Annotated in this window: 213 protein-coding genes and 2 tRNA genes (1 of these 215 running past the window's edge); 88 read left to right on the top strand and 127 right to left on the bottom strand. The window is 56.0% G+C overall.

Annotated features, from left to right (window positions below):
- From R5H23_RS09220 to R5H23_RS09235, 4 genes are all read left to right on the top strand, one after another.
- On the top strand, positions 1 to 189 hold a 189-nt coding region (locus R5H23_RS09220), incomplete at its 5' end, for a hypothetical protein (RefSeq protein ID WP_317215210.1).
- 28 nt (positions 190 to 217) lie between these two features.
- The gene (locus tag R5H23_RS09225; protein ID WP_317215211.1) at positions 218 to 1,162 is read left to right on the top strand and encodes a co-chaperone YbbN; all 945 of its coding nucleotides are present in this window, start codon (positions 218 to 220) and stop codon (positions 1,160 to 1,162) included.
- Between the two features lie 4 nt (positions 1,163 to 1,166).
- Entirely contained in the window at positions 1,167 to 1,847 is a 681-nt protein-coding gene (locus tag R5H23_RS09230; protein ID WP_046900671.1) for an LON peptidase substrate-binding domain-containing protein, read from the top strand.
- Positions 1,844 to 2,023, top strand: a complete 180-nt coding sequence (locus tag R5H23_RS09235) for a Trm112 family protein (protein WP_046900670.1) — start codon at positions 1,844 to 1,846, stop codon at positions 2,021 to 2,023. Before R5H23_RS09230 ends, R5H23_RS09235 begins: the two co-directional genes overlap by 4 nt.
- Before the next feature lie 13 nt (positions 2,024 to 2,036).
- On the opposite strand, the gene R5H23_RS09240 is transcribed toward R5H23_RS09235, so the two are convergent.
- Both R5H23_RS09240 and R5H23_RS09245 read right to left on the bottom strand, forming a co-directional pair.
- Positions 2,037 to 3,548 (bottom strand): globin-coupled sensor protein, encoded by a 1,512-nt coding sequence (locus R5H23_RS09240; RefSeq protein ID WP_317215212.1) that lies wholly within the window; start codon positions 3,546 to 3,548, stop codon positions 2,037 to 2,039.
- Between the two features lie 118 nt (positions 3,549 to 3,666).
- Complete coding sequence (locus R5H23_RS09245) at positions 3,667 to 4,029, bottom strand: hypothetical protein (protein WP_046900668.1); 363 nt, start codon at positions 4,027 to 4,029, stop codon at positions 3,667 to 3,669.
- A 103-nt stretch (positions 4,030 to 4,132) separates the two neighbouring features.
- Between R5H23_RS09245 and R5H23_RS09250 the strand changes: the two genes are divergently transcribed.
- The gene (locus R5H23_RS09250) at positions 4,133 to 4,795 is read left to right on the top strand and encodes a protein tyrosine phosphatase (protein WP_317215213.1); all 663 of its coding nucleotides are present in this window, start codon (positions 4,133 to 4,135) and stop codon (positions 4,793 to 4,795) included.
- A gap of 8 nt (positions 4,796 to 4,803) precedes the next feature.
- On the opposite strand, the gene R5H23_RS09255 is transcribed toward R5H23_RS09250, so the two are convergent.
- The 5 genes from R5H23_RS09255 to R5H23_RS09275 all read right to left on the bottom strand — a co-directional run bounded on the left by R5H23_RS09255 (position 4,804) and on the right by R5H23_RS09275 (position 8,908).
- Entirely contained in the window at positions 4,804 to 5,322 is a 519-nt protein-coding gene (locus R5H23_RS09255) for a helix-turn-helix transcriptional regulator (protein ID WP_317215214.1), read from the bottom strand.
- A gap of 57 nt (positions 5,323 to 5,379) precedes the next feature.
- The gene (lnt, locus tag R5H23_RS09260; protein WP_249206638.1) at positions 5,380 to 6,906 is read right to left on the bottom strand and encodes an apolipoprotein N-acyltransferase; all 1,527 of its coding nucleotides are present in this window, start codon (positions 6,904 to 6,906) and stop codon (positions 5,380 to 5,382) included.
- A 55-nt stretch (positions 6,907 to 6,961) separates the two neighbouring features.
- Complete coding sequence (locus R5H23_RS09265; RefSeq protein WP_174694812.1) at positions 6,962 to 7,792, bottom strand: GNAT family N-acetyltransferase; 831 nt, start codon at positions 7,790 to 7,792, stop codon at positions 6,962 to 6,964.
- A 74-nt stretch (positions 7,793 to 7,866) separates the two neighbouring features.
- Positions 7,867 to 8,400 (bottom strand): Fur family transcriptional regulator, encoded by a 534-nt coding sequence (locus R5H23_RS09270; RefSeq protein WP_052750032.1) that lies wholly within the window; start codon positions 8,398 to 8,400, stop codon positions 7,867 to 7,869.
- Positions 8,401 to 8,500: 100 nt separating this feature from the next.
- Positions 8,501 to 8,908, bottom strand: a complete 408-nt coding sequence (locus R5H23_RS09275; RefSeq protein ID WP_046900664.1) for a MucR family transcriptional regulator — start codon at positions 8,906 to 8,908, stop codon at positions 8,501 to 8,503.
- 87 nt (positions 8,909 to 8,995) lie between these two features.
- Between R5H23_RS09275 and R5H23_RS09280 the strand changes: the two genes are divergently transcribed.
- Positions 8,996 to 9,238, top strand: a complete 243-nt coding sequence (locus tag R5H23_RS09280; RefSeq protein WP_317215215.1) for a sulfurtransferase TusA family protein — start codon at positions 8,996 to 8,998, stop codon at positions 9,236 to 9,238.
- Here the strand turns inward: R5H23_RS09280 and R5H23_RS09285 are convergent.
- The 6 genes from R5H23_RS09285 to R5H23_RS09310 all read right to left on the bottom strand — a co-directional run bounded on the left by R5H23_RS09285 (position 9,222) and on the right by R5H23_RS09310 (position 13,721).
- Positions 9,222 to 9,626, bottom strand: a complete 405-nt coding sequence (locus tag R5H23_RS09285; RefSeq protein WP_317215216.1) for a GNAT family N-acetyltransferase — start codon at positions 9,624 to 9,626, stop codon at positions 9,222 to 9,224. The genes R5H23_RS09280 and R5H23_RS09285 overlap by 17 nt on opposite strands.
- Before the next feature lie 38 nt (positions 9,627 to 9,664).
- Positions 9,665 to 10,291, bottom strand: coding sequence for a tRNA (adenosine(37)-N6)-threonylcarbamoyltransferase complex dimerization subunit type 1 TsaB (gene tsaB, locus R5H23_RS09290; RefSeq protein ID WP_317215217.1), 627 nt, complete (start codon positions 10,289 to 10,291; stop codon positions 9,665 to 9,667).
- The gene (locus R5H23_RS09295) at positions 10,282 to 10,920 is read right to left on the bottom strand and encodes a malonic semialdehyde reductase (RefSeq protein WP_086633480.1); all 639 of its coding nucleotides are present in this window, start codon (positions 10,918 to 10,920) and stop codon (positions 10,282 to 10,284) included. Before R5H23_RS09295 ends, tsaB begins: the two co-directional genes overlap by 10 nt.
- Positions 10,921 to 10,923: 3 nt before the next feature.
- Positions 10,924 to 11,487: a NifU family protein gene (locus tag R5H23_RS09300; RefSeq protein WP_046900986.1), complete on the bottom strand. Its 564-nt coding sequence runs from the start codon at positions 11,485 to 11,487 to the stop codon at positions 10,924 to 10,926.
- 96 nt (positions 11,488 to 11,583) lie between these two features.
- On the bottom strand, positions 11,584 to 12,936 hold the full coding sequence (locus tag R5H23_RS09305; RefSeq protein ID WP_046900660.1) for an ATP-binding protein: 1,353 nt from the start codon (positions 12,934 to 12,936) through the stop codon (positions 11,584 to 11,586).
- A 20-nt stretch (positions 12,937 to 12,956) separates the two neighbouring features.
- Complete coding sequence (locus R5H23_RS09310) at positions 12,957 to 13,721, bottom strand: response regulator (protein ID WP_064274614.1); 765 nt, start codon at positions 13,719 to 13,721, stop codon at positions 12,957 to 12,959.
- 161 nt (positions 13,722 to 13,882) lie between these two features.
- On the opposite strand from R5H23_RS09310, the gene fbaA reads away from it, so the two are divergent.
- Positions 13,883 to 14,956 carry a class II fructose-bisphosphate aldolase gene (gene fbaA / locus R5H23_RS09315; protein ID WP_099211644.1) on the top strand — a complete coding sequence of 358 codons (1,074 nt, stop codon included), beginning with the start codon at positions 13,883 to 13,885 and terminating at the stop codon, positions 14,954 to 14,956.
- Between the two features lie 27 nt (positions 14,957 to 14,983).
- On the opposite strand, the gene R5H23_RS09320 is transcribed toward fbaA, so the two are convergent.
- Positions 14,984 to 16,561 (bottom strand): efflux transporter outer membrane subunit, encoded by a 1,578-nt coding sequence (locus tag R5H23_RS09320; RefSeq protein ID WP_317215219.1) that lies wholly within the window; start codon positions 16,559 to 16,561, stop codon positions 14,984 to 14,986.
- A gap of 98 nt (positions 16,562 to 16,659) precedes the next feature.
- Between R5H23_RS09320 and R5H23_RS09325 the strand changes: the two genes are divergently transcribed.
- Positions 16,660 to 17,328, top strand: coding sequence for a TetR/AcrR family transcriptional regulator (locus R5H23_RS09325; RefSeq protein WP_099211990.1), 669 nt, complete (start codon positions 16,660 to 16,662; stop codon positions 17,326 to 17,328).
- On the opposite strand, the gene R5H23_RS09330 is transcribed toward R5H23_RS09325, so the two are convergent.
- From R5H23_RS09330 to R5H23_RS09345, 4 genes are all read right to left on the bottom strand, one after another.
- The gene (locus tag R5H23_RS09330) at positions 17,322 to 18,896 is read right to left on the bottom strand and encodes a DHA2 family efflux MFS transporter permease subunit (protein ID WP_099211640.1); all 1,575 of its coding nucleotides are present in this window, start codon (positions 18,894 to 18,896) and stop codon (positions 17,322 to 17,324) included. The two genes, R5H23_RS09325 and R5H23_RS09330, sit on opposite strands and share 7 nt — an antisense overlap.
- Positions 18,893 to 19,990 (bottom strand): HlyD family secretion protein, encoded by a 1,098-nt coding sequence (locus tag R5H23_RS09335; protein WP_046900655.1) that lies wholly within the window; start codon positions 19,988 to 19,990, stop codon positions 18,893 to 18,895. The genes R5H23_RS09330 and R5H23_RS09335 overlap by 4 nt, the downstream gene beginning before the upstream one ends.
- A gap of 246 nt (positions 19,991 to 20,236) precedes the next feature.
- Positions 20,237 to 21,679, bottom strand: coding sequence for a UdgX family uracil-DNA binding protein (locus R5H23_RS09340; RefSeq protein ID WP_317215220.1), 1,443 nt, complete (start codon positions 21,677 to 21,679; stop codon positions 20,237 to 20,239).
- Positions 21,680 to 22,912, bottom strand: a complete 1,233-nt coding sequence (locus R5H23_RS09345; protein WP_317215221.1) for a putative DNA modification/repair radical SAM protein — start codon at positions 22,910 to 22,912, stop codon at positions 21,680 to 21,682. It abuts the gene before it with no gap.
- 177 nt (positions 22,913 to 23,089) lie between these two features.
- On the opposite strand from R5H23_RS09345, the gene R5H23_RS09350 reads away from it, so the two are divergent.
- Entirely contained in the window at positions 23,090 to 25,024 is a 1,935-nt protein-coding gene (locus R5H23_RS09350) for a flagellin (RefSeq protein ID WP_317215222.1), read from the top strand.
- Between the two features lie 104 nt (positions 25,025 to 25,128).
- Positions 25,129 to 25,545, top strand: a complete 417-nt coding sequence (locus R5H23_RS09355) for a flagellar biosynthesis regulator FlaF (RefSeq protein ID WP_317215223.1) — start codon at positions 25,129 to 25,131, stop codon at positions 25,543 to 25,545.
- Between the two features lie 80 nt (positions 25,546 to 25,625).
- Here R5H23_RS09355 and R5H23_RS09360 read toward each other — a convergent pair whose 3' ends face one another.
- The 3 genes from R5H23_RS09360 to folD are packed head-to-tail and all read right to left on the bottom strand — an operon-like array spanning position 25,626 to position 29,276.
- Positions 25,626 to 27,590, bottom strand: a complete 1,965-nt coding sequence (locus R5H23_RS09360) for a M1 family metallopeptidase (RefSeq protein WP_317215224.1) — start codon at positions 27,588 to 27,590, stop codon at positions 25,626 to 25,628.
- A 28-nt stretch (positions 27,591 to 27,618) separates the two neighbouring features.
- A complete protein-coding gene (locus R5H23_RS09365; RefSeq protein WP_317215226.1) occupies positions 27,619 to 28,368 on the bottom strand; it encodes a methylenetetrahydrofolate reductase in 750 nt (249 codons plus the stop codon).
- Complete coding sequence (folD, locus tag R5H23_RS09370; RefSeq protein WP_086633491.1) at positions 28,368 to 29,276, bottom strand: bifunctional methylenetetrahydrofolate dehydrogenase/methenyltetrahydrofolate cyclohydrolase FolD; 909 nt, start codon at positions 29,274 to 29,276, stop codon at positions 28,368 to 28,370. The genes R5H23_RS09365 and folD overlap by 1 nt, the downstream gene beginning before the upstream one ends.
- Positions 29,277 to 29,359: 83 nt before the next feature.
- On the opposite strand from folD, the gene R5H23_RS09375 reads away from it, so the two are divergent.
- On the top strand, positions 29,360 to 30,424 hold the full coding sequence (locus R5H23_RS09375; RefSeq protein ID WP_317215227.1) for a low specificity L-threonine aldolase: 1,065 nt from the start codon (positions 29,360 to 29,362) through the stop codon (positions 30,422 to 30,424).
- A gap of 70 nt (positions 30,425 to 30,494) precedes the next feature.
- Here the strand turns inward: R5H23_RS09375 and R5H23_RS09380 are convergent, their stop codons facing one another.
- Positions 30,495 to 31,523: an MYG1 family protein gene (locus R5H23_RS09380; protein ID WP_317215228.1), complete on the bottom strand. Its 1,029-nt coding sequence runs from the start codon at positions 31,521 to 31,523 to the stop codon at positions 30,495 to 30,497.
- 191 nt (positions 31,524 to 31,714) lie between these two features.
- Between R5H23_RS09380 and hflX the strand changes: the two genes are divergently transcribed.
- Positions 31,715 to 33,067: a GTPase HflX gene (gene hflX / locus R5H23_RS09385; protein ID WP_317215229.1), complete on the top strand. Its 1,353-nt coding sequence runs from the start codon at positions 31,715 to 31,717 to the stop codon at positions 33,065 to 33,067.
- A gap of 112 nt (positions 33,068 to 33,179) precedes the next feature.
- Here the strand turns inward: hflX and pgm are convergent, their stop codons facing one another.
- The 3 genes from pgm to R5H23_RS09400 all read right to left on the bottom strand — a co-directional run bounded on the left by pgm (position 33,180) and on the right by R5H23_RS09400 (position 37,120).
- Positions 33,180 to 34,826, bottom strand: coding sequence for a phosphoglucomutase (alpha-D-glucose-1,6-bisphosphate-dependent) (gene pgm / locus R5H23_RS09390; protein WP_317215230.1), 1,647 nt, complete (start codon positions 34,824 to 34,826; stop codon positions 33,180 to 33,182).
- A 189-nt stretch (positions 34,827 to 35,015) separates the two neighbouring features.
- On the bottom strand, positions 35,016 to 36,542 hold the full coding sequence (locus R5H23_RS09395) for a Do family serine endopeptidase (protein WP_046900645.1): 1,527 nt from the start codon (positions 36,540 to 36,542) through the stop codon (positions 35,016 to 35,018).
- Between the two features lie 113 nt (positions 36,543 to 36,655).
- Complete coding sequence (locus R5H23_RS09400; RefSeq protein ID WP_064274601.1) at positions 36,656 to 37,120, bottom strand: nucleoside deaminase; 465 nt, start codon at positions 37,118 to 37,120, stop codon at positions 36,656 to 36,658.
- A gap of 6 nt (positions 37,121 to 37,126) precedes the next feature.
- Between R5H23_RS09400 and R5H23_RS09405 the strand changes: the two genes are divergently transcribed.
- The 5 genes from R5H23_RS09405 (at position 37,127) to R5H23_RS09425 (ending at position 42,790) form a co-directional block, all read left to right on the top strand.
- Complete coding sequence (locus R5H23_RS09405) at positions 37,127 to 37,867, top strand: gamma-glutamyl-gamma-aminobutyrate hydrolase family protein (protein WP_317215231.1); 741 nt, start codon at positions 37,127 to 37,129, stop codon at positions 37,865 to 37,867.
- Positions 37,864 to 38,649 carry a pseudouridine synthase gene (locus R5H23_RS09410; protein ID WP_046900642.1) on the top strand — a complete coding sequence of 262 codons (786 nt, stop codon included), beginning with the start codon at positions 37,864 to 37,866 and terminating at the stop codon, positions 38,647 to 38,649. The genes R5H23_RS09405 and R5H23_RS09410 overlap by 4 nt, the downstream gene beginning before the upstream one ends.
- A 3-nt stretch (positions 38,650 to 38,652) precedes the next feature.
- Complete coding sequence (gene rsmD, locus R5H23_RS09415) at positions 38,653 to 39,252, top strand: 16S rRNA (guanine(966)-N(2))-methyltransferase RsmD (protein WP_064274599.1); 600 nt, start codon at positions 38,653 to 38,655, stop codon at positions 39,250 to 39,252.
- A 117-nt stretch (positions 39,253 to 39,369) separates the two neighbouring features.
- Positions 39,370 to 42,078 carry a DNA translocase FtsK gene (locus R5H23_RS09420; protein WP_317215479.1) on the top strand — a complete coding sequence of 903 codons (2,709 nt, stop codon included), beginning with the start codon at positions 39,370 to 39,372 and terminating at the stop codon, positions 42,076 to 42,078.
- Positions 42,068 to 42,790: an RNA pseudouridine synthase gene (locus R5H23_RS09425; protein WP_317215232.1), complete on the top strand. Its 723-nt coding sequence runs from the start codon at positions 42,068 to 42,070 to the stop codon at positions 42,788 to 42,790. The genes R5H23_RS09420 and R5H23_RS09425 overlap by 11 nt, the downstream gene beginning before the upstream one ends.
- On the opposite strand, the gene R5H23_RS09430 is transcribed toward R5H23_RS09425, so the two are convergent.
- The 12 genes from R5H23_RS09430 to R5H23_RS09485 all read right to left on the bottom strand — a co-directional run bounded on the left by R5H23_RS09430 (position 42,781) and on the right by R5H23_RS09485 (position 52,272).
- A complete protein-coding gene (locus tag R5H23_RS09430) occupies positions 42,781 to 43,518 on the bottom strand; it encodes a DUF4097 family beta strand repeat-containing protein (RefSeq protein WP_317215233.1) in 738 nt (245 codons plus the stop codon). The two genes, R5H23_RS09425 and R5H23_RS09430, sit on opposite strands and share 10 nt — an antisense overlap.
- 20 nt (positions 43,519 to 43,538) lie before the next feature.
- Complete coding sequence (locus R5H23_RS09435) at positions 43,539 to 43,949, bottom strand: hypothetical protein (RefSeq protein WP_099211614.1); 411 nt, start codon at positions 43,947 to 43,949, stop codon at positions 43,539 to 43,541.
- A gap of 130 nt (positions 43,950 to 44,079) precedes the next feature.
- Positions 44,080 to 44,490 carry a hypothetical protein gene (locus R5H23_RS09440; RefSeq protein ID WP_317215235.1) on the bottom strand — a complete coding sequence of 137 codons (411 nt, stop codon included), beginning with the start codon at positions 44,488 to 44,490 and terminating at the stop codon, positions 44,080 to 44,082.
- A gap of 88 nt (positions 44,491 to 44,578) precedes the next feature.
- Entirely contained in the window at positions 44,579 to 46,003 is a 1,425-nt protein-coding gene (locus R5H23_RS09445) for a sugar porter family MFS transporter (protein ID WP_317215236.1), read from the bottom strand.
- An 84-nt stretch (positions 46,004 to 46,087) separates the two neighbouring features.
- A complete protein-coding gene (locus R5H23_RS09450) occupies positions 46,088 to 47,113 on the bottom strand; it encodes an asparaginase (protein WP_317215237.1) in 1,026 nt (341 codons plus the stop codon).
- A gap of 18 nt (positions 47,114 to 47,131) precedes the next feature.
- Positions 47,132 to 47,593, bottom strand: coding sequence for a hypothetical protein (locus R5H23_RS09455; RefSeq protein WP_317215238.1), 462 nt, complete (start codon positions 47,591 to 47,593; stop codon positions 47,132 to 47,134).
- A 6-nt stretch (positions 47,594 to 47,599) separates the two neighbouring features.
- Positions 47,600 to 48,139 (bottom strand): Fur family transcriptional regulator, encoded by a 540-nt coding sequence (locus R5H23_RS09460; RefSeq protein ID WP_046900634.1) that lies wholly within the window; start codon positions 48,137 to 48,139, stop codon positions 47,600 to 47,602.
- Between the two features lie 63 nt (positions 48,140 to 48,202).
- Positions 48,203 to 50,080 carry a phosphoenolpyruvate--protein phosphotransferase gene (gene ptsP, locus R5H23_RS09465; protein ID WP_408874344.1) on the bottom strand — a complete coding sequence of 626 codons (1,878 nt, stop codon included), beginning with the start codon at positions 50,078 to 50,080 and terminating at the stop codon, positions 48,203 to 48,205.
- Complete coding sequence (locus tag R5H23_RS09470; protein WP_086633508.1) at positions 50,067 to 50,351, bottom strand: HPr family phosphocarrier protein; 285 nt, start codon at positions 50,349 to 50,351, stop codon at positions 50,067 to 50,069. The genes ptsP and R5H23_RS09470 overlap by 14 nt, the downstream gene beginning before the upstream one ends.
- A 1-nt stretch (position 50,352) precedes the next feature.
- Positions 50,353 to 50,793, bottom strand: a complete 441-nt coding sequence (locus R5H23_RS09475; RefSeq protein ID WP_086633509.1) for a PTS sugar transporter subunit IIA — start codon at positions 50,791 to 50,793, stop codon at positions 50,353 to 50,355.
- Positions 50,790 to 51,758 (bottom strand): RNase adapter RapZ, encoded by a 969-nt coding sequence (rapZ, locus tag R5H23_RS09480; protein ID WP_211495539.1) that lies wholly within the window; start codon positions 51,756 to 51,758, stop codon positions 50,790 to 50,792. The genes R5H23_RS09475 and rapZ overlap by 4 nt, the downstream gene beginning before the upstream one ends.
- A 49-nt stretch (positions 51,759 to 51,807) precedes the next feature.
- On the bottom strand, positions 51,808 to 52,272 hold the full coding sequence (locus R5H23_RS09485) for a serine kinase (RefSeq protein WP_317215242.1): 465 nt from the start codon (positions 52,270 to 52,272) through the stop codon (positions 51,808 to 51,810).
- Positions 52,273 to 52,398: 126 nt separating this feature from the next.
- Between R5H23_RS09485 and R5H23_RS09490 the strand changes: the two genes are divergently transcribed.
- Both R5H23_RS09490 and R5H23_RS09495 read left to right on the top strand, forming a co-directional pair.
- Entirely contained in the window at positions 52,399 to 52,749 is a 351-nt protein-coding gene (locus tag R5H23_RS09490; protein ID WP_046900628.1) for an endoribonuclease L-PSP, read from the top strand.
- 172 nt (positions 52,750 to 52,921) lie between these two features.
- Entirely contained in the window at positions 52,922 to 53,305 is a 384-nt protein-coding gene (locus R5H23_RS09495; protein ID WP_317215243.1) for a UrcA family protein, read from the top strand.
- A 154-nt stretch (positions 53,306 to 53,459) separates the two neighbouring features.
- Here the strand turns inward: R5H23_RS09495 and R5H23_RS09500 are convergent, their stop codons facing one another.
- Positions 53,460 to 55,283, bottom strand: a complete 1,824-nt coding sequence (locus R5H23_RS09500; RefSeq protein WP_317215244.1) for a stimulus-sensing domain-containing protein — start codon at positions 55,281 to 55,283, stop codon at positions 53,460 to 53,462.
- A 40-nt stretch (positions 55,284 to 55,323) separates the two neighbouring features.
- The gene (locus R5H23_RS09505) at positions 55,324 to 56,094 is read right to left on the bottom strand and encodes a response regulator transcription factor (RefSeq protein WP_317215245.1); all 771 of its coding nucleotides are present in this window, start codon (positions 56,092 to 56,094) and stop codon (positions 55,324 to 55,326) included.
- Positions 56,095 to 56,278: 184 nt separating this feature from the next.
- Here R5H23_RS09505 and R5H23_RS09510 point away from each other — a divergent pair, with 184 nt between their 5' ends.
- The 5 genes from R5H23_RS09510 (at position 56,279) to infC (ending at position 61,713) form a co-directional block, all read left to right on the top strand.
- Positions 56,279 to 56,908 (top strand): nucleotide exchange factor GrpE, encoded by a 630-nt coding sequence (locus R5H23_RS09510; RefSeq protein ID WP_317215246.1) that lies wholly within the window; start codon positions 56,279 to 56,281, stop codon positions 56,906 to 56,908.
- A gap of 82 nt (positions 56,909 to 56,990) precedes the next feature.
- Entirely contained in the window at positions 56,991 to 57,899 is a 909-nt protein-coding gene (locus tag R5H23_RS09515; RefSeq protein WP_211503720.1) for a glycosyltransferase family 9 protein, read from the top strand.
- Positions 57,896 to 58,981, top strand: coding sequence for a glycosyltransferase family 2 protein (locus R5H23_RS09520; protein WP_317215247.1), 1,086 nt, complete (start codon positions 57,896 to 57,898; stop codon positions 58,979 to 58,981). Before R5H23_RS09515 ends, R5H23_RS09520 begins: the two co-directional genes overlap by 4 nt.
- Positions 58,982 to 59,092: 111 nt before the next feature.
- Entirely contained in the window at positions 59,093 to 61,030 is a 1,938-nt protein-coding gene (thrS, locus tag R5H23_RS09525; RefSeq protein WP_317215248.1) for a threonine--tRNA ligase, read from the top strand.
- A 161-nt stretch (positions 61,031 to 61,191) separates the two neighbouring features.
- Positions 61,192 to 61,713, top strand: a complete 522-nt coding sequence (gene infC / locus R5H23_RS09530) for a translation initiation factor IF-3 (RefSeq protein ID WP_046900620.1) — start codon at positions 61,192 to 61,194, stop codon at positions 61,711 to 61,713.
- Positions 61,714 to 61,796: 83 nt separating this feature from the next.
- On the opposite strand, the gene R5H23_RS09535 is transcribed toward infC, so the two are convergent.
- On the bottom strand, positions 61,797 to 63,344 hold the full coding sequence (locus R5H23_RS09535; RefSeq protein ID WP_317215249.1) for a tetratricopeptide repeat protein: 1,548 nt from the start codon (positions 63,342 to 63,344) through the stop codon (positions 61,797 to 61,799).
- Between the two features lie 349 nt (positions 63,345 to 63,693).
- On the opposite strand from R5H23_RS09535, the gene putA reads away from it, so the two are divergent.
- Entirely contained in the window at positions 63,694 to 67,350 is a 3,657-nt protein-coding gene (gene putA, locus R5H23_RS09540; RefSeq protein WP_317215250.1) for a bifunctional proline dehydrogenase/L-glutamate gamma-semialdehyde dehydrogenase PutA, read from the top strand.
- A 7-nt stretch (positions 67,351 to 67,357) separates the two neighbouring features.
- On the opposite strand, the gene R5H23_RS09545 is transcribed toward putA, so the two are convergent.
- From R5H23_RS09545 to R5H23_RS09575, 7 genes are all read right to left on the bottom strand, one after another.
- Entirely contained in the window at positions 67,358 to 68,233 is an 876-nt protein-coding gene (locus R5H23_RS09545) for a hypothetical protein (RefSeq protein ID WP_317215251.1), read from the bottom strand.
- A gap of 87 nt (positions 68,234 to 68,320) precedes the next feature.
- Positions 68,321 to 68,677 (bottom strand): thiol-disulfide oxidoreductase DCC family protein, encoded by a 357-nt coding sequence (locus R5H23_RS09550; protein ID WP_046900616.1) that lies wholly within the window; start codon positions 68,675 to 68,677, stop codon positions 68,321 to 68,323.
- A gap of 1 nt (position 68,678) precedes the next feature.
- Entirely contained in the window at positions 68,679 to 69,380 is a 702-nt protein-coding gene (locus R5H23_RS09555) for an SIMPL domain-containing protein (protein WP_211498670.1), read from the bottom strand.
- A complete protein-coding gene (locus tag R5H23_RS09560) occupies positions 69,377 to 69,727 on the bottom strand; it encodes a hypothetical protein (RefSeq protein ID WP_317215252.1) in 351 nt (116 codons plus the stop codon). Before R5H23_RS09560 ends, R5H23_RS09555 begins: the two co-directional genes overlap by 4 nt.
- A gap of 58 nt (positions 69,728 to 69,785) precedes the next feature.
- Positions 69,786 to 71,198 (bottom strand): HAMP domain-containing sensor histidine kinase, encoded by a 1,413-nt coding sequence (locus R5H23_RS09565; RefSeq protein ID WP_317215253.1) that lies wholly within the window; start codon positions 71,196 to 71,198, stop codon positions 69,786 to 69,788.
- A gap of 3 nt (positions 71,199 to 71,201) precedes the next feature.
- Positions 71,202 to 71,882, bottom strand: coding sequence for a response regulator transcription factor (locus R5H23_RS09570; RefSeq protein ID WP_046900612.1), 681 nt, complete (start codon positions 71,880 to 71,882; stop codon positions 71,202 to 71,204).
- A 90-nt stretch (positions 71,883 to 71,972) separates the two neighbouring features.
- Positions 71,973 to 73,217 carry a trypsin-like peptidase domain-containing protein gene (locus tag R5H23_RS09575; protein WP_317215254.1) on the bottom strand — a complete coding sequence of 415 codons (1,245 nt, stop codon included), beginning with the start codon at positions 73,215 to 73,217 and terminating at the stop codon, positions 71,973 to 71,975.
- A 221-nt stretch (positions 73,218 to 73,438) separates the two neighbouring features.
- Between R5H23_RS09575 and R5H23_RS09580 the strand changes: the two genes are divergently transcribed.
- Positions 73,439 to 73,846 (top strand): DoxX family protein, encoded by a 408-nt coding sequence (locus tag R5H23_RS09580; protein WP_086633523.1) that lies wholly within the window; start codon positions 73,439 to 73,441, stop codon positions 73,844 to 73,846.
- Positions 73,847 to 73,914: 68 nt separating this feature from the next.
- Positions 73,915 to 74,958: a nucleoside hydrolase gene (locus R5H23_RS09585; RefSeq protein WP_317215255.1), complete on the top strand. Its 1,044-nt coding sequence runs from the start codon at positions 73,915 to 73,917 to the stop codon at positions 74,956 to 74,958.
- Positions 74,959 to 74,964: 6 nt separating this feature from the next.
- Here the strand turns inward: R5H23_RS09585 and hrpB are convergent, their stop codons facing one another.
- The 6 genes from hrpB to R5H23_RS09615 all read right to left on the bottom strand — a co-directional run bounded on the left by hrpB (position 74,965) and on the right by R5H23_RS09615 (position 81,434).
- On the bottom strand, positions 74,965 to 77,451 hold the full coding sequence (gene hrpB, locus R5H23_RS09590; protein ID WP_317215480.1) for an ATP-dependent helicase HrpB: 2,487 nt from the start codon (positions 77,449 to 77,451) through the stop codon (positions 74,965 to 74,967).
- A 138-nt stretch (positions 77,452 to 77,589) separates the two neighbouring features.
- Positions 77,590 to 78,405 carry an NADPH-dependent oxidoreductase gene (locus tag R5H23_RS09595; RefSeq protein WP_211509497.1) on the bottom strand — a complete coding sequence of 272 codons (816 nt, stop codon included), beginning with the start codon at positions 78,403 to 78,405 and terminating at the stop codon, positions 77,590 to 77,592.
- Between the two features lie 9 nt (positions 78,406 to 78,414).
- Complete coding sequence (locus tag R5H23_RS09600; protein WP_046900606.1) at positions 78,415 to 78,954, bottom strand: adenine phosphoribosyltransferase; 540 nt, start codon at positions 78,952 to 78,954, stop codon at positions 78,415 to 78,417.
- A gap of 65 nt (positions 78,955 to 79,019) precedes the next feature.
- Entirely contained in the window at positions 79,020 to 79,370 is a 351-nt protein-coding gene (locus R5H23_RS09605; RefSeq protein WP_211495554.1) for a response regulator, read from the bottom strand.
- Between the two features lie 14 nt (positions 79,371 to 79,384).
- Positions 79,385 to 80,638 carry a multidrug effflux MFS transporter gene (locus R5H23_RS09610; protein WP_317215256.1) on the bottom strand — a complete coding sequence of 418 codons (1,254 nt, stop codon included), beginning with the start codon at positions 80,636 to 80,638 and terminating at the stop codon, positions 79,385 to 79,387.
- Positions 80,639 to 80,741: 103 nt separating this feature from the next.
- Entirely contained in the window at positions 80,742 to 81,434 is a 693-nt protein-coding gene (locus tag R5H23_RS09615) for a VTT domain-containing protein (protein ID WP_317215257.1), read from the bottom strand.
- Positions 81,435 to 81,556: 122 nt separating this feature from the next.
- On the opposite strand from R5H23_RS09615, the gene R5H23_RS09620 reads away from it, so the two are divergent.
- The 3 genes from R5H23_RS09620 (at position 81,557) to R5H23_RS09630 (ending at position 83,192) form a co-directional block, all read left to right on the top strand.
- Entirely contained in the window at positions 81,557 to 82,384 is an 828-nt protein-coding gene (locus R5H23_RS09620; protein ID WP_317215258.1) for a PadR family transcriptional regulator, read from the top strand.
- A 47-nt stretch (positions 82,385 to 82,431) separates the two neighbouring features.
- Positions 82,432 to 82,809, top strand: coding sequence for a hypothetical protein (locus R5H23_RS09625; protein WP_046900601.1), 378 nt, complete (start codon positions 82,432 to 82,434; stop codon positions 82,807 to 82,809).
- A gap of 89 nt (positions 82,810 to 82,898) precedes the next feature.
- On the top strand, positions 82,899 to 83,192 hold the full coding sequence (locus tag R5H23_RS09630; RefSeq protein WP_046900600.1) for a putative quinol monooxygenase: 294 nt from the start codon (positions 82,899 to 82,901) through the stop codon (positions 83,190 to 83,192).
- Positions 83,193 to 83,199: 7 nt separating this feature from the next.
- Here R5H23_RS09630 and R5H23_RS09635 read toward each other — a convergent pair whose 3' ends face one another.
- Positions 83,200 to 83,766, bottom strand: coding sequence for an NUDIX hydrolase (locus R5H23_RS09635; RefSeq protein WP_317215259.1), 567 nt, complete (start codon positions 83,764 to 83,766; stop codon positions 83,200 to 83,202).
- A gap of 49 nt (positions 83,767 to 83,815) precedes the next feature.
- Between R5H23_RS09635 and dinB the strand changes: the two genes are divergently transcribed.
- The 4 genes from dinB to R5H23_RS09655 all read left to right on the top strand — a co-directional run bounded on the left by dinB (position 83,816) and on the right by R5H23_RS09655 (position 87,446).
- Positions 83,816 to 84,955 carry a DNA polymerase IV gene (dinB, locus tag R5H23_RS09640; RefSeq protein WP_317215260.1) on the top strand — a complete coding sequence of 380 codons (1,140 nt, stop codon included), beginning with the start codon at positions 83,816 to 83,818 and terminating at the stop codon, positions 84,953 to 84,955.
- 64 nt (positions 84,956 to 85,019) lie between these two features.
- Positions 85,020 to 85,505, top strand: a complete 486-nt coding sequence (locus tag R5H23_RS09645; RefSeq protein ID WP_046900597.1) for a DUF2501 domain-containing protein — start codon at positions 85,020 to 85,022, stop codon at positions 85,503 to 85,505.
- A 154-nt stretch (positions 85,506 to 85,659) separates the two neighbouring features.
- Positions 85,660 to 86,856 (top strand): MFS transporter, encoded by a 1,197-nt coding sequence (locus tag R5H23_RS09650; RefSeq protein ID WP_046900596.1) that lies wholly within the window; start codon positions 85,660 to 85,662, stop codon positions 86,854 to 86,856.
- Between the two features lie 35 nt (positions 86,857 to 86,891).
- Entirely contained in the window at positions 86,892 to 87,446 is a 555-nt protein-coding gene (locus tag R5H23_RS09655) for a TIGR00730 family Rossman fold protein (RefSeq protein WP_317215261.1), read from the top strand.
- 3 nt (positions 87,447 to 87,449) lie between these two features.
- Here the strand turns inward: R5H23_RS09655 and R5H23_RS09660 are convergent, their stop codons facing one another.
- A complete protein-coding gene (locus R5H23_RS09660; protein WP_046900594.1) occupies positions 87,450 to 87,920 on the bottom strand; it encodes a GAF domain-containing protein in 471 nt (156 codons plus the stop codon).
- A 105-nt stretch (positions 87,921 to 88,025) separates the two neighbouring features.
- Between R5H23_RS09660 and R5H23_RS09665 the strand changes: the two genes are divergently transcribed.
- The 3 genes from R5H23_RS09665 to R5H23_RS09675 all read left to right on the top strand — a co-directional run bounded on the left by R5H23_RS09665 (position 88,026) and on the right by R5H23_RS09675 (position 91,123).
- Complete coding sequence (locus R5H23_RS09665; protein WP_317215262.1) at positions 88,026 to 88,628, top strand: glutathione S-transferase N-terminal domain-containing protein; 603 nt, start codon at positions 88,026 to 88,028, stop codon at positions 88,626 to 88,628.
- A gap of 132 nt (positions 88,629 to 88,760) precedes the next feature.
- The gene (locus R5H23_RS09670) at positions 88,761 to 90,239 is read left to right on the top strand and encodes a mannitol dehydrogenase family protein (protein ID WP_086633535.1); all 1,479 of its coding nucleotides are present in this window, start codon (positions 88,761 to 88,763) and stop codon (positions 90,237 to 90,239) included.
- Between the two features lie 137 nt (positions 90,240 to 90,376).
- Complete coding sequence (locus R5H23_RS09675) at positions 90,377 to 91,123, top strand: dienelactone hydrolase family protein (protein WP_317215263.1); 747 nt, start codon at positions 90,377 to 90,379, stop codon at positions 91,121 to 91,123.
- 37 nt (positions 91,124 to 91,160) lie between these two features.
- Here the strand turns inward: R5H23_RS09675 and R5H23_RS09680 are convergent, their stop codons facing one another.
- From R5H23_RS09680 to R5H23_RS09720, 9 genes are all read right to left on the bottom strand, one after another.
- Positions 91,161 to 91,997 (bottom strand): aldo/keto reductase, encoded by an 837-nt coding sequence (locus R5H23_RS09680; protein ID WP_317215264.1) that lies wholly within the window; start codon positions 91,995 to 91,997, stop codon positions 91,161 to 91,163.
- Positions 91,998 to 92,196: 199 nt separating this feature from the next.
- On the bottom strand, positions 92,197 to 93,453 hold the full coding sequence (gene murA / locus R5H23_RS09685; RefSeq protein ID WP_317215265.1) for a UDP-N-acetylglucosamine 1-carboxyvinyltransferase: 1,257 nt from the start codon (positions 93,451 to 93,453) through the stop codon (positions 92,197 to 92,199).
- A gap of 14 nt (positions 93,454 to 93,467) precedes the next feature.
- Complete coding sequence (dcd, locus tag R5H23_RS09690) at positions 93,468 to 94,019, bottom strand: dCTP deaminase (protein ID WP_064275649.1); 552 nt, start codon at positions 94,017 to 94,019, stop codon at positions 93,468 to 93,470.
- A gap of 72 nt (positions 94,020 to 94,091) precedes the next feature.
- The gene (locus R5H23_RS09695) at positions 94,092 to 94,994 is read right to left on the bottom strand and encodes a DMT family transporter (protein ID WP_317215266.1); all 903 of its coding nucleotides are present in this window, start codon (positions 94,992 to 94,994) and stop codon (positions 94,092 to 94,094) included.
- A 6-nt stretch (positions 94,995 to 95,000) separates the two neighbouring features.
- Positions 95,001 to 95,177 (bottom strand): hypothetical protein, encoded by a 177-nt coding sequence (locus tag R5H23_RS09700; protein WP_211498403.1) that lies wholly within the window; start codon positions 95,175 to 95,177, stop codon positions 95,001 to 95,003.
- Positions 95,167 to 96,351: a glycosyltransferase family 4 protein gene (locus R5H23_RS09705; RefSeq protein ID WP_317215267.1), complete on the bottom strand. Its 1,185-nt coding sequence runs from the start codon at positions 96,349 to 96,351 to the stop codon at positions 95,167 to 95,169. Before R5H23_RS09705 ends, R5H23_RS09700 begins: the two co-directional genes overlap by 11 nt.
- A 195-nt stretch (positions 96,352 to 96,546) precedes the next feature.
- Positions 96,547 to 98,766, bottom strand: a complete 2,220-nt coding sequence (locus tag R5H23_RS09710) for a pyrroloquinoline quinone-dependent dehydrogenase (protein ID WP_099211551.1) — start codon at positions 98,764 to 98,766, stop codon at positions 96,547 to 96,549.
- On the bottom strand, positions 98,766 to 99,146 hold the full coding sequence (locus R5H23_RS09715) for a glycerol dehydrogenase (RefSeq protein WP_086633540.1): 381 nt from the start codon (positions 99,144 to 99,146) through the stop codon (positions 98,766 to 98,768). The genes R5H23_RS09710 and R5H23_RS09715 overlap by 1 nt, the downstream gene beginning before the upstream one ends.
- 160 nt (positions 99,147 to 99,306) lie before the next feature.
- Positions 99,307 to 100,434, bottom strand: a complete 1,128-nt coding sequence (locus tag R5H23_RS09720; protein WP_317215269.1) for a hypothetical protein — start codon at positions 100,432 to 100,434, stop codon at positions 99,307 to 99,309.
- Positions 100,435 to 100,665: 231 nt separating this feature from the next.
- Between R5H23_RS09720 and dnaK the strand changes: the two genes are divergently transcribed.
- The gene (gene dnaK / locus R5H23_RS09725) at positions 100,666 to 102,567 is read left to right on the top strand and encodes a molecular chaperone DnaK (RefSeq protein WP_099211549.1); all 1,902 of its coding nucleotides are present in this window, start codon (positions 100,666 to 100,668) and stop codon (positions 102,565 to 102,567) included.
- A gap of 118 nt (positions 102,568 to 102,685) precedes the next feature.
- Positions 102,686 to 103,828: a molecular chaperone DnaJ gene (gene dnaJ / locus R5H23_RS09730; protein ID WP_064275651.1), complete on the top strand. Its 1,143-nt coding sequence runs from the start codon at positions 102,686 to 102,688 to the stop codon at positions 103,826 to 103,828.
- Positions 103,829 to 103,955: 127 nt separating this feature from the next.
- Here the strand turns inward: dnaJ and R5H23_RS09735 are convergent, their stop codons facing one another.
- From R5H23_RS09735 to R5H23_RS09755, 5 genes are all read right to left on the bottom strand, one after another.
- Positions 103,956 to 104,852: a type 1 glutamine amidotransferase domain-containing protein gene (locus tag R5H23_RS09735; RefSeq protein WP_317215270.1), complete on the bottom strand. Its 897-nt coding sequence runs from the start codon at positions 104,850 to 104,852 to the stop codon at positions 103,956 to 103,958.
- A 401-nt stretch (positions 104,853 to 105,253) separates the two neighbouring features.
- Positions 105,254 to 106,405: an FMN-dependent L-lactate dehydrogenase LldD gene (gene lldD, locus R5H23_RS09740; protein WP_317215271.1), complete on the bottom strand. Its 1,152-nt coding sequence runs from the start codon at positions 106,403 to 106,405 to the stop codon at positions 105,254 to 105,256.
- A 148-nt stretch (positions 106,406 to 106,553) separates the two neighbouring features.
- The gene (locus R5H23_RS09745; protein ID WP_317215272.1) at positions 106,554 to 107,117 is read right to left on the bottom strand and encodes a histidine phosphatase family protein; all 564 of its coding nucleotides are present in this window, start codon (positions 107,115 to 107,117) and stop codon (positions 106,554 to 106,556) included.
- A gap of 133 nt (positions 107,118 to 107,250) precedes the next feature.
- Positions 107,251 to 108,147 carry a fructose bisphosphate aldolase gene (locus R5H23_RS09750; RefSeq protein WP_211500436.1) on the bottom strand — a complete coding sequence of 299 codons (897 nt, stop codon included), beginning with the start codon at positions 108,145 to 108,147 and terminating at the stop codon, positions 107,251 to 107,253.
- A 135-nt stretch (positions 108,148 to 108,282) separates the two neighbouring features.
- Positions 108,283 to 108,753, bottom strand: coding sequence for an Rrf2 family transcriptional regulator (locus R5H23_RS09755; protein ID WP_264649007.1), 471 nt, complete (start codon positions 108,751 to 108,753; stop codon positions 108,283 to 108,285).
- Positions 108,754 to 108,832: 79 nt separating this feature from the next.
- On the opposite strand from R5H23_RS09755, the gene R5H23_RS09760 reads away from it, so the two are divergent.
- Positions 108,833 to 110,011 (top strand): globin domain-containing protein, encoded by a 1,179-nt coding sequence (locus R5H23_RS09760; RefSeq protein ID WP_317215273.1) that lies wholly within the window; start codon positions 108,833 to 108,835, stop codon positions 110,009 to 110,011.
- Positions 110,012 to 110,014: 3 nt separating this feature from the next.
- Here the strand turns inward: R5H23_RS09760 and R5H23_RS09765 are convergent, their stop codons facing one another.
- Positions 110,015 to 110,620: an FMN-dependent NADH-azoreductase gene (locus tag R5H23_RS09765; protein ID WP_099211537.1), complete on the bottom strand. Its 606-nt coding sequence runs from the start codon at positions 110,618 to 110,620 to the stop codon at positions 110,015 to 110,017.
- Between the two features lie 93 nt (positions 110,621 to 110,713).
- On the opposite strand from R5H23_RS09765, the gene R5H23_RS09770 reads away from it, so the two are divergent.
- Both R5H23_RS09770 and dapB read left to right on the top strand, forming a co-directional pair.
- Positions 110,714 to 111,094 (top strand): helix-turn-helix domain-containing protein, encoded by a 381-nt coding sequence (locus R5H23_RS09770; RefSeq protein ID WP_064275657.1) that lies wholly within the window; start codon positions 110,714 to 110,716, stop codon positions 111,092 to 111,094.
- A gap of 45 nt (positions 111,095 to 111,139) precedes the next feature.
- Complete coding sequence (gene dapB / locus R5H23_RS09775) at positions 111,140 to 111,886, top strand: 4-hydroxy-tetrahydrodipicolinate reductase (RefSeq protein WP_317215274.1); 747 nt, start codon at positions 111,140 to 111,142, stop codon at positions 111,884 to 111,886.
- A gap of 24 nt (positions 111,887 to 111,910) precedes the next feature.
- Here the strand turns inward: dapB and R5H23_RS09780 are convergent, their stop codons facing one another.
- Positions 111,911 to 112,708, bottom strand: a complete 798-nt coding sequence (locus tag R5H23_RS09780; RefSeq protein ID WP_064275659.1) for an SDR family NAD(P)-dependent oxidoreductase — start codon at positions 112,706 to 112,708, stop codon at positions 111,911 to 111,913.
- Between the two features lie 287 nt (positions 112,709 to 112,995).
- Here R5H23_RS09780 and metK point away from each other — a divergent pair, with 287 nt between their 5' ends.
- From metK to R5H23_RS09820, 8 genes are all read left to right on the top strand, one after another.
- Positions 112,996 to 114,180 carry a methionine adenosyltransferase gene (gene metK, locus R5H23_RS09785; protein ID WP_064275660.1) on the top strand — a complete coding sequence of 395 codons (1,185 nt, stop codon included), beginning with the start codon at positions 112,996 to 112,998 and terminating at the stop codon, positions 114,178 to 114,180.
- A 4-nt stretch (positions 114,181 to 114,184) separates the two neighbouring features.
- Positions 114,185 to 114,880 (top strand): tRNA (guanosine(46)-N(7))-methyltransferase TrmB, encoded by a 696-nt coding sequence (locus tag R5H23_RS09790; protein ID WP_080951434.1) that lies wholly within the window; start codon positions 114,185 to 114,187, stop codon positions 114,878 to 114,880.
- A gap of 41 nt (positions 114,881 to 114,921) precedes the next feature.
- A complete protein-coding gene (locus R5H23_RS09795) occupies positions 114,922 to 116,562 on the top strand; it encodes an electron transfer flavoprotein-ubiquinone oxidoreductase (protein WP_064275661.1) in 1,641 nt (546 codons plus the stop codon).
- A 106-nt stretch (positions 116,563 to 116,668) separates the two neighbouring features.
- Positions 116,669 to 117,418 (top strand): electron transfer flavoprotein subunit beta/FixA family protein, encoded by a 750-nt coding sequence (locus R5H23_RS09800; protein WP_211500430.1) that lies wholly within the window; start codon positions 116,669 to 116,671, stop codon positions 117,416 to 117,418.
- Positions 117,418 to 118,323: an FAD-binding protein gene (locus R5H23_RS09805; RefSeq protein WP_317215275.1), complete on the top strand. Its 906-nt coding sequence runs from the start codon at positions 117,418 to 117,420 to the stop codon at positions 118,321 to 118,323. The genes R5H23_RS09800 and R5H23_RS09805 overlap by 1 nt, the downstream gene beginning before the upstream one ends.
- 119 nt (positions 118,324 to 118,442) lie before the next feature.
- On the top strand, positions 118,443 to 119,144 hold the full coding sequence (lepB, locus tag R5H23_RS09810) for a signal peptidase I (RefSeq protein WP_317215276.1): 702 nt from the start codon (positions 118,443 to 118,445) through the stop codon (positions 119,142 to 119,144).
- Between the two features lie 59 nt (positions 119,145 to 119,203).
- A tRNA-Pro gene (locus tag R5H23_RS09815) sits at positions 119,204 to 119,280 on the top strand.
- 115 nt (positions 119,281 to 119,395) lie between these two features.
- Positions 119,396 to 119,854, top strand: coding sequence for an NUDIX domain-containing protein (locus R5H23_RS09820; protein WP_317215277.1), 459 nt, complete (start codon positions 119,396 to 119,398; stop codon positions 119,852 to 119,854).
- A gap of 2 nt (positions 119,855 to 119,856) precedes the next feature.
- On the opposite strand, the gene R5H23_RS09825 is transcribed toward R5H23_RS09820, so the two are convergent.
- The 4 genes from R5H23_RS09825 to R5H23_RS09840 all read right to left on the bottom strand — a co-directional run bounded on the left by R5H23_RS09825 (position 119,857) and on the right by R5H23_RS09840 (position 123,146).
- Positions 119,857 to 120,468 (bottom strand): hypothetical protein, encoded by a 612-nt coding sequence (locus tag R5H23_RS09825; protein WP_317215278.1) that lies wholly within the window; start codon positions 120,466 to 120,468, stop codon positions 119,857 to 119,859.
- Complete coding sequence (locus tag R5H23_RS09830; RefSeq protein ID WP_086633555.1) at positions 120,465 to 121,217, bottom strand: hypothetical protein; 753 nt, start codon at positions 121,215 to 121,217, stop codon at positions 120,465 to 120,467. The genes R5H23_RS09825 and R5H23_RS09830 overlap by 4 nt, the downstream gene beginning before the upstream one ends.
- Positions 121,218 to 121,418: 201 nt before the next feature.
- Complete coding sequence (locus R5H23_RS09835) at positions 121,419 to 122,756, bottom strand: glycoside hydrolase family 68 protein (RefSeq protein WP_317215279.1); 1,338 nt, start codon at positions 122,754 to 122,756, stop codon at positions 121,419 to 121,421.
- Positions 122,757 to 122,843: 87 nt separating this feature from the next.
- Positions 122,844 to 123,146: a hypothetical protein gene (locus R5H23_RS09840; RefSeq protein ID WP_317215280.1), complete on the bottom strand. Its 303-nt coding sequence runs from the start codon at positions 123,144 to 123,146 to the stop codon at positions 122,844 to 122,846.
- Between the two features lie 246 nt (positions 123,147 to 123,392).
- Here R5H23_RS09840 and R5H23_RS09845 point away from each other — a divergent pair, with 246 nt between their 5' ends.
- Entirely contained in the window at positions 123,393 to 123,764 is a 372-nt protein-coding gene (locus R5H23_RS09845) for a hypothetical protein (RefSeq protein ID WP_046900560.1), read from the top strand.
- Between the two features lie 58 nt (positions 123,765 to 123,822).
- Here the strand turns inward: R5H23_RS09845 and hemH are convergent, their stop codons facing one another.
- Positions 123,823 to 124,854: a ferrochelatase gene (gene hemH / locus R5H23_RS09850; RefSeq protein WP_317215281.1), complete on the bottom strand. Its 1,032-nt coding sequence runs from the start codon at positions 124,852 to 124,854 to the stop codon at positions 123,823 to 123,825.
- Positions 124,855 to 125,320: 466 nt separating this feature from the next.
- Between hemH and R5H23_RS09855 the strand changes: the two genes are divergently transcribed.
- Positions 125,321 to 125,743 (top strand): host attachment protein, encoded by a 423-nt coding sequence (locus tag R5H23_RS09855; RefSeq protein ID WP_046900557.1) that lies wholly within the window; start codon positions 125,321 to 125,323, stop codon positions 125,741 to 125,743.
- 24 nt (positions 125,744 to 125,767) lie between these two features.
- On the opposite strand, the gene R5H23_RS09860 is transcribed toward R5H23_RS09855, so the two are convergent.
- From R5H23_RS09860 to R5H23_RS09880, 5 genes are all read right to left on the bottom strand, one after another.
- Positions 125,768 to 126,868, bottom strand: coding sequence for an anhydro-N-acetylmuramic acid kinase (locus tag R5H23_RS09860; RefSeq protein ID WP_317215282.1), 1,101 nt, complete (start codon positions 126,866 to 126,868; stop codon positions 125,768 to 125,770).
- A 13-nt stretch (positions 126,869 to 126,881) separates the two neighbouring features.
- Positions 126,882 to 127,769 carry an N-acetylmuramic acid 6-phosphate etherase gene (locus tag R5H23_RS09865; RefSeq protein ID WP_317215283.1) on the bottom strand — a complete coding sequence of 296 codons (888 nt, stop codon included), beginning with the start codon at positions 127,767 to 127,769 and terminating at the stop codon, positions 126,882 to 126,884.
- A 79-nt stretch (positions 127,770 to 127,848) separates the two neighbouring features.
- Entirely contained in the window at positions 127,849 to 128,892 is a 1,044-nt protein-coding gene (locus R5H23_RS09870) for an aspartate-semialdehyde dehydrogenase (protein ID WP_317215284.1), read from the bottom strand.
- 26 nt (positions 128,893 to 128,918) lie between these two features.
- A complete protein-coding gene (locus R5H23_RS09875) occupies positions 128,919 to 129,557 on the bottom strand; it encodes a 2OG-Fe(II) oxygenase (protein ID WP_086633562.1) in 639 nt (212 codons plus the stop codon).
- Between the two features lie 80 nt (positions 129,558 to 129,637).
- A complete protein-coding gene (locus tag R5H23_RS09880) occupies positions 129,638 to 129,955 on the bottom strand; it encodes a hypothetical protein (protein WP_211509525.1) in 318 nt (105 codons plus the stop codon).
- A gap of 204 nt (positions 129,956 to 130,159) precedes the next feature.
- Between R5H23_RS09880 and R5H23_RS09885 the strand changes: the two genes are divergently transcribed.
- Positions 130,160 to 131,134, top strand: a complete 975-nt coding sequence (locus R5H23_RS09885; protein WP_317215285.1) for an alpha/beta hydrolase — start codon at positions 130,160 to 130,162, stop codon at positions 131,132 to 131,134.
- A gap of 84 nt (positions 131,135 to 131,218) precedes the next feature.
- Positions 131,219 to 133,864 (top strand): 2-oxoglutarate dehydrogenase E1 component, encoded by a 2,646-nt coding sequence (locus R5H23_RS09890; protein ID WP_317215286.1) that lies wholly within the window; start codon positions 131,219 to 131,221, stop codon positions 133,862 to 133,864.
- Positions 133,865 to 133,886: 22 nt separating this feature from the next.
- Here R5H23_RS09890 and R5H23_RS09895 read toward each other — a convergent pair whose 3' ends face one another.
- The 5 genes from R5H23_RS09895 to R5H23_RS09915 form a co-directional block, all read right to left on the bottom strand.
- The gene (locus R5H23_RS09895) at positions 133,887 to 134,045 is read right to left on the bottom strand and encodes a hypothetical protein (RefSeq protein WP_167386119.1); all 159 of its coding nucleotides are present in this window, start codon (positions 134,043 to 134,045) and stop codon (positions 133,887 to 133,889) included.
- A gap of 63 nt (positions 134,046 to 134,108) precedes the next feature.
- Positions 134,109 to 135,422 (bottom strand): AAA family ATPase, encoded by a 1,314-nt coding sequence (locus tag R5H23_RS09900; RefSeq protein WP_317215288.1) that lies wholly within the window; start codon positions 135,420 to 135,422, stop codon positions 134,109 to 134,111.
- A 195-nt stretch (positions 135,423 to 135,617) separates the two neighbouring features.
- A complete protein-coding gene (locus R5H23_RS09905) occupies positions 135,618 to 136,661 on the bottom strand; it encodes an Ldh family oxidoreductase (RefSeq protein WP_317215290.1) in 1,044 nt (347 codons plus the stop codon).
- Positions 136,658 to 137,971, bottom strand: a complete 1,314-nt coding sequence (locus tag R5H23_RS09910; RefSeq protein ID WP_317215291.1) for a cation:dicarboxylate symporter family transporter — start codon at positions 137,969 to 137,971, stop codon at positions 136,658 to 136,660. Before R5H23_RS09910 ends, R5H23_RS09905 begins: the two co-directional genes overlap by 4 nt.
- A gap of 83 nt (positions 137,972 to 138,054) precedes the next feature.
- Entirely contained in the window at positions 138,055 to 140,391 is a 2,337-nt protein-coding gene (locus tag R5H23_RS09915; protein ID WP_317215292.1) for a TonB-dependent receptor domain-containing protein, read from the bottom strand.
- A gap of 38 nt (positions 140,392 to 140,429) precedes the next feature.
- Here R5H23_RS09915 and R5H23_RS09920 point away from each other — a divergent pair, with 38 nt between their 5' ends.
- Positions 140,430 to 141,284 (top strand): GntR family transcriptional regulator, encoded by an 855-nt coding sequence (locus R5H23_RS09920; RefSeq protein WP_317215294.1) that lies wholly within the window; start codon positions 140,430 to 140,432, stop codon positions 141,282 to 141,284.
- 141 nt (positions 141,285 to 141,425) lie between these two features.
- Here R5H23_RS09920 and R5H23_RS09925 read toward each other — a convergent pair.
- Positions 141,426 to 141,501 (bottom strand) — tRNA-Lys (locus R5H23_RS09925).
- Positions 141,502 to 141,634: 133 nt separating this feature from the next.
- On the opposite strand from R5H23_RS09925, the gene R5H23_RS09930 reads away from it, so the two are divergent.
- A complete protein-coding gene (locus tag R5H23_RS09930; protein ID WP_064275282.1) occupies positions 141,635 to 142,015 on the top strand; it encodes a DUF6525 family protein in 381 nt (126 codons plus the stop codon).
- Between the two features lie 36 nt (positions 142,016 to 142,051).
- Here R5H23_RS09930 and R5H23_RS09935 read toward each other — a convergent pair whose 3' ends face one another.
- The 4 genes from R5H23_RS09935 to R5H23_RS09950 all read right to left on the bottom strand — a co-directional run bounded on the left by R5H23_RS09935 (position 142,052) and on the right by R5H23_RS09950 (position 146,758).
- Positions 142,052 to 142,537 (bottom strand): peptidylprolyl isomerase, encoded by a 486-nt coding sequence (locus R5H23_RS09935; protein WP_086634607.1) that lies wholly within the window; start codon positions 142,535 to 142,537, stop codon positions 142,052 to 142,054.
- Positions 142,538 to 142,568: 31 nt separating this feature from the next.
- Positions 142,569 to 143,087 (bottom strand): pantetheine-phosphate adenylyltransferase, encoded by a 519-nt coding sequence (coaD, locus tag R5H23_RS09940; RefSeq protein WP_317215481.1) that lies wholly within the window; start codon positions 143,085 to 143,087, stop codon positions 142,569 to 142,571.
- Positions 143,080 to 145,920: a DNA gyrase subunit A gene (gene gyrA / locus R5H23_RS09945; RefSeq protein WP_203547980.1), complete on the bottom strand. Its 2,841-nt coding sequence runs from the start codon at positions 145,918 to 145,920 to the stop codon at positions 143,080 to 143,082. Before gyrA ends, coaD begins: the two co-directional genes overlap by 8 nt.
- Positions 145,921 to 145,993: 73 nt before the next feature.
- Positions 145,994 to 146,758, bottom strand: coding sequence for a class I SAM-dependent methyltransferase (locus tag R5H23_RS09950; RefSeq protein ID WP_211509534.1), 765 nt, complete (start codon positions 146,756 to 146,758; stop codon positions 145,994 to 145,996).
- 83 nt (positions 146,759 to 146,841) lie between these two features.
- Here R5H23_RS09950 and R5H23_RS09955 point away from each other — a divergent pair, with 83 nt between their 5' ends.
- Both R5H23_RS09955 and R5H23_RS09960 read left to right on the top strand, forming a co-directional pair.
- Positions 146,842 to 147,639, top strand: a complete 798-nt coding sequence (locus tag R5H23_RS09955) for a helix-turn-helix transcriptional regulator (RefSeq protein WP_317215296.1) — start codon at positions 146,842 to 146,844, stop codon at positions 147,637 to 147,639.
- Positions 147,636 to 148,103 carry a GNAT family N-acetyltransferase gene (locus R5H23_RS09960; RefSeq protein ID WP_211509536.1) on the top strand — a complete coding sequence of 156 codons (468 nt, stop codon included), beginning with the start codon at positions 147,636 to 147,638 and terminating at the stop codon, positions 148,101 to 148,103. Before R5H23_RS09955 ends, R5H23_RS09960 begins: the two co-directional genes overlap by 4 nt.
- A 65-nt stretch (positions 148,104 to 148,168) precedes the next feature.
- Here the strand turns inward: R5H23_RS09960 and ssb are convergent, their stop codons facing one another.
- A complete protein-coding gene (gene ssb / locus R5H23_RS09965; protein ID WP_211509537.1) occupies positions 148,169 to 148,759 on the bottom strand; it encodes a single-stranded DNA-binding protein in 591 nt (196 codons plus the stop codon).
- Positions 148,760 to 148,891: 132 nt separating this feature from the next.
- Between ssb and uvrA the strand changes: the two genes are divergently transcribed.
- Complete coding sequence (uvrA, locus tag R5H23_RS09970) at positions 148,892 to 151,924, top strand: excinuclease ABC subunit UvrA (protein ID WP_317215297.1); 3,033 nt, start codon at positions 148,892 to 148,894, stop codon at positions 151,922 to 151,924.
- Positions 151,925 to 152,262: 338 nt separating this feature from the next.
- On the opposite strand, the gene R5H23_RS09975 is transcribed toward uvrA, so the two are convergent.
- Both R5H23_RS09975 and R5H23_RS09980 read right to left on the bottom strand, forming a co-directional pair.
- Positions 152,263 to 153,216: a rhodanese-related sulfurtransferase gene (locus R5H23_RS09975; RefSeq protein WP_211502404.1), complete on the bottom strand. Its 954-nt coding sequence runs from the start codon at positions 153,214 to 153,216 to the stop codon at positions 152,263 to 152,265.
- A 101-nt stretch (positions 153,217 to 153,317) separates the two neighbouring features.
- On the bottom strand, positions 153,318 to 154,682 hold the full coding sequence (locus R5H23_RS09980; RefSeq protein ID WP_317215299.1) for an autotransporter strand-loop-strand O-heptosyltransferase: 1,365 nt from the start codon (positions 154,680 to 154,682) through the stop codon (positions 153,318 to 153,320).
- 267 nt (positions 154,683 to 154,949) lie between these two features.
- On the opposite strand from R5H23_RS09980, the gene guaD reads away from it, so the two are divergent.
- The gene (guaD, locus tag R5H23_RS09985) at positions 154,950 to 156,260 is read left to right on the top strand and encodes a guanine deaminase (protein WP_317215300.1); all 1,311 of its coding nucleotides are present in this window, start codon (positions 154,950 to 154,952) and stop codon (positions 156,258 to 156,260) included.
- 18 nt (positions 156,261 to 156,278) lie between these two features.
- On the opposite strand, the gene R5H23_RS09990 is transcribed toward guaD, so the two are convergent.
- Genes R5H23_RS09990 through R5H23_RS10010 form a run of 5 tightly spaced genes read right to left on the bottom strand, consistent with a single transcriptional unit; the run spans position 156,279 to position 160,947 of the window.
- On the bottom strand, positions 156,279 to 157,724 hold the full coding sequence (locus R5H23_RS09990; protein ID WP_317215301.1) for a nucleobase:cation symporter-2 family protein: 1,446 nt from the start codon (positions 157,722 to 157,724) through the stop codon (positions 156,279 to 156,281).
- A 6-nt stretch (positions 157,725 to 157,730) separates the two neighbouring features.
- Entirely contained in the window at positions 157,731 to 158,063 is a 333-nt protein-coding gene (gene uraH, locus R5H23_RS09995) for a hydroxyisourate hydrolase (protein ID WP_317215303.1), read from the bottom strand.
- Positions 158,060 to 158,584, bottom strand: coding sequence for a 2-oxo-4-hydroxy-4-carboxy-5-ureidoimidazoline decarboxylase (uraD, locus tag R5H23_RS10000; protein WP_317215304.1), 525 nt, complete (start codon positions 158,582 to 158,584; stop codon positions 158,060 to 158,062). The genes uraH and uraD overlap by 4 nt, the downstream gene beginning before the upstream one ends.
- Positions 158,581 to 159,480, bottom strand: coding sequence for an allantoinase PuuE (gene puuE / locus R5H23_RS10005; RefSeq protein ID WP_317215305.1), 900 nt, complete (start codon positions 159,478 to 159,480; stop codon positions 158,581 to 158,583). The genes uraD and puuE overlap by 4 nt, the downstream gene beginning before the upstream one ends.
- A gap of 15 nt (positions 159,481 to 159,495) precedes the next feature.
- On the bottom strand, positions 159,496 to 160,947 hold the full coding sequence (locus tag R5H23_RS10010; protein ID WP_317215306.1) for an NAD(P)/FAD-dependent oxidoreductase: 1,452 nt from the start codon (positions 160,945 to 160,947) through the stop codon (positions 159,496 to 159,498).
- 171 nt (positions 160,948 to 161,118) lie between these two features.
- Here R5H23_RS10010 and R5H23_RS10015 point away from each other — a divergent pair, with 171 nt between their 5' ends.
- Entirely contained in the window at positions 161,119 to 162,027 is a 909-nt protein-coding gene (locus tag R5H23_RS10015) for a LysR family transcriptional regulator (protein WP_203547991.1), read from the top strand.
- Positions 162,028 to 162,110: 83 nt separating this feature from the next.
- Positions 162,111 to 162,596: a cupin domain-containing protein gene (locus R5H23_RS10020; protein ID WP_264648975.1), complete on the top strand. Its 486-nt coding sequence runs from the start codon at positions 162,111 to 162,113 to the stop codon at positions 162,594 to 162,596.
- A gap of 70 nt (positions 162,597 to 162,666) precedes the next feature.
- Here the strand turns inward: R5H23_RS10020 and R5H23_RS10025 are convergent, their stop codons facing one another.
- On the bottom strand, positions 162,667 to 164,790 hold the full coding sequence (locus R5H23_RS10025; protein WP_317215482.1) for a protein-disulfide reductase DsbD domain-containing protein: 2,124 nt from the start codon (positions 164,788 to 164,790) through the stop codon (positions 162,667 to 162,669).
- 123 nt (positions 164,791 to 164,913) lie between these two features.
- On the bottom strand, positions 164,914 to 165,978 hold the full coding sequence (locus R5H23_RS10030; RefSeq protein WP_317215307.1) for an SDR family oxidoreductase: 1,065 nt from the start codon (positions 165,976 to 165,978) through the stop codon (positions 164,914 to 164,916).
- A 107-nt stretch (positions 165,979 to 166,085) separates the two neighbouring features.
- On the opposite strand from R5H23_RS10030, the gene R5H23_RS10035 reads away from it, so the two are divergent.
- A complete protein-coding gene (locus R5H23_RS10035) occupies positions 166,086 to 166,502 on the top strand; it encodes a helix-turn-helix domain-containing protein (protein ID WP_211508135.1) in 417 nt (138 codons plus the stop codon).
- A gap of 194 nt (positions 166,503 to 166,696) precedes the next feature.
- A complete protein-coding gene (locus R5H23_RS10040; RefSeq protein WP_317215308.1) occupies positions 166,697 to 169,069 on the top strand; it encodes a mechanosensitive ion channel domain-containing protein in 2,373 nt (790 codons plus the stop codon).
- A 17-nt stretch (positions 169,070 to 169,086) separates the two neighbouring features.
- Here R5H23_RS10040 and R5H23_RS10045 read toward each other — a convergent pair whose 3' ends face one another.
- The 3 genes from R5H23_RS10045 to R5H23_RS10055 form a co-directional block, all read right to left on the bottom strand.
- Complete coding sequence (locus R5H23_RS10045; RefSeq protein ID WP_317215309.1) at positions 169,087 to 169,428, bottom strand: hypothetical protein; 342 nt, start codon at positions 169,426 to 169,428, stop codon at positions 169,087 to 169,089.
- 335 nt (positions 169,429 to 169,763) lie between these two features.
- On the bottom strand, positions 169,764 to 171,050 hold the full coding sequence (locus R5H23_RS10050; protein WP_211495602.1) for a YncE family protein: 1,287 nt from the start codon (positions 171,048 to 171,050) through the stop codon (positions 169,764 to 169,766).
- Positions 171,047 to 171,892 (bottom strand): creatininase family protein, encoded by an 846-nt coding sequence (locus R5H23_RS10055; RefSeq protein ID WP_211509551.1) that lies wholly within the window; start codon positions 171,890 to 171,892, stop codon positions 171,047 to 171,049. The genes R5H23_RS10050 and R5H23_RS10055 overlap by 4 nt, the downstream gene beginning before the upstream one ends.
- A gap of 107 nt (positions 171,893 to 171,999) precedes the next feature.
- On the opposite strand from R5H23_RS10055, the gene R5H23_RS10060 reads away from it, so the two are divergent.
- Positions 172,000 to 172,503 carry a DUF2721 domain-containing protein gene (locus tag R5H23_RS10060; protein ID WP_064275264.1) on the top strand — a complete coding sequence of 168 codons (504 nt, stop codon included), beginning with the start codon at positions 172,000 to 172,002 and terminating at the stop codon, positions 172,501 to 172,503.
- 278 nt (positions 172,504 to 172,781) lie between these two features.
- Positions 172,782 to 172,922: a hypothetical protein gene (locus tag R5H23_RS10065; protein WP_157091237.1), complete on the top strand. Its 141-nt coding sequence runs from the start codon at positions 172,782 to 172,784 to the stop codon at positions 172,920 to 172,922.
- A 43-nt stretch (positions 172,923 to 172,965) separates the two neighbouring features.
- Here the strand turns inward: R5H23_RS10065 and R5H23_RS10070 are convergent, their stop codons facing one another.
- Entirely contained in the window at positions 172,966 to 174,210 is a 1,245-nt protein-coding gene (locus tag R5H23_RS10070; RefSeq protein WP_317215310.1) for a multidrug effflux MFS transporter, read from the bottom strand.
- A 146-nt stretch (positions 174,211 to 174,356) separates the two neighbouring features.
- Positions 174,357 to 175,373: a phosphate ABC transporter substrate-binding protein PstS gene (pstS, locus tag R5H23_RS10075; protein WP_317215311.1), complete on the bottom strand. Its 1,017-nt coding sequence runs from the start codon at positions 175,371 to 175,373 to the stop codon at positions 174,357 to 174,359.
- A 323-nt stretch (positions 175,374 to 175,696) separates the two neighbouring features.
- Between pstS and R5H23_RS10080 the strand changes: the two genes are divergently transcribed.
- From R5H23_RS10080 to R5H23_RS10095, 4 genes are all read left to right on the top strand, one after another.
- Complete coding sequence (locus R5H23_RS10080) at positions 175,697 to 177,388, top strand: porin (RefSeq protein WP_317215312.1); 1,692 nt, start codon at positions 175,697 to 175,699, stop codon at positions 177,386 to 177,388.
- Between the two features lie 224 nt (positions 177,389 to 177,612).
- Positions 177,613 to 179,268, top strand: coding sequence for a porin (locus R5H23_RS10085; protein WP_317215313.1), 1,656 nt, complete (start codon positions 177,613 to 177,615; stop codon positions 179,266 to 179,268).
- Between the two features lie 124 nt (positions 179,269 to 179,392).
- Positions 179,393 to 181,273 (top strand): AsmA-like C-terminal region-containing protein, encoded by a 1,881-nt coding sequence (locus R5H23_RS10090; RefSeq protein WP_317215315.1) that lies wholly within the window; start codon positions 179,393 to 179,395, stop codon positions 181,271 to 181,273.
- A 90-nt stretch (positions 181,274 to 181,363) separates the two neighbouring features.
- Positions 181,364 to 182,689, top strand: coding sequence for a UDP-glucose/GDP-mannose dehydrogenase family protein (locus tag R5H23_RS10095; protein WP_317215317.1), 1,326 nt, complete (start codon positions 181,364 to 181,366; stop codon positions 182,687 to 182,689).
- Positions 182,690 to 182,753: 64 nt separating this feature from the next.
- On the opposite strand, the gene R5H23_RS10100 is transcribed toward R5H23_RS10095, so the two are convergent.
- The 3 genes from R5H23_RS10100 to R5H23_RS10110 all read right to left on the bottom strand — a co-directional run bounded on the left by R5H23_RS10100 (position 182,754) and on the right by R5H23_RS10110 (position 186,418).
- The gene (locus R5H23_RS10100) at positions 182,754 to 184,136 is read right to left on the bottom strand and encodes a sugar porter family MFS transporter (protein ID WP_211495608.1); all 1,383 of its coding nucleotides are present in this window, start codon (positions 184,134 to 184,136) and stop codon (positions 182,754 to 182,756) included.
- A gap of 380 nt (positions 184,137 to 184,516) precedes the next feature.
- Positions 184,517 to 185,920, bottom strand: coding sequence for a PLP-dependent aminotransferase family protein (locus R5H23_RS10105; protein ID WP_408874345.1), 1,404 nt, complete (start codon positions 185,918 to 185,920; stop codon positions 184,517 to 184,519).
- Positions 185,921 to 185,935: 15 nt separating this feature from the next.
- Positions 185,936 to 186,418: a hypothetical protein gene (locus tag R5H23_RS10110; RefSeq protein ID WP_317215319.1), complete on the bottom strand. Its 483-nt coding sequence runs from the start codon at positions 186,416 to 186,418 to the stop codon at positions 185,936 to 185,938.
- Between the two features lie 645 nt (positions 186,419 to 187,063).
- Here R5H23_RS10110 and R5H23_RS10115 point away from each other — a divergent pair.
- The 4 genes from R5H23_RS10115 to R5H23_RS10130 all read left to right on the top strand — a co-directional run bounded on the left by R5H23_RS10115 (position 187,064) and on the right by R5H23_RS10130 (position 192,038).
- Positions 187,064 to 187,546, top strand: coding sequence for an RNA polymerase sigma factor (locus tag R5H23_RS10115; RefSeq protein WP_046900512.1), 483 nt, complete (start codon positions 187,064 to 187,066; stop codon positions 187,544 to 187,546).
- Between the two features lie 5 nt (positions 187,547 to 187,551).
- Complete coding sequence (locus tag R5H23_RS10120) at positions 187,552 to 188,454, top strand: DUF4880 domain-containing protein (protein ID WP_317215321.1); 903 nt, start codon at positions 187,552 to 187,554, stop codon at positions 188,452 to 188,454.
- A 91-nt stretch (positions 188,455 to 188,545) separates the two neighbouring features.
- On the top strand, positions 188,546 to 191,080 hold the full coding sequence (locus tag R5H23_RS10125; protein WP_317215322.1) for a TonB-dependent receptor: 2,535 nt from the start codon (positions 188,546 to 188,548) through the stop codon (positions 191,078 to 191,080).
- Between the two features lie 19 nt (positions 191,081 to 191,099).
- The gene (locus R5H23_RS10130; RefSeq protein ID WP_317215323.1) at positions 191,100 to 192,038 is read left to right on the top strand and encodes a metallophosphoesterase; all 939 of its coding nucleotides are present in this window, start codon (positions 191,100 to 191,102) and stop codon (positions 192,036 to 192,038) included.
- 138 nt (positions 192,039 to 192,176) lie between these two features.
- Here R5H23_RS10130 and R5H23_RS10135 read toward each other — a convergent pair whose 3' ends face one another.
- A complete protein-coding gene (locus R5H23_RS10135) occupies positions 192,177 to 192,704 on the bottom strand; it encodes a nuclear transport factor 2 family protein (protein ID WP_317215324.1) in 528 nt (175 codons plus the stop codon).
- On the opposite strand from R5H23_RS10135, the gene R5H23_RS10140 reads away from it, so the two are divergent.
- Positions 192,694 to 193,461, top strand: coding sequence for a helix-turn-helix transcriptional regulator (locus R5H23_RS10140; RefSeq protein WP_317215325.1), 768 nt, complete (start codon positions 192,694 to 192,696; stop codon positions 193,459 to 193,461). The two genes, R5H23_RS10135 and R5H23_RS10140, sit on opposite strands and share 11 nt — an antisense overlap.
- A 57-nt stretch (positions 193,462 to 193,518) precedes the next feature.
- Here the strand turns inward: R5H23_RS10140 and R5H23_RS10145 are convergent, their stop codons facing one another.
- From R5H23_RS10145 to R5H23_RS10160, 4 genes are all read right to left on the bottom strand, one after another.
- A complete protein-coding gene (locus R5H23_RS10145) occupies positions 193,519 to 195,867 on the bottom strand; it encodes a TonB-dependent receptor domain-containing protein (RefSeq protein ID WP_317215326.1) in 2,349 nt (782 codons plus the stop codon).
- 100 nt (positions 195,868 to 195,967) lie between these two features.
- Positions 195,968 to 197,311, bottom strand: coding sequence for an MFS transporter (locus tag R5H23_RS10150; protein ID WP_317215327.1), 1,344 nt, complete (start codon positions 197,309 to 197,311; stop codon positions 195,968 to 195,970).
- Between the two features lie 72 nt (positions 197,312 to 197,383).
- Complete coding sequence (locus tag R5H23_RS10155) at positions 197,384 to 198,538, bottom strand: Xaa-Pro peptidase family protein (RefSeq protein ID WP_317215328.1); 1,155 nt, start codon at positions 198,536 to 198,538, stop codon at positions 197,384 to 197,386.
- A 157-nt stretch (positions 198,539 to 198,695) separates the two neighbouring features.
- Positions 198,696 to 199,328, bottom strand: a complete 633-nt coding sequence (locus R5H23_RS10160) for a TetR/AcrR family transcriptional regulator (RefSeq protein WP_046900504.1) — start codon at positions 199,326 to 199,328, stop codon at positions 198,696 to 198,698.
- A 552-nt stretch (positions 199,329 to 199,880) separates the two neighbouring features.
- Here R5H23_RS10160 and R5H23_RS10165 point away from each other — a divergent pair.
- Positions 199,881 to 201,611: a Hint domain-containing protein gene (locus R5H23_RS10165; protein ID WP_317215329.1), complete on the top strand. Its 1,731-nt coding sequence runs from the start codon at positions 199,881 to 199,883 to the stop codon at positions 201,609 to 201,611.
- Positions 201,612 to 201,735: 124 nt separating this feature from the next.
- Here the strand turns inward: R5H23_RS10165 and R5H23_RS10170 are convergent, their stop codons facing one another.
- The 11 genes from R5H23_RS10170 to pspF all read right to left on the bottom strand — a co-directional run bounded on the left by R5H23_RS10170 (position 201,736) and on the right by pspF (position 214,372).
- Positions 201,736 to 203,490, bottom strand: a complete 1,755-nt coding sequence (locus R5H23_RS10170; protein ID WP_317215330.1) for a dihydroxyacetone kinase family protein — start codon at positions 203,488 to 203,490, stop codon at positions 201,736 to 201,738.
- 39 nt (positions 203,491 to 203,529) lie between these two features.
- Positions 203,530 to 204,549 carry an ABC transporter permease gene (locus tag R5H23_RS10175; protein ID WP_317215331.1) on the bottom strand — a complete coding sequence of 340 codons (1,020 nt, stop codon included), beginning with the start codon at positions 204,547 to 204,549 and terminating at the stop codon, positions 203,530 to 203,532.
- Positions 204,539 to 206,044: a sugar ABC transporter ATP-binding protein gene (locus R5H23_RS10180; protein ID WP_317215333.1), complete on the bottom strand. Its 1,506-nt coding sequence runs from the start codon at positions 206,042 to 206,044 to the stop codon at positions 204,539 to 204,541. The genes R5H23_RS10175 and R5H23_RS10180 overlap by 11 nt, the downstream gene beginning before the upstream one ends.
- 28 nt (positions 206,045 to 206,072) lie before the next feature.
- Positions 206,073 to 206,993 carry a substrate-binding domain-containing protein gene (locus tag R5H23_RS10185; RefSeq protein ID WP_046900500.1) on the bottom strand — a complete coding sequence of 307 codons (921 nt, stop codon included), beginning with the start codon at positions 206,991 to 206,993 and terminating at the stop codon, positions 206,073 to 206,075.
- 59 nt (positions 206,994 to 207,052) lie between these two features.
- Positions 207,053 to 207,535 carry an RpiB/LacA/LacB family sugar-phosphate isomerase gene (locus R5H23_RS10190; RefSeq protein WP_046900499.1) on the bottom strand — a complete coding sequence of 161 codons (483 nt, stop codon included), beginning with the start codon at positions 207,533 to 207,535 and terminating at the stop codon, positions 207,053 to 207,055.
- A 15-nt stretch (positions 207,536 to 207,550) separates the two neighbouring features.
- On the bottom strand, positions 207,551 to 208,390 hold the full coding sequence (locus R5H23_RS10195) for a DeoR/GlpR family DNA-binding transcription regulator (RefSeq protein WP_317215334.1): 840 nt from the start codon (positions 208,388 to 208,390) through the stop codon (positions 207,551 to 207,553).
- Positions 208,387 to 209,151 carry a triose-phosphate isomerase gene (locus tag R5H23_RS10200; protein WP_317215335.1) on the bottom strand — a complete coding sequence of 255 codons (765 nt, stop codon included), beginning with the start codon at positions 209,149 to 209,151 and terminating at the stop codon, positions 208,387 to 208,389. The genes R5H23_RS10195 and R5H23_RS10200 overlap by 4 nt, the downstream gene beginning before the upstream one ends.
- Positions 209,152 to 209,627: 476 nt before the next feature.
- Positions 209,628 to 211,508 (bottom strand): adenylyl-sulfate kinase, encoded by a 1,881-nt coding sequence (gene cysC / locus R5H23_RS10205; RefSeq protein ID WP_317215336.1) that lies wholly within the window; start codon positions 211,506 to 211,508, stop codon positions 209,628 to 209,630.
- A gap of 1 nt (position 211,509) precedes the next feature.
- On the bottom strand, positions 211,510 to 212,304 hold the full coding sequence (gene cysD, locus R5H23_RS10210; protein ID WP_064275312.1) for a sulfate adenylyltransferase subunit CysD: 795 nt from the start codon (positions 212,302 to 212,304) through the stop codon (positions 211,510 to 211,512).
- A 50-nt stretch (positions 212,305 to 212,354) separates the two neighbouring features.
- Positions 212,355 to 213,035 (bottom strand): phosphoadenylyl-sulfate reductase, encoded by a 681-nt coding sequence (locus tag R5H23_RS10215; RefSeq protein WP_064275243.1) that lies wholly within the window; start codon positions 213,033 to 213,035, stop codon positions 212,355 to 212,357.
- Positions 213,036 to 213,319: 284 nt separating this feature from the next.
- Positions 213,320 to 214,372, bottom strand: coding sequence for a phage shock protein operon transcriptional activator (pspF, locus tag R5H23_RS10220; protein WP_317215337.1), 1,053 nt, complete (start codon positions 214,370 to 214,372; stop codon positions 213,320 to 213,322).
- 112 nt (positions 214,373 to 214,484) lie between these two features.
- Here pspF and pspA point away from each other — a divergent pair, with 112 nt between their 5' ends.
- The 10 genes from pspA (at position 214,485) to R5H23_RS10270 (ending at position 225,213) form a co-directional block, all read left to right on the top strand.
- On the top strand, positions 214,485 to 215,168 hold the full coding sequence (gene pspA, locus R5H23_RS10225) for a phage shock protein PspA (protein ID WP_046900493.1): 684 nt from the start codon (positions 214,485 to 214,487) through the stop codon (positions 215,166 to 215,168).
- Between the two features lie 25 nt (positions 215,169 to 215,193).
- Positions 215,194 to 215,436, top strand: a complete 243-nt coding sequence (pspB, locus tag R5H23_RS10230; protein ID WP_211498336.1) for an envelope stress response membrane protein PspB — start codon at positions 215,194 to 215,196, stop codon at positions 215,434 to 215,436.
- On the top strand, positions 215,433 to 216,638 hold the full coding sequence (locus R5H23_RS10235; protein WP_317215338.1) for a hypothetical protein: 1,206 nt from the start codon (positions 215,433 to 215,435) through the stop codon (positions 216,636 to 216,638). The genes pspB and R5H23_RS10235 overlap by 4 nt, the downstream gene beginning before the upstream one ends.
- Complete coding sequence (locus tag R5H23_RS10240; RefSeq protein ID WP_317215339.1) at positions 216,638 to 218,062, top strand: GIN domain-containing protein; 1,425 nt, start codon at positions 216,638 to 216,640, stop codon at positions 218,060 to 218,062. Before R5H23_RS10235 ends, R5H23_RS10240 begins: the two co-directional genes overlap by 1 nt.
- 48 nt (positions 218,063 to 218,110) lie before the next feature.
- Complete coding sequence (locus tag R5H23_RS10245) at positions 218,111 to 218,896, top strand: ABC transporter permease (protein ID WP_046900490.1); 786 nt, start codon at positions 218,111 to 218,113, stop codon at positions 218,894 to 218,896.
- The gene (locus R5H23_RS10250; RefSeq protein ID WP_064275241.1) at positions 218,893 to 219,681 is read left to right on the top strand and encodes an ABC transporter ATP-binding protein; all 789 of its coding nucleotides are present in this window, start codon (positions 218,893 to 218,895) and stop codon (positions 219,679 to 219,681) included. The genes R5H23_RS10245 and R5H23_RS10250 overlap by 4 nt, the downstream gene beginning before the upstream one ends.
- On the top strand, positions 219,678 to 219,881 hold the full coding sequence (locus tag R5H23_RS10255; RefSeq protein ID WP_064275240.1) for a hypothetical protein: 204 nt from the start codon (positions 219,678 to 219,680) through the stop codon (positions 219,879 to 219,881). The genes R5H23_RS10250 and R5H23_RS10255 overlap by 4 nt, the downstream gene beginning before the upstream one ends.
- A 77-nt stretch (positions 219,882 to 219,958) precedes the next feature.
- The gene (gene radA, locus R5H23_RS10260; protein ID WP_064275239.1) at positions 219,959 to 221,362 is read left to right on the top strand and encodes a DNA repair protein RadA; all 1,404 of its coding nucleotides are present in this window, start codon (positions 219,959 to 219,961) and stop codon (positions 221,360 to 221,362) included.
- A 175-nt stretch (positions 221,363 to 221,537) separates the two neighbouring features.
- The gene (locus tag R5H23_RS10265) at positions 221,538 to 223,238 is read left to right on the top strand and encodes a Hint domain-containing protein (protein ID WP_317215340.1); all 1,701 of its coding nucleotides are present in this window, start codon (positions 221,538 to 221,540) and stop codon (positions 223,236 to 223,238) included.
- Positions 223,239 to 223,260: 22 nt separating this feature from the next.
- Positions 223,261 to 225,213 carry a glycosyltransferase family 4 protein gene (locus tag R5H23_RS10270; RefSeq protein ID WP_317215342.1) on the top strand — a complete coding sequence of 651 codons (1,953 nt, stop codon included), beginning with the start codon at positions 223,261 to 223,263 and terminating at the stop codon, positions 225,211 to 225,213.
- 7 nt (positions 225,214 to 225,220) lie between these two features.
- On the opposite strand, the gene R5H23_RS10275 is transcribed toward R5H23_RS10270, so the two are convergent.
- On the bottom strand, positions 225,221 to 226,864 hold the full coding sequence (locus tag R5H23_RS10275) for an alginate export family protein (protein WP_317215483.1): 1,644 nt from the start codon (positions 226,862 to 226,864) through the stop codon (positions 225,221 to 225,223).
- Positions 226,865 to 227,017: 153 nt separating this feature from the next.
- A complete protein-coding gene (locus R5H23_RS10280; RefSeq protein WP_317215343.1) occupies positions 227,018 to 227,617 on the bottom strand; it encodes a YigZ family protein in 600 nt (199 codons plus the stop codon).
- Positions 227,618 to 227,688: 71 nt separating this feature from the next.
- On the opposite strand from R5H23_RS10280, the gene R5H23_RS10285 reads away from it, so the two are divergent.
- Complete coding sequence (locus R5H23_RS10285; protein ID WP_317215344.1) at positions 227,689 to 230,277, top strand: MMPL family transporter; 2,589 nt, start codon at positions 227,689 to 227,691, stop codon at positions 230,275 to 230,277.
- Between the two features lie 91 nt (positions 230,278 to 230,368).
- Positions 230,369 to 230,686 carry the 5' portion of a VOC family protein gene (locus tag R5H23_RS10290; RefSeq protein WP_408874346.1) on the top strand. Its footprint extends 231 nt past the window's final position, so the window shows 318 of its 549 coding nt (coding positions 1-318); the start codon lies at positions 230,369 to 230,371; its stop codon lies off the right edge, out of view.

Below are 230,686 nucleotides of genomic sequence, written 5' to 3' on the forward strand. Positions count from 1 at the left end.
GTTCCGTGGGCGGTGTTATTACTGAACTTTCAGGGACATGCAAGAGAGAAAATGGACCTCTCAGTCAATTTTTCAATCTGCACCGTTTCTTGTGAAGAAAGCGCCATGATCTTCTGGGAAGATGAAAAGCATTCCCGTGAAAGCGCCCTTGCACACAGAGCCATCAGGCCCGATCTTCAACGGAACTAGATTTTCCCAGCAGGATGGCTTCCATTCCATGAGCAGCACTTTTGACGAACATCTGATTGGCCAGTCCCCGTCTTCAGACAAGGCCGCATACATCGTCGAAGCAGATCAGACGACGTTCATGGCGGACGTGGTTGAGGCCAGCCAGCAGATCCCGGTTCTGGTGGATTTCTGGGCCCCGTGGTGCGGCCCCTGCAAACAGCTGACGCCCGTTCTGGAGAAGATCGTCCATGCTGCCAACGGACGCGTTCGTCTGGTCAAGGTCGATGTAGAGGCCAACAAGTCCCTCGCGGCTCAACTGGCTCAGATGGGGCTTCCGCTTCAGTCCATTCCCGTTGTTGTCGCGTTCTGGAAGGGCCAGGTTCTGGATCTCTTCCAGGGTGCACAGCCAGAAAGTGAAATTCGTCATTTTGTCGAATCGCTTTTGAAAGCTTCTGGCGGCACGATGCCCGCAGCAGATATTCTGGCAACAGCCAAAACAGCCCTGGCAGACAACCAAGCTGCAGAAGCTGTGGGCCTCTACGCGCAGGTTCTGGATGCAGAACCTGAAAGCCCTGAAGCATGGGGCGGGATGCTCCGCGCGCTCCTGGCCCTCGATGAACTAGACGGTGCAGAAGAAGCATCCAGCCAGGTCCCTGCCAAGCTTAATAACCATCCTGAGATTACGGGAGCACGTGCGGCACTCGCCCTCAAAATAGAAGGTGCAGCGGCAGTTTCCGAACTGGATACTCTCAGACAACAGGCCGCCGCCTCACCGACTGACTTTGATATCCAGCTCAAACTGGCTGGGGCACTCAATGCTGCGGGAAATCGCGCTGATGCTGCGGATGTTCTACTGGGTATTATCCGTCAGGACCGTGAATGGAACGACGGCGCTGCCAAAACCGAGTTGCTTCGTTTCTTCGAAGCGTGGGGCCATACGGACCCTGTAACGCTTGCTGCGCGTCGCAAGCTCTCTTCTCTCCTGTTCTCGTAAACCCATGACGAAAACGCCCGACACCTTCCTGGATCTAAATGATATCCCGCGCAGGGTTCCAGCTCTTGCGGACCTCACTCTTGCTGACATTCCACCGCGGGTCGGGCTTTTCCCACTTTCCGGGGCCATGATCCTGCCTGGCGGGCATCTTCCTCTGACGGTCTTTGAACCCCGCTATGTCGCCTTGCTGGAAGACGCGCTTGCGGGGCGTCGCCTCATCGGGATGATCCAGCCTCAGGAAGAGGACGAATCCGATCCTCTACCGGTGCTGCATAACATCGGGACACTGGGCAGAATTACCAGCTTTACGGAATATTCTGACGGCACGTTCTCCATCACGCTTCTGGGCATCACGCGCTTCAGATTGCTGATGGAAGGCTTGACGCAGCGCGGCTGGAGGGAAGGCACCATCGACGCCTCCCCTTTCTTCTCGGATCTGCTGGAAAGCGACCCCTCCCCGATCAATCGGGCACGCTTGTTAAGCCGTCTGAAAAGCTATCTGACAGCACATCAGCTCCAGACCGACTGGTCTTTGCTTGATGAACTGGATGATGACATGCTGCTCGTCATCCTGCCGATGCTTGTTCCGTTCAGCTCTGAGCAGAAACAGGCCCTTCTTGAGGCAAGCACGCTGGATGACCGCGCCGGGGTCTTGCTGGATCTTCTGGCAAAAGGCATGGAATGACCATGAATACTGAACTTGACCCTCGCCTCCTGTCTCTTCTGGTCTGCCCCCTCACCAAAGGGCCGCTCACCTATGACCGTGACACGCAGGAACTCATCAGCCCGCGCGCAAAGCTGGCATTCCCAATCCGGGACGGCATTCCCATCATGTTGCCGGAAGAAGCTCGTTCGCTCTGACCGAAGATTTTCTTCAGAGCTGATGCTGTGCTGGAAGATCGTTCTGAACCTTGAAGTTCATGACGATCTTCATCAGCTGAGCAGCATCTCCAACCAACTCCTGACTGGAGTTGCTCATCTGCCTCACGATCGCGGCGTTGGTTTTGGTCACAGCTTCAAGCTGTGTGGTGCTGGTGTTAATATCCATAATCCGCTGCGCCTGAGCTTCCGCACCTGAAGCAATCTGCCCCACTGCTTCTCCCAGGCGATTCACAGATGCACTGATGTTGCCGAGTGCCGCCCCTGTCTCATCGACCATCTTCACGCCACGCTCTACGTCTTCCATACTGCTGCTGATCAGCTCCTTGATCTCGCAAGCGGCAGTCTTGGATCTCTGGGAAAGTGCGCGTATTTCCTGAGCGACAACGGCAAAACCTCGCCCGGCATCCCCGGCATGCGCAGCCTCTACGCCTGCGTTTAAAGCCAGAAGATTTGTCTGGAAGGCAATTTCATCGATAACGCCAATAATCTGAACAATCCGCGTGGATGATTCCGAAATTTTGGCCATCGCTTCAACTGTCCGAGCAACAACTTCCGTACTTTGCCCTGTCTCCTGACAGCAGGCTTCAACCGTCTCATCTGCTTGTCGCGCCTCTTCCGCCACTTCCTTTACGGACGTTGTCAGTTGCGTGATGTTACGCGATACTGTCCCCAGTGCATCGACCTGCTCCGCGATACGACACGCGATGTCTTCGGACGAACTGCTGAGTGTTCGGGCGCGATGCTCCACCACGCCCGACGTAGAGCGTACGCCCTGCACAATTCGCCCCAGCCCACTACAGGCACGCTGAAAGGCTCCGCTCATCCGGGCTGCCTGACTGGCGAGTTCCGGGTCAATATCCTGTACAAGATCTCCCTCGGCCATGCGGTCCAGCGAATCTGCAAGAGCTTCTGAAAGTGCTGACAGACTTTCAGTGCGCTCCTTCTCGGCGCGCGAACGCTCCCGCCCATCCAGATTCGATGTGTATGTCTGAAGGCCAAGCTCCATATCCAGAAACGCGGCTTTCACCAAAACGCCTACCCGCGCAGCAACATCATGACTGGTTAGACCTGATGGGCGCTTACCGAACAGCTTGCCAAGAAATCCTTGTTTCTGTTTTGGCCACGCATCTTGAATAACGCCGGCGACAATACCTTCGACCAGTAGCCCATAACTGCCGATATACCACTGTGGGTCCAGGCCAATCCGGGCGTGAGTATTCCCGATCGCCCGTGTACTCTGGACATAGTCAGGGCCAAAATCGCCCTCAAGAATACGGCTCCAGTGCATTTCCTGCTGGGTGCGGGCTGAGTTCTGATGGGCAGAGCTTGAGAAAAAACGTGCAAGCGCTGGGGTCTCGTCCACACGGCGATAAAACCGGTCAAGCGCGGGAGGCAAAATCCGGCGGACTTGTTGGCCAATTCGCGTTATCAGGGCCTTCTCACTGGCTCCAATCCCCAAAAAGGTAAGGCGCTCTTTCATATCTGCCGCGACCTGCTCGGTCATTTCTGGTCTCCAAGACGTCAACTCGGCCCACTGGTGAGGACGCTTTCGCCCTACCACGCCAATAGTTACGCAATCATGAAGACCGGACCGTCAGACGGCCTGAACGGCCTCTCTGTCCTTAATTCCCGCTATTCTTCCCGTAAGACACTTCCGTATCCGGCACGGCAGGGCGCGGGGTGATATCGGCTGTATTGCCACCTACACCACTCGTCCCAAAGGTCATTCCTTCAGAGGACGGAGCGCTGCTTTCCCGGGGACGGTTTTCCTCGCTCATCCCCCCAGGCGGCATCGGCATGACGGGCGCATCGTCCGCATAAGACATGCCACTGGCATGAGGTCGGCGATGAGTAGCTCTATCCGGCGCAGCTCCTGGCGGGGGCAGAGCGGTCATATCCGCAGCCGGTCCGTCAAACATTGAACCAACACCACATCCCGTCAGGGACAGGCAGGACACCATCAGGGAAAGAGAAAGCCACCGCATAAGCTGACATTACCATTTCCTTGCGGTTGACGCATCCCCATCTCAAATGGGACACAGCGCTGCCTGAAGCTGCTTCATGCCCCACAGTCGAGGACGTTTTTTGATGTTTGAAGGCCGGATTACTTCTGCCGCCACGCTGCGACGGGCCTGGTGGGACAGTCTCTTTGTGGACCACTCCATCTTCCGCCTCGGCTGGACAAATCTTTCGGAAGTCGTTCCTGGCAAGGTATGGCGTTGCAACCACCCAACACCGTCACGTCTGCGCAGACTGACGAAGAAGCTTCAACTCAAGACGCTCGTAAACCTGCGCGGGCATCGTAAATGCGGGTCCGATGCCCTGTCCCGCAGCACGAGTGAAAAGCTGGGGCTGACGCATCTGGATATGGCATTTGAGAGCCGGGGCGCCCCCCACAAGGATCGCATCCTACGCTTTCATGCCATGTATCAGACTCTTCAGTTTCCAATGATGATGCACTGCAAGTCAGGCGCTGACCGCGCAGGACTGGCTTCGGGGCTGGTGGTGATGTTCGAGGGGGGAACGGCAACAGATGCTCTCAGGCAGTTGCACTGGCGCTTCGGCCATTTCAACCGGTCCCGCACGGGAATCCTGGATGCATTTTTCCTGCGTTACCGCGCTGAAGCCGAAGGGCGTCTTTCCTTCATGGACTGGCTTCAGACCGAATACGATGAAGACCGTTTGCGGGCCGATTTCAAAGCGGGCAAGATTTCGTCCTTCCTGAACGATAGCGTCCTGCGCCGCGAATAAGCCCTAGCTTATTCTTCTGCCGGGCCGAGGCTGCGGATAAGATCCAGCATTCGCTTGCGCACGGAAGGATCTGGAATGCGATAATAGGATCGCACCAGATCGACCGTTTCACGACGACTGAAAAGCGCGGCCTCATCGGCAGGCAGATCAAACAACCGAGGCGGTTGAACCGCTTTACGGGGTGGACCGCCAAAAGTGGCCTGCGTTTCTGCAAAACCCGTCGTGACCGAAGGCTGAATGGGGGCAGGTGCCGTTTTGGGCCCCGCATCCTGCATATCATCAAAGAAAAAACCGATCGGCACATCCAGAACACGCGCCAGATCATAGAGACGGCTTGCCCCTACGCGGTTGGCACCACGTTCATATTTCTGGATTTGCTGGAACGTCAGCCCCAGCGCCTCTCCAAGCTTTTCCTGCGAAAGCCCCATCAGCGTGCGCCGCAGCCGAATGCGGTTTCCGACATGCACATCGACCGGGCCAGCAGCCGAAGCACTCTTTGGCTCGGCCTTAACATGACCCGTAGACATGATGATCCTCCCTTGAGACCAAGAGAAGGTAAATAAAACAACTCTAGATTGTCAATATTAACCTTTTTGACGCATTACAACCCGTTCTCTCTTGCGGCGAACCGTTGGCCAGAACGAGAGCAAGACGCACAGTATCGACAGAGACAGGGGAATGGCGCGTCCATACCGGGAGAATATCGTTGGTGAGAGGGGTGACGGAATATCACTCACAATCACATCTGCCCGTCCCCACCCCAGACGAACCGTCTCACGGCCAACAGCATCATAAATCGCCGAAATGCCCGTGTTGTTCGCGAAGACAACCGGAAGACCTTCTTCCACTGCCCGCAGACGGCCCGTGGCAAGATGCTGGCGGGGGCCAGCACTGTTGCCGAACCAGGCATCATTGGAAATGGTGACCAACCAGTCAGGCCGATCATGCCGCGCAACGACAGAGCCCGAGAAAATGATCTCGTAGCAAACCATTGGGCCAACACGGCCAATATCAGGCAGATCCCATGTCTTGAGCCCCGGGCCTGGAGTCAAAACTCCTGGAAGCACGTTGAAGGGAATAATCCAGGGCTGGTACTCCCCGAATGGCACCAGGCGACTCTTGTCATAGATGGATGTGATCTTGCCATCCTGATCCACCAGTTCGAGGCTGTTGTACCAGTGGCCATTTTCCTCACGATCTGACCCGATCATTGCCGAAGCGCCACCGGCTGCATGGGCGATGACCTGTCGCGCCAGTTCATCCTCGTCAAGAAGCCCCGGAAAGCCGGATTCTGGCCAGATGACAACCACAGGCCGGTCATCGCCCATCAATCTGGCCTTCTGCGTGCCCTGAGCCGTCAGGCGGAGATAGCGTCGAAAATTTTCGACGCTTTGCTGGCGGTTGATGATTTCATTTTCTGAGACGTTCCCCTGAACCAGGACCGCACGCGGATTACTGATCGGCAAAGGAGCCACTGTGGCAAGCCGCCAGTAGCCGCCACCGAGCCACAGCACGCTGCACACGATCACGCTTAAAACAGCCACACGCCCACGAAAAAGCGCCAGAGATGCCAGGACCAGTGCAAGGGTCAGACCATCGACCCCGAGAATGGACGCGGGCTGGATCAGTGCATTGCCGATCGAACCCGGCAATTCCAGATCGCTGCCAAGCGGGTTCCAGGGGAAGCCTGAAAAAATCAGGACACGCGCCATATCAACGACTGTCCAGCTGCCGGCGAACATCAGAATACGCCGCCACCCAGCTGGCACAAGACGACAAAGAACCGCGGGAACAGCCATCAACGGGGCAATAATGAGCGCAACACCCGGAGCCGCGAACGGGATGACCCACCAGAACTGATGGATGCGCGTCAGAATGGCATTGGTCAGCCAGTACAGGCCTGCCGTGTGAAATCCCATTCCAAACAGGAAGCCGCAAAGAGCAGCCTGCTTCCAGGATGCCGCATCCTCAGAGGCGCGATAGAGGACCAGCAGCCCGATAGGGAGCACAAAAAGCGCACAGACAGGCGGAAGAGACAGGGCAGAAAACGCCCCTGCCAGCACCATCAGGCCGGCAAGTCGCCAGCCACGCACAGGGAGCGTCGAAATCATGAAGATGATTATCCGTTAGAAACAACGGTCGGGCCACAGAGGCCCGAGCCGGAAATCAGTCCAGAGCGTCCCGAAGGCGGCGCTCGTAATGGCGGTAATATTTATCCGCCAGAAGCTCACTCTTTACCAGAACGGCTACGTCCGTCGTGTTGAACTGCTCGTCCACAACAGCGCCGTCTCCAACATATCCCCCAAGGCGGAGATACCCTTTGATGAGAGGCGGCAGCTTGTTCAGGCAGGCCCGGTAATCAAGCGTGTGCGGGTCCGTACGCAGCATTTCCACATAACGATCTGGGAGCGCCCGAATTCTAAGAGCCGGAGGAGCCAGATGATTATGATGCAGATAGGTCAGTTGATCGGAGAGCGCATCAGGATCTGTGCCCGGAAGGCTTCCGCAACCGAACAGCACGTCGATCCGGTGGAGAAAGATGTAGGATGCAATGCCACGCCAAAGCAGCTGCATTGCAGAACGTCCACGATGTTCGCGAGCCACACAGGACCGGCCAACCTCAAGCAAACGTCCTGGAAATTCCGTCAGGGTCGAAATATCGTATTCGGAAGCCGTATAAAAACGGCCAATCTTCTCGGCAGCATCGGAACGTAGAAGGCGATAGGTTCCGACAACGCCTTCTGCACCAGAAGAAATGCTGTGGTCGATGACGAGTAGATGGTCGGCAACCTCGTCAAACTCATCCACATCCCGCTTTGTGCGGAATGCGCGTTCATCCGGGTGCGCGCCAAGTTCTTCAAAAAACACACGATACCGCAGGGCCTGAGCCGCATCCCGCTCAGCCTCGGTAACAGCGATGCGAACACCCAGAGAACCACCCCGAAGCTCCTGGAAACCACCGTCACGGTTCAGAGCCAGCGTGGAGAGGGTCTCCATCTGCTTGAGTGTTTCTTCACTACTGATGAGCGAATGGGCTGTCGGTGGGGTTTTTTCCTCGGCCGAATTGGTGCTCATGATCCGCTCTTGTTCCTGTTCTTGGCAACAGTCTGCTTCGGAGTTTCTTTTTCAAGACGATGACCGAAGAGTTCTATGCGGTGTGAGACGAGATCGAATCCGAGACGTTTTGCAATCTGCGTAAGCAGACGGACAGGTTCGTCATCTTCAAATTCGATGACACGGCCGCTGTCTACATCAATCAGATGATAGTGATGGCCACTGTCGCTGGCCTCATACCGGGCACGCCCACCGCCGAAATCACGGCGTTCGAGAATCCCTTTTTCTTCCAGAAGACGCACGGTCCGATAAACCGTAGCAACGGAAATACGGCTGTCTATGGCGGATGCGCGCCGATAAAGCTCTTCTACGTCCGGATGGTCGCTGGCTTCAGACAGAACATGGGCAATGACCCGGCGCTGTCCTGTCATCTTCAAACCATTTTCCACGCAGAGGCGTGCAATGGGAGAATCATCGACAACGACGGAACCTTCTGGCTTCCGACCTTGCGTGCGAGCGCGTCTGTCCGCGATTTTCATATCTACGACCATATCAGCGGCCTAGCCGAAAACCGGACCATTTGTCCAATCAGAGATGCAAATAAAAGAACCGGCTTCCTGCGGATGAAGATCAGGAAGCCGGGAAACATCCTCAGTCTTCGCGACGACGGCCGAGGCCGATCTTGCGTGCCAGGGAGGAACGATGGCTTGCGTAGTTCGGAGCAACCATCGGGTATTCCGGCGGCAGACCCCAACGCTCACGGTATTCCTGCGGCGTCATGTTGTAGGCTGTCTTGAGGTGACGACGAAGCAGCTTCAGCTTCTTCCCGTCTTCGAGACAGATGATGTAGTCAGGGAATACTGATTTGCGGGGCGGAACTGCTGGCACCGGCTTCTCAGCGGGAACCTCTTCCTGCACATCAACCGTTGCAAGCGAATCATGTACCGCACGAATAAGACCCGGCAGCGCGTCGGCTCCGATGTCATGGCTGGATACGTAGGCGGTAACGATCTGGGCGGTCAGATGGCGCAGATCGAGGTCTGCAGTCTCATGCGGCATAGTGTAATAGTCCTTCATCCGGAAACGACGAATTCTCTAACAGTAGAAGCTCATTACCATCAAGCAAAAACAAGGAAAAACCAGAATATGACAAAATATGAAACATTTCTTCTTGATGTAAGCAGCAAGAGTTGTCCGATGACGACTGTATATGTCCGCGCGCGCCTCGACATCATGACTTCTGGTCAAAAAATAAAAGTGATCGTTAAAGGCGATGAACCCAGAAAAAATGTAACCGCATCGGTACTAGCACTTGGGCATAAAATAATAGAAAATTTACCACATCAGGAAGAGACTGATCTTTACTGCCTACTCATTCTGAAGGCGTAGAGACCAGAACCAGAGCATCGCTTCCATCACGATAATAGCGACGTCGATGGCCGGCCTTTATGAAACCGCACCGATCATAAAGTTTTTTTGCTGCATTGTTACTTATTGATACTTCCAGAAATATTTTTCCTTTTGGAAGTATTTGCTCAACCAGAGATTTTCCCAGACCAAGACGCCGGAATGACGGTCGAACAGCCAATGTCAGGACCTCTGTTTCATCCATGACGGTTCTGGTCAGGATAAAGCCCGCAGGCTCATTTGCTTTAAGAACAACCAGAGCTTCTGTGCCGGGAAGACCAAGAAGAGATGTGAAGGAGTCCGCATCCCACACTTCTCCTCCCGCAAACGCTTCTTCATGAAGCGCCGCCAGTAACGGAGCGCTTTCCACGCCCGTGACTTGAAATATTAAATCCGGAAGAGACGGTGTCATTGAGGGAGAGGGCGAAGTCCGGCAGCGGGCGGTTTGGCTTCGGGCGGGTCAACATACAGAGGCATCAGTGGCCCCGAAGCCTGCGTCTCCGCGGCCCGGACAATACCGAGAGCATCCGGAGCGACACAGGCCACAACACGACAAGGCCACGTCTCACGCTCAGACACTGCGTCGCCGGCAATAACCTCACATGCAGACGCGTCGAGATCGTCAGCAGAAACTGCGAAAACTTCGCCCATCGGCGGATCCACAAAATACCGACCGCGCCTGGCAACACTGATGCAGGTTACATCAGGCTGACCAAGTGTAGCCCGAATGGCAGCGCCCAGAGTGACACCAATTGTCGGGCACCCCCATCCTGCGGCCAGACCTGCGGCCAGAGAGAGTGATGCTCTTAAGCCGGTGAAAGACCCTGGGCCGATTACAGCAACAACCCTGTCAGGCGAGCCAGACCAACCACCAGCTTCGAGAACAGTCCGTAGTGCCGGAGCAAAGTGCTCGGAAGCACCCCTCCCCGCCAAATGCTGTTCAGCAATGATACGACCGTCTTCGACGAGCGCTACAAGATTGGTCGATCCCGTTCCGGCACCTGCGCCGTTAAAAACAACGGTCCTCACAGACACAGACACGCCTCGCCGAAGTCGAGACGTGGCGCACGGGGTTCGGCATGGTCAGGATGAGGCTCATTTTCAGCAGGGTAACCAAGTCCCACCAGAAAATTCGCCCGCCAGCCCGAAGCGGTCAGCAGCGCATCTTCCACCATGAACGCATCGAACCCGGACATCGGCATGGCTGCCAGTCCTAGCATCCGTGCCGCCAGAATAAGATAACCGCCTTCCAGCGTACCGTTCCGGAAAGCAGTCTCTTCCGAAAGCCCGACATCTGCCGCAAACCAGTCCCGCAGGCCTTCATCTGCGCCCAGACGAGGCAAAGCCTCGAAAAACAGGGGATCATGGCAGACGACAGCCAGAACCGGTGCCGCCATGGCCCGAGCGACATTTCCCGGTGAAAGGGCCGGGCGCAGGCGTTCTTTAGCGTCCTGCGTCGTCAGAAACACAAACCGTCCCGGAGAGCAGTTGCCCGACGTGGGGCCAAGCTTCACCAGATCGTAAAGGTGGCGCAAAACATCTTCCCCGACCGGACGCGGTGAAAACGCCCGCGGTGTTCGGGCCTGCGTGAAAAGCACTTCGGCTCCCGGCACGGGACCGGAAGCCAGATCGTCAGTCACGGGAAGAGACGTCTGGCCATCCATGGATCAGTCCTCGACCTGCTCGACGGACTGCACTTCCGGCACATAATGACGAAGCATATTTTCCACACCATGCTTCAGCGTCGCGCGGGAAGACGGGCAACCGGAGCAGGCGCCCTGCATCGTGAGGTAAACAATCCCGTCCCGATAACCACGGAACGCGATGTCACCACCATCTCCGGCAACAGCGGGACGAACACGTGTATCCAGCAGATCGCGGATACGCGTCACGACATCCGCGTCTTCCGGCGCAACATCATATTTCAGCGCTTCGTCATCACCAGCCAGAACAGGCTTTCCGCTTTCGAAAAACGTCGTCAGAGCGCTGAGGACAACAGGCTTGAGATCGCCCCAGCTGACGTCCTGCGCTTTGGTGATGGACACAAAGTCACTTCCCAGAAAGACGCGCTTGACGTCCGGCAGGGCAAAGAGGGCTTCAGCAAGCTCGGAGCGGCCTTCGGCAGCAGAAGCTTCGCCAAAATCAACCGTGCGCGTGTCATTCGTGACCGGTCGACCCGGAAGGAACTTCAGCGTGGCGGGATTCGGAGTATCTTCGGTTTCAATGAACATCGTCATCATGTCCTCAATGGCCAGTCCGCACCTGACATGTGCCACTTCAGCCGCTGGCGCAAGGGTCTGGACCAACGTAGTCCCACTTCTTCCCCCTCAGCTCTGAGGACGGGCACCGATCGAAGGCTTGCGCGCTGGCGGCAACACAATCGTCGCACACAGACCTCCATAGCCCTTTTCAGCGTCTCCCCGCCCAAGCTTGAGATAGCCCCCTTCCCGGGCAATCTCGCGGGTTACGATGGCCAGGCCGAGCCCAATCCCACCTGTCTGCCGAGAGCGAGATCCTTCGAGCCGATAGAATGGCGCCAGAACCCGCTCGTATTCGCTCTCCGGAATGCCAGGGCCGTTGTCCTGAATGGAAATTTCTATGGCGCCGTCTTCCTGAACCCTCAGCGTTGCGAGGGCGTTTCCCCCGTAGTTCAGGGCGTTTTCAATCAGGTTGGACAGAACGCGTTTGATAGCCAAAGGGCGGACATGAACCAGAGCACGGTCCGGTCCCTCATACCGCGCATCCTTGCCATGATCCGCATGGTCATCAACCAGAGTCGCAAGGGTGGCGACAATATTGATGGTGCGAGGTTTTTCCGGATCATCTGCGCCTGCGAGATAGGCAAGAATACCGTTGACCATCCCCTCCATCTCATCGAGGTCCGACTCGATGGCGGCCTGCGCTTCCCCATCATTGAGAAAACCGCACCGGAGTCTCAAACGCGTCAGAGGCGTGCGGAGATCGTGTGAAACGGCAGCAAGAGCCTGAGTTCGGTCGTTAATCAGGCTCTGGATACGGCGCTGCATGGCATTGATGGCCCGTGCAACCCCTCGAACTTCACGCGGGCCACGCTCTGCCAGCGGAACCCAGGTTTCATTCGAGCCGATCTTGTCTGCCACAGAAGCCAGAGCCCGCAGGGGCATGCTCAGTCCGCGAATCAGCATGGTTGCAGCGATCGCAACAGCACCTGCCGCAATCGCTGCGGAAGCTAGTCCCCGCGTAAAATGGTGGTGCCCCAGAAGACCGGGAACACGGAAATGAATGTATGTGCCATCAGGAAGGCGCTCGGACCCGAGCACATCCGGTGTGCCTGTTCCCAGTGTGTAAAGATCGAGTTGGGCCTGCGCGAGGATGGGATCATCCTTGATCAAGCGTGCCGTGAGATCCCTCAGAACAGTAGGGCGATATCCCGGCAGATGCGGCAGGGCCGTTGAGGGCTGCCAGGCAACACTCAGTTCACTGCCTGACAGCATGACTGCCAGGAAGGAGCGCTGCGTCACAGGCGCAGCAGCGAGAACCCTCAGATCTGTACTGAGGGCCTCTCCAAGCTGCGCAATGCGCACATCATCCACAATGTAGGTTTCAGCCTCACCGTAAAAAACGGCGTTGGCCAGAAAGACCAGCGTGACCGCTACGGTCAGGACGACGCAAACGCGACCGACCAGCCCCAGCGGCCACAGCAGGATCCGATTCTGAATATTCAGACCCGTTCAACCTCGGCCACGAAAATATATCCCAGCCCACGGACTGTACGAATCAGCTGGTCCGCATCGGAACCAAGCTTGCGACGCAGGCGGCTGACCAGAACATCGATGCTGCGGTCAGACACATCGCCCAAACGGGTCCGTGACAGTTCCAGCAGACGATCACGCGCAATAACGCGCTGCGGGTTATCGAGGAAGCTGGTCAGAAGGTCGTGTTCTGCGCCTGAGATATCGACAGTCGCCCCACTCGGGTCTGTCAGTTCACGACGGCGCAGGTCCAGCATCCAGCCTGCGAATTGCAGTCTTTCACGCCGCACCTTCTCCGGTGCCGCACTTGGGCTGCCACGACGGAGCACTGCCCGAACACGGGCCAGAAGCTCGCGCTGCCCGAAAGGCTTCGGCACATAGTCGTCCGCACCGGATTCGAGGCCGGTCACACGGTCGCGTTCTTCACCACGGGCAGACACCATGATGATGGGAACCTGCGAGGGGGGCGTTTCGTCAACATGACTGGCCCCCTGGCCATTGCGCAGGGCACGGCACAGCTCAATGCCGTTCGTGCCTGGCAACATGATGTCAAGGATGATGAGATCAACCGGAGCCACTTCAAGAGCGGCCCACATCTCATCTCCACTTGCCACACCACGGGCGCGGAAACCGCCGCCCTGTAATGCGCGCAGAATGAGGGTCCGCATTCCTGCGTCATCTTCGACAACAAGGATACGGGCGGGAAGATCGGGATCGGAAAGATTTGGCACCATACTTTTCCATAATCGCAGCAGGGCAGATACCACAAGCAACAAATCTGGGCTGAAACTGTTCCCTTATCTTTAGCGCTCATGACGGAAAACATTTTCTAGCTTACAATACACGAAACGCAGGAACAGCCTATCTCGGTTCCTGCACTCGACCGGAGTCTCCCATGACAAGCGTTTCTCCCGGCGTCGTAACGGGCGCCGACTACCAAACTCTTCTTCAGGCGTGCAGGGACGGCGGATACGCCCTTCCAGCCATCAATGTCGTTGGCACCAACAGCGTCAACGCCGTTCTGGAAGCGGCCGCAGCCAACGGCTCGGACGTGATCATCCAAGTTTCAAACGGTGGCGCACGCTTCTTCGCAGGCGAGGGTCTTCCGGATGCCCATCGCGCCCGTGTTCTTGGCGCAGCATCGATGGCTCATCATGTCCATCTGCTGGCCAAGGAGTATGGAATCGCCGTCATCCTTCACACGGATCATGCTGATCGCAAGCTTATTCCCTGGCTGGAAGACCTGATTTCCCTAAGTGAAGCAGAGTTCAAAAACACAGGCCGTCCGCTTTTTTCATCCCACATGCTCGACCTCTCGGCCGAAACACTGGATGACAACCTGGCTCTTTCCGAGAAACTTCTGACACGCCTCGCCCCGCTGGGCATGGGTCTGGAAATCGAGCTTGGCGTTACGGGCGGTGAAGAAGATGGCGTCGGCCATGATCTGGAAGAAGGTGCGGACAATGCGCATCTGTATACCCAGCCGGAAGACGTGCTGAGAGCCTGGGAACTGCTCTCGCCTATTGGCATGGTCTCCATCGCCGCGTCTTTCGGCAACGTTCATGGCGTCTACAAGCCAGGCAACGTCAAACTTCGACCAGAAATCCTGAAAAATTCTCAGGACGCCGTACAGAAAGCCACAGGAAGCGGGCCGAAGCCCCTCCCGCTGGTCTTCCATGGTGGATCAGGGTCAAGCCTGGAAGAAATCCGGGATGCCGTGTCCTACGGGACCTTCAAGATGAACCTGGATACGGACATCCAGTTCGCATTTGCGCATGGCGTCGGCTCCTATGTGAGCACGCATCCGGTCGCTTTCCAGCACCAGATTGATCCCGCCACGGACAAACCCATGAAGTCCTTCTACGACCCACGCAAATGGCTGCGTGCGGGTGAGAAGTCTATCGTGGAGCGGATGAGCGAGGCTTTTGAAATCCTCGGCTCCAAAGGTCAGTCCATCGCTCGGAGCTGAAACAGTTCCGAGCGATAGCGCCGGGTCTCAGGGACCCGGCGTTGCCGAGGCAAGCTTCGTCTTGGTCACGTCCTGCGCTGCGGGGACAACCTCTTCCCAGCCTCCGCCAAGCGCATTGTAGAGACGCGCCAGATTGGTTGCGACAGTCGCATCGCTGTCAGCAAGACTCATTTCAGCGGATTGCAGCTGACCCTGCGCGTTCAGCACGTTCAGGTAGTTCGTCAGGCCACTGCGATACTGGCTCTGGGCCAACTGGAGCGCCTTGCGGTTGTCGTTCACAGCCCGCTCAAGCCCCTGATGACGGAGCTGCTCATCCCGGTAAGCAATCAGCGCATTATCGACATCATGCCACGCCTGAATGACCGTCTGCTGATAGGAAATTGCCGCAGCTTTCTGGGCATATTTCTTCAGCTCAAGCTGGCCGCGCAGACGTCCTCCCTGAAAAATCGGCAAGGAAATGGACGGGCCAACGTTCCACGCCCGCGCATTCCAGAATCCGAGATCACGGAATGACAGGGTCTGGAATCCGAAGTCTGCATTGATGGTAATCTTCGGATAGAAATCGGCCGTGGCTTCACCCACTTCTGCGACAGAGGCACGCAGTTTGGCTTCAGCTTCCCGGATATCCGGACGGCGATGCGCCAGTTCAGACGGCAACCCGACAGGAACGACCGGTGGCACCACAGGGATGCCTGCGTCCTTGTTCAGTTCGGGATTCAGGCTACCTGGAGGCGCACCGAGGAGCAGCGCAAGTGCATTTTCTTCCTGCGCCACACCCTGCTGAAGCTGAGCAGCCTGCGCTTCGGTGTCATGTTGCCGGGCCTGCGCGGAATCGACATCCACTTCCGTGACCAGACCACTGCGATAGCGGCTCTGGGAAATATCCACGATCTGCTTCAACGTTCCGAGATTGTCCTGAAGAACTTTCAGGCGCTTCTGGTCCCCGCGGAGCGTCATGTATCCACGCGCCATATCGGCCTGCTGGGCAATCAGGACCGAGCGGCGCTCTTCGTCCGTTGCCTGAAGGTCTGCTTTGGCAGCATCGTACTGGTGGGCCACGCGTCCCCAGAGATCGATTTCGTAGCTGGCATCAATGGATGTCTTCCACTGGTTCAACAGAGGTATCGTGGCGCCGCTGGCTGCACCACTGAGAATGCTACTGCCCTGATCTCCCAAAAGCCCGTTGTCGGACTTGGCAATATTACCGCCCACACGATTGATGATTTCCTGCATCTGCTTCGTGCTGAACTGACTCCGCGTGTAGGAGCCAGAAGCACTCAATCCAGGAAAGCGCTCAGCGCCTGCCATCATGAGCTGCGCGCGGCTTTGTGCCAGATTGGCCGTTGCCAGACGGAAGGACAGGTTCTGCTGAACCAGGCGGTCTTCCAGGGAAACCAGCTCCGGATCATTGAAGACCGTCCACCATTTGCTGGCAGCTTCAGCTTCGCTCGTCACACTGTCAGGGGCACCTGCCATGTGATCGGCATAGTGCGCCGGAGACCAGGGATGAGGCTCATGATATTCCGGTCCGACCCGCAGGCAGCCGGAAAGAGCAACAAGGGCGCAGCCAGACAGCAGCGCGCGGGATAGAAAGGCTGCGCTCACAAAGAAACTCCTGAAACGGAAATGATCTTGCGGTGACCGACCAGTTCGGTCAGCATGTTGGAGATGGTATTTTTTCCGGAAAAGGACCTTGCCCACTCATGACCAGCACGCCGACTGACCGCCCCGAGAGTATGCCTGACGAGGCCAGCGCATCTCTGTGCCAGATGCGCGCCAAGCGCGAGCAGATTCTGCAGGGAGCGGAAAAGGTCTTTCTCGCAAGCGGTTATGAAGGTGCATCCATGTCGCAGATTGCGCGGGAGGCCGGTGTTTCGAAGGGCACGCTTTACAATCATTTCGATGGTAAGGCGTCGCTCTTCTCCGCGTTCTTCGAAGAACGCAGCAAAACCAAACTGGCGGCTATTGAGGCCATTTCCCGAGAGGATGGGCCGGACGTTCATACGAGTCTGCGCCGCCTGACGGAAACTGCCATCAAAATGATGCTCCACTCGACGTCCATGGACCTGTATCGCATCATCGTTGGCGAAGCGGGGAAATTCCCGAACCTTGCTGACGCCTTCTGGCGCTACGGTTTTGGGCGCACCCTGAACAACCTCTCCGACTGGCTGCGTCGCCGCAGGGATGCGGGTGAGCTCCAGATCGAAGACCCGGATTTCGCTGCCGAACAGCTTATGATCCTGTGCCAGGCCCGTATCGTGCATCGCCGCCGGCTCATGCTGCCCGTCGATGACAGCCCGGAAGCCATCAGCCGACTGGCCAACATTACGGCCGATTCCTTCATGAAGATCTACGGCCCGCATCATCAGTGACCTCCCGCCGGCTTCGTCTTCTTCGTGCTGTTCGGTGACAGCAGGAAGCAGAGCGGGACCACGAACATCGCGATAACGCCAATCCAGCGAAACACCTCGTTGTAGGCCAGCATCGAGATCTGGGACGTGAAGTCCATGAACAGACGATGGATCGCAAACGTATGCGCGGCCGCAGGCGTCAGGCCATGCGCTTCACCAACGGTCTGCGCATGATTGATATAGTTGGTGAACTCCTGCCGCCCCGGCGTCATGTTATCGGTCACGTAGTTCTGGTGCCGTTGGCGCGTTTCAATGATGGCTGCCGTGGCCAGGGAAATGGCCATCGAGCCCACATAGTTTCGCGCCATACTGAACAGGGCTGATGCGTCGGAATTCAGCTCACGTGGCAGCGTCGAATACGCAATCGTGGAAATCGGCACAAAGAGGAATGCGAGCGAAGCAGTCTGGGTGATGCGGTAAAAGACCAGATGCTTGAAATCGATTCCGGCATACAGGTTGGCAGCCTGGAACATCGCCATGCCCATGAAGAAGAAGCCAAATGCGATCAGATACCGCAACTGGATGACCTTCATCAGACGCCCGACGAACGGGATGAGAATGATGATGGCCACACCACCTGGTGCCAGAAGAAGGCCAGACGTCGTTGCCGTATAACCCAGAACCTGCTGCGCAAACTGCGGAACGATGATGGCGGACGAGTAAAGGGTCGCCCCCACCATGGAGATCAGGAACATGCCGGTTGCGAAGTTGCGGTCCTTCAAAACCGTCAACTTCACCAGCGGGTCCTTGGCATAGCAGAGCCAGACGATCGCACCGAGCACACCGATCACGCCCAGAACAGCCATGGTGATGATGAAGTTCGAGCCGAACCAGTCATCATCTTCACCACGGTCGACCATGACCTCAAGACAGCCCAGCCCCAGCGTAATGAGACTGATGCCGATCACATCCACCTTCTCACGCTTCTTCCGCTCCCATGGCGGATCCTCAACGAAAGCCGTTACGGCCATGACCGTCAGGATACCAAAGGGAACGTTGACGAAGAAAATCCAGCGCCAGGAGAAGTTGTCCGTCAGATAGCCACCCAGCATCGGACCGAGAACCGGGCCAACGATGGTCGCAATCGCGGTCATGCCAAAGGCGGCACCACGTTTTTCGGGCGGGAAGGTATCAAGGATGATGGACTGCTGACTGGGTTGCAGGCCACCACCGAAGAAGCCCTGCATCAGTCGGAAGACCACCAGCATGGGCAGCGATGTCGCCAGACCGCACAGGAAGGACGAGACGGTGAACATCGCAATACAGATGAGGAAGTAGCGCTTACGCCCGAACAGGCGTGAGAGCCAGCCGGAAATCGTCAGAACGATACCGTTTGCCACCAGATAGGACGTCAGCGCCCAGGTGGCATCGTCATAGGAACTGCCGAGCGATCCCGCGATATGCGGTAGCGCCACGTTGACGATGGTGGTGTCCAGCACCTCCATGAAGGCCGCCAGCGTGACCGTAATGGCCACAACCCACGGATTATGACTGGGTTTCCAGTCCTGATGCCCGGCAGTATCGCTCATTTCACGTAGACCGTAGGAACGACGGAAAGACCAAGAGCGAGTGGCAGCTGCGGATCAAGACCGCTGTCGATCAGGATCTTCACCGGAATACGCTGCACCGTTTTCACGAAGTTGCCTGTCGCATTTTCTGGCGGGAAGGTGCTGAAGGATTCACCCGAGCCAAGCTGAATGGAATCCACGTGGCCCTGCAGCTTAAGCTGTGGGTACGCGTCAACTTCGATGTCCACTTTCTGACCCGGACGCATGTGGGTCAGCTGTGTTTCCTTGTAGTTGGCCACAACCCAGACTTCTGGCTGGACGATCGTGAACATCTGCTGGCCGGTCTGGACGAAGTTGCCACGCTCGACACTACGCTGGGACACCCAACCATCATGGGGGGCGCGAACCTGCGTCCATTCCATGTTGAGCTCAGCCTGTTCCAGGGATGCCTGGGCAGACTTCAGATTGGCTTCTTCCTGCGAGACGCGGGCATCCGCATTCGCGACATTGGCCTTTACCGGCTCAGCCTGCGTCAACTGACCCTGCGCCTGCATGACACGGGCTCTGGCTTCTTCAAGAGCTGCACGAGCGTAGTCAATGTCCTGCTGGGACGTTGCGGCACGTGAAACACTGCGCTGGCGCTTGTAATCTGCTTCAGCCTTCGTCAGCTGAGCCTGAGCGGCAGAAAGACTGCCCTGAGCCGTTACGAGCTGCCCCGGGAAGTTCTTGTGCGCCACTTCAACCATCAGCTGATAGGCCTGCATGTTGGCCTGTGCCTGCTGGATTGACGCCTGTGCCTTGTGAAGGGATGCCGCGTAGTCGCGGTCATCAATGGTCAGCAGAAGATCACCGCGATGCACATACTGGTTATCGTTCACCAGCAGCTGCGTCACATACCCGTTCACGTGCGGCGCAATGGCGATCTTGCGACCGGCCGTATAGGCGTCGTCCGTCTCGATGTTATTGCGGGTCAGGAAGAGGTATGAACCAATCCCTACCAGCACCAGAACAACCAGACAGATCAAGAGCACCCGTACAAGGGGATTGCGCTTTTTCTGCGGTTTTCCGGACGCTCCGGACTGCTGTTCGGCCTGCGCTTGGTCGCCCTGCGCCATATCGTCTCTCTCGCTTTAAACGGGTCTGTCCGAAGTGACCGGCTGAATGAAATGGCCTCATGAAAAGGCCGATTGACCGATCGGTTCGGTCATCCATGACATATTGTATGGCCGTCTTCAAGCCGGAAAAAACTGATGCGTTTCCTTTCAGGCCGGGAAGATTTTTCCTTGCGCGCGCTCATCCGTGAGACGAAATTTTCTTATCCTGAAAGGGTCTCCACGCAACGCCTGAGCAGAATGTTACCCTTAAAGGGCGGTCTGCATCTTTCTCAGACCTTCAATCAGGCGCTGACGTTCCTGCTCGGCCTGCTCGGTTGGTCCCAGACGCAGAATCCATGATGGATGAGCGAGGCTCAGATGACGGTGTCCGCCTTGCGCGTCCTCACGCATCAGCCCCCGAAAGTCTTTCAATTGAGCCGTAGGCCCCGCAACTGCGCGCAATGCTGTCGCCCCAAGCGTCACGACAAGCTGCGGCCGAACCAAGGCTATTTCCTGCCGCAGCCAGGGCTGACACGCCTGAACATGCTCAGCGCCAGGCGTCTGGTGAATGCGCCGTCTGCCACGCGTGGTGAACCGGAAATGCTTTACAGCATTCGTCATGTAGAGGGCCTGGGGTTCAACGCCCGCCTCCGCCATACACTCCTTTAAAAGAGAGCCTGCAGGACCGACAAAAGGACGCCCAGCCAGATCTTCCTGATCGCCCGGCTGCTCACCGACCAGCATGATTTTTGCCGTCTCAGGCCCCTCCCCAAGGACCGCCTGCGTCGCATGACAGTGAAGCGAGCAGGCCTGACAAGTGCGAATTTGCTGTTTCAGATCTGCCCAACTGCCTGCTGTTGGCACTGCAGCCGGAGCGGCTTTCTGGCGAATCTGCAGAGCCTGATGAAATTTAGGCGCGGGAAGAGCCTCCTGCGCTGCCATTTCAGCCACGCGTTTTTCCGCCTGAGCCACCAGATGGGGAATCAGGTTCGCCTCTGGCAGGTTATGCCAGTAACGCTGCGGCATTTCATTGCGCATCGCTTTCGTCCGGACACGGGCAGGATTGAAAGTCGAGGCGTAATAGGTCTGCCAGAGCTGATCCACGTCATCATCAAGCACCTGCTTTTCACAGGGCTCGAAAGAGCAATGTACCGTCTCGCCATCCCATCGCAGAGAGCCGCGCGGCGTCAGGATCATCCAGTCCATATCTGCGAAACGGCCCGCGAAAAAAGAAGAGACTTTTTCCAGCACATGATGGTCCGGCTCAAACCAGGAAAGAAAACGCCGCCGACCCGTCTCAGACGTTCCCTGCTCCCGGAAGCGCACAAAAGCCGTCATTTTATGGGCCGCCCGGCGCACCTGATGCACCATGCGACGCGCCTGCGCCACATCCTGATCTGTCACCACCGACAACAGGTTCGGATCACTCTGAAGACGCCAGAGCAGCCGGTAAGCTAATGCGAACCGATCGGCGCTGGAGTGGCAGAGAACATCTTTCAAAAGGGGCAGGCTCGATGCTTTGAGGCGAACATCCCGCACGACTTCACCCTCAAACGTCTGATTTTCAGCCGCGTGAAAAAGATCCAGATCGGCCTCAGGATAGCGCCAGAGGATCTGGTCTGGAGGAATGTCACGCTGAAGCGCCATTCTGGCCTTTTCGCGCCAGCCTTCAAACGCGCTGGTATCCGCGAGCCTGACGGTCACCGGCATTTACAGAAGCCGCATCTGCTGTGGAGCCGGCAGAAAAAGAGTGCGCAAATCCTGACGATCCGTCAGACGTGCGGGACTCCATCCGGATGCTTTGACGAACGGCCGCACCTTTTTGATGGACACGTTCAGCCGCGCCAGATCTTCCAGACGGATTGTCGTGTGCTTTCGCGCAGACAGCAGCGCGGCAACGGTCCGAACCCCAAGCCCGGGAACCCTTAGCAGCATTTCTTTGGAGGCCAGATTCAGGTCCACAGGAAACTGCGCGCGGTTATCCAAAGCCCAGGCCAGCTTGGGATCAATCTCCAGATCCAGCATTCCATGGGGCCGTGATGCTGTCAGTTCGCCAAAATCAAAACCATAGAACCGGAACAGCCAGTCCGCCTGATACAGCCGGTGCTCCCGCTGTAACGGTGGGCTACGCACAGGCAGGATCGCTGAAGCATCCGGAATGGGGCTGAAGGCTGAATAGTAAACGCGACGAAGGCCGTAAGACCCGTAAAGGCCTGAGCTACTGGCCAGAACATCCTGATCCGTCGCGGCATCTGCCCCGATGATCATTTGTGTGCTTTGGCCGCCCGGTGAAAAGCGCCCTGCCCGTCTGCCCGTATGTGTCTTCTCTTTGGCCGCATCAATCTTGAGACGCATGTCCCCCATCGCGCGACGGATATTTCCGGCATCCTTCTCCGGCGCGTAATCCTTCAGGCCCGTTTCTGTTGGCATCTCGACGTTGATCGATAAGCGATCCGCATAAAGCCCAGCTTCCTCCAGCAATTTGGGAGACGCATCCGGAATTGTCTTGAGATGGATATATCCGCGGAAACCATGCTTGAGCCGCAGGTCCCGCGCGACCTGTACAAGCTGCTCCATCGTATGATCGGAGGACCGGATAATCCCCGACGACAGGAAAAGCCCCTCAATGCAGTTCCGACGGTAGAACTCCAGCGTCAGCCAGATCACTTCATCAGGCGTGAACTTCGCCCGCTCAACATTCGAGGACGAGCGGTTGATACAATAGGCACAGTCATAAACGCAGAAATTGGTCAGCAGGATCTTGAGCAGCGAGATGCAACGCCCATCCGGCGTATAGGCATGACAGATGCCATTCCCGGTCGTGGAACCCAGACCGCCCGTTTTGGCTGAGTCGCGGCGCGTCGATCCACTGGATGCGCAGGACGCATCATACTTTGCCGCATCGGACAGAATCGCAAGACGTTCAGACAGAGATTTCTTCATGCATTGTTCTTATTTCGTTCCTGCCTATAAAATGCAAGAACTGCTTAAAATTTACCGGTTGTTTGCCTCTTTCCTGTCAAACCCTGTCACCGTTTTTTAAAGATGAAGATTCAGGTTCCCTTAACCATTCGAGGCCTATCGTGAAGGAGCAAAACTGCACCGACGGAGAATGTCTCGATGTCCATGTCAATCAATACAAATACAGCCGCCATGTCGGCTCTTCAGGTTCTGAACCAGACGACGGACCAGCTGAGCAAGACGCAGAACGCCGTGTCCACGGGCAAGAGCGTCAGCTCCGCCTCTGACAGCCCGGCCATTTACGCCATTTCCCAGACAATGAATTCCCAGATTTCGGCCCTGTCCGGTGTCTCGACAGGTCTTCAGTTCGCGGGGCAGGTTCTCAGCACGGCCTCTTCGCAGGCCGGGTCTATCTCGACCGTCCTGAGCAACATCTCCGAGACCGTGACGAACGCTGCCAATAACGGTGAAAATCAGGATACGCTGAACACCCAGCTGAGCAGCTACCTGTCCCAGGTTGATGTGGCGACTTCGAACTCGACCTTCCAGGGTGTGAACCTGCTATCCGGTTCAACCAGCAGCAGTGTGAAGTACACGCAGATTTCTGCTGCTCAGGACATCAATGGAAACCTCTTCACGCTGAATGGCGCTGATGCCACCTCGACAGGTCTGGGCTTGCAAGGTCTGAGCACAGACATGAAGGGCGCAACAATTGATGCCACGGCCATGAGCATCACGGGCACCGGCAACAGCACCACTGCGACGAGCCTGACACTGAAGAACCTGTCTGCGGCAAGCGCTTCCAGCGCAACTGCTGCCAACCCGGCCATCACGACGTCTTTTGTAATGGATTCTCAGCCGGGTTCCTCAGCAAAGGGGGCATCCTCAGCAGTTGGATCGGCGATTTCCAATGCACTGACGACGGCAGCGACCGTGACTGTTGGGTCCAACGGCGCTCTGAGCATTGATGGCGCCACGTCGAAGAGTCAGTCCGACGGCACAACAGTCTATACGCTCAAAAACGGGGACTCCATTTCTGCCAAAGCTGACGCCAGTGGCAACATGGCCTACAGCGTCACAAAGGCTGCGGACCTCGATGCGAATGGTAATGCAAAAGCCATGACCAATATCGTGGACGTCAACATCAGCGGTGCACGCACGGATTCCGCGACGAACACGAAGGCCGATCAACTTTCCACGCTTGTCACAGCCATTGGAAATGCCGGATTTGGCGCAGAACTGGAAAACGATGGTACGCTGACCGTCGCTGGTGGCAATCTGGATTCTTCCAGCGTCAACCTCTCCAACGGCAGCGCAGCAACGACGACCCTGTCAGTTCCGTCTTCTGCAGCATATGTTGACGGTCATACAGCGCTTACCGCTACCGACAGCACCGGGAACGTCACCAATTATGTGGCAAGTGCTGGCAGCCCGCTGTCTGATAATGCGGCTTCGGCAATGACCGACAGCATCAACGCAATTCTTGGCGCAACGGATAGCGATCACAAGATCAGCATCGGCGCCGATGGCACCCTAAATTCTGCTACCACTGCAACGGCGGGTTATACTGTCACTGGGTCCGCTGGTTCTTACACCGTTACAAACACAACGACGAACCAGACAACCAAATTCGATGCTGTCACATCAACAGATGGAACAGAAGCCAGCTACACAGCCTCGCTGGCAACGGCCACGGGCCTGACAAACTCAAGCGGCAAGCTGACTGGCGTGGCTCAGGGCACAACATTGACACTAGGTGATGGCATTGTTGGTGCCAGCATTCAGAAGCCTGTCTCGATTGCCTCCACCACTGGCACGAATGTCGTACAGCTTGCTGTCACGGGCGCCATCAACAAGATGAGCCGCATTTCTTCCAGCATTGGTGTGGCTTCCAATACCGTTACACAGCTTCAGACGTCCAACAGCACGCTGTCTGACGCTCTGACGACGGGCGTGGGCGCTCTGACGGATGCTGATCTTGCAGCAGAAAGCGCCAAGCTTACGTCCCTGCAAACGAAGCAGCAACTGGCCATTCAGTCGCTCTCGATTGCGAATTCGCAGTCTTCCAACATCATGTCGCTCTTCCGCGGTTGATGTCGGCGGGGCGCTGGTGAAAGCCAGCGCCCTTTCCTGAACTGTTCCAAAAGTTTCCCGTTTCCCGGGAGCCTTTTGAAACAGTCCTTTTGTAAAGGAGCATCATGTCCGTGACCTATGGCATGTCACAATACCAGAACCAGTCCGGCACCTATCTTCCGCCACGAGAAGTGGAAGCCATGGCGTTCAGACACGTTAATGGGCTGCTTTCGGCCGCAAAAACACGCTCAGATCGGCAGGCTGCATTGTCTGCCAATCTCAAACTCTGGGGCATTCTGATGCAGGGGGTCCAGCGGACGGACTGCCCTTTGGATGCAATTCTGCGCAAAGACCTGACGACCGTTGGAACCTGGTCCATGCGTTACGCCAATGTTGCGCTGAACTCGGATACATCCCTTCAGGCTCTCATTGATATCAATATGGACATGATTGCAGGTCTGTCAGCTTCTGCTGCCCCTTCCCCATATGCGGGGCCCGCAGCATCAAACGAAACTCGCGCAGCTATTCAAATGGTTGGGTGAAAACTACTCCTCCCACGCCCTTCAGGACATGGGAGTTTTTCCATTCCTGACACACATTGCATGTCAGGAATGGTGGCGTGTCATTTACGGTTATCGCTGCGGTCAATGTCCGGAATGACATGGTCCGGATCAAGCGTTACGGCCTTCACCGGACCATGGGCTTCAAACGTGACCTTCAAATCGCTGGTCTGCCGCCAGGCTTCCGTCGGGATACGGCGGTCCAGCGTTGTTCCGTCCTGATATTCGACGCGCAGAACAACAGGAAGAGGCAGGGTGCCGTAGTTCAGAACCTGTACAGACACAGGGTCTGTTCCTTTCTGCTCCACGGCTCCAACAGCGTAATCGGGCGCTGCGTTAGAGAAATACCATCCGCGCCAGAACCATGAGAGATCCTCACCGGCTTCGCTGCTCATCAAGCGGAAAAAATCCGAGGGCGATGGGTGATGAAAAGCCCAGACGGCAATATAGCGATGGAAGGCAGCGTCAAAACGCACAGGCCCGAGAATCTGCTCTCGCAGAAGCTTCAGCCCGTAAGCTCCTTTGAAATAGACAACGCTATGGCGGTAAGTTTCGGAGACCTCGTCGGCTCCCGCCATTAGGTTTGGCGCTTTTGAATCCGTCAGGACAGGAACGATATCCTGTGCGGGATTGCCAGTTTTCGGAGCAAATTCCGGGTCGCGCTTTGGCGCGAATTCCCCGTTGTGAAAATGATCTGACGCATACGCATCGATAAAGGTATTGAACCCTTCATCCATGAACGGATTACGCCGCTCATCAGAACCCACAATCATCGGGAACCAGTCATGGCCCAACTCATGCGTCGTGATCCAGAAGAGCTCCGGGTCCCGGTCACTCATGCCGTCAAACACGATACCCGGATATTCCATTCCGGCTCCGTGCCCGCCCAGATTAACGGCATTTGGCCATGGATATTCGTACCACTGAGACGAAAAATACTCGATGGCGTGTTTGACGTATTCCGTTGAGCGGTCCCATCCATGCGGGCCAATGCCTTCGCGGGGATAAACGGACATCGCCAGCCGCGGAACCGGACGATAATTGGCCCAGGGCGCAACCGGCGGCAGGTTAATACGAGCAGCATCCCACAGGAACGCAGGCGATGCCGTAAAGGCCACGTCGCGGCTATTGCGCATAACGTAATGCCAGGACACTTCCCCAGACTGCCTGAGATGGCTTTTGGGGTCTGTCACGTCATCAATGGTCCGGATCATGACGCGATTGTCGCTCTGGGCCGCCTGAGCCAGTCGCGCGCGCTCGGTTGTTGTCAGGGCCTGCTCCGGATTCAGGAGTGCCCCGGACCCGACGACCGTGAAGTTCCACGGAACAGTGACGGTGTAATCGAAGTTGCCATATTCCAGATAAAACTCCTGCCCGAGATAGGGCAGAGTGTTCCATCCCGCACGATCATCATACACGCTCAGGCGCGGGTACCATTGAGCAATCTCGTAAATTTCGCCCTCGCGAGACGGGGTGACAGCTGTACGACCTCCCCATTCTCCCGGGATTGTATAGTGCCACTCGATTTTAATGACTGCGACGCCATGAGCATCAAGGGCTCGGGGCAGTCGAAGCTGCATCCGGGTGTCGGTAAAGAGCGGCGTGACATCAACTTCATGGCCGCCCTGCACAATGGAAACACGCTCGATTTCCATGCCGGAAGTATGATGACCACCCGATGGAAATTTACCCCAGAACGAGGCCCGTGAGTCTGTGCGATAGAGGTTTTGCTCCAACTGAACCCACAGAACGTCTAGCGTTTCCGGGCTGTTGTTACTGTATGTGACGGTTTCGGCCCCATGCAGGACATGCGCCTGCGTGTCGATGCGGGATCGGATGACGTAATCCGTTCGGTTCTGCCAGTATTGTGGTCCGGGCAGACCAGAGCCCGAACGATAAACGTTCGGGGCATCAGGCAGTGTCAGCGGAGCAAAAACCGGAGCCGGGTCAGAGAGGGTTTTGGCCGAAAGAGCGGCCGGAACCAGCGCGCCTCCCAGAAGGGGTAAGAGAAAAAGGCATACGCGCATCCGGGCTATGATCTCCGCTCGTTAGTTCCTACCCCGTTATAATATCACCTAGGCCGCCCAGATAAGATGCCAGATCAACTTTCAGAGGCATAAGATAGGCATTGTCGTTCTTTTCGCGCACCAGTGTCAGCATCTGGCGCGCAAGATGCACGTTCCCTTCAAGGGTATCGTCATAGTCTTTGGGGAACACCACATGGTTAACGCGCTCCCAGTATCGGCGGGATCGTTCGCCCAAGACGGGTGAAACACCCCAGAACACCGTATCGTCCCGCAACCAGTCCATGGAGAGCTGGAGCATGTGCAGATCAAACAGCGGTTGAGTGAAGAAACCGCAGGCCCCGGCGTCTTTCTTCCGGGCGATATCTTCCAGCTCCAGCCAGGGAGCCCGGCGGTAAGGGTCAAATACCGCGTAAACATCCAGATGCGGCGCTTCCTTGCGATACCGCGCAATGATTTCCGCAGAAGTATTAGGGTAGGACACTCGATCACTTCCCGCAGGCAGTGGATCGCCTGCCACCACAAGCACGGATTTCAATTCTGGACGATCTGCACCCGGAAGAGGTGCTCCCGGAGCAATATCAATCGCCCGAATATGCGGAATCACATCCATGCCTGACCGACGGTTAACCTGTGCAGCAGCATCGTCACTGCGCAAGTCGAAACGGATCAGGTCCGGAATATTCAGAAGACCGACCTGCGGAAGCACTTTCTGTACCACCGCCACATCATCAAACAGCGCGTCTTCCGAGCGGGGAACCAGTTCAACAGAAACACGCATCAGAGGGCTTCACCCTTGCTTTGCCCCTGCGTAACGCGCGCAGCCTGAAGCGTATTGTGCAGGAGGCAGGCAATGGTCATTGGGCCAACGCCACCCGGAACAGGCGTAATATGGCCTGCAATGGGGAGCGCTTCCTCAAAAGCAACATCTCCCACAAGTCGTGTCCGGCCTTCAGGCGTCGGGACGCGCGTAATACCAACATCAATGACGGTAGCACCCGGCTTGATCCAGTCTCCACGAACAAGGCCGTGCTTGCCGGTTGCCACAACCAGAATGTCTGCCTCACGTGCCAGTGCTCGTGTGTCCCGCGTATGGATATGCGCGACCGAGACCGTGCAGTTCTGCTTCAATAGAAGCTGCGCCATGGGCTTTCCAACCAGACTGGACGCCCCGATCACCACAGCGTGCTTGCCCGTCATGTCCTTATGAACAGATTGCAGCAGCATAAGACATCCCAGCGGCGTGCAGGGGACTAGCCCGTCAATGCCCAGAGACAGGCGCCCGGCATTCACTTCACCCAGCCCGTCAACATCCTTATGCGGCGCGATCGCATTCGTCACGACAACCGGATCAATCTGGGGCGGCAACGGAAGCTGGACGAGAATACCGTGAATCTGCGGGTTCGCGTTCAGCTGTGCAAGGAGCTCCAGAAGCTCTTCCTGCTTCGTGCTTTGCGGCAGCATGTGCATGAAGGAGCGCATGCCAGCACGGTGCGTCTGAATGGCTTTGTTCTTCACATAGACTTCAGATGCAGGATCGTTGCCGACCAGAACAACCGCCAGCCCCGGCACGGCATTGCCCTGCTCGATAAAGCTGGAAACTTCACGGCCGATACGGTCTGTCAGAGACCGGGCAATACCTTTGCCATCTATGAGTTTGCCGGCCAGTTCAGGGGGAAACGTGCTCATGGGCTCTCCGGATGGCAACAGGCTGCAGTTTCAGTTACGATTCAGGCTACAGCCCGCGTCGTGCGCAGGAAAAGGATGGTTTTATGTCCGAGGAAATACGCAAGAACTTCGCCAGTGACAATGTTACCCCCATCTGCCCTGAAGTCATGGCAGCCTTGCTGGCCGCCAATGAGGGCAGTGTTGGATCTTACGGAGCAGATGATCTTACCCAATCCCTGAACAAACGGTTTGGGGACATCTTCGAGACGGAAGTGGCTGTTTTCCCGATCGCGACTGGAACTGCCGCCAACAGTATCGCGCTTTCCGCGCTGGTCTCACCTTACGGAGCCGTGTTGTGCGACCAGAGCGCCCATATCAACACGGATGAAGGTGGCGCTCCGGAATTCTACATGCATGGCGCCAAGCTCGTCTGCATTCCATCCGCAGAAGGAAAGCTGGACCCGGCGACAATGCCTGCCGTTCTCAGGAATAATGAGGAAAGCGGTATTCTCAGCCCTGTCATTCAGGCCCTGTCACTCACACAGGCGAACGAATGGGGACTTGTCTATAGTCTGGAGGAGTTGGCCGCACTGACGCGCATCGCACACGACCATGGCCTGAGTGTGCATCTTGATGGCGCGCGCCTGGGGAATGCGGTGGCCCATCTTGGCTGCTCTGCGGCAGACGTGACGTGGAAAGCAGGTGTGGATGTTCTGAGCTTCGGAGGCACCAAGGCTGGCGCAATGGCGGCGGAAGCCGTGGTCTTTTTCCTCAATGAGCGGACACGCCCACTGGTTAAAGAGTTTCTGCGTCGCATCAAACGCAGTGGCAATCTGTGGTCCAAGCATCGCTTCCTGAGTGCGCAGCTTCACGCATTGCTGGAAAACGATGTGTGGCTCCGGAACGCTGCCCATGCCAACCAGATGGCCCAGCGTCTCGTCGATGGGCTTCGTCGTCATCCGGCAGCCCAGATGCCTTATGAACGGCAGAGCAACGAGGTTTTCGTCATCCTGCCGGATCTGGTTTTGAAAGATCTGGAAGCTGTGGGCTACACCTTCTACCGCTGGCCTACACCGGAAGACGTCTCTGGCACACTGATCCGTCTGGTCACGAGTTACTACACCCGGCCAGAAGATGTAGACGCGCTGCTTGCCGAAATTGCAGCCTGAACCAGCATTTACAGATTAGACATTGATCCGGGCATTGTTGTCCGGATCAATGTCCTTCTAGTGAAGACGATCAGCCAGCTTTGGATTGCAGGGCCGCATCGATTTCCAACGCCAGGCGCGCCATGGTGATGGCCCCGTCCCGGCTTCCCGCGCCACAGATGAAACGGGCCGGATGTGCAAAAACTGCATCCGGAACGCCCGAAACGGCCGCTAGCGCAGTTTTTTCTAGCCCACCCCAAGCCTCCGGCAGTGACACACGCTGCCCGAAATCGCCGCGCACAGGAGGAATGGCTTTCACATTCCACTGCTCCGGGCCTGCTGGAGAGACAACATACACCACCGGCAGGTCACGCTCGAAAATGACCTTTTCCGTGGGCATTCCCGTTTCCATGACAAGGATGCGCTTATCTTCTGCTGCCTCGTAAGCTTCCACAACGCGGTTAGCCGCCTTGAGGCTGGCCCGTACACGGTCAACCATATTGACCAGATGGGATGCGACGGCCGTTGCCGCATTCGCAAACCCTAAAGCTTCACGCTTTTTGGCTTCCTGCGCTCCGTAAAGCTCCGCAGTATCCCAGGCCGGGCTGCACGCAGAAACAATATCCGCAAGAGACAGCTTGCCCATCTTGGCCACGCCATTGTCATCTTGATCAACGGGAATGATCAGGGACTTGTCGAGCGACTGCCAGATGGCGGCAACCATGTCCTCGGTCACCGGTGTGGTGACGATATTGCGGATGGCAGCGTGGCCGTAGTCCTTCCACAACAGACCCGCAGCGCTATACGGCGTCCCGTCATCACGCAGGGGCTTGTCCTTCATGTGATGGTCATACCGCCCGATGGACGGATCAAAGACACCGCCGACATCAAAAACGATATCGGCTTCTGCAATACGCTCCGGTGACCGGGTGCGAACAAACTGCAGGCGGTCGTCTGCGTCCTCACCGAGCACACGGCCACGCAGACTGCCTTCCGGCGAAAGGGCGTAGTGAAGAATGGCGTAACCCAGCGTCTCGTCGGCATGGAAATTGCCCGAGTGGGTCAATGCCTTGACGGTTCTGGCTTCTTTTCCGAGACCAATTGGGGTGTGTTCTGACATCTGTACGGACCTGCTGACGGAAAAAGGGTGGTTTCTGATTGTGCCTTCTCATGCCGCACCCCCCAGCCCCAGACAACAAACTTCGTCAGAAACGTGCAGAAAATCCGTCTCGTTCTGCCTCATCGAAACAGTGAATCACGCCGTCCATGCATTTCGATGGCGTTGTCATAATCCGTGCTATGTAAGGGCGAATGGAAACAAAGCTCCCCATTCCGCTCGCCGTTCTTGTCGGCATCCAGACCCCTGACGTCGATGACGTCGCACACGAAGCCAGCCTGGAAGAACTGGGGAGACTGGTTAAAACGCTTGGCTATGATGTCATCGGGTCCGTCTCGCAAAAGCGCGAAGGTACGGGCGCTGCGTCGCTCCTTGGCGCTGGTAAGCTGGAAGAGCTCGCAGACATTACCGGCGGCCGCGGGATCATCACACCGATGGTCAAGACCCCGATGACAAAGGCCCGCAAACGCTTTGAGGGCACCATTGAAGCATCAGAGCCCGATGAAGAAGACTTAGATGGCCCCCGCAAGCCAGAATTCGTCATTGTTGACCACGAACTGACGCCCAGTCAGATCCGCAATCTCGAACGCGCTACCGGCGCGCAGGTGCTGGATCGTACGGGTGTCATTGTTGAAATTTTCCATCGTCACGCCAATACCCGCGAAGCAAAGCTTCAGGTGGAGATGGCGCGGCTAAAATACGTTGCCCCACGCCTGCGGGAATCCTCGAATGGTGGCGGCAGACAGCAGGGGCCTGGGGCTGGCGAAACCAATCTGTCGCTTGATCGCCGCAAGATCCGGGACCGCCTTGCCGAGCTGAAAACCCAGCTGGAAGCCGTGCAACGCGATAGCGATAACCGGCGTTCTGCACGGCGGGATCAGCTCCGCGTCGCGCTGGTGGGTTACACCAACGCTGGTAAGTCCTCCCTGATGCGCGCGCTCACCGGTAGCGAAGTTCTGGTACAGGACAAGCTCTTCGCTACGCTCGATACGACAGTCCGGACACTTCAGCCCGAGACACGTCCGCGTATTCTTGTGTCCGACACGGTGGGTTTCATCAAACAGCTCCCCCATGATCTGGTCGCCTCGTTCCGCTCCACGCTGTCTGAAGCGCTGGAAGCGTCACTACTGCTGTTTGTCGTAGATGCCTCGGACCCGACTTACGAAGCTCAGCTTGAGGTTAGCCGCAGTGTTCTGCATGAAATCGGAGCGGATGTTGTGCCGTCCCGGCTTGTTCTGAACAAAATGGATAAAGTGGATGACGCCCGGCGCGCTGAACTGCTGGAAAAGCATCCCGACGCCATTCCATTGTCTGCCCATCGGCCTGACGATGTCAGTGCTTTACGAGAGAGCCTGATCGCCTTTTTCGAGACGAAGATGGTCGATGATGTTCTGGTACTGCCCTACTCGAAACAGGGACTGATCGGCGAGATTTACGAGAGCGCCCGCGTCCTGTCCGAAGATCACGACGAGACAGGTCGCATCCTAAAAATCCGCGGCCTGCCGGGTGCCATTGCACGGTTGCACCGAAGCCTCTCGGGAAAATAAAGGCCCGTACTGCCTTTCTGAACGGGCGGGAAAAACATTCCACAAAAAAGGCCACCATCTCGTTTAAAGATGGTAGCCCAATGTTGTTACTGCGTTTTTGAAGGCGACACCTTCAAGACGCAAAGACTTTGGAAATCGCAGCCTGTGCCTCGTCCTGAATGGCCTTCAGGTGCTCTGGGCTTTTGAAGCTCTCGGCATAGATTTTGTAAACATCTTCCGTGCCGGACGGACGGGCTGCGAACCAGCCGTTTTCCGTCACAACCTTCAGGCCGCCGATCGCCGCGCCATTACCCGGTGCCTTCGTCAGCTTGGCAATGATCTTGTCACCAGCCAGTTCTTCAAGCGGGAACTGCTCAGGCGCCAGCTTGCTGAGCTTGGCCTTCTGCTCCGGGTTCGCTGCTGCGTCGATCCGCGCATAATATGGCGTTCCGAGACGGGCGATGATCTCGTGATAATGCTGGCTCGGGTTCTTGCCCGTCTTGGCTGTAATTTCCGCAGCAAGAAGACCGAGAATGAGGCCGTCCTTGTCGGTCGTCCAGACTGAACCATCACGACGCAGGAAAGTTGCGCCTGCGCTTTCCTCGCCGCCGAAGCCCAGCGAGCCATCCATCAGGCCCGGCACGAACCATTTCAGGCCGACCGGCACCTCGACCAGTTTGCGGCCCATATCTGCGACAACGCGATCAATCAGACCACTGCTCACCAGCGTCTTGCCGACACCGAGATCAGGCTTCCACTCGGGGCGGTTCTGGAACAGGTACGAAACCGCCACAGCCAGATAGTGGTTCGGGTTCATCAAGCCATCCGGCATGGCCACGATACCGTGACGGTCTGCATCCGTGTCATTGGCGAACGCGACGTCAAAATTCTGGCCCATCTTGATGAGACGCGCCATGGCATAGGGCGAAGAACAGTCCATACGGATCTGTCCGTCCCAGTCTGCCGTCATAAACGCAAACTGCGGGTCCACAACATCGCTGACGATCGTAGCGTTCAGGCCGTACTTCTCAACAATCGGCTTCCAGTAGCCAACGGCAGCGCCACCAAGCGGATCAATACCAATCTTCACGCCCGCATCACGGATGGCCGCCATGTCAATGACGTTTTCCAGATCAGCCACATACGGCGTGACGTAATCATAGCGCTTGATGGACGGTGCGTTCTTGGCTTCGTCGTAAGGCAGGCGCTTTACGTCCTTCAGGCCATCCGCCAGCAGCTCATTCGCCATGTCCTGAATGGCTTTCGTCACGGCAGTATCCGCCGGACCACCATTCGTCGGATTGTACTTGAAACCACCATCCGTCGGCGGGTTATGGGACGGCGTGACAACCACACCATCGGCCAGACCCGTCGTGCGGCCCTTGTTGTAGGTCAGAATAGCGTGGGAAATGACGGGCGTCGGCGTGTAGCCATCGTTCTGGTCGATGCGGACATCAATGCCGTGGGCCGCGAAAACCTCAATGGCCGAGCGCTGTGCCGGTGCCGACAGGGCGTGCGAGTCAATGCCAATGAAGAGCGGTCCATCAATCCCCTCCGCCTTACGATACCGACAGATTGCTTCACAGATGGCGAGGATATGGCCTTCGTTGAAGCTGGTATGGAAAGACGAACCACGGTGTCCGGAAGTCCCGAACGAAACACGCTGGGTCGGGATGGAGACGTCCGGCTTGCGATCATAATAAGCGGCAACCAGGGCCGATATATCCGTCAACTGCGACTGATCGAGCGTTTTTCCGGCGAGGGGGCTGATATTGGCCATTAATCCAAAATCCTTAACAGATCCGCGTTTTAAGCGACCGTAACGCACGAACGCCAATTGCGGCTCAGAAAAACTTATCTCGGGCCTTCTGTCCAGTTACAGAACTCTGACGCCTTCCCTTGTGGCGACCATAAAAAAGCGGGGAGACATCTGTCCCCCCGCTTTGTTTCGCAAAACCGGATACGAGAATTACTGGAGATCGTCGCCGGAGCTGCCATCATCCGAACCATCAGGCGAGACAGCAACAAAGAGCTGCTGCCCGTCACGCAGGATGCGTAGCAGCGGGGGCTGCTTGCGGGACAGAGCATCACGCACCTGTGCCACCACAGCCTTGGGAGACGGCGTGACGTGATTTCCCACGGCCACAATAATGTCGCCCGGACGGATGCCAGACTGATCAGCCGGGGAACCCTGAACAACGTCAGCAACGACGGCGCCCTGCACGCTGTCATCCAAGCCCAGCTCCTGTCGCGCGCGCGGCGTCAGGGATGCCAGAGACACACCAAGCTTGCCAGCACCGGCGGACTGGCTGCTATCTGCACCACCACTGCCATGATCCTGATTGGCGAGGTTGCCCACCGTGAACTTCACATCCATCGGCTTGCCATCACGCAGCAGGTTCACCGTAGCGTCTGTTCCTGGTGCAATGGAGACAACCTTCACAGCCAGATCATGGCCGTTCTTCACCGGATGGCCATTCAGCGTCAGGATTACGTCACCGCTCTTGATACCAGCCTTCTCAGCCGGGCTACCCTTGGAGACGGACGCCACCAGCGTACCATGCGGAGGAGCACCGGGCTCCGGAGACTTTAGATTGAGCGCCTGAGCCATCGTCGGAGAAATATCCTGCCCCTCGATGCCGAAATAGCCACGCGTCACATGACCCGTCTTTTCAAGCTGATCGACGACAGATCGCACCGTGTTGGACGGGATGGCGAAGCCGATACCGATTGAACCGCCACCGTTCGGCGAAATGATCATGGAGTTGATGCCCACGACCTTGCCATCCTGCGTGAACAGCGGGCCACCGGAGTTGCCGTGGTTGATCGGCGCATCAACCTGGATGAAGTCGTTATACGCGCCGGAATGCAGATCACGGCCCAGAGCCGAGACGATACCTGCCGTCACGGTTCCGCCAAGACCGTAGGGATTGCCGACGGCAACGACCCATTCGCCCGGCTGGACATCGTCAGAATCACCGAGGTCAATGAACGGCAGTTTACCTGTCGGCTTCACACGCAGAAGAGCCACGTCCGTCTTCGGATCACGGCCAATGATCTTAGCCTGCAATGTGGTCCCGTCATCCAGCGTGACCGTCACCTTCGTGGCGCCATTCACAACGTGGTTGTTGGTCACGACATAACCATCAGCCGAGATGATGAAGCCTGATCCGCGAGCTTCCACCGTGCGGTTCTGCTGCTGTTGCTGCGGCATCATCTGGAACGGGAAAGGAAACGGGAAAGGCGAACCCTGCATTCCGCCGCCGCCATCACCACCTGGCCCGTTCTCTTCCTGCTCGGCAACATCGGCCTTGATGTGTGCCGTGATGGAAACAACGGCAGGCTTCACCTGCTTCACAAGAGTGACGAAGTTGGGGAGCGCCTGAACATTGGTCTGCGGCTTGATGGCTCCGTTATCCGCCATGGCAGCGGGAGCGGCGACCAGAAAGGTCGTGGCAGCGAGGGCAGCAAGGGAAGCGCGGAAGCGTGTGGTCATGTCAGTCCCGATTGTTACAGAAGAACGGTTCGGTCGTTATAAGTCCGCACTATGCACTGCGTTCCCATTCACCAAGCTGACCGGGAGGTGAAACATCCGTAAGTCTTTGTTTGTCACCCTTTCCGCAGCCGCTGGAAGAATGTCCTGAGCTGAAGAGCAGCTTCCCGTTCGCGTAGTCCGCCGATCACTTCCGGCCTGTGCAGGCAGGTCGGCCGTTCAAACACACGCGGGCCGTGTTCCACCCCGCCACCTTTGGGATCATAAGCACCGAACACGACACGCTCGCACCGAAAATGCACAATGGCGCCCGCGCACATCGGGCAGGGCTCCAGCGTGACAACAAGCGTACATCCTGTCAGTCGCGGAGAACCCAGCTTCACTGCTGCGGCACGCATGGCTAAGAGTTCAGCATGGGCCGAGGCGTCATACAGTTCCTCTACGCGGTTGCGCGCCACGGACACGACATCTCCCGCCGCATCCAGCACAACCGCCCCCACGGGAACTTCACCCTGTCGGGCCGCTTCGTCTGCGGCATCAAGAGCCATCTGCATGGCGCGGCTTGTATCGGCCTGAATCATAATGCGATGATGCGGCGTATGACCACTGCCCGTCCATCCCCTTCCCGGAACACAGCTCCGCTCATTGGTCTTACGCTCGATCATGAGCCTGGCGGTCCGGGGCAATTTTCTCGCTATCCTTATCATGCCTTGCGGGAAAATTATCTCACGACCCTCAGTGACGCTGGCGGCTTACCAGTCTGTCTGGGGTATGTGGGGAATGCGGACGCGATGATAGAGCGCCTGGATGCCCTCGTTATCACTGGCGGCGCGTTTGATGTTGATCCTGCGCTGTATGGAGAAGAGCCTCACGCGCTAACCACCCCCCGTCCCGCCAGAACATCTGCCGAGCTTGCCCTTCTGCGTGCTGCGCTCAAGCGGGACATTCCTGTTCTGGGAATCTGCGGCGGCATGCAACTTATGGCCGTGAATGCGGGTGGGACACTGATCCAGCATCTTCCACCCGAACTGGAACACGAGCAGCCCAACCCGCGCCATGAACCCGGGCATACGGTTTCCCTTGTGGCTGGCACCCGCCTGGCCCGTATTTCTGAGACCGAGATTATGCACGTCAATTCGTCCCATCATCAGGCTGTACGGACGGCAGGAAGGGCAAAAATCTCGGCTGTTGCAGCAGACGGTGTGATCGAGGCAATCGAACTGGACGACGCAAAATTCGCCATTGGTGTACAGTGGCATCCTGAATTCACCCTCGACCCCGGCGACCGTCGCCTGTATGCGGCGCTGGTGGAGGCAGCAGCACGATGACCGAAGAACTTAACCCGACCCCTGAAACATCCGACGGCCCAAGAGGCGAACGCATCGCGAAGTTCCTTGCGCGCGCTGGCGTTGCCAGCCGTCGTGACGTGGAACGCATGATCGAAGACGGCCGGATCAAGATGGACGGCCAGCCCGTCACGCATCCCGCAACATTCGTTCAGCCGGGTGATATCGTGCTGGTTGACGGTAAGCCCGTGGATAATCCCGAGCGTACCCGTCTGTGGCGTTATCACAAGCCTGACGGCCTTCTGACCACGCATCGTGACCCGCAGGAACGCCGGACAGTTTTTGACTCCCTGCCTGAGGGAATGCCGCGTGTTATCAGCGTCGGCCGACTGGATATCAATTCCGAAGGTCTGCTGCTGCTGACAAACGATGGCGAACTGGCACGTCGTCTGGAGCTACCCGGCAATGCCTGGGTCCGCCGTTACCGTGTGCGCGTCTTTGGCATGGTGGACGAGAGACGTCTGGCCTCTCTGGTCGATGGTTTTGAATTTGAAGGCATCCGTTATGGCTCGATCGAAGCCGAACTGGATTCCGTCAAGGGTGACAACTCCTGGCTGACCGTCTCTCTGCGTGAAGGTAAGAACCGTGAAATCCGTCAGGTTATGCGCGGCCTGAACCTGCATGTGAGCCGCCTGATCCGTCTGTCGTATGGTCCATTTCAGCTCGGCTCCCTGAAGGCGCGTGAGCTTGAGGAAGTCAACGGGAAGACGCTGCGCGAGCAGATCCCCGATCTACCTGCTCCGACCCGCAAGCGGACCCGCTGATTCATGCGGATTGTTGGCGGAGAGAACAAGGGCCGTGCACTTATGGCCCCACGGGGAGAAGGGACGCGCCCGACATCTGATCGGACGCGGCAGGCCATCTTTGACATGCTGGCTCATGCCCCGTGGTACGGGCATGATGAGCTTGAAGAGGCCATTGTCCTGGATGGTTATGCCGGAACAGGGGCGATGGGCCTGGAAGCCCTGTCCCGAGGGGCTCAGCGCGCATCTTTCATCGAGCGGGACCGCAATGCCCTGAACGCCCTGCGCGCCAATCTCGATATCTGCCGCGCTCGGGACATCTCCCGCGTGTTGAGTTGCAGCGTGACGCATCCGCCCCGTGCGACAGAGCCGCATACGCTGATTTTCCTGGATCCACCTTACGGGAAAACACTGGTCGAATCGGGTCTGCGCGCTCTGGCACGAGGGGGCTGGATTGCTGAAGGTGCACTGATCGTTGCAGAGACGGGAGCGACCGAAGATTTTGCCCCGTTTGTGCCACCTTCCGAACACTTTTCCCCCACACTTCCTGCCGAGCCACTCGTGATCCGGAAATTCGGCGCGGCAAAGGTGACCATCTGGCGACATTCATCCACTGTTCCTTAATTTTCCTACTGTATTCAGTGGCCTGTCAGGTATAATTCAGTCTTGATCTGAAAGCCGTAATCCAAAAAACCGACGGGGTGACGAGACTTGGCCGTGTTCAGCCGTTCGACCAGCACAGTGCGCAACATCGTTCGTGAAGCACACGACCGTCACATGACACCAAAGCTCCGGAGTGCGCTGAACGCCCGCCTCATGGAGCTTCTGGGACTGGGCTTTCTGATTGCGGCTGTTGCCATCGGCATCGCGCTGTGGAGCTTCAACCCGCACGATCCGTCGTTCAATACGTCCACGGGAACAGAACCCACGAACCTTCTGGGCCGGACCGGCGCCACTATTTCGGATGGTCTGGTGCAGTGGCTGGGCCTAGGAAGCGGTCTGCCGATTGTCGTGCTGCTGGCCTGGGCCTGGCGTATGGTCCGCCATCACGGCATGAGCGCACCCATCGTCCGGATTATCGCTGCACTCCTGCTTCTTCCAGCCGGCGCCACGTTCATTGGCACGCTCCAGCTGCTTATTCCGGGGCTTGAAGTGGCCTGGCCGACAGCGGCTGGTCTGGGCGGCGAAATGGGCGTGTCCTGTGCTCATCGTCTGCTTGACGCCGCACACGCTGAAGCCGGTTCAGCAGGCAGCGCATTGGCAGTGTTTCTTGTTCTGCTCCTGATGGGCATTCTGATGCCACTTGCCATGGGGCTTCAGTGGCGCGAATGGCGCGCCATGGGACAGGGGGCCGCATTGCTGGCCCGCCAGCCCGTGGCTCTTGCCCGACGCATGAACGGCCCGCAGACGTCCGATCGTCCTGCTCCCGACCCGCGTCAGTACGAATTCCAGCGTGGCAACACGGGAAGCAGCCCTGCACCAGATGCAGCGCCCTTGTCTTTTCTGCGTCGCAGCTTCGGCAAGAGCGACCCAAGCACGCGCCCGTCTCCCTTTGTGCCGCAGAACACGGGCTGGATGCAGCCTCCCATGGAAACGGCGGAGGATCCTTACGAGCATCCGGCAGTCATGCGGAAAGAAGCTGCCAACGCCGCGGCCCCAGATCCGCAGGTGCCGGAAGAGGAAGAAGCGCCGTCCAACCCTTATGCGGAACGACTGGCGCAGATTGCCCGCCAGAGGAATGTTCAAACGATCCAGCGTTCGCATGTTGAAGACGATGCGGATGAAGATGGACCGCAGAGCAGCATCGAGCCGCCTGCACCAGAGCCGGAACAGCGCCGCAGCCTCTTCGGAATGCGTCGTCCTGAGCGCCCGGCTCAGCCACAACCTGCCGCCCGCCCGATGCTACCGCGCACCCCCGCAGCAACAGGCTGGGAACTTCCTCCGCTGTCTCTACTGAACCCACCGCCCGCACACGCCTCCACAGGCCCCTCGCAGGAAACACTTCAGTCCAATGCACGACTGCTGGAAAGCGTTCTGGCGGATTACGGCGTTCAGGGCACGATTGGCGACATTCACGCAGGCCCGGTTGTCACGCTTTATGAGCTTGAACCTGCTCCGGGTATCCGATCTTCACGTGTGATCGGTCTGGCGGATGACGTGGCGCGGTCCCTCTCCGTTCTCAGTGTGCGTATCGCGACGGTACCGGGCCGGAATGTCATTGGTATCGAGGTTCCGAATGCCAAACGCGAGATGGTGTTCTTCTCCGAACTGCTTATGACGCCGGAATGGACCAATGGCGTAGGCCGCCTCCAGATTGCGCTGGGCAAGGATATTGCTGGCGTTCCGGTCTATACGGACCTCGCAAAAATGCCGCATCTTCTGGTGGCTGGTACGACTGGGTCGGGTAAGTCCGTCGGCATCAACTCCATGATCCTGTCACTGCTCTATCGGCTTAGCCCGGAAGAGTGCCGTTTGATCATGATTGATCCAAAGATCTTGGAACTGTCGATTTACGACGGAATTCCGCATCTTCTGACCCCTGTGGTGACGGAACCGGCAAAGGCTGTCAGTGCTCTCAAGTGGACCGTGCAGGAGATGGACCGTCGCTATCGTCTGATGGCGCAGCTTCAGGTCCGTAATATCAACGGCTACAACGAACGCGTCAGCCAGCTTCGGGCATCCGGGGAGATGGTTACCCGCCGCGTTCAGACCGGGTTTGATCCTGAGACAGGCAAGCCCGTCTTTGACGAACAGCAGGTTCCGCTGGAAAACCTACCGTATATCGTCGTGGTGATCGACGAAATGGCTGACCTGATGATGGTCGCTGGCAAGGAAATCGAGACGGCGGTGCAGCGTCTTGCGCAGAAGGCTCGTGCGGCTGGTATTCACGTCATCATGGCCACGCAGCGCCCGTCCGTTGACGTGATTACCGGCACCATCAAGGCCAACTTCCCAACCCGTATTTCCTTCCAGGTCATCAGCAAGTTCGACAGTCGCACCATTCTGCAGGAACAGGGTGCCGAGCAGCTTCTTGGTCAGGGTGATATGCTGTTCATGCAGGGCGGTGGCCGCATTACACGTGTCCATGGCCCGTTTGTGGCTGATGATGAGGTCGAAGAGGTCGTGGCAGATCTGCGCTCCAAGGGCGATCCGATCTACAACGATGATGTTGTCTCCGGGGAAGATGAAGAAGGTGGCTCCTCCGGTGGCGGCATGAGCAGCGGCGGAAGCGGTGGAGATGGTGAAGGCAGCCTGTTCGAACAGGCCGTAGACATTGTCATGACGGAAGGTCGCGCCTCGACCAGCTTTATCCAGCGCCATCTTTCGATCGGGTATAACCGCGCGGCGAAACTGATTGACCAGATGGAAAAGGAAGGCATCATCGGGCCAGCCAACCATGTGGGCAAACGTGAAATTCTAGCCCGTCGTCCTGCATCCCATGAGGACTGACAGACGCAGAGGCCGCGGCGAAACTCCCCCCTCCCCTGCCCCGCGTGGTCTTTTCTATCTGGGGCAGGATCTTCCTGTTCTGCTGGAAACATCGCGCTTCCTGATCCTGAACAAACCTGCCGGGCTGGCTGTTCACCCCGGTCCATCCACTCAGGATTCCGTAGAGACGCGCCTCGTGACCCATCCACGTGGAGGGCCTTGGCTGGCCCACCGCCTTGATGCGGATACATCTGGCTGCCTGCTGATTGCACGCCGCAAGACGGCTCTGATCGAAGCCCAGAATGCTTTTCAGGCACGCCAGGTCCGCAAACTGTACTGGACCGTTGTTGAAGGCGTCCCAGCTCAGCAGGAAGGCGAGATTTCCGCTCCCCTGCTCCGACATTCGATGCCCTCAGGCTGGCGTATGATTGTGGATCCGAAAGGCGATGCTGCCATCACACGGTGGCGCGTTCTGGGCCAGGCAGGCAGCCGGAGCTGGCTGGAGCTGGAACTTCTGACAGGACGTACCCATCAGGCCCGCATCCATTGTGCCCATCTCGGGACACCGATTGTGGGTGACCGGGTTTACGGCTCAGAAAATGCAGGAGGCCTGCATCTTCTGGCTCGTAGCCTTCACGTACCGCTCGCTGAAGAAACCCTCGACGCTGTTGCGCCGCCCGCCCCAGCTATGGCCGAGGCGCTGCGCCATTTAGGATGGGACGGTCAGTCCTGAACGATACGGATGGTTCCAGAGACATCCCGGAGCGTGACATGGTCTTTCCCGTCACCGACCTTTCCACTTGCTGTAATCTTCCGGGATTCACTTGAGACAAGGCTCGGCTTCTCCCACGGACCAACATTCACAGCCAGACCCAGTGACTGCTCAAGGGGAAAGTCTTTCTGTGAACGTCCCTGACGGAGCTGGATGTCGAAGGTGCCACCAAAACCCTTCGGCACGTGAAGCGTGATATCGCCGGACGCAGATTCCAAAAGCACAGTGCGTGCATTGGGTGCTGAGGTCAGGGTGATGTCCTGATCGCCGCTGGAGCTTTTGGCCGTGACGTCCCCGGCTGCTTTCTCAAGATGTGCGTCACCGCTCACGGTCATCAGCATCGCAGCCCCGGCTGCCCCGGCAACAGTGATATCGCCGCTAACGGACTTGATCTGAAGCGCCCCCTGAATCTGACCAACCTGCGTATCGCCACTGACCGTTGTGACGGATACGGGGCCATTGGATGATGAAACGTCCGTATCGCCACTGACACTTCGGATGGACAACGGCCCGGAAGAAGTTTTGACTTCTACATCCCCACTAATGGTGGAAATGATCCCCCCTTCCGGCAGGGTTGCGTAGGATAGATCTTCGCTGGATGTGCTCTGACTGAGCGGAGCAGCGAGCGCGCTGGAAGTCAGGCAAGTTGCAGCAAGCAGCACAGGGAAAACGGCACGGAAAACAGGCATTGTATTCGCTTTCTTTGGCATCAGAAGGAGTTGGATGATGCAACCGGGCGGTTCATCAATGCTGCATACATTCCACGCACGACGGCCCAGGCGGTGAGAATACCCCATGTCAGGGTCAGCCCCCACGGCACGACCATGAAGACCAGACCAAGACCACCCGTGATGGCACCAAGCCCTGCGACCATCAGGTGAATCAAGCCAATCACTGTCAGCGCAAATGCTCCATACCAGAACAGTCTGATCTGCCAGTCCAGCTGGGCACGTTTCAGGCCAGTTGCGGAGCGGCGCGCTACATGGGCGAGTGTTACGCCCACGAATGCCGTAATTCCTGTAAAGAAGCCGGCGAGATACAGCGCATAAATCAGCAGGACGTAGTCACGGCCCGTATCCTGTCGGGCGGCTCCATAACCGGACATCGTCGTGGTGTACATGAATGAACTCCTCTGGAGGATGATCCTCAACAGAAGAGCTCATGCAGAAACTGTGCCAGTTCCTGATTTTCCTATCAGTCTGCCTTGCCACTCACTGCAAGACAGACTGAGAATGGCGTAATTCGCCAGTTTATTCGCCAAGCACCCGGAAGCGATCAGGCAGTGGCCCCTGGTTCTGCGTCAGGGATCGTACGCCATAAAACAGCGACACAAGCAGAGCGATGTTCCACAGAGCAAAAATACCAATCGGAATCAGGAAGAGGAGCTGTCCTGGCCCGGAACTTCCGGGAGGTTCGGTAATGAAACAGGCGCCGAAAAGAGCAGCACACCCGATGATGAAGGCAACGTCATACCAGAACAGGCGAATGAGCCAACTCAGATGCGTTCGGACCACACCGTGGCTGGAGCCTTTCAGGACGTAAGCGAGGATCACTCCCGCCAATAGGGAAATGCCCGTGAAAAACCGGGCGATATAGAGCCCATAAACAAGGAGAACGCCTCCACGACCCGGACCTTCGGACGAGAGAGAAAAATTGGTCATGACAGCCTCCTTCAGCTGGTCCCCTTTATAGCAGAAACGTCCGACCATAGGCCGAACGTTTCTATCGGGCAGAATATGTTTCGGGAGATTAGCGGCCGAGCTTACGCAGCTTCGTGCCCTGCATCAGCCGCTTCTCGATAACGGCCAGAGACATACCCTTTGTTTCTGGCACAAACAAAATTGTCAGCAGCAAAAACAGTGCATTCAGGCCTGCGAAGAGCCAGAATGTTCCGCCTGTTCCAATGGCTTTCATAAGCGACAGGAAGCTCACACCCACAAGAAGATTGGTCATCCAGTTTGTGAAGGTTGACATCGCAATACCGAAGTCGCGGCCCCCAAGGGGCTGAATTTCCGCACAGAGAACCCACATCAGCGGGCCAGCAGACATCGCAAATCCGGCACAGAAGATCATCAGCAGGAACACGGCTGCAATCTGGGAAGACTGCGTTGTCATGCCGCCCTGAAGCAGCATGGCAAGCACGCCCATTCCAATCGCCATGACTGTAAAGCCAGCATACAGGATTGGCTTACGGCCCCATCGATCCACAAGACCAACCGCCACAAATGTTGCCAGCATGTTGACCAGGCCGATAATGGCTGTGCACCACATTTGGGAATGCGCATCGAAATGAGCCGCCGCTAGGATATTCGGGGCGTAATACATGACGATATTAATGCCTGCGAGCTGCTGCATGGCCTGCAACATGATGCCAAGAGCGACAGAACGACGGAAATTGCTGTTCGTGCGGAAAAGTTTGAAGCCTTCCTGCCTGGTTTCAAGCTGTTCACGAATGGCGCGAATTTCCTTGGCAGCCTCCAGCGGGTCATTCCGCAGATCCACGAGGATTTCACGGGCTTCCTTGTGACGTCCCTGCATAATCAGCCAGCGCGGGCTGTATGGCAGAAACAGAACGCCAATCAGAAACAGGACCGCAGGAATACCCGCGACACCAAACATCCAGCGCCAGTTTTCACTGTAGGAAAAATAGGTGTCTGACAGGAAGGCGACGAAAATTCCGACTGTCACCATCAGCTGGTAGGTCGAGACCATGGCGCCACGAGACTCTTCGCTGGCGATTTCCGACAGGTATAACGGCGCCGTAAAGGCTGAAATACCTACCGCAATCCCCATGATGACGCGGAAGAGAATGATGGATGGAAGGGACCATCCCATCGCACAGCCCAGCGTTCCAACCACGAACACTGCTGCGCCAAGAATAAGGGATCGCTTGCGGCCCAGATGATGGGAGAGCCAGCCTGCACCCAGAGCACCAGCAGCGGCACCTGCCATCATGGAACTGACGACCCATTCCAGCGCCAGCGTAGAGGCATGGAATTCCTGACCGATCAGATCCAGAGCACCCGCAACAACACCGATATCCAGACCGGACATTAACCCTGCGAGAGCGGCAATCACTCCAATGGCGATGATCTTGAACCGTGTTGGATCAAAAACAGATGTTCCACTGTTATCTGGCTGGATGGTCTCTTCGGTCCTGACCTGATCCGTCATGCTTGGCGGGTATCCTTCGCAAAAAAATGACACCCACCAGTTCTGGTGGATGCCTGAATTGTCATCTTTATAGCACGATCTCGCTTAGATCGTGAGGGCAGCCCTGATTTCACCCACCGTAACGCCCTGCCAGTTGCGCAGTGTCTGCGTCTTGGTCTCAGCGAAAATCGCATGATCTTCTGCCGTTCGGCACAGCGCTTCACCACCGAAATGATGCAGCAGAGCCGACATGGCCACTTCTGCCGCCCTGTTGGCACCGTCATCAGTCTTGATGGCGAAACCCAGTCCCTGTTCCGGCAATGCTGCGATCATGACACCTTCAGCGCCCATTTTGATGAACGCACGAGTTTCGAAATTGTTCATGACCGTTGTGTCATATCGTCCGGTTCCAGCCACCATAAACGGATGAGCTGCCACAGCCTCCCGAAGCCGCTGTGTCGCTTTGGCTCTTTCAGAAGAAAGGCCAACACCACTCCCGAACCGGGCAAAACCATGGGCAAGAGCCTTCAGAGGCACCGCATATGTTGGCATTGAGCAACCATCCGTTCCGCGGTTGGCGTCTGTATGAGGGGTCTGGGTCATGGAGGCCAGAACATCTGTCACACGGCGCTGGATCTCATGAGCGGGGTCAATATAGCCCACAGGATCCACGCCTTGGTCACAAGCCAGACAGATGAGACCGGCGTGCTTGCCGGAACAGTTGTTGTGAAGCGGGCATGCGGACTGATGCGCGGCGGCCAGGGCACGGGCCGCAGGCTCGTACGTTGGCCAATGAGTTCCACATTCCAGGGCAGCGACATCCCGTCCCACGGCGGCGAGCATGGAAGCAGCAACCTTGGCGTGCGCCTCTTCGCCATTATGAGAGGCACAGGCGAGCGCAAGAGCTTCGTCGGAAAGGCCCAGCCGATCAGCCGCTCCACTTTCGACGAGTTCAATTGCCAGCAGGGACTTGACGGTCGAACGCGGAAAGACAGCTGCATCCACATCCCCGCAGGACCAGACAACAGAGCCATCGGCATCCACAACCACGGCCCGGCCCAGATGCCGTGACTCAACCTGTTTTCCGCGCGTGACTTCCGCGAGCAATCCGGAGCCCGTGTGTGCTGTCATGTCTTTTAACCTCTGTTGTCAGCGACCTGATGGATCTTTTGCGACCAGCACATAGCACGGCCCGTGACCCTCGTGAGCCACCTCCAGCCAGGACTGGATCAACCGGCGTCGCACACGCAGAATTCCGATGTCCTGCTCGGGCGGGATATCGGCTAGAGCCAACGCGGCCAGAGATCCTTCAAGAAAAATCAACCGGTCTGCGAGGGGTAATCCGCCTTCGATAACAGCTTGTCCCTCTGCGCGGCTCATCAGGGCGTACAGAAAGGTCTCACCAGCCGGGGGACGGAACGCCTCAGCATCAAGCATGATGGCACCCACCTCTTCAGCAGTCAGGTGTGTCACTGGAGGCTGCCAGTCCAAAAGATCCGGCTGAGAGATATGCGGCGTTTTTCTTGTCCGGCGGACTTGGGGCGAAGGTGATGAGCGCTCTGGAAGAGTATCAAACGGCAGGGCGGGCGGTGGAGAACGTCTCACGCCCATGATGGGTCAGTTCCCGCTTCGAGCGCCGGTTTTCTGGCAGGCTGCGCAAACACCCTCAATTTCTACAGTCGCAGCCTCAGCCCGAAATCCAACATCCTTGGCCGCCAGCATGAGGGCCGGCACAATCGTTTCCTGTTCAAGCTCCCACGCCCGCCCACAGGATTTGCAGATCAGGAACTGAGCACGATGAACGCCCCATTCGCCATGATCGCACCCATGGTGGCAGTCTGTCGCATGGGAGCAGGCAACGAAAGCGCTCAGTCTTTCAAGCCGATGGATCAGCCCCTGTTCCAGAAGGAAATCCAGTGCACGATAGACGGTCGGAGGAGCGGCATTGGGGTGCGCTGGCCGCAAACGCGCCAGCAAATCGTAAGCACCGGACGGCTTATCGGAAGACAGGATCAGCCCAAGAACCTGACGTCGCGTCTCCGTCAGGCGTTGCCCACGGTGACGGCACCAGTCCCCAGCCCGCTCAAGACGGGAGGTGATGGATGGGGAAAAGGACAGGTCCTCCGCAGAGGAGGTCTCAAAAGACGAATCCGGCATGGTCTCTCCTATATGGCATCATGCCGACTGTTTTTCGATAGAGAGCCTTGAAGCGGACCAGAATCAGAGTGCGAAATCACAGATCAGCGACTGAATGGAAGCCAGATCTGTCTCCATCATCACATAGCGTCTGAGGTGATCACAGTCTTCCATCTTCAGCGTTCTGATCAGGCGTTTCACGCGTGGAAGAGAGGCGGAATTCATGGAAAACGACCGTAGGCCAAGCCCGATCAGCAGCGCGACAACCCGCGGGTCCGATGCCATTTCTCCACATACCGAGATAGGACGATGAGCCCGCAGGGCGGACTCTGCTGTCAAGGCAATCAACTGAAGTACGGCAGGGTGCAGCGGGCTGTAGCGGTCTGCCACCATGGAGTCCGCCCGATCCACAGCCAGCGTGTACATCGTCAGATCGTTGGTCCCGAGGGCCATAAAGTCCGCATGCTGGGCCATGGTATTGGCCGTCAGAGCTGCCGCGGGCGTTTCAATCATGATGCCTAAAGGCGGCAGCGGGTCCGGCAAAACGATCTGACGGCGCTTGAGACGGCGAGCGACCTTGTCATAAATTTCCCGCGCCTCAATCACCTCATCCGCCGAGGTTACCATCGGCAGCAAAATGCGGACCGGGCCAATGGCCGTATTGCCGTCAGCAGGTGAAGCCGCCCGCAGAATGGCGGCAAACTGCGTCTCCAGCACATCCGGAACGCGCAGAAGGAGGCGGATACCCCGCAAACCGAGCGCGGGGTTGTCTCCATCCGCCACCTGTTCCGCGAGACCCAGGCGACGCATGCAGGCCCGCCCTTTTTCACCGCCCCAATCCAGAACACGGATTGTGACCGGTCGGCCGTCCATGCCTTCAATGATAGAGCGATACGTTACTGTCTGCCCGTCTTCATCAGGCAGATCGTCCCGCTCGCCGAACAGGAATTCACTACGCAGAAGGCCAATTCCCTTGGCACCATTGCGCAACAGCATGGGCAATTCGGCCGGGAGCTCCAGATTGGCCAGAAGCTCGATGGGTTCGCCACCCTGAAGCTGGGCAGGAAGCTTTTTCAGGCGACCGAAAGTCCGCTTTTCCTTGGCTTCTTTCTGGGCAGCTTCCCGTGCCAGACGCAGCTCTGTTTCATTAGGGGACAGTGTGATGGTGCCAAGATGCCCATCCACGACAAGCATATCGCCTTCCGTGACCTGCGCCATAAGGTTTGGCACGGCCAGAATGGCTGGAATATCGAGCGCACGCAGCAAGATGGCCGTATGATCCGCGCCGCCACCGCCCTCTGTCACAACGGCGGCAATCCGGGCGGGATCAATCATCGCGACATCCGCTGGACGAAGCTGCTCCGCCACCAGCACTGACCCCGGAGGGAGGCTGGAGAATGCACGGTAAGAGACGCCCGTCAGGTTGCGGATCAACCTGCGGCCAATTTCCTCAAACTCGCCTGCCAGCCTCAGATTGGCATCCTGCTCCTGCCCGCCATTCTCCCCAGCCATGGCTTCGGCAGTTCTCAGAACCTGAAGCGCCAACGCTTCACTAACATCCGCGACCGCAGCCTCAGCGCAGAGCCCCTCTTCCTCAATCCGCATCCTGACTTGCCGCGTCAGGCGCGAGGGGCCAAGCATGCGCTCATAAACCGTCAGAAGGGTCGCGATCTCTTCGCGCCCTTCTTCAGGAAGCCCGACAAGCCTGTCGCGCATTTTTTCGATCTGGCGCAGGGCACGGGTGATGGCGCTCTGAAGCCTTGTCAGTTCTGCCTCAGAACCAATCTGGCTGTATCGCTCGACGATTTCCGGAAGGGGCAGTTCTTCCACACGCCCTGCCGGGCCAAGACCAATCGCCTGGGTAATGGCTTTGCCCTGAAGGGTCAGGGATGTGTTGGAGGCCTTGCGGGAACGGCTTCCTCTTGGACGTGGTGCCCGAAGTGGCGTTTCAGTCACGCTCACCAAATCCGTCAGAAATCAGCGCCTCGACAGCATCCAGTGCTTCAGCAGCCTGTCGGCCGTGTGACCTGAGAGTAACAGTCTCGCCTTCTCCAGCCCCCAGCATCATAAGCCCCATGATGGACAGAGCCGAGACGACGTTGCCGCCGCGCTCCACTGTGGTTTCTGCGTCAAATCGCTCGGCCGTGGTTACGAGCTTGGCGGCGGCACGGGCATGAAGCCCCAGCCGATTGACGATGGTCAGAGTGCGGGGCGAGAGAGTTGTTTCGCTCATTTTACGGGACCGGCATGACACAGGGGCGCGGCCCCCCGTGCAGACAGGGGTCAGGGAGCTGGGAAGCCACCGCGATATACTTACGCCCAGCCATGGTTGCTTTTTCGATACAGCCTTCAAGATCCAGACCAACACGGGTCTTGGCCAGCTTGACCAGCATGGGAACATTCACACCAGACACAACTTCAACATGCCCCGGTTCCCGAAGGGACAGGGCCAGATTGGACGGTGAACTTCCAAAAATATCCGTCAGGACAAGAACACCCTCGCCTGTATCAAGCTGATGCAGGAGCTTGTCCGCCTCCGGCCGCAGAAGTGCCGGGTCATCGTCATCGCCGACACCGACAATGCCAATCTGGGCCTGAGGCCCCACCACGTGCACCATCGTTTCAAGCAGAACTTCGCCCAGCCTGCCATGCGTCACCAGCATCAGACCAATCATGCAGACTTGTCCTGGACCGACGCATCATGAGGGGGAACAGCCCAGCGCCATGAGGACAGTCCTTTTCGGGCCAGCTCTCTGTGCAGGACCATCATCGGGCCAACAGGGGCGGTTCTGGGCAAAAGACGGGCCAGCTCTTCAATGATGGTTACTGAACGATGGCGACCACCGCTGCATCCAACAGCAATAGTGGCATATTTCTTGCCCTCTTCAACAAAGCGCGGGAGCACCAGATCGAGCAGGCCGTGCACATGGCTGAAGAAGGCACCGTAGGCGGGATCGGCCTTAACGTGCTGCACAACAGCCTGATCCAGCCCCGTCATGGGCTGAAGCGTGGCGTCATAGTGAGGGTTTCGTAGAAACCGAGCGTCGAACACCATATCGGCTTCGCGCGGCAAACCAGATGGATATGCAAAAGACATGAGAGCCACGGTCAGGCCATCTTTTGCGTCATTTCCAAAGCGTGTTTCGATGAGCTGACGCAATTCCGGAGCGGGCAGATCAGAGGTATCGATCACAAAATCCGCATGCGCACGCAGAGGTGCCAGCAGACGCGTTTCCTGTTCGATACCAGGAAGAACCGTTCCGCTACTGACCAGCGGATGACGACGACGGGTGGCTGTAAAACGGCGCAACAGGATTTCCGGCTCTGCTGTTGCGTAAAGGAGCTGGACCTGACTTCCCGGCAAAGCTTTCAGCTTGTCGATTTCATCCAGAACACCAGCGGCTTCAAAACCGCGGCTTCGAACGTCAATGCCAATGGCCAGACGTTCGCCACTTCGCGAAGCCAAAGCCTCGAGCAGATGCAATGGCGGATTGTCCACAACTTCGTGGCCCAGATCTTCCAGCACACGTAAAATGGATGATTTTCCGGCACCGGAAAGCCCTGTGACAATCAGGATCTGTCTGGAACCAGGACCATATCCTGCCGAAGGTTCGGACTCGGGAATATTCGCCGGTGTCATGTGCCCCACTCTAGCCCTTTTTCAAAAGAGAAGGAACTATTTCGCAGCTTCAGATTCCCGCAGTGTCGCCCCCTGCCCCCGTTACCCAGTCATACGTTCCCCGACAGGCCTGAAACGCGGCCATCACGCGGGATGAATCCCCCGGCAGACAGCCGTTTATGTGCAGAACAACAGCTCCGGTTTGTGGGTCTTTTTCCGGGGTCGGCAGGCGGTCTCCCTGCATCCCGAGTAGCACTTTGAGAATCACTCTCGCATTTGTGACAAAAGATGTCCTGAGAATCCCCACTTCACGCACCTCAAGCAGTCCTTCCAACGCAGATGGGGGGCTAACCAGCGGTCCATCCAACAGAACACGATCATCAGACACAAGCGAGAAACCGCGTTCCATCAGTTGCAGGGCGAGCATCGATTTTCCGGAGCCTGATGGACCGCACAGAAGGATCGCATCTCCGTCGTGTGCCACGCAGGACGCATAAAATGTTTCGCTTTCAGGAAACCGTTTCTGAGATGACACTGATTGCGGCCTTTTCAAGACGGGGCTAGAAGCGTTTGCGATAGATCGAGCTGTATCGCCATCAGCTCATCAAGAGTCTGGGGAGGCAACCGCAGCCTCCGATGATGAATCGGAAATACGGATCTTATGGGCGATTTTTCCAGGAATGATATTGTTACCGTTCACGGTGACGAAGTGACCTGCACGGACTTTGACGGCCTTGGACCGCAGGGAGAACGCCCGCAGCGCCTTGCCGAAGAATGCCAGGCCGCACTGAATGCGATCTCCGGCGCCCTGGCAGAACATGGATTGACCCTTGACCAGACGCGCCACGTCGCTGCGATGCTGCGTGAAGGAGATGGCTTCAGTCAGTGTCAAAGCGCACTTGGAGAAGCCCTCGCCTCAGCCAGACCGGCCCTGACGCTACGAATTGTTCAGGGCTTTCCCGATACCAATCAGCGGATCGCTCTCAGCCTGATTGCCAGCCCTTCTCCATAATGTGGTGAATTTCACCATATTATGTCTTTTTGAGCCAATTATCTGAGTTCGACCTCTAATTTTTCAGTTTTTGAATAATTTTTATCGCTGAAAACAGAGTTTGGCACGCCTTCTGCATAGTGAAAATCAGGCGACCTGATCGCCTCATCTTTCAGGCAAAAAGGCCCTCGTCATGTCTCGTATTTCCATCTCCGTCTGCACCGCTCTTGTCGCTGCACTCTCCCTCGCCCCTGTGTCACACAGCAGAGCCGCCCCCCTTCTCCCAGCTGTCGTGCCTACGACCTCCAGCCAGACCATCAGCGTTTCCGGACTGGACCTGACGTCTAAACAGGGCTGGCAAACTGCTGAAAATCGAATCGACGATGCATCGCGGGCGGTGTGCAGCATCTCGAACCCGATGGATATGGCGACGCTGGACGATGTGTCTTCCTGCGCCGAAAGAGCCCGTGAAGGCGCTTTACAGACCCTACGGGACATCCGGTCAGAACAGCGAGACAGCCATCGGGTTGGGCACGTTCTGCTTGCTGCCAAGCCTGACGCATATCCTCATGGCTAAGGATATTATTTCGCCCCTGTGCATCCTCACGCTAGCAATTCCGTTCGCCGCGACACTCCTGTTGCAGGAGGGCGGCACGGAACAACAGAAGAGTATTATCGTTACCGGAAATCAGTTTGGGCTTACCGCATATCAGCATGCCTCACTGCTCAGATCAGGGAGCCCGGGGCAATCTGACCACGAAACATGCGCCGGAGATTGCGCCAGAAGCATCCACGATGTTTTCGGCAAACAGGCTTCCCCGCAGAGCGTGGATAATCTGACGGCTGATCGCCAGACCAAGGCCGGAATGCTGCCCGAAATTCTCAGTCTGCGGCCGCTCTGAATAAAAGCGGTCAAAGACGCTTTCGAGCTTTCCTGGTGGAATTCCGGGCCCTTGATCGCTGATGGTAATTTCCACCACGCTACCTGTCCCAGGTCCGTTGCCAGCGACCTCCCGCGCACTGGCATGAAGCGCGATGATCCCATTGGGGGGCGAAAACGAGACTGCATTGCCAATCAGATTCCGCAACACCTGAACAAGACGGTCTTCGACAGCAAACGCCCGCAGCGGTGGCTCCTGATCCCGAACATCCAGACGCAGAATGGGAGCATCTTCCTTACGCGTAGTCTGGTGCATTTCGGCGAGAATGGCGAGGAGCGCCACGACCGTTACAGGTTCGGGCCGCACGCGTGAAAGCTCGGCGTCGATCCGGCTTGCATCCGAAATATCCGTAATCAAACGATCCAGCCGTTTGACGTCACTATTGATGATCCCCAGCAGACGATCCCGACGTTCTGGAATCGCAATTCTGGGAAGTGTTTCAATGGCTGACCGGATAGACGAAAGGGGGTTCTTGATTTCGTGACTGACGTCCGCCGCAAAGCGTTCGATGTCATCCATACGCGCCCACAAAGCCAAAGCACTTCCACGCAGTGAGCGCGCCAGAACACCGATCTCGTCACGTCTGGCCAGGAGGCGCTCCGGAACGAGGTCCTTGCGCCCGTCAGATTCCCTCATTTCATGTGAGGCACGCGCCAATGTCAGCAGCGGGCGAGCAATTGTCAGGGACAGATACCAGGACAGCAGGACCGTTACGATCAACGCCGCCAGCACAAGCGACAGGATGGAAGAGCGAACCGCAAACAAGGATCGATCTACTTCCGGGGCATGCCGCGTCAGCTGGATTTCCCCAACCGTCAGCCCGTCATGCACCACTGGTTCCACGACCGTCACGACCAGCTGATGATCCTTGGTCCGACGGATGAAGGGCGGCAGTTCGGACTGCGCTCTTAGCGGCTGTGCATCATGGGGACCGTCAGTTGCGGCATCTGGCGTGTCGAGTGTGACAATGCCTTCACTGGATGTGAGCGGCAGCAGCGACAGGAGCCAGTCATAAAAGGTTTCCAGCGCGTTGTTCCGCGGTGGATGCCATGTTTCTCCCTCAGGAACTGCGTCGGGCGCCACAGCTTTAGGCGGCAGTTTGGGTTCCGTCCGGCTATCCGCAACCAGCTTGCCATCCGGATCAAATAACAGGGCATGAGCATTGGGGCTTGGCTCTGTCAGGCGCGCAAGGAGCGGCCTTGCGCGGGAATCCAGAACATAATCACCGCCTGGCGCAGGCTTCCCGCCTGTTTTGGGCGCAGCACTGACGGCTGACTGCCCGATAGCAGCAGCATAAATGTGAGCCTGCTCGCGCAGGGCATTGACGTCTGTTTCGAGCAAGCCGTTCTGAAACTGGTCCAGAAACAGCAATGTCACAGCCAAAAGAGCCAAGGGCAGTATGTTCAGAAGAAGGATACGCCCCAGCAGAGGTGAGGCAAGCCTGCGCCGTTGACTGCGATCCCCGTCTCCCCCTGTTCCCACATTGAGCACACGACGGATGGACTGCCAGACACCAGCCCTGACGGCCGCCGCGCGACGACGGTCACGCCCCTGCTCAAGACGATCCGAATCCAGATCATAGGGGAGTGCATGGGCCGGCTCTCTACGACCCATGACGTACCTTCTGCCTCACAAGCAAACCCGTCACAGCGCCTCACTCATCCTTGTAACGGTATCCAATGCCATAGAGCGTTTCGATCTGATTGAAGCTGTCATCCACCTGCCGGAATTTCTTGCGAACGCGCTTGATGTGGCTGTCGATCGTCCGGTCATCGACGTAAATGTTGTCGCCATATGCCGCATCAATCAGCTGATCGCGGGACTTCACCATTCCCGGGCGCATGGCCAGCGCCTTCACCAGAAGAAACTCCGTAACCGTCAGGGCAATATCCTGACCGCCCCACAGACACTGATGTCGTGTTTCATCCAGAGAAAGCTGACCACGGACGATGGCTGAGCCCACGGTTGTGGCGCCTGCCGCTTCGGCGCGGCTGGCATCCTGCCGACGCAGCAATGCACGAATGCGTTCGATCAGCAGACGCTGGGAAAACGGCTTGGTAATGTAATCGTCAGCCCCGAGGCGCAGCCCCATGAGCTGATCCAGCTCCTCGTCTTTCGACGTCAGGAAAATGACAGGAAGGTTGGATCGGGCGCGCAGGCGCTGAAGCAGCTCCATACCGTCCATGCGCGGCATCTTGACGTCCAGCACCGCCAGGCTGACCGGGCGACTGGTGATTCCCTGAAGCGCACTTTCACCATCCGTATAGGTGTGAACGGTGAACCCTTCGGATTCGAGGGTCATCTGGACGGAAGCAAGAATGTTCCGATCGTCATCCACAAGCGCGATAATCGGTGCTGCCGCGATGCCAGAAGGCGCCTGACAGTTGGCCGATTGAGGCGGAAAGGAAGTGTGGGGCGTCTCCATATGGGGTCCGTCTGCTAAAATCTGATGCGTAGATTATCTATAACGCATGGCGCACTGTGGCGGGAAATAGGCATTTCAATGACATCCTACCACGTTGCAACCCTTGTCTTTGAGACAATCCGCGTTATCTCCTGAAGAAGAACGGGGCCATGAGTTGGCCCGTCCCACAAGATAAGGTCGTGACATGACAGACCAGAAGACTACGCCGGAAACTTTAAACGACGTGCCTGAGCAGGGCGTCGAGACCCCCGGCATGAACGAAACCGGCGGCGAAACGCTGGAAGAAACCACGCCGGAAGCGCGCATTGAGGCTCTTGAAGCCGAAGTGGCAGAACTCAAGGATCGCTGGGTCCGTTCTGAAGCAGAGAACCAGAACATCCGCGCCCGCGCCAAGCGGGATGTGGAAGACGCTCGTCAGTACGCCATTCAGAAATTTGCGCGTGACGTTGTCGAGGCAGCTGAAAATCTTCAGCGCGGCCTTGCCTCCCTTCCGACGAAGACCGAAGGCGAAGACAGCCTCATCACAAAGCTGCGTGAAGGAATTGAAGGCACGGAACGGTCCTTCATCAACATTCTGGAACGTCACGGCATCACCTGTGAAGACCCGACCGGCAAGCCGTTTGATGCCAACCTGCATCAGGCCATGGCGGAACAGCCCTCTGATCAGCATACGCCCGGCCACGTCATGCAGTCCTGGACGCCAGCATGGCTTCTGAAGGGCCGTTTGCTGAAGCCAGCCATGGTTGTTGTCGCCAAGGGAACGCCGGAAGCTGATGCAGCAAAGGCGTCTCCAGGTCTCGACACGACCGCCTGATCCCGCTCACGCAGGATTTCTTTTTGCGGAACGTCAGCTCTAATGGTTGGCGTTCCGTCAGACCCTGTTAGAAAATAGGGTCATGAGTCGCATTCTTGTCATCAAGCTCGGTGCTCTGGGCGATTTCGTTCAGGCGTTTGGGGCCTTCGCTTCGATCCGGGCCGCGTTCCCGCACGACAGCATCACCCTGCTGACGACCCCTCCCTTCGTGGAGCTGGCACAGGCGGCGCCCTGGTTCGATGACGTCACGACGGATCGTCGCCCGTCTCTGGCACACCCAGTCGCTCTGCTTCGCCTGTCGCGTGCGCTGCGCGGATTTGATCGCATTTTTGATCTCCAGACCTCCGGGCGGTCTCGCACCTATTTCCGGCTGGCAGGTAGACCACGCAACTGGTCCGGCATCTCTGACGGCTGCTGCCATCCGCATGCCAATCCGTCGCGCAATGAAATGCACACTCTGACCCGCCTTGAAGACCAGCTCCGTGCCGCCGGTCTTCAGCCCATTCCGCGAGAGGTTCCGGAATGGCTGAAGGGGCATGGGCCAGAGATTTCCGGTCGCTCCGTCGTACTTATTCCCGGAGCGGCTCCGCATCGGCCACAGAAACGCTGGCCCGTCACGCGGTTTGCAGAGATCGCTCAAGCTGTCGCTGCCCGCGGACTGACTCCCGTCATTGTAGGCTGTGCGGCCGAAAAGCCTCTTGCTGAACAGATTTTGCAGGACTGCCCGAGCGCCCTGGACCTCACAGGACAGACCAGTCTGGTTGAGCTGGCGGGCGTTCTCCACAGAGCTGACCTTGTCATTGGCAACGATACCGGTCCGATCCATCTGGCCGCGGCTATGGATCGTCCTATCATCGCCCTGTTTTCCCAAGACAGTGATCCGCGCCTGACGGCTCCCCTTTCGCTCACACCGGGACGCACAACCATTCTGGATGTTCCAGATCTGGCTCTGTTACCTGCATCACGCATAGAGGCTCTACTCCCCAGATGACAGTTATCCGTTGCGTCACGATGCAGAAGAACGAGGCCACGCTTCTTGAGCCATGGATCCTCTGGCACGGGGCCATTTTCGGCCTCTCCAATCTGACCATTGTCGACAACGGCTCTACAGACCCACACGTCAAAGATGTGCAGAAGCGTTATGAAGCGCAGGGTGTGCAGATCATCCGCAAATATCGGTCCCAAAAGGATTTTTTGCGGAAAGGTGAAATCTTCACGGACATTATCCGGGGCTGGGATGCGGAAAATGCCTGTGATTTCGCACTTCCCATGGATTGCGATGAATTTCTTGCGTTCTTCCTCGATCGCCTATCGGTGGACCCGGCGGAAATCCGCGCGCAGTTCGAGCTTCTGAAAGACGAACAGGCGACCCTGATTACCGATCGCCTTCTCTTGAACGTGCCGAATGCTCCGAGTTACTACCGCCCCCAGTCGGTCCCGAGAGCACTGTTCAAGGCTCATACGATTGTAGGACTGGATCGGGGCCTACATGCCCCGCAGACCATCTACCCAGAGCGCTGCGTGCGGACGCCCTTTGTGCATCTTCATCTGCACAATCGACCTGACTACGAAGACATCCGCCGCTTTGCCCGTCAGAAGCTCGCTCATATCGCTGGCGCCATTCCAGGGGAAAAGCCAAGAGCGGGCCAGATCACACCCGAGAACCCCAAAGAGGGATATCATCTTCGGTATTATTTTCAGGCCAGTCAGGAAGATTTCCTCCGCAGCTACCTGCACACGCCCGATATTTATGCGCCCGTCATCGCAGACCATTTCCGGGCGTTAGGCGTAGATCCTGCGCCAATCCTCGGAGATACGTCCGCGCCGCAGTTCCCAGTGCATGTTCCACAGAATTTTCTGGCTCATCGTCGACTGGAAGATGGATCACAGCACGAATACGGCCTGTTTGATCCCCTCGCCTACGCCTACGAGAATGAAGATGTGGTGAAAGATGCCTTTTATGGCATCTGGCCGCTGATCCATTACATGGACGCCGGATGGCGCGAAGGACGGCGCCCGAATGCCAACGGAATGGAGCCATTTCTGCTTCAGGCGGCAGTTCCTACCTTATAAATCCGCTTTCCGGCCGGTGCAGGGCTTGCGGCCAATCCCCGATTGAGGCCATTTACGCGTGTCTTTTTCCCGGCAGAGGGCTGCCGGGAGCAATCGCAGAGGAGCGATCCCATGCCCGCCATCACACTCCCCGACGGAAGCGTCCGCACGTTCGACGGGACCGTGACGGGCACGACTATCGCCGCCTCCATCGGCCCGGGGCTGGCAAAAGCCGCTCTGGCCATGGAGGTGAACGGCAAGCTCGTCGATCTTTCAACCGAGATTGCGGACGATGCGGCCGTCAAGTTCGTCACGAAAAAAGACGATGCCTCACTTGAGATGATCCGCCATGATGCGGCGCATGTTCTGGCAGAAGCCGTGCAGTCGCTCTGGCCGGAAACGCAGGTCACGATCGGTCCCAGCATCAAGGATGGCTTCTATTACGACTTCTCCCGTGAGAAGCCGTTCACGCCGGATGACTTCGAAGCCATCGAAGCCAAGATGCGCGAAATCGTCGCTGCCAACGCCCCTTTCACCCGTGAAGTGTGGGACCGTGACGAAGCCATTCGCTTCTTCGAAGAGAAGGGTGAGGACTTCAAGGCCGAACTGATCCGCGATCTGCCTGAAAGCGAGCAGATTTCGATCTACCGTCAGGGCGAATGGCTCGATCTCTGCCGCGGCCCGCATCTGCGCGGCACAGCAGACGTTGGCACGGCCTTCAAGCTTATGCGCGTGGCTGGTGCTTACTGGCGTGGTGACCATCGCAACCCCATGCTGACCCGCATTTACGGCACGGCCTGGCGTGACAAGAAGGAGCTGGACGCTCATCTGATGCGTCTGGAAGAAGCCGAGAAGCGCGATCATCGCCGGATTGGCCGCGAGATGGATCTCTTCCACATTCAGGAAGAAGCCGTCGGGCAGATCTTCTGGCACCACAAGGGCTGGCGTCTGTACACGGTCCTTCAGGACTACATGCGCCGCGCTCAATCCCGGAATGGCTACGAAGAAGTTCGCACACCACAGCTCGTGGACCGTGCCCTCTGGGAAGCCTCCGGTCACTGGGACAAGTACCGTGAGAACATGTTCATCGCGCAGGTTGAAGATGAGGACAAAACCCTCGCTCTGAAGCCGATGAACTGCCCGTGCCATGTGCAGATCTTCCGCCATGGCCTGCGGTCTTACCGCGAACTGCCGTTGCGTATGGCAGAGTTCGGAGCGTGCCATCGTTATGAGCCGTCCGGCTCGCTGCATGGCATTATGCGCGTTCGTGGTTTCACGCAGGATGATGCTCATATCTTCTGCACGGACGATCAGATTGCGGATGAAACCGCAAAGTTCGTGAAGATGTTGGCCGAGGTTTACACGGATCTGGGCTTCGAGAGCTTCCGCGTGAAGTTCTCGGACCGTCCGGAGACGCGCGCCGGCTCTGACGAAGTCTGGGATCGGGCCGAAGGTTCGCTCAAGAAAGCCTGCGAAATCGCTGGCGTCAAATACGAGTACAACCCTGGCGAAGGTGCCTTCTATGGCCCGAAGCTGGAGTTCGTTTTGACGGACGCCATCGGCCGTGACTGGCAGTGCGGTACGCTTCAGGTGGACTATGTTCTGCCAGAACGTCTAGATGCGTCCTATATTGGCGAAGACAGCCAGCGTCATCGCCCGGTCATGCTGCACCGCGCCATCCTGGGCAGCTTCGAGCGCTTCATCGGCATCCTGATCGAGCAGTATGCTGGCAAGTTCCCGCTCTGGCTGGCGCCGACGCAGGTTGTAGTGGCGTCCATCGTTTCCGATGCTGCTGATTACGCCAATGAGGTTGCTGCCGAACTGAAGGCAGCCGGGCTTCAGGTTGTAACCGACGTTCGCAACGACAAAATCAACGCCAAGATCCGCGAACACAGCCTTGCGCGCGTTCCGGTTATTCTGGTGGTTGGACGCCGTGAAGCAGAAGAGCGCAAAGTGGCGATGCGTCGCCTTGGCGGCGCCAATCAGGAAATCCTGGGACTCGAAGAGGCTGTAAAAACTCTCACAGCCGAGGCCACCCCACCTGATATTGCCCGGTTTTCGAAGGATTGAGCGTAATACCCTTGCGCCCGGAAGGGCGCAGGACTATGTGCAAAAGGAATGGGATCGGCAAAGATCGAAACCCGCCCCTCTTTAACGAGGCGCGGGCGTTCGGGTCAGTGCTGGTCCTTGTATGAAAATTACGACAGGAGCTGACCATAGCTAGACCGCCGATGCAGGCCGCGCCCACACGTGAGGGGCCGCGCGTCAATGAGGAAATCCGTGTTCCGCAGGTTCGTCTGATTGACGAAGAAGGCGAAATGCAAGGCGTCATGACGACCCGGGATGCTCTGATGCGTGCTTTCTCGGTTGGCCTTGACCTCCTGGAAATCAGCCCGACCGCTGTTCCCCCTGTTGTGAAGATCTTGGACTACGGCAAGTTCAAGTATGAGCAGCAGAAGAAGAAGAACGAAGCCCGCAAGAAGCAGAAGGTCGTTGAGATCAAGGAAGTGAAGGTTCGTCCCGGTACGGGCGAGCATGACTTCCAGACGAAGCTCAAGGCCATCAACTCGTTCCTGGATGATGGCGACAAGGTAAAGGTATCCCTTCGCTTCAAGGGCCGTGAAATGGCTCACCAGGAGCTGGGTGCAAAGATGATGGAGCGCATCCGCATCGAGGTCGAAGAAAAGGCCAAGGTTGAGCAGATGCCCCGTATGGAAAACCGTCAGATGCTCATGGTTATAGCTCCGCGCTAAAACCTAGGTTCTTACGAGATCCACAGGAAAAGCAGCCTTCTTCGGAAGGCTGCTTTTTTTATGCCTTTAGTCTTGGAACTCGCCTATTCGCCGGACTCATGCTGATAGCCGCGATACAAATTCATGAGCTGGACAAGAGTGAGCCGGACATCGTCAACCACACTCCCCCAATCTCCTGCCACAGGCTGACGGAAAATTCGCATATCCGGATACCAGGTGGTCTGAGTGCCTGCATCTCCCCAACGCCAGCAAGCGTCAGAGCGTGACAGCATCCAGACGGGTTTACACAGCCCACCCGCCAGATGAGCCATGGACGTATCCACCGTAATCAGAAGATCCACACCTGAGAGTCTGGCAGCGGTATCAGAGAAATCGAGAATATTTTCCGTCCCATCAACCAGTGGTAGTCCGGTTTCAGCAACTTGATGGCGGGCTGCTCCCATTTGGAAACTTACGAAACGCACGCCTTTTACTGAAAACAAAGGCCTCAATGTCTCCAGCGACATGCTGCGGCGGCGATCCGTCTGCGTCGCACGCAGATCATGAGGTCTGGGATCTCCGCTCCAGACAAGCCCGACGATAAAATCCGGAGGCTGGCAGGAACCTTGAACCTGGGCGCTGAGCTTGCCTCCCTGAGTTGCCATGTCTTCTTCTGACACAGACAGATAGGGAAACTGTCCAACAAACTCTGCCGTCAGTCCGAGCCTCACGGGAAGGCTCAGCATCGGGCAATGATAGTCGAAGCTGTCGGCAGGATCGAGAACCGAGACTACCCGGGATACGCCCGCTACACGCTGAACCAGTCGTACCAATGGAACTGGAACCTGCACCACAACTTCTGCACCCCTCTGGGCCAGTATCGGCATCAGGCGAATGAAATGCAGTGTGTCTCCATATCCCTGTTCGTGATGAACAAGAATGGTGCACCCCTTCAGGGATTCCCCTTCCCAGACTGGCGCGTCGATATCAGCCCTGACTGTTCTCGAAGAGAGCCAACGGCTTTCGTATTCCTGCCATCCTAGAAGAAAATCACCCGATTTCAGCAGAGCCGTCGCACGGCCGAAACGGATAACGGGATGATCGGGAGACCGTTGAAGCGCAGCATCGTAGAACTGCAAGGCTTCTGCAGAGCGGTTCAAACATTGGAGAATATGACCGGCGTTATTGAGAGCATTTGCATCATCGGGCTGCATTTTCAAAGCAGACTGCGCGAAACCCAGCGCCGCTTCAAACTGTCCATCGCGTGACAGAACCATACTCAGGTCGGTAGCGTACTCAGGAATAGCCGGGTCCTGCTGCACGGCAGTTTCCAGGGCTTTGATAGACCCTCCCAGATCATCTTGATGCAGCAGGGCGATGCCCAGTCGATGCCAGACCCTTGCCGCATGAGGCCTTGCTTCGAGGGCCTCGCCATAGAACAGGGATGCCTTTTCCCAGCACTGAAGACGCTCATAAACGCCACCAAGAAGAAAAAGACTTTCAGGCCTTTCTGGCAGAAGCGTTTCTGCCTCTCGCAGAACGTCGATAGCACTCTCACGCTGCCCCACTTCTTCCAGGCCGACTGCTACTCGCAAATATTCTGTGAAGGTACGACGTGTAAGCAGACAGGGGCTGGGGGAAAGTGTGGTCATTCCGACTCCTCGTCCTTTGTCTGTAAGAGGAAATTCTTAAGAATTCCTCAAACTCCATTCGTTCATCACATCGTTTCTGAGACCATATCTTTGATACGATTGAAATAAATTAATAATTTAAAAGAAATTCTCTTTCCAAATTGGACATTACAAGTCCGAAAATATTTCCAATATTTATAAAATGAGCCTTTCAGTGCATCTTATGGGCGTTTGAAAAAGAGGCTGTGATCAGAAATAAATCCGCTTTCAGATCAATCATTGGGTGTCTTGGCTACGATGTTGCGCTAAGAGCGCTTTCTATTCTGTTTTAAAGGCCTCCCCGGGCTTTAACCCGCCTGGAATGGACTCCATGACCCATCCGACGACGAACCCGGCTTCACGCCCCGCCGCGCCATTTGCGGAATTTCTACTCTCACGCGCACCACGCTCCCCGCTCCGTAACGCTGTCTCCGCTGCTCACTACCGCCCAGAGGCGGAATGTGTAGACGCGCTGCTGCCGCGTGCTGACCTGACACCTGAACAGGATCGTCAGGCTACCAGAATAGCCCATGGCCTTGCTGAGGCCGCACGAGACTCCTCGCCTGATATTGTGGGGAGCCTTTTGCAGGCATTCCCTCTGTCTTCACCTGAAGGGCAATCTGTTCTGGCTCTGGAAGAGGCGCTCCTGCGCATTCCGGATTCTGCGACTCAGGATGCGCTGATCCGTTCTCTTGTGGGAGCTACCGACTGGGGACGGCATATCAGTAAACGCCGTGCGTCGGTTGTGAACTCGATTGCGTTGAACCTGTCCCTTGCAGCGCGTTTCAACCAGAGCAAGGGGTTCAGCCTTCGTCGGCTAACCCTTCAGACCTCTACTCCCATGGTTCGGCGTAGTCTGGAAAAAGCTATCCGTGCCATAGGAAGCGGATTCATTCTGGGCTCTACGCTGGCTCAGGCTCTGAGACTGTCCGCCCCTGCAGAAAAATACGGGCTGACATATGCATATGATCCGCAGGTCAACACCGCTCTGACGGCTCATCAAGCCCTCGATGCCCTTACCGTCTATGAAGACGCACTGGAAGATATCAGCCAACACGCGGGCATCACCGGCGACTTTCATGACCGCCCGATACTGTATGTACGCCTGCCCGCATTGAGCGCGCGATTCAGCCGTTTCAGGCGCGAGCGGATCATGACGGAGCTGTTGCCGACCCTACAAAGGCTTACCATCCGGGCACGGCAACTGGATGTCGGCATCCTGCTCTCCAGCGAAGACAGCACACATCTTGAGCTGACGCTGGATCTGCTTGAGGCTCTTTGTGTGCTGCCTGAACTCGGGAACTGGAACGGGCTTGGCATGACCGTCCAGACCTATGATCGTCGTGCTTCAGCTGTCGTAGATTTTCTTATTGATCTGGGACGGCGCACCGGACGCCGCGTTCTTGTCAGGCTGGTCAAAGGCTCCTGCTGGAATTCAGAAATTCGACAAGCCCAGAAAACCGGACTGGCTGACTTCCCTGTTTTCACGCGCCGTTGCCACACGGATGTCAGTTATCTCGCCTGCGCCCGACAGCTTCTTGAATCGCTGGATGCCACCTACCCGCAGTTTGCCACCCATAACCCGCGGACTATTGGTCATATTCTGGCGCTCGCAGGGCAGGTTCGGCCGGGAGATTTCGAGTTCGCATGCCTGCAGGGGCTGGGGCTGGCTCTCGCGCAGCATCTGCGAAACCAACAAGGCATGAACCTGCCCTGCCGGGTGCATGCTCCCATCGGGGAAGTCGCGGCACTCATGCCCAGTTTCGTCAGACAGCTACTGGAAAATGGGGCTGCCTCGCTTGTTGTCAGCCGCGACGAGGACCCGGCTATTACGATCGAAGCGTTAACAGCTGACCCCGTCGAGGCAACACGCGCCATTCTGAGAACCGAGCGCCCTAATCGTGCGGTTCGTGCGCCGTCAGACATTTTCCAGCCTGGGCGACGCAATGCGGCCGGTCTGGATCTTTTCAACGAGCTGACACTTCGCGCCCTCCACGAAACCCTTGATGGAGATGCGCCTTTCCTCCACGCCCGAGCTCTGACGCCGGGTGTCACCAGTCAGCACGACCGCTCCCGTCTGCTCTACAACCCCGCAGACCGACATGACCCGATTGGTGATGTTGTCGAGACTGATGGAAAGACATTGCTGTCTGCACTGGAGACTGCGGAGCATGCTCTTGCCAGTTGGGCAGGCAGCAACCCTGAGGTGCGGATTGCCTGTCTGGTGAAAGCTGCTGATCTGATTGAAGCCCACCGGATTGAGCTAATGGCGCTTCTGGTACGGGAAGCTGGAAAGACCCTTCCGGCTGCTCAGGATGAAGTCCGTGAGGCCGTCAGTATTCTTCGCCATGATGCGGAACGCCTGCAAGGGCGGGATTATCATTTGCAGGCCTCACCGCTCGGCCTTGTTGCGTGTATCAGCCCTTGGAGCAGCCCGCTGGCGGCGTTCGTGCAACAGATTTCCGTCTCTCTTGCCGCTGGAAATGTTGTTCTGGCCAAGCCAGCCGAGCAAACCCCGTTTATTGCAAGCCGCACCGTTCAGCTTCTGCATGATGCTGGGATTCCACCTGAAGTTCTGCACCTTTTGCCAGGTGATGGATCGGTGGGAGAGCGTCTGGTAGCCGATCACCGGGTCGATGCCGTGATGTTCACCGGCTCAACGCCCGTTGGCAAAGCCGTTTCACGCCAGATCTTTGATCGGCAGGGGCGCACGGGCACACCTGTTCCTCTCGTGGCGCGCACGGGCGGACAGAATGCAATGCTGGTCGATAGCTCCGCGCATGCAGAGCAGGTCGTACAGGATATTCTGAGCTCTGCTTTTGACAGTGCGGGGCAACGCTGTTCGTCTCTTCGTATCCTATTGATTCAAGAAGACTGTGCAGACCATGTTCTTGAGCTTCTGAAGGGCACGATTCAGGATCTGGCTATTGGGAACCCGGCGCGTCTTTCAACGGATATCGGGCCAATTATCTCTCCGGAAGCCCGGACAGAAGCGATGGATCATATTGAAATGATGCGTCGGGCCGGCCGAACGGTCTGGTCCCCCGAACTGGGTGAAAACTGTCGATACGGCCATTTCCTTCCCCCGACGCTGATTGAAATCGGCCGTGTTGCCGATATTCCGCATGAAGTGTTCGGGCCGGTCCTGCATGTGCGTCGCTTCAACCGCAACGAAATGGACGGCGTGATCGACGCTGTAAATTCCATGGGGTACGGCCTGACTTTTGGCGTTCATTCGCGTGTCGCCATGACAGTAGATCGCACGACTAACCGCATTCAGGCGGGGAACATCTACGTCAATCGGGCCATAACAGGGGCAGTTATTGGCTCACAACCTTTTGGTGGGTCCGGACTTTCCGGTTGTGGCCCCAAGGCAGGCGGTCCTTTTGCCCTCCGCCGCATGAGTGCCCGCACATCCCCATGGTTTGCGCCTAAAGATGCAAATCCGGGTAGTATCCCGCGCCATGCGCAGAGTTTGGTGACGTTTCTTGAAAGCCGGGATGCCGTCTCAGCCCGCCAGATCCGACAGGATATTGCGCATGCCATGACGGGCTTCTCAATGGCGCTCCCCGGCCCCGCTGGAGAGACCAACACACTGACACTCAAACCTTGTGGGCCGGTACTCTGCGCAGGTGAAAGCTGGCCTGCCATTCTCAGGGCTGTCGGTATGGCTCTGGGAACCGGCAACCCTGCTCTGGTTCTTGGCCCAGATCATGCACTGGACTGGATGCAGCGCCTCTCTCCCGGTTTGGCCGACCGTATCCAGCGCGTTGATCCAGGGGCCTTGCCGGAATGTGCTGTCATGATCATGGAAAGACACTCCCCCCGCGCGCTGCAGGCTGCCTCAACCCTGACAGCACGCGAAGGGCGCATTGTGCCCATTCATGTGTTGGATTGTCTGCGCCCCGAATGGCTTCTGGAAGAGCACGTCGTGACCGTTAATACCGCTGCCCTTTGCGGCGATCTGACCACGATGGCTCTGTCCTGAAAGCGCTTCAGTGATGAAGACTGGCCGTAACGTCCCACGTAATTTTCTGCGTCTCTGAGCGGCCGTCTTCAGCAGGGTCCAGGGAATAGACCTGATGAACAATCGCGTCATCCAGGTTGGTCATGGAAAAACTACCCTGCTGTGGCTGCTTCTTCTGCACAAAGCTGCCCAGAACGCTCTCGGTGGTGTCGTAATCCTTAAGCGCCGGATTTGTGAGAGCGATCATGGAGACATACTCGTAAAGAGACGGCCATGAGACGCCATCCATCTTCGAAAGATCTACCGTCACAGCCATATACTTGATCGTTTCGACCGTCTGTGATCCGAGGAAAGACGTCATTAACGGCTCATGCACATAAGCTGGGGCCATAAGTGTGGGACCAACATGCATGGGCATGTGGTAAGTGTCCTCAATCCCGACATCCGCAAACCAGCGAACAGGATAACTTTCCTGCAAGGCTTTCTTCACGCGTGGAGACGGAAGACGGATGTTGTCATTAAAGACGGGCGATGTGTCGAGACCCTGCATGAGATAGGGATCACGATCCAGAATATGGGAGATGAGATCGTCTTCATGGACAGTCGCGAGAATAAAAAGCCGGGGTATCCTGCAATTCGCCCGCAGGTGAACACCATATTTCGCAAAACGCTCCGTCAGATGGGTCTGAAAATTTTCTTCCACCCCGGCTGGAAAACCGATGAACTGCGAACAGACCGTTCGGTCCCAACGAGCAATCTGACGACCACTGGCAGGCTGAACGATTTCTTCCACGGCATGTCGGGTCTGATCGGCAGAGTAACCCTGTACGACCAGTTTCTCCTGAGCGTGAAGAGAAGGCGCTAAGGCAAGCAATGCGGCAACAAGAGGCATCCAGACTTTCATGACACAGCCCTTTACGACATTTCATGTCAAACCATGTCTGAATTTTACAATTTGTACAACTATTCCGAATAAAAAATGAAGGATGCCTTATCGGCCGGCCTTACGAACCAGCCGCTGAAGTATGGGCCGTACCTTTAAAAATTGCCCATACAGGGCCTCGAGGCCTTTAAGCACCAGCGGATAACGGGCGACTTCGCCCAAAGGCCGGAGAACCGGAATGGCACGCCACATGGCCGCAAAAGCAGCCGCGCCGTCATAGAGCTGCTCGCCCTCGCGTGCGTGGAACCGGGCGAGCAAGGCTTTCCGGTCTAACGGGCAATCCGCAATTTCTCCGGACGCATCAATGAAATCGATGTTTCCACGCCGGTCCAGCCGACGCATCAAGGCGATTTCACGTTGGCATAAAGGACAGTTTCCATCATGCCAGACTGTCAAACGTGACATGTCAGGGAGCCAGTTCGGCTTCAACACTCACTGTAACGCGAAGGGTTTGTTCCTGCGGAGTGCCTTGTGGCGGTGTGAACGAATCGCTAGCCGCACGAGCCGCCATCAACATGACCGGACGCGGCCCCGGTTCCATCGAAGACACTCGAACCTGCTTCAGTCGCACAACATGTAGCCCCAGCGTTCGGGCACTTTCATCGGCTTCCTGCCGGACTTTCTGGAGTGCCTGGGTCCGGGCCTGGCGCAGTAAGGTCTCCCGTGTTTCCGAGTCCAGAGACCAATCCAGGCCATCCATCATCAAACCGTGACTTTGCAGCTTGCCTGACAAATCCAGAAGGGACACGGCGTCCTTCCCGCTCAGACTCAAATCCTGACGAGCGGTCCAGCGCGTCGGGCCATGCTCTGGCGTCTGATCCGACAGGGAATAACTGCCAGCTTGTGCCTCAATTCCTGACACCCCGGATGCCATTTTCATGGCTTCAGCCATATGGGCGTTCAGGGTTTTCTGCGCTTCGATGGCAGAGGCACTGTCCGCTCGCCCGAAAAGACGCACCGTCAGAAGCGTTGGCGCGGCATGGGCTTCACCTGTGACTGTGAAATCCAGCTCTGTCCCGGTCGTCTGGGGTTCTGTTGCCCGGGCCTGACAGCAAATTGCCAGAGACAAAACAGCGAGTGGGGTGGCCAGACGGAAAAGACGCTTCATGAGTGCTCCTGACTATGTTCCAAAAGGACCAACGCACGACGCAGCCTCGCGATCCCTGCCCGCAGGTGATGGTGCTTGCAGAGTGTATCGCCTTCAATCCGGAGGCGGTGCGCATCATCCATAGCCCCAACAGGGATTCCATGGGGTGTCGCCAGAAGGTGATCCACGTTTTGTGTCAGCTGGGTGCAGTATTCCGCGCTGTCAGACGTCACGGAAATTACGCCTTCTTCTTTCCCGGAGACAGGTCGAGCAGGCGCATTCTGCGGTGGCGCATGTCCAGCCGGGGCAGCCGCAAGGCTTCCCACCAGACCCAGAAGACAGACAGATATTGGAGGCAGAAGGCGCATTCCGCCCTCTTTACACAGTCTCACCTAAGCCACGGGTGAGGGAGGAATGAAACTTCCGTCATGCAGGGAGGGTCTTTGCATTCTGAAGAGCTGGCAAAAGCAGTGTTACTCGCAGTCCCGGCTTTCCGTCCGAGAGCTCCATGGTTCCACCGTGCAGTTGAACAACGGCCTGCACCAGAGAAAGCCCAAGCCCTGCGCCGGGGGTATTCCGCGCTGTTTCTGCACGGAAAAATCGCTCTGACGCACGGGCCATATCCTGTTCACTCATGCCAGGGCCCTGATCCGAAACACTGACGGCAACACGCCCTTTCTGCATGACGGCAGAGAGGGTGATCGTCGTATTTTCCGGCGCGAACTTGATGGCATTATCGAGAAGATTGGCAACGGCCTGCTGAAGAAGATGCGGGTCTCCATTGACCGGCGCCAATGCCCCAATCCGGAAATCGAGTTGCAGGCCAGCGTCTTCCATGGATGCTTCATAAAGCTCGCTCAGACCTTCCAGCAAAGGCGGAATGTCCAGCACTGTAAACGCCGCCCGCTGCGCGCCTGCTTCAAGTTGTGCAATCCGCAGAAGAGCCTCGAAAATGGACGTCACATGGTCCAGATCCAGAACGGCACGATCAATCGCCGCACGGAGCTCGTCTTCAGACGTGGCAGTGAGGCTCGCGTCTTCCAGACGCGCGCGCGCTCGTGCAATGGGTGTTCTCAGGTCATGGGCAATGGCATTCGAGACCTGCCGCACGCCATCCATCAAACGGTTGATACGTTCGAGCATGGTGTTGACCGTCTGGGCGACAAGATCGGTTTCATTGCCGGTCAGCGGTATACGACGACTGAGGTCTCCCTGCGCTACAGCAGACGTCGTGCGGGCAATGGAGCGCACGACCTGTCGGAAAATCCGCCGAATGGCGAGCGTCCCACCCGCCGCCAGCAGCGACACCATGACCCAGGCCCAGATAAGCGTATCGGTCAGAACGTGCCGGACGACCTGACGGCCGCGAACATCCCGCCCAACAATCAGGCGAAAGCCTTCCGACAGCGGAAAGGCGTGCATCTTGGCTTGGGTGCGAAAACCATCCCGACGAATGGAGAGTTCATAAAACTCATCCATCTGGGTGATGACCACAGGCCAGCCCGGTAGATTTCCAGCATATTTGCGACCATCAGGCCCCACGAGCAAATACAGCTCGTCATCTTCGACGTTCTGATCCAGTCGGTCCTGAATGGCGAGCGCCAAAGCCGCCGGGCCGCCATGAACCCAGCGTTGTGCCAGATCGTGGGCATCCACCTGCACGGCAGCTTCGACCTGACGGTCAAGCTGGCCAGTGGTGTTCCACCAGATGAACGACAGGAACACACCCGCAGAAATGATGAACACCAACCCGTAGGCGAGCGCAAAATTCAGCCCTGCAGACCGGATCGGCCAGCGCAAACGCTTCCCCAGACGGCGGAACCCGCGCCAGATTTTCACGGGTCAGTCCGCGCGCAGGATGTATCCGGCGTTGCGGATCGTATGGATGAGGGGCGTTGCAAACGGCTTGTCCACTTTCTGGCGCAGGCGTGAAACATGCACGTCAATCACGTTGGTCTGTGGGTCAAAATGATAGTCCCACACGCGCTCCAGCAGCATGGTCCGCGTGACGACCTGCCCCGCATGACGAATCAGAAATTCCAGCAGACGGAATTCGCGGGGCTGAAGATCAATCTTCTCGTTCCCACGCTTCACAGTCCGGGAAAGCAGATCCATCTCCAGATCGCCCACAGTCAGACGTGTCTGAGGGGCAGACTCAGGCCGGCCACGGCGACCGAGCGCCTCAATCCGGGCCAGAAGCTCGGAGAAGGCAAATGGCTTGGTCATGTAGTCATCGCCACCAGCCTTCAGGCCAGCCACGCGTTCATCAACATCTGCCAGAGCGGACAGCAACAGAACCGGCGTCGCATTCTGCTGTCCACGCAGCGTTTCCAGAATGCGCAGGCCGTCAATCCCGCCCGGCAGCATGCGGTCCAGGATCACAACGTCATAATTTTCACTGACAGCCAGAAACAGACCATCCTTGCCGTTATCCGCCTCATCCACGACGTGCCCGGCTTCACGCAATCCCTTGAGCACAAAGGCGCGGACTGTGGAATCGTCCTCAACGAGCAGGATACGCATTGATTTTACTCTCTTCCTTCCGGGCGACTGGGCGCCGTATCAGGGCCTCAGAATACCGGCTTGTGTCCACGGGTCAAAGTGGAGACTCGATCAGTTATCCGCGTTCTTGGGGCGTGGTCCGATATGAACGGGAAGCGTCAGGTCCGTGCCGCCACGCCTGACGCCAAAATTCAGAACCATGCCCGGCCGGGCCGCAGCGATGCTTCGCAACAGCATACGGGCGCTGATGACGGGCGCTCCATCTACCTGCCGCACGATGTCGCCACGGCGCAGGCCGCTTTTCTGGGCCGGTCCACCGTTATCGACACCTGCAATACCGACGTCCGTGTCCCCGTCATCAAGGGTAATACCGAGCCAGCCGTGCTCGACATGCCCGGTTGCTTCGATTTCAGCCACGATCGGGGCGACGATTTCGGACGGAATACCAAACCCAATGCCTACGGAGCCCCCAGCAGGCGTCACGATAGCAGCATTCACCGCCACGACCTGTCCCCGCATATTGAAGGCTGGGCCGCCAGAATTTCCTGGATTGATGGGGGCATCGAGTTGAATGAAATCGTCCAGGGAGCCGATACCCAGGTCACGCCCTACGGCGGAAACAATGCCCGCCGTCACAGACGAGCCAAACCCGAACGGATTTCCTGCGACCAGAATCCAGTCTCCGATATCCGTCTGGCGGCTGTCGCCCCAGGTGACGTGCGGCAGCGGCTCAGGACTATCAACCTTGATGACGGCAATATCCGTCAGCGGATCAGCTCCCAGAAGGCGTGCCGGCATTTCATGACCGTTGGAAAGAGAGACGACTACCTTGTCCGCTCCACCGACAACGTGCCGGTTGGTTACAATGATTCCGGTCGCATCCACGATAAAGCCCGAGCCTGCTCCAACCATTTCGTCCTGCTGGCGCTTCATGCGGTCATGATAGCGCTTCTCCAGCGGGGTTCCCTTGATTTGCGGTGGAACGTGATCATGCCCGTCCGGGCTGCTCTGGGTAATGGCAATGTTCACAACGGCCGGAATGACCTGACGCACAAGCGGCGCAAAACTCAGAGGACCGTATTTAACCAACAAGGGAGGCAGTGCCGGTGCTGCGGCGGGAACCGGAGGCTGCGTCGGAATCCCGTGTGCGTCCGTGCTTTCTCCTGCCAAAGGGCTGTCCGGACTAATGGACGAAAGCGGTTTGACGGCCTGCTGTTGAATGGTCGTTGCAGCAGGCTGAGATGTGGGAGCGTGTTGCTCTCCTTGGCTGTGCAGACGCAAAGCCAGCATCAGGCCTACTGTCACGACAGTCGCTGTTCCGGCCCCGATTGCAGCGGCCTGAAGAGAGCGATTCATGGGAAACAGGTCACGAACATCGTCATGTTTCAGCTGCTAACACAAAACCGTCAAAGCTCCTAAAAGAAGCCGCAGACAGGGGTTTCCTGCCAGGCCGGAGGGAGATGTAAAAACCCGATAATGAGCATTATGGAAATCATATCATTCCATCATTTCTATTTTTTAAAATATCTACTTTTCATATTTTCAAGGCAGTTCTTCTGCTTCGAAAGATTTTCCCGATGCTCACCAATTTTCTGCCTCGCGATGCCCTTCTCCTCACAGGTCGCGTATTGCTCGCCGGTCTTTTCCTCGTCATGGGATGGGGCAAACTCGCCGACTTCCCCGCAGCAGTGTCCTACATGATTCAGACCGGTGCGCCTGTTCCCACCCTGTCAGCCATCCTCGCTATCGTCGTGGAGCTCGGGGCAGGACTGGCTTTGCTTGGCGGCATTTTAGTGGAACCCATTGCGATTGTTCTTGCCCTCTACACCATCGTGACAGGACTGATCGGCCATCATTTCTGGACGATGTCCGGAATGCTCCGCTACGACATGATGATCCATTTCTATAAGAACATCAGCATTGCAGGTGGCCTGCTCGCTCTTGCCGCCGCTGGCGCAGGACGCTTCGCAATCAGGCTCCGCTAAAAGCTTGCCGCAGACAGGTCATTCCTTGATGGTAACGGTAACTTCGTTTTCTTAAGGAATGACCTGTCATGCGCCTGTCCCGTCGCTCCCTGCTCGCTCAGTCCGCCGGGTTTGCATCCTTATCTCTGCTCCCGAATATGGCCCGCGCTGCACCTGCCCCACGAAAAGTCATTTTCGATACAGATCCCGGCATTGATGACGCAATGGCACTTCTTTTGCTGCATGGCACGCCAAACATCGAGCTGGTGGGTATTACGACTGCGGCCGGTAATGGATTGATCGACACCACAACACGCAATGCGCTCTATCTGGCCGAACGCTTCCGGATTGATGTCCCGGTTTCAAAAGGCCAGGGCGTGTCTCTGGATGGTGTGACGTCGTCCCCTCCTGTTACCATTCATGGACGAAACGCTCTGGGAGATATTCCTCTCTCGGCAGTCCACAAAAAACTCGATCCTCGCCCTGCGCATGATCTCCTCATTGATTTGGTGCGCGCCAACCCACACGAGATCACTCTCGTCGCGACAGGACACATGACAAACCTCGCGCTTGCTCTGCGCAAGGCGCCAGACATTGCCACTCTGGTGAAGGATGTTGTGCTGATGGGCGGCGCATTCGGGCATCACGATGCACGGGGAAATGTGACACCCGCGGCGGAAGCCAATTTCCATGGGGACCCCCGAGCTGCCGATGAGATCTGTGCCGCGCGTTGGCCGGTGACAATCGTAGGGCTCGATGTCACGACACAAACTCTGATGACAGACGCCTACTTCGAAAACCTGCGCCAGCATGGAGGCCAGTCAGGCCGTTTCCTGTGGGATATCACGCGGGTCTACATGACGTTTCATAAGGGGCTTGGTCTGGACGGCATTTATGTCAACGATGCCTCTGCCGCAGCATATGTGATTGCGCCGGAATTGTTCAAAACCCAGAGAGGTGCGGTTCGCGTCTCGACGGAAGGCGTTACCCTGGGTGAATCTGTTCAGAAAGCAGACGGTCGGGTTTATCCACCTGGAGACTGGGACAATCGCCCATCTGTTCAGATCTGCACGGAGGTGAACGCCGAGGGCGTGCGTTCCCTGTTCCGTAAGGCAGTTTTCCAGATGGCCTGATGGAGCCTAGCGTTTGGGACGTGGCTTTGGCGGTTCAGCCGTTGCCGGATCTTCAGGCCAATCATGCCTGGGGTAGCGCCCTCGCATATCCTTCCGCATATCTGACCAGCTCCCTTTCCAGAAACCGGCAAGATCAGCGGTAATCGCCTGTGGGCGGCCCGCCGGTGAGAGCAACGCACACTGAAGCGGCACGGCACCATCAGCGAGCAACGGCGTTCTGGCCGTGCCATAGAACGCCTGTGCTCGCGCAGACACTGTTGGCACGGCCCCTGTATAATCAATGTCGTGGGTGCTGGCTTTGAGCGTCAGACGAGGCGGCAGCTTTCGATCCAGCGCGGAAAGGTCGCTGTAATCCATACGGGCGCGAAGAATGGACAGAAGATCGAGAGCTTTCACCTGGGTCAGACGGTCGCAACCTGCCAGATATGGCTCCAGCCATGCCAGATCATCAGCAAGAGCAGCCATCGACAGGTCCGGCAGATGAGGTGCGTAGGTCGCGCGTGCATGCGCCACACGGGCTTGGAACTGAAACGCTGCGTCAGACCAGTTCAGAGCGCGGGCAAGATCATCCGCGATTTGCTGCAGAAGAAGTGCCTGCGCCTCCTCAGGCGTTACTTCTGTATTGCGATCACGCAGGATCAGCGCGCCTAGACGCAGCCTGCGTCGCGCGATGATCCGACCTGAAGCCCCATCCAGACTGGTTTCAACCTGCTCGGTTGTCCGATCCAGAAGCGTCTGGGGTAAATTTTCAGCATCCAGAGGCGCCGCAAGCGTGATTTCCGTCGACTTTCGCGTGTGAAAAGCTGCGGCAGCCAAAAGCTTTTCACGTGCAAGACCGTCATTGGCCTGCACACGGGCACTCCCGCCGCCTGCAAGCCGAAATCGTCCAATCTCTCCCGCAGCCTGCGCCACACGATCAGGAAAACCGGCGGCCAGAAGTAGCCCTGCATGAGACGGCATTGGACTTAGTGGAAGGTCTTTGCCACCCATGCGACGCAGAAAGCGCTTCGCCGCCTGACGCATATGGAACAGGCTAGCCCTGTCCGCTCGTGGATCATCCCGCTCAAACAAAGCCAGACGTGTGCGAATGTCCGCTCCCGCAGATGCCCCGGAAGGCATATTCGGCCTAGGGCGCAAAGGATCACGCTCTTCCAGAAGAGCGGCCAGGCAGGCTGCCGTCACACGTTCAGGGATGGTTTTCGCCGCACAGAGCATGGCCGCAAGACGCGGGTGTGTTCCAAGCCCCACCATGCGTTTTCCAAGAGCCGTAATCTGACCGGCTTCATTCAGGGCACCCAACTCACGCAGCAACTCGCGCCCCCCCGCAAGCACTCCGGCAGGAGGCGCATCAAGGAGTGGCAACATGTCGGGCGCTGTTCCCATGACGTCCTGCCAGGCTGCCGTCACGAGAGCGAAGTCCGTTAAATCCGCAACAAGGATTTCGGGCGCATCCTGTGGCCGCAGAGAGCGTTGCGTAGCCTCGGACCACAGACGGATCGCGACACCAGGAGACTGACGCCCGGCACGCCCCGCGCGCTGAGTGGCCGTTGCACGCGAAATCTTCAGTGTTTCCAGCCGGGATAACCCTGTGTTGGAATCCAGACGCGGTGCCCGGCGCAGACCACCATCGACAACAATCCGAACGCCGGAAACCGTCACGGAAGTTTCGGCAATGGAGGTTGCCAGCACAACACGCCGTCTGTCGGATGGCGCAATCGCGCGGTCCTGATCTTCTGTCGTCTGTTCTCCATGAAGGAGAAAAACAGGCACAGCATCTCCAAGCAGAGCCTGTGTTCGGCGAATTTCCCCAACACCGGGAAGGAACGCAAGAATATCGCCCTCTTCCTCTGTAAAAGCCTGCCGGATAGCGCGTGCGCAGGCCTCTGGCAGGTCACGCGGGTGCATTACATCCCGGGTGTGGCGTATATCGATGGGATACTGTCGGCCTTCACTCTCGATCAGGGCGGCATTCATAAGATCTGTAAACGCACGCCCATCCGGCGTTGCGGACATGGCCAAAAGGCGGAGGTCCGGCCTGAGTTCACGCTGGAGGTCCAGACAGAACGCCAGAGCCGCATCCAGATCCAGCGAGCGCTCATGCACCTCATCAAACAGGATAGCGCCAACCCCATCCAATGTTGGGTCTGCCAAAAAGCGCCGTACAAGCAACCCTTCCGTCACAACTTCAATACGCGTTCGGCCTGAGACTGCACTGTCGGTGCGCGTACGAAAGCCTACAATTTCACCCGGTCGCTCTCCCAGCGTGGAGGCCATCCGTGACGCAGCCCCTCGCACAGCAACACGACGAGGTTCGACCAGAATGATTTTCTGCCCCGCAAGCCATGGTGCCTCAAGCAGTGCCAATGGCGTCAGAGTTGTCTTACCGGCACCGGGAGGAGCAACGAGAACAGCATTCGGCTGTTGCTCTAATGTTTTCAGAAGATCAGGAAGAACAGCCGCAACCGGAAGATCCGGAGAAAAGAAATCGCTCAGGACAAAACTCCGGAATTAGAGGCTCGACGTAGAACAGCAATACTGAGCGTGGTTGGAGGCAGATGTCTCAAAAGCCGGCTCTCTTCAATGGGTGCTCAAAGGTTCGAGCATCCACACCCAGCTTCCGTCACCCCCATCTTATTTCAGCGCAAACCCAAGCCGGTTGAGCACGGCTTTCATGACATGGCGGCCGCTCAACCCGTGGTAGCTATCCACACGACTTGCCACGGTTTCAGACCATGCTCGCGGTGCAAGGCCCTGCTCCTGCTGATAGGCATCAGCAACGCGGTCATAAGCGGCAACACCTTCGGCTTCATTTGCGGAAGTGTAGCGTTCACGGTGCACAACGACATCCTGCCCCAGACGCGGCTTGTAACCGTTCTGAGCCGACGGATCAGGACGTCCCACACAGAGACCAACAACTGCAACGGTTTTGGGCGGAAGGTTTAGCAGCCTGGCAACGTCTTCCGGATGATTCCGCAAACCTCCGATGTAAACGGTCCCAAGCCCCATGGACTCGAAAGCCGTCACAGCATTCTGGGCAGCGATACCGACATCCAGCGTGCTCATGAGAAAGATCTCCTCATAATCCAGCGCTTCACTCCCCTTGCCTGCCCGTTCCGCAATCCGTTCCAGACGCGCCAGATCGACGATCCACGCCAGAAACAACGGTGCAACTTCGATGTGCTTCTGATTACCGCAGAGTTCGGCAAGCTTTGCCCGTGTCTCCGGATTTTCGACCGCAACAACGGACCAGACCTGCAGATTACTGGACGTTGCCGCAGAAGAGGATGCCGCGATTCCAGCCTCCAGCGTCCCGGCTGGCAATGCATCCGGCAAATATGCCCGGACGGAATGGTGTTTCAGGAGAGTTTGAAGAACCGGATTGTCCGGCAGGTCTTTCGGGGCGTCAGTGCGATAGCGGGTCTGCCACAGGGAAGAAATGCCGGACATGGTGGTTCCTCAGTCTTCGTAAGTGATGAGCGAATTCAGCGGGACATCCAGTTTGTCACGTCCCTTAAGACCTGCAAGCTCAATCAACACACTGGCACCCACAACTTCTGCACCAACCTTGCGCAGGAGGTCGATGGAGGCAGCGAGCGTGCCGCCCGTGGCCAACAGATCATCAAGAACAACGACGCGTTGACCCGGCTTGATAGCATCAGCCTGAATATGGAGTTCGTCCTCGCCATATTCGAGACCATACTTCAGGGAGATTGTCTCACCTGGCAGCTTGCCCGGCTTGCGCAACATGGTGAAGCCGCAGCCGAGGCGCTGTGCCAGAGGCGCTGCTGTCAGGAAGCCGCGGCTTTCGATGCCAGCCAGCAGGTCCGGCTGCCAGGCAGAAATGATACGTGCCAGACGGCCCGTTGCAACCTGCCAGGCTTCGGCAGAGCGGATCAGCGTGGAAATGTCGTAAAACAGGATGCCCGGCTTCGGAAAATCGGGAACCTCACGGATGTAATCCTTGAGGTTGAGCGGCTGGGGTTCCTGAAACGACATGGCGGCACTGCTTTCTTCTGGGCGTGGCAAACAGCGGGCCATGTAGGGGACTCTTCCCCTACAACTCAAGCCCGGATTGCGTTCCGGGCCTGATCGATGGCTTCAAGCAGCGCATTCCTGCGAAACGGCTTGGGCAGAACAGCCACACTTTCCCCCATCAGTTGCCCCTCCTCAAAGTCTCCTGACATGAGAACCACAGCAAGGCTGGCATTCTGTTCCCGCAGTTTTCGGGCAAGCAGCAGACCGTTGAGCACACCAGGGAGATTGTAGTCGGTCACCAGCAGGTCTGCGGCGCCATCCCATGCCAAGGCACTTTCAGCATCCTCAACCAGATGAACGTCCCATCCTTCCCGCGTCAGAACCGTCTTTACCACGAGGGCCACGGCCACATCGTCTTCAACAAGAAGTACCTGCATCACTCTCAACTCCTTCAGGGCGCTGATGATGGCAGTCTGGGCCTCAGCAGAGCAAACACGGTTGCCGCGCAGAAGGCGAACACCAGAAAGCCCGCAAATGGTATGGCCGTCCCGGGGGACATCAGACCGAACAGCGCACTTGCTACCGCTCCGAACAGGTACTGCATTGTTCCTGCCAGAGCAGAAGCCGAGCCTGCACGTTCGGACTGTTCGGACAGAATGCCAACCATTGAATTGGGTCCAATGATGCCTGTTGGCGCCATTGTGATGACAAGCGAGATGATAAGCGGCCAGAGGAAGAAGGATCGAAGCTGTCCGCCCGCAGTCAGATCAACAGCGGAAATGACGGCCAGCGCCAGGAAAAGGATACTGCCTGTCAGGCTGATCCCCAGCGCACTGAAAAGCATGTGCGTCGTACTGACCTTCCCCACCACAAGCCCATTAATGGCGGAAGCCCCGATCATACAGACCGCGAACAGACCAAACAGCATCCCGTAATGGAACGGAGACATACCGAAGCGCTCTTCGAACAGCGTGGGAGCGCCTGTCAGATAGGTGAAAGTTACGAAGCCCAGAAAGCTCCAGACGAGGCCATTCGTGACGAAACTGCGGGTCCGTAGAATATAGATATAGCGTTCGATGATGGAGAGAGGCCGCATGTCCCGGCGCTCCTGCGTAGGGAGCGTTTCCGGGAAGACTGTCAGGAGCATCAGGGTACAGAGCCCGCCATACACAGCCGTGGCCCAGAAAATGACCCGCCAGTCCACAAACTTCAGCGCAAAGCCACCCAGCATGGGCGCGAGAATCGGGACAACACCTTGCACAACGATCAGGCGCGACATGAGTCGGGACGCTTCATCGCCTTCCGTGAGATCCCGAAGACATGCATTGGGAATCACCAGTCCGGCCGAGGCCATCAGAGCTGAAAAAACCCGACAAATGCACATGATGGTCATGGTCGGGGCCAGTGCGCAGCCGATCTCGCCGATTGTGTATCCGATCATGCCAATCAGAAGCGGCAGCCGTCGGCCGAACCTGTCTGAAACCGGGCCAATCGTGATCTGACCAATGGCCAGTCCGATAACCCAGGCAGCCATGGTGATACTGCCTGAACCGGGAGCAGAATGAAGCTGGCGTTCCATTTCAGGGAGGGCCGGGAGATAGATATCTGTGGAGACAGGTCCGACTGCCGTGAAGATACCCAGCATAAGCGGCAACCATCCCGGAATGGTATCTCCACGCCGGAACGCCATGCTCTGTTCTGTCATTCGTTTCTGCCTGTGAAAAAGCAATGTTCAGAAGATGAGAAAGGACCCGTCCCTCACGAACGGATCAAACCAGTGAATCGTTCAGAACGAGATGTTCGAACGGTTATTCATCTGCCTGACGCAGGAGCAACGCTCCCAGAACGCCAGAAACCACAAACAGGCCACCCGCGAAACCAAGCTGGACCATATGACCAATACGTGTGCCAGCCCCTACCAGAACAAACACCAGGTTCTGAGGCAAACCGCCAAGGCAGGTTGCCAACGCAAAGGCTGGAAGCGGAAGTTCAAATAATCCGGCTGCCATGGAGACCAGCAGAGCAGACCCAACAGGCATAAGCCGCAAGGTCAGAACAGCACGGAAGGGTTTGCGATGAAGGATTCTTGCCAGCGCTGCATAATTCCTTTGCAGGCGGTCATGCAACCTTTGTCGAAATTTTACCGGTGCAAGCACTCTGGCCCAGCCATAAGCCGCCATCGCCCCCAGCATATACGCCAGAGAACACAGGCCCAGCCCGCCCCAGACTCCAAACGCCAGCCCCGCGGCAATGCACAAAGCCTGACGAGGCAGACCGCAGGCACAATACGGAATGGCCAGTAGCAGGAACCAGACTGCTGCATAGGGAGTCTCGTGCCAATGCGGCGCGTTTTCCAGCAGACGATGAATGAAGGGCAACCGCTGCAACAGCGCCACACACAACAGCATCGCACCAATCGTCAAAGCAGCACGCCAGGGCACCAGCTGACGAAATGTGCGCCGCAGTTCGGGATCAGGAGGGGAAGAGATCGGGCTACCCATCTCCGCCGGATACCAGCGGAAACGGCACGCGGCTATGGCACGAGCAGATTTTGAAAAAGAAACTCTTGCAGATATATCTTAAGATACTATATCGTACGACATATCGAATGAAGGAAAACAGAATGTTCAAACATGATACCGATCGCGCTGAGCGCGGTTTCTCAAGGTTCTCCCGGGGTTTTGGCTTCGGCGGACACAAGCATCGCAAGGGTGGTCGACGCCGCAGCGACGCATCAACCAGCGAAGGAGAAAAAATGCAGGATGGTCCGGACTTCCGCGAAGGCGGATTTCCTCCAGAGCGTGGCGAACACGCAGGGCGCCGATTTGGTGGCCGGGGTGGCGAAGGCCGTGGCGGCGGACGCGGCTTTGGTGGTCGGGGACCACGCGGCGGCGGCCGGTTCGGTGGCGGCGGCTTTGGTGACGACACTTTCGGACGTGGTCGTAAACTGACAGCTGAGGAACTTCAGATTGTCATTGAAGCCCTTCTCCATGATCAGCCTGCGCATGGCTACGAGCTGATCCGCCGCCTCGAAGAGCACTCCGGTGGCTTCTACAAGCCAAGTCCTGGCGTCATTTACCCTTCCCTCACCTATCTTGAAGAGGCTGGCCTCACCGCCGTCACGCAGGAAGGCAACCGTAAGCTATACAGCCTCACGGATGCAGGGCGCACCCATTACGAAGCGAACCGGGAGACGGCGAATCGTATTCTCGAGGTCCTCGCCCGGATTGGTGCCCGGATGTCGGAAGTTCGGGATGCCTTCAGTGGAATGAATGATCTTGATCCAAGCCTGGGTCAGGACCTGCATGAAGCACGTCTTGCTCTGAAGCTGGCACTGAAATCCCGTCGCGGAGCAAATGCAGAGGAACTGCGCCGGGTGGTGCAGATCCTGCGGCAGGCTGCAGCCGACATCAGCGGTGAAACACCAGAAGACAAGCCATCCGCCGACTGAAGATCACGCCTCTTCGTCTGAGTGAATGTATGGAGTAAAGGGTGGTCATGATTGTTCAGGACCACCCTTACTTCTGCAATATGCCCGAAGACATGCAGTACTATCGGCCTGAAGTCTTTCCAGCCGGCTTCATTGAAAAATCAATGATCTTTGCGCTTCCTGACCGGCTCAAGAAATTCCGTCGGAATCTATGGCACGTCCGGCGCAATCCTGGGGAAGATGCGGTTTATATGCCGCTGTTCCGCGTGGACTGTATTTTAAAGTCAGAGCCGCGCCCTGCAGGGTTGCAGGGACCGCTGGATATTTATCCATTCTATACCCGCACGACAAAGACCCGCAGCCGTGAGCTGGACTACTATGTTCTGTTCATCTTTCGCGAAAAACTGTCATTCATGCGATGTCAGGAGCTCATCGGGAAAGGTTGAACGGTTCTCCCCTTGAAGGAAGTTTCCAAGCGGCCCATTGATGATCGGCGCTCAAACGCATCTCAGTCTTTTCAAGCGGATCAAGACCTATGCCGAAATCCCTTTATGCCACGATGAAAGCCCTTCCCGGCTGCCGTGAAAAAGTTCGCGACCTTCTCATAGGCTTGGCAGCCGACGTTCGGGCCGAACCCGGCTGTGAACGGTTTGTCGTTCACACACTGGCGACTGATCCTGACTTCTTTCATGTCGAAGAAACTTACCGCGACGAAGACGCCTTCAAGGCTCACATGGGCACAGACCACGGCCGCGTCTTCAACCAGGCCATCGAAACACTGGTTGAAGACGGTGGCTCGAAAGTTGTGTTTCTTGATACCGTAATCTGAACGGACGTCAGATCAGGCCCTTTGCGCGAATCAGCGCAAAGGCAGCCAGAGACACCATGCATTTAAGTTCGCCACACGCGATCAGATCTTCAAATTCGCCCAGCGTCATGTCCTGCGTCGTGATGTCCTGCTCGGTGTCTTCCAGCTCGGTTTCCCCACGCGTGAGGTTACGCGCCAGAAAGACGTGGCCTTTCTGGTTCGAGTATCCGGCTCCCTGATACATCGTTCCCACATGAATCATCTCGCCCGCGCGCAGGCCCGTTTCCTCGCGGAGTTCACCAAGAGCAAGCTCGACAGGATCGACGTTCTCCTTCGTCTCCCACATTCCCATTGGCAGTTCGAGCAGGCGCTCCCCAACCGGGTACCGAAACTGCTGGATCAGGGTCACGCGGCCATCAGCATGCATGGGCAGGATCACCACAAACTCTCCACGCTCGACAATGCCATAAAGGCCCTTCTTGCCGTTAGGATGAATGATGATGTCCTCTCGCAGGGCCGTCCACGGATTGCTGTAAGCCAGACGGGTTGAGACTGTCTGGAAACCAGCGGCGCGACGGGCGTCTTCGATGCTCATGGACTGATCCGATCTTGTTTCGTTCCTGTTGATCGGCGACACTGTACAGATGGAGTCCCGCCGGATCGTGCATATCGACATGGACGCTTTTTATGCGTCTGTCGAACAGCGAGATAACCCGTCCTTACGTGGCCGCCCTCTCGCGGTTGGACGGGGCGAGGCCCGTGGCGTTGTTGCCGCTGCCAGTTATGAAGCGCGTCCTTTTGGTGTTCGCTCTGCGATGCCCTCCCTGAAAGCCAAGCGCCTTTGTCCGGATCTTATATTCGTACCGGCCAGGTTTGACGTCTATCGCGCTGTTTCCATGCAGATCCACGAGATCTTTGCCCGATATACGCCCCTCATCCAGCCTCTTTCCCTTGATGAGGCCTATCTGGATCTCACAGATTATCTGGGCGCTTATGGTTCGGCCACGTTGGTTGCGGAACGCATTCGTGCGGACATCCGCAAAGAAACCGGCCTTACAGCTTCCGCTGGGGTTTCTTACAACCGGTTTCTGGCCAAACTGGCGTCTGATTACCGCAAACCTGATGGGCTTTTTGTCATCACGCCGCGAATGGGACCGGATTTTGTGCTGAATTTGTCCGTAGACCAGTTCCATGGAATTGGCCCGGCAACTGCTCGAAAAATGAATGCTCTGGGCATTAAAACCGGCGCGGACCTCCGGAAAATAGATTTGCTCACGCTCACACGCCACTTTGGAAAGGCCGCTTCCTTTTATCATGGTATTTCCCGCGGGATTGATGACCGCCCCGTCGTGGTTAATCGCGAGCGCAAGTCTTTGGGAACGGAACAGACCTATCTGACAGACCTGCGAGATGAAGCCGCCGCACGCAATGCTCTTGGAATGATTGCCACCAAACTTTGGCTACAGGCCCAGGGTAAACAGATCACAGGCCGAACCATAACTCTCAAGGTCAAATATGCAGATTTCCGCCAAATTACGCGAGCCCGCAGTCTGCCTGTCTCTGTTGGGTCCGAAGCAGTTCTGGCGGAAGTTGGGCAGTCTCTCCTAACACCGCTTTTTCCTTTAGTGCCCGGCGTGCGTCTTCTCGGCCTCACGTTATCGGCTCTCGCGGGGCCAACGCTGGAGATACCGGACGAGAGTTCACAGATGCAGCTTGCTTTCGATCAGCCAGAAACGGCGCTCCCCGAAAATCGACAGGTTTTTCGCTCACTTTCTCTCTTTTGAGCGTTGTTAGGACGCATAGAGGCAGATCACGCCTCATGGTTGTCCTTACAGGAGTTGAAATTTTATGGTTCCGTTCCGCCTGCCAGCCCTGCTCTCGACTGGCGCAATTGCTGCCATCGCAGCCCTCTCTCTCGGAGGCTGCACATCCGGGATGTCGGCTGCCCAGAATCCGGAAACGCAGGCAGCGGCAACATCCGCTGCAACTGCCGCAGCCCAGAGCACAGCTTCACAGTTGACCGGTGGCCTGACGGGCGCCCTTGGGCTGCCAAATCTCTCCTCCACCTCCACCAGCAATCTGGCCGGCGTGCTGAACTATTGCGTGACGAACAACCTGGCTACGGGGACGAATGCTACGGGTCTTCTCTCCACTGCCACACAGGCAGCAGGCGTGACTAACAGCCCGGCATACAGTGCTGGCCAGCAGGGCATTCTTCAGGCCGTCAGCAACCAGACGAATACGTCCCAGCAATACTCCCTGTCCTCACTGGCAGAGCCGTTGCGCCAGAAAGTATGCTCAGCGGTTTCAAGCCGCCTGCAGAACATGCTTTAAGGCCACCTTCTCTCGGGATGTTCATTCCCGAAAGATCACATACTGTTGTTTTTTGGACCTGAGGGGTCCATTGACCGTGACGGATCGTTCAAACTGTCCTATGCCAGACAGGACGTAACCAGTTAGTTACTTAAAGAAACAGGAGATTGAAGGCATGACTGCGGAAGAAACGCCGGTGAGTTCACCGACGAAGCGGGTTCTTACCGTCGTTCTGTTCAATCTTCTAGTTTACATCGTTATCGGGCTTCCCAATGCCGTCCTGACGATCTTCGTGCACCATACGCTGGGCTATAGCACGACGATCGCTGGTCTAGCCTTCTCCCTGCAATATCTTGCGACATTTGCAGCGCGCCCTTCTGCTGGTCGGCTGGTAGATAGCATAGGCCCCAAACCGGTTGTTTTAGGCGGATTGGTGACATGCCTCATCTCAGGCCTGCTGATGATCGGTGCGGGTTGGTCAGGCGAAACACCCGCCGTTTCCCTTGGAATTTTGCTCTTAAGTCGTCTGTTTTTAGGATGGGCCGAAAGCTGGGCTGCCACGGGCGTCATTGTCTGGAATATCCGCCGAGCCGGAGCTGAAAACACAGCTATTGCCATTTCGTGGAACGGTATCTGTTCTTATGGAGGCATTGCTCTTGGTGCTCCGATTGGCGCCAAGCTCTCACAGCTTCCTCATCCTTATGGCGGCATTGTCTCGGTCGGTATCCTGTCCGTTATTCTTCCGCTCTTTGGTCTTGCCCTGATCGGCTTTTACAAGGGCATCAAGCCTCTTCCCTCCACGGAAAAGCCCGTTCCCTTCACGCGCGCGCTTCGTCTGGTTCTGCCGCATGGCATGGCGCTGGCGGCTGGCTCCATCGGATTCGGTGCCATCTCATCCTTTCTTGCTTTGTATTATGCCGTTCTGCACTGGGAGGGCGCTGCAACAGCCCTGTCCGTCTTCGGTATCGTATTCGTTGTTATCCGGTTCTTTTTCGCCTCACAGATTGCCCGGCGTGGCGGCGTCTTCGTGGCGATCGTCTCTCTGCTGATCGAAGCTGTCGGGCTGGCCTGTCTGGCAATTTTCCCCTCACAAGGGGCTGCTCTGATCGGTGCGGCGTTGACTGGCGCAGGTTTCTCCCTGCTGTTCCCTGCGCTTGGTGTTCTGGCCGTCAACAGTGCTGGCCCACAGAACCGCGGGGCCGCTTTGGGCGCCTATTCGATCTTCATTGATCTGGCGATTGCATGTTCGGGTCTTGTGCTCGGGCAGGTCATCGAGTTTGCTGGCTACAAGACCATGTTCGGCACGACTGCGGTGTGCTGTCTGGTCGGTGTGCTCATCAGCCGTTCGCTTGGGCGGAAGCCTGCCGTCTAAGCGTTCTGCCCGCTTCCTTACAGGACCTGCTTCCCATGACCATTCGTTCCTGCGCTGTTTTCTGCGGCTCCCGCTTCGGCAACTCCCCTGTGTATGCAGAAGGTGCATCCGAACTTGGAACGGCTCTGGCCCAGAACGGAATTACGCTTGTTTACGGCGGTGGTCATGTGGGTCTGATGGGTACCGTTGCGGATGCCGCCCTGACCGCGGGGGGGCAGGTTATTGGCGTTATTCCCGGGTTCCTGCATGATCGCGAAGTCATGCATAAAGGCGTGACAGAGCTTGAAGTGACACCCAACATGCATAGCCGCAAAGCCCGCATGTTCGAGCTTTCAGATGCGTATGCCATCATCCCAGGTGGATTCGGCACTTTTGATGAGTTGATGGAAATTCTGACCTGGAAGCAGCTCGGTCTGCACCAAGACCCGATTTACATCGTCAATATTGGTGGCTGGGCAAAATCCCTTGTCCGCACCCTGACCGATGCCGTTGAGCAGGGCTTTGCCTCCCCCAACACGCTTAAGCTGTTCACCGTTGTGGAAGACGTTTCCGCGCTGATGAACCATCTGCGCGAAAACGTTCCTGCCTGAAAATCAGGCTGTCAGCGTCTTTTCAAAGGCGCTGACAATCTTTTCGATCATGGCCTGATCTTCCGCATCGAAGCGGTTCTTCACAGGGCTATCAATATCCAGAACTCCGATCAGGTTTCCATCATGCAGGATGGGAACCACGATTTCGGAAGCCGAAGCAGCATCACAGGCAATATGCCCTGGAAACGCATGCACATCCGGAACGACGAGCGTGGTTTTCTGCTGGGCAACAGTTCCACAGACGCCTTTCCCAAGCGGAATGCGCGTGCAGGCCAGACGCCCCTGAAACGGGCCGAGGACCAGTTGATCATCCTTGAAAAGATAGAATCCGGCCCAGTTAATGTCTGGCAAGGCCTCGAACAGCAGGGCCGCGATATTGGCCATGTTCGCAATCTGATCCGTTTCAGACGCGACAACCGATTCAACGGTTTCCACCAGATCTTCCACGGTCAGACGATGGATAGGCGCACTCATGTCGGATGATCCTGAGTTAAAATGAGATGAAACAGGACCATAAAGCCGTTGCGTGTCTCCGTCACGATGGCCACTCTGTCCTTTTCACCATTACCGGACCAGATCATGGCTAGACGTCTTTATGGAATTCCTCTGTCCGGCCATGTGCATCGCGTCCGGCTGTTCCTGTCGATCCTGAAGCTGGATTACAGCTTCGTAGAAGCCTCAATGCAGTCGCCTGAAGTGCTGAAGCTTAATCCGCTGGGCCAAATTCCGATTCTGGAAGACGGCGATATTATCCTGACAGACAGCAATGCCATTCTGGTCTATCTCGCGAAAACCTATGCATCCGACAGTTCATGGCTGCCAGAGGATGCACTCGGCGCGGCTCGAGTTCAGAAATGGTTTTCCATTGCTGCTGGCGAGTTGCGATATGGACCGGCTATGGCGCGTGCGGCGACGCTCTGGAAGCGCTCGGATGATATTGCCCCGGCTCAGGCAAAGGCTGCGAAGCTGCTTCCCTTCATAAATGATGAACTGAAACAGCGGCCATTTCTCGCAGGTGACATGCCCACGCTCGCCGATCTGTCCTGTTACGCTTACATCAAACGCGCACCTGAGGGCGGGGTGTCTCTAGCGCCTTATTCTGCAGTTCAACAATGGCTGGAGCGTATAGAAGCGCTGCCTGACTTTATTCCCATGCCGGAAGCATCTGCTTTCGGGTTATGAATATTTTCGTTTCCCTAATGAATCCTCTCATTGGTGCGAGAAATATTAGAAAAAATTTATATTTAATAAAAACAGTTTCCTCATCACGTCTTCTTCTTAAAAGGGTCGGGCCTTTCGTTCGGAAGAACCATCATGAAACTGACCCCGGAAACTCTGGCCCACCTTCCAGAGACCATCCTCACCTCCCCTTATGATCGCCAGAAGGTGACTGCGGGGATTGCCCATCTCAGTGTCGGAAACTTTCACCGCGCCCATCAGGCCGTGTACACAGACCGCACACTGGCTCTGCCGGGCCAGGAAAGCTGGGGCATTGTTGGCCTTGGCCTGATGGATGTGCCGTCTGAAGTGCAGAAGGCTGAAGCCCTTCAGTCTCAGGGCGGTCTTTACACTTTGCGGGAATGCCCATCGGGCCGTCCGGACGTCGTAAGGGTTGTAAAATCCCTGGTGGAATACATCCACGCTCCCGCAGACCGTCTGGCAGCCCTGAAGCGCCTGACCGATCCAGCAATCCGCATCGTCACCATGACGATTACGGAAGGTGGATATTACATGGATGAGGCAGGCCACTTCATGGCTGACCATCCGACCATCGTTGCGGACCTCAAGCGTGAAGTGCCGGAAACAGCCTTTGGTATCCTCACCGAGGCTCTTCGTCTGCGCCGTGAAGCCGGTGTGAATGCTTTCACAATTCTCTCCTGCGACAATGTTCCGTCGAACGGAGAGGTTGCGCGCCACGCCGTCCTGTCCTTCGCACGCCTGCGAGACGACGAACTGGCGGACTGGATTTCCCGGAACGTCTCGTTCCCGGCCTGCATGGTTGATCGTATTACCCCAGCGGTTGGACCGGCAGACATTGCTCGCCTCAATAGTGAAAGCGGCATTGAAGACCGCGCTCCACTGTTCTGCGAAGACTTCATCCAGTGGGTTGTGGAAGACAATTTCCCAGAAGGTCGCCCGGCCTGGGAGCAGGCCGGTGTACTGTTCACGAACAATGTTGAGCCATACGAACAGGTCAAGCTGCGCATGCTCAACGCGTCCCACTCCATGCTGGCCCTCCCCGCCGTCCTGATGGGGTACCGCTTCGTCAGTGAAGCCATGGAAGACGAGAACCTTTTCCGCCTGCTTCAGCAGTTTCTGGGTTTCGACTCAGAACCACATCTGACCGCTCCTCCCGGCATCAGCCTTCCGGAATATGGGGCCCTCCTGCTCCAGCGTTTCCGCAACAAAGCTGTCAGTGATCAGCTTCTGCGCATTGCGTCGGACAGCACATCCAAACTGCCGGTCTTTATTCGCCCGACAGCCGAGATCGTGGTGAAAGACAACGGTGACATGCGCCGGATCGCGTTCCTGCTGGCCTGCTACTGCGCCTACATGAACGGCCGGGACGACACAAACGCGGACTTCCCTGTCACAGAGCCACGTCTCAGCAAGGAAGATCGTGCACTGGTGACGGACACCGATCCGGCGCGCGCTTTAGATATGGGCGTCTTTGCGGGCTGGGGCCTCACTGACAACCCTGCTTTCGTCCAGCTTTTCACTGACATGCGGCAGAGCCTGCAGGATCGTGGAACCGCTGCGACACTTGCGGACGTCATCACGCCAAAGGGCTGATCAGGGTGTCCTGTGCCGGTTGAGATTAACAACCGGCACAAAGCCCTTTCTTCAGACGACGTTGCAGCACGCCAGTGGGCCGCCTACAAACAGAGCCAGATGCGTTACTTGCAAACTCTCGCAGGGTGGATCGTCTCATGATCATCAGAACTGACGAAAAAATCGATCTTCAAACGCCTACTGGCTCAATGCGTGTTCATATTTTTCGACCGGTTCAGGATGGCCGTTTCCCAGCTGTTATGCTGTTTTCGGAAATCTATCAGGTCACGGCACCTATCGAACGATTGGGCGCCATGATTGCGGGACAGGGATATCTCGTCGCAATCCCCGAAGTGTATCATGAGTACGAACCTGCCGGGACTGTCCTTACCTATGACAAGGATGGAACAGATCGCGGGAATGATCTGAAATACGCCAAACCTGTCTCAGCCTTTGACTCTGACACGGCGGCCCTTGTCGAATGGCTGCAAGACAGCAGCTTCTGCACAGGCGCCATTGGTGCTTTTGGTGTGTGCCTAGGGGGGCATCTCGCCTATCGGGCGGCTCTTCATCCTGCAGTCAAAGCAACAGCGTGTTTCTATGCCACCGACCTGCATTCAGCGACGCTTGGTGAAGGCAAGTCTGATGACTCGCTCATTCGGGCCACAGACATCACTGGTGAACTGATGATGGTTTGGGGCCAGTCAGACCCGCATGTTCCCTATGCGGGACGGCGCATAATCCGGGATAGACTTGAGGACGCGGGCGTCACGCTGGAGTGGCATGAAGTTAACGCCCAACATGCATTCCTGCGTGATGGAGCACCACGCTTCGATGCTGCTCTCTTCCTGCAGGCCATGAACTGGACGAATGCTCTATTTCAGCGCGCTTTGACGCGAGAGTAACCAAAGGGGGCTTCCGCTGCAGGAAGCCCTTCAAACATCAAAATTCCTCGTAGGTGGCAGGGTCTTGATCGGCGAGACGCCCATCTGCACGCGCCAGAGAGGCAATTTTCGTCATATCGTCTTCTGTCAGGGCAAAGTCGAAAATGGACCTGTTCTTAATCTGGCGCTCAGGCGTGGCAGACTTGGGAATGGGCACAGAACCAAGCTGGTGATGCCAGCGGAGAATAACCTGCCCGACTTCCTCGTCTAGCCGCTCAGCGATTGTTTTCAACAGCGGATTTGTCAGAAGGTCACTTGCGCGCCCTAGGGGGCTCCAGGCCTGCGTAATGATCCCATGATCATGGTTCCACTTCCGCATATCGTCCTGCGGGAAATAGGGATGCAGTTCAATCTGGTTGATCGACGGAAGAACGCCTGTTTCAGCTTTCAGCCGCTCAAGATGTTCTGGCAGAAAATTGCATACGGCAATTGATCGGGTATAGCCGCGCTTCTTTGCCTCAATCAGGGCTTTCCAGGCTTCAACGTACTTGCCCTGCTTCGGGTTAGGCCAATGAATGTAATACAGGTCAAAGTAGTCAAGCTGCGTGCGATAGAGGGACTCCTCGATCGTTGTCAGCGCAGCATCATAGTCATGATGGCGGCCTGGTAGCTTTGAGGCGACGCGCAGTTCTTCCCGGGGGCGGCCGCTCTCACGCACGGCGCGCCCAACTGCCCCTTCATTCTCATAATTGAACGCACTGTCCAGAGCGTCATAGCCCACGTTGAGGGCACTGTTCATGGCTTCAACGCCCGCAGCACCATTGAGCTTATAGGTTCCGAACGTGATCGCCGGAATGGTCGTGCCGTCATTGAGCGTGACTGTCGGAATCGTCATTCTCTGCTTCTCCTGACTCTGCCGCATTCAATCCCTGGGGGATTTATCAAATGCCTAAGGAAAACTTTTCGGGTTTGACTTATTACGCCCGACAGAGAGGAAGCGTTTCATAACGGATGGCTTCAGACGCACGAGCCACAAAAAAAGCGGTGAGCCGAAATGGCTCACCGCTTGTCTAAAAAAGAAGCCTGAACAGTCTTCAGTCTGAAACGCGTTCGATATCAGCACCACATGCTGCGAGCTTGCGATCTACGCCTTCATACCCACGATCCAGATGGTAAATCCGGCTGAGCTGCGTCTCGCCTTCAGCAGCAAGTCCAGCCAGGATGAGCGAGAAAGACGCCCGAAGATCAGTTGCCATGACCGGAGCACCGGACAGCTTCGGAACGCCACGGATAATTGCCGAGCGACCATGGGGATTGATGCGCGCACCCATCCGGTTCAGTTCAGGAACATGCATGAAACGATTTTCGAAAATCGTCTCGGTAATCATGGACGCACCATCCGCAACAGAGAGCATCGCCATGAACTGGGCCTGCATGTCCGTTGGGAAACCCGGATATGGCTCCGTCATGATGTCCACGCCTGTCAGCTTGCCCGTGCGACGGACGCGCAGACCACGCGGATCTTCGTCAACTTCAACACCCGTTTCCTGCAGGGTGCGGATTACAGCCCCCAGATCATCGGCACGACCACCGACGAGCAGAAGGTCACCGCCCGTAATGCCCGCAGCGCAAGCATAAGTGCCGCACTCGATGCGATCTGGCATGACCGCATAGTTGGCGCCATGCAGGCGCTCTACGCCTTCAATGATCAGTGTACCGGAACCTTCGCCCGTAATCTGTGCGCCCATCGCATTGAGACAGTGCACCAGATCGCTGATCTCGGGCTCACGCGCTGCGTTGACAATTTCGGTACGGCCTTTGGCGAGCGTGGACGCCATCAGCAGGTTTTCTGTCGCACCAACGCTGGCGAACGGCAGGATAATCCGGTCGCCCTTCAGGCCTTCGGGCGCACGGGCATTGATGTATCCGTTCTCAAGGCGGATTTCAGCACCCAGAGCTTCAAGCCCTTTGAGATGCATGTCCACAGGGCGCGTGCCAATAGCGCAGCCACCCGGCAGCGAAACCTTGGCTTCACGGGCACGCGCCAGAAGCGGGCCAAGAACAAGAATGGAAGCACGCATCTTGGAAACGATGTCGTACGGGGCTTCCACCGATCCGATTTCGCCTCCGATAGAGAGGGTACGCTCACCCACAGCCTCGACGGCGATGCCCAGTCCCTTAAGAAGATCACGCATCGTCTTGATGTCAGCAATCTGCGGAACGTTGGACAGCACCAGACGATCAGAGGTCAGCAGGCCTGCGACCATGAGCTTGAGGCCGGAGTTCTTTGCGCCCCCGATCTCGATTTCGCCCGTCAGGCGATGGCCACCACGAATAATGAAACGGTCCATGAGTGATGCGCTCCTTACAGCCGAGGCGTGGTTACGCCGGACTGGCGCATGTATTTACCGGCACGATCCGCGTAGCTGACTTCGCAAGGGCTGGCGCCCTGGAAGAACAGGAACTGGCAGATGCCTTCGTTCGCATAGATGCGCGCAGGCAGCGGCGTCGTGTTACTGATTTCGATGGTGACCTGCCCTTCCCACTCCGGCTCAAGCGGCGTCACATTCACGATGATACCGCAGCGCGCATAGGTGGACTTGCCAAGGCAGACGACCAACGTGTCCCGCGGAATACGGAAATATTCGATCGTGTGCGCCAGTGCGAAGCTGTTCGGGGGAATCGTGATGTCGCCCGTCCGTGTCACGAAGCTGTTCGCGGCGAAGTTCTTCGGATCGACGACGGCACTGTCCACATCGGTAAAGATTTTGAAGTCTTCCGCGACACGCGCGTCATAACCGTATGACGACAGACCATAGGAAATAACGCCTTCCCGTTTCTGGTTTTCCACAAACGGTTCAATCATGCCGTGTTCTTTGGCCATCTGGCGGATCCAGGTATCAGGCATGATTGGCATGGACGCATTAACTCCTACACGGGGGGACCGATCTGCTCTACCGACAGCCGCCCGATCACGCAATGTGTCGGTTTAGCCATTTTCCGTGAGGTGCTGTTGCCTTTTGACAAGCCAGCGCGGTCTCATCTCACTGGCAAGAACACCACAGACAATCAAAGCAGCGCCCAGAAGCGTGGTGGCCTGCAGTTGATCGCCCGCCAGCCAGCCGACCAGACCGCCCCAGACAGGCTCTCCTGCATAAATCACAGCAGCTTTTGAAGGTGGGACGGACTTTTGAGCCCAGTTCATCACGAGTTGTACCAGAGCACTCAGGCTTCCCAGAGCCGCAGCACAAACAACCCAGATCCATGAAAATGTCGGCACATGCTCCCCGGCGACCGACATAAGAAAAAGTGCAAAAAGGCCGCCTCCAACAAGCTGGCAGACTGTGATTCTACGACTGTCCACGCCTTGGGCAAACAGGCTGATCAAAACAATTTCGGCAGCAATGGCGCATGCTGACAGCACCGTCAGCAAATCACCATGGCTAAAGGTCAGGGTCAGGGCTGCCGGCCCTGCCAGCGCAATCAATCCGGCAAACGCCAGGCCGATTCCGACCCAACTCATGATGTGCGGCGATTTACGCAGAATGGCCCACTGAAATAATGGCACCAACGGCACATAGAGAGCCGTGATGAATGCAGAACGGCTGCTCGTCACCTCACGCAACCCTGCACTTTGCAGAACATACCCGATTGAAAGGGCAATCCCGATCAGAATACCGGATCGCACTTCTTTCCGTGTCAGACCTGTCATGTGACGACCTGCCAGACACGCCACCATGGCTGCGGCCATCAGAAATCGCACACCGACGAAGAACATCGGTCCGCAATGCTGCATGGCTAGATGCAGGATCAGAAAAGTGCCTCCCCAGAGCGCCGTAACGCCCGCCAACGCCAGTTCCTGTGGCGATGGCGTTGGCAGACGAATTTTCATGACGCCTTAGCTTTCGGAAGACGGTGTGGGCGCTGTGGGCCTGATGCGCTGCTGCTGTTTACGACGCAGAAGATTGGCCCGGAGCGCCTTGGCTTCGCGAGCTGCACGTGCCTCTTTGGCAGCCTGCGCCTTATCAGTCAGATGGGCCGTAGCTTTGTCGTTTTCCGTCTTGTCAGTTGTCATCAGTCTGTCCGTCGAAAGATGCTCGAAGATGCTTTCCAAGCAGCTCGTCATATACACCGAGTGTCGCCGACTGCATCTGTCGGATCGTATAATTTCGCAAGACATGCTCACGGGCATTTTCCGCCAGATAGGCAAGCGTCTCATCATCGGCCGACAGAATGCCGAGGAGTGCTTCTGCCAATGCCTGAGGATTATCGGGAGGAACAACGAGACCGGTCTGTCCAGGCAGGACCGTCTCCATCATGGCGCCCTGTGCCGTTCCGATAACGGGTTTGCCCATCATCTGCGCCTCTACAAGCGTCCGCCCGAAGGGTTCAGGCCGCAGAGACGGCGCGACGACAACGGCCGCCAAAGCGCAGGCTGCTGGCATGTCCTGGCATGTCCCTGCGAAGCGAACCCTGTCCTCCAGACCCAGCTCCTGAATTCTCCGCCCAAGAGAAAGCGCAAATTTATGATCCGTTTCCGGGCCAACCAGAACACAGATCCAGGGTGTAACAGAGGCCTGTTTGAGAAACTTCAGTGCTTCAATCAGGACCCTCTGCCCTTTCCACGCCGTTAGACGTGCAGGCATCAGGATCACGCGGGCGCCGTGAGGGACTGACCAAGCTTCGGCAAGACGCTGGATCCGCTCGCCGGAGACCTTTTCCGGGTCAAAAAGAGAGGGGTCGGCGCCACGGGGAATGGTCCGCAGACGGTCTGACTGAACACCATATTGCCCGGACAGACGGCCGGCGATGAAATTCGAAATGGCAATCACGCGCGTGCCACGGGCCAGAACAGAATTATAAAGCTTCTTGCCCCACCAGCCCGCACCATGAACACCATGCCATGTCGTGACCAGCGGGATCCCTTCACGACGACAGGCCAGCCAGGCCGCCCATGCCGGAATACGGGAGCGGGCATGCACCAGATCCACCCCCTGCTGGCGGATCAGTTTCTGAAGATCACGGGCCCGGCGCAGTACAGCAACAGGTGATTTGGATTTCAGGTTGAGCGGCACATGAATTGCGCCAGCGTGCCTCAACTGGATCAGCAGCGGCCCCGGCTTTGAAGCAACAATGGCTTTCCCGCCCGCCTGAGTGATGGCAGCGGCGATTTCGATGGCACCGCGCTCAAGCCCCCCAGTGCTGAGTGCAGGAAGGACCTGGAGGATCACGGGAGAACGGTCAGTCATGAGCGTTTCGGCGGGCCATTCTGAAAATTTGATCCGAACGAGAAGCCTTCCTGATCGGTCTGCGCCTGAGGCTTTCAGAATGAAAAACAGGCAGAAACGAAAAAGGGAGACGTCCATGCCCTGCTAGCACAGAAGTCCCCCTTTGACGATGGAGTGTAGCGAATGTGCACAGCACATCCGCCACAGTCGTCGGCTTTACTTAACGGCGTCAGGCAAAGCGTAAACCACGAGCTGATCGCTGACTGGCGTCATCATGAAGTGATGACCACCTGCCATGATGGCAACGTACTGATGGCCGTTGGCTTCGTAGGTCATCGGGTTGGCCTGACCACCACCCGGCAGCACTGCGCTCCACACGACCTTGCCGGTATGTTCGTCAATGGCGCGGATCTGGTTATCCGTAGCTGCTGCGATGAACACCAGACCGCCACCTGTCACAACAGAACCACCATTGTTCGGTGTTCCGATCTCCCAGGGAAGACCTGTCGGCAGACCCCAGGGGCCATTGGCCCGAGCCGTTCCCAGCGGATGCTGCCAGAGCACCTTCTGACCGTGCTTCATGTCGATCGCCGTGATCATGCCGTAAGGCGGACGGTTGCACATCATGCCCGTGTACTGATCCCAGAACGGCGTCACGACGATGCCGTAAGGCGTTCCGTCCATGGCACCATTACCTTCGGCGCCACCGCCACCTGGCTTGAAGTTAGGATCGTCGATCGGCATCAGACCAAGCTTGTCGGCCTTCTTGCGGGTGACGAGCTGGTCGTACATCGGGGTGATGTTCCAGTTCGCGATCAGGATTCCGCTCTTCTCGTCATAAGACATGGAACCCCAGTCACTGCCACCATTGTAGCCCGGGTATTCAATCCATGGCTTATCAACGCTCGGCGGCGTGAATTCACCAACGTAGTTCGCACGACGGAACTTGATCCGGCAGAAGAGCTGATCAATGGGAGACATGCCCCACATATCCGTCTCTTTCAGATCGGGCACGCGCAGAGCAGGCATCCCGACGGACCAGGGCTGCGTCGGTGTCCGCGGGTCGCCAGGAATGACGCCTGGTGACGGAGCCGGACGCTCTACGACGGGAAGAACTGGCTTACCTGTCCGGCGATCCAGAACGAACGTCTGACCGCGCTTCGTCGGCATGATAAGAGCTGGAACGGGCTGGCCGTCAGGGCCAGGCATATCCATCAGGGTTGCCTGAGAGCCAATATCATAATCCCAGACGTCCTTATGGGCGGTCTGGAAAACCCACTTTTCTTCACCCGTCTTGACGTCAATCGCCACGACTGCGGAAGAAACCTTGTTTTCGGCATCGCTACGCAGGGCGCTGTAATAGTCGGCAGCGGAGTTTCCGGTCGGCACATAAACCAGACCAAGAGCGCTATCGCCCGTTAGTGCGGCCCATGAGTTCGGCGTACCACGGCTATAGTGGCGATTACCCGTTGGCTGGCTGTGATCGGTCGGGTTGTTAACGTCCCATGCCCAGACGAACTTGCCGCTTTCAGCATCGTAACCACGGATCACACCAGACGGTGCCCAGCGACGCTGACCATCCAGCACTTCGTGATTGACGACGACAACGCCATCAACAACCGGTGGCGGTACGGTCATGGAAACGAAGCCCGGAACGGACTCGCCAAGACCCTGCATCAGGTTGACCTGACCACCGTGACCGAAATTCGGACAGAACTCACCCGTTGCCGCATCAACAGCAATCAGGCGCATATCGAGCGTGCCTTCGATAAGCCGATTGTGGCAGGGCTGCCCCTCAGGCACGACGGACGACGTGAAATACGTCACGCCCTTACAGGCTGCGGTGTAGGGAATGGAGTGGTACTTCACATCCACATTCCGACGCCAGATCTGCTTCCCCGTGACCGGGTCCAACTTCATGATGTCGTTCATGGCTGAACACATGTAGAGGCCGTCACCCACCTTGATCGGTGTGGTTTCAGCTGCCCATTTGTTGGTCTGACCCGGACGTGGGTAGCTGCCCGTATGATAGGTGAACGCGACCTTCAGGTTGCCAGCGTTCTCAGGCGTGATTTCAGACAGCGGTGAATAACGCGTCTGATGGTCATCACGGCCATAAGCAACCCAGTCTCCTGGAGCAGGGTTTGCACTCTGCTGGGGTGCCATGGCAGGCACTTCTGACGGATCAATTGACTCGATATCCGGCAGATTTGCAGCATTGACGCCCGGAGCCTGCGGGGCATACGGAGACGGTCCGGCAAAATAGCTCTGCTCTTTAGGACCGCTCTCAGTAGGCTCATTCGCATTGCCTGGACCAGGAACTGCGGCAGTCGGAGAACCACCCGAGCCTGCGGGAGCGAACTGAGCGTGGGCGGCGAGAGGCGAACAGGCGAGCGCGAGGCCTGCGGCTGTTGCGAGAAGGTGAGACCGACGCATCAGACGGCTCCTCTGAGTGTACGGCGGGATTCCAGGCGGCGAAGGACCGGAATGGTCAGGACCACCAGAATGCCGAGAATGGTCGGGCCGAAAGCGCGCGGCAGAAGGTCAATCGGGCTGACCCCGACTTCCCACAGGGACCAGACCCATGTGTAGGCCAGGGCGCCGAGGTACAGGAATGCGCCAAGCGTGCGGCCCATCACCATGAACACCCCGCTGGCAACCAGCACGATCCCGCAAATGACGTAGTAAACAGAGCCGCCCAGCATCGCGAGGTCAGCCCCCATGATGACAAAGATCAGGCCCACAAGAAGAATAACGACCCCCAGAAGCAGCGTCAGCCACTCCGTCAGAGTCTTCGTGCCGTTAATATTCGGCATAACCGGATGCCTCCCAGACTGAATGCCCGGGACGGTATGTCGATTATCCAGCGAGGTCCATTAGAGTTATTCTGAATATCCTTTAACAAAGGCGTGTTTGTGGTAACAAAAATGTGCTTGGAACTATTTGCTGAAATGATCATTTCAGCAAATATCAGCATTATCCAGCTGGAATCGTGACCACTGCGCCACCTGTATGGTTGGTGGCAGCGAGAGCACTGAGGACCTGAACCATTGTGAAGGCGAGCTTGCTCTGGAAGTCTTTCTCATCGATCCAGAACCACATGTCATTATATTCAACCGCCGCATATCGGCGGTCAGGAACCTTGTGTCCTGAATGGATGACAACTTCCGGTCGGTTCTCGATACCAACCTGCCCGATCGTTGGCGGTGTCCGGCCGACCTTGATGTCCTCTTCCGGAACCTCAACCTCATAAGCAAGCTGCGTGAGCATCGCGAGCATCGAGCGCGTCAGAATGGCAATCTGCCCAGGATGCTTCGGATAGGGGCCGTAAACAATTTCCGCCTCTTCAGCCTGGGCGTCCAGATGCAGGAGGCGGCGCACTTCCGCCTGCGTCGAGAGAAGGCTGCTATCAGATGTCGAAGACAGCACCAGATAGGAATGCTCTTGGCCGTTGCCGTTTTCCGGCTTTGAAGAATTCTTCTTGTTATTGTTGTCATCGGTCGGAGGCGGCGCATCGGTCGTGATGCGGATAGTCATCGCGCCTGCGATCTGAAGCTGACGCAGATCATGCAGCAAAAGATAAAAGCGGACAGAGCCTCCGCCAAATGGTCCTGCTCCCAGCCCTCGCACGTTGGACAGTCCATCGATCGACTGCGCTGTCAGGCGCAAGAGGGTGTCAATGGGAAGACCACCGAGACTCAGGGGCATGATAACAGTGGGAGAAATTGGCCGCACGATATTCTCGGCGTATTGCTGCCCCGTCACCGGCTGATAGGTGAAGGTCGGACTTTCACCCGACGTCATCGTCCCCGTTCCGAAGAGATAATTGCCGACAGCAGTGGCAGGATAGGCATAGAAGCCGCCACTCACGCTCTTGGATACGCTATATCCGGCAATGACCTGCGTCGTATCCAGAAACGTCGGCGGATCGGCATAGCGCAGGCGAACGATATTCAGGAGCATCTCGTGCTTCTGGGATTCGCCCAGAGCGCGCGAGTATTCAAGCTCGTCATGCTGAAGCCTGGATGGCCCTATCGGCCCACAGGCAGCAAGACAGATAAGTGCAGCCAGGGGCGCGGCCCGGAATATCAGATTAATTTTCATGACTTATCTCAAAGTGGACCATTCCGTGGCCAAGCGGAAGTCACAACCGTTTCCTGAATGATGCGAACGTATATTTTTCATGAAAGATGTTACCGCCAAGGCTTGAAACACTTTGCTGCCCCGCCTAAATCTGGTCTCGGAAACACGATCCCTTGATGGATCGGATTTTACGTCACAAGGGTTCGCCCCGGTGCCTGACAGGGCCGAAGCGAGCCGCTGAAAGGACATATTATGAGCAAAGTCATCGGTATTGACCTCGGCACGACCAACTCCTGCGTTGCAGTGCGTGAAGGCGACGAGACCCGCGTTATTGAAAACAGCGAAGGCGCACGTACGACGCCGTCCATGGTCGCATTCACCGAAAACGGTGAGCGTCTGGTTGGACAGGCCGCGAAGCGTCAGGCTGTCACAAACCCGACCAACACCCTGTATGCCGTCAAGCGTCTGATCGGTCGTCGTTACGATGACCCGACCGTCGCCAAGGACAAGGGCATGGTCCCTTATGAAATCGTCAAGGGCGACAACGGCGATGCATGGGTTCGCGCCCGTGGCGAAGATTACGCCCCGTCCCAGATCGCTGCATTCGTTCTTGGCAAGATGAAGGAAACGGCCGAGTCCTACCTCGGTGAAACGGTTACACAGGCCGTCATCACGGTTCCGGCTTACTTCAACGACGCACAGCGTCAGGCCACTCGTGACGCTGGCAAGATTGCCGGCCTCGAAGTCCTGCGTATCATTAACGAGCCGACCGCAGCTGCACTGGCTTATGGCCTTGGCAAGCGCGATTCCGGCACGGTGGCTGTGTATGACCTTGGTGGTGGTACGTTCGACGTTTCCATCCTCGAGATCTCTGACGGCGTGATCGAAGTGAAGTCCACGAACGGTGATACGTTCCTGGGTGGTGAAGACTTTGATAACCGCGTCATCGACTTCCTGGCCGATGAGTTCAAAAAGGACCAAGGCATCGACCTGCGTGGCGACAAGCTTGCTCTGCAGCGTCTGAAGGAAGCCGCTGAAAAGGCCAAGATCGAGCTTTCCTCCTCCAAGGAAACCGAGATCAACCTGCCGTTCATCACGGCTGATGCGTCCGGCCCGAAGCACCTTGTCGTCAAGCTGTCCCGTGCCAAGCTGGAGAGCCTGGTTGACGATCTGGTTCAGCGTACGCTTGGTCCGTGCCGTTCGGCTATCAAGGATGCAGGCGTGTCCACGAGCGAGATTGACGAAGTCATCCTCGTTGGCGGCATGACCCGTATGCCGAAGGTCATCGAGACGGTTAAGGAATTCTTCGGCAAGGATCCGGCACGCAACGTCAATCCTGACGAAGTGGTCGCTATCGGTGCAGCCGTTCAGGGCGCCGTCCTGAAGGGTGACGTGAAGGACGTTCTGCTCCTCGACGTGACGCCGCTGTCACTGGGTATCGAGACGCTGGGGGGCGTGTTCACCCGCCTGATCGACCGCAACACGACGATCCCGACCAAGAAGAGCCAGACCTTCTCCACGGCTGAAGACAACCAGAACGCCGTGACCATCAAGGTCTATCAGGGCGAACGTGAGATGGCAGCGGACAACAAGCTGCTTGGCAACTTCGACCTGCAGGGCATTGCTCCGGCACCGCGTGGCGTTCCGCAGATTGAAGTTACGTTCGACATTGATGCCAACGGTATCGTCAACGTGTCCGCCAAGGACAAGGCGACGAACAAGGAACAGCAGATCAAGATCCAGGCTTCTGGTGGTCTGTCCGACGGTGACATCGATCGCATGGTCAAGGAAGCTGAAGCGAATGCTTCCGCTGACAAGGCCAAGCGCGAGCTGGTCGAGCTGCGCAACAGCACCGAGAGCATGATCCACCAGACCGAGAAGTCCCTCACGGAAGGTGGCGACAAGGTTCCGGCTGCAGACAAGTCTGAAGCAGAAGCCGCTATTGCAGCAGCCCGTGAAGCTCTGGGTGGCGAGAATGTCGAAACGCTGAAGAGCGCAAGCGAGCGTCTGACGCAGGCTGCCATGAAGGTTGGTCAGGCCATGTATCAGGCAGATCAGGCCCAGCAGGGTGGTGAAGCTGCGGGTGCGGAAGCCAAGGACGAAAACGTTGTCGACGCCGACTTTGAAGACGTCGACGACAGCAAGAAGCACTGATCGGGTGACTTCCCCAGGTGGGGCTTCCCGCCCCGCCTGACCTGTTTTCCGAAGGGCGCCCGTTCCCGCAAGGGGGTGGGCGCCATTCTTGTTTCCGGCCCTCAGACAAGGACCGATCATGGCCACGAAGATCGATTACTACGAAAGCCTCGAAGTTTCGCGTACTGCTTCCGGAGATGAGCTGAAGAAAGCTTTCCGCAAGCAAGCCATGCGTTATCACCCGGATCGTAACCCTGGTGATGATGCAGCCGAGCAGAAATTCAAGGAAATCAACGAAGCCTATGACGTCCTGAAAGACGAGCAGAAGCGCGCAGCCTACGACCAGTACGGACACGCAGCCTTTGACGGCGGCATGGGTGGAATGGGCGGCGGCGGCGGCTTTGGTGGTTTCGGCGCTGGTGGTCTTGGGGACATCTTTGACCAGATGTTCGGAGACATGATGGGCGGCCGCCGTGGCGGTGGACGTCGTACAGGTGCTGACGTTCAGGTTCAGGTTGAAATCAGTCTGACTGAAGCCTTCTCCGGCGTGACCAAGAGCGTTGAAGTCCGCACGCGCGTTGCCTGTGAATCCTGTCATGGTTCTGGCTCCGCGGATGCCGGTGGTGGCAGCACAACCTGCGCTACCTGCCACGGTGCGGGTAAAGTCCGCGCGCAGCAGGGTTTCTTCCTTGTCGAGCGTCCCTGCCCCACCTGTCATGGGTCAGGCCGTACGGTTCGCAATCCGTGCAAGGTCTGTCAGGGCACAGGCACCCAGGCAAAGACTGAAACCCTTCAGATCGAAATCCCGGCTGGCGTTGAGGATGGCACGCGCATCCGCATGGCAGGCCGCGGTGAAGCCGGGGGAGAAGGTGTACAGCCCGGCGATCTGTATGTGCACGTCTCGGTCCTGTCGCATGACATCTTCCAGCGTGACGGCGCCAATATCTACTGCCGCGTTCCGCTGCGCATGACGCAGGCTGCACTGGGGACGGAGGTTGAGGTTCCTGTTATTGATGGAAGCCGCACCCGTGTCCGCATTCCTGCAGGGACGCAGACAGGTGAAACCTTCCGCCTGCGCGGCAAGGGATTCTCCGTATTGCGGTCTTCTGCCCGTGGGGACATGTACATTCAGGTCTCGGTGGAAACACCGCATCACCTGACCAAGCGCCAGCGCGAACTTCTTGAAGAGTTCGAGAAAGAAGCGGGTGACGATCACGCCAAGGCAAGCCCTGAAAACAGCGGCTTCTTTGCCAAGGTCCGTGATTTCTTCGAAGGTCGCTGATTTTAAAATACCCCTCCCGAAACGGAGGGGTATTTTTTTGGAAAATCCCTGCTGCTAACTCGCACTTCTGCGGCGGGATTTATTGTTTTCCACCTTCAACCACAGACATGAACGCTGTCAGGAGACGTCATTTAAGCGACGGCACGTCCTGTGGTTTTGTCTGATTATCGAGAGCTTTTATTAAAGCCCCACTAAATTCTTTATCGGAAAACGGCTGCTGTGCCGTGATAAGCTCACGGTCTGTCACGACGTTAGAGGTCCAGGCTTTGGCCGTCTCAACAGTAGCTCCTGCATCCGTCAGCGCGGTAGCGGGGTAGAAAAAAACTTGTCCGTTGAGTTGATGCGTTTCGGCGAAGTGCTCTTCTGGTATCGAAAAAACGGTCATACGGTAGCCTGCGTAGGGCCATCCTGCTGCCAGTTGGCGAATGTCATTCATGTTGCCGGTCATCAGCGCGTCATGAAAACCGCTGGCATCTGGCAAGCTGGACGCCAGTGCCACAGGACCATGACAGATAAGAGCGGTCGTTTTTCCAGCAGAGTGGAAAGCACGCAGGATCTTCCCCAGATCAGGATCGGTCATCAGATCCTCTAGTGGTGCATGGCCACCGGGAATAACGATCCCAACATAGCCATCAATCCCCTCAGCATTGACCGAAGCGAGAGAGCGGGGATGTTGGAGTGAGTCTAGGCCTTCGACGAACTGTATCGTATCCTGTAGAGCTTTCTCACTGCCTCCAAAATATCGAGGGGATGCAGAGTGTGCGTCCCACTTCACAGCATTGCCTTTCGGGTCAGCGAATACGGGTTCATAGCCAGCCTGGATCAGGGCTTTTACCGGGACTGCGAATTCATTGAGATAGAAGCCCGTGGGATACTTTTGACCGCTGCGCAATGTGAGTTCATTTGCGCTGGAAAGAACGACCAGTACGCGTCCCTTACTCTGGCTCTGTGACTTGGCCTGGAGACTGGACCCACAGAGTGTGGTCGTAACAAGGACTAGGGTGAGAGCAATACCGCGCAGCATGAACATCATCCTTTTCGGGTGGAGCAAAGCCCGTGAAGCGCCGCCATACGACGAGCGGCAGTTACTGCATGCTGACCGATCATCAGGCTTCAGTCCAGAACCGCATCAAGTCTGAAGATCGCCAGTTTTAGAGATATTCTCCTGGTGACGTGTCGCAGAAAACGGGAACATTTCCTCTATATCCATTCATTGAGGCACATGCTTTGAGCTCGCGAATAGAGCGACCTTTGATCACGACAAACCTGCGCCGGGGCTGATTGCTACAGCTTTTAAAATTGCGGATCTTTTTCTTTGATCCGCAATTATTAAATCTGCCCCTTAACGGGTGCGGGGTGGGTCAAAACACCCCGATATAGCTTTTGGAACAGCGCCTCAGTTTATGCGGCAGAGCTCGACAAAGATCACCTGCACTCCACGGCCAGCCGCGCAAGACTCTCTGGTGTCAGATCGGATATGGCACTCGCCCCTGTCAGGGTCATGGCAACACGGAGCTCCTTCTCCATGATGTCGAGCACATTCTCCACACCTTTCTGGCCACCGGCAGCAAGCGCGTAGACGAAGGCGCGCCCCAGCAGGACAGCATCGGCCCCCATCGCAACCATCCGGGCGATATCGAGGCCGGATCGAATGCCTGAATCTGCCAGGATTTTCAGGTCGCCCTTCACGGCATCCACAATCGGCGGAAGTGCGCGCGCGCTGGAGAGAACCCCATCAAGCTGGCGACCACCATGATTGGAAACAACAATACCATCCGCACCAAAACGGACAGCATCTTTGGCATCCTCAGGATCGAGAATACCTTTGATAATCATGGGACCATCCCAGTACTCGCGGATCCATTCCAGATCTTTCCAGCTAATGGACGGATCAAAATTATTGGCGAGCCAGCCGATATAATCTTCCAGCTTGGTTGGATTTCCGCGATAGCGCGAAATATTGCCCAAATCGTGAGGTCTGCCACGAAGACCCACATCCCAAGCCCACATAGGATGGGTCACGGCCTGAAGATAACGCCGGATATTCGCATGAGAGCCGGACATGCCCGAATGGGCATCGCGATAACGCGCGCCCGGCGTCGGCATATCCACGGTGAACACCAGAGTCGTAATGCCCGCAGCTTTCGCGCGCTCCAGGGCATTCTTCATGAATCCCCTGTCTTTGAGAACATAAAGCTGGAACCAGATGGGCACCGGGCTTCTGCCCTGCACCTCCTCGATGGGACACACAGATACTGTGGACAACGTGAAAGGAATACCCTTCCGCGCCGCAGCCCTTGCTGCCTGCACTTCCCCGCGGCGAGCATACATGCCCGTCAGTCCCACAGGGGCAAGAACCGCAGGAATATTCAGTTTGCGCCCGAACAACTCAGTCCCGGTCGTCAAACCGGACACGTTTTTCAAGATGCGTTGTCGTAGGGAAATATCTGCAAGGTCTGTGATGTTCCGCCGCATTGTCTGCTCTGCGTAGGAACCGCCATCAATATACTGGAACAGAAAAGGCGGCAGACGGCGTCGGGCTGCCTCACGATAATCAGTGGCTGAGGAAATAATCATCTGGCAGCTCCCATGAGTGTTCATCGTCTTCAATGAACGGGAGACTGCCAGCCTGTTTGATGACAACCAAGGCACTATCGTCTGCTCTGACGTTATGTTGCACAAAACTCCCGGCAGGAACGCGGCACTGGCTCCTCATCCTTGCCGATCAGGCATTCAGCCTGCGTAAAACGCGTGCGCCTCGATGAACATCAAGAACAGACACTGATGCCGTATCCAGGGCCAGATTTTCCCCAAGTCGCACATCATTATGAATCCACACACCAATCAAGCTGCGGAGAATATGACCGTGCGCAAACAGGGCAATCGTTCCTCCCTGTGCCGTCAGCCGCTCCAGCAAGCCACTGACCCGTTTCTGAACCTGGGCGGCCGTCTCGCCATTTTCCACGTCAGACGTCCACAAAGACCAGTCGGGCTCGGCTTTCAAAATTTCCGGCGTGGTGAGCCCTTCGTACACGCCATAATTCCATTCCATGAGATCAGGCTCGATCTGAACCTGCTCGCCCAGCCCGGCAAGAACGCAGGTTTCATGCGCCCGCTGAAGCGGACTGGTGAACACCCGATCAAAGTTCTGATGTTCTAACCGGCTCTTCAGAGACAGCGCCTGCTTACGTCCATTTTCCGTCAGGGCAATATCCGTACGCCCCGTGTGCTGGCCGCTGATGGTCCATTCTGTTTCGCCGTGGCGAATTAGCCAGAGGGTCGTGCTCATGACGCATGCCTTCCCTATGGGCTTTCAGTAACTAAAAGCCCTTTGCCAGCCCGAAGCTGGATTGCTGAAATTTCTGGATCAGAGGCGAATGGCGCGCGGATTTCGTACGCTCACCCGCCTCTCAAGCCGCTGTTCAGATCTTGTGAACAGAAGCGTCGTAAATCTTGTCCACGACCTTACTCAGGGTTTCGTTGAACGCCTGATCGGACTGTGAAACGCGCAGATCATCCACGAGAGCCCGCGAGAAGCTGGCGATCATGCCATGATTGGCTTTGAGCTTCTGGCAGGCTTCATCGAGAGGATAACCGCCTGAAAGCGCGACAACGCGCTGCATGCGCGGATGCTTCATCACGCGGGCATACAGGTCCGGCTTTTCAGGCAACGTCACCTTCAGCATCACCGGATAATCTCCCGGAAGTGCTTCCAATCCACTCAGAACAGCGTCTTCAAGGAGCGCTTCAGCCTCAGCCTTTTCCGGGCTCTTCACCAGCACTTCCGGCTCAAGGATGGGGACGAGTCCGTGCGATGCCACCTGCGCTGCAATATCGAACTGCTGCTGAACAATGCTCTTAATGGCAGCAGGATTGGCCAGACGGATCACTGACCGTTCCTTGGTACCGTATATGCCCAGCTTCGCCGCTCGTTCCAGCAGTTCATCCAGGCCCGGAATGGGCTTCATGAGCTGAACACCGTCCTTTTCGTCTTCCAGACCTTTATCGATCTTCAGAAACGGAACGATTCCACAGGTTTTCCATAGATAGGACGGCACTGGCGTGCCCTCGACCGTGCCATCCATTGTTTTCTCAAACAGGATTGCAGCAAGGACCTCGTGGCTCTGGAAAGCAGGAGAGGAAATGATGCGAACGCGCATTTCGTGCATCAGACGAAACATGTCCGCGTCGTTCGAGTAGGCATCCGGCCCGATGCCATAGTGTGCCAGAGCCTTGGGAGTCGATCCGCCGCTTTGATCAAGAGCTGCGATAAATCCGGGAGTTTTTGACACCTGCTCGGCCATTTTTGCATCAGGCATGAACACTACATCCTTTTCTTCAGTCACATGACCAGAAGTAACGACTGACCTTCGCGCGGGATTGGAGACTCTTCCAATCACATTGCACGGATCATTCAAAGGACGCGGTTCAACCCTGCTGGAGCGGCAGGGAAATCAGTTTTTTTCAATATTGTTGGACGGGGGTTCGGCTAATTCTGGAAACAGTCTGGCCAGATCCGCAGGCTGAAGAAGATCTGCCAGAGTGTAGCGATCGAGCACGCCCAGAAATGCGGAAAGCGCCTCTCCCAGCACGCCACGCAAGCGGCAGGAAGGAGACAGAACACAGGCACGGCTTCCTGTTGCCCGGCCCTCACAGTCCACGAGCATCATATCGTCTTCCGTAAACCGGACGACCTCTCCCACACCGATGTCCTGTGCTGGGCGGCCCAACGTCAGGCCACCGCCACGACCTCGTACGGTGGTAATAAAACGCCCCTGCCCCAGACGATGCACAACCTTCACCAGATGGTTTTCAGAGATGCCGTACGCCTCGGCAATTTCGCGGATGGAGACGCGTACAGTTGGGCGTGCCCCGATGTAGAGCAGGGTCCGCAAGGCATAGTCGGTATGCAGGGTCAGGCGCATACGAGTCCTCTGGCAGATTGACAGTCAGAAGTCACGCGCTTAAAGATGTATTTATTATACACCTTTAAGAAGATCCATCATGTCCTCTTCCGACCGCAGCCTCACGCCAGACGTCATTGCCACCATCAAGGCGACCATTCCGGCCCTCGAAGCGCATGGTCTCGACATCACCAGTGAGATGTACCGCCGCCTTCTGGCTGATCCGGCCATTGCTGAGATGTTTGATCCGACCCATCAATCCAAAGGAACGCAGCCACGCGCGCTCGCCATGGCCGTCCTGGCCTATGCCCGGAACATCGATAATCTCGGAGTGATGGGTGGAGCGGTTGAGCGCATTGCCCAGAAGCATGTCAGCCTGGAAATTCTGCCAGAGCATTACCCTCATGTGGCCACTGCCCTGATCGGCGCGATTCAACATGTTCTGGGAGACGCCGCGACACCTGCAATTCTGGATGCATGGGGCCGTGCTTACTGGGCTCTGGCTGACATTTTGATGGGCCGGGAAGGCCAGCTTTATGACGCCAGCACACATGCAGAAGGTGGCTGGACTGGATGGCGCGACTTCACGATCATCAATGCAACGCGCGAATGCGACAATGTCACGACGCTGGAACTGAAGCCTACAGACGGCAAAACCGTCATTCAGGCTATCCCCGGCCAATATCTGGGTGTGGACCTAAATATTCCGGGACATGGGCAGACCAGACGTAACTATAGCATCACATCGCGCCCCAACCACGATTTTTACACCATCAGCGTGCGTCATGTTCCGAACGGTGTGGTTTCCACATGGCTCAATAGTTCGGAATGCAAGGGCCATCAGGTTCGACTGTCGCCGCCAGCAGGTGAGTTTGTCCTTCCCCAGAAGAGCGACACACCCCTCGCCTTCATCTGTGCGGGCATTGGAATGACACCCATGATCGGGATGGTCGAGTCTTTGGCAGCGCAGGCAGGCTCACCAGCGGTCAGTATTATTCAGATTGCCCATTCTGAAACGGCCGCACCGTTTTCAGGAAAGCTGAGCAGCCTTGCCCAAGAGGCGAAAAGCCCAATTACGCTTCATACACGCCTGACATCCGTTGACGGGCGCCCGGATGCAGCATGGATCGCTGATCGCATTCCGGAAAAAGCCACCTGCTACCTATGCGGCCCAACAGGGTTCATGCGTGACATGATTCAGGGGCTCTCAAAAGCCGGCATTCCGGCCGACCGTCTGCGTTATGAGACGTTCGGACCGGATACCGGCGTGACTGACTAATTGTCAAAGGGCGGCGATGACGCTTTCCGCTTCTGCAAGGATGCGAGGGCGATCATTGCCGCCATTGACTGCCAAGCCTTCTGCTTCAATGACCTTCACGTCCGTGACGCCAAGGAAGCCAAGAACGGCCTTAAGATAAGTGACTTGATGCTCAAAAGCAGCCTGCGGCGTGCCTTCCGAATAAATGCCGCCACGCGCCACGGCGAGAATCACGGTCTTACCGCCGGCAAGTCCTTCGACACCATTCGCACCGTAGCGGAATGTCTGTCCGGCAATGGCAATGCGATCGATCCATGCCTTGAGCTGGCTCGGAATGCCGAAGTTGTACATCGGCACACCGAGTACGAGAATGTCGGCCTCCTTAAAATCGGAGAGGGCTTTCGCGCCCGCGACCAGATCCTTGTTGGAGGCAGCGTCTTCCGTAAGGTCCTTGCCCAGAAAAGACAGAGCTTCGCCGTCCAGGTGAGGAAGCGGGTTCGCTGCCAGATCAAGGGATATAACGTCCAGATCCGGATGCTTCTGACGATAGCGGTCCACAATCGCCACACTCAGCTGGCGTGTTGCGGAATATCCGCCAAGAATGCTGGAATCGATATGAAGCAGTTTCATTGTAATCTCTTTCGGTTCCTGATCGTAACCAGCACATGATAAGAAACCTTTTCCTCACCTCCGCAAGACGGCACATTCAGGGATCATAGGCACATGGATGTTAGTACCCTTCCCCCTCCAGAAGCTCATGAGAGCGATACATGCGCCGTTGTCCGGGCCATTCTGGCGCGCGTGGGAGACAAGTGGAGCATCCTGATCGTGCGGATGCTGGGAGATGGCTCCATGCGTTTTAGTGAACTGCGTCGTTCCATCGAAGGTATTTCACAACGCATGCTCACGCTGACATTGCGCAATCTGGAACGCGATGGGCTGGTTGCCCGCACCGTTACCCCTACCACTCCGCCTCGCGTGGATTATGAATTGACGGATCTCGGGCACTCTCTGCAAAGCATTACCGAAGCCTTCGGACGCTGGGCTGTCACACACCGGGATCAGATTGAAAATGCCCGCCTCCGTTTTGACGCACGCCAATAATCCCTTAGGTTGCGCCCAACAGTTTCTGACGGTCAGGCACGGATTATGACGACTTCTCCCCGCATCGGTATCGCTGGCATCACTGGACGTCTGGGCGCTCTCTGCGCCGAAGAAGCGGGAGACTCCCTGGCTGGCGGGCTGTCCCGTCACGCAGATGCAGCACGCAGCATCACCAATAACCCGGCAGAATTAGCGACACGCTGCGACGTCATTATCGACGTCAGCCATGCTTCAACCGCAGTAACCCATGCAGAAGCCTTCACAGCGGCAAAGTGCCCGTGGGTTCTGGGAACGACCGGCCTTGACGCTACGGCCCAGGCTGCCGTGAGCGACGCTGCAAAACATATTCCGGTTTTACAGGCTGCCAATTTCTCCCCGGCGTTGACGCTTTTTCTGGAGCTCGCGAAGCAGCTTGGCGCAGGGCTGCCAGGTTATGATGCGGAGATTGTAGAGATTCATCACCGGCAGAAAGTTGATGCACCGTCCGGCACCGCGCTGGCCATTGGACGCGCAGTTGCTGAAGGACGAAACGTAGCATTCGAGGATGTTGCTCGCCTGAATCAGAACGGCGCGCGACCGGATAGCGCTATTGGGTTTGCCTCACTGCGCGGGGGGCAGATTATTGGCGAGCACGATCTTCTCTTCATGGCCGCAGATGAACAAATCACCCTGTCTCATCGTGCGCTGGATCGACGGGTTTTCGCCCGCGGTGCACTGATGGCTGCACGCTGGCTGGCCCATCAGCCTCCCGGCCTTTACGGCATGGCAGATGTTCTTCGCCGGAAAGACTGATCTTTCCGGCGAAGTATTCAGTGGTTAGCCGCCCGAAATTTCGAGGTTCACACCCGTCATAAAGCTGGAGTCGTCGCCCAGAAGGAACGCCACCACGCCTGGGATTTCGCTGATATCGCCATAACGGCGCATCGGCACACTACCGATCATCTGCTTGGAAACTTCTTCAGGATTGGTGGAGAAGTACTGCGTGTTGGCCTTGGCCTGCAGTTCCACCTGTCGATCCCACATGAAACCAGGGCCCATATAACCAGGGCTGATGGCGTTAACGCGGATGTTGTAGGGTGCCAGATCCTGGGCTGCAGTTTCCGTCAGGGCGATGATGGCACCTTTGGATGCCCCGTAAGCCGCCATGTTCGGCGGTCCTTTTACACCGGCCATGCTGGCAGTATTCACGATGCTACCGTAACCGTTCTCGATCATGTGCCGTGAGACAGCCTTCATCACATGGAAGGCGCCTGTGACATTGATGTTCAGAACACGCGGGAAATCTTCAGACGGATAATCCTGAACCGGGGCAAAGGCACCTTGATATCCGGCATTGTTGAAGAGGAAATCGATTTTTCCAAACTCTTCGACAACGCGGCCGACAACATCGATCACTGACTGCTCGGATGTGACGTCACAGACATAGGACGCAGCTTTCACGCCCTTCTCCCGCACAGCGGCTTCCGCCTTGGCCAGAGCGTCCGGATTCATGTCGAGCAGAGCAATTTCCGTGCCCATTTCTGCCAGCCGAAGTGCAGTCGCGAGGCCAATATTGCCCCCGGCACCCGTAACAAGACAGACTTTACCGCTAAAGAAACTTACGACGTACGCCATTGGTGCCTCATGAAAATACGGTGCTTTCACCTGCGGCCCACAATATCGAGATTGAAGGCAGTCGTCTCCCCCTGATTTCGCACCATGAGGAAACGTGAATACTCCTGTCGGTTTTCCTGATTTTCCAAAGACTTCCCTTTGGATTTCACAGAAAAAATGTCCAAGTTTTCCTAAGCCCCTTGACCCCTGCGTTCAATTCCGCCAAGCCGTGCCTCTCCTGAATGCTGCATCCGTTCGTCATGACGTCTGCAGCCCTTCTCACCACTCATTCCCTGCGAGGTCCCTGAGTGCGCAATCACGGCGATTTCCTGTTCACCTCTGAATCTGTTTCCGAGGGCCATCCCGATAAGGTGGCAGACCGTATCTCCGACACAGTTCTGGACGCTTATCTTGAAGCCGATCCGGAAGCCCGCGTTGCCTGTGAAACGCTGGTCACCACGAACCGTGTCATTCTGGCCGGTGAAGTCCGTGGCCCCGAGGCCGTCGAAGACACGCTGATCGACCGCGTCCGTGAGGCCATCAAGGACATCGGCTACGACCAGGCTGGCTTCTCCTGGAAAACGGCTGACATCACGTCTTACCTTCACGCACAGTCTGCTGACATTGCCCAGGGCGTTGACAGCGGCAGCGACAAGGACGAAGGCGCTGGCGATCAGGGCATCATGTTCGGCTTCGCCACTCGCGAAACCGAAAACCTGATGCCGGCTCCGCTGTTCTACGCCCAGACGATCCTTGAGCGTATCCGCGACTACCGCAAGAACGGCGACGCCCGTGGCGCTGGCCTTCTTCCGGATGCGAAGAGCCAGGTCACGCTGCGTTATGTCGATGGCAAGCCGGTTGGCGTCACTTCTGTCGTGATTTCCACGCAGCACGCTGAAGGCATGAGCCAGAACACGATCCGCGAAACGCTTCGCGGCGTCGTCAATGACGTTCTCCCGAATGGCTGGAGTTGCCCGGAAGACGAGTTCTATGTGAACCCGACCGGCAACTTCGTCATTGGTGGCCCGGATGGCGACGCTGGCCTGACCGGCCGCAAGATCATCGTGGACACCTACGGCGGTGCAGCCCCTCATGGTGGTGGCGCATTCTCCGGCAAGGATCCTACGAAGGTTGACCGTTCGGCTGCGTATGCTGCGCGCTACCTTGCCAAGAACGTTGTTGCTGCTGGTCTTGCAGATCGCTGCACGATCCAGCTCAGCTATGCAATCGGCGTCTCCAAGCCGCTCTCGGTCTATGTGGACCTCGATGGCACAGGCAAGGACATCGACGAAGCACGCCTTGGCCTGCTCCTCAATGAAGTTGTGGATCTGTCCCCGCGCGGAATCCGCAAGCACCTGCGCCTGAACCGCCCGATCTATGTTCCGACGTCTGCCTATGGTCACTTCGGTCGTGTGCCGAATGAGGCTCTGGACAACTTCACGTGGGAAAAGACAGATCTGGTCGACACCCTCCGTAACGCACTGAACAGGTAAGACCCTGACACAGTCTCTCAAACCCCAGCCGGAGCGGCTTTACGGCCGCCAACGCGGCCATCCGCTCCGGGCCAGGCAGCAGCGCCTTCTCGAAGACGTTCTGCCGCGCTTTACATTCGCGTCTGCTGAAAATCCGACAGCCGGATTTTCTACGCCTGTATCGCGCGTTTTTCTCGAAATCGGATTTGGTGGCGGCGAGCATGCCGCCGCACAGTCTGAAATGAACCCGGATGTCGGGTACATTGCTTCTGAAGTTTTCGAGAACGGCTTGTGCTCGCTTATGTCGCGTCTTGTCCCAGAAGGACAGGACGAGACAGCCGAGCCTCCGCCTCATTTCCGGATCTGGCCAGAAGACGCTCGGCAACTCCTGAAGGATATGCCAGACAATTGTCTGGATCGGGCTTATCTGATGTTTCCGGATCCATGGCCCAAATCACGCCATGCGAAGCGCCGTTTCATCCACCCGGAAAACCTCAAGGAGGTTCACCGCGTTCTGAAACCTGGAGCAATCTGGCGCGTCGCCAGCGATCATCCGGTCTATCAGGAATGGGTGACGGAAGTGATGGGCAAACAGGATCTGTTTGATGCACCGCCTCCGGAAACGGAACGTCCCGAAGGATGGTCCCCAACCCGATATGAGGCCAAAGCCTTCCGGGAAGGTCGACAGCCTTTCTACTGGACATTTACCCGGCGCCCTTGAGGCGCCGCCCTTTTATCTGACTACAGTGAGTTCCTGACATCATGACCCAGATCGAACGCGAAGAAATGGAATTCGATGTCGTGGTGGTCGGTGGTGGCCCCGCCGGTCTGTCCGCGGCAATCCGCCTGCGACAGATTGCTCCGGACGCCTCGGTCTGCCTGATCGAAAAAGGCAGCGAAATCGGTGCGCACATCGTGTCTGGTGCTGTCATCGAACCGCGTTCGCTTGAGGAACTCCTGCCAGACTGGCGCTCTCTTGGTGCCCCCCTGAATACAGAAGTCACGGAAGAGCGCATGCTTTTCCTGACGGAAAAGCGCGCCATTCAGATTCCCTATCTGGATCGTGTCATGCCCCATATGGCGAACCACGGAAATTATGTGGTGTCTCTGGGGGAAGTCTGTCGCTGGCTGGGTGAACAGGCAGAAGCACTGGGCGTTGAGATCTACCCCGGCTTTGCGGGCGCTGAGCTGTTCATCGAAAATAATCGCGTTGCTGGCGTCATTACGGGCGACATGGGCATTGAGCGCGATGGCACACATGGCTCCAACTTCACGCCCGGCATGATCCTGCGTGCCAAACAGACAATCCTGACCGAAGGCGCACGTGGCTCGCTGAGCGCCCACGCCATGAAGCGTTTCGGCCTGCGCAAAGATGTCGATACGCAGACTTATGGCCTGGGCATCAAGGAAGTCTGGGAAATCCCGAAGGAAAAGCACCGCCCGGGCCTCGTTCAGCACAGCTTCGGCTGGCCACTGGACGACCACACCTACGGTGGCGCATGGCTCTATCATTTCGGGGAAAATTTGGTCAGCTACGGTTTCGTGACCGGCCTCGACTACAGCAACACCTACCTCTCCCCCTTTGAGGAAATGCAGCGTACGAAGCTGCACCCGGCATTCCGGGAACATTTTGAAGGTGGAAAGCGCCTGATCTACGGCGCCCGTGCGCTCTCGGAAGGTGGACTTCAGTCCATTCCACGCCTGACATTCCCCGGCGGCGTTCTGGCCGGCGATTCGGCAGGCTTCCTGAACGTTCCCAAAATCAAGGGAACACATACCGCCATGAAGTCCGGCATGCTGGCCGCTGAGGCTGTAGCCGAAGCACTCCAGACCGAGCGTACAGAAGCTTCAAGCCTGACAGAGCGCGTCCGCAATTCCTGGCTCTGGTCCGAATTGCGCGATGTCCGCAATATCCGTCCGGCTTTCGCTAAATGGGGTATGAAGGCTGGCGCGCTCTACGCTGGCATCGACAGCATGATCCTGCGCGGCCGCGCACCTTGGACACTGCATCATCCGCACGCAGACAATGAGACTTTACGTCCAGCGGCGTTGTGCGAGCAGATCGACTATCCGAAGCCAGACAATGTCCTGACCTTCGATCGTGTCAGCTCGGTTTTCCTAAGTGCGACAAATCACGAAGAAAACCAGCCTGTCCATCTGAAGCTGCGGAACGAAGCCATCTGGCGCACCGTCAATCATGACGTGTTTGACGCGCCAGAGAGCCGTTACTGTCCGGCAGGTGTGTATGAGCAGGAAAAGAGTGGAGACAATGACTGGTCGCTACGCATCAATGCGCAGAACTGCGTCCATTGCAAAACCTGCGATATCAAGGACCCGACGCAGAACATTGAATGGTGCACGCCAGAAGGTAGCGGCGGCCCGAACTACCCTGTCGGGATGTAAATCCTTCAAACAGACGGGCCGCTTCCTGACCGGAATGTGACTTCCTGATCCATTTCCGCTACGGTGGCGGCCGTTTTTCCAGCGGCGTCAGCAGCGAAAGATCACGATGAAAATTCTGGTCCCAGTCAAAAGGGTGGTCGATTACAACGTCAAGGTACGTGTAGCGGCCGATGGTAGTGGTGTCGAAACGCAGGGACTGAAAATGTCTCTGAATCCGTTCGATGAAATTGCGGTGGAAGAAGCCATCCGCCTGCGCGAAAAAGGCGTAGCAACCGAAGTGGTCGTGGTGACCATTGGTGTTCAGGCGGCGCAGGATATTCTGCGTACCTCAATGGCCATGGGTGCAGACCGGGCCATTCTGGTCAAAACAGATGATACTCTTGAGCCTCGCGCCGTCGCCAATGCGCTGAAAGCCATTGTCGAACGCGAACAGCCTGGTCTTGTCTGCATGGGCAAGCAGGCCATTGACGATGACATGAATGCAACGGGCCAGATCCTGGCAGCAAAGCTCGGCTGGCCTCAGGGCACGTTCGCCAGCGCAGTGACCGTTGCGGACGGTCGTATTGAAGTCGCTCGTGAGATCGACGGTGGTACGGAAGTTGTCTCCCTGGCGCTTCCCGCCGTGGTGACGGCGGATCTGCGCCTCAACGAGCCACGCTATGCGTCTCTCCCGAACATCATGAAGGCTCGTAAGAAGCCACTTGAAACGCTTGAAGCCGCAGATCTCGGCGTTGATCTTGCCTCCCGCCTGACCATCGTATCTGTCGCAGAGCCGACGGAACGCAAAGAAGGTATCAAGCTGGGCAGTGCGGCCGAACTGGTCGAAAAGCTCAAGACAGAAGCGAAGGTGATCTGATGACCGCTCTTGTTCTGCTCGAAGTCGAGAATGGTGAAGTTCGTCAGGCGTCACGTTCAGCCCTGACAGCCGCCGCACGCTTTGGCGATGTAGACGCCATCGTTTTTGGTGAAGGCGCCAGCGCCGCCGCAGCCCTTCCCAGGGTAAAGCGGGTTCTGTCCGTGCCAGTTCTGGCCACGGATCTGGCCGAGCCTGCCGCCGACCTGCTGGCGTCCATCGCAAAGGACTACAGCCACATCGTGGCATCGGCCTCAGCAAGTGGAAAGAATATCCTGCCGCGCTTGGCGGGCCTGCTTGACGTACAACCTGTGCCGGATGTTGTGGAGATCAAGGACGCCGAGACGTTCGTGCGTCCCATCTACGCGGGCAATGCACTGGCAACGGTTCGTTCTGCCGATAGCATCAAGGTTCTGACCATTCGCAGTTCCAGCTTTGATCCTGCTCCAAAGGATGGCGGTTCTGCAGCGGTCGAAACACTGGAAGCTCCAACCAGCGAAAAGTCAGTTTTCGTGAAGGTTGAGTTGTCAGCGTCCGATCGTCCGGAACTGGAATCCGCCCGGGTGGTTATTTCTGGCGGTAAAGGCATGAAGGATGCAGCCAACTTCAAGCTGCTTGAACCGATCGCTGACAAGCTGAATGCCGCAATTGGTGCGTCCCGTTCGGCAGTGGACTCTGGTTTTGCTCCGAACGAAATGCAGGTCGGGCAGACCGGCAAGATCGTGGCACCAGAACTCTACATCGCCGTCGGACTGTCTGGCGCAATCCAGCATCTGGCTGGCATGAAGGATAGCCGCGTGATCGTGGCCATCAACACAGACCCTGAAGCCCCAATCTTCCGCGTTGCCGATTACGGTATCGTGGGTGACCTGTTTGAAGTGCTTCCGGCACTCGAAAAAGCTCTCTAACACGTCTTTGCAGGTGACCATTATGACAGGTCACCTGCAATTTTCCTGACATAGCCTGTCCAAGGCTTAAGTTGCGGAACGCCTGCCGTATGGCACTCTCCGATCTTGGAGAGACCGCAATGAAACATCTTCAGATTTTCCGAAAACTGCTGCCTGCGCTGCCACCTGTTTTGGGTGTACTATTCATTCATACAGCGCTTGGCGCGGCCTACATCGTTCCATCGGCGTCGATGCAACCGACCTTAAAGATCGGTGACGAAATTATCGTTTCTGCACCTTCTTATGGCCTAAGCACAGCCTCTCTACCCTTCGGCTACGCGTTCGCCCAAATAACGCCAAAACGCATCTTTGGGCATTTGCCACACCGAGGCGACATCGCTGTGTTTCGGGCTCCCGCAAATCTTCATGAAACATGGGTCAAACGCGTCATCGGTCTTCCTGGAGACAGAATTGCCCTGATGGATGGTCGAATTCTCTTGAACGGGAAAATATTGCCTTGGAAAGATAAGGGTCCGGATCAAGAAGAGGACAGTCGCGGGCATACTTACTCCGCTGAGCGTTATGAAGAAACGCTTCCAGACGGAATGCACCATGACATTGTTAAACTGACGCCCCATGGACCTCTCGATAACGTTCCCGAATTTACGGTCCCGGCAGAAAGATTATTCGTCATGGGAGACAACAGAGACAATTCGGCTGACTCCCGTGTTTCAGTCGCAGAAGGCGGTGTAGGCCTTCTTCCAATCTGGAATCTTCAGGGTCGTGCGATTACCGTTCTGTTCTCTTGGAAAAGTATCAAAAGAATATTGGTTTCCATCTGATTTTTCACCCCATCCTCTTGCCACGAAAGCAAATTCCCGGTAGGAGAAGCGCCGTCGGCCGGAGTGTAGCTCAGCCTGGTAGAGCACTGTGTTCGGGACGCAGGGGCCGGAGGTTCGAATCCTCTCACTCCGACCAGCCGATAAGCGGATTATCAGAAAAATCTGATCAGAGCGTAGTTACTTGACGCTCTAACCGTGTCCTAATTTCATATACTAAAATCATGGCCCGAACAGTTCTCGGGAGACTTGCTATGCGTCAACGCCCCGCTGCCCGATTACTGGTTCTGGATCAGCAGGATCGCGTCCTTCTCTTTAGGTTTTTTCACTCCTCAGGCACATTGGCTGGGCGAAGTTATTGGTCCACGCCCGGCGGAAGCCTGAAGGATGGAGAAAATTTTGTTCAGGCGGCAAAACGCGAACTGCACGAAGAAACAGGATTAAACGCGCCCTTTCTCAGCTCTGAGATTGGTCAGAGAACATTCGTCCTGACGCTCGCGGGTGGTGAAACTGTTTTAGCTGACGAGCGCTTTTTTGCCCTTCGTGCACCAGAGACCACGCTCTCCTCTTCCGGCTGGACGCCCAACGAAAAGAACGTTCTCAAGGGCCATCACTGGTGGTCTAGAGGTGAACTGGAACAGACGACCGAAATCATTTTTCCGGAACGTCTGCTCGATCTCCTGACCACGGCGCTGTCAGGCCACCTCCCCTGATTTCAAAGAGGTTTCAGCCCAACAAAGGGATGCACGGGTTGGTTAGACTGACATTCCGCTAGAATTTCTGGAGCCTGAAGGCCGTGAATATGCGTGTACAAGGCCTGCCGCGCATTGAGAATTCTGCCTGCCTCTTTATCCCGAACATCGCCAGGTTGCCCGAGCAGAGCACCGGCATATTCGACTTCACGCTGCATCTCCGCATCAGGAAGAGCAGACAATGGCACGAACTGAACAGGCAAACTCAACTGTTGTGTCTTTGAACGGCTGGCATCTGCGGCAATGCCAATGACCGGCACAGTTGTCAGAGCAGACACAGAGAATGAGCCAGACTGCGTCAGACTACCATTGAGCTGCATTGTCATTGGCCCGGAAACAAGCGCAACAACCGGGTCCAGAGTGTGTTGCGAACATTGTAGGGCACGCACGTTCCCATCAAAGCGATGAGACTGCTCTGTGGACCAGTCCTGAACCTCTGAAACACTGACGACACCAGCTTTAGCCAGATCCTTCTGAACCCCGGCCAGCGCTGCACTCACCGAAGTCTGTTCACCAGAACCAAAGACACATCCTGAAAGCAGCAACCATACAGGCAAAAAATATATCGGCTTCATGCTGCACTCATTTCCGCAACAAGGGCCTGTACGTCTTCAGATTTTGGCGAAAGCCCTTGCACCGTGAGCCAGTTCTGTCTGCTAACAAGCCCATAAGCCTCATCACAAATCTTCAGGAACGTATTCCACGGCATGAAGGTCCGGCTGCCCCACGTATTGAAAAATACACCGTCAGGTGTGTACCCCGTCAGCGCGATAGCATGTCCTCCGACAAAAACGTGGTCCTGCACAGCATCCCAATCCCAATCGGTACCTAACGGAAGATTCATGAACCCGCGCGGAACCTGCACCCCTGCCAAAACGCCGCCCAGATAGGAAATACCGCGTTTGATACCGCTCACTGAATGGGAATCAATAATACCGTAAGCCGTCAGATAATCTCGGGTCTGCCCCGGCCGAACAAATCCATTACTCTTCCAGTATTGCAGTTGCTCCAGCAAAATCGTGCCATTATCATTCTGACCCGTCACCGGATTAAATCCCGTGACAGCACCATAGTTCTGGAGAACTTGTTCGCTAGAAAGCAATACCAGCCCCTGGGCCACTTTTGTCCAGGTTGCTGTCAAAGCCGCATGAGCTGCAAAAGCACAGCATCCGAACTGATCATTACCCCACATCTGATAGGGCACTCCCTGGGACCAGTCCTGGTGCTCTGGAACGTCTGGAACCCGCGCCGTCAGAACGGGCGAAAGCCGATAGGTTCGTACATCATGACGCGGAGGCAACTTGCCCAGTCTACGCTCAATCATTCATCAACACTCCACGAACAGAGAATGAAGAAACCAGAGCGGCATGCCGTATTTGCAGGGAGTTCTTCGTTCTGATCGAAGCAAAGCCAAGGCACATGCCAAAACGCTCCGAAAAAAATGAAAGCCACTCCCGTAGAGGAGTGGCTTTCATCAACGCCTTATCAAAAAATCTCAGGTCGTTTTAACCTGAGCCTCTGACAATCAGGCTCTGACGTCATACGCCAGAGAGGCCGGCCAAGCGGCTTGGGCAAAAACCTGCGCGTAATCATGGACTTCTGTCAGAAACGTCCGATCACCATCCAGCACCAGACGAACCGTCGGTGCTAGTGTACCGCCAATCCGATAAGTATCCGGATTTTCCGCATTCTGACCGGCAGCCGGAATGGTATCGATAAAGGACTGAACATAGCCCTCTGCATCTACAAAGTGCGAATACGTCGAATACGGCTGCGAAGACGGATTACCAAGTACAAGCCCTGAGCTATTCAGGGGCTTGTATGGGCCGAAAATACCCTTCTCGGACACAAAGCCATAAACGCCATCAGGCCCCGTGCTCTTGCCCGTGTACGTGGAGTGATGGCTGATCGTGAACAGATAGGTCAGACCGTCCTTGAAAACGAAATGGGGACGTTCGGTCTGATCGTTCACGCCAAGAGCCGTTACCAGAGCAGGCATCAGCTCCCATCGGGAATAATCCCCCTTGCGCCAGCCAGAAACACACCGGGCCAGACCGATCGCTGCTGCACCATATTGTGCGCCAGCATCCACCGCATATCCCGGCGGAACAGCACCCATTTCATCCGTGCCGATAACAAACTGACCACGCGCACCCGGAACATTGCCTTCAAACAGCGTATAAAGCTGGCCATCGCCCGGATTGATGAACGGCTGCGGATCACGGAAATCAAAATATGGATCTTCAGACGCATTGGCGTAATGAACACCATCTGCCTTGAACATTTCCGTGCTTGTGGCGAAGCCGTCGAACCAGACACCCTTATCATCTGCATGAATAGTGCCGGAGCTGACCGCCGGAACAGAGTTGCCATCAGGCGCACCGACGGACGTATAGAACATGTCCACCTTGTTCTCGGTACCCTCACGCATCACCAGAGAACCGGACCATTCCCACGGACGCAGATCGGCAGAGGTCTGGAACAGTCGGCCGCCCCAGGTCCACTCCACACCATCGCGGCTATACCAGTAGCCGATATAAGCGCGGTCATTGCGGGAATGCCATTCGTCATAAATCTTGGCGTTGGTCTTATCCATCTTGTCCACGGCAAGCGACCACAGGACGAACCAGCCTTTGAACGTGACGGTACGCATGTGCATGTCACGCAGCGCACCGCTGTCCCAGATCATGACGTCATTGGACATAATGGGAAACTGGTAATCGATCACCGGCATGGTTGTCGTCGGATCGTCTGTACGAACCTTCAGCGCATCCGCAATCGTCCAGCGAGAAACAGGATATTTGGTTGGAACAGGACGCGAAAAATTTGCCTGCACCAGAGACTGGGAGGAAATAGCATTCATAATTTTACTGATCCATACTGAATAAGTATTTGAAAAAATTTCTGGCTCTCAGGAAAAAATTCCAAGTAATTCGAGAGCCAGAGTATTTTACGCTTTAGAAGAAGCGTCCTTCTTCACGCTTTCTCCACTTCCAGAATCTGAAGTAACTTTACCGACCTGCCGTTCAAGACGATTGGCAGCCCAGCCAAAGTTCAGCCCCAGAAGGGTAATGACGCGGTAAATTCCGCCGAACCGTGATGTATTTTGTGGAGGAGGCAAGAAAACCGTTATCAGCTTGCAACCAATAATCAGCAGAGCCACCCAAAGTTCATAGCGGGCCGGAATGTCAGCAAGCAGACCCGAAAGATCAAAACCCGAAATATCCACAGCCTGAAATCCTAATAGGCTCATAAAAAAAGAGGCTGCCCCCTCGTGGAGTCAGCCTCTTATGAAAATCATTTTCTGATATTGATGATTGAGCCATCTGCTTAACGATTCATGGCTCAATGCCACAGTTATATGAAAAACCTGGCCGCAACACAACCCTAAAAACCATCTCTGCTCGCCAGAGAGTTGAAACCTTCCCCCCACATACCTAGTTTCGACATTCAGAAAGTCTCTTTCTTCCAAGAGACCGATAAGAGAGACGAAACTTCCATGACACGCTCAATGCGTTCTGCTCTGGCTCTGGCCGCCCTCCTCACCGCTACCCCGGCCCTCGCCGAACCAGGCGGCTGCATCAAGTACGGTGCAGCCGGTGCCGTAGGCGGACATCTGGCCAACCACCATGGTGTTATTGGCGCCGTTGGTGGCTGCGCCGCTGGCATGTATCGCCGCCACCTGTATCGCAAGGATCTGCGCGAGAAGGCTGCTCTTTGGGACAAGGAGCATCCGGCAGCCCCGAATACCGGCGGCTGGTGGCAGAGCCACCACGATGCGACGTCCGTGAACCAGAAGGCTCAGTGGTACGACGCAGAACACCCCGAGCCAGGCACAAATGCGCCAGCTCCGCAGGCGCCGCAGCACTAAAAACAAAAAAGGCCCGGCTGGTAACAGCCGGGCCTTTTTCATGAGTATCCAAACAGTTTCAACCTACTCCGAACCCTCTCAGGGCTGTACGAGACAATACCTCCAGAAGGTCAATCGACTCGTCTGAATCGTTCAGACAGGGCACAAGCGCAAACTCTTCCCCGCCCGCTTCCATGAACTCTTCTCGAAGCTCATTCCCAATTTCATCCAGCGTTTCAATACAGTCCGCCATAAAGCCTGGCATGATAACTGCAATTTTCGTGATGCCCTGCTTCGGGAGAGCACTTACATAAGGGGCCGTATAAGGCTGAATCCATTCAAGCGGCCCGAAGCGCGACTGGAACGTCAACGGCATCTGCTCTTCAGAAAGCCCTAACGCCTGACGCAAGGCAGCAATCGTACGAACACATTCGTCCTGATACGAGTCGCCCTTTTCGATACAGACTTTTGGCAATCCATGAAACGACGCCACAATTCGTTGGGGCTTGAAGGAAAGGCTTTCCAGCGTCTTCAACACAGATGTTTCCAATGCCCGCACAAATGCCGGATGATCTGGAAAAGACGGAACCGTCAGAACAGCTGGTTGCTTTCTCAGCTTCATCAATGCCCGGAAAAGCTGATCGTTAGCCGTGGCAGTCGTTGCTGAGGAGTATTGCGGATAAAGCGGAATACTGACGATACGGTCACATCCCTGGTCCATCAGGCTTTCAACAGCCTGCGCAACAGATGGGCGGCCATAGCGCATGCCCCACTCAACAGGGACACCGTCTGCTTTTAACCGAAGGCGAAGCTTCTCAGCCTGACGCTGAGTATAGACCCGCAACGGAGAAGCATTCTCCTCCCGATCCCAGATTCGTGCATAGTTTGCACCGCTGGCGAAAGGTCGTTTTGTAAGGATGATACCCTGCAGGATGGGCTGCCAGATCAGCGGCGAACTTTCGATAACGCGCCGATCGGAGAGAAACTCGCTCAGGTACCGACGCACCGCCAAATAGCTGGTGTCATCAGGTGTACCGAGATTGAGAAGTAGGATGCCTGTCCGTCCATGAGGCGGAGAGGCATGTTGGGGTTTTTTGAAAAAGAAGGCCATAGTACCCTTCAGTGTGAAACAGGGCTACAAATGGCGAAAGAGAAAAAACACATTAACCGAGGGATGCGCGTCCCTTTCGGGACGCTATCGTCGGCGCTTTACACGTGCATAGGAAAGACTTGGCTGTTCAACCCGGCGGGAAGCATTGTAAAAGATCACCGCCATTACAGCACCGATCGATCCGATATACGGCATGAAAGTATTCATCAGAGCCATATTTGCCTCCTTGAACCCTCTGGGAAAGTTTTCCGTGGGCTCAATACTGAGAGTGATCATATCGCCGTCGGTATTCAAGAGAAAAATTCATCCAAACGTCAAAAAAATAACCTTCACTGAAAAATATCCTTTTTTATCATAATCCTAAGCCTTGAAGAATCGAGGTAAGCCCTTCTGGAAGGGCAACCCCAGCGCTCCGCCCACGTTTAGGTCCTGACCAATCTGATTGATCGGGAAAGGATCTGATACAATGGCAACCCAAGACCCCGTCATCTACGTCGTCGCTGATGGTGAAAAAGCCCGTTTCCTTCGTCTGGAAGGCTCACAGCTCAGAACCATCGAAAACTTCGATATCCATAAGGGCTCAGACGCAGCCAAGGATGTAGGTTCGCTCAAGGCTGCTCATACAAGCCCGAAGGAGCAGCTCAAGACGCACTTCGCGAAAGATCTGGCGGCTCACATCAACAAGGCTGCACAGGACAGCAATGTTGAGGGAATCCTTCTTATAGCTCCGGCACAGTCTCTTCACGACATCCGTGAAAGCCTGGACAAGCCAACGTCCAAGAAGCTTTTCAAAAGCCTGACAAAAGATCTTACGAACACCCCGGATCATGAACTGCTGAAGCATCTGGACCGTCCGGAAACGGGCTGGCCGGAACTTGCATCAGTCTAAAATCCGAGCAGACAGGCAGACCGCTCAGCGTGCTGATCGGCCTGCCACACAAGGCTTTTCCGTCCCAGTCGTCTGTGGCCACGACGAAGGAAGATCACGTACATAACGAACGGCCAGAAGCGCAAAGCACTGGGCCTCAAGTGCGTCCCCGTCCCATCCAAGATCATCGACGGACCCGAGACATCCCAAACGTGAGCGCAAGCGCTCCATCAAAACTGGATTGTGGCGTCCCCCTCCAGCGACAAACCATTTTGCGGGTTTGACCGACATGGGTGTTCGAGCAATCGCTTCAACCGTAAACTCCAGCAGTGTCGCAGCACCGTCTTCAGCAGAAAGCGTTTCAACGGCCTGCATGGCAGAAGCGTGAAAGCTCAAACGGTCTAACGACTTTGGCATTTCACGCTGAAAATATGGCACTGCCAGCAAGCTTTCTAAAACAGCTCGGTCTACCTTTCCTTTTCTCGCTAACGCGCCATCGACGTCACACGCAACGCCAGTATGTCGCTCCGCCCAGTCGTCCAGAAGAGCATTTCCCGGTCCGGTATCGCACGCCCAAACCAGACGCTGCCCCTCTGTGTTCGGCCCGAGCAAGGTGACATTTGCCACGCCACCAATATTCAGAACAGCAACAGACTGCGTCTCACTTTCCAAAAGCGCGGCATGCAGAACGGGCACCAATGGCGCGCCCTCACCACCACATTCCAGATCCCGTGCACGGAAATCATAAACAACCGGGACGCCACACTCCGCCTGAAGAAGCGCTCCATCACCAATCTGCCAGCTTCGCCCTTTTTCCGGCTGATGCAGGACAGTTTGCCCATGAAAGCCAATGATATCAGGGCGAATATCTGGAGCCAGCGTCATAAGCTCCCGAACAGCATCCACATGCCGTAGCGTCACGTCCCGTTCGGCAGCCAGAATATCCGGATCATCTTCTGCCAGTTGTGCAGCATGATCCAGCAAATGGCGCAGCCGAGCCCGCAAAGCAGAGTCGTAGGGAACCGTCACGGCTGGCCCATACTGAGCAATCCGCTCCCCATCTGTCTGCACCAGAGCTGCATCCACCCCATCAAGAGACGTGCCACTCATGAGACCAATGGCCCACTGCATATTCTCGAAAGACATCAGGTTTTTACCTTCAGAGAGAGGCCAGGACCGTATGCAGATTGCCGTTATGCGCCTGAAGAAGCGTCTCAATCTTCTCGACAGACACACCCTTTCTCACAAGAACTGCCCGCTTTACATTGCCGCCAACCAACCGCAACGCATCACGAACTTCCTCGTCCGTTCCCCCAGCCAATTCGAACACCATGCGCTCGGCACGTAACTGCAACTTGTCATTGCTAATTCGCATATCGACCATACGCCCGCGATAGACATGCCCAAGGCGCGTCATCAAAGCGGTAGAAAACAGGTTAAGCGCAACCTTCTGGGCCGTCCCTGCTGCCATCCGCGTGGAGCCAGCCAAAACTTCAGCGCCCGTAGGAAGACTGATCCTGATTTCAGCACTGCGTAAAAGACGTGAATGCGCGTTTCCACTTACCCCAATTGTCAAAGCCCCGACCTCACGCCCGGCTTCAACAACAGCACAGGTGTAAGGCGTATTGCCACTCGCCGCGACACCAATGACCACGTCATTCGGCGTGGGCCCATATGCTCCAAGATCAACGCGCGCCTGATCTTCCCTGTCTTCTGCACCTTCGACAGCCTGCGTCCCTGCACCGGCGCCACCAGCCAGTAGCAAAACCAGCCGCTCAGGCGGCAGTCCAAACGTTGGTGTCAGTTCCACCCCGTCCTGAACCCCAATACGACCAGACGTTCCAGCCCCGGCATAAATCAACCGACCGCCACCCTGAAGACGGGGTACACTCGCCTCAACTGCGGCTTCAATGGACGGGAGTGCCTCTCCGACCCGCTCTAAAGCCTCTTTCTGAGAGTCCAACAGCCGTCCCAGAAGCGAATTCAAAGGCAGAAGTTCAATAGTCTGATTGGCTTCAAGAACCGTTTCTGTGCGGGGAACAGTCACGAATGACCCTTTTCATCTCGACATAAAAAACGCGTCTGAAAGTTTCCCTTCAGACGCGCCAGAACTTCAGAAAACTCCCTTATTCCTTCACAGGAAAAAGGGCTCCATTCTTCAAAAGACCCTGTTCAACCAGGCTTTCCGCAATCTGCACGGCATTCAGTGCTGCACCCTTGCGAAGATTGTCCGAGACGCACCAGAGTGCCAGACCATTCTCGACTGTCGGATCAATGCGCAGGCGAGACACATACGTTGCATCCTCCCCGACACATTCAATCGGCGTTACATAACCGCCGTCTTCGCGTACATCGCGCAGAATGACGCCGGGAGCCTTGCGCAAAGCCTCACGAGCTTTCTTCAGGTCAATCGGCTTCTCGCACTCAATGCTGATCGCTTCGGAATGGCCGATGAAAACCGGAACACGGACACAGGTCGCCAGAACCTGAATGTCCGGATCCAGTATCTTGCGGGTTTCAACCGCCATTTTCCACTCTTCCTTGGTCGCTCCATCTTCCATGAAACGATCAATGTGCGGAATGACGTTAAAGGCGATCTGCTTGGTAAACTGAGCCACCGTCGGCGGGTCGTTCACGAAGGTGCCCTTGGTCTGCCCAAACAGTTCGTCCATTCCGTCTTTGCCCGCACCGGACACGGCCTGATAAGTCGAGACGACAATCCGCTTGATCTTGAACAGATCATGCAGCGGCTTCAGCGCTACAAGCATCTGCGCCGTTGAGCAGTTCGGGTTGGCGATGATGCCACGACGCGCCTTTTTCAGCGCAGACGCATTCACCTCTGGCACCACCAGAGGAATACCAGGCTCCATACGGAAATGGGACGTGTTGTCGATCACGACACAACCCGCAGCGGCAGCCTTCGGCGCATAAATCGCCGATACTTCTCCGCCCGGCGAAAACAGCGCCAGATCCCACCCCGTGAAATCAAACGTCTCAAGGTTCTGAACCTTCAGCACTGCCTTGTCGCCAAAGGAAATTTCCCGCCCGACAGAGCGCGGCGACGCAAGTGCCACGACCTCGTCCACAGGGAAATTACGTTCTGCCAGAATCCGCAGCAGCTCGCGCCCCACCGCTCCCGTGGCGCCCGCAACCGCAACCCGATAACCCATGATGTTTTCCGTTCCCTTGTAAAAAATCAGCCTACGAAAGGCAGGCGCTTGACCAGCGCCGAAAGACGATGCCGCCCCAGTTCGTACCGAGCCTTCCGGCCCGTTGCCATATAATTGAGCTGGATCGCATACCGCGTCCCGACAAACTGCCGATGCCCGTGCCACGTTGTCGGACCATTAGGGAACACCAGCAGCGTTCCCTCAGCCGGCGTGACTTCCACGTCATAGTCCTCGACATCATCCGGGCCATTCAACAGACGCAAACACCCATCCCGCGAAGACCAGTCTTCGCCTCGCGGGTTAAGATACAACAGCACCGTAACCAGCTTGGCTTCGGAATCCCGGTGAATGCGCCCGTCTTTTTCACGCGTCCGACCACGAACCGTCAGCATGGTCGGTGCATCCGCCAAGTCCAGGCCAAACTTCTCCGCAATCAGGTCCTTGAGCAAAGGACCCTGCAATTCCTCGATCATGCTATTCACACGAGGTGTAAGCTCCAGCGCCTCCGGCGGAAAAGATCCGCCGGACTGCATGTCCGGCAGATCAGCCACAATGGACTGAAGATCATCATTGCTGATGAAATGCGGCACAACCACATGCGGGAAAGGCTTCTCCGCAATCGGCGTATGCGCCAGAGCATCATAATCGAGAGAAATGTTGGACATAGTGGCCGAGGCTAGCCCTGCCCCAACGACCCGGCAAGACCTATTCCACACACGTCAACACCAACTCTCACGAAAGAAACTTACCCGCGAAGTGGCTTCTGCGCCTTTGAAACGCGGCTGGTTGACAGATAGCGGACATATCCAGCCCCAAGCCGGTTAGCACCGCCCGTGCAAACCTGCGGCTGACGCGGTTCTTTCACGTTTGGAACCCAGACCGTATGCAACAGGCGCGGATTGATCCGACAAACAATTAACCGCCGGTCCACACCAGACATCCCTGCATCTTCAGCAAGTCTCATCCGTACGGACAGCATACCACTTTCCAGACCCTGAGCCGAAGCATCCGGCGTCATAAGGGTCGTGACAGCTAAAAATAGACAGACAAGCAGAGCACGCATGAGCTGAACTCCTCGACATGTCCTTCGCAATTTCCAGAAACTGCCAGAAGGCACTGCCTGTATGACGCTGCGTGCCGCTCAAAAGTTGCGGCAATTTTATGGCAAACTTCGCTCTACCTTAAAACATGATGCCTCAAACCTCCCCTTCAGGCAGACGTTGAAGCCACCAAAAGATCAGGTTTCCCATTTTTCAGGAATGCTCTCATGAATACAGCGCGACTTGTCCTTCCGGAACTCCTTCCGACCCTAAGCCAGTTTCCTGCCACTGACCTGACACCAGAAACACTTCCGGACCTGAGAAACGCCCTTGAGAACCGCGCCGCGCAAGCATTTCAGAAAGCTGAAGATTTTCAGGTTACTGTTGAACAACGTCACATCCCTGCACCCCCTGAGGGCGACAGAACCATCCGCCTTCTGACCGTTCAACCTAAAGAGAAAAGCTCTACACCCCGTCCGGTTTTGCTGCACTTCCATGGTGGAGGTCACTGCGCTGGACGCCCCGAACAGAACACTGCCGAGCTCTGCCGCTTCGCCCAGGATTTGAATTGCCTTGTCATCTCCCCGGATTACCGCCTCACGCCAGAAACACCTTTCCCAGGTGGCATTGAAGATGCCTACGCGACGCTCTGCTGGATTTATGACAACGCTGACGCCCTAAATATCCGCCGCGATCAGATCGCCGTTACCGGAGAAAGCGCAGGCGGGAATCTTGCGGCGGCTGTCTGCCTGCTGGCCAGAGACCGCAATGGGCCAGCCATTCTCTTTCAAAACTTGATTTATCCGATGCTGGATGACCGGACGATCGACAACGAGGCAAACCCTTCTCCCGTCGCAGGCGAATTCGTCTGGACGCGCGCCAGTAATACTTACGCCTGGGGGATTCTTCTCACACCCTCCCTGCCCGGCGCTGACGATATTTCTCCCTATGCCGCGCCCTCCCGCGCCCGCGATCTTTCTGGGCTGCCCCCTGTCATTATGACGATCGGCTCATTGGATCTGTTTCTCGAAGAAGACCTGCTCTACGCCCAACGACTGATCCGAAGCGGGGTCTCCGTGGAACTGGAGATCGTCCCCGGGGCCTTCCATGCCTTTGATGTGACAGAAACTCCTGTGGCAAAACGTACCCTCGACAGACGAATCACTTCCATGAAGCGGTTCTTCACCCCATCTAGAGACTGACACGGAATGCATTATCCAAATGCGTTCCCCCACCTGCTCTGATGGGCTAGAGTTCGCGCCCCTGTGACTGGAGACTGATTTTTCATGGGCGATCACCGCGACGACCGCGATGCCATCAACGGCGCAAACACTGTCTATCTGGCCGAGCTTCATGCCCGCTGGCAGACCAATCCTGCGTCCGTGGACCCAGCTTTCGCCGCCCTGTTCGAAACCCTTGGTGCTGAACGTCCTACAACTGACACGTCGGACAGTAGTGCTGAGGCCCTGAAAAACGCCTATCGTCTGCGCGGCCACGCTCTCGCACGCCTGGATCCACTCGGTCTCGCACCAACACCGCACATTCCTGAGCTTAGCCCACCCGACGCAGACCGTGATCTGCTTGCTCGGCTGCGCCGCGCCTATTCGGGCACCTTGAGTGCCGAATTCATGCACATTCAGGACCCGCAGCAGAGACAATGGTGGATTGACCGGCTTGAGACATCATCCTCGACGCCAGCGATGGAGCCGGAGCGCATTCTTCTGGCCCTGACCCGTGCAGAGGGCTTTGAAGGATTTTGTCAAAAGCGCTTCATGGGAATGCGCCGCTTTGGTCTGGAAGGTGGAGAGAGTGTTATCGTCGCCCTCCGGACCCTGATCGATGCTGCTGCACGCGATGGCGCAAAATCTGTATCGCTGGGCATGCCACATCGCGGCCGACTGAACGTTATGGCCAATATCCTGCGGAAGCCCTTTGCGGCAATCTTCAGCGAATTTGCTGGCGCGTCCTTCAAGCCAGATGACATCCAAGGGTCTGGCGACGTCAAATACCATCTCGGCACCGCCACCACGATGGAACACGCAGGCCACACCTTGCGTATTTCCCTCCTGCCAAACCCGTCTCACCTTGAAGCCGTAGACCCTGTTGTTCTCGGTCGCGTCCGGGCTGATCAGGATCGTGAAAAAGACAAGCACCGCGATCGCCATCTTGGTATTCTTGTTCATGGAGACGCTGCGTTCGCCGGGCAGGGCGTTGTTTATGAAACGCTGGGCCTTTCCAAACTTGAAGGCTACAGCACAGGCGGAACCGTCCACGTCATCATCAACAATCAGATCGGCTTCACGACCGTTCAATCTGACGCTCATTCTGGTATCTACAACACAGACATCGCCAAATCCGTTCAGGCACCAATCCTGCACGTCAATAGCGATGACCCGGACGCTGTCGCGCGGGCAGCCTTGCTGGCACATGAATGGCGCCGCGATTTTCACGCAGACGTCGTACTGGATGTCGTCTGCTATCGTCGCCATGGCCACAATGAAACCGACGAACCCGCCTTCACTCAGCCTGCCATGGTCCATGCCATCCAGTCCCGCCCCACGACGCGTCGCCTCTATGCCGATACCCTGATCCGTAAAGGCATTCTGACGTCGGATCAGGTTGAAGAAATGTGGCAGCACTTCCAGAGAAGACTGGAAGAGCAATTCGCAGCCTCCGAGCATTACCGGCCAAACGCAACTGACTGGCTGGACGGACCGCAGGATTCCACCCGCCTCCAGGATGAACCCGAACGCATCCAACCTATGACCGGCGTTCCGATGGAACGTCTGCGCATGATCGGAGAGGCCATCGGTACTATTCCAGAGGGCCTGAACGTTCACCCCCGCCTTGCACGGCAGATTATCGCCCGCGGTAAGGCCGTCGCGGACGGTGGCCCTCTCGATTGGGCCACAGCCGAAGCCCTTGCGTTTGGCACGCTCTCAATGGACGGGCATCCTGTGCGCCTATCAGGTCAGGATAGCCGACGCGGCACTTTCAGCCAGCGTCATGCTGTCCTGTTTGATCAGGAAACGGGACAGGAAGAAACGCTCCTCGCCCATATCGCCCCCCATCAGGCCCCGCTGCACCTCTGGAATTCTCCCCTCTCCGAGTTCGGGGTGCTAGGCTTCGAATACGGCTATTCCCTCGGTGACCCGGACACACTGGTTCTCTGGGAAGCCCAGTTCGGAGACTTCGCCAACGGCGCACAGGTCATTCTGGATCAGTTCATCGCCTCAGGGGAAACCAAGTGGCTTCGTACATCCAGCATGACGCTCCTTCTTCCTCATGGGTATGAAGGTGGCGGCCCTGAACATTCATCCGCGCGACCAGAGCGCATTCTTCAGTTGTGTGCAGAAAACAATCTGCGCGTCTGCAACATCACAAGCCCGGCCAATTATTTCCATGCTCTGCGCCGCCAGATTGCGCGCCGCTGCCGCAAGCCGCTGATCATCTTCACGCCCAAGTCTCTGCTTCGCCATAAGGAAGCCGTTTCTGCGCTTGCTGAGATGGGCCCGCACACGCGTTTCCAGCCAGTCCTGGCAGACCCGCAAACCATTACCAACCCCAGAAAAATCATCCTGTGTTCCGGTAAGGTCTTCTACGACCTGACTGCCGAGCGGGCGCGGAAGTCCTGCACGGACGTGGCCATCATCCGGCTGGAGCAGCTCTATCCGTTCCCTCATCACGCCCTGATCCAGCAACTGGAGCTTTATCCGGATGCTGAACAGATCATCTGGTGCCAGGAAGAGCCCCAGAATAATGGTGCCTGGATTTTTGTTGATCGTCGGATCGAGCGCGCTCTGCGCGAGTGCGGTCACAAGGTACAGCGCCCTGATTATGTGGGCCGTGAAAGTGCTGCCTCTCCTGCAACCGGTCTTCCTGGTGCACATGCGGCGCAGCAGGAAAAACTGGTGCAGGACGCGCTGGCCTGACGCTCAGGCCAGCAAACGCTTTTCAGGTTGGGCCACCTTGATATCCATAACTGCTCCGACCTGAACCCGTATTACCGAACCCATCTCCCCGATATTGGCGTGAACCCTGTCCACCATAATCCGGCCCGCAAGCAGCCAGAGCCACCAGAAGTGCCAGAGCCAGACCAACTTTTACCCGCATCGCCCTATTCCTTGTTTCGTTCGAGCTCACCAACGGAAATCTCAGTAAATCAACCGTCAGTTCTCAGTTCGCAGAGCCAGTATTGACGAGAAAGACCATATCCGTCGCGCGGGTCAGGGCTACATAACAAAGCTGCTGGGTCTCAAGAGGGTTTCCTCCTGCCCGACGTCGAATGTCACCCAGATCCACAAAAACATTCCGGAACGTACTGCCCTGAGACGTATGCACCGTCATGGCATAAATGGCCTGCAAATTAAGCAGCGCACTCTGAAACGCAAACCGCTGCTGCCAGCGTTTGCGCTCCTGTTTGGCTTCCTGAACCAGCCGACGATCCACGCTCTGAAGATCCCGCGGATCCTGCACCAGATGCGCGGTAATTTCTTCTCCTGCCAGCGTGAGCACAGTCAGGTCCCAAGCTGGTAAATCCGTTGTCCATGCCGCCAGAGATCCACAGGCGTCAAAACGGTACGACAAACGAGACGCCTGAATATCCATGACCAGAACTTCTTCATTAGTCGCAATCTGCTGCCGGCTCTTGTCTTCGTTCTGTCGACTGAAGGGCGCACGCGCGACGGCACGTTCTCCCGGCATAAAGGGACGATCAATCGTCTCCCCATACCGCCATTGTCGAACCATCTGGTTCACTTGATGAACCCGGTCATTCGTCCAGCACAGGTAACGAAAGCTATCATTGTCTGCGTCAAATGCATCAGACGTGAAGGCCTTGCGCACCCAGCTTTCAACATCCTTGGGGACGAATAACCCGGAGGAGCCTTTCCGGGCATCCTGAACCCAGCTCCAGTCCACATCGCCACCCTGACTCTGCCTGATGATCGTAGCAGCCTCCAGAATGGGATTACCCGCCGCCTGCCGAACCACTGTCTCAAGATGCGATGTCGACGGGACAGAAAAAGACGGAGAAGCGTCTTCCCCGACCGGCGGAAGCTGCGCTGGATCACCCACAAACAGCACGAAGCAGTATTTGAGCAAATCCCGGATCCACCCCATCAGCTCACGCGAAATCATGGAACACTCATCCACTATCACCACGCCATCCGGAATGGTTTGCGGGCGCTTCGCGCGTACAAGAGTGGTTTTACCACCCTGAGATGACGGCTGAAGGCTCAAATGGCTCTGGATGGTCCGGCACTCGACGGTCTTGTCCACCTTGCTTCGCAGTACAGCCGTGGCCTTGTGTGTCGGCGCCGTAATCACGGTCACAACATTCAAACGAAGGAAATGCGTGGCCACTTCCTGCATCAGGGTCGTCTTACCGCTCCCGGCATACCCCGTCAGTAAATGCGTAGGCCGCTTTTCAGCATGCGCCTTGATGATTTCATCGAGAGCCGTTTTCTGAGAAGGAGTGAGCGCAACCATGGTGTCTCCTTCTCACAATCTCGCCCCCTTCTCCACCAAAAGGACAAATGGACCAGGAAAAAAGCAGCACGGGCGCAAACTGATGACATAGAGCGAGGTATAGTTTGGGTCTGACTGCCTCCTCTCCCCCCAAAAAAAACAGCACGTCCTAACCAAGACGTGCCGATTGCTATTTTTGGGGAATAAATTATGCCCTCAAATCAAACCAAGAATTCGCTGTGTATCGGGATCGACCGGAATCCCTGTCTCGGCACGCTTTCGAGCTTCCTGCCACTCCCGGTCACCCGGCGCCATGACTGGATTATGCGAATTAACGGACGGACCATTTCTTAAAAGATCGAGATAAGAGCCCATTGCAAGATCATAAGCCGCTTTGCCGATAAACCTTGCTGGATCTATGGCGATTGCAAAGTGACCAACGTTCTGCCGCTTCCGGTCGCTCTGCTCTTCATCAGTGCCCACCATAACCGGGTCCAGTGCCGCCCCCGTCAGAACGCCTGCCAGTATGGTAACAAGCCCAGCCAGTGCAGCCCCCTTGAAACCAAACTCTTCCCCACCAAGCGGCTGAAGAAACGCAGCTGACTGTGCATCTCGTGTGGGTAGTCCGTCATCACGCGCAGCCACACCTGATGGTAACGACAAGCCAAGAGAGCGATAGAGCTTAACGCGATTGAATGGAATTGAGGACGTCGCAATGTCCATAAGCCACGGATCAGAACCACTGGTCGGGGCAGCCATCGCAATAGGGTTTGTTCCGTGAAATGGCTTGGCGCCCCCAAACAGGGACACGGCTGCGTCAGAGTTACTCATGATCAAACCGATCATTCCTTGTCTTGCAGCCTCAACGACATACGCGCCAGCTGCTCCGAAATGCGAGGAATGATGCACTCCAACCGCGCCAATTCCAGCGCCCCGAGCTAACGCCACGGCTTCATCCATGGCGCGATAGGCCGCAGAATGAGCCAGGCCGCCATCAGCATTCAATTGCCCAGTTGCCGGCCCGGTTCTGGTGAAGACAGGAACAGGCAGGGAATTCACCCCACCAGACCGCAGAAGCCGCACATAATGTCCCACCAGCCGAACACCATGACTATCGACCCCGATACGAGACGCATAAAGCAAAGCCCTGGTCGTGGCTTCGGCGTCTGCATCCTGAGCTCCGGCTTCCACCAGACACGCGTGAACACGCTCAGACAGCAACGCTTCCGGATAATACAAAAGCTTTGTCATGCTGCTCATGACGGAAGCTCCATTTTCGCACGGGGAGCCAGAATATGTCGGGCCCGCTCACGATCCAGCGCCCCAGTCCACGCCGCCATAACAACAGGAGCAACACAGTTTCCTGCAAGGTTACCAACAGCCCGGGCAATTCCGATAAACCAGTCTACTGCCAGAAGAAGCACAAGACTGGAGAGCGGAATGGAAGGAGCAGCAGCCAACGTGGCAGCCAGAACGACGATCGCAATCCCCGGAACTCCATGAGCCCCTTTGGACGTAATCAGTGCCGTCGCCAACATAGAGAGCATTTGCGTCAGCGTCAGAGGCGTACCAGTCACATCGGCCAGAAACACAATGGCAAAGCCAAGATAGATCGATAGTGCATCCAGATTGAGCGAATACCCCGCAGGAACAACCAAACCAACCACCTGCCTAGAAACGCCCATGGCTTCAAGCTTTGCCATGATGCTTGGCAGAACTGAATCAGAGCTGGTCGTCGCCGTGACAATAAGGATCTCTTCACGGAAATAACGGGCAAAGCGCCACGGATGAACACCGCACGCCAAAAGGCAGCCACCCAGAAGCACAACGATGAAAACTGCAATAGCTGCGAAATAGAGCACAACGAACGACGCAAGCCGCCCAATAGCATCCAGTCCGTACTCTGCTACCGTCGTCGCAACAGCCCCGAAAACTCCTAGAGGTGCCAGAGCGATAATCAGCCGCATCATTCTTGAAAAAAGCGTCGAGAGACTTTCAATCAGGCGTGTAACAGGTGCACCAACGTCCCCAATCCGGCTCAGGCAACATCCTGTCAGAATGGCGAAAAACAGGATCTGGAGAATGTTCCCTTCGGCGAAAGCGGCAACCGGAGACCGTGGAACAAGACTCAGGATGAACCCGGTAAAACCCTGCCCGTGCAGAAGATGAGCATTCGCAGCGTAGGATGCCACGATATGGGCATCCTCAGGGCTGGGCGTAAAAGTCAGCCCTTGTCCAGGCCGGATAAGCATGGCTGCCCCAACCGACAGCAGCAGGACGAGCGTGGTCATACCCTCGAAATAAATCAGGGACCGAAAGCCCAGTCGTCCCACAGCACCTAGCGATCCCGCGCCCGTAATACCCGTCACGACAATACAGAACAGCAGCGGGCCGACCGCCATCAGAATCAGACGAAGGAACAGATCAGTGAGCCATCGGAATTGCCCTGCAACATGCGGTGCGAACAGACCAACCAAAACCCCGATCAGAGTTGCAATCACAACCTGAGAGAAAATCCCTGGACGAAACCTGCGTTTCGCATCTTTCGAAAGGCTCGTATTGCTCGTCATCCAGACCTTCTTCCCGTCGTTCCTTCAGAAAACCTGACGCCGGCTAGAGGCTCTGCACTCCGGCTCAGGTCCTGATTATTCTTTCAGTACGTTACGTTCATTTTTGCGCCTACGAAACGTGGCAGACCCGGCATGACACCATAGAAAGTGGCCTGCGTCCCGCCAGAAAGCCAGTAACGGCGATCAGCAAGATTTTGCCCATAAACCGATACAGACCAATGCTGTTTCGGTGCCGCAAACGTCAGGAACGAGTTCACAAGGAAATAGGCCGGAGCACGGTAGATCCCGCCATCTCCAATATGCTGCGGCTGCGTCTGTGCGCCGCGATAATTATAATCGACGTCAAAAGTCATCTTGTAGTCATGGAACATGGACCAGGTGTAGGTCGCCGCTCCCGAAAGAGTCAGATTGGCCAGCCCCATGTTGTAGCCATTATAGTTCGTATTCACAGGCGACCAGACACCCGTTGAGGCAAACTGGGCGGTTGTGGCACTGCGATTCAGGCTCTGGAACTGAGAGTAAGAGCCGTTCTGGTATCCAAAATTCTGTGTCAGCACGAGCCCATGAAACGGATGTGCTTCCATATCGAACTCAGCGCCATAAATGTTGGAGCGCGGTGCATTCACGTAGCCGCCCAGCACACCGTACGGTGGCACAAGGATGGTCCCGAGCAGCTGCTGGTCCCGATAATCATAATAGAAACCGGCTGCGTTGAAGCGCAGACGCCGGTTGAACAGCATCGTTTTGAAACCACCCTCATACGTCAGAACCTGCTCGGCCTTGAACGGCTTTAGCTGGCTGGCCTGCTGGGTGATGTTGGCCGAAAATCCTCCTGGCTTGAAGCCACGCGAGAACATGACATATCCCATCACGCTGGGATTGAACTGGTATTGTGCCCCGACACGTCCAGCGAACTGATTTGTCAGTGCCCCTGAATTGCCGAAGTTCTGCACATGCGTTCTGGCACCCGTATTCAGGTCGTAATCAGCACTGACAACATTCAACATCTGCCGGTCGTCCGACTCATGGCTGATCGCCCCGATAAGGGTCAGCTTTGGCAGAATGCGATATGAAAGCTGAACATACTGATTGAAGTTCTGCTGATTCTGACGATAGGACGTCTCATTCAGCGGTGTCGTCCCAGGGCGGTCAGATGAATCATACCAGAAATTCTGCGCCATCCGTGCACGGCTGTAATACATGCCGACTTCCCAGTGGAAGCGAGCATGCGGATCCCGGGACTCAAGCTTAACTTCCTGCGAGAAAACATTCGTCTGGTTATTGCGGAACATATTGCCATAGGACGCAACCGAGTTCGTCTGGTTGGTCAGTTCATGCTCGTCAACAGCTTCAAAAGCGCTCAGCGTCCATAACCGGCCCCAGCTGAAGTCCTTCGTATAGCGGACATTCGCTCCCCAGAAGATATTGTCTTCCCTTGGCTTCTGATTGGCTCCGTTGATACCGATAATTTTTGCAAACCGCGGATCAAGTCCCCATTCGGTCTGCATGATATCCGACGTCACAGGAACGCCGTAGCTGTTATAGAAATTATGCCCCGAAGACGTCTCGGACTGGTCCGTCGTCCAGTGCCCACCAATGTCCAGCGTCGATGTAGCGTCAATTTTCCAGCGCAGCTTGCCGCGAAGCGCTCCGATATTGGAGTTGCCGTACCCTTCGCCCAGCGAATTGTGCTGAAAGCCGCCCCCCGTCATGGACTGCCCTGCCAAACGGAACGAAACCGACTTGGAAATTGGCCCGGAGACAAACCCCTCAACCCGGTTGCGACCATAGCTTGCAATGTCTTCCGTCAGGCCCGCATGAAACTCGGGGGTAGGATCACCGGTATGGAAATTAATCTCACCCCCGGTGGTTGACTGTCCATGCGTGAAACCGGACGCACCAGGCGCGACAGAAATGTCATCCATGTCAAACAGCATACCCGACGTCATGATACTCACCGGATAGGCCACACCATCGACATACGGCATGACGGAGGGGGTATTGTTCTGGGTAAAATCCATCAGCCCGACACCGCGCAATGCAAAGTTCAGTGCAGAGCTTCCAAAAGACGGCTGAATAGTCAGATTTGGCGCAACACGAACGATGTCTGTCAACTGACGGACGTTGCGGTTCTGAAGCTCCTGACGGGACAGTACCGTTTCAGAATGCGCCTCGTGCTGACCTGCGCCAGTCACACCGCGCCGGGCATTAACGTGAACGACCTCATTACTCGCCGCGGAAGCATCAACTGTACGATGCCGTACTGCTCCAGCCCCATGCTTAGCGATCGGATGCAAGCTCCGCTTCGCTGCCACTACAGCAGCATCCGCGCTTCCTACACAGGACAGAAGAGCTGTGGACAGGAGCGTTACGCGCAACGAGAGAGCAGAACGGGAGCGGCAGGGCGAAACAAGGGACATCGGGCATTTCCAGATCGGCGATGTGAAGCAGTCAGGATGTGTCGCAATTCACCATGTCGGCGAATCTTGTATACCAGATAGAATACAAACTCTTCTTGTTCCACATTAAAAATGATCGAAGCCGGAATATTCCTTTTTCGGATCTTCTGTTGTGCTTGTTCCCTCAAAAAAGGAGGCGCATAAAAGCTGCCATGGAAGACCGGAAAAAATCGATGCAGCCAGCCAGCAGCAATGTCATCGAGAACAGAATCATACAGGCCGTTCTTTCTGAAGAGATTTCACCAGGAGAGCGGCTGGGAGAAAAAGATCTAGGCGAGATCTTCGGGGTCTCACGAACACTGGTGCGAGAAGCAATGATGCGCCTCAGTAGCCGAGGCATTGTGGCAGTCTCACCGAGGAGAGGCTGGTTCGTTATTGAACCTACCGTCGAAGAAGCCCGGGAAACAATCGAAGCACGCCGATCTGTTGAAATCGGTCTTCTCATGACTCAAAAAAATATTAGTGCAGAGATGATCAAGCAGCTCGAAGCGCATGTCCTGGAGCAACAGCGTGCCATCGATGAGAATGACCTGGGTCGTCGGAGCTACCTTCTAGGGCACTTCCACGTTCACCTTGCCGCAGCGCTGGGCAATTCTATTCTGGCCAACATTCTTGAAGAACTGACAACCCGGATCGTGCTGATCGCCACCTTGTATCAATCCAAGGCCGACGCGCAGCAATCCTGCGACAACCACCGTCGACTTGTAAGCGCACTCCGCAAGAACAAGGTAAAAGATGCTGTAAAGATCATGGATGCCCATCTGACGCATCTTGATAAAGCACTCAGCATCCGGAAAAAAATGAAACCACGCTCTGCGGACCAACTCCGTGGCAAAGCGTCTTTCGTCCCATAAGGCTGGCAGCACATATCGGCCTGGGACGAAATCATTAGCTGAAAGCGTTGCTTGCTAATGGCGCAGGGCTAACGGAGCCCATCATCAAATATGCTTCGCCCTAGGCGAAGTTTTCCAAACATATTTGATCTAAAAGGAAAATGGTGAACCGGCTGGGACTCGAACCCAGGACCATTCGATTAAAAGTCGAATGCTCTACCAACTGAGCTACCGGTTCATCCGAGCGGATGGCTACCCCACAACCACTATGGAGGTCAACCTCCAGCAGCCGGAAAACAGCACTAGAATTTTTTTAGTTATGTTATAACATATTAAATACTACCGATTCAGAGCCTGAAAAAGCCCCTTGTATGCGCTCCAAAAATAACAACCTGACCAATCACTCCGCCTTAAACGATCGCACTGTACGGCATGAAATCTGGCAACGCTTTGAGGGGAACGAGTGGGATGCATTCGACCAGCTTCCAGCATCCATTCGCAGACGCCTGAACGAACACGTCTATGATGCCTGGTCCGTCAACGCCTTGATCCTGTGGAAGCACTACAAGCGCATTTACGGCCGCACTCCGCGTGCCGAGCGAGCCCTGATCAAATATCTGGATTATTGTGAACGCCTCGAACGCGAGGCCTTTTCAGAGCGCTACACCGCTCAATGCGGCTCTCCCTACCCTCATGATGCCGCAGGAGTGACAGTCCTGCGAACACCAGAGAACAAGCAGCAAGCTGCCTGAGCGTCCCGCAAGACACTCAGAACAGCCCAAACAGCTTCAGGCTTCTACATAAGCCTTAACGATGGTGTCCGGATCCTTGACGACGCCTGACGAGCCAGCGCCACGCTTGATCTGATCGACATACTCCATGCCTTCAACAACCTTGCCAGCAATCGTGTACTGACCGTTCAGAGACGGCACGTCCTGGAACATGATGAAGAACTGGCTGTTTGCAGAGTGCGGAGCCATCGTACGGGCCATGCCAAGTGTGCCACGCTCGAACTTTGCCTTGTCCGTGAACTCGGCCTTCAGGTCCGGGTAGCTGCTACCGCTGGTGCCTGTGCCAGTCGGATCGCCGCCCTGTGCCATGAAGCCTTCGATCACACGGTGGAACTTCACACCGTCGTAAAAACCTTCGCTCGCCAGAAGCTTCAGACGCTCCACAGCCAGCGGCGCCAGATCAGGGCGCAGCTCAATGACGACCTTACCGTTCTTGAGTTCGAAAACCAGCTTGTTGCCGTCGGGTACTGCGGTCTCAGACATCTTGGAACCTTCCAGAAATCAATGAAGGTTCCTATGTCGCCCTTCGCCCCAGTTTCGACAAGACGAGACTTGCAACATCTTCGCTGACAAAGGAGGAAATATCGCCATCAAGACGGGCAATTTCCTTCACAATCCGACTGGCCGTCGTGCGATGCCCTTCGGAAGACAGCAGAAAGACCGTCTCAATTTCCGGCGCCAGACGACGCAGCGCTCCAGAGAGCTGACTCTCAAAGTCGAAATCCCCCGCAGAGCGAAGGCCGCGCACAACCGTCCCAGCGCCAGCCTTACGTACGGCATCGACCAATAGGGTATCAAACCCCAGAACCCTGATCCGGTCAGCATGAGGCAATTTCGAGACCTCCTGCCGCATCATCTCCAGACGCTCTTCCAGCGTCAGAAGCGGCTGCTTCCCCTCATTGATCGCCACACCAACCAGCAGGCGGTCAAAAAGAGTGGACGCACGGTCGATAATATCCAGATGACCGAACGTCACCGGATCAAACGTGCCGGGATAAAACCCGACACGCGGATCAGTCTGCCACTCAGGCATCAGGGGCTGCGTCACCCACAGAAGCCTCACCGTCCGTCACAGTGCCATCAACAGGCGCTGTACCGTCCGGCGTTGCCACGACATCCCCTTCGATCAGGTCGCCCTCTTCCCCATCATCTTCCACAACCGGGAAGACACAGATCACCGTCTCACTGTCGTTCAGGCGGAACAGCGTCACACCACTGGCCTGACGTGCCATGACACGCACCTGAGACACCGGCAGACGGATCAGACGACCCGTATCCGTCACGAGCATGACATCCGTGCCATCCAGCGTTGGAAGCGTCCCAACCACTTCCTTGCCACGACGATTGGCCGAGAAGGTCATGTTCGTAATGCCCTGACCGCCACGGCCAGACACACGATAATCATAGGCAGAGGAACGACGGCCAAACCCGCCATCCGTCACAGTCAGAAGAATTTCCTCCTGCTGTTCCAGCTCCTCGAAGCGCTCCTGCGTCAGATCGCCAGCAATCTCCACAGTGTCTTCGTCACCGGACACCACTTCTTCTTCAGCACCTTCTGCCAACGCAGCATTTTCGGCACGACGTTTTGCATTGGCCATCCGCAGATAGGCCGCACGCTCTTCAACGCTAGCATCCACATGGTTGAGGATACACAGTGAAATCACCGCATCCCCATCACCAAGGCGGATACCACGCACGCCCGAGCTGCCACGGCCTGCAAACACACGCAGCGTATCATCGGTGATCTGGAAGCGGACACAGCGCGCGTTCTTCGTTGCCAGGAACACATCCTGACCTTCACGACACGTCGCCACACCAATGAGGGAATCGCCCTCATCCAGCTTCATCGCAATCAGACCGGACGCCCGAATATTCCGGAAATCATTCAGACGGTTACGACGAACATTGCCGCTGGCGGTCGCAAAGGTGAGGTGTAGGTCTTCCCACAACTCCTCATCCTGCGGCAGCGGCAGCACCGCTGTAATAGCGTCCGAACCAAGCTCTGGAAGCAGGTTGACCAGCGCGCGCCCCTTGGACGTCGGAGACGCTTCCGGCAGATGCCAGACCTTGGTGCGATACGCCTTGCCGCCCGAAGAGAAGAACAGCACCCACTGATGGGTATGAGCATTGAAGCTGCGAATAATGACGTCATCGCCACGACGGCCAGACGCCGTACGACCACGCCCACCGCGGTTCTGCGAACGGAACATCTCAAGCGGCGTCCGCTTGATGAAACCGTCACGCGTGATGGTCACAACCATCTGCCCCGGCTCAATCAGGCTTTCGTCAGACTGATCGCCCAGCGCATCGGAGATTTCCGACATCCGTGGGGTGGCAATTTCAGCCCGAGCCGCCAGCAATTCATTGCGCATGACATCCATGCGACGACTGTGACTGCCAATGATGTCGAGCAGGTCAGCAATCTTGGCCGCCACTTCGCTCAGCTCACCCTGGATCTTCTCACGTTCCAGACCGGTTAGACGCTGCAAACGCAGTTCGAGAATACCGCGAGCCTGCGCTTCTGTGAGGCGAACCTTGCCATCATAGATGACATTGCCTTCGTCCTGGATCAGCTCCAGCAACGGCACAACTTCGCTCGCATCCCACTCGCGCGCCATGAGCAGCTCACGCGCTGTCGAGGCATCAGGGGCAGAACGGATCAGCGCGATCACTTCGTCGATGTTGGCAACAGCCAGCACAAGGCCAACCAGCAGATGCCCACGATCCCGAACCTTGTTCAGATCGAAGCGTGCGCGACGCAGAATGACGTCTTCGCGGAAACGAATGAACGCCTGCAGAACGTCCATCAGCCCCATCGTGCGCGGCTTGCCCTCATCGAGTGCCAGCATATTGACACTGAAGGACGTCTGAAGCTGCGTGAAGCGATAGAGCTGGTTCAGCACCACTTCCGGCGTCGCATCGCGCTTCAGCTCAATGACAACGCGCATTCCAGAACGATCACTTTCGTCCCGGATATCGGAGATGCCTTCGATTTCCTTCGCACGAACGAGATCGGCAATCTTCTCCTGAAGGGTTGCCTTGTTCACCTGATACGGGATCTCGGTGATGACGATCGCCTGACGATCCTTGCGGATCTCCTCGATCTCAGCACGAGCCCGGACCGGAACAGATCCACGCCCTGTCTCAAACGCCTTGCGGATACCGCTGCGGCCCATGATGATTCCGCCGGTCGGGAAATCCGGGCCGGGGATGATCTGCATCAGCTCATCCAGCTCAATCGCCGGATTGGCAATCATCGCCAGCGTGGCATCAATGACTTCGCCAGGATTATGCGTCGGGATGTTCGTGGCCATACCGACCGCGATACCCGAAGCGCCATTCACCAGAAGGTTTGGGAACGTCGCTGGCAGAACCTTGGGCTCGTGCTCGCTCTCGTCGTAGTTCGGCTGAAAATCAACCGTGTCCCGCTCAATATCATCCAGCAGGAACGACGCAGACTTGGCCAAACGGGCTTCGGTGTAACGCATGGCAGCCGGGCTATCGCCATCGACCGAACCGAAGTTACCCTGTCCATCAATCAGCTTGACGCGCATTGACCAATGCTGCGCCATACGAACCATGGCATCGTAAATCGAGCTGTCACCGTGCGGATGGTATTTACCCATCACGTCACCGACCGCACGCGCAGACTTGCGGTAAGGCTTATCAGACGTAAACCCACTCTCGCGCATCGCATACAGGATGCGGCGATGGACGGGTTTCAGGCCGTCACGCACATCCGGCAAGGCACGCGAGACGATCACCGACATCGCATAGGCCAGATAGGAGGAGCGCATCTCCTCCTCGATCGTCACCGGAAGACGATCGGAAGGTACAATATCAGTCGGCTCGTTCAGCTCGGTCAAGACAGGTCCACCACGCTAAAATACAGTCCGCACAGCATAGCCCATGCGCGGCCTACATGCCACACCCACCCCATTATGGCCTGTGAGACTGAAAAACGGTCACGTCCAGCAGGAAACTGCCGTCTTCTTCCAACCCCAGTCTTTCACGGACAGCTACAGGCGCACCACGCTGCAACGACCGGATGCCCTCTACACGTTCCGTCGGCGTTCGTGTTCGCGATACCCAGCTCTCAAATTCCATCCGCAAACGGCTGCGTATCAGGCCATTCACAACAAAGCCGGATCTTCCGAGAGCAGACACCCATTCTGTCACGGCATAGTCCCTCACATGAGAGATATCCCGCATCAATTCCAACGTCTGGAGCCAGCTATCGGACATAGCGTCTTCGGGAGCCGTAACATCGCCCAAAATAGCCAGACCTCCTGGCTTCAGAACGCGACGCACTTCTCTCAGACCAGCCTCAAAACCTTCCCAATGATGGGCACTAAACCTGCATAAAACAGCGTCAAACACACAATCATCAAATGGAAGCGCTTCTGCGGCGCCCTGTTCAACAGCAATGTTGCCAAGGCCACGGTCTTGAGCGGACCGGCTTACCGCAGCCAACATTCCGGCCGTGACATCGCAGGCGACAACCTGCCCGACATGTGGCGCCACAGCATAGCTGACATGCCCCCCGCCACAGCCAAGGTCCAGCACACGTTCAAACCCGCGCCCCTGAACAGCCCGAACCATCACGTCCAGATCATCGCCCTGATTATGCACCACGCTATTTACGTAAGATGACGCCCTGTCTTCATAATGCTTCGCAGCAAATTGTCCTGCCTGCCTAACCATCTAATTTTTCTCCCTTGGCGATCATCATCAGGCAACAAACAGTCAGGTATAAGATCCTATTTTATCATGGTATAAATTGCACCATGCCTACGTCCAGCCGCAAAACTCTTGGTCTGTTTCTTCGCACGCACCGGGAAAGGCTTGCCCCGTCAGAAGCAGGATTGCTGACTCCATTACGTCGCAGACGCACCCCAGGGCTGCGCCGCGAAGAAACAGCTCAACTCTGCGGGATCAGCACGACATGGTACACGTGGCTGGAACAGGGACGCGACGTCTCATGCTCGTCCGCCACACTGTCGCGCATTGCCACGGCTCTGAAACTGTCCACGACGGAAAGACGCTACCTTTTCACGTTGGCAGAACTGCGAGACCCTCAGCAGGATCACACTGCGCCAACTGCACCGGCCACACTTCTCAGCCTCCCGGAACAGATCTCCAACCCCGCTTATTTGCTCGATCCCATGTGGAATGTTCTGAGCGCAAATTCCGCAGCCAAAATCCTTTTCGATGCCTGGCTGAACAGCTCAGAGACCAATCAGCTACGCTATGTTTTTCTGAACCCCAATGCCCGAATTTTCCTTACGGACTGGCTAACCCGCGCCCAGCGGCTTCTGGCCGAATTTCGGGCTGATACAGTTTCGAGTGCCCGTACCAAACCTTTTCAGACACTTGTTTCAACTCTTCAGAGAGAAAGTCCGGAATTCAACCGTTTCTGGGAAGACCAAAGCGTCCTCCCCAGAGAAGGAGGGCACCGGAGCTTTCAGCATCCAACACAAGGCCTTCTCCACTACGATCAAACAACGTTCATCCCGACAGCTCATGCGGGCTATAAACTCGTCATTCTATCCAGAAGCACGGCCACTCCGGATTCCACCCCATGAACCCGAACTACACTCTCCGCCCAGCCGATTTTTCCGACCAAGAAACACGCGACCTTTTGACTCTTCACCTTGCCGGAATGCACGAAAACACTCCTACTGGACACGTCTTCGCCTTAGATCTGGCTGCTCTCACCTCATCAGATATCGAGGTCTGGACTGTCCATCACCACGGCCACGTTGCTGGCATTGGTGCGCTAAAACGATTGAGTGCTCACGACGGTGAACTCAAATCCATGCGGACTCATCCGGATTTTTTAAGACAGGGCATCGCCAGCAGTCTTCTGGATCATCTCATTCACAGAGCGCGCTCTCTGGGCCTGAAAAAGCTCAGCCTTGAAACCGACCGGAATTCCTCTTTCGAACCCGCACTAAAGCTCTACAAGGCCCGAGGCTTTCAACTCGGCGAACCTTTCGCTGACTATCAGGCCTCTAAGTTCAACCAGTTCCTTCATCTGTCGCTCTAAAAACGGGCCTTTCGCGCATAAAAAAACCGGACTGACACTGCCAGCCCGGTTCTCCGGAAAATCCCTTAGAACGGGATTTCATCATCCAGATCGTTATCTGGCGGAGCATCCCAGCCACCGCCACGACTGCCCGACGCGCCACCTGCGCTACCTGCGCTACCGCCGCTACTCCGAGAGCCACCGCCGAAGCCACCTTCACTGCCACCGCTCCGGCTTCCACCACCAAAGCCACCGCCGTTGTTGCTTCCGCCACCGTAGGACGAACCACCACCGTCGAAGCCACCGCCTTCATCACCGCCGCTGCGGTTACTGTCGAGAAGCACCAGCTCACCGCGGAACCGATCAATCGTCACTTCCGTCGTGTAACGCTCCTGGCCAGACTGGTCGGTCCACTTACGGGTGCGCAGTTCACCTTCGAGGTAAACCTTGCGCCCCTTGCGCAGAAAACGCTCAGCCACATCGCCCAGGCGATCATTGAAAATGACGACGCGATGCCATTCCGTACGCTCGCGGCGCTCACCGGACTGACGGTCGTTCCATGTTTCAGACGTGGCGATCGTCAGATTGACAACCTTCCCACCTGACTGCGTGTTCCGGACTTCCGGGTCCTTGCCCAGATTCCCGACCAGAATCACCTTATTGACGCTACCTGCCATTCCGTACCAACCATTTATTCTCGAATTGTTCTTTTCATGCGGCTCAGAAAGCCCATCTATGAAATGATCTAGCATCCCTTTGGATGCGTTCCCATCTCACATTCTACTTTCTGCATAGTCTTCGGGGTTTTCGTGAGCTTTCCAGACAATCATTCGATCCGTGTCCGTGGTGCCCGCGCCCACAATCTCAAGAATATCGATGTCACGATTCCCCGTGACTCCCTGACGATCATCACGGGTCTCTCTGGCTCCGGAAAGTCGTCTCTCGCCTTCGATACGATCTATGCCGAAGGTCAGCGCCGATATGTGGAAAGTCTTTCCGCTTACGCCCGTCAGTTCCTTGAACTGATGGGCAAGCCGGATGTGGACTCCATTGAGGGCCTCTCCCCGGCCATCTCGATCGAACAAAAAACGACCTCAAAGAACCCCCGCTCCACCGTCGGCACCATCACGGAAATCCATGACTACATGCGCCTTCTCTGGGCGCGCGTGGGTGTTCCCTATTCACCGGCAACCGGCCTCCCTATTGAAGCCCAGACGGTCAGCCAGATGGTAGATCGCGTCATGGCGCTTCCTGAAGGCACGCGTCTCATGCTGCTGGCGCCGGTCGTCCGGGACCGTAAAGGGGACTGCAAACGCGAACTGGCAGACCTGGCTCGCAAGGGCTTCACGCGCGTCAAAATTGACGGTGAGCTTTACGAAATTGCCGAAGCTCCCGAACTCAATCGCAAGACCCGCCACAATGTCGAAGTCGTGGTGGACCGGATTGTCGTCAAACCTGACCTCGAATCCCGTCTGGCAGACAGCTTTGAGACAGCCCTCGAACTCTCCGACGGTCTCGCCTACGCGGAAGAAGTCAGGCGTGCGGGAGAAACAGCTGCCCCCGCCCACATCGTTTTCTCCTCACGTTTCGCCTGCCCTGTTTCAGGCTTTACGATTGAGGAGATCGAGCCCCGTCTGTTTTCCTTCAATGCCCCGATGGGCGCCTGCCCCACCTGTGATGGTATTGGTACGGAAACCCATTTTGACGAGAACCTGATTGTCAGTGACGACACACTGACACTTTCTGAAGGTGTGATTGCCCCTTGGAGTGGTGCCAGCACGGACTGGTATGACCAGACTCTTGCAGCTCTTGCCCGCCATTGCGGGGACACCATGAACACGCCATGGCGAGACCTGAAAGCCGAAACCAGGGATTTGATCCTGTACGGTTCCAAAGAGGCCATCGCCATTCCGTATCGTGATGGCAGCAAGGTCCATACCGTTACGAAGCCCTTTGAAGGCGTGCTCAAAAACCTGCGCCGGCGCATGGCGCAGACAGACAGCATGTGGGTCCGCGAGGAACTGTCACGCTATCAGTCAGAAAAGCCCTGCCACACCTGCCATGGCGCACGCCTGAAACCTGAAGCCCTCTGCGTAAAGGTCAATGACCTGAACATCGCCGAAGCGTCAGATATGCAGATCCGGAAGGCACTGGACTGGTTTTCCGGTGTTGAGGTTACCCTCACCCCACAACGTGCGGAAATCGCGCGCCGCATTCTTCGCGAAATCACGGATCGCCTGCACTTCCTCGATGATGTCGGCCTGGACTACCTCACGCTTTCCCGGGGATCGGCCACGCTTTCTGGCGGTGAAAGCCAGCGTATCCGGCTGGCGTCCCAGATTGGCTCGGGTCTGACAGGCGTTCTGTATGTGCTGGATGAGCCGTCCATCGGCCTGCATCAGCGCGACAACGAGCGCCTTCTCGGCACACTGGAGCGTCTCAAACGCCTTGGAAACACCGTCATCGTCGTCGAACATGACGAAGATGCCATCCGTGCTGCTGATTATCTTATCGATATGGGGCCTGGTGCTGGCACGCGGGGCGGAAACGTCATCGCCATCGGCACACCTGCGGAAGTAGCCAAGAATAAAGAAAGCCTGACCGGTGCCTATCTTTCGGGTCGGAAGTTTATTCCAGTTCCCGAAAACCGACGCACCTCGGACAAAACACTCACATTGGTTGGGGCCAAGGGAAACAATCTCAAGGATCTGACCGTCGATTTCCCGCTGGGAACCTTTATTGCGGTCACCGGTGTATCAGGCGGCGGCAAGTCCACCCTGGTCGTGGATACCCTTTACAAAGCGCTGTCCCGGCAGCTCATGAAATCGAGTCAGTCTCCACTTCCTTATGACCGACTGGAAGGCGTAGAGAATCTCGATAAAATCATCGAAATCGATCAGTCTCCAATTGGGCGTACACCCCGTTCCAACCCCGCTACCTACACGGACCTGTTCGCCCCTATCCGGGACTGGTTTGCCGAACTCCCGGAATCCAAGGCACGCGGTTACAAACCAGGCCGCTTCTCCTTCAATGTGAAGGGAGGCCGTTGCGAAGCCTGTCAGGGCGATGGCGTCCTGAAAATCGAAATGCATTTCCTGCCTGACGTCTTTGTCACCTGTGACACCTGCAAAGGCGCGCGGTACAATCGTGAAACGCTGGAAGTGAAGTTCCGTGGCAACTCCATCGCTGATGTACTTGCCATGACTGTGGACGAGGCGTTGCCGTTTTTTCAGGCTGCACCCAGAATTCGGGACCGCCTCGCCATTCTCCAGCAGGTTGGTCTCGGCTATGTCGCCCTGGGCCAACAGGCAACCACACTTTCAGGGGGCGAAGCCCAGCGCGTCAAACTGTCCAAAGAACTTGCCAAACGAGCTACTGGTCGCACCCTCTACATTCTTGATGAGCCCACCACCGGCCTGCACACAGAAGACGTCCGTAAGCTGCTGGAAGTGCTGCATACGCTGGTTGATCAGGGCAACACCATTTTGGTGATCGAGCATAATCTGGAGGTCATCAAGACAGCAGACTGGCTGATCGATATAGGACCAGAAGGCGGTGACGGTGGCGGTAAGATCGTAGCCGCAGGAACACCGGAAGACATTGCTGCCTGCAAAGCAAGCCACACTGGTCGCTTCCTAGCCCCCCTTCTGGATGCACCCGGTGTCAGGCAGCACCGTGAGCCCACAGGCAAAAGAATCACTCAGGCGATGATTGCCGCCAGCTTGCCCCAAAAGGCGGAGCGAACCCCAGCCAAAACGACAAAAGTGCCTAAGGCAAAAATAGTGGCGGACAAGAAACCTCGTGGCCGCCCCTCAGGCTCCCGCAACAAAACCAAAGCCTGATTTCTCAAGTCCTGAAGAGCTCAGCTCTTCAGGACAACAAAAAAAGCTACGCAAGCAGCCTACAAAAAGGTGTCAAAGGCCGTCGTTCCAATGCCTTCCGGACCTGAGTGATCGGGAGCCAGAAATTCAGCCCCCGACAGGCGCTACCAGAACAGTAATCGCAAAAAACGCAGCCGTACCCTTTCCAATCGAGTATGCTGGTACAAACCCCAAACAATCAACATACGAGACGGCAGCCAGATTAGAGCAATCATCAGCGCTCAGCGGTCCGGATTATCCTCACCAGAACAATCCATTTTCTCCCTTCTGAGAAGAATTACCGGCTGACTGTTCGGCAGTTATTTCTGCTGAGTACCGAGATGCTCTTTCCCGCGCTGGCGCGCCAGCTTCTCCTGTAGCTCACGGGCAGCATATCGCTGGCGCTGTTCTTCTGTCCGTTCGTTATGACAATGGGGGCAGGAGACGCCTTGTACGAACATCGGAGAAGCCTTGTCTTTCTCGCTGACAGGGCGACGACAGGCGTGACAGACATCGTAGCTGCCAATTTCCAGGCCGTGCTTCACGGAAACACGCTGGTCAAAGACGAAACATTCCCCTTCCCAGAGGCTTTCTTCCTCTGGAACAGTCTCCAGATATTTCAGAATACCGCCTTTGAGATGGTAAACTTCGTCCAGTCCCTCTGCCTTCACAAAAGACGTGGATTTCTCACAGCGAATTCCGCCTGTGCAGAACATGGCAATCTTTGGAACACGGCCCTTGGCCTCAAGCTCCTTGCGTCGGTTCCGAAACCACTCCGGAAACTCCCGGAATGACCGTGTTTTGGGGTCTTCAGCCCTCTTGAATGTCCCGATCGCGACTTCGTAGTCATTCCGGGTATCAATCACGATCGTATCCGGATCAGAAATCAGAGCATTCCATTCATCAGGTGCCAGATACTGACCAACATCCTTGCGAGGATCGATATTCGGCTGCCCCATGGTAACGATCTCTTTCTTGAGACGCACCTTCATGCGGCGGAAGGGCATTTCCGGCGCACGGGACTCCTTTATTTCAAGCTCCTCACATCCTGGCATCGCCCGAATATGCTCCAGAACCTGTTCCATTCCGTCATCTGACCCAGCAATCGTTCCGTTAATACCTTCCGGTGCCAGAAGCAGAATGCCCTTGATCCCCTCGCGGTCGCAGACCTCCTGCAAAGGCCCGCGCAACGCAACGATGTCTTCAAACGGCGTGAAGTTGTAAAGCGCGACGATACGGATCGGCGGAAGAGCATCAGACACAGGGGCAACCATCCAGCTCTGCGACCGCAGGCAGACCCACGATCAGGTGATAATGTGCCCCCGCCAATATCAGGCTCGCGCCTTCAATTCCAGAAAACTCCTGAACCTGAGCCTCAGGCGACCGAGACGGTTGCCGCTTCTGCAAGAGGTAGTCCGCGATCCTTGATCACGCGACGCACCGTCTGAATGACCTGCGATCCAGTAATCAGACGCGTGCATTCAAACTGCCGCTCCGTTCCCTTGTGGCGGGGGCACCAGAAGAAATCCTTGTGATCGAACTGATGCCTCGGGTCGTTCCAGCACGAATTGCAGGTGTGCCAGTTGATGATGCGATAGGGTGTAAAGAACTCATTATTCGGATGCGTAAAGCCCGAAATCATGACGACAGGTGTGCCCGAGGCATGCGCCAGCCATGCCAGCCCACTGGAGAGACCAATGAAAAAACTGGCGTGCTTCAGCCAACGCGCACGTTCCGACAACGGGCGGCTGCCAGTCTCGTCTTCCGCGCCATGGGGAATATGATTGTACACATACCCTGTTCCATGGAACGTTTTCTGATCAATGCAGATCACTCGGTATCCAGCAGATTTCAGGAAACCAATCACCTCCTGCCAGCCAGCCGGATTATTCCAGTACTTGCACTGAGTACTGGCCTGCGTCGCAATCACCACATACGGCCCCTCAATAGGCGGGGTATCCCCATCCTGGATCGTGATGCCAGGAGGGTTATCGTTCCAGGGATCAACACCCAGAATATAAGCTGCAGTCCGATGCAGACCTACATGCCGGAAGTCCGTGGGCTGATGTGTCAGCTCCGTATCCGTGAAAAACAGACCTATATTGTATGAAGCGTAGAAAGCGGACGTAAACGTCTTGTTTGCCTGAGCTTCATCGTGCCCGACCAATGTGATGTCTGGATTAGCCTCTTTCACCAGAGGGAGAATGACATCTGCAACTGAGCAGGACACCTTCGCGCCCGTCTGCTGCGCAAGGCGAATAGCTGCCGGAAGCCAGGCAATCGTGTCTCCAAGCGTTCCAACAGGCAACTGCACCAAAACAGGCCTTCCCGTGAGGGATAGCTCGTGGTGCAGAATGTCCTCCCGCGTACCGTCAGGCTTTTCCAGCCAGACATCGATCAGGAATGGAACAAAGTACTTTTTGGTGGATGAGACCATGCCGCCTTTTAAACGGGCATCGAAGAGAATATTCCCGGTCGAATAGTCCGATAGTCTCACATGCCATTGCCCCAGTTCCGGGGCAATATCCGGCACCATGACACGGGCACCATCATTGAAGTCAAAGCGGACGCCCTGCCCTCCTTCCACAACGGGAACAGATGGAATGGCCAGATAGGGGCTCTTCTCGTCCTCCTTCTGCACGGGATTACCGTCAGCAGGAGGAGCGCCTTCCTGTGGAAGACCGGAGGCAGGTGTTACAGTTTCTGCAGGCTGGGAAGAAACAGAGGTCACATCAGACATCAGTAAAAGCGTCTCCAAACCGTTCCCGCAGGCCGTACAGAGACAGAAACCCGCCTCCACCGCACCCACAAAAGCAGGCTCAATATTAAAAGTCCAAAACCATGTTCAAACCTGAATTCATCTCTTGAAAAGAGACTTTCCACAGTCTGCCACAAAACAGTGCCAAGGTTAAAATGAACTCAAGATCTTTGGACATTAAAAGAAACGTTCACCCGTTCAAGACAGATCGTTCCCAGAGCGAAAATGCTATGCGATACCCAAAGGATCATGACAGAGCATACTGCAATCCGTGGCCCCTTCCTGACCTTCCATGCTGACCCTTTTACGGTCGACCCTATGGATGCACTCACGCACCAGCCAGACGGCCTGATTCTTTGCAAAAACGGCATCATCACCGCTGTTGGCGCATGGGAAGATCTGAAACACCAGATCCCGGAAGGTACTACCGTAGATCATTATCCAGACCGGCTGATTTCAGCCGGAATGATCGATACCCACGTCCATTATCCCCAGCTCCCTGTGATCGCCTCATATGGGGAACAGCTTCTGGAATGGCTGGAGACCTATGTCTTCCCTGCTGAAGCCCGTTACGCAGATATTACTTATGCACGCCAGATCGCCCGCAGTTTCCTGAAAGAGCTTCTCCGCGTCGGCACAACAACGGCCGCCGTGTACTGCACGGTTCATCCGGAATCCGTAGACGCATTCTTTGAGGAATCAGAACGCCTCAATACCTGCATGATCGCAGGGAAGGTCCTGATGGACCGCAATGCGCCTGATAACCTGCGAGACACCGCCCAAACAGGCTACGATCAGTCTACCGCACTTATCGAACGCTGGCATGGTCGCGGACGACAGCTTTACGCCGTCACACCACGCTTTGCCCCTACCAGCACACCCGAGCAACTGGATTTGGCTGGATCTCTCCTTGCTACTCGCTCTGACCTCTTCATGCAGACGCACCTGCTCGAAAACCGGTCTGAAATCGAATGGGTCAAGGAACTCTTTCCCAACCGGTCATCCTATCTGGACGTGTATGACAAATCGGGCCTTCTGCGCCCTCGCGCCATTCTGGCTCACGCCGTGCACGCACAGGAAGAAGACTTCCAACGCTGCCATGATACAGGCTGCTCCATCGCACACTGCCCCGGCTCCAACCAGTTTCTGGGCAGCGGGTCATTCCCCCTGTTCAACGCCTTGAAACCCGAGCGACGCGTCAAAGTCGGTGTTGGCAGCGATGTAGGAGCTGGCCCCTCCCTGTCGTTGCTTCAGGTCCTCTCAGACGGATACAAGGTCGCTCAGGGGTTAGGCACGAAACTTCATCCTGCTCAGGGCCTTTGGCTGGCAACCGTCGGAGGCGCTCAGTCTTTAGGGCTTGAGGATCATATTGGTGCCATCAAACCTGGCCTGCATGCAGATCTCTGTATCTTCGATCCTACTGCAACACCTCTCGGGAAAATCCGGACCCAGACGGCTGAGACCCTGTCCGATCTCCTGTTTGCCCTCACCATGTTAGGCGATGACCGCAGCATCGAGGCTACGTATGTGGCTGGTCGGAAGGTTAACAGCCGGGATTAATATCTGACCCGAAGGGCTTTAGCCGAACCTGCGCTGAGGCCCTTCGGTTCCCAGCTCTTCAGGCTCAGCAGGCAGCCCCATCAGAATTCTCTCATCAGGGAGATCAGCCACTACAATTTCTGCTTCCGGATCAACAGCCAGTGTCCGACGGACGTTGAACAACAGGTGCAGAAAAATGGCGGACAATGCCCCAAGAGTAATACCGCTTCCGAAGACAATCTGTGCCCACATCGGAAATGTATCGGAGATATGAGGCTGCGCCGTCGCGAGCATTCCCAGTCCGATGCTGGTTCCCACGATAATGACATTGCTCTGACGGTTGAAATCCACCCGCGTTAGCGTCTGCACACCAACCACAGCCACTGTCGCGAACATCGCAAGAGCAGCCCCGCCCAGAACCGGTAACGGAACCGCCGCCACAATTGCTCCGAGTTTTGGAAGACACCCCAGCATCATCATGATGACAGCCGCAGACGCCACAACCCAACGGCTCTTCACGCCCGTCATCCGAACCAGGCCGACATTCTCCGCAAAGCAGGTGTAGGGAAAGGAATTGAAGACCCCGCCAAGTAGCGTCGCAATGCCATCAGCCCGCAACGTCCGCGCGATATCCTCACGGGTAATGGTTTTTCCGACGATTTCGCCAGTCGCATAAACGTTGCCGATCGTCTCAACCATGGTGATGACCATGACGATCACCATGGAGAGGATCGGCACCACATGGAAAGCCGGCGTCCCAAAGAAAAACGGATGTGTGATGGACACGAGCGGCGCAGACGCCACGCCTCCAAAGTGGGCATCGCCCATCAGCCACGCAGCCAATGTGCCAATGCAAAGTCCGATCAACACAGCAATCGTTGAAATGAAGCGACGAAACAGGCGCTGTACAACCAGAATACTCGCCAGTGTTCCCAGCCCGTAGCACAGACTACGCAACGGAACTCGGTCCTGCACCATCCCTGGCCCATGGCCGGACACGATGTCATTGGCGGCCACTGGCAAAAGCGCTAGCCCAATCACCAGAATGATCGACCCCGTCACCACAGGCGGAAAAAACCGAACCAGCTTCGCAAAATATGGTGCGATGAGCAGACTGACGATCCCCGCTACAATCACCGATCCATAGATCGACAGCAGCCCCGGCGTTCCCCCACCAACAGCCGACCCAATCGCAATCATTGGGCCAACAGCCGTAAACGTCACACCTTGCAGAAGCGGCAGACGAACACCCACCGGTCCAAATCCGACTGACTGCAACAGAGATGCAATCCCGCAGGTGAACAGATCCGCATCAATCAAATGAATCAGCGTTTCCTGTGGCAGGTGCAAAGCCCCAGCCACAAGGATCGGGACAATCACCGCGGCTGAATAGAACGCAAGGATATGCTGGAAACCATAAGCCCCCAGACGCCAGAGCGGGAGCTTCTCATCAACCGGATGAACCGCAGAAGTATCAGACGCCATCAGGTCTCAGCTTCCACGATATGTGGAATATCCATAAGGCGCAGCCAGCAGCGGAACATGCGCATGCGTGCCCTCACCTAAGCCGAACACAATCGGCACAACATCCAGAAAAGGCGGATCAGACAGCACATGCCCGGCCGCCCGAAAATACGCACCAATTTCGAATTCCAGACGATAGGTGCCACGTTCCAGCGGAATCTCCCGCAAGGGGGGGCAACGCCCATCATGGTCCGTCACGCCTTCGAAAAGAATAGCTTCTTCCTGAAAAAGCCGGAAAGACACGCCAGCTGCCGGACGGCCCGAGACCGTATCCAGAATATGCGTGGATAATGAGCTCATGATGTCACCAGATCTTTCAGTCTCAACCCTGCAATCGCATCGATCTGCGAGAGGGCTTCCTTCAGTTCCGCCTCGGGCGTCCCGCCCAGACGACGTTCCATTTCATCCATGATGACCGTCTTGGCCACCTGACCCGGCGCTGCAACTTTACGCACGCAGATCACAAACGGCATGGAAAAAGCCGTCCCATAGGCCGCATTCAGCGTCTTGAATCGCTCGTATTCCGCAGGCGTCAGACGATCCAGCCCGGCAGAGGCCTGCTCGGATGCAGACTCCGCCGTCAGATCCGGATCAATTCCCGCGCGATGCCCAAGCTCAGGATGCGCCCGAACCAATGCCAACTGAGCCTCCTCGCCCGCATTCCGCACAACAGCAGAAAACGCCGCAAGCATGGCCTCTACGCCAGAAAACGGCCGCGCTGCCAGAGCACCTTCAGCCACCCAGGGCGAATGTTCGTAAAGTCCGCCAAACGTCTGGACAAAAACATCCGGCGTCATGGCATTCACATCGGAAATCTTCATGCCGGATGCACACTCATCCAATGCCGCGCAATATCCAGCCGGGACGCGACCCAGACATCCTCATGGGACGCCACATGCTCCAGAAAACGCTGAAGCGCCAGCGCACGCGCAGGCTTGCCGGCCAGACGGCAATGAAGCCCGATAGACATCATACGCCCCCCTTCCGCGTACAGCATGTCGAACGCATCCCGCAGATACCGGAAGAACTGCTCGCCCTCTGTAAAGCCATTGAGCGCGGCGAACTTCATGTCATTGGCATCAAGCGTGTAAGGCACGATCAACTGCGGCTTGCCATGGGAGCGATCATAGTACGGCAGATCATCCGCATAAGAATCGGCATCGTAAACAAAGCCGCCTTCTTCCACGACCAGACGGGCCGTGTTCGGGCTGGTGCGGCCCTGATACCACCCCAACGGGCGCTCCCCGACCACTTCCGTATGAAGCGCAATTGCCTCACGGATATGCTCGCGTTCTACGTCTTCCGGGAGGTCCTGATAATCAATCCAGCGCAGACCGTGCGTAGCAATTTCCCAGCCACTGTCCTTCATGGCGGCCACCGCATCCGGATTGCGCGCCAAAGCCTTGGCAACACCGAACACGGTTGTGGTCATGCCAGCCTTTTCAAACAGGCGACGCAAACGCCAGAATCCAGCGCGACTCCCATATTCGTAAAGGCTTTCCATCTGCGCACAGCGCGCACCTACGATGGATTTCGTCCCGACCATTTCAGACAGGAAAGCCTCCGACCCCGCATCTCCATGCAGGACCGAGTTTTCCGCGCCTTCTTCATAGTTGATGACGAACTGAACCGCGATCCGCGCGCCATTGGGCCATTTCGGATCAGGCGGCGTGCGGCCATAGCCGATCATATCACGGGGATAGGTGTTCGTGCTCATCTGGACTGCCCCCCATCAAACCGTTGGCGGATCAAGGCTGATCAGTTCTTCCGTGTCGTAGGACAGCAGACTTTCCAGATGCTTCTCGCCATCTTCAACAAACAGGTCACGCGCAATACCGCGCGTCAATTTCTCAACGCCAAAGCGCATGCCGCTGATGGACGCCCCTGAAAGACCCATGCTGGGCATGGACGCAAACGTAAAGTTGTAGATTGCCGCCAGCATCGGTGCCTTCGGATCGGAGGGATCTTTCGGCAGAAACTGGAAACGCTGGCCCAGATACGGATGGCTGGACAGAAGCGTGCTCTCTTCTCCCTCCGGCGCCGTGAAATGATCGCTCCACAGCATGACGGAGTCCGCAAAATCCTGTGTTTCCGGACGGTGCTTCAAATCAATCGAGAAACCCGTGCCAATAATCAGGAAGTCAAAGCGCATCTCGCCATTGGGCGTTTCGACCACAATCTCATCGCCATCCATCCGCGCAGAATTCCACGGCGTACCGGGATGGAACGCAAAGTTCTCATGCTTGCGGCAACGCCAAAACGTATCCTGCGGCGGCGGCTGGTTCAGATTGTAAATGCAGCGCATAAAGCGCCAGCGGGTCAGGTCCGGCAGTTCTGAAAAATGTGCGAGAAAGCCCGCGTTTTCCATCCAGCGATACGGATTGATAGCCGGAATCTTCGTACGACGCAGACACAAGTCCACACGCCCGACACCGGACTCCAACGCCGTCGCAGCATTATCAAAAGCGGACGCACCCGCACCCAGAACGCCGATCCGCTTGCCCTTCAGAGCGTCGAAATCAATGGTTTCGTGCGTATGGGCATAAACCGATTTCGGAAGGTTCTCCGAAATGAACGGCGGGACAAACCATGCTCCGCCACCGTCAATCCCCGTAGCCAGAACCATCCGACGCGCCCAGCGCTTCGTCTCAACACCTGCAGCATTCCGGAAGGTCAGGCGCAGCAGGCCGTCCGTCCACTCCACATGCACCAGTTCCTGATCGTTGACGACCGGCAGCTCCAGGGTATCACGCACCCAGTCCAGATAAGACTGCCAGTCATGACGCGAGATCTTGTCGAGCGACTGCCAGGCTTCCTTGCCATACCGGGCTTCATACCAGGACTGTGGCGTCAGATTGGGCACACCCAGATCCGGCCCCGTTACATGCTTAGGCGTCCGCAGCGTGATCATTCGGGCGAATGTCACCCAAGGGCCTTCCCCACCCTTCGCAGCGCGCTCAAAAACCTGTGCATTCGTCACACCCTGACGACGCAGCCCGAAACAGGCCGTCAGACCACCCTGTCCGCCGCCAATGATGGCAACATCCAGAACATCTTCCCCATCTTTCTGAACCGGAATATTCCAATTCCCCGTCGCATACCTGATCTTCGCCAGATCCTCATGAACCTGCGCCGAAAGGGTGGCCAGGCCGTCAGTCGGGGAAGGAGAACGTGTCATGAGCATCTTATCCTAAAGAACGGGCACAGGATCGTGGTCTTTCATAAGAAATGACCAGAGTTTCTTCCTATGTCAAAATGACAGGGTTCACCTGCCGCTCTGAAGTGTTTCATAGAGGGGTAATCTCGTATATCTCAGAAAAACGTCCCTGCCGTTCTCGAAAAAAGAGCGTATCCCATGCCGGTTTTTTCCCGCTTCCTTCGCTACTTCCTGTCCGTTGCCCAATACGGCTCGATCCGGAAGGCCTCTGAACATCTGCGGATTGCGGCATCTGCCATCGATCGTCAGATCCTGCACGGTGAGGAAGCTCTCGGCACCCCCCTCTTCGAACGGCTGCCCAGCGGCTTGCGACTGACCGCTGCTGGCGAACTCCTGTACACCAAAGGCAAGCAGTGGACGCGGGAGATGCAAGAAGTCCGCACCCAACTGGAAGATATGCGCGGATTGAGACGGGGACAGGTGGACATCGCTCTGCCAGATGCTCTGACGACCGGATTTCTGCCACGCATTCTCAAAGATCTCCGAAAAAGCCATCCAGGCATCACAATCTGCACTCACGTTCTGGATAACGCTGTCATTCAGCAGGCCCTCATCAGCGGAGACGTTGATTTTGCGCTTCTCCTGAATCCGACACAGGCCCGTGGCCTGCTGGTCCGAACCCATATCGATTATCCTTTAGGCTTCGTCTGTCTTCCCGACCATCCGATTGCCCACCACAAGGACGCCCGCTTCAGCATCTGTGCTGAATATCCGATGGTTATGCCCCAGCAGCCTCTTGCGCTGCAGCGGCAGATTGAAATTCTGGAAATTGACAGCAATGTCAGCGTTCAGCCTGCAGCATCCTCAGATAATATCCAGATGATCAAGTCACTGGTTCTGGAGGGCGTCGGGCTGGGAATCCTTAGTCGTCTGGATGCCATGAAGGAAATTCTTAGTGGCGAACTGGCTTTTGTCCCCATTTCGAACCGGGACGTATCCCCACTGACCCTCGCTCTATGTGTAGATCAGGCGCGACAACTTTCCGGAGCCGCGAGACTGGTGATTGCAGAAGTGGAAAAAACCTTCCTGCATCCGACAGAGATATAACTTCAGAAGCAGCATGCTGAACGACAAACTCTACACCGCGTTAGGAAGGGCAGGCATAAGCCAGAACATCTAAGGACAATCCTATGTCTTTTCTCAGGATATTTTCTGCCAGCGCCCTCATCTACTGTCTGTCAGGAAGCGGCGCCCTCGCACAGACGACTGCCGACATTCGAATTGTTCAGGGCGGAGAGAATGTTGTCTGGAAAGCTGCGCCTCCCATGTTCCCAAGTGGAACACGTATGTCCTTCCTGTATGGAGCCTCAGACAAGCCCGGCCCCTTTACCATGCGTGTTATGATGCCCGCAGGGTCAACCATTCCACCCCATACGCACAACATGGATGAAATGCTCACGGTCCTCGCAGGAAGTGTGCATCATTACATTGGCGAGAGCATCACAGCGAACGATGAAAAAATCCTGACAGCCGGAGGGTTTGTTCATCTCCCTCCCAATGTTCCGCACGCACTCAAAGCTGGGACACAAGGCGCCATTGTGCAGGTTTCAGGAACAGGTCCATTTACCATGACCTACGTGAATCCACAGGATGATCCGCAGCACACAAATCGTTAAGACCGTCAGACAAAAAAAGCCCTGCTTCACATGTGAAGCAGGGCTTTTTGTATCAAAATGAGCTGAGAACTTAGTGGCCAATAATTCCTAAAACCAAACCTGGCGTCAGTATCTGCGGTAATACAACTTCCGATCCATGCGCTGGATAATAAACATAGAGAGGGACGCCATCGCGCCCGTGAGCTTTCAGGTAAGCGGAAATTCCAGCGTCCCTGTTGGTCCAATCGCCCTTGAGATAAGCGACATGCCGAGCACTGAACGCCTTACGGACAGAGTCCACATCGAGCGCCACCCGTTCATTCACCATGCAGGTGATACACCAGGACGCCGTCATATCGACAAAAACCGGCTCTCCCTTTGCACGAAGGTCTGCCAGCTTCTCACTTGAAAACGACTGAATTTGATTATCAGCTGACGTGGCAGGAGACGTCGCTGTTGCAGATACCGGTTCGGCAAGACTACGGGACAAGCCTGCCCCACATACGACCATGCACAGAACGGCTACAACACGGCAGAAGAGAACTGTGCCCCTTCCACCTTCCCGCATCGCGCGATGCTGCCCTATGCCGTAGATCCAGGCCGCAAAGCCCAGCAACACAAGACCGCCGCCTGCCACGACTACGAAATTCACACCGCGCTCAATTGTCGCCACCCACAGCAACCATACGCAGGTTGCCAGAAGTGGGAAGGCCAAAGCCTGCTTCAACACACCCATCCATGCTCCCGGCTTTGGCATCCGCGATGCGAGACCCGGAACACTTGCCACCAGCACATAGGGAGCGGCCAACCCAAGCCCCATGGAAAGAAAGACCAGCAGCCCCATCACAGCGGGGCCACCCAAAGCTCCTGCAATGGCGACTCCCATAAACGGAGCCGTGCAAGGCGTCGCGACGATGACAGCCAATAGCCCCGTCATCATGTCACCAGCATGACCTGCACCATGTGGATGCAACTGACCTAACCGCCCCGCGCTGATTTCAAAGACGCCAAGCAAGTTCAGAGCCATGCCAAACAGCAGCCAGCATACACCAACCACAAATCCCGCTGATTGGAACTGGAAGCCCCATCCAGCTGAGGATCCGGCAAGGCGCAGTCCGATCATCAGAAGACCAAGAACTGCGAAGGCTCCTGTAACGCCCAGCGTGTAAAACAGTGCACTCTGCAACTGCACACGTCGCCCAACGCCGCCCATCTTCGCCAATGACAAGGCTTTCATGGCCAGAACTGGAAAAACACAAGGCATAAGATTGAGGATCAGACCGCCGACAAAAGCGAACAGCATCACACGGAGCCAACCAGTACCCGTTGGTACGGCGTCTGCGGAAGCAGGCGCGGGCGCTGCTGCGGCATTTTCTACTTTGGTTGGACCCACCGTCTGTTCAGCAGAAATCTGGATAGGGCTTTCTTGACCAGCCTCATCCTTCAACACGACCAGCCCCTTAAGCGGCGCATCCCGATGAGCAGTTTTCAGAAACTTCAGGTGAAGAGAAAGCTCGTCTTTGCCAACGTTCAGCGGCTGCGGAGCAACCTGATCAATCAGGCCACCTTCTTCCGGCAAAAACCAGGCTTCCGAAACTGCTGTGGAGGACAGTCCTCTGCCTTCAAGCGTCAGGACACCATCAGCAGAAACATGCGCCTTGAAGGGAGACGGAATCGGCATTTTCGCATCTGCGGCCTGAAACAGGCCAGCCTGAGCGCCTTCAGGAGCGGGACCGGAAGACGCAGGCAGTGCCAGCGAAAAATCACCGCTTTCAGGAATGCAGACTTCGGCACAAACAAGCCATTCTGCATGTGCATGAAGGGTGGTCTCGCCAGTCCCTTTTAAGGTCAGACTGGCGGGAAGCAGCACATCTCCGACATAGGCGTAGGACATGAGACCGCCTTCGCTCAGGCGAACTGGCATCGGCCAGTGGATGTCCGAAGTCTTGCCAGTTGCCCCGCCCTGCGCCGTTACGTCAAGCGTCGGAGTGTCCCCGGCATCTCCAGGGTTGATCCAGTATGTGTGCCAGCCCGGTTTAAGTTGCAGCCTCAACCCAACACGCAATGACTGGTCCGGACCGATTGAATCACGGTCAGTAATCAGAGTTGCCGTATCATTGGCTGAGACGACAGCAGGGCTTTCCGCTGCAATAGAGGCCCCATTGACACCAAGACCACATATCCCCGCTGCAAGCAGGGCCAACAGACTTAACACACGACGCAAGGTAGTCTCATTCCCTCAGGACAAAACAGGACAGCCTGCATAACACTCTATGTCTGAGAAAACAGTGCTTTTCCACAAACGGGACTAAATAAATCCTGTTTTATGGTTTTTGTCTCAGGGAATCAGTTTCTCCGCTCTCAGGCGCTCAAACAAATCGAAGAACGAGTCTGGCGTATATTGCCACCCGTCAAACCCTGCCAGACGGCTCTTGGACATGTCCGTCACACATTCGACAGGACGCCCCAGATCCGCGTCCGTATGCCAGGCAGACGCCAGGTGATCGATCCGACTTTCGGTCAGGCCATATTTCTCAGTAATCTGCGCCCACAAGTCTCCATCTTGCGACAGGGTTTCCTCAAGATCTGTCGCGTGGCCGGGATAAGGTGCTGCTTCCAAGCCGAACCATGCAGCAAGGCGAGGCCACAGCCACTTCCAGCGAAACACATCCCCGTTCACCACGTTGAAGGCTTCATTCCATCCGCTTTCAGATGTTGACGCCCAGAGAAGCTGCCTGGCCAACTGACGGGCATCAGTCAGGTCGGTAAGGCTATCCCACTGTACAGGCGAGCCAGGGAAAACGAAGGGACGTCCCGTTTCACGGCAGATCGTCGCGTAAACAGCCAAAGTGCTCCCCATATTCATCGCATTGCCAACTGCATATCCGATGATGGTGTGGGGACGATGTACGCTCCAGGAAAAGCCGTATTTTTCCGCGGCGGCAAACAGCACATCTTCCTGATCGTAATAGAAATTGGCCAAGGGCAGACGCGGCATGTCCTCGCGGAATGGCGTCTGGGGTGGCTCACCTGAAGCATAAGATTCAAATGGCCCAAGATAATGCTTCATACCCGTTGTAAGCGCAGCGTGCTCAAGCCTCTCTGGCGCGGGAAGTGCCTCGAACACATGGCGGACCATCGCGGAATTAACGCGACAGTTTTCTTCTTCCGTGGGCTGACGAAGCCAGGAACAGAAAAAGACGTGTGTGGGCGTCAGATCCTTCAGGGCCAACTTAAGGTTGTTCAGATCCAACAGGTCTGCCGCAATCGGCAGAACACCGGCCATGTCGTGCCGGGGCCGGCGTGCCAGCCCATGAACAGTCCAGCCCTCGGCAACGAGGCGCGTCGCAAGCGTCTGGCCAACAATTCCAGTTGATCCGACAACAAGAGCAATACGGGACATCAGGGTCTCCTTTCCCGAAAAGTAGTTCGCCATCCATTTGAGCCCTTGGCGTGAACAGTTCCAGACGGCACCATATTGTGCCCTGGATACCAAAAGGTTCCCAAAAAATGACAACTTCCCTCCCAGCCCACTATCGCCGGGCTCCCTTTGACGAAGACTGCGCGCCACGCCGGGTTCTGAGACTTTTCAGCGGAAAATGGACGACCATGATCCTCCATACGCTCCATCTTCTGGGAGGAAGTTCACGCCCCGGCCGCCTTCAGCGGAGCATTCCTGGTCTTTCAAAAAAAATGATGACCCAGACTCTAAGAGAGCTCGAAGAAAAGGGACTCGTCTGTCGTGAGATCCACCAGATCATGCCACCCAATGTGGAATACAGCCTGACATCTCTCGGGAAGGTCTTCGTCGAGCCCATTGAACAGCTCTATTTGTGGGGGATCGACCATGCAGATGCACTGGAAGCGCTGGAGGCAAATGAAAGCGGGGCAGCGGCCTCAGTCCCTTCACTGGAAGCCGCAGAATAACGCATCACTTTTTGGACAGAGGGCCTCATCCTGTGGCACTCCTGCTTGAAAAGGGCCCTCCCGGCCAGAACAGACCCCACCTTGCGCGGACATGCTCCAGTTTCAAGGCATATCAAGGACATTTCAGACCGATGTGTTCCCCTTCACGGCCAGTCCAGTCACGAACACCCCGTCAAAAGAAACGCCATTCCTTCATGGCCTTTCTGGTTTTCCTGACGGCCCTGCTGGCAACACCCTTCAGCTGGGCGGAAACAACACCTGCAAAAGCCGCAGCAGCGACAGTCAGCCCCACGGCGGCTCCCCTGTCGGCTCAGGAAGCCCAGCAGCTTCTGAATGTTCTGAATGACCCCAAACAGCGTGACAACTTCACACACACGCTCTCCCTCATGGCGCGTGGTGTCAAACAGACAGACACGCCTGCGGCAAGCCCTGCGTCCAAGGCCGCGACCATGCCGGACGTGTCGCCAGAGATTGATAACGGTCTGAAGAGCGTTCGTACGCAGTCTTTGGGATATGTTCACAACTTCCTGAACCTCTTCAGTGATCTGGGGCTGGTCGGCCACTGGTTCAGGTCACAGATGCTGTCGGCAGAAACACGCGCGCCAATCCTGCATGCATTTGGAATTGCCGCGCTGGTTATTGCATGTGGTCTGGGGCTTGAACGGGCCATCGCGCTGATGCTGCGTAAACCGCTCCAGAACCTGACGCTCAAGGCACAGGCGCGGGAAGTCCGGAACATTCAGGCGCTCCCTGAGACAGATCCGGCACCTCTCCCAGCCGACACCGACGCCACGAGCAACTCCAGCCAAACCCGCGCAGAAGACCAGAGACGTCAGGTCGAGACGCTCCGTTTCCTGTCCCGTATTCCTTACGCCCTGGGTCATTTTTTGCTCAAAGCCCTGCCTGTTATGGCATTCCTGCTTCTGGCAGGTCTGGCGGTACTGGTTCTGCCCCTGACTGAGCGAACGGTGAACGTTATCCTGACGCTCGCATACTCTTACGCCGGGGCACGCACACTCTACCTTCTGGTCGAGACGGGTCTCACTCCACGATCACCGACCATCCGGCTCCTGCCGGCGAGCACGCCGACGGCATTCATGGTGACACGGTGGTGGAACGTACTGGTTGCGGCTCCCGCCATTGTCATCTGCCTCTCTGAACTTGGCGCACAGTTCAATCTGGCCCCCCGTGGGACGGATGCCATGATCAGAGCCGTCGTTCTTGTTGAACACGTGCTGATCGCCGCCTTCATCTGGCGCATCCGTCACATTGTCAGCAATGCGCTCCAGCCCAGCACGGTTGGCAAAAAAACAGGAATGTGGACGGTTATTGCCGCCATCACGCGCCTGTGGTGGGTGCCTGCCATGTTCCTGGATATTTCCCTCTGGATTGTCTGGGCAGCCCATCTGCAGGGCGGCTACGCTTGGATTCTCAAAACAACAGGCGTCACGATCGGTGTGCTCGTAGCGTCCCGTCTGGGTGCGGTTCTGGCCTACGGGCTTCAGGACCGATTTTTCCGCGTCAATCCACAGCTTGTGGAGCGGTTTCCGGAACTTCAGAAACGCGCTGACCGATACTACCCTGTCGCACGCATGGTGCTGACGGGGGCCATTCTGTTCCTCACGCTGGTTGCCATCACAGAAGCATGGGGCCTGCCAACCTTCGGCTTCTTCATCAAGAATGCCCTGGGCCGTCGTCTGATGGATACCGCACTGACGATGCTGATTGCAGCGACTGTGGCTGCTGCAATCTGGGAAATGGTCAACATCATGCTGAACCGGCAGCTCTCGTCTTTCGAGACCTCAGGCCAGCGTTCCCGAGCAACCCGCCTGCGAACGGTGATGCCAATCATCCGCACCGTTCTTCTGGCCATCATCATCATCATCGTTGCCGTGACGACACTCTCGCAGATCGGCATTAACGTAACGCCACTTCTGACCGGTGCAGGTATCCTTGGCGCAGCCATCGCTTTCGGTTCCCAAAGTCTGGTGAAGGACTTCATCACGGGCTTCTTCATGCTCGTTGAAGACGCAATCCAGGTCGGTGATTGGGTTACGACAGGAGGCGTCTCGGGAACAGTAGAAAACCTCTCAATCCGGACTGTAAAGGTGCGCGACATTACAGGCGATCTGCACATCATCCCGTTCTCGTCCGTCTCCTCCATTGCCAACACAGCGCGCGGCTACAACCAGATCGTCATCAAGCAGCAGCTTGATCTGTCGGAAGACCTGCCACGCGTCTCTGCCATCATGGAAAAAGCCGTTAAGGAAATGCGTGCTGATCCGGTTTTCGGGCCGATGATCCTGTCCGACTACACAGATCTGGGCGTGGATCAGAGCGACAGCGGAGGCGCCACCCTGATTGGCAGCATCCGAACCACACCGATGATGAAGTGGAAGGTTAAACGCGAATTCAACCGTATCGTGACCAACCGCTTCGCGGAAGAAGGCGTCAAATTCTATACGCCGACGGCTTACACCACCACACCGCCAGGCAACACCATGCAGTTCAAGGTCGCCAACGACACAGGACCGCGGACCGTTCAGCCCGCACCTGAGAAAGCCTGATCCCTACAGAAGGCGTTTTAAAAGTTTGGGAAGAGCGTGAAGCTGACCAGAGACAGGTAAAACATCACTGCCAGCAGAATATGGCACATGTAGAGCGGGGCAATCACATAGCCCCGCCGCCTTGCCCACCCCATGAGAAGGCCAAAGGCAGCAACAGCCACGGCTAAAGCGACATTCAGCATAAGTCGGCTGTCACCATTCGCCAGTGCGACCATCATGAAAACTGCGCCGAGTAGGGCAAACCCGACATGGACTGGCAACAGAGCCTTCAACGGACGCTTGCTTCGGAGAACGCAGAGGCCAAGCCATACGCCTGCAATAACCGTTAAAGTGAAGCACAACATCGAAGCAATCAACATCTTCGAGTCACCTTTTCTCTCATGTGTTTCCGGACATTACCGGATCTGGGAGCAAAATGCTTGCAAGTATTCGTGCGCACATCATGCGCCTCATATCAGAGCGACACACAGAGCGTCTTTCCAGGACGCTCTCTCGAAGAGACCCTAATTGGTCCACACTCACAGACTTCGCCTATAGCGCCCGGCATCACGCGAAGTGAAACCAGAAACGACAACGGCCAAACGCCAGCGCGCACAAAGACGCCCTGATCTCTGTAATAAAAAAGCCCGGCATCTCTGCCGGGCTTTCAACAATAGAGACATCAACTGACGTCTCCATCATCGCTCATCTCAGATCAGCGCAGAATGCCAGTGTGCCCCACACTGTAACGGCCTGGCTGCGGCCAAACGGTCAGGCCATGTGGCTCTGCTCCAACAGGGATCTTGCGGACAGCCCCCGTGTCCGTGTCGATGGCATAAACCACGTCGTCAAAACGACCAGACAGCCAGAGCAGTTTGCCGTCAGCACTGACATTGCCCATATCCGGGCTACCACCATCCGGAATCATCCAGGTCTTGATGACCTTGTCCGTCGCGAAATCGATGATGGACACTCCACCCGGACCACCGCGCTTGCCGTGAATGCGATGGGAACCGCGGTTCGCCACATACATGACCTTGCCATCACGGCTTGGATACAGGCCATGCGTGCCAATACCCGTTGGGATGAAGCCGGTTTCCGTAAAGGAGTCACCGTCCACAACGAACACACCGTCAGCCATCATGTCGGCAACATAGAACTTATGCCCGTCTGGAGCCGTCAGAATATCCTGCGGCATTCCACCCTTGGACAGCTTCAGCATACCGATCATCTTCAGGTTCACGGTATCGACCTTGGCAACATAACCGCCAAACTCGCAGGTGAAGATCGCGTACTTGCCGTCAATGGAGAAGTCAGCGTGATTGACGCCTTTGCACTCCGGCGTCTCGACTGAGCCCTTTAGCTCCATCGTGTGCGGGTCGCGGAAATCAAGACGCTTGTGGGCTTCAGCCACCGTGATCGCGTACTTGCCATCTGGGGTGAAGTACATGTTGTAAGGATCGTCCACTGCGATATTTGCGCCGGGCTTTGCGGTCGCAGGGTCGATCGGCGTCAGGGAGCCATCCGGACGTCCCTCACTGTTGTTGGTCACCCACAGCGTCCGAAGATCCCAGGACGGCACGACGTGCTGCGGGGAGCGACCAACGGGGTAGGTATCCACAACCTGAAAAGACACCGGATCAATAACGGAGACACTGTTTCCACGCAGATTCGGGACATAAACCCGCGCCGGATCATGAGCGATCGCCGGGGAAATATGGGACGGCGTGGTCTCGCTATAAATATTGTGCGGATCAATCACGGCTGGCATGCCCGGAATGGTCTGCACCGCATCTGAAGCAACCGGAGCGGCCACGGGAACAGATGAAACAGCAGGCGCTGGCGCCGAGACAGGCACCATCGCTGGCGGAGCTGCTGGAGCGGCCGGGGCCGGAGGCACAGGAATTGGTGCACTTGCATCCGCAGGAGCCGTGGTCTGGGCCTGCGCCGCAGAGGCTCCCAGCAGCGTCAGCGCCGCCAGAAGGGGGGTCTTGAAATTCATGGATGGCTCCTGTTGAAGGACTGAAGTGCCGTTACAGCGGTGCGTATCTGCATCTCTGTGCCGATACGTCCCAGTCCGGGCGTAGCCTGGCGCGGATCCCCGCCATAAACGCCATCGGTGACACTGGGTTTTGGAGCAGTGCGAAGTGCTTCCTGACGAACCAGGGACGGATCCACGGCCAGCATCAGGGACGTATCGCTCAGCTCCGCATGCATACCCACTTCTGCTGCATGGCCCTGCGCTTTCAGGGCATCAGCATACTGATGGGGAATAACTTCATAATAATCGCGCAGGTCCAGAACTGCTGCCTGACCCTTCCATCGCGTGTTCAGCTCCTGAGCCACATGCGCCATGGACGCCTGATAGCCCCCATGATCTCCCAGAAAAACGATTTTCCGGAAACCTTGCACACGAAAGCTTTCAGCAGCACCTTTCAGCATTCCTTCAAACACGGCAGGCGGTACGGAAATCGTTCCCGGAAAACGCATATGAGAGGTTCGCGGGGAGGTTGAACCTTCCGGCACATAAGCAATGACGGGGGCTACAAACGTCTGCCCGGCCTGTCTGGCAATTTCGTCAGCCAGAACCTGCGCCCGCACATTATGCTTGCCAACAGCCATGTAAGGCCCGCTTTGCTCCGTACCGCCGACAGGAATGATAATAGTATCCGTACCGCCATGAACGGAGCGGTCGATTTCCGTCCAGGTGTGGCAGGCGAATTCAACTTGTGCCGCCGTTCCCGAGCAATGCATCACGGCCTGCCCGAATGCCAGCGGAGCCATACCAATCCCCAAGCCAAACATCGCACAGGCGGAGCGCAATAGACGGGAATAAATCGGCATAAGACAGGCATCTCTGAAAATGGTCGTCTTTCCCTACTCCATCCGGGGGTATGTTTTCCAGAGCACGCCATCTTTTCGCTCTCGGAAGATACAGTATAGAGAGCGGTATGCCTTTTCCTGTTTCTTATGACCCCGATGCGGTCGACAGCGCCGCCCATCTGATTCAAGTCGCACTGACGCCAGTTTTCATGCTTTCTGGCATTGGAACACTGATCAACGTTTTCAACACACGTCTTGCCCGTGTGGCAGACCACCTAGAAGACGTGCGAAAAAAACTGGCTGCCCCGCCTTCCGACACCGATACGCCAGACCCTTTTTATACACCGGAACGGCTGGCAGCCCACGAGCTCAGACTCCATCGGCGAATCTTTGTTCTGGACGCCGCCATCATGCTCAACGCCATCGGCGGGGCCTCGACCTGCGGCGCGGCAATGGCTCTTTTTGTCGGCTCACTGCGCGATGCAAGCACATCCACATGGCTGCTAGCCTTTTTCGGCATAGCTCTGGCCTGCACTGTTGGCGCTCTTTTCTTCTTTCTGGCGGACACGCTTCTCAGTTGGCACGGGCTACGACGCGACGGGCTTTCTCTTTCGTCCCCCAAGAAAAATTGAGGCCTCGCGCAATTTTATTGCGCGAATGGGCTAGTTCCCAGATTTTGATACCTTAAATTGCTAGGGAAGCGACAATAGAACATCCCTGAACTGAAACGTGAAATAATCGCTGTTTTGGGTCAGGGGAGTGCATTTCATGAATTGCAGCAAAGTTCTGGCAGGGATTTATGCGTTAAACGCAGGTCTGATCCCGCGTCTTCATTTGTTGCCTTGAAAGTGGTTTCTGGAGTTTCTCCCGTCCCACGCCATCAACGGCAAGTAAAACGGAGAAAACTTCCATGACGTCCATGACCCTGATCCACCTGATCGGCCTGCCAACGAATCTTCTCGCCCAGTTCTCAATGGTCGCATTCGTGCCTGTTATCGGCGCTCTGATGATCGCTACCGTTGCAGCTGACCGCGTTTCTTCCAAAGGCTGACATTCAGCCTTTGGTCACGCCTTGGCTCTTCGCGAGCAGGGCTTCAGTGACGAACGGATAAATAGGAGTTCGGATCCAGACGACGACGCCACAAGTCGCTGATCCAGCAGCCCATGATTCCGATCATCATGCCCACTGATGTGGACCCGATCCAGTGTGACGGTAGCAGCGCCATTAAAATGCCTGCGCCTCCTGCGATGGTCCAGTTCAGTGTACCAATCAGGGCAGATGCTGCTCCTGCCTGATGCCCGTGATGCGTCAGGGCCAGAACACCAGCGTTTGGCCCGACAAATCCGAGCGACGACGTCGTGCAGAAGATCAGGATACAGAGTATCCAGGGGTTTTGTGGCCCAACCAGCCCCAGCGAACAAACCAGCACACCAAGCAGTGTGAAAGTCAGAACAGCCAGCATTCCGTATTCCATAACTCTGGTAAACAGAAAGCGCTGCGCCATCCGTGCATTGATCTGTGATCCAATTACGAAGCCTACCGCGTTCAGCCCGAAGAAGATGGCGAACAGACGCGGCGAAAAATGCAGAATGCCTTCAAAAAGAGCCGGGGCATTGGAAAGATAGGCAAACATCGTAAAGGTGCCAAAGCTCGCAACCATGGCGGCAGAGCAGAACAGCGGCTCTGTAATCAGCCCCCAATACCGGGTGACCACGCCTGTAAAAGGGAGTGCAAACCGCTTCTCTGGTGGAAACGTGTCTGGCAGCAGGAACCACGTTCCAATAAACAGCAACACTCCGAACCCTGCGCCAACCCAGAAAATCAGTCTCCACTCCCCCAGATCCAGCAGAAAACTGCCGATGGAAGGTGCCAGAAGCGGCCCGAGACCAAAAATCAGCATCAGCTGGGACATCAGCTTCACACCAGCAGGCCCGGTAGCAACGTCCCGCACCATGGCTCGTGGCGCTACCGACGTTGTCGCCCCTCCCATGGCCGCGATGAAACGCAGAATGCAGAACAGGTGGAAGTTTGTGACCACGGCCAGCAGGGCAGACGCAATCACATAGACCACCAGCCCCAGCAGAAGCGGTAATTTACGTCCATAGCGGTCACAGAGTGGGCCGAGTGTAAACTGCCCGATCGCCAACCCGGCGAGCCAGGCTGTTAGGGTCAACTGCGCTGAACCAGCTCCCTGCCCCAGATCATGCTCCAGCATGGGAAATGCTGGCAGATACATATCTGTCGAAACCGGTCCGAGAATGAAAATAAGGCCGATCAAAATCCGAACGACCGGCGAAAGGGTCGTTACAGGAGCATCAGGGGTGGAGGAAGTGGACAAAAGTACACCACGTCATGGCAGGGCGATAAACAGGAAAACGGGCCCCCATTAAAGAGAAGCCCGTTCCGGTACTCAACGCCTTTTTATGCGCCCTGACCATCCCCGAAAAAGCAGAAACGATCAGGAAAACAGGGAAGACTGGAAGATTATTTCCCCCAGCCAGCCAGCACGCTGTCCTTCACACTCTTCGGCAGGCCAACATAATCAAGGCGGGCATTGTCCGCGTCACCGTTCTGGAAGCCCCAGGCGAAGAAGTCACGAACAGCCTTGGCGGCCTTTGCATCCTTCGGGTTCGTCGGAACCAGGACGAATGTTGCAGTTACGATAGGCCAAGCGCCTGCGCCAGCCGTGTCGAGCAGGTTCACAGCATAATGATCAGCATAAACCCAGTCAGCAGCGTTTGCAGCTTCCACAAAGCTCTTGAGCGTCGGGGACACGAATGCACCCGTATGGTTCTTCATTTGGGCAATATTCAGATGGTTTTGTGCGGCATAGGAATACTCGACGTAGCCGATGCCACCTTCCGTCTGCTTGACCATTGCTGCCACGCCGTCGTTGCCGCGAGCGCCAGAGCCACCCGGCCATGCGATTGACGTGCCAGCACCCAGCTTCTGCTTCCACTCAGGGGAAACCTGGGACAGATAAGACGTAAAGACAAAGCTCGTGCCAGAACCATCCGCGCGGTGAACAGGCGCAACATCCGTTTCCGGCAGCTTCAGACCCGGGTTCAGGGCCTTGATGCGGTCGTCATCCCATTCCGTGATTTCGCCATCATACAGGGCAGCAAGCGTCGGGCCGTCCAGACGCAGGCTACCTGGCTCAATTCCAGGAACGTTAGCGACAACGACAATGCCGCTCATCACGGTCGGAAACTGATACAGGTGTTCAGCAGCCAGACGATCGCCAGCCATCGGCTTGTCCGAAGCGCCGAAGTCGACGGTACGAGCGATAACCTGATCCTGACCGGCGCTGGAGCCGACACTCTGATAGTTCACGTTGACGCCGATCTGCGTCTTGGCGCCAGCACCCCATGCCCCATAGATGGGAGCGGCAAAGCTGGAACCTGCACCCGTGATTTCCGCAGCACGGGCGGAAGACAGCGAGACAGAACCAAGGGCCGTCATTGCGACAAAACCGAAAAGCGCGAGCTTGTTCTTAATCATGATGATCCCTAACCGGGCATTGGTAAACGGAGTTATGTACTAGCCCCAGCCCTTCAAGGGAAACAGGGGGAGCCTCATGATAGTTTCATGACAGGCTCAGAGGGCCTGATGCACAAATATCACACCCATTTTTCATTCCCCGAAAGAGCCAAATAACGGGGAAATTTCGTCCTTTCCTAAAAGACACATATTTTCAAAGAGATGACAGGGTTTGTCATAAATGAGTCTTTTTCCCGTCATGAAACCTTCCCACTCTTCGAAAAACGGAATCAGATACCTCCGCTGTGGATCACCTGCCATTCATGCAAGGACGCACCACGGCAATGACTTTTTCTCTCCGAAGAACAACTGCTCTTCTGGCGACTTCGACCCTGATGTCTCTTGGAATATTCGCTGGACAGGCACATGCGGCTGACCAGATGGAAATCATGGAACGTCAGATCCACGCGATGCAGGCGCAGTTGAATGCCCTGAAGAAAGAGCATAACGACGAGATCAAGCGGGCCAAAGCCGTCCTTGCCCGCCAACGTGAAGAAGCTGAAAACAACCCTTACGGTCAGCGCAGCAGCTACATCGGCTCACACCAGCAATCCCCAGCGCCGCTGATCACTGTGCGGCAGGGCACAGGTGGTCCGGACAGTGGCCGCCCGGCGTCAGACCGTGCAGACATCACCTCCTGGGCTGACTTCCAGCGCGCAACGTCCCAGGACGAAGAAGTCACTGTCGGCGGTGTGAAAATCGGCTTCCCGAAAGGCCGCCCCACCATCCAGTCCTCTGATGGAGCTTATGCGCTCTCCATCGGTCTGGCCTTTCATGAAGACTTTGGCGGGTTCTTTAATTCGGGCCCACGCCGTGGTGAAAGCCGTGGCGCTTTCAATAGCTTTACCTCCAACATGCGCCGTCTGCGTATTCCGTTCATGTTCCGCTACAAGAACTGGGTTGCAGCCGTTACGCCTGACTTTGGTGCGAACCATAACGACGGCTATGTCGGACTCTATGAAGGCAACCTGAACTACACGGGCTTCCGCAACACGATCCTCACAGCTGGTTACTTCCAGCCTCGCGTGACGGAAGAGGACTCCGAGAGCTCCAACGACTTCTTCACACTTGAACGTCCGAGCATTACCGACATGGTCCGCAACATCGCTGCTGGCGATGCCCGTTTCAGTGTTGGTGGGCTGCATTATGAAAAGCGTTGGTGGGTCGCAGGGTACTTCACGGGCCAGGAATGGGGCCACCGAAATGGCTCTGACAATGGCAGCACCTATTATGGTGGCGGCAGCAGCAACACCGTTGACAGCCAGACAGGCGGAACGCTTCGTGTCGCAGGCCGTCCGGTCGCCACGAAGGACTGGGATGTCCACGTGGGCGTATCAGGCATTTCCGCATTTCGCGTAGCCTGCAACACTGGAACGAGCACCACCTCCTGCTCGCGCTCCACGTCTTTTGGTCAGCGTCCCGAGTTTGACATCGGTGAAGCCAACCTCGCTGGAACGGGCACGATCAGCAATGCCGCACAGGTGTGGGCTGCCGGTCCTGAACTGGGCGTTCGCTGGAAGCGCCTGATCGTCAAGGGTGAGTACTATCATGTTGGTGTTCAGCGCTCTGGCGCTGGCCTGAAGTCTGCAGGCTTCCAGGGCTGGTACGGCTCCGCAGCTTATACGATCCTCGGCGACCCACGCATGTACAACTATAAGGAAGGCGCGTTTGGTGCCCCTGGCGTCAAGTCTTCTGAGGAGTTCAATCCTGCTCTCAACCAGTGGGGCGCTCTTGAAGTTGTTGGCCACTACAGCGTGATCGACCTCAACAGCAACCTGAACGATCCCAATCCAAGCAATGTCATCCGCGGTGGTCAGCAGACTGTCTGGACGGGTGGCCTGAACTGGTACCCCAACCGTCATTTCCGCTTCATGCTGGATTACAGCCACTTCATCGTGTCTCGCAGCATGCAGGCGACTAACCTGTACGGTCGCACCGGAAACTCTATTGCAGCCCGAATTCAGGCTGGTTTCTAACACTCTACCTTTTCTCAGACAGGCGGGGCGGATCATGGATCCGACCCGCCTTTTTTTATGGAGCATGAGACAAGAACAATATCGTCTGCAGCAGCGAGTTTCCTGTCGCACAATGACACGCACCTCATTGTGGTTTCTGTCTAAAGTAGTCGGCCTTCGCTTGTATTACGCTTGCGATATTGGCCCCGACAGACGAGCTGCCCCTCCAGGACGCCCTTTCGCTTATGTATGTCTCTTTGCCCCGTTTGAGTTCCCTCGCAGCAACGACCCTTTTATTATCTCTGGCTCCCGCCCTTCCCGCTTTCTCTGCCGATAGACTGGAAATCATGGAGCGCCAGATCCGGGCGATGCAGGCTGAAGTTCAGAAACTCAAGAAAGAGCGCAATGAGGAGATCAGGCAGGCACGAGCCGTCCTCGCACATCAGCGTGAAGAGACAGAAGCGAATCCCTACCGACAACGCGCGGCCTTTCTCCCGCCTCCTCCCCTCCTTCAGGCCATGCCGGCAATTGCCCCACTCACAACCCACAGACCTGGCGCCCACCCGCAGGACACGCCGCCATCTGACCGCGGTATCGTGACATCGTGGCAAGATTTCAGGGCCGCCACAGCTCAGGATGAGGAAGTCAGTGTTGGGGGGATCAAGATTGGCTTCCCAAATGGACGTCCGACCTTCAAGACATCTGACGGTGCCTACGCCTTATCCATCGGTCTGGCTTTTCAGGAAGATTTTGGAGGTTTCCCAAGCGTTTCACGTAGGAATGGGGAGGACCGCGGCAACTTCAACAGCTTCACGTCCAACAGTCGGCGTCTCCGCATTCCGTTCACTTTCCGCTACAAGGACTGGGTCGCAAACGTCACGCCCGACTTTGGGCATGGCAATAATGACGGGCAGGTCGGCCTTTACGAAGCCAACATCAATTATGCCGGCCTCCACAACACAGTCCTGACCGTTGGATATTTTCAGCCGCGTGTGACGGAAGAAGATGCAGAAAGTTCGAATGACTTCATGTTTGTCGAACGCCCGGCAATCATTGACCTTGTTCGTACGATCGCCGCTAACGATGCCAGATTCAGTGTCGGCGGCATGCACTATGCCGATCGCTGGTGGATTGGCAGTTACTTCACTGGCCAGGAATGGGGTAACCGCAACGAACGTGGTTATTACGCCAGCATCGGGGACAACATCACAGATAGTCAGACTGGCGGGACTTTCCGGGTCGCAGGGCGCCCGATCGTGACCAAAGATGTGGACATGCATGTCGGCATTTCATCCATTGCGTCTTTCAAGGTGGCAAAAAGCGCAACCGGCCGCAGTTACACCTTTGCTCAACGCCCGGAAATCAATCTGGGTGAATCCATTCTTATGACCACAGGCGCTATCAGTAATGTTGCACAGCTCTGGTCGGCAGGGCCGGAGTTTGCATTGCGATGGAAGCGGCTCCTGGTCAAAGCCGAGTATTATCGCATTGGTGTCGAACGCTCGGGCGGCCTGCCCTCACTTGGATTTCAGGGGTGGTATGGGGCCGTTGGGTACACGCTGTTTGGGAACCCGCGACGATACAGCATTCAGGAAGGAGGATTTCTTGCCCCAGGCGTTTCTCCAGATCAGGAATTTGACCCACTGCATGATCGTTGGGGAGCTCTGGAAATCGCAGCCCGTTACAGTGTGGCGGATCTAAACAGCCGCATCGGTGATGCAGATGGCATCCGTGGTGGACAGCAGATTGTCTGGGCGACAGGCCTGAGCTGGTATCCCAATCGTTATTTCAAATTTATGCTAGACTATAACCACTTCATTGTCAGTCGCTCTTCCGCCACCATTAACCTCTATGGTCGCAACGGGGATGCGGTCGTCGGACGCATTCAGTCAACATTCTGAACAGCATTCATTTGAAACCCAATGAAATGTTCTGGAAAATTATTTTTTCCAGACAAACTCTCCCGCTCCAGAGATCTTCCAGTTATTGTAGAATTTTATATTCGGTATTTGGAAAGACTTTCTCTTGCTTAAATGGCTTCTTGGGGCGTTCCTCTGCCTTCTTGTCGTTTGTAGTGCGATCATCGGGGGCGGCTGGTTCTGGATCGACCAGAAAGATTTCGCTGCACTTGCGACCCAGAAGCTCGAAAAAGCCACAGGCCGAACGGTCACGATCGGTTCTCTACGCGTTCGCGCTGGACGCTGGATCACGATAGATGCCAAGGATCTGCATCTGGCCAATATTCCCGGAGGAAGCCGTCCAGATATGGTGAGTGTGGGCGCCCTGCATGCCAGGATACGGGTGACCTCACTTTTGCATGGGCCAATTGAAACACGCGATGTCACGATTGACCACTTCTCAGGTCTTTTTGAACGAACGCCGGACCGAACACCTAACTGGCGCTTTAAGCCTCAAAAAACTTCCGATCATGCAGAGACCGAACACTCCGGCTCTGACAAGCCAGACCTGAGTTGGTTTCCGGGACTCCGTAACGCTACGATTATGGACAGCGATGTCACTTATCGCTCCGCAAAGGGCTCTTCCTATCAAGTCGGCATGCAGCATGTGACTTTTCAGTCCGATAATGATGCATCACCTTTGATTATGGCGTTTCAGGGCGCGTACAACGGCACTCCCGTCACGCTGGATGCCACCATGCAGCCGCTTGAGGTTCTACGCCGCGCGCCAGAGCCCTATGGGGCTAAAGCACACATTACTTCTGGCGATCTTGTCATCGATTTCGACGGCACCCTGACAGACGCTCTGAACTTTGATGGTGTGAACGGCAATATTGCCCTTTCCACACCAACTGCGTCTCCAGTGTTCGAACTCGCTGGGCTATCGGGCACTCACCCTGCTGTTCCATTAGCTCTGAAAGGAACCTTCAGCCATACTGGAGACAACTGGCATCTTACGAATGCCTCAGGCAATTTCCAGAACAGCAAAATAAAAAGTGGGACCTTTGATCTCAACGAGGGCGGTAACGGCAAGCCCGATATCATTGCGACAGACCTGAATCTGGGCCGCGTAGATCTCAATGATCTGAATAAAGCCCTCTCATCCGGAAAATCTTCCGGATCAACCGATATTCCGTTGATTGCCCCTGCCAATCCGGATCCGGTTCTGCACGTCAAACTCACCGCAGATGAGATCCTCTACAACGCCCTCACATTCTCGAAACTGAAACTGGAGGCATCCCAAACACCGGGTCGCATTGACGTCAGCACTTTAGCACTAGGCTATCTTGGAGCGGGGCTTCAGGCCAACGGTCACATGGAAGATCAAGGCGGACATTCGCGCGTCACAGCCAACATCGCTCTATCCCATGGTGATATTGATCGCCTTCGCCGTACCGCCGGTCTCGCTCCCGTCCCGGTCAAAGGTGCCCTGTCGATCCGTATTATCGCTTCAGCAAATAATGTCCGCACTTTGAACGAAGCTACACGGAAAGCCGATCTGGTTGCCGCGGTCAGCATGGAAAAAGGCGAAATTGCCCGTGAAATCGTGGAAGCTGCATCCATGGATCTTCGGCTACTGTTCCGACACGCCAAGGGAACGACACCGATCACCTGTATGCTTGGTGTTCTGGAGATGCACCAGGGGATTGGGAAAGTTGTTCCGCTCCGCCTGAAAACGAGTACCGGTGTTCTGGCTGCCAAGGCAGATTTTGATCTGAACCGTCGGTGGTTAGACCTTGTTTTCGCGAGCCGACCATTCTCAACAAGCTTTTTTGCTCTCGATATCCCAATACGTGTGAGCGGACGTTTTGACAGCCCCAATTTGAGCATTGCGAAGTGGTCGAAAAAGGGACGGGATCTTTTGGCTGATTCCAACGAATTGACAGTTCTTCCTGCCGCACTCCGCTCCTTTGCATCATCGAATGCCTGCGTTCGCCCCACGCAATGACACACTATTCCAGCAGTTGGGACGACACCGATTTGCTCCCTCAATGTGCGCAGGTTATGCAGACCCCATAGCGCTTGGAGAGTTTCTGTTATGCGTATAGCAATGATCGGTGGTGGTTACGTCGGACTGGTCTCTGGTGCGTGCTTTGCCGAATTCGGTTCAGATGTAGCCGTTGTCGAGCGGGACCCCAAGAAACTGGCAGCCCTGCGTGAAGGCCGTATTCCCATCTATGAGCCGGGTCTTGATGCCATTGTTGCCAAGAATACCGAGACCGGGCGCCTAACATTCGGAGACGACCTGTCAGCCGCCATTAGTGGGGCGGATGCTGTCTTTATCGCCGTGGGCACCCCAACCCGACGCGGCGATGGTCATGCAGACCTCACCTACGTCTATGCTGCCACAGAAGAAATCGCCCGATCGGCCAAAGAGGGCCTTCTCGTCGTTACAAAGTCTACGGTTCCCGTCGGAACGGGACGCGAAGTGGCGCGGATCTTAAGAGAAACACGTCCCGAGCTCACATTCGACGTTGCCTCAAATCCCGAATTCCTACGCGAAGGTAGCGCGATCGGGGACTTCATGCGTCCGGATCGCGTGATCATCGGAATCGATACCTCCGGTCCCGATGAGGGCGAGCGGGCGACAAGAATCATGCGTGAAGTCTATCGCCCTCTGCATCTTATCGAGGCACCCATCGTCATCACCGATCTTGAGACGGCGGAGCTCACCAAATACGCGGCCAATGCCTTTCTCGCCATGAAAGTCACGTTTATCAACGAGATGGCTGATCTTTGCGAAAAAGTGGGAGGCAATATCCATGATGTCGCGCGTGGCATGGGCCTCGATCAGCGCATTGGTCGGCGCTTTCTGCATCCCGGGCCCGGCTATGGCGGGTCATGCTTCCCGAAAGATACACGCGCCCTGACAGCAATCGCGAGTGACGCTGGCGCCCCATCCCGCTTGGTGGAAGCCACCGTGGCGGTAAACGAAGACCGCAAGAGCCGCATGGCAGAACGCATTATTGCTCAGGCTGGAGGCTCCGTCCAAGGAAAGACAGTGGGTGTTTTAGGTCTGACCTTTAAGCCAGATACTGATGACATGCGTGAGGCTGCCTCCCTACCTATCCTCGCACATCTTCATGACGCAGGCGCCCGGATCCAGGCCTTTGATCCAGAGGGCATGGAACCTGCCCGTACGCTTCTTCCTGACGGGGTCATTTACTGTGAGGATGCACTGGAAGCAGCTACCGACGCTGACATTCTGGTCGTTCTGACGGAGTGGAACGTGTTTCGCGCCATTGATCCGGACCGCCTGAGCAAGGCCATGCGAGGGAAGGCAATTGCTGATCTCAGAAACATCTGGAACCCCGCGACCATGCGGGCTGCCGGATTTGAGTACAGCTCGATTGGACGAATCTGAGTATAAAAAAAAGCCGGCTCCCTCATGGAGCCGGCTTTTTTTTGAGACATTGCTTTCCGTGGAATCAGGACTTGTGAACGGGGGCAAAGGTTCCGTTTCGAAGGCTCATTTCAAGCTGTTCCAGAGACTGTCCTTTGGTTTCCGGCACATAGCGCAGCACGAACAGGAATGCCGCTGCATTGACGAGGGCGAAAAGCCAAAACGTCATGTGCGCACCCAGCCCCTGAACCAGCGAGAGAGTCGTCAGGGAGATCAGAAGATCTGCTCCCCAATGGCTACCCGCGACAAGGCTCATACCTTTGCCACGGCAGGACAGCGGATAAACCTCAGCACCAACCAGCCAGACCGCAACCGACAGACTACCCGTGTTGCAGATCGTGTAACCCATGATTGCTATAACCGTGATCCATGCGCCAGCACCGCCCTTCATATGAAGAGCAAACATTGCACCGAGCACGATCAGGGAAATAACTGCACCAGGCAGCAAACGTAGGATCAGTGTCCGGCGGCCCCAGTTATCGACAGCCCAACCACCAAAGATCGTCGCGCAGACCATCGCCAGACCAACAGCAACGGACGTCAGAAGAGCAGATTCCTGTCCGAAGCCTGCATCTGCAAAGATCGTTGGAGCGTAGTACAGAACCGCGTTGATGCCGGTCAGCTGACAGAGCAGCGCAATACCAACAGACGCGATAAGCGCGGGGCGAACCCAAGGCTTGGCAAGTTCTGACCAAGGAGCTTGCTCATCATGGTTGTCTATGATGGCCTGAAGCTCATTCTGGGCAACTTCTTCCGAAGACCGCACCCGACGCAGCACAGCAAGAGCTTCGTCTGTGCGTCCTTTGAGCGCGAGCCACCGTGGGCTGTTAGGCAGAAAACCCATTCCGACAAAGAGAATCAGTGCCGGCAGCATGCCGATGCCGAACATGATCCGCCAGCTGCTGTCTCGGAGAAAATAGCCCGTCAGGAAGGAAATCGTGACGCCCGAAACAATCGCAAGCTGGAAGCCAACAACCAGGCGTCCACGCCGGTTGGGTGGCGAAATTTCTGCAATGTAAATGGGGACAATCTGAGACGCCGCACCAATCGCAAGCCCCAGAATCAGACGCGATACGATAAGAACCGTAACCCCTTGCGCAGCCGATGCAAGCGCAGTGCCACCAAGAAACAAGGCGGCAGCAAGCATGACCGTCCGGCGGCGGCCAAACCGGTCTGAAATTCCGCCTGCACCAAGACAGCCAATCAGCGCACCGAGAATGATGGCGGACGTTACAATTTCGGACCCGATCGTATCGAGATGAAACTGCTCACGAATCTGTAGAAGTGCTGACGATATGATCCCGGTATCATACCCGAAAAGCAGACCACCCGTTGCAGAGATGGTGGCGATGAAGTTGGTCAGCGCTTCTCCGCTGAGCCGTCGTGAAACATCAAGGGACTGCGTCATTAGGGTCTTCTTCCGTCCGTGAGCAGGGTCATTCGGGGTGGGTGCTTCTTTAACGTTACAGCACCTAAAGGAACATCATAAAAGTGAGTATTTTCATATTTCGATGATATTTATGTTATTTATCACCCAGATGTGACATTCAATGATGCATGTTTGTCACATCTGACCGCATCGCTGGCGGTTGAACTTTGACTGTCACCACAGGGACAAAGCGAACATCAAGCCTACTTCCCCAAGAGTAGTCCGTTTTCAGGAAGAGACCACGATCACCATCTAGCGAGGAGCGGCGTGGCAGGCCTGTTCTCCCGAAATATTGAAAACTCCCGTAAATAACGGGGTAATCAGACAACAGATGGATCAGAATCCATCCGCTCTACAAATCATACGATCGATAAAAAATCTGTAGCTCTTTTGTGACTGAGAATAGTCACGATATCATGGAGCGAATTTTCTAGATTGGAAATATCAAGGATACTTCCAAGAGAAATTCTGGCGCGCTGCGGAAAGTCACCATCCACTGTGAACACGTTGCTCGGGACCAATGCGATACCACGATGGCGCGCATATGATACAAAATCCACGCTACTCCACCACTCAGGAAGCTTTAACCACACATGCGGACCATTGGGATCCATGCCGTGGCTATCCCCCAGAATGTTTCGGGCGATCGACTGCCTGAGTCGTAATTCCTGCTTAATAGACCCCAAAATTTCTTTGGACTGTCCCGTCTGCATCCAGCGCAATGTCAGTGCACTCAATAGTCCTGCGTTTGTGAGGGCAAACGCCCGAACGGCAACAGCAAAGCGTCTGGTCATTTCGGCGTTTGGCAGAGCAACATAAGCGGTTCGCAAGCCAGGGCTCAAAACCTTCGCCAAGGTAGAGATATAGATTACACGGCCATGGTCGAGCGCGGCCAATGCAGGGACGGGATTGTCGTGCAGCAAACTGTAAGGATCATCTTCCACGACATAGAGACGATTATCGTGGACAATCTTCAGGACGTCCTTACGGCGCTCCAGTGACATTGTTACGGTCGTCGGGTTCTGAATAGCCGGAATACAATAAAGCGCTTTTGGCTGATATTGTCGGCAGGCCATTTCCAGTTGCTCGGGTATGAACCCATTTTCGTCGCCATCTACCCCGACAAGAATAATCCCAAGTTGATCAGCAACAGTTCGTATCCCGGAATAGGTAATACGATCCGTCAAAATAATGTCGCCCGGGCTAGCCAGAATACTCATGGTTGCCGCAAGAGCAGTCTGAGCACCAGGTACAACCAGCACATCATCTGGGCGTCTTGATCCAATAACAGGCTCAATCCACTTTACCGCATGCTGGCGCTCTTCCAGTGTCCCACCCGTTACGCGGTATGACATGAGATTGGAGATATCCTGCTTCTTCAGAAGAGCCGCAAGATCACTCTGCATAATGCGTTGAAGTGGGGGATTTTGAGGTATCGGCGGCAAATTCATCGTCATATCAACAATGGCCGCTTTGGGAGATCGCCAATGGCTGACTTCGGCCCCCATCCTGACAAAAGTGCCGCGCCCTACTGTGGCATTAATCAGTCCACGACGATGCGCTTCCCTGAATGCCCGCGTTACGGTTGTAAGGTTTGTCTCAAGAGCACTGGCTATCTCTCGCTGTGTAGGAAGCCGTTCACCACCGTGAATAATACCATTACGGATTGAGGCCGCCAAAGCCTCTACAATCGCGAGGTACATAGGCCCGTTAAAAAGGCCTACGTATTCATTCCATTTTTCTAATAATTTTTTGTTTTTCATCGATAAGACGCTTAATTATTTTCTAAGCGACTTCAGGATAAAACCGAAAAAGCGGTCCAGCGCCGGACCAATAAAATATCCAACGAATATGGATGCAAATGCCAGAGGCCATGCAAGATATTCATACGGTGCAAACCAGGCCTGGCCTTGAATAATCGTTATGACGGTTATGGCAACCAAAACGAAACCCCAAAGCGAAGACGACATAAAGGGAGCGAAATACCGCCCGTAAATCCCATTTTCTTTTTCAGAAATCGCTTTCGATATACCAATATGATACAGAAAAATCATTGATGAGACAAAGCAGCCAAACAAGGCCATCCAGCTTGTGTGGAAGTGATTTTTATCGTCAATGTACGTGTAGTAAAGAGCCAGCGCTACATAGGCATGCGCCAGGAACAGCCCCAGAACCATGCCAAAAAGCCGATGCTTTAGAACCGTCTCAGCTTCGACGTTTTTATTATTATAAACTTCGTTCTTATTAAATTGCTCAATCATGATTCTATTCTCTGTCCTGCAGCACGATCCAAGGCGTCGAGGTCAGTATATCCTCTGTCCATGAGCCTCCACTCTTTGGCGCAGATTGTCTGCCCTTTAGCGCCAATATGCAAATTTCTGCAAACAGATAACGCCGTTATAAATCAGTACAAATGAAGACAATTCCGGAAAAATCTGCACCATTGAGACATACAATATTTTAGTAGGCCGCCATCAAACATATATTTTCTCATATCGTATTGTTTTATAATGATTTTTTTATGTATGGAATTTAATATGAAAATATTATCTTCGCATCGAAGTACGCCTTCTCCCAAACTCTTCTAAATAAAAGACGCAAAAAATTTTACAGATTTTTTAAATCGTACATTTGAAAACCGAAAATGTATGTATCGGAAGCTTCTGAGTTCAAAATACTCTGTGCTCACAGCGTCACAGGAGTGCGCCTTAAAAATAAAATCTTTCGACATAATGACCTTGGCTTACTTTGTAACTCTGTGAAGGTTTTAAGAAAGGAGAAGATATTCCTTTCAAAAACACATCCCGTTCCATTAGCAGGCAGAACATTGATCCACGAACGGAAGAGATGCCTGTGTTTTCCATATCCAGGAATGACCTTTCCGCTTTTTGCCTCAGTGATACACGATGACGGAACTGGTCAAATCGCAGTCATGCTGGTCTCTTCTCTCATCCAAAATTCAGCGCCGGACAGGACGCAGAGATTCTGAAGATTTGTTGCAATCTGCATTTCTGAAGCTTCTAGAGCTCAAACCATCCAATATCCGCAATGTAGAAGCCTATCTTGTAAAAACAGCCCAAAATACGGCCTATGACAGTCATCGACGAGAACAGAATGGCCCCGTTGCCTACGTTGAAGACGACGATATAAAAGAACTTCCCTGCACAGGGCCCACGCCCGTCGAAACAGTCATGTCTCGACAACGCTTGGACATATTGGAAGACGCCATAAAAGATCTCGACCCACGGACACGAGAGATATTTCTACTTCATCGGCTCGAAGGTTTGTCTTACCCACAAATTGCAAAACGTTCCGGATGCTCAATTAGTAATGTGGAAAAACATATCAGCAAAGCTTTGGCCTTTCTGACAAAAAGACTTTTGGATTAAGATTTATGCCTACCCTTCATGATACGGCAGCTTTCTGGTTTGCGCGTTTGAATGCTCCCGATTGTTCGGAGCAGGATCGCGAGCATTTTTCTGTATGGTATCACCAAAATACCGCCAACGCGCAGGCGTATGAGCTTGTTTCTTCTATCTGGCATGCATCCGGGAAAGTAGCTTCGCACTCTGCGGAAACACCACTCACTATCACCGCATATCGCTTCAGCCGCCGCAAAATGCTGGCTGGCGCTATAGCGATGACTGTTGGCTCATTTGCTCTTCTTCCAGCCCCGGCAGAAGCGACGATACGCGCAACCAGAACTGGGCAACAAATTAGGGTGTCCGTTTCACCTGCAATGACAATTCTGCTGGATAGTGACAGCTCCGTTGCCATTCACAGCGAAAAAAACACTCTGGATCTGTTGTATGGGCAGGTCGAAGTTAACCTCAAAAACTGTGAAGCCCGTAACACGATAAACCTTGATCAGTGGAACATTGGGCTAATTTCAGGAACGTTCAATCTATCGAAGTCCTGCCTTAAAAACACCATTACGGTTTTAAACGGAGCAGCAGCTCTGGCACATCCGGATATGGCCGGATCGCACATACTCAAGGTGGGCGAACGCGCTACGATTTTGCCTGATAATAGGTTGCTAATTGATCGTCCGTCTTTGGAAGATGTACTCGCCTGGCGGAGTGGGCGACTGGCCTTTCGAGATACGCCGTTAAAGGAGGTTGCGGATGAAATGAACCGCTATTCGACCAGAAAGCTGGAGATCAGTCCTTCTGCTGCAAATCTGCGAATTTCAGGGTTCTATCATTTTGGGCAGAACGAGACCTTTGCGCGCCTGCTTGAAAATTTTCTGCCCATTCGCGCCAGCTTTGAGAAGACCATCACGATCATTAAGCTTTAATGACAACGACCATTTTCCACTGAGGGGATACGCGTCCCATTCGTCAACGAAGCAGACACCCATTGCGGCTTTATGCTTCGGAGACTCACTCATGCTTCGCCTCAGACCGTCCTTCCGACAGGCCATGCTGGCCGCGACGATTTTCGCAAGCCTGCCAGACTCAGCTTTTTCAGCCACTCCCCCCTCGCTGGAACTGCATATTGGTTCGCAATCACTGTCCTCGGCCTTGGCAGAGCTTTCCCGTATCAGCCATCAGGATATCCTGTTTTCAGAGGCAGCACTGGGATCACGCACAGCTCCCGCATTAAACGGAAAATACACGTTTGATGAGGCATTACGGCGACTCACACAGAATAGCGGCCTGCTTGTTTCCCGAGATGTCAGCGGCGCCATCACCGTCAAAACAGGGGGTGCATTGCCAAAAAAAACTCCACGCCCCGTAGCCGAAAAATCTGCCCCCGTCCGTGAAGAGGCTATGGTCGTTCTTGGTACGGGGCAATCCAGACAGGTTCAGACACTCTCACGCAGTGAGTTGCACAAAGCCGCACCAGGGACCTCTCCCCTAGCCGTGCTTTCTGAGCTCCCTGGCGTCAATTTCCAGTCTTCCGACCCCCTCGGGGCTTACGAGTGGGCTCAGCAGATTACCGTTCGTGGTTTTTTTACCGATCAGCTCGGCTATACCCTGGACGGAATTCCACTCGGAAACATGCAGTACCGTAACAACAATGGCCTAGCCATTGGGCGCGCACTGGAGACAGAAAATAACGGCCCAGTCACCCTTGCCCAAGGCACCGGTGGCTTGGGTACAGCCTCGACCAGTAATCTTGGCGGCACGATTCAGTTTTCATCCATTGATCCAACAGATCATTATGGACTGGACGTTTCCGGAACCGTGGGAAGCTCGAACACGTGGCGTGGATTTGTGCGACTCAACAGTGGCATTTTACCGGGCGGAGGAAAATTCTACGCCAGCTATGATTATCAGTATGCAGACAAGTGGAAAGGCTGGGGACAACAAAAGCAACAGCAGCTCAACTTCAAATATATTCAGCCTCTGGGCGATGCCGTCAAAGCCACCACTTACCTGGATTTTGATGACCGTCGCGAGGACGATTATCTTGATCTTTCTACCAGCCTGATCAAGCGGTTTGGCTATAATCATGACGACATCAGCAACAACTATAAGCTGGCTGAACAGATTGCCCGTGCTTACCAGGCAGGACAAACTCTGCCCTCTCCATACACATCACCAGACGATACATATTATCGTGGGGGCGGTGTTCGTCAGGACATGGTGGGCTACGAAAAATTCGATTATCACCTGCTCCCGCACCTGACAGGCTCCACGACAGTTTATGGTCATTATGACCGTGGACCGGGCACGTGGTCTGATCCGTACGATCCCACGCCTGCCAATCTTGGAGGGTCGCCGCTTTCTGTTTCGACAACAGAATATCGAATGCAGCGTGAAGGCGTTCTGACCAGTCTCGCGTATCAGCGCTGGAACCATAAAATCGAAGCCGGCTTCTGGTTTGAAAACAATCTTTTCAGTCAGGCTGCAAAGCTCTACCCGCTTCAGGAAGGGGTAACCCCGTCAAATTTTCAGCGCTTTTATGAAAATCCGTTTGCCGTGCAGTGGCAATATACATTCCGCACGCATGTTTATCAGTTCCACCTGGAAGACAGCTGGTCAATCACACCCAAGCTCCGTGTAAATGCTGGCTTCAAATCTTTGGTGTCGAGCAGCTCTGTAACAACGGCCCAAAGCACAAATCCGATTAATGCCTCCATTTCCGCATCTAATGGATTTCTGCCTCAGGTTGGCGTTCTGTATCGCTTTAATCGCCATCATGAAATCTTCGCAGATTTCGCACGCAACATGTCTGCCTATACGGCGTCAGCTTCAACCGGGCCATTTTCAACGACACAGGCAGGATTTTCGTACATCCACAACAAGCTGAAACCTGAAACAACCAATACAGAAGAACTTGGCTACCGTTTCCATAACGACAGCGTGCAGGCATCTCTGACAGGCTATTACGTCGATTTCGAAAATAGACTTCTGGCCTCCTCCATGAGCTCTGTCATTGTGGGCAACCAGAATGTGCTTGAAAACGTGGGAAGCGTAACATCTCGCGGTGTAGAAGCCGCAGCAACCTGGCGCTTTTTCCGGAACTGGTCTCTCTACGGCGCCTGGTCCTATAACGACGCGCATTACAACGATAATATCAAAAGCTCTGATGGGTCCATTCTGCGCATTTCGGGCAAGCAGGTCGTGGCTGCCCCACGCAACATCGGAAATTTCAAGCTCGCTTATGACGACGGGACGATCTGGGGCCAGTTTGGAGGCCAATATATGAGCCGCCGTTTCTACACGTTCCTGAACGACTCTCCCCTACCAGGGCGTGTCCTGTTCAACCTGTCAGCCGGTTATCGTTTCCATCGCCCGGGAATTCTCAAGGGACTGGAAGCACAGGTTAACGTCGTGAACCTTTTCGACAAGGGATACATTTCCAGCATTGGCACCACCGGCTTCAAGAACAGTGATCCAACCGGAGCCTATCAGACGCTCCAGGCCGGTGCTCCACGGCAGGTCTTTTTCACTCTGAGCAAACATTTCTTCTGATCAGCCAAGGAAAATTCTCATGCCATCACTATCACGTCGCGGCATTCTGGGAGCGGGAGGTGCCTTGCTGTCCACCACTCTGGTCAAGGGCGCTTTTGGACAAAGCACGCCAGCCATCTCGCACGAGCCTTTTTCATTCCTGTTCATAACGGACACGCATCTCCAGCCAGAACTGGATGCCATGAAAGGCTGCCAGATGGCCTTTCGGGCAGCCTCCAAAGAACAAGCAGATTTTGTCCTGCAGGGTGGAGATCACATTTATGACGCAATGGAAGTCTCTCTTCCTCGCGCACATAAGCTGCTTGATCTGTATGAAATGACTGAGCAGGAGCTTGGCAAAAAGGTTTACCATACTGTCGGCAATCACGACTGTTTTGGGGTCTATGCCAAGAGCGGGGCTTCAACGCAGAATGCTGAATTCGGAAAGAATTTTTTCCGTAAGGCATTTGGCGAAACCTATTATGCGTTTGAGCATAAAGGTGTTCACTTCATCGTTCTGGACTCCGTGACAATCACGCCAGATCGCGATTACGAGGGACGCTTTGACGCACGGCAAGTAAGCTGGTTGAAAGCCTACCTTCAGACAGTCCCCGCAACAGCACCGATTATTATTTCGACGCATATTCCTATGGTGACCGCATTTTACACCTATGCTGACGAAAGCCCGTCTCTTTTCAAGCACCAGGCACTAAGCACCGTGAATACACGAGAAATTCTGGCCTTACTTTCCGGACATAATGTTCTGGCTGTTTTCCAGGGCCATACTCACGTTCTGGAACAGGTGGAACATAACGGCATCCAATTTATCACTGGCGGCGCTGTCAGCGGAAATTGGTGGCACGGACTACATCTTGGAACCCCTGAGGGCTACATGATGGTTCATGTCGAGAACAATACCGTTCGCACGGAGTATAAAACTTACGGATTTCACACCGTCTCCCCTCAGAACACTTACTGACTCAAAATTAGTTTTAATTGGGGAATTATTTTCCAGCTGAGCCGCCTTCACTCTGATTTTACAATCGATTTGAAAGCGGCTCAGCTCATTTGTCTCTTTGCCCTTATGTGCTTCACACAAAGCCATCAAGGCAATCTATTACTGCAGCGATCCCAATGCTCTATCTTCGTGATGACCTTCAATGACGTGCGTCAGTTCATCCACGAGACAGATACGGGGGCCTCGAAACCGGTAGAATGCAATAACCTTGATGAGGCTATGCTCACCAGAATAACGTGTAGCGCGCGCGAAATGCACCGTAGCGGCGTTGTCACCGTCACAGATGATACGTTGGATGCTAATATCCAGCTCTCGGAGGCCGCTGCGTAAAGCCGTGGTATGGGTGCGAAAATCATCGAGCGTCATCTCCTGTCCATCGACGAACTGTCGATAGTCCGTCGTCATGAAATTGGAGAGTCCACTGATGTCTGAGGTAAAATCCGTAAAAGTGGCGAACATCTGGCGGATTGTACGCTCGTGTTTTTCCAATGACATAAAGCCTCCATTAATTTTCTGAATGTCATCAGAAGTCATATTGGAGAAAAACATGGCGCGCTCTCGAAAATAGGTCATATTTCGACTCATGTGCGCCAAAATATCTTCTCCCATACCAAGGATGCTTTCCACAGATACTGACATCTCGTGGTTATCGGCAGGACAGATCAGCCAACCTCAGCGTCGTATAACGGACCTTCATATCCACAAAACCGGCCAGATTATACTGATAGAACACGGGATTATGGTCGTCAAAACTGAAGGGGCTTACTGGCTGATCGGCCCGGGGCAATTTCTCTGGGTCCCGCCGAAGACAAATCACGATGCTCGCTCTCATGGAGCAATTTCTGGATGGAGCCTGTATGTCAGGGAAGATAGGTGCGCATCCCTTCCGGTCAGGCCTTTTGTCGCAGACAGTACGCGCTTGATAATGGCTCAAGCCGAGCGCCTGACATCTGTGATTGCTGATGAAAAATGGGATGACCGTACAACGCGCCTGGCTGAAAGCTTTTGGGATGAACTGCTTTCCATCCCTTGCAGTTCCGTCACATTGCCTGCCCCGAAAGACGTCAGGCTAAAGCTGGTCACCGAAGCTCTGAGCAGTGACCCGGCTGATGTGAGAGAACAGCAGGACTGGGCAAAGTTTGCCGGAATGTCCTTACGCTCTTTTGTGCGCCATTTTACCGCTGATACGGGGATGTCATTTTCAGTCTGGCGCCAGAAGCTCCGCATTCTCAGCGCGCAGGAAAAACTGGCGCGTGGCGAGAGGGTCACCTGCGTAGCTGCCGCGGTAGGCTACGAGAGTCTGGGTGCTTTCGCTGCGGCGTTTAAGAAAAGCACCGGATACGCCCCAAGCGATTACACGAAACGGGTAACCAGAAAGATTTAAAACCTTGACGCCCTTGTTCAGGAAAGGGCGTCAAGGTGTCGAACCTGCCTGCCGTGATCAGAAGTCTACTTTCAGGCGACCACCAACCATGCGTGGCGTTCCGGGAACGCCGAAAATACCATTCAAACCCGTGTCCCGTGTTACGTCATAATGGCGGTTCAGCAAATTGTTTGCATAGGCCGAGACGGACCATTTTCCGCTCTTAGGTGCGAACGTCAGACCAGCGTCCAGCAGGAAATAAGCTGGCAGCCGGTAAAGGTTATTCCCAGGAATATTTAACTGGGATCCGCGGTAACTGTAATCGACATAGGGCGTCAGCCCCCATGCTTCACCGAGCTTCACCTTGTAGGACGCAGAGCCCTCAAGCGTCAGCTTCGGAATTCCCATATCGACGTTATTGAAATTCTTGTACTGCGCGCTCAGCACGCCCGTCTTGATGTACGCAAGAGCGACAGCCGTTGAGTCGATAGCGTTGAAATCCTTATAATTCCCGCGCTCGTATCCAATATGTTGGTGCAGGACCAACCCCGCGATCGGGTTGGCATCAATCTCCATCTCCACGCCCCAGATACGGCTCTTGGGAATGTTGACGTACTGGCCGACCACGCCATAACGCGGGATAACGGCCAAACCGATCATCTGCTGATTATGATAATCGTACCAGAATGCATCACCATTGATACGAAGCTTGTGATGCAGATAATCAGACTTGAAACCAACTTCATACGCCAGAAGGGATTCCGGCTTTGTTGGATTAAGCTGCGATTCAACAACCGTATTGTTGGCTGTGAACCCTCCCGGCTTGAACCCTTTCCGAATTGACCCATAAAACATCAGATTATTGAACGCCTGATATTCAATGCCGCCCATTCCGGAAAACTGATTGGTCAAAGCACCATGTCGGCCATACCGGTTGTCAAAAGGCATTGGATACGCCGGAGTGTTATACCGCATAGTCCGCATATTATAGAGGGTACGGTCATCGGATTCATGCGTCAGGCCCGCCTGAAGATGCAGTCGTTTGGTGAGGGCAAAGCGCAAATGGCCATACTGACTGAACGCCTGCTGATCCTGATTATAGCTGGTCCGCTGCACATAAGGCCGGGACCCAGACTGGGAATAATCATTGAAAATGGAAGAACGCATTTGCGTGCGGTCATAATACATCCCCACTGTCCACTGAAGGCGTGACTGTGGGTTGCGCGATGCTAACTTGACCTCTTGCGAGAACATATTGGCATTCGTGTTGACGTCCACGTCATAGATTGCATAGCGCGTGCCATCCAGATCCATGAGATTATGAACGTACATCTGCTGGAATGCGCTGATAGTCGTCAGGTTCGCAAATCCTAGGTTCCGCGTGATATTAACGCCTGCCCCCCAGAAGGTGTTGTTATAAGATGGTTTTGTCTGTCCCTCATTACCTGACAACTTGAGAAATTCCGGGCGAAAGCCCCACGAGGTATCCCTGTTATTGCTGTAAGCTGGCGTATTTCTCGATAGATCCTGAATATTATAAACGCCGGTAGCCTGGGAATTATCCTGCATCCAGTTCCCACTAAAAACGATGTTCGTCTTATCGTCAGGCTGCCAGGCAACCTTTGCGCGCAAACCGCCTTTGTTGGCATTTCCCAAAGTCTGGCCTGTGTTGATGTTCTTCTGAAAGCCTCCCCCCTGCTGAGTAAAACCAGCAATCCGGTATTGCACGTTGGAGGTGATGGGGCCGGAAACATAGAGGTTGGTAATGCTGCGATTATAAGTCGCAATATCTTCCGACGCACCATAGTGAAGCGCCTTCGTCGGATCCGCCGTTTGAACGTTGATCTCACCAGCCGTCACGGTTTGTCCGTGCGTGTAACCGGATGGCCCGTTGCTGACATCCACACCCGCCATATCAAACATCGCAGCGCCTGCCATATATCCAATAGGCAAAGCTACGCCGTCCACATAGGTCATGACGGATGGCGTATTGTTGGAGGTAAAATCGTTTAGCCCCACACCACGCAATGTGAAATTGACACTGGAACTCGCACCTTGAGGCTGCACCGTGAGATTGGGCGCAAGATTCATCAGGCCTTTAACGTCCGTCACTTGATGCCTTGCAAGATCCGCAGCATCGATATGAGTGACTGAAATGCCCTGCTTCTGTCTCGCCGCCTGCCCAAACACGTTTCTCGTCTGCCGAACCATAATCGTCTCAGGTTGCGAAGATTGCATGGCCTTGCGATTATGCTGAACGGGAGACAACACAGGCTTTTGTGCAGTTGCCCCAGCTTTGGGGTGAGACGCATGTTTGTGAACTGCGCCCTTTGTGATTGGGGCCGCGACAGATGTTTCCGTACAGACGGAAAGCGTCATGGCAAGAGCGGTGCCGCACAGAAGAAAATAATTGTTATATCGGAACATTTCAGGTCTCCCCGGAATATCTCCGGTTATGAAGGTGGCGTGTTTCATGCATTCGCATGAGCGAATTTGGTGGAGAGAGACGTGTGGAGGCAGACGTGACTTACACGCCGTAATCTCCAGTAATCGCTTCCAGAGAACGGTTTTTGGTGGACGGCCCGAACAGGAGGATACTGAGCGCGCCACCGAACAAAATGACGGCGGTCAGCCCAAACACTCCTGCAAAGCCTACTTTGGGATATGCGGCACCAATCAAGAGCGGGGCAGCAATCGCTCCTACTCGACCAAGTGCCGATGCTGTTCCCATGCCCGTCGCACGGAGAGACGTTGGGAAAATTTCAGGAGTGTAGGCGTACACCCCGGCATACGTTCCATTCATGAAGAAGGAGAGCAGAAGGCCGGATACGAGAACTGCGGTCGAAGAACTCGCCATCCCCAGACCAAGAGCGCTGACCATCGCGGCAGCTAGATAACCTACAATGGTCGCTTTTCGTCCCCACGCTTCGTTGAAATAAACAGCGCTGAAATACCCGGGGATTTGCGCCACGTAGATTGCGATTGAAAAACCGAAACTATGCGCAATGGTAAAACCCCGAGCGATCAGGAGCGTAGGCAGCCAGGAAAAGAACGCATAATAGCTGAACGTTATGGACATCCAGAGAAGCCAGCTCATGATGGTGACCTTGCGCAGGCGTGCCGACAAAAGCTGCGTGAATTGCTTGGACATACGCGTGCATGGTGATGATGGCGCGCCTTCTGCCTCATAAGCCACCGATGGGCGCCCTAGTTCTCTTTCGATGCCACTGAGAACAGCATGAGCTTCCTGTCCTCGCCCGACGATCTGAAGCCAACGGGCAGATTCCGGCAGAGATCTGCGCCACCAAAGCAGCAGAACAACCGGACAGGCTGTCAGAGCCAGCGCCCAACGCCACCCGTCCGCAGATCCCGGTATCAGGGCGTAACCCAGCAGAGCCGCAGCAACGAAGCCAAAAGAGAAAAAGCCGGCCAGAGCACCAGTAAAGGCTCCGCGATAACAGCGCGGCACAAACTCTGAAAGATATGGAGCGATAATGGCGGATTCAGCGCCAGTCCCAAGACCCGCGATCATCCGTGTCAGAATAAAGCTGTGCCAGTTTGTACAGAAGGCCGAAGCCAAAGATCCAAGACAGTAGCAGGCCAAAGCCCACATCATGACGGATCGGCGGCCCCATCTGTCTGCAATCAAACCGGCACACAGCGCACCAATGAAATATCCCAAAAACGCGGAGCTGCCCAATAGCCCCAGCTGTGACAGGGACAGGCCCCATAAATGCTGAATAGCGGGCATCACGAATGCCAAAATGGCTCCATCAAGCCCGTCAAAGCAGTACCCTGCTCCCCCCACCAGAAGAAGCTTGTAATGAAAGCGGGAAAACGGAAGCTGCTCCAGCCGTTCTGAAATAGTCATCGATAGCGTTCCCGACACAAGGGAGAATGAAAAAACAAACTTCGTCAGGAAAAATCAGCGTGTGCCTCAGGCCTAACGAACGATGAGATTTTCTTTTCCATCGGGATATTTTGTCAGTATTTCGTATCCGGATTCAGTGATCAGAACTGTATCCGAATGCCGGTATCCACCCTGCCCTTTGATATAAATTCCCGGCTCAATACTGAAAATCATACCCGGCTGAATGACGTTATCTTCACCCAGAGCAAGGAACGGAGCTTCATGACTGGTAACGCCGAAACTATGGCCAGTTCGGTGTAGCGGCGTTTCATAGCCCGCGCGATGCGCAATAGCCTGGCAGGCCGCATCAATTTCGGAACCAATCGCACCCGGCTTAAGCATGCCGTATGCCGTATGGCGCATTTCCATCATGGTATCGAAGGGACGTTTCGCGTCTTCGGGGATATGATCCAAGAAGAACGTTCGCTCGATTTCCGCGCCATATCCGTTAATGCGTCCCGCAATAAGCCCCATAAACGGGCCTCCTGGTTCACACGGTGCGGTCAGGCATGAAAAATTATGCGGATCGTCTGTATAGGCAGGCGGCTGGATGAGACCGGCAGCCTTGCTGGACATGACATTATAAGCCGGTGCTTCCGTCAGGCAGCGGTGGTAAAAATAGGGTGTCACGTCTGAAATGGCCTGAGCCACCATCACACCTGGCTTGACCTTGCCCATCATCATGGCAAGCGCCTTGGTCATCACGTCACTTGTCCACGCGATACGTGAAATCTCATGGGCAGACTTAATCTGCCGGACGTCATCGACGATATTCAGGATCTGGCACCGAGGTCCGATCGCTGCCTGCAAATAAGCCGGACAGGCAGCCTCAATACCGATTGTGCCCTGCGCTGGCAGAATGCTCGCCAGACGATCAGACCATCGCGCTCCAGCAGGGGCTGGGAACTCGGCATACTCCGCGAGCGTCAGGGCACCGACCTTGTGCCGCTCCACATGCGGGATCTCAAGCCTGGGAACAATGAACGTCGCGTCAGAGGCAGTCAGAACCAGTACAAATGGACGCTCATGAACGAAATTAGCGAAATTTGTCAGGTAATAGATATTGTCGGGATCAAAAGAGACATACGCCGCATGGCCGGCTGCCTCCATTTTTTCCCGGACCTTCTTATGGCGTTCGGCCATTTCGGCGGGAGAAACCTGCAAAGCAGTAAGAGGCGGCATTGTCATGTCTGACCCTGTTGTGCTGGAGGGAGGTCTCTCAACGCTCCCATTCAAATTCTTATAAAAGCAATACAACCTACTTGTTTGTTGTGCGTCAAGATAAATTATTTGCGTATCGGAATGATTCGACCCTGTCCGTGCGCGACGTTTCCAGCCCTCTCAATCAGGGAGTTTTCAAGGCAATCCGAAGGAATTCTTCACGGGCAAATCTGCGCCAGACTTCAAAGGAGCGATAGAGATCCTCCAGCGGAATGCCTCGTGCCGTTTCAACTGCTAACCCACGCAAAAGCGCAGCATTCAGAAGTCGCAGATCAATAAACTCCTGACTGGGCGCCACACCCCGCTTTCCGGACAACCACCGCGTCATGAACTGGTCAATGCGGGCGAGAACCGGAGCTGTCACTTCTTCCAGATCCGGATCGCTTCGCCTTGCCAGCTCTATTTCCACCGTCGCAATAAATTCCGGCCCGGCGGTCACGAGTGCCCACATCGTATCCAGCATGGCATCAACACGCTGCTCAGGTGTTTCCTTGTTGCTGATAGCCTGCCTGTAGAGGCGCGCGCGCTTAAGAGCATAATGACGCAGGACCGTGGCCATAATCAGTGATTTTGTGGGGAAGTGGTGCTGCAACGCCCCAAGACTGACACCCGCCGCCTTTGCGATGCGCTGTATTGTTGTCGCGGCATAGCCCTGCGTTTGAAGCAGATTGACGGCCGCTTGCACAACCTTGGCACGCGTCGAGGCGCTACGATCAGCCTGCGTACGCCGCCGCACGGGGACGGAAGAAACACTCATGAGATTACAGACAGGCCCCTGATGCCAAAACCAACGATAGGAAATTCTCTTACAGTGAAGCTTCCGCTTCCGGAAATTCCTCTTCAATTCCATTCGCCAACGCTTCTTCCAATCAACACTTTCTTAGGGTTGCTGTTCTAGGCAAAGACCTCGGGACATGACGTTATCGAGATCATCAGTCTCTCCACATCTCGAATGGGCCTCTCAGGTTTGCCGGGAGGGAGGCATTTCCAGAAACCACTATGCTACCGCAGACCATCTATCGATTTGAAAATATCAGAGCGCTTTTCTGGCCTCTCTCCATCCCACATTCGGAATCCAATATGAAAATTCCGATTAACACCGCCCTCTAGAATGCATTTTTTCAAAAAGTATTTCTCCTGAAAAGATCAGGACTTTTTAGAAACTCAGTGTTTTCTTTTTGATTTTTCAGCCGTGGAAAATCGTGAAAATCAATATTTCCATTTTACAAAAACCACCTGAAATCATACCATTAGTTTACTTAAAACAAACCATTCGCATTCAGCGTCGACGAAGAAGCATAGGACTCACATGACAACGACAGTCAGTTCAGGCAGCTCCACGACCGTTAGCGGTACGACACAAAGCGGTTTCGTTGTCCGTGGTGGCGGCACACTGAATGTCTCAGGTGGCGGGAAAGCCAGCAGCATCGCTGTTTCTTCAGGCGGCGTTGTCAATGTCAAAAGTGGAAGCGCCTCTGGCATCGTACTGAGTTCTGGCGGCGCGAAATATGCTGCCAATGGCGCTCGGCTCTACACCTATTCCGGCGCGACAGTCACAGGTGTCACGGTTTTTTCCGGTGCTGAAATCAATAATCGAGGCGGTGTACTCAGCAACGTCACCGTTTCCTCTGGTGGATTTGCCCAGGAGTTCGGTAACAGCTACGGCCCATCCAAGGACTATTATACGACTGTTGCCAATGGCGGAGAATTCTCCGTGCAGGCTGGTGCGTCGTCCATTAGCGCCACGGTGTCTTCCGGTGGAATTTATACAGTTCATTCAGGCGCCATTATCAGCGGTCTGGACATTACCTCTGGCTCTCTGCTGACATTTGCAGACTTCAAGGCTGGTTCCAGCATGTCAGCCAGTGTCAGTGGCTCGACCTTGAATGTTTATTCAGCAGGTAAGCTTGTACAGTCCGTGGGCCTGGATACGACTGCCTATGATGGTCATAAGTTCGACGTCTCAGCGTCGTCGGGTCAGTACGATAGCGGCGGCATCCGGGTTACGGTCTGCTATCTATCCAACACCATGATTTTAACGCCAGGCGGTGAAAAGGCCGTTGAAACCTTGCAGATTGGTGATCTGGTCATGGTCAAACGGAATGGCAAACTTCAGCCAGAACCAATCCGCTGGGTGGGCCGTCGTTTTGTGGACGTCAAAGCCAGTGCAGACCCGGACAAATGGCCCGTCTGCATCAAGGCCAACGCACTCGCCGACAACGTCCCCCACAAGGACCTTCGTATTACCTCGGAGCACTGCCTGCATCTGAATGATCTGATGGTTCCGGCGCGGATGCTGGTCAATGGTCGTTCCATCACGACAGATACGTCCGAGAGCTTTTTCGAAATCTTCCATGTGGAACTCGAAACACACGGCGTTCTTATCGCCGATGGCGCAGAAGCTGAAAGCTATCTGGACACGGGAAACCGCACTTCGTTCGAACAGACCGGAGATGTTGTTCGCCTGAACAATCAGACATGGATGTCTGATGCTGCCGCGCCGCTAGGTGTAAACCGCGAGCAGGTCGAACCGCTTTATACGGCGCTTCTGGAACGTGCGATCAAGCTGGATATCGGCGAAACGTCGCGTCCCGCAGAACAAACTGATGACCATGATCTGCATTTGGTCACGACGGACAACACCGTGATTTATCCATCGCGGACAATGCAGGGATCGGTTCTGTTCCAGATCCAGCCGGGCGTCACATCGGTTCGTCTGGTTTCACGAAGCAGCCGCCCAGCAGATGTCATTGGTCCATTTGTTGATGACCGTCGCAATCTCGGCGTTCTGGTTGGGCAAATCAAACTCTGGGACAGCACAATTTGCCATTCCGTCACGTCCCATCTCTCTGCATCCGAGGACGCAGGCTGGTACGCTGAAACCAACGGTGAAGCCCGTTGGACGAATGGCAATGCTCTGGTGTCTCTGGGAAACCGGAATGCTGATGCGATCGGGATGCTGGAAGTTCAGGTTCTGAACGCAGGGCCATATCTTCTGGAGAGCCAGGACGATTCAGCGCTCCAGCTTTCTTTCGGCTAAGCCGTTAATAGGGGTCAGGAGCTTTTGGAGAGAAAGCTCCTGACCTTTCACTTTCGCCAGGTCAGGAGTTCTCAAGACAAGGCGTCGCCTGACGCGTTTCTCTGAGAAAGCGCCGGTTTTTCCCTTACTCCCCCAGAGAAACTGTGCGTTTTTGCTCACCTTCAAGAAGCTGAGTCTGCAGTTCCTTTCCCACCACACCAACACAAAGCGCGAGAGAAAGAGCTCCCGCATCAGGGTGACCCTTGCTTCTTTCACCATGGGTTCTAGCGCGCCCCATGCGAGGGAGAAGATCTTTCGTAGCCTCGGCAGCGGCTTGTGAGGCATTGGCGGCCTTAGACCATGCCACGGGCAGAGCCGCACCACCTGAAAGCTCCTGCTCAAGCATTTCCACAAATGGCACGAGAGCATCAATGAGGGTTTTGTCCCCAGGCTTGGCTTTCCCAAGAGACATGATGCGCTCCATTGCCTGCCTTACTCCCTGAGCAAGCTGCGTTGAAGAAGGAAGCGCATTGTCGTCCAGCGCCAGACTGAACGCTCTCAGGCCCTCGCCCCACAAAGCGCCAGACGTTCCGCCGGCACGATCTGCCCAAGCGTCTGCCGCCGCTGAAAGCGTGGTTGCAGGCCCAGCTCCTGAAATCGCCGCTCTGGCGGCCGCAGCTTTAGCGGCAGCCGAACCGCGGGCCATTCCCTGACCATGGTCTCCATCTCCCGCCACCGCATCGATATGACCCAGCTCAGTTTCTGCCGCTGCAAGAGCCTCGGCCAAGGTGATCATAACTCCCGAGACGCACTGACCACCTCGCCGCCCTTCTGCTGTGGACGATTTCATGTATGTCACGCTGGTCTCGACTGGCGCGTCCTCGAAAGTTGTATCTACTTCTTCAATCAGACCATGGCGCAACGCGGCCGTATCAACTGGAGCGCACCAGAGGCGCTCCAGTTCTTCATCAAGCCAGGTCAAGGTCAGTGAACAGCCTGCCATATCAAGACTGGTGACATATTCTCCAACCAGAGGGGCCACAGCCGTCAGGCCTGCTTTTTCCAACAGGGGCGCCAGTGCTTCCCACAGAACAAACAGTTCCTCCTGTTTCGTGCTTCCCAACCCGTTGAGAGTCAGAGCCACACGCCGGGATGCCCCGGCAGGCAGTTCATTTAGGACTTTTTCCAGCAGGATCTGTGCCAGGACCTGCGGTGTCGGAATACTCTCTTCCCCGATCCCCGGCTCCCCATGCACACCAAGCCCAAGCGCCATTCGGGCATTCGGAACGTGAAACAGCTTGTCTGCTTCGCCCGGCAGTGTGCAGCCATCGAAAGCAACGCCGAATGTTCGTGTCTGACGGTTTACGCGATGACCAATCTGTTCGACAGCGTCCAGATCCAGCCCTTCTTCCGCAGCAGCGCCCACAATCTTGAAAATTGTCAGATCACCCGCAATACCGCGCCGACGTTCCCTCTCGTTTTCTGTCGCGCTGGCCACGTCATCCATGGTAGCAAGAATGCGAACGTCATATCCCTCTGCCCGCAACCTGTCGGCGGCGATACCGAAGTTCAGAACATCTCCAGCATAATTGCCAAAACCCAGAAGAATGCCTCCGCCGAGATCAGCCTGACGGACGACACTTTGAATGGCCTGCGTTGACGGAGACGCGAAGATATCTCCAGCAATGGCCGCGTCTGCAAACCCAGTTCCTACATATCCGATGAACGCCGGATAGTGCCCTGATCCTCCCCCTACGACGACAGCCACCTTACCTTTTGAACCCGGTTTGGCGCGCACAACACCACCCCGGACCATTTTGACAAGGTCTCGATGCACCATGCTGTATCCATGCAGGGCCGAGGCTGCGAATTCGGAAGCATCGCCACAGATCTTGGTCATGTGAGTCTCTCCTTCATCAGGATGAAAAGCTGCTGACGGTCAGGACGCGTCGCGGTTGAGGTAATGACGGGCGAGGGAGTCCAGAGAGATGGCGAGCACAACGATGCCGCCGCTCACAACGGACTGCCAGTACGGCGAGATGCCAAAGAGGACGATGATGTCTTCAATGATCCCGATGATCACGGCCCCCAGCACAGCGCCTACCGGGCTTCCCAGACCACCCGTTGTTGCAACGCCGCCAATGACGGCTGCCGCAATCGGAGACAGAACCCATGTGTCACCGATGGATGGCTGTGCTGTTCCGAGACGCGCGACCATGAGAATGCCAGCCAGAGCAGACAGGAAACCAGCGAGAGCAAACGCGCCCATACGAATGGCATTAACACGAATACCGAGCATTCTTGCAGCCTGCGGGTTGCTCCCGATGGCGTAAATGTAGCGCCCGACAGGCGTACGCATCATGACGAATGCAACAACCGTCAGGCAGACCAGCAGCACCAGAAATGGAACCGGGATGCCGAGGACAAGACCTCTACCAAGGAAGCTGATTTCATGCGGCACCCCGGTAATGGCGACGCCGCGTGTCGCCACCAGATTGGCGCCCCCATAGACGCCCGCCATACCGATGGTCAGCACCAGAGAATGCAGACGAAGCTGAGTAATCAGCAGGCCATTCAACAAGCCACATCCCGCTCCCATCAACAGGCACAAAGCCAGCGAAAGCCAGGGATTCAAACCGACTTGCACCATCAGCATGCCGCCAACGACGCCAGCGAGGCCACCAATCGCACCAACGGACAGGTCAAGCTCGCCAAGGATCATCAAAACGGCCTGCCCGATGGTTACCAAGCCGATGAACGCAAGCGCACGCGCGATGATGATCATGTTGAATGACGTCAGGAAGTGCGGCGACAACAGACACGAAATCCCGAAAATCAGGATCATCGCACCAATGACGCCACCCAGCGGATTGGCGACCATTCTGGCTATAAGCGCACGAATGGAAGACGCCTTTGGAGGCGTGGGAGTTGCTCCAGGGAGTGTGGTTTCAAGCGACATGACGGGTCTCCGTGGCGCCGATGATCGCGCCCACAAGCGTATTGACGTCAGTGGTAGCCTGGTCGAACGACCCGGTGGTCCGACCGCCGTACATAGTGATGATTCGCGTTGCGCAACGCTGCAACTCAGTCATCTCAGAAGAGACGAGGATGATGCCGACACCCTCTTCCGCGAGCTGTTGCATGATGCGGTAGATCTGGAATTTCGTGCCGATATCGATACCCTTGGTGGGCTCATCGAAAATCAGGATGCGAGGACGACGCGCCATGGCACGGCCGATAATGGCTTTCTGCTGGTTTCCCCCGGACAGGAAGACAATTTTCTTGCCGACAGAGGATGTTCGCACATCAAATTTCTGGATCGTTTCAGAAACAATTGATTTCTCTTTGCCAGAAGAAATGATGCCACCGCGCTTCATCTTTTCCAGCACGGAAAGACTGATATTTTCCCGCACACTCAGAAGCGGAAAAATACCATGATGTTTCCGTTCTTCAGAAAGATAGACCATGCCCATAGCCACGGCCCGATCTGTTCTGCCGCGAGGCATTTCTTTACCGTTAAACATGCACCGTCCGGATTTTGCGGAATGATACCCGAACATGGTCTGCATCACTTCCGAACGACCAGCCCCCACCAGCCCCGCAAAGCCAAGAATTTCGCCACGACGGAGCTGAAAAGAGACATCTGAAAAACCCGGTCCCGTCAGGCCTTCCACACTCAAAAGAATATCAGAATCATCAATGGCACCTCGCGGCTGGAATTTCTCTTCAAGCTGAACAGAACTGCCAGACATCAGGCGGATAAGCTGATCTTCCGTCATGCCATCCATCGGGTACGTCCCAACACTGCGACCATTGCGCAGAACAGTCACGGTGTCTCCCAGACTGAAAATTTCTTCCATTTTGTGCGAGACAAAAACAATTGCACAGCCACTATCCCGCAACGTGGTGATGATGCGGAAAAGATGTTCCGTCTCGTTCGCCGTGAGGGAAGATGTCGGTTCATCCAGGATCAAAACCTTGAACTCATCCCGGCAGGCCGCACGCGCAATCTGAAGCAGTTGCTGATCTGATACGCTGATGCGACTGACGGTCTGTCCCGGTCGGGCATGAATCCCAAAGCGCTCGATAAAACGGGATGCCTCCGCTTCCATGGCCTTCCGGGAAATCGTCAGATGACCAAATCCCGAACGATGGAACGGCATGAACATGTTTTCAGCAACCGTCATGGACGGAAACAGATTCAGTTCTTGCGGTACGTAAGCAATACGGGAGAAAAGGCTATGATCCGCCAGAGCATCCTGCCCCTCGATCAGGACCGTTCCTTCGTCAGGCGTGACAAGACCTGTCAGGGTCTTGATCAACGTGGATTTACCCGCGCCATTTTCTCCGGCCAGGATATGGATTTTGCCCGGCTCAAGCGTCAGATCGACGTGATCGAGCGCGACCACACCGGGATAGCTTTTACGGACAGCTTCAACCTGGAGAACCGCCATGATCGTTACTCCTGCCTCAGAGCCAGGCTCAGAGGGTTTTCTTGGTGATGACGTCGATGCCCGTATCGATGTATTTGGGTGTTTTCTGCCCCATCGCGCTCTGCCATGCAGAGACGACAGCCCAGTAACCCTGCATTTCCGGGCGGCTGGACGCTGTTGATTCCGCAACACCATCCCGAATAAGCTGAAGCATATCGTTCAGGTTATCGAGGCCGACTTCCTGGACTTTTCCTGCCTTCCCGCTTTCCCGGATGGCCTGCCCGATGCCGACAGGACCAGATGCATCACAGGCAACCCATCCCACGAGATTGGGGTGCGCCTGCATGATGGCCGAGGCCTGTTTCTGACCTGTTTCGATGCTGTCGTTGTCGATCCCGGTCGCGACAACTTTGATATCCGGGTATTTTGCAAAGACCTTCTTTTCACACTCTGCACGTAAGGTGTGGTTGGGCGCTGTTGGCACACCCATCATGATGGCCACTTCACCTTTTTTGCCAATCAGTGTGGCAAGCCGTTCGGCCGCAATCGTTCCCTGCTCGCAGAAATCGGCGCCTACTGCCGTGATATTCATACCCTCCGGAGGGAGAGAGTCGAAAACGGTCATAGGAATTTTTTGCTCGATGGCTTCATCCATCGTCGCGCGATTTCCCTTCTCGTCTAGCAGATCAAGAATAAGTCCGTCAGGGTGCGTAGCAATCGCTCTTTCTATGATGTCATTCTGGGAAGAGACATCAGCTGTTTGCGGTGCACGGTATTCGATTTCGATTTTCTGTCCCGTGGTTTTGGTGATCATGTCTGCTGCGGCACGAGCACCCGTATTGAGCTTGTCAAACCACGGATGGACAACTTTCGGAATCAGAACAAAGCGCAGCGGCGTGCTTGTGTCAGCGGCCTGTGCAGCAAGTGGCGTTGCGGCCAGAACAGCACCAAGGAAAAGAGCTTTTTTCATGTTCGTCGTCTTTCCAGATAACCCGTTCCGTTATCAGATCGGAAGCAGGGGAAGTATTTTCAGCAGTTGGATGTTTGCAGATGATGCTCGGAATATTTCCGGCTCAGTTCTTCAATGCCCGCAACGTTGCCTGCGGACGGCCCAGACGGGTCAAAGCTATGCGCCAGCCAGGCATCCACAATGCTTTTGGCCAGTTCCGGCCCGATGACACGTGCCCCCATGGTGATGATCTGGGCATCGTTTGAAAGGGCAGCACGTTCTGCAGAATAGGTGTCGTGCGTTAGCGCGGCCCGAATTCCCGGAATTTTATTGGCGGAAATACAAACGCCAATTCCCGTTCCGCAGCACAGGATTCCCCGATCGAAATCCCCATGCGTGATCGCGAGACCGACCCGCTCACTAAGCTCCGAGTAAAGCTCAGGATGATCATCTTCAGGATGGGACATATCAACAACCGTATGCGGTGTTGTGGCGCGAAGATGTGCAGCAATGAGTCCTGCAAGACCTTCTCCGGCCCGATCGCCTCCAATCGCAATACGCATGATTTTTCTCCGTCTTCATGGGTTACGTTCAGGGGAGTTGCTTGATCCGCTCGCCCTGACGGTGGAGATTTCCGCAATTTTCAGATTGATCCCCGCATTGCGGAGCGTGTCCTCCAGGTCTTTTTCGAGACCTGAATCCGTGATCACCACATCGAATTCCGTTAAATCGGAAAAACGATTGAGCGTGATGACACCAAATTTCGTACTGTCCACGAGCAGGATTTTGCGATCGGAAATATTCATCAAGGCCTGCTTGGCTTTGATGATATCCTGCTCCTGATGATACGCAGTCATCCCGCGGATTGCCGCGACGGACAGGAACAGCGTATTGACGCGCAGCGATGCCGCGGCCTGCTCACACAGTGTTCCGAAGAACGCGTCAAAATCCATGTTATAGCGACCGCCAAGCAGCAGAAGATTCACATTGGGCTTGCTGGTGAACAGGTTCGCGGTACCCATGCTGTTCGTGACAACTGTAAGAGAGGCACTGTCAGTCAGACGCTCAGCCAGAACGCGGGATGTTGTTGAATCATCCAGTGCAATGATTTCACCTTCTTCAACAAGGGCCGCCGCCACAGCCGCGATAGCCTGCTTGGCCTCCATCGCACGATGGCTCCGCTGGGAAATACTGCCCTCTGAAAATGCTTTTGGAGGCGTAGTCACCCCCCCATGCACACGACGTAAAACTCCGCGTTCCGAAAGGACCTGAAGATCACGGTGAATGGTCATGCGGCTGGTGACAAAACGTCCGGCCAACTCGTCAATCTGTGCGCCGCCACGATCCCGGACATAGTCCAAAATGTTCTGACGGCGTGCAGAGGCAGAGCGCGTTTCAAAGGTTGCCTGGGGCATCATGCGATGACTCCCTCAGCCAACGCCTGAAAATGCTCCACATTCCAAGCAGCCCGCCCAACGAACACCCCATTCACATGAGGCAGAGCGACATAACCGGCCGCATTGTCCTGCGTCACACTTCCACCGTAGAGAAGCTTGATCGCAGACCCTGCACTGGATCCGGCAATGTTAATCAGGATCTTACGCAGATGATTATGCGTTCTCTCAACAAAAGCCGCATCTGCAGGGCGCCCTGACGCACCAATTGCCCAGACAGGTTCATATGCAATGAGAACCTGTGGAACATCGTCTTCAGACACCCCGTGAAGGGCGATCTTCAATTGGCGTGCCAAAGTTTCATTTGTTACGTTATAAGAATATTCATCAGTCGTATCACCGATACAGACGAGTGGCCTTAATCCATGTCGCAGAGCCGCATGAACCTTGAGATTGACGGTTTGATCCGTTTCTCCGAAATAAGTCCGGCGTTCTGAATGACCAATTTCCACCAGTTCTGCACCACATTCCGAAATCATGGTCGGAGAAATTTCTCCGGTCCACGCGCCCTCGTCCTGCCAGTGCATGTTCTGTGCACCTACTGCCACACGGCTTCCTGAGAGCCTGTCACAGACATCCTTTAGAGACGTAAATGGTGGGATGACGAACGGCTGGATAGCTGCCGGGAAAGACATCCGTGCAAGCTCGTTCGCGGCCGCGACAGATGCCGCAGGCCCCTTGTTCATCTTCCAGCTTGTACCAACCCAGATAGCGTCACGCTCCATCGTCCATCTCCGATTTGAGCACCCGATTCGTAACAACTATACTGTTATAAATAACTTCATCAATGAGAATTTCGTCACAAAAAGACTGTTACCACCGGGATTTAGAATGATGTTTTACGGATATAGCAAAGGCCGTTAATGCATAATTACCTGATATAATTGGGTATTATGCGTGATAAACGACGCCGATTGCTCCACGGATTTTCATCACATAAATACGTGATAAATGTTACTTTTTATGTGATGTCTATGTGGAATTACGGGTCAGAAGACGTATTCATCGCCTACTTACGCAGCCAGATTTTGACCTAAAAACGATCAACACAGAATGAGGCAATTCATCCTCTCTTTCGAGAACAGGACAAACTATGTGATCGGGATCGCGTGACACGCGCACCGTGAGGTAGACGGCTTTTGAGCAAAAAAAACGGCGGGACAAAGCCCGCCGTTTCTCAATTCATTTTATTTATTTGCAATCAGGGCTGCACAACCCGAAGCACAAAGCCCGTCAATTCACTGACAGTTTCTGCCTCCGTCCGGTCAGCTCCCAGCCGCAGCTCAGGAGACAGGGGAGCTTCGTAAGGTGCTGAAACACCCGTGAACTCTGGAATTTTTCCCGAACGTGCCGCAGCATAAAGCCCTTTGGGGTCACGCTGTTCGCAGGTTTCCAGAGGTGTATCCACAAAAATCTCGTGGAAGCCCTCACCTACAATCTGGCGCGCCAGATCACGGTCTGCCTGGAGGGGCGAGACCAGCGCGACAACGACAGCCTGGCCGCTCTCAGACAGAATTTTTGCGACATGCGCCGCACGACGAATGTTTTCGCGACGGTCTTCCGGCGAGAAGCCCAGATCGCTGCACAGCCCGACCCGCAACGTATCTCCATCCAAAACGGTGGCTTTCACACCCTGCCCTGCCAGAGAAACTTCTGTCGCACGAGCCACAGTGCTCTTGCCGGAGCCCGGGAGGCCCGTCAGCCAGAACACGCCATTCTTATGACCACGCGTCTGAGCTTGCTGGACAGCAGAGATACGGCTGGCCGTCGGGTGGATCGCATGAACACCATCTTCGAGTTCAGCAGGACCAATCAGCGGTGCGCCGCCAACAATCCGCTGATGACGATCGACCAGAACACCACGTCCATCGCCCATTCCCGGAGAGAACGGGTCAAACAGCACGGCGTGAGAAGCCGCGAGCGTGATTTCAGCAAATCCGTCCGGCGGGACCTCATCGCCCTGACGCAATGTCAGGTCATCCAGATCGACAACCGCATCAATGGACGCCACCGTCACATCATGCTCTGCTGTCGTCAGACGAAGCGTGAAGCTTTCCCCAACACGAAGAGGCTCACCCCGCAGCCAGAACAGACGCGTGCGAATACGGGCAGAGCGCTCTGGTGCTGACGCTTTATCATCTGCCGGGAACAGCAGGTCCCCACGATCCGGCACGAGATCCGGCTCCAGGCGCAGCGCAATGGATTCACCCGCACCAGCAACCGGCAGTTCCGGCGCATGCCAGCGGCAGACTTCTGCAACCGTTGCAATCTGGCCCTGGGCACCAATTGCCAGACGATCGCCCGCACGGACAGTACCACGCTCGATCCGGCCGGCGACGTAACGCACGCCATCAAAGCGATAAACGTCCTGCACCGGCATCCGGAACGGCAGAGACAGACGGGACGTCGGCGGGGGCACATTGGCCAGAGCCTCGATCAGCGTCGGCCCCTTGTACCAGGCAGACCGCTCGGAACGGCTGGCAATATTGTCACCATCACGCGCAGACGCCGGAACAACGGCTTCAACTTCGATTTCCAGACGACCAAGAAGCTGGCGGACATCAGACTCGGCCTGAACGATCTTGGTCTCGTCGAAGCCCAGAACGTCGGACTTGTTCAGCAGCACAATGACGTGCCGGATCCCGATCAGACGCAGCAGCATGGCATGACGCCGCGTCTGCTCCTGCGCACCCTCCTGAGCATCCACAACCAGAACGGCCGCCTCGGCATCGGCAGCACCCGTAATCATGTTGCGCAGGAACTGGCGATGGCCCGGCGCATCCACAATCACGAACTCACGGGAGCCCAGACGGAACGGAATACGCGTGGAATCAACCGTCACGCCCTGATCGCGCTCGATCTGAAGGGAATCGAGCAGGAAGCTCCACTCCACCGCCAGACCACGCTTGCGGCTGCTCTCAACGATCTGCGCCAGCTTGCCGTCCTGAAGGCTGTCTGTATCGTAGAGCAGACGTCCAATCAGAGTGGATTTACCGTGATCGACATGCCCGACGATCACGATCGGCGTGGCGGCCGCGCGATACGCTCCAGAGAGTTCCTGGGTTGCGATAATATCACCCATCTTACAGATACCCCGCCACGCGCAGACGCTCGAATGCGTCTTCTGATTCATGATCCATGGCACGCCCGGCGCGCTCGGATGTCTTGCTGCTTTCCAGCTCGGCAATCACTTCGGCTACGGTCGTGGCATTGCTCTCGATCGGGCTTGTGATGTCTTGGTCACCCAGAGAGCGATAACGCTTACCATCTTTGGCAAAATACAGATCCACGAGGGGGATGCCTTCGCGTTCGATGTACCGCCAGATGTCGATTTCCCGCCATGCCAGCAACGGATGCACGCGAATATGCATGCCGTCCTCATACGGCGTGGCGTACTGGTCCCAGAATTCGGGCGGCTGATTGCGAACATCCCAGCGATGACCGGCGCCACGCGGGCTGAACACGCGCTCCTTGGCACGTGTGGCCTGCTCGTCACGGCGAATACCAGCAATCACGCCACGCAGCTTGTGCTTGTCGATCATTGCCGCCAGACCCGCCGTCTTGCGCGCTGCGGAACGTGCAGCGGGCGGCAGGGACGGATCGATTTCTTCGACTGGCGGGCAGTACCCCAAAAGGAGATCCAGATCCCACTTCTTGGTGTACTCATCCCGAAAGGCATACATTTCCGGGAATTTCTTCTCGGTATCCACATGCATGACCGGGAACGGCACGCGTCCCATGAACGCTTTGCGCGCCAGCCAGACCATAACGTTGCTGTCCTTCCCGAGGGACCACAGCAGCGAGAGGGGCTTCAGTTTCCGATAGGCTTCACGCAGGATGAAAATGCTCTGAGCTTCGAGCTGGTCAAGATCATCCATGACGCGCGGTTCCGCCAGGGTTTGTGTCCGCGTCATTGTCCGCTCCATGTTCATGCCGGCCGATGAATGCCGCATTCTGTCTTGGTCAGACCGGCCCAACGACCTGCCCGCCCGTCTTCTCCGTCTCCCACCGGCCGTGTGCAAGGCGCACAACCAATCGAAGTGTATCCTTTTGAAACCAGAGGATGCCGCGGCAGATTCCGACGACGCATCTCTGCTTCAATTTTCTCCATGCCCCATCCCGCAAGCGGGTTGAGCTTCACGGTGCCATCCGGCTGTGGTTCCACAATTGGAAGAGCTGCCCGTGTTGAGGCCTGACTGCGCTTGCGCCCGGTCAGCCAGACATCAAATTCCGGAAGCACCAACTCCAAAGGCTCCACTTTACGCAGGGCGCAGCAGGCATCCGGATCGAATGCCGCGAGCTGATCCTGTGGATCTCTGTTCTCAAGTTCCCGAGCCAAGGGAGAAATAGTCCGGACGTCCTGAAGGCCGAGCGCATCGGAAAGCTCATCACGGTAGGAGAGCGTTTCCGGGAAATGGCGCCGTGTATCCAGAAAGAAAACCGGCACAGACGGGTCTATCCGGGCAATCTCATCCAGAAGAATGGCCGACTCAGCTCCAAATGAGGAAATAACAGCGACGCGGCCTTTCAGGCTCACGAGCGCCTCCTCAAGTGCGTGACTCTCCGGCGTATCCAAAAGATGTTGAAGTTCGGATTGTGAGAGAGGCATTTACTGCACCCATATCCCTGTTCACACGCGCCAGAATCACGACGTGAAGGAGACATAGGCGCGCTCCACCTATTATTCAACTATTTTATTTTGTATAACCATATTAAATGGTTTAATTGAGTATTTCTCATCGATTGAAATGCAGTAGAATTTTTGGCCTGATTTACCAATTAATGGTCAATTTTCCCGCAAATGACTTACCCCACAAACGGTATCATTCCTGAAAATCCCTACACCACAAAATCTGGCACACTTCATGCATGAACCCAGGTATGAAACTGCGTTCATCCTTTTTTGGTCAGGGCCTTCCGCGCTTCCTTGTCGGCCAGACCGTGCAGCCGCAGGTGGTGGCGGAACTGATAATAGGTCAGCCCCAGAAGATCTGCGGCCTGCCGCTGGCTAAACTGCGCCTCCTTGAGGGCCGCTTCCAGCAACGCACGTTCATGACCTTTAACTGTCTCAGCAAAATCCAGCGGGAAGGTTTGGGGAACGTCTCCCTGAACATGACCTTCCCCGGTCGAGGCTGGAGCCACAACGCTGCTCCAGTCAGGCATGACGAACGGATCAAGCACAATCTCATCCAGCCGGCGCTCAGGCTGATCCATACGATACACGCTGCGCTCCACCACATTCCGAAGCTCACGGACGTTGCCGGGCCAGTCGTAGTCAATCAGGCGCTGCAAAGCTTTCTGAGAAAACCCCGCGAAAAGCTTTCGAGCAAGCTCCGCGCTCATCCGCGTCGCAAAATGGTCGGCCAGCAGGGGAATATCGTCCTGCCGGGCTCGCAGAGGCGGAACATTGACCACATCGAATGCCAGTCGGTCGAGCAGGTCCGGGCGGAATGTTCCCTCCCGCGCCATGGCCGGAAGATCAGCGTTGGTGGCACCAATCAAACGCACATCCACGCGGATCGTCTCACTGCCGCCAACACGCTCAAAACTGCCGTATTCAATAACGCGGAGCAGTTTTTCCTGAACCGCCAGAGACGCTGTGCCGATTTCATCCAAAAACAGCGTCCCGCCATCTGCACGCTCGAACCGGGACAAACGCCGCTTCTGCGCACCCGTAAACGCGCCAGCCTCATGTCCGAACAACTCGCTGTCCAACAGCGCTTCCGGAAGGGCCGCGCAGTTCAGCTTGACCAAAGGTGCGTCCCAACGATCCGACAGCAACGCAAGCCGCGCCGCAACCAGCTCCTTCCCCGTCCCGCGCTCCCCGATCACCAGAACGGGGCGCTTCAGGGGAGCAAGACGGGAGATCTGGTCCAGCATCGCCAGAAATGCCGGAGCCCGCCCGATGGGTGTCGGAACCTCGTCCGCTTGGGTGGATCTCGCCATTTCTGAGCCTCGTTCGCCACTTCAGATTGTCACAACCATAACATCCCCAAAACGAGCCCGCTGACAAGACAGGTCATTGTGCTCTAATCCAGTTCTCAGGAAGGAAAGCGTCATGGGTATTTTTTCTCGGCTCGCCGATATCGTGAACTCCAATCTCAATGCGATTCTCGCCACGGCAGAAGATCCGCAGAAGATGATCCGCCTTGTCATCCAGGAGATGGAAGACACGCTCGTTGAAGTGCGTAGTCAGGCCGTCCGCACCATCGCGGAACGCAAACAGCTCGAACGTCGCGTGCGCACCATGATGCACGAAGAAGACGAATGGCACCGCAAGGCCACACTTGCCATCGAACGCAACCGGGACGATCTGGCCAAGGCGGCGCTCTCAGCACGTCACACGGTCGAACAGTCCCGCGAAGGACTTGAACGCCAGATTGCACAGGTCACGGAAGGTCTTGAGCAGCAAAACGACGACATCACGAAGCTTCAGGCCAAACTGGCGGATGCGAAATCCCGTGAGAAAACCCTGACCATGCGTGCCCGCACGGCAGAAGGCCGCCTCAAGACACGTGAAAAGCTCTACGATACCCGCATTGACGACACGCTGAACCGTTTCGAACAGGTCGAGCGCGCTCTGGATGAACTGGAAGGCAAAGCCGAAGCCTATGATCTGGGACGTCGGTCTGGTCGCCCCTCCCTGCACGAAGAGTTGGCCGCTCTGGAGACGGATGCGGCTGTAGAAGATGAGTTCGAGACTCTGAAACGCCGGATTGCAGAAAAGAAGCGCGAAGCCTGATGACTGCTGCAAGAAAGTCTGAGTCATGAATGAGGATATCGTCGCTCTTGTCCTGCTTTTTGGCTTTATCCCGGCGCTCGTCCTGGGCCCGCGCCTGCTGCGTGCCCGGACGGGCAGCCTTCCTAATCAGGGCATCTCAGATCCACATCTGCAGGCTGCCCTGACACAGGCCGAGGCCCATGCTACGCGTCTGGAAGAAAGGATCGACCAGCTCGAACGCATCCTCGACGAGGATATCCCGGGCTGGAGAGCTAGGAGTTCACGATGACATCCCGCACCGCCCTGCGCATGCTGCTGCTGTCCATGCTGACAGGGGCAGTTTCTGCCTACCCGGCTCAGGCCGCGCGCGTCACCATGTCCGGATCTGATCTGGATATGGCGATTCCCTGCACAGGTCAGGTGCGGATCGTCGTAGACCCAAGCATGAAAGACGGCGCTACTTTAGACAGCAGCAATGCAACGCAGGTGACGATGCGCAGCGGCAAGGAAGAGTCGGACAGCCGCATCTCCATCGCCACGAAAAGTTGCGCACCCAATGGTAAGGTCACGATCAGTGTGTCGCCTTATACTGGCGTCTCGATCCATGACAGCCATGACACGCATTTCATCATCAAAGGAAAACTGGCGTCCCTTGATGCCAGCCTCGACTCCGCGACGATGGATATCGAGAATACGCAGTCCCTTGATCTGAGCATGCATGGTGCCTCCAGTGTGCATATCGGATCTCTCGAACGGGCGGCCCAGATCGTGGCTTCCGGCACATCAACGCTGATCGCCGACTCTGCACAACTGACCGCTCTATCTGCACAACTGTCGAACGATGCCTCTTTCATGGTTTCACAGGGTAATATCGAAGCCCTGACGATCGTGACGTCAGACAATGCAAACGCCACCGTTCATGGCAACGCTTCCGTTGCAACGGTGACAGCCAATGGCACAGGCGCCGTCAATATTGAGCGCGTCTCTGGCCCGATCGTTCGGTCTGGCAGTGGCGCGGTAAATGTCGGAAGCCCGGCGGCAGTTGCTCCGCCGCCGACTGTCGTGACACCGGCCGCACCACCAGTTACGGCTACGCTGCCAGTCGCTCCTGCGCCCGTTCCCAAAGCTTCGGTACCGGCTCCTCAGCAGCCAGCCTCAACAGAAACATCTCCGCAGATTAGCCAGCCTTCTGTTCCAGCTCCATCAACATCTGCACCGTCAATACCATTACCTCAGAAACCAGCCCAGCAGGAACAGGAAGCCGTTCAACCTCCTGTTGTCGCGGCACCACCCCCGGCTGCCGTCGCACCAAGTACTCCCACCCCGACGCAGCAGACACCCTCAGTCAGTGTCCCCACGGCGCCGTCGGAGGCTCCTCAGAAGCTGCCACAGCCCCCCCTGCCGGACACTGTGGCACCGCCACCTGCTCCTTCGACGCCAACAGCTCCGGTCATGCCGCCTCAAGGCGATACACCAAAACAGGGAGGCTGATGATGAAGACATCCCACGATCTGGTACGTTTCGCAGGGGGCGTCCTCGGCCTCCTGCTTGCTACAGGAACGATCAGCTTGGCCTTCTCTCAGGACGCAGCCCCTGCCATTCCTGCTCCCCCGTCTCCACCGGCGCCACCAGCGTTTCCAATTCCAGAAAATGTAAGCTCCGTCACGGGAGCTACGCTGGAACTGGCACCGACCTGCCTGACAGACCTTCATATTGTTGAGGGTGATACAGCGAAGGTTCTTCAGGGTAATGGCAACCTGATGGCCGCCGGGGACAAGACACTCAAACTTGCTCTGAGTGACCCGTCCTGCAGCACCGAAACCACCTCGACAATTCAGGTTCCAGCCGGGACGAATATCCATCTCCGCGGCAACAAGACCGACATCACTGTCACAGGGCCATCCGGCCATCTCAGTGGCTTGTCCGGTAGCGGTGACGTACGCGTCAACAGCGCAACGGGCGTGGATCTGCGGATGACCGGATCCGGCAATGTGTCCATTGCTACGGTGACAGGCGATGTACACGTTCTCAATTTTTCAAGCGGCGACCTGCTTGTCGGGCTCGTAACAGCACCTCGTGTTGAGCTGTCCGCGACATCGTCAGGCAACATGCTGCTCAGAAGTGGCTCAGTAGAGAACCTCTCCATTCGGGATCTCGGTTCGTCCGACATCACAGCACATGTCGGTGCCATCTCAGCCAGCCTGTCACTTTATGGCTCCGGGAACGTTTTGGTCGATAGTGTTTCAGGAACATTATCCCGCAGTCACTACGGCTCGGGAGACCTGACAGTTCATACCACAGGCCCCGGCGTGCATGTCACCGCAGCCGCACCGATTGATGGGCAGGCGATAACGAAAGACATTTTAGCCAGCCTTGGTCAGTCCGTGAATTTCGATTCCGGCACGCAGCAAGGCTGGGAGGCTCTTGGCTCTTTCGGCAAACATAGCAGCGGCCACCATCTGGGCGGCCTCCGTCTTGTTCTGATCGTGGTCTGCGTCTGGCTGGTCCTGCGTCATGCCAGACGTTATCGCAAACGGACCGGGGAGTCCTTTTTTGGTGCTCTCTGGGCCGATATTGCTGAAGGCCTCTCCGCTTTCACGCGAAACTGGCAAACACGCATGGCTGACCGTCGCATGGGAGGACAATCATCTGCAGGTGACGCCCCCCATGTCTATTACACACGCCGTGCTGTCGATCTGTATGAAGAGGTTATTCACACAGCCAAGGATCAGAGCGCGCGTCATAAACAACGCCACGCCCCGGAGACGACATCTTTCAGTTCAAACCATACTCTGGTGCGCCTGAACGACCGCCTGGCCCGTATGGAGCCAAGGTTGGCACGCATGGAACAGTTCGTAACCTCCCCGGATTTTGCGCTGGAGCGCCAGTTCCGTGACCTGGAACGCTCCGCCTGAGCAAGACAGACTTTGACGTAGCCGGGCGCGCAGGGTAGGGGCTGAAGGGTGAATGCCGTTCTTGATCCCATAGCGGCCCTTGGCCGTGCCGTCCTCGGACTCGTCCGCCAGTCGGGTGCTCTCGCCATGTTTGCGCTGGAAGGGCTGTCGCATCTCGTGCGGCCACCGTTCTACTGGCGCATCTTCCTGTCCACGCTGATCGAAACGGGGTTCTTCTCCCTTCCGGTTGTGGCCCTGACAGCCCTGTTCTCCGGGGCCGTCATCGCTTTGCAGTCCTATGTCGGGTTCGGGCAGTATCACGTCCAGAGCGCCATCGCCGGGATTGTGGTTCTGGCTGTCACCCGCGAACTGGGACCGGTTCTGGCAGGACTGATGGTTGCCGGGCGTGTCGGTGCCGCAATGTCTGCCCAGATCGGTACCATGCGCGTCACCGATCAGATCGATGCCCTGACGACACTTTCGACCAACCCGATGAAATATCTGGTGACGCCACGTCTTCTGGCGGGAACCATCGCCCTGCCCTGTCTCGTCATCGTGGCGGACGTTCTGGGTGTTCTTGGCGGTTTCACCGTATCAGTCGCAAAACTTGGTTTTTCACCGTCCACCTACATCACGGCCACGCTGGATTCGCTGAAGACCATGGACGTGGTGGTCGGTCTGGTTAAAGCAGCGGCTTTCGGCTTTCTCATTGCTCTTCTGGGTTGCTACCATGGCTATAACAGTCGGGGCGGTGCGGAAGGCGTGGGGTCAGCCACGACAGCGGCCGTCGTGGGCGCCTCCATTCTGCTTCTGCTGTTTGATTACCTCCTCACAGATCTGTTCTTCTCCCAATGAGTACACCCAAAATCCGCATCCGCGGCCTTTCGAAGGCGTTCGGCTCCAAGGTCGTGCTCGACGGGATCGACCTTGATGTCGAGACCGGCACCTCAATGGTCATCATTGGTGGCTCCGGCTCAGGAAAATCCGTTCTTTTGCGGTGTATCCTCGGCCTGATCGAGCCCGATGCTGGCACTATCGAAATTGACGGCGAAAACGTTCTCACGGCTCCGCGTGGGCGACAGGAAATCCTGCGGCGACAGATTGGCATGCTGTTCCAGAACGCCGCTCTGTTCGACAGCATGAGCGTCGCGGACAACATCGCCTTCGGGCTTCGGGCCAAGCACTCGGACCGTGACGGCCCAGTTCCGTCCCGATCCAAGGCGCGTGAACTGGCAGGCGGAATCCTCCAGCAGGTTGGATTGGACCCCTCTGTTGGACAGCTCAGCCCGTCTGAGCTGTCAGGCGGCATGCAGAAGCGCGTCGGACTGGCTCGCGCCATTGCCGGACAGCCCAACATCCTGTTCTTCGACGAACCGACCACAGGCCTTGATCCCATCATGGGGGCCGTCATTGACGGACTGATCGTGGATTGTGTTCAGAAGCTGGGCTCAACGGCGATCGCCATTACGCATGACATGGCTTCAGCGCAGCGGATCGGCAATCAGGCTGCCATGCTTTACCAGGGTAAACTGGTCTGGCAGGGGCTGGCCGCAGACCTGATGAACTCAGGCAATGCAATGGTGGACCAGTTCACGCATGGACGCCGGGAAGGCCCGATCACCATGGAACTTCGCAAATGAAGCCGTTCCGACGCCCTCCCATTTCCCGCAGAGTCTGGCAGCGTCTTGGTCTGACATATCTCATCGCGCTGCCAATGGTGTTCATTCTGTTCATGCACCCGCCGAAAAGCCAGAATATCCTTATTCAGGCACTGATCCTGCTTATGATCGTGACGGCTGCCCGCATCATGGCACGCATCATCATCCGCACAGACGATTAACACCTTCTCTGACTGGATCATAACGGGAACGCTCCCTATATCGAGAGCATCCAGAGTCCATGTGAAGAGAGATTCCCTTGGCCAAGAAACCAACCGCACGCTTTGTCTGCCAGTCCTGTGGGGCTGTCTATTCCAAATGGGTGGGCAAATGCGAAGCTTGCGGGGAATGGAACACGCTGGTTGAGGAAACTTCCGAACCCACAGCCCGCAAAACGGGCAAGCTGAGCACCGGGCGTCTTCAGACTGTTCGCCTTGATGGCGAGGCCAAGCCGCCCCCACGCATCACGACAAGCATTGCAGAGCTGGACCGCGTTCTTGGCGGCGGCCTTGTGCCTGCATCCGTTGTTCTGGTTGGCGGTGATCCAGGTATTGGTAAGTCCACCCTGATGCTCCAGACAACCTGTGCGCTGGCTCGGAGTGGTCACAAGGTTCTGTATGTCTCGGGCGAAGAATCCGTCGATCAGATCCGCATTCGCGCGCAGAGACTGGAGCTGGACCGGGACAGCAAGACACTGGATTCCCTGGATCTGGCAGCTTCCATCAATGTCGGAGACATCGTGGGATCGCTGGAAAACGATCGGTCCCATACTGTCGTGGTCATTGATTCCATTCAGACCATGTGGCTGGAAAGCGTGGAAAGCTCTCCAGGGTCCGTAGCACAGGTCCGAGCGAGTGCCTTTGAACTCATTCGGCTGGCCAAAACGCTTGGCTTCGCCCTGATCCTGATTGGTCACGTTACGAAAGAAGGGTCTCTGGCAGGGCCCCGTGTGCTGGAACACATGGTTGATGCTGTCATGTATTTTGAAGGTGATCGCGGTCATCAGTTCCGCATCCTGCGCGCCGCCAAAAACCGCTTTGGCGCAACCGACGAAATCGGCGTCTTTGCCATGACTGATACGGGGCTGACGGAGGTGCCCAATCCTTCCGCCCTATTCCTCGCCGAGAGACGCGGCAACATTGCTGGATCGGCTGTGTTTGCTGGCCTTGAAGGCACACGTCCCGTTCTTCTGGAAGTTCAGGCCCTGCTATCCCCCAAGGCTGGAGACGGGGCACCACGTCGCGCCGTTGTTGGATGGGATACCTCTCGCCTGAACATGCTGCTGGCCGTGCTGGATGCAAGATGCGGTTTGAAACTCGCCAACATGGACGTCCACCTGAACGTGGCTGGTGGGTTAAGAGTCAATGAGCCTGCCGCAGACATGGCCGTAGCCGCAGCCCTGATCTCCGCAGCAACAGGGCAGCCAGCATCTTCAACCGCTGCTTATTTTGGGGAGGTCGGCCTTTCTGGCGAAATTCGACAGGTCAGCCAGGCTGATCTTCGGCTTAAGGAGGTTGCGAAGCTGGGATTTGTTGAGGCTATTCTTCCCAGACGGGTTTCTGCCGCTTCGGCTCGCGTCAAGCCGCCCGCAGGCCTCAAATTACGCGAGATAGGGCACCTTACAGATCTCGTAGGTCTTTTCACCGAAACCAGTGCAGGCTGAATAAATCCTGCTGGCACATAGAAAATAAATCGTGAATTAACGATTTATTTGCGACATATTATTTCCTTCTCTGTCTAAGCTTTACGAACCATGACGGCCTGATTCTTTTCAGACTACTGAACGTCCATTGAGTGTTCTGTTGTCGGGTGCTGTCCCTTCGAAAGCGAGTATTGAGATGGCGAGCCAGCAGACATCCTCCTCAACCCCACTTCCTTCAGGAAATGGCCCCGTTACGACCGTAAGCTCAGGCCAGGTGGTCAACGGTGGCACCATTTCTCCTGATGCAACACAGGTTGTTTCAGGAGGAACGGCAAATGGCATGCTGCTTCAGGGCAGCTCGGTTTTTTCCGCTGGCAGCACTGGCGCCGGCATGACAACCCAGTTTGCTCGGCAGGATATTATTGCCGGTGGCGCAGCAGTCTCCACAATTGTGAAAGACATCGCCATCCAAACCGTCCTGAACGGTGGAGTAGCGTCAGGGACGGTCTTGACCGGATATCTTCCACCCTATGCGCTGCAGAACACGAGTTCTTTTCAGGTCATCGAAAGCGGTGGCATTGCTATCGATACTGTTTTTTCTGGAAAAACCGGAGAGGCGCAGCGTTATACAGGCCTCACCCAGTCCTTTAGCTACATCAAGACATTCCAGACTGTCGAAAGTGGCGGAACGGTCTCGGGCAACCGGATCGGATTTGGCGGAGCGTCTACAATTGAGGCTGGAGGCAGCTCTGTTGACACGACCCTTTCTGGCTTCTCCAGTAGCTGGAACGGGTGGAATTTTCAGACGGGGCAAGGTGTAAGTGTGACGTCCCACGTCTACGCTACTCTGGATGTTGCAGGGTACGCAGACAAAACGTCCGTTTACAACGAAGCGATCATGACAGTCGGTGGTACGGCCGATCATACCACCGTCTTTTCCGGCGGAAGCCTCACCGCACTAAACGGCGCCACGTTGTCGCACCTCACAGTCAGCAGTGGTGGCACCGTGAGCCTCGGCGCCAGTACAGTTCTGACAGATCCGCTGACAATCGAGCGAGGGGGTGGAATTGTTTTTTCGGATATTTCTTCGACAAACGGGTTAAGCGCGGTTTTTGTTTCTACTCCGTCGGTCCAGAATGTCACAAGCGGCGCGACGGTTCAGGCGTCTTCTGAAGCCGCAACACCAGCAGTTTTTCTGGACGTCATGTCCAGTGGAACCGTTGTGAAAGAAATTGCTGTCACAAGCGCTTTCTCATCCCCGATCTATTTTCGGAATGCTCCTTCGGGCGGGGGGACAGAAATGCTTTACGGTACCCCCTGCTATTGTCCGGGAACGTTAATTCAGACTCCTCAGGGAGAGCGGCCTGTAGAAGATCTGGTTATTGGTGATCTGATTTTAACAGCGTCAGGGGATGCTCGCCCTATCCGGTGGATCGGGCGTCGCGCCTATGACCCACTTTTTGCCTACGGCAACCGGGACGTCTTACCGATCCTGTTTCACAAGGGATCCTTGGGAAATAACCTTCCAAAGCGGGACCTGACTGTTTCTCCGCTACACGCCATGCTGATCGACGGCTATCTCATTCCTGCCCTGCATCTGGTCAATGATCATTCCATTCTTCAGATCCAGAAACCGGAGACGATCCGATATATTCACATCGAGCTCGACAGCCATGACATTCTGCTTGCGGAAGGCGCACCCTCAGAAAGCTTTCTGGATGACAGATCCCGAGGGATGTTCCACAACGCACATGAATATGAAGCCCTGTATCCTGATGCTCCCCGACAGCATCCCAGATACTGCGCGCCACGTCTCGAAGATGGGCCTGAACTCGCCCAAATTCACAGCCGCTTGAAAGAACATGCAAAATGCCTCTTTCCGAATAAAGCAGCCTAATCTGCAAGGATAAGTCTTCCCTGTGCCACAGTTTCTGGCTGGTTATATCGATATTTGTAACCATGATCGCATTGCTGGGTGGGCGGTTGATTTGAAAAATCCAGATCGACCTGTCCGCCTGCGCATTTTCCAAAATGGCCAGTTAGTTCAAGAAATTGCGGCTACAACATTTCGCGCAGACCTGAGAAACGTAGCCCGAGACGGATGCTGTGCTTTTGACTGGGCCTGGCACGAGCCGCCACCGCATGAAGGGTGCCTGATAGACGTTCGTGACAGCCTGCAGGATCGTGCTTTTCAGGGTTCTCCTTTTCATATTGATCCGCAGCCCAGCCGTCTTGTCGGAACGATAGACATCGTGGACCGTCTACATATTGCAGGCTGGATCATGGATGAGCTTAATCCAGACAGAACAGTCTGGCTGACAGCCGTAATTGATAGCGTACAAACCGTGCGCTTTCCTGCAAACCAGTTTCGACGCGACCTGCGGGACTCTGGTCTGAATTCTGGTCGATACGGTTTTGACTATGTATTTGACGCCGCGTTGGATCCGCAACAAGACCACGTTATTCAACTATTCCATGGTCAGGAGCGGTTTGGTGAGCCCTGCCACCTTCCGACCGCCGAGCATCTGGATAAACCTCTCAAGCATTATTTCAGCACTCTGCTCCAAGGATTAAATACCCCAGCGGCGAGATCAGAGGCTCTGACGTTCCTGACCAAAGCGGCGGAGACCCTGCGACAGCAGACTGGGTCGGATATTGCCAGTATCGATGATCGTGCCTTTGCTTACCGGGCCAACCGACGCCATGACGATGTCACCTCAGTCATGCCCTGCGCCCTTTTTGTAGACGATCGCGTTCCCGACCCTACAGTGGATGCTGGATCTGTAGCGCTGCTGTCCCATATTCGTGCGACACAGGCGATTGGGTATAATTGCTGTTTCATAGCGTCCCGTCAGGCACCTTCAGAGCAGGATTATCTCCGCCTTGCCTCACTGGGCATCGACTGCCTGATGCAACCAGTCTTCACTGGCCCAGAAGAAGCTCTCAAACGCCTCGGACCAGGGCTGGATGTTATCTATCTTCACCGGTTGAATAATGCTGAAAGCTATTCCGCCTTATCCCGCGCCTTCGCCCCAACAGCTACACTGATCTGGAGCGTTGCCGATCTTGCATCACTTCGCCTGCATCGTCAGGCAGGGATAGAAAATCGTCCTGAGCTTGCGCGAACAGCAACGCGTATTGAAGTGCGGGAAAACATGTGTGCCTGGCTGGCAGACAGCGTACTGACCCATTCTGCAATCGAGGCCGAACGTCTCGAGCGCATGGTGCCTACAGCAAATATTCACGTTGTCCCTTGGGCGGTTCCCGTCAAAACCCGTTCCCGGCGACGCCAGGACAAGCCCGTCATTGCGTTTGTCGCTCACTTTGCACATGCCCCAAACACAGACGCTGCAAAATGGCTCATTCTGGATATTCTACCGCGTCTAAAAAAACGTATTCCCAATCTTGTCTGTCGCCTGATCGGGAGCGCCATGCCGCACGCAGTTCACATGCTTGCAGACGAAGACGTAGAAGTTATGGGGCACGTCTCCAACCTTGAAGATACCCTGTCCGACGTATCGCTTTGTGTCGCTCCGCTCCGTTATGGTGCAGGGATCAAGGGCAAGGTTTTGGATGCATGGTCTGTTGGGCTGCCGATTGTCATGACGTCCGTCGCAGCGGAGGGGCTCGTAGATGCGTCCAGCCCGCTATGGGCAAAATCCATCGCTGACAGTGCGGAAGATTTTGCGGAAAAAACAGCTGCTCTTCTGGTGCCATCTGCGGCAAAGGCTCAGATAGCGGCCGCAAGGAAGCTACTGAAAGAGCGTTTTTCCGAGAAGGCTATACAAGCCAGTCTGGAAGACATTCTTCCGCCCGTGATGATCGAGACGCCCCCATTGCCAGAGGACAGGTCAGAACCCGTCCTGAACTAACAGTTTTCTAGAACCTGAATGTCACGTTTGACTGCGCATAGCTGCCACTTTGCGCGCCCGCTTTGCGCAAACTCTGTGACGCCATGAACCGCGCTCCATAGATCTGCCAGGTCAGATGATGGTTGATCTGAAGCGTCAGCGACGCCTGCGGTACGACGCCCACATATCCTCCCCGATAAGCATGAGCGAATGTGTATGGGCCTGATGAACTCCAGATCGCTCCGTTTGCGTTTTCCCGCCACATAAACGGTGCCTTCAGACGCAGGGACGCAAAGCCTTTCCAAGGCGTGATGCTGATAACCGGCGACAGGCTCACCAGATTGGACGGTGAAATATAGGTTGTCGTATCCAGATAGTTGGTCTGTGGATTAAACGGCGCCATGTAAGTGCGCACCGTTCCGTTCTGACCATCCGACCCACCGGAATAAACATCTGCCTGCACACCCAGGAAGGGATGCAAGGGAGAAGGTGTATGCCTGTAACCTATGATCGTGTTGACGGCCCACGCACGAACGCTGCTTTTCCGCTCTGTCCCGGCGTATTGGAATGTTCCGTTCTGGTAGAGTGCTCCCACCGAGTATTCGACGGAGGCGGATGTTCCATACCAGCGAAACCCCAGATTACCGCGGGAGGATGTCCCTTTAAGAACGCGCGCCGCTGTCGGAACCGCAGACAGGCCGCTGCTGTATCTGTAGCGGATATAAAACAGGTCCAGAAACGAGTGAACGCGCTCGCTACCAACGGAAAATGCTGGAACGATCATCGTGGTGTTTCCACCATAAAGGCGCGTCCCATAATCCTCGGTGTTGTGGAACATGAGAGGACTGTCTGTTTTCGTCTGAACGAAATCGTATGCGTCCACTCGGATCCGGGGCCAGAGGGCGTAAAACCGGCCACCATTCCAAGACAGGGGAACGTTTGGAGTTTCACGATTGTACAACATGTAGGACGGAGCATCGAGGAACTGCTGGCGTCCAAACATAAAACCTGTCTGTGCCCCGGCGACTTTGCCCTTCAGTTCGACGAACCCCTGTTGCAGGTCCAGCCTCTTGCGATATGTCGACCCATACCCGAACCCCTTCCAACCGCCTGCATCCGCATTGATGAGTTGACCGAAAAAACGCACGTGCTCACCCAGATGCAAGTCTGCCCCGATCAGATTCCGGATGCCGAAGCGGCCTGACTGGGCTTTTCCACTGCGCCCCAGAAATGGCGCTTCCTCGTACCAGTTTCGTAACCGCGATTCTCCCGACAGGGTCAGCCAGATCGTGCGGCTATTGTTCAAGGCGATGAATTTGAGTGGATCAAAAAAGTCCGTGCGCTTGCTTTTGTCTCGCAGGTAGCTCCAGTCCTCCGCCCAGGCCGCTGCACCGTAGCGACCCACGGGGCCAAACCCCGCCGCTTCGCCATTTCCGTAGTTGAAATCACCCCACGGCCCCTGATGACCATTCGGTGCACGGTTCTGCTTGGCAGTGATTCGCCGTGGCTGGCCGACCACGCCGGCATGGGGATAATCCTGAATGATCGGTCGCTCGGTAGAAGGAACCTTGATCCACTCTTCCTCTGTCGGAGGGGACTCAATCGGACTGGCTTTCAAAGGAACGGTCTGGGCACCTGCGTGATGACCCAGGTTGACCGTCAACAGAAGCACTCCGGCAATGAGGCTTCTTTCATGACGGAAAGAGACGACAGAAAGAAGCATCGAGAACCACAATTTGACATGAAGAGGCAACGAAAACGAGTGAGCCTCATATTACACAGTATGTAAAGAGAGATTTTATTTATAACTTTTTTATTTAGTTGTTTATAGATCCGGGCGAGAGATGGCCATTTGACCACGTGTCAGGTCTCGTAGGTATTCCGTGATCATGTCTGCCTCTTCAACAGGTACAGCGACCGTCAACCACGCACCTTCTGCATCAAAGTCACACAGTGTCTTTTCTGCCCGCCACCCCGGAAGTTTGGCTTCAATCTGCGCATAAACCGAGAATGGGCAATGAAACCGCAGGGGCAGGGTTTCGATCCGCTCGATTTTGGCAGCCTCTCGCAGACAGGCCGCAGCCGCACCGCCATATGCCCGAACAAGTCCACCAGCTCCCAGCTTTACACCACCGAACCACCGGGTGACGACCACCATCACATTGTCGAAATCCTGCCCCTCAATCGCAGAAAGGATCGGGCGCCCTGCTGTTCCGGAGGGTTCTCCATCATCGCTGGCACGGTATCTTTGACCCGTCCGGAAGGCCCAGCAATTATGAGTCGCGTCCGGGATAGCAACCTCAGCAAAGAACGCCAGTGCTGCGGCTTCATCTGCAACAGGGGCCGCGCGCGCAAGGAAAGTGCTGCCCTTGATCACACTTTCATGTTCAGCCAAGCCATCGAGAGTCCACGTCATGGCTTCCATTGTGCCCCATGATGGCGGAAATGTCAGGTTGGGGTAGGGAAATGCTGCCCGTTCTGTTAAGGGTAGGCCCCATGTTTTCGGATCTGATCGGCCGGCTGAATGCCGCCTGTGCACGTCGTGCGCCACTGGTGGTGGTTCTGTTTGCGCTCCTCTGTGCGGGATGTGTCGCACTGAGTATCACGCGCCTCAGTGTGACAACTGATACCGGCAAGATGTTTGCCAGCGACTTGCCGTGGAAACAGCGGACGGACGAGATGAACCGTCTCTTCCCGCAGGATGACAATCAGCTCGTTGCCATCATCGACAGTCGCATTCCGGAACAGGGTCGGGCCACGGCACGGGCGCTTGCTGCGGAGCTCAGCAAAGACCACGAGCACTTTGAACTGGTTAGCCTCCCCGGCGACAACCCTTTCTACAACAGCCACGGCTTCCTGTTTCTGGACAAGAAGGACCTCGAGCCCCTTCTGGATTCCATTGTTTCTGCTCAGCCCTTCCTTGGAACCCTGGCAGCGGATCCTTCTGCCCGAGGTCTATTCGGCGCTCTTGGCCTGATCGGAGACGGCATTCAAGCAGGACAAGGCATTCCCAGTGGCTTCAACGGTGCTCTGGACGGCTTTGCGGACTCTTTGACCAAAGCCGCAGCTGGTCACCCTCAGGATTTGTCCTGGCAAAATCTTCTCGTTGGTCGTCTGGCAGAACTGGGTAGCCGTTACGAATTCGTCGTCACGAAGCCCAAGCTGGATTACAGCTCTCTTCAGCCTGGCGAAGGCGCCACGACGGCGATGCGCAAGGCAATCGATAACCTTGAGTTCGTAAAATCCGGTCAGGCCACGGGCAGCATCACCGGTGAGGTCAAGCTAAACGACGAAGAGTTTTCGACCGTGGCGCACGGCATGGTGCTTGGTCTGGTCGTTTCGCTGGTTCTGGTCGCACTCTGGCTGATTCTGGCCGTACATTCGATCCGCGTCATTGTCCCCATTCTGCTGACACTGATTTCAGGCCTTCTGCTGACGACCGGCTTTGCTGCGCTTAGCGTGAAGGAACTCAATCTCATCTCAGTAGCGTTCGCGATCCTGTTCGTGGGCATTGCGGTGGATTTTGCCATTCAGTACAGCGTCCGCTTCCGTGGACAGCGCAACGAAGATGGCTCCATGCCGTCTCTGCATGACGCCCTTGTTCTTACCGGACAGGAAAGCGGTGCCCAGATTCTGGTCGCGTCGCTTGCAACGGCTGCGGGCTTTCTGGCCTTCACCCCGACAAGCTTCATCGGTGTTGCTCAGTTAGGCCTGATTGCTGGCTTCGGGATGCTGATTGCCTTCCTGTGCACCATGACACTGCTCCCGGCCCTGCTGACGCTCTTCCGGGCGAAGCTTGGGAAAGGGGAACCAGGCTTTACGTTCATGGCGCCAGTCGATCACATGCTGCGTCACAAGCGTAGAAAGGTCGTGGGCGTGTTCGCACTTCTCGGGGTCGTGGGCGTTGCCCTGATGCCATTGCTGAAGTTCGATGCAGATCCTCTTCATACGAAGAACCCAAATACAGAGGGCATGCACGCTCTCCACCTTCTGGAAGATAATCCCCTCACCACCCCATATTTTGCTCAGCTTCTGGTCCCGAATGTTCAGGATGCGGCAAAGAACGCGGCGGCTTTCTCCAAGCTGTCGAGCGTCCATGATGTGCTGTGGCTGGGAGCGCTCGTCCCGGACGATCAGACCGACAAACTGGCTATGATCGAGGACACGGCTTCCATTCTTCTCCCGACGATTACCGTTCAGACACCCTCACCTGCACCAGACGCTGCGGCCATTCGTGCATCCGCTATCGCAGCAGCAGCCAAGCTGGACAGCGTGAAGGATCAGCTTCCTGCACCACTTGAGAAAATCCGCCAGGCTCTCAACACGCTCTCGACAGCCCCTGACGAAACACTGGTCAATGCCAGCCATGCCCTGACACGCTTTTTGCCGGATCAGCTCTCCATGCTCCGCACGGCGCTTCAGCCGAAGCCCATCACGATCGACAATATCCCAGATGACATCCGGAAGGATTACGCACTTCCTGATGGTCGTCAGCGCCTGACGATCCATCCGAAAGGACAGATTTCCGAGACGCCCGTCATGCACCGGTTTGTGTCCCAGTTGCGTTCGGTCAATCCGGATATCAGTGGGCCAGCCATGGAGATCACCGAAAGCGCGAACACCATCGTTCATGCTTTCACGATTGCCGCCATTTCGGCTCTGATTATGATCGGCATCATTCTTCTGGTGGTGCTTCGCCGCATTCTGGATGCAGCTCTTGTTATGGCGCCGCTCCTGCTGTCGGCTCTCCTGACTGTCATCCTGATTGTCACGGTTCCAGAGACACTGAATTACGCCAACATCATTGCTCTTCCCCTGCTTCTCGGGGTTGGCGTGTCTTTCAATATCTATTTCGTGATGAACTGGCGCGAAGGCATCAAGGGGCCGCTAACCTCTCCGACCGCGCGCGCTGTTCTATTTTCTGCCCTGACGACAGCAACGGCCTTTGGATCGCTGGCAACATCCGCTCATCCGGGCACTGCGAGCATGGGCCGGCTGCTTCTCATGTCTTTGGGCTGCACACTGATCTGCACACTCTTTTTCGTACCGGCGCTTCTCCCGAAACGTCCGATCGACGAAGCCTAAGTAGACATAGTTCGTCACTAATGTGAACGACTGACCGCAACCGTTTCTCCACTCACAGGTTGAGACCTTCATAACCATGAAGGATCTCTCCGTGAGTGCAGACCATTCAGGACTTCCGCGAGGTATCGACCATGTCGGTGTGACTGTACCCGACATCAACCTTGCCATCCGCTTTCTCGAAGCCGCACTAGGCGCTGTTGCGCTATACCGCAACATTACCCACACCCAACCCCAACAGGGTCCGCAGACAGAGAAGATACTCGGGCTGCCAACCGGCAGTGTGGTCTGGGAGATGTGTATGATGTCTCTGGGGCATGGACCTGGGCTTGAACTCTTTGAAATTCATGGCCCAGACCAGAGACCTGCCGTACGCGCCTGTGACTTCGGCGTACAGCACTTTGCCGTCTAT

Origin of the sequence: Gluconobacter sp. GP1, assembly GCF_032913585.1 — a bacterium.
In the GTDB taxonomy this organism is placed as follows: domain Bacteria; phylum Pseudomonadota; class Alphaproteobacteria; order Acetobacterales; family Acetobacteraceae; genus Gluconobacter; species Gluconobacter cerinus.

Excerpts from the sequence above, each read along its gene's own strand:
- R5H23_RS09225 (WP_317215211.1), top strand. The coding sequence starts at position 218 with ATGAGCAGCACTTTTGACGAACATCTGATTGGCCAGTCCCCGTCTTCA.
- R5H23_RS09230 (WP_046900671.1), top strand. The coding sequence starts at position 1,167 with ATGACGAAAACGCCCGACACCTTCCTGGATCTAAATGATATCCCGCGC.
- R5H23_RS09235 (WP_046900670.1), top strand. The coding sequence starts at position 1,844 with ATGACCATGAATACTGAACTTGACCCTCGCCTCCTGTCTCTTCTGGTC.
- R5H23_RS09240 (WP_317215212.1), bottom strand. The coding sequence starts at position 3,548 with ATGACCGAGCAGGTCGCGGCAGATATGAAAGAGCGCCTTACCTTTTTG.
- R5H23_RS09245 (WP_046900668.1), bottom strand. The coding sequence starts at position 4,029 with ATGCGGTGGCTTTCTCTTTCCCTGATGGTGTCCTGCCTGTCCCTGACG.
- R5H23_RS09250 (WP_317215213.1), top strand. The coding sequence starts at position 4,133 with ATGTTTGAAGGCCGGATTACTTCTGCCGCCACGCTGCGACGGGCCTGG.
- R5H23_RS09255 (WP_317215214.1), bottom strand. The coding sequence starts at position 5,322 with ATGTCTACGGGTCATGTTAAGGCCGAGCCAAAGAGTGCTTCGGCTGCT.
- lnt (WP_249206638.1), bottom strand. The coding sequence starts at position 6,906 with ATGATTTCGACGCTCCCTGTGCGTGGCTGGCGACTTGCCGGCCTGATG.
- R5H23_RS09265 (WP_174694812.1), bottom strand. The coding sequence starts at position 7,792 with ATGGAGACCCTCTCCACGCTGGCTCTGAACCGTGACGGTGGTTTCCAG.
- R5H23_RS09270 (WP_052750032.1), bottom strand. The coding sequence starts at position 8,400 with ATGGTCGTAGATATGAAAATCGCGGACAGACGCGCTCGCACGCAAGGT.
- R5H23_RS09275 (WP_046900664.1), bottom strand. The coding sequence starts at position 8,908 with ATGCCGCATGAGACTGCAGACCTCGATCTGCGCCATCTGACCGCCCAG.
- R5H23_RS09280 (WP_317215215.1), top strand. The coding sequence starts at position 8,996 with ATGACAAAATATGAAACATTTCTTCTTGATGTAAGCAGCAAGAGTTGT.
- R5H23_RS09295 (WP_086633480.1), bottom strand. The coding sequence starts at position 10,920 with ATGGATGGCCAGACGTCTCTTCCCGTGACTGACGATCTGGCTTCCGGT.
- R5H23_RS09300 (WP_046900986.1), bottom strand. The coding sequence starts at position 11,487 with ATGTTCATTGAAACCGAAGATACTCCGAATCCCGCCACGCTGAAGTTC.
- R5H23_RS09310 (WP_064274614.1), bottom strand. The coding sequence starts at position 13,721 with ATGGTGCCAAATCTTTCCGATCCCGATCTTCCCGCCCGTATCCTTGTT.
- fbaA (WP_099211644.1), top strand. The coding sequence starts at position 13,883 with ATGACAAGCGTTTCTCCCGGCGTCGTAACGGGCGCCGACTACCAAACT.
- R5H23_RS09325 (WP_099211990.1), top strand. The coding sequence starts at position 16,660 with ATGACCAGCACGCCGACTGACCGCCCCGAGAGTATGCCTGACGAGGCC.
- R5H23_RS09330 (WP_099211640.1), bottom strand. The coding sequence starts at position 18,896 with ATGAGCGATACTGCCGGGCATCAGGACTGGAAACCCAGTCATAATCCG.
- R5H23_RS09335 (WP_046900655.1), bottom strand. The coding sequence starts at position 19,990 with ATGGCGCAGGGCGACCAAGCGCAGGCCGAACAGCAGTCCGGAGCGTCC.
- R5H23_RS09340 (WP_317215220.1), bottom strand. The coding sequence starts at position 21,679 with ATGCCGGTGACCGTCAGGCTCGCGGATACCAGCGCGTTTGAAGGCTGG.
- R5H23_RS09345 (WP_317215221.1), bottom strand. The coding sequence starts at position 22,912 with ATGAAGAAATCTCTGTCTGAACGTCTTGCGATTCTGTCCGATGCGGCA.
- R5H23_RS09350 (WP_317215222.1), top strand. The coding sequence starts at position 23,090 with ATGTCCATGTCAATCAATACAAATACAGCCGCCATGTCGGCTCTTCAG.
- R5H23_RS09355 (WP_317215223.1), top strand. The coding sequence starts at position 25,129 with ATGTCCGTGACCTATGGCATGTCACAATACCAGAACCAGTCCGGCACC.
- R5H23_RS09360 (WP_317215224.1), bottom strand. The coding sequence starts at position 27,590 with ATGCGCGTATGCCTTTTTCTCTTACCCCTTCTGGGAGGCGCGCTGGTT.
- R5H23_RS09365 (WP_317215226.1), bottom strand. The coding sequence starts at position 28,368 with ATGCGTGTTTCTGTTGAACTGGTTCCCCGCTCGGAAGACGCGCTGTTT.
- folD (WP_086633491.1), bottom strand. The coding sequence starts at position 29,276 with ATGAGCACGTTTCCCCCTGAACTGGCCGGCAAACTCATAGATGGCAAA.
- R5H23_RS09375 (WP_317215227.1), top strand. The coding sequence starts at position 29,360 with ATGTCCGAGGAAATACGCAAGAACTTCGCCAGTGACAATGTTACCCCC.
- R5H23_RS09380 (WP_317215228.1), bottom strand. The coding sequence starts at position 31,523 with ATGTCAGAACACACCCCAATTGGTCTCGGAAAAGAAGCCAGAACCGTC.
- hflX (WP_317215229.1), top strand. The coding sequence starts at position 31,715 with ATGGAAACAAAGCTCCCCATTCCGCTCGCCGTTCTTGTCGGCATCCAG.
- pgm (WP_317215230.1), bottom strand. The coding sequence starts at position 34,826 with ATGGCCAATATCAGCCCCCTCGCCGGAAAAACGCTCGATCAGTCGCAG.
- R5H23_RS09395 (WP_046900645.1), bottom strand. The coding sequence starts at position 36,542 with ATGACCACACGCTTCCGCGCTTCCCTTGCTGCCCTCGCTGCCACGACC.
- R5H23_RS09400 (WP_064274601.1), bottom strand. The coding sequence starts at position 37,120 with ATGATTCAGGCCGATACAAGCCGCGCCATGCAGATGGCTCTTGATGCC.
- R5H23_RS09405 (WP_317215231.1), top strand. The coding sequence starts at position 37,127 with ATGATGCGGCGTATGACCACTGCCCGTCCATCCCCTTCCCGGAACACA.
- R5H23_RS09410 (WP_046900642.1), top strand. The coding sequence starts at position 37,864 with ATGACCGAAGAACTTAACCCGACCCCTGAAACATCCGACGGCCCAAGA.
- rsmD (WP_064274599.1), top strand. The coding sequence starts at position 38,653 with ATGCGGATTGTTGGCGGAGAGAACAAGGGCCGTGCACTTATGGCCCCA.
- R5H23_RS09425 (WP_317215232.1), top strand. The coding sequence starts at position 42,068 with ATGAGGACTGACAGACGCAGAGGCCGCGGCGAAACTCCCCCCTCCCCT.
- R5H23_RS09430 (WP_317215233.1), bottom strand. The coding sequence starts at position 43,518 with ATGCCTGTTTTCCGTGCCGTTTTCCCTGTGCTGCTTGCTGCAACTTGC.
- R5H23_RS09435 (WP_099211614.1), bottom strand. The coding sequence starts at position 43,949 with ATGTACACCACGACGATGTCCGGTTATGGAGCCGCCCGACAGGATACG.
- R5H23_RS09440 (WP_317215235.1), bottom strand. The coding sequence starts at position 44,490 with ATGACCAATTTTTCTCTCTCGTCCGAAGGTCCGGGTCGTGGAGGCGTT.
- R5H23_RS09445 (WP_317215236.1), bottom strand. The coding sequence starts at position 46,003 with ATGACGGATCAGGTCAGGACCGAAGAGACCATCCAGCCAGATAACAGT.
- R5H23_RS09450 (WP_317215237.1), bottom strand. The coding sequence starts at position 47,113 with ATGACAGCACACACGGGCTCCGGATTGCTCGCGGAAGTCACGCGCGGA.
- R5H23_RS09455 (WP_317215238.1), bottom strand. The coding sequence starts at position 47,593 with ATGGGCGTGAGACGTTCTCCACCGCCCGCCCTGCCGTTTGATACTCTT.
- R5H23_RS09460 (WP_046900634.1), bottom strand. The coding sequence starts at position 48,139 with ATGCCGGATTCGTCTTTTGAGACCTCCTCTGCGGAGGACCTGTCCTTT.
- R5H23_RS09470 (WP_086633508.1), bottom strand. The coding sequence starts at position 50,351 with ATGAGCGAAACAACTCTCTCGCCCCGCACTCTGACCATCGTCAATCGG.
- R5H23_RS09475 (WP_086633509.1), bottom strand. The coding sequence starts at position 50,793 with ATGATTGGTCTGATGCTGGTGACGCATGGCAGGCTGGGCGAAGTTCTG.
- rapZ (WP_211495539.1), bottom strand. The coding sequence starts at position 51,758 with ATGACACCGGCGAATATTCCCGAGTCCGAACCTTCGGCAGGATATGGT.
- R5H23_RS09490 (WP_046900628.1), top strand. The coding sequence starts at position 52,399 with ATGGGCGATTTTTCCAGGAATGATATTGTTACCGTTCACGGTGACGAA.
- R5H23_RS09495 (WP_317215243.1), top strand. The coding sequence starts at position 52,922 with ATGTCTCGTATTTCCATCTCCGTCTGCACCGCTCTTGTCGCTGCACTC.
- R5H23_RS09500 (WP_317215244.1), bottom strand. The coding sequence starts at position 55,283 with ATGGGTCGTAGAGAGCCGGCCCATGCACTCCCCTATGATCTGGATTCG.
- R5H23_RS09505 (WP_317215245.1), bottom strand. The coding sequence starts at position 56,094 with ATGGAGACGCCCCACACTTCCTTTCCGCCTCAATCGGCCAACTGTCAG.
- R5H23_RS09510 (WP_317215246.1), top strand. The coding sequence starts at position 56,279 with ATGACAGACCAGAAGACTACGCCGGAAACTTTAAACGACGTGCCTGAG.
- R5H23_RS09515 (WP_211503720.1), top strand. The coding sequence starts at position 56,991 with ATGAGTCGCATTCTTGTCATCAAGCTCGGTGCTCTGGGCGATTTCGTT.
- R5H23_RS09520 (WP_317215247.1), top strand. The coding sequence starts at position 57,896 with ATGACAGTTATCCGTTGCGTCACGATGCAGAAGAACGAGGCCACGCTT.
- thrS (WP_317215248.1), top strand. The coding sequence starts at position 59,093 with ATGCCCGCCATCACACTCCCCGACGGAAGCGTCCGCACGTTCGACGGG.
- infC (WP_046900620.1), top strand. The coding sequence starts at position 61,192 with ATGCAGGCCGCGCCCACACGTGAGGGGCCGCGCGTCAATGAGGAAATC.
- R5H23_RS09535 (WP_317215249.1), bottom strand. The coding sequence starts at position 63,344 with ATGACCACACTTTCCCCCAGCCCCTGTCTGCTTACACGTCGTACCTTC.
- putA (WP_317215250.1), top strand. The coding sequence starts at position 63,694 with ATGACCCATCCGACGACGAACCCGGCTTCACGCCCCGCCGCGCCATTT.
- R5H23_RS09545 (WP_317215251.1), bottom strand. The coding sequence starts at position 68,233 with ATGAAAGTCTGGATGCCTCTTGTTGCCGCATTGCTTGCCTTAGCGCCT.
- R5H23_RS09550 (WP_046900616.1), bottom strand. The coding sequence starts at position 68,677 with ATGTCACGTTTGACAGTCTGGCATGATGGAAACTGTCCTTTATGCCAA.
- R5H23_RS09555 (WP_211498670.1), bottom strand. The coding sequence starts at position 69,380 with ATGAAGCGTCTTTTCCGTCTGGCCACCCCACTCGCTGTTTTGTCTCTG.
- R5H23_RS09560 (WP_317215252.1), bottom strand. The coding sequence starts at position 69,727 with ATGCGCCTTCTGCCTCCAATATCTGTCTGTCTTCTGGGTCTGGTGGGA.
- R5H23_RS09570 (WP_046900612.1), bottom strand. The coding sequence starts at position 71,882 with ATGCGTATCCTGCTCGTTGAGGACGATTCCACAGTCCGCGCCTTTGTG.
- R5H23_RS09575 (WP_317215254.1), bottom strand. The coding sequence starts at position 73,217 with ATGAATCGCTCTCTTCAGGCCGCTGCAATCGGGGCCGGAACAGCGACT.
- R5H23_RS09580 (WP_086633523.1), top strand. The coding sequence starts at position 73,439 with ATGCTCACCAATTTTCTGCCTCGCGATGCCCTTCTCCTCACAGGTCGC.
- R5H23_RS09585 (WP_317215255.1), top strand. The coding sequence starts at position 73,915 with ATGCGCCTGTCCCGTCGCTCCCTGCTCGCTCAGTCCGCCGGGTTTGCA.
- R5H23_RS09595 (WP_211509497.1), bottom strand. The coding sequence starts at position 78,405 with ATGTCCGGCATTTCTTCCCTGTGGCAGACCCGCTATCGCACTGACGCC.
- R5H23_RS09600 (WP_046900606.1), bottom strand. The coding sequence starts at position 78,954 with ATGTCGTTTCAGGAACCCCAGCCGCTCAACCTCAAGGATTACATCCGT.
- R5H23_RS09605 (WP_211495554.1), bottom strand. The coding sequence starts at position 79,370 with ATGCAGGTACTTCTTGTTGAAGACGATGTGGCCGTGGCCCTCGTGGTA.
- R5H23_RS09610 (WP_317215256.1), bottom strand. The coding sequence starts at position 80,638 with ATGACAGAACAGAGCATGGCGTTCCGGCGTGGAGATACCATTCCGGGA.
- R5H23_RS09615 (WP_317215257.1), bottom strand. The coding sequence starts at position 81,434 with ATGGGTAGCCCGATCTCTTCCCCTCCTGATCCCGAACTGCGGCGCACA.
- R5H23_RS09620 (WP_317215258.1), top strand. The coding sequence starts at position 81,557 with ATGTTCAAACATGATACCGATCGCGCTGAGCGCGGTTTCTCAAGGTTC.
- R5H23_RS09625 (WP_046900601.1), top strand. The coding sequence starts at position 82,432 with ATGATTGTTCAGGACCACCCTTACTTCTGCAATATGCCCGAAGACATG.
- R5H23_RS09630 (WP_046900600.1), top strand. The coding sequence starts at position 82,899 with ATGCCGAAATCCCTTTATGCCACGATGAAAGCCCTTCCCGGCTGCCGT.
- R5H23_RS09635 (WP_317215259.1), bottom strand. The coding sequence starts at position 83,766 with ATGAGCATCGAAGACGCCCGTCGCGCCGCTGGTTTCCAGACAGTCTCA.
- dinB (WP_317215260.1), top strand. The coding sequence starts at position 83,816 with ATGGAGTCCCGCCGGATCGTGCATATCGACATGGACGCTTTTTATGCG.
- R5H23_RS09645 (WP_046900597.1), top strand. The coding sequence starts at position 85,020 with ATGGTTCCGTTCCGCCTGCCAGCCCTGCTCTCGACTGGCGCAATTGCT.
- R5H23_RS09650 (WP_046900596.1), top strand. The coding sequence starts at position 85,660 with ATGACTGCGGAAGAAACGCCGGTGAGTTCACCGACGAAGCGGGTTCTT.
- R5H23_RS09655 (WP_317215261.1), top strand. The coding sequence starts at position 86,892 with ATGACCATTCGTTCCTGCGCTGTTTTCTGCGGCTCCCGCTTCGGCAAC.
- R5H23_RS09660 (WP_046900594.1), bottom strand. The coding sequence starts at position 87,920 with ATGAGTGCGCCTATCCATCGTCTGACCGTGGAAGATCTGGTGGAAACC.
- R5H23_RS09665 (WP_317215262.1), top strand. The coding sequence starts at position 88,026 with ATGGCTAGACGTCTTTATGGAATTCCTCTGTCCGGCCATGTGCATCGC.
- R5H23_RS09670 (WP_086633535.1), top strand. The coding sequence starts at position 88,761 with ATGAAACTGACCCCGGAAACTCTGGCCCACCTTCCAGAGACCATCCTC.
- R5H23_RS09675 (WP_317215263.1), top strand. The coding sequence starts at position 90,377 with ATGATCATCAGAACTGACGAAAAAATCGATCTTCAAACGCCTACTGGC.
- R5H23_RS09680 (WP_317215264.1), bottom strand. The coding sequence starts at position 91,997 with ATGACGATTCCGACAGTCACGCTCAATGACGGCACGACCATTCCGGCG.
- murA (WP_317215265.1), bottom strand. The coding sequence starts at position 93,453 with ATGGACCGTTTCATTATTCGTGGTGGCCATCGCCTGACGGGCGAAATC.
- dcd (WP_064275649.1), bottom strand. The coding sequence starts at position 94,019 with ATGCCAATCATGCCTGATACCTGGATCCGCCAGATGGCCAAAGAACAC.
- R5H23_RS09695 (WP_317215266.1), bottom strand. The coding sequence starts at position 94,994 with ATGAAAATTCGTCTGCCAACGCCATCGCCACAGGAACTGGCGTTGGCG.
- R5H23_RS09700 (WP_211498403.1), bottom strand. The coding sequence starts at position 95,177 with ATGACAACTGACAAGACGGAAAACGACAAAGCTACGGCCCATCTGACT.
- R5H23_RS09705 (WP_317215267.1), bottom strand. The coding sequence starts at position 96,351 with ATGACTGACCGTTCTCCCGTGATCCTCCAGGTCCTTCCTGCACTCAGC.
- R5H23_RS09710 (WP_099211551.1), bottom strand. The coding sequence starts at position 98,766 with ATGCGTCGGTCTCACCTTCTCGCAACAGCCGCAGGCCTCGCGCTCGCC.
- R5H23_RS09715 (WP_086633540.1), bottom strand. The coding sequence starts at position 99,146 with ATGCCGAATATTAACGGCACGAAGACTCTGACGGAGTGGCTGACGCTG.
- R5H23_RS09720 (WP_317215269.1), bottom strand. The coding sequence starts at position 100,434 with ATGAAAATTAATCTGATATTCCGGGCCGCGCCCCTGGCTGCACTTATC.
- dnaK (WP_099211549.1), top strand. The coding sequence starts at position 100,666 with ATGAGCAAAGTCATCGGTATTGACCTCGGCACGACCAACTCCTGCGTT.
- dnaJ (WP_064275651.1), top strand. The coding sequence starts at position 102,686 with ATGGCCACGAAGATCGATTACTACGAAAGCCTCGAAGTTTCGCGTACT.
- R5H23_RS09735 (WP_317215270.1), bottom strand. The coding sequence starts at position 104,852 with ATGCTGCGCGGTATTGCTCTCACCCTAGTCCTTGTTACGACCACACTC.
- lldD (WP_317215271.1), bottom strand. The coding sequence starts at position 106,405 with ATGATTATTTCCTCAGCCACTGATTATCGTGAGGCAGCCCGACGCCGT.
- R5H23_RS09745 (WP_317215272.1), bottom strand. The coding sequence starts at position 107,117 with ATGAGCACGACCCTCTGGCTAATTCGCCACGGCGAAACAGAATGGACC.
- R5H23_RS09750 (WP_211500436.1), bottom strand. The coding sequence starts at position 108,147 with ATGCCTGATGCAAAAATGGCCGAGCAGGTGTCAAAAACTCCCGGATTT.
- R5H23_RS09755 (WP_264649007.1), bottom strand. The coding sequence starts at position 108,753 with ATGCGCCTGACCCTGCATACCGACTATGCCTTGCGGACCCTGCTCTAC.
- R5H23_RS09760 (WP_317215273.1), top strand. The coding sequence starts at position 108,833 with ATGTCCTCTTCCGACCGCAGCCTCACGCCAGACGTCATTGCCACCATC.
- R5H23_RS09765 (WP_099211537.1), bottom strand. The coding sequence starts at position 110,620 with ATGAAACTGCTTCATATCGATTCCAGCATTCTTGGCGGATATTCCGCA.
- R5H23_RS09770 (WP_064275657.1), top strand. The coding sequence starts at position 110,714 with ATGGATGTTAGTACCCTTCCCCCTCCAGAAGCTCATGAGAGCGATACA.
- dapB (WP_317215274.1), top strand. The coding sequence starts at position 111,140 with ATGACGACTTCTCCCCGCATCGGTATCGCTGGCATCACTGGACGTCTG.
- R5H23_RS09780 (WP_064275659.1), bottom strand. The coding sequence starts at position 112,708 with ATGGCGTACGTCGTAAGTTTCTTTAGCGGTAAAGTCTGTCTTGTTACG.
- R5H23_RS09795 (WP_064275661.1), top strand. The coding sequence starts at position 114,922 with ATGACCCAGATCGAACGCGAAGAAATGGAATTCGATGTCGTGGTGGTC.
- R5H23_RS09800 (WP_211500430.1), top strand. The coding sequence starts at position 116,669 with ATGAAAATTCTGGTCCCAGTCAAAAGGGTGGTCGATTACAACGTCAAG.
- R5H23_RS09805 (WP_317215275.1), top strand. The coding sequence starts at position 117,418 with ATGACCGCTCTTGTTCTGCTCGAAGTCGAGAATGGTGAAGTTCGTCAG.
- lepB (WP_317215276.1), top strand. The coding sequence starts at position 118,443 with ATGAAACATCTTCAGATTTTCCGAAAACTGCTGCCTGCGCTGCCACCT.
- R5H23_RS09820 (WP_317215277.1), top strand. The coding sequence starts at position 119,396 with ATGCGTCAACGCCCCGCTGCCCGATTACTGGTTCTGGATCAGCAGGAT.
- R5H23_RS09825 (WP_317215278.1), bottom strand. The coding sequence starts at position 120,468 with ATGAAGCCGATATATTTTTTGCCTGTATGGTTGCTGCTTTCAGGATGT.
- R5H23_RS09830 (WP_086633555.1), bottom strand. The coding sequence starts at position 121,217 with ATGATTGAGCGTAGACTGGGCAAGTTGCCTCCGCGTCATGATGTACGA.
- R5H23_RS09835 (WP_317215279.1), bottom strand. The coding sequence starts at position 122,756 with ATGAATGCTATTTCCTCCCAGTCTCTGGTGCAGGCAAATTTTTCGCGT.
- R5H23_RS09840 (WP_317215280.1), bottom strand. The coding sequence starts at position 123,146 with ATGAGCCTATTAGGATTTCAGGCTGTGGATATTTCGGGTTTTGATCTT.
- R5H23_RS09845 (WP_046900560.1), top strand. The coding sequence starts at position 123,393 with ATGACACGCTCAATGCGTTCTGCTCTGGCTCTGGCCGCCCTCCTCACC.
- hemH (WP_317215281.1), bottom strand. The coding sequence starts at position 124,854 with ATGGCCTTCTTTTTCAAAAAACCCCAACATGCCTCTCCGCCTCATGGA.
- R5H23_RS09855 (WP_046900557.1), top strand. The coding sequence starts at position 125,321 with ATGGCAACCCAAGACCCCGTCATCTACGTCGTCGCTGATGGTGAAAAA.
- R5H23_RS09860 (WP_317215282.1), bottom strand. The coding sequence starts at position 126,868 with ATGTCTTTCGAGAATATGCAGTGGGCCATTGGTCTCATGAGTGGCACG.
- R5H23_RS09870 (WP_317215284.1), bottom strand. The coding sequence starts at position 128,892 with ATGGGTTATCGGGTTGCGGTTGCGGGCGCCACGGGAGCGGTGGGGCGC.
- R5H23_RS09875 (WP_086633562.1), bottom strand. The coding sequence starts at position 129,557 with ATGTCCAACATTTCTCTCGATTATGATGCTCTGGCGCATACGCCGATT.
- R5H23_RS09880 (WP_211509525.1), bottom strand. The coding sequence starts at position 129,955 with ATGCGTGCTCTGCTTGTCTGTCTATTTTTAGCTGTCACGACCCTTATG.
- R5H23_RS09885 (WP_317215285.1), top strand. The coding sequence starts at position 130,160 with ATGAATACAGCGCGACTTGTCCTTCCGGAACTCCTTCCGACCCTAAGC.
- R5H23_RS09890 (WP_317215286.1), top strand. The coding sequence starts at position 131,219 with ATGGGCGATCACCGCGACGACCGCGATGCCATCAACGGCGCAAACACT.
- R5H23_RS09895 (WP_167386119.1), bottom strand. The coding sequence starts at position 134,045 with ATGCGGGTAAAAGTTGGTCTGGCTCTGGCACTTCTGGTGGCTCTGGCT.
- R5H23_RS09900 (WP_317215288.1), bottom strand. The coding sequence starts at position 135,422 with ATGGTTGCGCTCACTCCTTCTCAGAAAACGGCTCTCGATGAAATCATC.
- R5H23_RS09905 (WP_317215290.1), bottom strand. The coding sequence starts at position 136,661 with ATGAGCAGCATGACAAAGCTTTTGTATTATCCGGAAGCGTTGCTGTCT.
- R5H23_RS09910 (WP_317215291.1), bottom strand. The coding sequence starts at position 137,971 with ATGACGAGCAATACGAGCCTTTCGAAAGATGCGAAACGCAGGTTTCGT.
- R5H23_RS09915 (WP_317215292.1), bottom strand. The coding sequence starts at position 140,391 with ATGTCCCTTGTTTCGCCCTGCCGCTCCCGTTCTGCTCTCTCGTTGCGC.
- R5H23_RS09930 (WP_064275282.1), top strand. The coding sequence starts at position 141,635 with ATGCGCTCCAAAAATAACAACCTGACCAATCACTCCGCCTTAAACGAT.
- R5H23_RS09935 (WP_086634607.1), bottom strand. The coding sequence starts at position 142,537 with ATGTCTGAGACCGCAGTACCCGACGGCAACAAGCTGGTTTTCGAACTC.
- coaD (WP_317215481.1), bottom strand. The coding sequence starts at position 143,087 with ATGCCTGAGTGGCAGACTGATCCGCGTGTCGGGTTTTATCCCGGCACG.
- R5H23_RS09950 (WP_211509534.1), bottom strand. The coding sequence starts at position 146,758 with ATGGTTAGGCAGGCAGGACAATTTGCTGCGAAGCATTATGAAGACAGG.
- R5H23_RS09955 (WP_317215296.1), top strand. The coding sequence starts at position 146,842 with ATGCCTACGTCCAGCCGCAAAACTCTTGGTCTGTTTCTTCGCACGCAC.
- R5H23_RS09960 (WP_211509536.1), top strand. The coding sequence starts at position 147,636 with ATGAACCCGAACTACACTCTCCGCCCAGCCGATTTTTCCGACCAAGAA.
- ssb (WP_211509537.1), bottom strand. The coding sequence starts at position 148,759 with ATGGCAGGTAGCGTCAATAAGGTGATTCTGGTCGGGAATCTGGGCAAG.
- R5H23_RS09975 (WP_211502404.1), bottom strand. The coding sequence starts at position 153,216 with ATGGTTGCCCCTGTGTCTGATGCTCTTCCGCCGATCCGTATCGTCGCG.
- R5H23_RS09980 (WP_317215299.1), bottom strand. The coding sequence starts at position 154,682 with ATGTCTGATGTGACCTCTGTTTCTTCCCAGCCTGCAGAAACTGTAACA.
- guaD (WP_317215300.1), top strand. The coding sequence starts at position 154,950 with ATGACAGAGCATACTGCAATCCGTGGCCCCTTCCTGACCTTCCATGCT.
- R5H23_RS09990 (WP_317215301.1), bottom strand. The coding sequence starts at position 157,724 with ATGGCGTCTGATACTTCTGCGGTTCATCCGGTTGATGAGAAGCTCCCG.
- uraH (WP_317215303.1), bottom strand. The coding sequence starts at position 158,063 with ATGAGCTCATTATCCACGCATATTCTGGATACGGTCTCGGGCCGTCCG.
- uraD (WP_317215304.1), bottom strand. The coding sequence starts at position 158,584 with ATGAAGATTTCCGATGTGAATGCCATGACGCCGGATGTTTTTGTCCAG.
- puuE (WP_317215305.1), bottom strand. The coding sequence starts at position 159,480 with ATGAGCACGAACACCTATCCCCGTGATATGATCGGCTATGGCCGCACG.
- R5H23_RS10010 (WP_317215306.1), bottom strand. The coding sequence starts at position 160,947 with ATGCTCATGACACGTTCTCCTTCCCCGACTGACGGCCTGGCCACCCTT.
- R5H23_RS10015 (WP_203547991.1), top strand. The coding sequence starts at position 161,119 with ATGCCGGTTTTTTCCCGCTTCCTTCGCTACTTCCTGTCCGTTGCCCAA.
- R5H23_RS10020 (WP_264648975.1), top strand. The coding sequence starts at position 162,111 with ATGTCTTTTCTCAGGATATTTTCTGCCAGCGCCCTCATCTACTGTCTG.
- R5H23_RS10030 (WP_317215307.1), bottom strand. The coding sequence starts at position 165,978 with ATGTCCCGTATTGCTCTTGTTGTCGGATCAACTGGAATTGTTGGCCAG.
- R5H23_RS10035 (WP_211508135.1), top strand. The coding sequence starts at position 166,086 with ATGACAACTTCCCTCCCAGCCCACTATCGCCGGGCTCCCTTTGACGAA.
- R5H23_RS10040 (WP_317215308.1), top strand. The coding sequence starts at position 166,697 with ATGGCCTTTCTGGTTTTCCTGACGGCCCTGCTGGCAACACCCTTCAGC.
- R5H23_RS10045 (WP_317215309.1), bottom strand. The coding sequence starts at position 169,428 with ATGTTGATTGCTTCGATGTTGTGCTTCACTTTAACGGTTATTGCAGGC.
- R5H23_RS10050 (WP_211495602.1), bottom strand. The coding sequence starts at position 171,050 with ATGAATTTCAAGACCCCCCTTCTGGCGGCGCTGACGCTGCTGGGAGCC.
- R5H23_RS10055 (WP_211509551.1), bottom strand. The coding sequence starts at position 171,892 with ATGCCGATTTATTCCCGTCTATTGCGCTCCGCCTGTGCGATGTTTGGC.
- R5H23_RS10060 (WP_064275264.1), top strand. The coding sequence starts at position 172,000 with ATGCCTTTTCCTGTTTCTTATGACCCCGATGCGGTCGACAGCGCCGCC.
- R5H23_RS10065 (WP_157091237.1), top strand. The coding sequence starts at position 172,782 with ATGACGTCCATGACCCTGATCCACCTGATCGGCCTGCCAACGAATCTT.
- pstS (WP_317215311.1), bottom strand. The coding sequence starts at position 175,373 with ATGATTAAGAACAAGCTCGCGCTTTTCGGTTTTGTCGCAATGACGGCC.
- R5H23_RS10080 (WP_317215312.1), top strand. The coding sequence starts at position 175,697 with ATGACTTTTTCTCTCCGAAGAACAACTGCTCTTCTGGCGACTTCGACC.
- R5H23_RS10085 (WP_317215313.1), top strand. The coding sequence starts at position 177,613 with ATGTATGTCTCTTTGCCCCGTTTGAGTTCCCTCGCAGCAACGACCCTT.
- R5H23_RS10095 (WP_317215317.1), top strand. The coding sequence starts at position 181,364 with ATGCGTATAGCAATGATCGGTGGTGGTTACGTCGGACTGGTCTCTGGT.
- R5H23_RS10100 (WP_211495608.1), bottom strand. The coding sequence starts at position 184,136 with ATGACGCAGTCCCTTGATGTTTCACGACGGCTCAGCGGAGAAGCGCTG.
- R5H23_RS10105 (WP_408874345.1), bottom strand. The coding sequence starts at position 185,920 with ATGAAAAACAAAAAATTATTAGAAAAATGGAATGAATACGTAGGCCTT.
- R5H23_RS10110 (WP_317215319.1), bottom strand. The coding sequence starts at position 186,418 with ATGATTGAGCAATTTAATAAGAACGAAGTTTATAATAATAAAAACGTC.
- R5H23_RS10115 (WP_046900512.1), top strand. The coding sequence starts at position 187,064 with ATGACGGAACTGGTCAAATCGCAGTCATGCTGGTCTCTTCTCTCATCC.
- R5H23_RS10120 (WP_317215321.1), top strand. The coding sequence starts at position 187,552 with ATGCCTACCCTTCATGATACGGCAGCTTTCTGGTTTGCGCGTTTGAAT.
- R5H23_RS10125 (WP_317215322.1), top strand. The coding sequence starts at position 188,546 with ATGCTTCGCCTCAGACCGTCCTTCCGACAGGCCATGCTGGCCGCGACG.
- R5H23_RS10130 (WP_317215323.1), top strand. The coding sequence starts at position 191,100 with ATGCCATCACTATCACGTCGCGGCATTCTGGGAGCGGGAGGTGCCTTG.
- R5H23_RS10140 (WP_317215325.1), top strand. The coding sequence starts at position 192,694 with ATGCTTTCCACAGATACTGACATCTCGTGGTTATCGGCAGGACAGATC.
- R5H23_RS10145 (WP_317215326.1), bottom strand. The coding sequence starts at position 195,867 with ATGTTCCGATATAACAATTATTTTCTTCTGTGCGGCACCGCTCTTGCC.
- R5H23_RS10150 (WP_317215327.1), bottom strand. The coding sequence starts at position 197,311 with ATGACTATTTCAGAACGGCTGGAGCAGCTTCCGTTTTCCCGCTTTCAT.
- R5H23_RS10155 (WP_317215328.1), bottom strand. The coding sequence starts at position 198,538 with ATGACAATGCCGCCTCTTACTGCTTTGCAGGTTTCTCCCGCCGAAATG.
- R5H23_RS10160 (WP_046900504.1), bottom strand. The coding sequence starts at position 199,328 with ATGAGTGTTTCTTCCGTCCCCGTGCGGCGGCGTACGCAGGCTGATCGT.
- R5H23_RS10165 (WP_317215329.1), top strand. The coding sequence starts at position 199,881 with ATGACAACGACAGTCAGTTCAGGCAGCTCCACGACCGTTAGCGGTACG.
- R5H23_RS10170 (WP_317215330.1), bottom strand. The coding sequence starts at position 203,490 with ATGACCAAGATCTGTGGCGATGCTTCCGAATTCGCAGCCTCGGCCCTG.
- R5H23_RS10175 (WP_317215331.1), bottom strand. The coding sequence starts at position 204,549 with ATGTCGCTTGAAACCACACTCCCTGGAGCAACTCCCACGCCTCCAAAG.
- R5H23_RS10180 (WP_317215333.1), bottom strand. The coding sequence starts at position 206,044 with ATGGCGGTTCTCCAGGTTGAAGCTGTCCGTAAAAGCTATCCCGGTGTG.
- R5H23_RS10185 (WP_046900500.1), bottom strand. The coding sequence starts at position 206,993 with ATGAAAAAAGCTCTTTTCCTTGGTGCTGTTCTGGCCGCAACGCCACTT.
- R5H23_RS10190 (WP_046900499.1), bottom strand. The coding sequence starts at position 207,535 with ATGCGTATTGCGATTGGAGGCGATCGGGCCGGAGAAGGTCTTGCAGGA.
- R5H23_RS10195 (WP_317215334.1), bottom strand. The coding sequence starts at position 208,390 with ATGATGCCCCAGGCAACCTTTGAAACGCGCTCTGCCTCTGCACGCCGT.
- R5H23_RS10200 (WP_317215335.1), bottom strand. The coding sequence starts at position 209,151 with ATGGAGCGTGACGCTATCTGGGTTGGTACAAGCTGGAAGATGAACAAG.
- cysC (WP_317215336.1), bottom strand. The coding sequence starts at position 211,508 with ATGGGTGATATTATCGCAACCCAGGAACTCTCTGGAGCGTATCGCGCG.
- cysD (WP_064275312.1), bottom strand. The coding sequence starts at position 212,304 with ATGGATGATCTTGACCAGCTCGAAGCTCAGAGCATTTTCATCCTGCGT.
- R5H23_RS10215 (WP_064275243.1), bottom strand. The coding sequence starts at position 213,035 with ATGCCTCTCTCACAATCCGAACTTCAACATCTTTTGGATACGCCGGAG.
- pspF (WP_317215337.1), bottom strand. The coding sequence starts at position 214,372 with ATGGCGAGATCCACCCAAGCGGACGAGGTTCCGACACCCATCGGGCGG.
- pspA (WP_046900493.1), top strand. The coding sequence starts at position 214,485 with ATGGGTATTTTTTCTCGGCTCGCCGATATCGTGAACTCCAATCTCAAT.
- pspB (WP_211498336.1), top strand. The coding sequence starts at position 215,194 with ATGAATGAGGATATCGTCGCTCTTGTCCTGCTTTTTGGCTTTATCCCG.
- R5H23_RS10235 (WP_317215338.1), top strand. The coding sequence starts at position 215,433 with ATGACATCCCGCACCGCCCTGCGCATGCTGCTGCTGTCCATGCTGACA.
- R5H23_RS10240 (WP_317215339.1), top strand. The coding sequence starts at position 216,638 with ATGATGAAGACATCCCACGATCTGGTACGTTTCGCAGGGGGCGTCCTC.
- R5H23_RS10250 (WP_064275241.1), top strand. The coding sequence starts at position 218,893 with ATGAGTACACCCAAAATCCGCATCCGCGGCCTTTCGAAGGCGTTCGGC.
- R5H23_RS10255 (WP_064275240.1), top strand. The coding sequence starts at position 219,678 with ATGAAGCCGTTCCGACGCCCTCCCATTTCCCGCAGAGTCTGGCAGCGT.
- R5H23_RS10265 (WP_317215340.1), top strand. The coding sequence starts at position 221,538 with ATGGCGAGCCAGCAGACATCCTCCTCAACCCCACTTCCTTCAGGAAAT.
- R5H23_RS10280 (WP_317215343.1), bottom strand. The coding sequence starts at position 227,617 with ATGGAAGCCATGACGTGGACTCTCGATGGCTTGGCTGAACATGAAAGT.
- R5H23_RS10285 (WP_317215344.1), top strand. The coding sequence starts at position 227,689 with ATGTTTTCGGATCTGATCGGCCGGCTGAATGCCGCCTGTGCACGTCGT.